Annotated in this window: 216 protein-coding genes, 3 tRNA genes, 3 pseudogenes and 1 riboswitch; of the genes and pseudogenes, 117 read left to right on the forward strand and 105 right to left on the reverse strand. The window is 69.2% G+C overall.

The genetic code is table 11. The features are described 5' to 3' along the window. From AC1Q87_RS12625 to AC1Q87_RS12650, 6 genes are all read left to right on the forward strand, one after another. A tRNA-Met gene (locus AC1Q87_RS12625) sits at positions 1-77 on the forward strand. A 67-nt stretch (positions 78-144) separates the two neighbouring features. Continuing rightward, entirely contained in the window at positions 145-702 is a 558-nt protein-coding gene (locus AC1Q87_RS12630) for a hypothetical protein (RefSeq protein WP_492609287.1), read from the forward strand. 264 nt (positions 703-966) lie between these two features. Continuing rightward, positions 967-2484 (forward strand): Wadjet anti-phage system protein JetA family protein, encoded by a 1518-nt coding sequence (locus AC1Q87_RS12635; RefSeq protein WP_492609288.1) that lies wholly within the window; start codon positions 967-969, stop codon positions 2482-2484. After that, the gene (locus AC1Q87_RS12640) at positions 2474-3151 is read left to right on the forward strand and encodes a DUF4194 domain-containing protein (protein WP_492609289.1); all 678 of its coding nucleotides are present in this window, start codon (positions 2474-2476) and stop codon (positions 3149-3151) included. The genes AC1Q87_RS12635 and AC1Q87_RS12640 overlap by 11 nt, the downstream gene beginning before the upstream one ends. Next, a complete protein-coding gene (locus AC1Q87_RS12645) occupies positions 3148-6585 on the forward strand; it encodes an SbcC/MukB-like Walker B domain-containing protein (protein WP_492609290.1) in 3438 nt (1145 codons plus the stop codon). Before AC1Q87_RS12640 ends, AC1Q87_RS12645 begins: the two co-directional genes overlap by 4 nt. Then, a complete protein-coding gene (locus AC1Q87_RS12650; protein WP_492609291.1) occupies positions 6582-7775 on the forward strand; it encodes a Wadjet anti-phage system protein JetD domain-containing protein in 1194 nt (397 codons plus the stop codon). The genes AC1Q87_RS12645 and AC1Q87_RS12650 overlap by 4 nt, the downstream gene beginning before the upstream one ends. A 350-nt stretch (positions 7776-8125) precedes the next feature. On the opposite strand, the gene AC1Q87_RS12655 is transcribed toward AC1Q87_RS12650, so the two are convergent. The 3 genes from AC1Q87_RS12655 to AC1Q87_RS12665 are packed head-to-tail and all read right to left on the reverse strand — an operon-like array spanning position 8126 to position 10612. Then, complete coding sequence (locus AC1Q87_RS12655; RefSeq protein WP_492609292.1) at positions 8126-9424, reverse strand: lanthionine synthetase LanC family protein; 1299 nt, start codon at positions 9422-9424, stop codon at positions 8126-8128. Positions 9425-9467: 43 nt separating this feature from the next. Beyond that, positions 9468-10208 carry a TylF/MycF/NovP-related O-methyltransferase gene (locus AC1Q87_RS12660; RefSeq protein ID WP_492609293.1) on the reverse strand — a complete coding sequence of 247 codons (741 nt, stop codon included), beginning with the start codon at positions 10206-10208 and terminating at the stop codon, positions 9468-9470. A 50-nt stretch (positions 10209-10258) separates the two neighbouring features. Further along, positions 10259-10612 carry a hypothetical protein gene (locus AC1Q87_RS12665; protein WP_492609294.1) on the reverse strand — a complete coding sequence of 118 codons (354 nt, stop codon included), beginning with the start codon at positions 10610-10612 and terminating at the stop codon, positions 10259-10261. A gap of 241 nt (positions 10613-10853) precedes the next feature. On the opposite strand from AC1Q87_RS12665, the gene AC1Q87_RS12670 reads away from it, so the two are divergent. Beyond that, positions 10854-11531, forward strand: coding sequence for a DUF1013 domain-containing protein (locus tag AC1Q87_RS12670; protein ID WP_492609295.1), 678 nt, complete (start codon positions 10854-10856; stop codon positions 11529-11531). 169 nt (positions 11532-11700) lie between these two features. Here AC1Q87_RS12670 and AC1Q87_RS12675 read toward each other — a convergent pair whose 3' ends face one another. Next, a complete protein-coding gene (locus AC1Q87_RS12675) occupies positions 11701-11874 on the reverse strand; it encodes a DUF465 domain-containing protein (RefSeq protein ID WP_183776984.1) in 174 nt (57 codons plus the stop codon). A gap of 131 nt (positions 11875-12005) precedes the next feature. Between AC1Q87_RS12675 and AC1Q87_RS12680 the strand changes: the two genes are divergently transcribed. From AC1Q87_RS12680 to AC1Q87_RS12690, 3 genes are read left to right on the forward strand one after another with little or no spacing between them, the layout of a single operon-like run. Beyond that, entirely contained in the window at positions 12006-12599 is a 594-nt protein-coding gene (locus tag AC1Q87_RS12680) for a UbiX family flavin prenyltransferase (RefSeq protein WP_492609296.1), read from the forward strand. A 2-nt stretch (positions 12600-12601) separates the two neighbouring features. Beyond that, positions 12602-13048 carry a TIGR02444 family protein gene (locus AC1Q87_RS12685; protein WP_492609297.1) on the forward strand — a complete coding sequence of 149 codons (447 nt, stop codon included), beginning with the start codon at positions 12602-12604 and terminating at the stop codon, positions 13046-13048. 54 nt (positions 13049-13102) lie between these two features. Beyond that, the gene (locus AC1Q87_RS12690; RefSeq protein WP_492609298.1) at positions 13103-13321 is read left to right on the forward strand and encodes a YdcH family protein; all 219 of its coding nucleotides are present in this window, start codon (positions 13103-13105) and stop codon (positions 13319-13321) included. A gap of 48 nt (positions 13322-13369) precedes the next feature. Here the strand turns inward: AC1Q87_RS12690 and AC1Q87_RS12695 are convergent, their stop codons facing one another. Continuing rightward, positions 13370-13735 (reverse strand): VOC family protein, encoded by a 366-nt coding sequence (locus tag AC1Q87_RS12695; protein ID WP_492609299.1) that lies wholly within the window; start codon positions 13733-13735, stop codon positions 13370-13372. Between the two features lie 77 nt (positions 13736-13812). Continuing rightward, a complete protein-coding gene (locus tag AC1Q87_RS12700; protein WP_492609300.1) occupies positions 13813-14541 on the reverse strand; it encodes a GGDEF domain-containing protein in 729 nt (242 codons plus the stop codon). Positions 14542-14668: 127 nt separating this feature from the next. Between AC1Q87_RS12700 and purE the strand changes: the two genes are divergently transcribed. After that, on the forward strand, positions 14669-15160 hold the full coding sequence (gene purE / locus AC1Q87_RS12705) for a 5-(carboxyamino)imidazole ribonucleotide mutase (RefSeq protein ID WP_492609301.1): 492 nt from the start codon (positions 14669-14671) through the stop codon (positions 15158-15160). 8 nt (positions 15161-15168) lie between these two features. Beyond that, complete coding sequence (locus tag AC1Q87_RS12710; protein WP_492609302.1) at positions 15169-16248, forward strand: 5-(carboxyamino)imidazole ribonucleotide synthase; 1080 nt, start codon at positions 15169-15171, stop codon at positions 16246-16248. Between the two features lie 125 nt (positions 16249-16373). On the opposite strand, the gene motA is transcribed toward AC1Q87_RS12710, so the two are convergent. Then, positions 16374-17243, reverse strand: coding sequence for a flagellar motor stator protein MotA (gene motA / locus AC1Q87_RS12715; protein WP_183776976.1), 870 nt, complete (start codon positions 17241-17243; stop codon positions 16374-16376). 124 nt (positions 17244-17367) lie between these two features. Here motA and AC1Q87_RS12720 point away from each other — a divergent pair, with 124 nt between their 5' ends. Beyond that, complete coding sequence (locus AC1Q87_RS12720; protein ID WP_492609303.1) at positions 17368-18693, forward strand: MFS transporter; 1326 nt, start codon at positions 17368-17370, stop codon at positions 18691-18693. A 10-nt stretch (positions 18694-18703) separates the two neighbouring features. Here the strand turns inward: AC1Q87_RS12720 and AC1Q87_RS12725 are convergent, their stop codons facing one another. Then, complete coding sequence (locus AC1Q87_RS12725) at positions 18704-19987, reverse strand: lytic murein transglycosylase (RefSeq protein ID WP_492609304.1); 1284 nt, start codon at positions 19985-19987, stop codon at positions 18704-18706. A gap of 167 nt (positions 19988-20154) precedes the next feature. On the opposite strand from AC1Q87_RS12725, the gene ykgO reads away from it, so the two are divergent. The 4 genes from ykgO to AC1Q87_RS12745 all read left to right on the forward strand — a co-directional run bounded on the left by ykgO (position 20155) and on the right by AC1Q87_RS12745 (position 22896). Further along, a complete protein-coding gene (gene ykgO, locus AC1Q87_RS12730) occupies positions 20155-20280 on the forward strand; it encodes a type B 50S ribosomal protein L36 (RefSeq protein WP_056023006.1) in 126 nt (41 codons plus the stop codon). A gap of 10 nt (positions 20281-20290) precedes the next feature. Continuing rightward, complete coding sequence (locus tag AC1Q87_RS12735) at positions 20291-20896, forward strand: HAD family hydrolase (protein WP_492609305.1); 606 nt, start codon at positions 20291-20293, stop codon at positions 20894-20896. Between the two features lie 106 nt (positions 20897-21002). Next, on the forward strand, positions 21003-22211 hold the full coding sequence (locus AC1Q87_RS12740) for a serine hydrolase domain-containing protein (protein ID WP_492609306.1): 1209 nt from the start codon (positions 21003-21005) through the stop codon (positions 22209-22211). 25 nt (positions 22212-22236) lie between these two features. Then, a complete protein-coding gene (locus AC1Q87_RS12745) occupies positions 22237-22896 on the forward strand; it encodes a TetR/AcrR family transcriptional regulator (RefSeq protein WP_492609307.1) in 660 nt (219 codons plus the stop codon). On the opposite strand, the gene folE is transcribed toward AC1Q87_RS12745, so the two are convergent. Then, a complete protein-coding gene (folE, locus tag AC1Q87_RS12750; RefSeq protein WP_436059919.1) occupies positions 22883-23467 on the reverse strand; it encodes a GTP cyclohydrolase I FolE in 585 nt (194 codons plus the stop codon). The genes AC1Q87_RS12745 and folE overlap by 14 nt on opposite strands. Positions 23468-23601: 134 nt before the next feature. Here folE and gapR point away from each other — a divergent pair, with 134 nt between their 5' ends. Further along, entirely contained in the window at positions 23602-23868 is a 267-nt protein-coding gene (gene gapR, locus AC1Q87_RS12755) for a nucleoid-associated protein GapR (RefSeq protein ID WP_492609308.1), read from the forward strand. After that, positions 23865-24167 (forward strand): hypothetical protein, encoded by a 303-nt coding sequence (locus tag AC1Q87_RS12760; RefSeq protein ID WP_492609309.1) that lies wholly within the window; start codon positions 23865-23867, stop codon positions 24165-24167. The genes gapR and AC1Q87_RS12760 overlap by 4 nt, the downstream gene beginning before the upstream one ends. Positions 24168-24296: 129 nt before the next feature. Here AC1Q87_RS12760 and AC1Q87_RS12765 read toward each other — a convergent pair whose 3' ends face one another. Further along, complete coding sequence (locus tag AC1Q87_RS12765) at positions 24297-25790, reverse strand: sigma-54-dependent transcriptional regulator (protein WP_492609310.1); 1494 nt, start codon at positions 25788-25790, stop codon at positions 24297-24299. Positions 25791-26030: 240 nt separating this feature from the next. Between AC1Q87_RS12765 and AC1Q87_RS12770 the strand changes: the two genes are divergently transcribed. Further along, positions 26031-28241, forward strand: coding sequence for a tetratricopeptide repeat protein (locus tag AC1Q87_RS12770; protein ID WP_492609311.1), 2211 nt, complete (start codon positions 26031-26033; stop codon positions 28239-28241). Here AC1Q87_RS12770 and AC1Q87_RS12775 read toward each other — a convergent pair. Further along, complete coding sequence (locus AC1Q87_RS12775; RefSeq protein WP_492609312.1) at positions 28238-28690, reverse strand: MarR family winged helix-turn-helix transcriptional regulator; 453 nt, start codon at positions 28688-28690, stop codon at positions 28238-28240. The two genes, AC1Q87_RS12770 and AC1Q87_RS12775, sit on opposite strands and share 4 nt — an antisense overlap. 120 nt (positions 28691-28810) lie before the next feature. Between AC1Q87_RS12775 and AC1Q87_RS12780 the strand changes: the two genes are divergently transcribed. The 7 genes from AC1Q87_RS12780 to AC1Q87_RS12810 all read left to right on the forward strand — a co-directional run bounded on the left by AC1Q87_RS12780 (position 28811) and on the right by AC1Q87_RS12810 (position 37036). Further along, complete coding sequence (locus tag AC1Q87_RS12780) at positions 28811-30025, forward strand: flavin-dependent oxidoreductase (protein WP_492609313.1); 1215 nt, start codon at positions 28811-28813, stop codon at positions 30023-30025. After that, positions 30022-30471 carry a DUF3237 family protein gene (locus AC1Q87_RS12785; RefSeq protein WP_492609314.1) on the forward strand — a complete coding sequence of 150 codons (450 nt, stop codon included), beginning with the start codon at positions 30022-30024 and terminating at the stop codon, positions 30469-30471. Before AC1Q87_RS12780 ends, AC1Q87_RS12785 begins: the two co-directional genes overlap by 4 nt. A gap of 11 nt (positions 30472-30482) precedes the next feature. Beyond that, on the forward strand, positions 30483-31244 hold the full coding sequence (locus AC1Q87_RS12790) for an alpha/beta fold hydrolase (protein ID WP_492609315.1): 762 nt from the start codon (positions 30483-30485) through the stop codon (positions 31242-31244). A 93-nt stretch (positions 31245-31337) separates the two neighbouring features. Next, complete coding sequence (locus AC1Q87_RS12795; protein ID WP_492609316.1) at positions 31338-31982, forward strand: metal-dependent hydrolase; 645 nt, start codon at positions 31338-31340, stop codon at positions 31980-31982. A gap of 79 nt (positions 31983-32061) precedes the next feature. Continuing rightward, positions 32062-34215 carry a PQQ-dependent dehydrogenase, methanol/ethanol family gene (locus tag AC1Q87_RS12800; protein WP_492609317.1) on the forward strand — a complete coding sequence of 718 codons (2154 nt, stop codon included), beginning with the start codon at positions 32062-32064 and terminating at the stop codon, positions 34213-34215. Between the two features lie 71 nt (positions 34216-34286). Continuing rightward, positions 34287-36077, forward strand: coding sequence for a M3 family oligoendopeptidase (locus AC1Q87_RS12805; RefSeq protein WP_492609318.1), 1791 nt, complete (start codon positions 34287-34289; stop codon positions 36075-36077). Between the two features lie 11 nt (positions 36078-36088). Beyond that, positions 36089-37036 carry a DUF5996 family protein gene (locus tag AC1Q87_RS12810; RefSeq protein ID WP_492609319.1) on the forward strand — a complete coding sequence of 316 codons (948 nt, stop codon included), beginning with the start codon at positions 36089-36091 and terminating at the stop codon, positions 37034-37036. On the opposite strand, the gene AC1Q87_RS12815 is transcribed toward AC1Q87_RS12810, so the two are convergent. Then, complete coding sequence (locus tag AC1Q87_RS12815; RefSeq protein WP_492609320.1) at positions 37033-37611, reverse strand: NADPH-dependent FMN reductase; 579 nt, start codon at positions 37609-37611, stop codon at positions 37033-37035. The genes AC1Q87_RS12810 and AC1Q87_RS12815 overlap by 4 nt on opposite strands. Positions 37612-37830: 219 nt before the next feature. On the opposite strand from AC1Q87_RS12815, the gene AC1Q87_RS12820 reads away from it, so the two are divergent. Beyond that, positions 37831-38349 carry a DUF2087 domain-containing protein gene (locus AC1Q87_RS12820; protein WP_492609321.1) on the forward strand — a complete coding sequence of 173 codons (519 nt, stop codon included), beginning with the start codon at positions 37831-37833 and terminating at the stop codon, positions 38347-38349. Positions 38350-38365: 16 nt separating this feature from the next. Here the strand turns inward: AC1Q87_RS12820 and AC1Q87_RS12825 are convergent, their stop codons facing one another. After that, positions 38366-39601 carry an acyl-CoA dehydrogenase family protein gene (locus AC1Q87_RS12825; protein ID WP_492609322.1) on the reverse strand — a complete coding sequence of 412 codons (1236 nt, stop codon included), beginning with the start codon at positions 39599-39601 and terminating at the stop codon, positions 38366-38368. A 115-nt stretch (positions 39602-39716) separates the two neighbouring features. Here AC1Q87_RS12825 and AC1Q87_RS12830 point away from each other — a divergent pair, with 115 nt between their 5' ends. Next, positions 39717-41411, forward strand: coding sequence for a class I adenylate-forming enzyme family protein (locus AC1Q87_RS12830; protein WP_492609323.1), 1695 nt, complete (start codon positions 39717-39719; stop codon positions 41409-41411). Between the two features lie 180 nt (positions 41412-41591). On the opposite strand, the pseudogene AC1Q87_RS12835 reads toward AC1Q87_RS12830, so the two are convergent. Further along, positions 41592-42449 (reverse strand): annotated as a pseudogene (locus AC1Q87_RS12835) (aldo/keto reductase); the annotation flags it as partial. Positions 42450-42541: 92 nt separating this feature from the next. Between AC1Q87_RS12835 and AC1Q87_RS12840 the strand changes: the two are divergent. Next, positions 42542-43450, forward strand: a complete 909-nt coding sequence (locus tag AC1Q87_RS12840) for a LysR family transcriptional regulator (RefSeq protein WP_492609324.1) — start codon at positions 42542-42544, stop codon at positions 43448-43450. A gap of 129 nt (positions 43451-43579) precedes the next feature. On the opposite strand, the gene AC1Q87_RS12845 is transcribed toward AC1Q87_RS12840, so the two are convergent. The 3 genes from AC1Q87_RS12845 to AC1Q87_RS12855 form a co-directional block, all read right to left on the reverse strand. Then, positions 43580-44944: an amidohydrolase family protein gene (locus AC1Q87_RS12845; protein ID WP_492609325.1), complete on the reverse strand. Its 1365-nt coding sequence runs from the start codon at positions 44942-44944 to the stop codon at positions 43580-43582. Then, positions 44944-46383 (reverse strand): amidohydrolase, encoded by a 1440-nt coding sequence (locus AC1Q87_RS12850; RefSeq protein WP_492609326.1) that lies wholly within the window; start codon positions 46381-46383, stop codon positions 44944-44946. The genes AC1Q87_RS12845 and AC1Q87_RS12850 overlap by 1 nt, the downstream gene beginning before the upstream one ends. Positions 46384-46615: 232 nt before the next feature. Next, a complete protein-coding gene (locus AC1Q87_RS12855; RefSeq protein ID WP_492609327.1) occupies positions 46616-47107 on the reverse strand; it encodes a DUF3617 domain-containing protein in 492 nt (163 codons plus the stop codon). A 151-nt stretch (positions 47108-47258) separates the two neighbouring features. Between AC1Q87_RS12855 and AC1Q87_RS12860 the strand changes: the two genes are divergently transcribed. The 3 genes from AC1Q87_RS12860 to AC1Q87_RS12870 all read left to right on the forward strand — a co-directional run bounded on the left by AC1Q87_RS12860 (position 47259) and on the right by AC1Q87_RS12870 (position 49124). Further along, positions 47259-47732, forward strand: coding sequence for a PaaI family thioesterase (locus AC1Q87_RS12860; protein WP_492609328.1), 474 nt, complete (start codon positions 47259-47261; stop codon positions 47730-47732). Between the two features lie 3 nt (positions 47733-47735). Next, positions 47736-48800 carry an alpha/beta fold hydrolase gene (locus AC1Q87_RS12865; protein ID WP_492609329.1) on the forward strand — a complete coding sequence of 355 codons (1065 nt, stop codon included), beginning with the start codon at positions 47736-47738 and terminating at the stop codon, positions 48798-48800. Positions 48801-48890: 90 nt separating this feature from the next. Further along, a complete protein-coding gene (locus tag AC1Q87_RS12870) occupies positions 48891-49124 on the forward strand; it encodes an aa3-type cytochrome c oxidase subunit IV (RefSeq protein WP_492609330.1) in 234 nt (77 codons plus the stop codon). Between the two features lie 63 nt (positions 49125-49187). On the opposite strand, the gene AC1Q87_RS12875 is transcribed toward AC1Q87_RS12870, so the two are convergent. Together AC1Q87_RS12875 and AC1Q87_RS12880 are read right to left on the reverse strand one after the other, a co-directional pair. Continuing rightward, positions 49188-50087, reverse strand: coding sequence for a hypothetical protein (locus AC1Q87_RS12875; protein WP_492609331.1), 900 nt, complete (start codon positions 50085-50087; stop codon positions 49188-49190). A gap of 2 nt (positions 50088-50089) precedes the next feature. Further along, positions 50090-50491, reverse strand: a complete 402-nt coding sequence (locus tag AC1Q87_RS12880; RefSeq protein WP_492609332.1) for a hypothetical protein — start codon at positions 50489-50491, stop codon at positions 50090-50092. Positions 50492-50739: 248 nt separating this feature from the next. Here AC1Q87_RS12880 and AC1Q87_RS12885 point away from each other — a divergent pair, with 248 nt between their 5' ends. From AC1Q87_RS12885 to AC1Q87_RS12900, 4 genes are all read left to right on the forward strand, one after another. Then, the gene (locus AC1Q87_RS12885; RefSeq protein WP_492609333.1) at positions 50740-51873 is read left to right on the forward strand and encodes a Re/Si-specific NAD(P)(+) transhydrogenase subunit alpha; all 1134 of its coding nucleotides are present in this window, start codon (positions 50740-50742) and stop codon (positions 51871-51873) included. A gap of 14 nt (positions 51874-51887) precedes the next feature. Beyond that, positions 51888-52205 carry a proton-translocating transhydrogenase family protein gene (locus AC1Q87_RS12890; protein ID WP_183776952.1) on the forward strand — a complete coding sequence of 106 codons (318 nt, stop codon included), beginning with the start codon at positions 51888-51890 and terminating at the stop codon, positions 52203-52205. Between the two features lie 16 nt (positions 52206-52221). Then, entirely contained in the window at positions 52222-53643 is a 1422-nt protein-coding gene (locus AC1Q87_RS12895) for an NAD(P)(+) transhydrogenase (Re/Si-specific) subunit beta (protein ID WP_492609334.1), read from the forward strand. A 315-nt stretch (positions 53644-53958) separates the two neighbouring features. Further along, positions 53959-54690: a M23 family metallopeptidase gene (locus tag AC1Q87_RS12900; RefSeq protein WP_492609335.1), complete on the forward strand. Its 732-nt coding sequence runs from the start codon at positions 53959-53961 to the stop codon at positions 54688-54690. Here AC1Q87_RS12900 and AC1Q87_RS12905 read toward each other — a convergent pair. Further along, positions 54687-55103: a hypothetical protein gene (locus AC1Q87_RS12905; RefSeq protein WP_492609336.1), complete on the reverse strand. Its 417-nt coding sequence runs from the start codon at positions 55101-55103 to the stop codon at positions 54687-54689. The genes AC1Q87_RS12900 and AC1Q87_RS12905 overlap by 4 nt on opposite strands. A 103-nt stretch (positions 55104-55206) precedes the next feature. On the opposite strand from AC1Q87_RS12905, the gene AC1Q87_RS12910 reads away from it, so the two are divergent. Continuing rightward, positions 55207-56040 (forward strand): alpha/beta fold hydrolase, encoded by an 834-nt coding sequence (locus AC1Q87_RS12910; protein WP_492609337.1) that lies wholly within the window; start codon positions 55207-55209, stop codon positions 56038-56040. Here AC1Q87_RS12910 and tilS read toward each other — a convergent pair. From tilS to ilvD, 9 genes are all read right to left on the reverse strand, one after another. Then, entirely contained in the window at positions 56037-57257 is a 1221-nt protein-coding gene (gene tilS / locus AC1Q87_RS12915) for a tRNA lysidine(34) synthetase TilS (protein WP_492610015.1), read from the reverse strand. The two genes, AC1Q87_RS12910 and tilS, sit on opposite strands and share 4 nt — an antisense overlap. Beyond that, positions 57254-58096 carry a tol-pal system protein YbgF gene (gene ybgF, locus AC1Q87_RS12920; protein ID WP_492609338.1) on the reverse strand — a complete coding sequence of 281 codons (843 nt, stop codon included), beginning with the start codon at positions 58094-58096 and terminating at the stop codon, positions 57254-57256. The genes tilS and ybgF overlap by 4 nt, the downstream gene beginning before the upstream one ends. Positions 58097-58218: 122 nt before the next feature. After that, on the reverse strand, positions 58219-58767 hold the full coding sequence (pal, locus tag AC1Q87_RS12925) for a peptidoglycan-associated lipoprotein Pal (protein WP_492609339.1): 549 nt from the start codon (positions 58765-58767) through the stop codon (positions 58219-58221). Positions 58768-58896: 129 nt separating this feature from the next. Further along, entirely contained in the window at positions 58897-60192 is a 1296-nt protein-coding gene (tolB, locus tag AC1Q87_RS12930; protein WP_436059950.1) for a Tol-Pal system beta propeller repeat protein TolB, read from the reverse strand. Between the two features lie 17 nt (positions 60193-60209). Further along, positions 60210-61013: an energy transducer TonB gene (locus tag AC1Q87_RS12935; protein WP_492609340.1), complete on the reverse strand. Its 804-nt coding sequence runs from the start codon at positions 61011-61013 to the stop codon at positions 60210-60212. A 40-nt stretch (positions 61014-61053) separates the two neighbouring features. Next, positions 61054-61530 carry an ExbD/TolR family protein gene (locus tag AC1Q87_RS12940; protein WP_492609341.1) on the reverse strand — a complete coding sequence of 159 codons (477 nt, stop codon included), beginning with the start codon at positions 61528-61530 and terminating at the stop codon, positions 61054-61056. A 5-nt stretch (positions 61531-61535) separates the two neighbouring features. Beyond that, positions 61536-62237 (reverse strand): protein TolQ, encoded by a 702-nt coding sequence (gene tolQ, locus AC1Q87_RS12945; protein WP_492609342.1) that lies wholly within the window; start codon positions 62235-62237, stop codon positions 61536-61538. Positions 62238-62366: 129 nt separating this feature from the next. Then, entirely contained in the window at positions 62367-62810 is a 444-nt protein-coding gene (ybgC, locus tag AC1Q87_RS12950; protein ID WP_293406253.1) for a tol-pal system-associated acyl-CoA thioesterase, read from the reverse strand. A 56-nt stretch (positions 62811-62866) separates the two neighbouring features. After that, the gene (gene ilvD, locus AC1Q87_RS12955) at positions 62867-64714 is read right to left on the reverse strand and encodes a dihydroxy-acid dehydratase (protein WP_492609343.1); all 1848 of its coding nucleotides are present in this window, start codon (positions 64712-64714) and stop codon (positions 62867-62869) included. Positions 64715-64817: 103 nt separating this feature from the next. Between ilvD and AC1Q87_RS12960 the strand changes: the two genes are divergently transcribed. Continuing rightward, positions 64818-65720, forward strand: coding sequence for a LysR substrate-binding domain-containing protein (locus AC1Q87_RS12960; protein WP_492609344.1), 903 nt, complete (start codon positions 64818-64820; stop codon positions 65718-65720). A gap of 37 nt (positions 65721-65757) precedes the next feature. Here the strand turns inward: AC1Q87_RS12960 and ruvB are convergent, their stop codons facing one another. The 3 genes from ruvB to ruvC form a co-directional block, all read right to left on the reverse strand. After that, positions 65758-66798, reverse strand: a complete 1041-nt coding sequence (gene ruvB / locus AC1Q87_RS12965) for a Holliday junction branch migration DNA helicase RuvB (RefSeq protein ID WP_492609345.1) — start codon at positions 66796-66798, stop codon at positions 65758-65760. A gap of 151 nt (positions 66799-66949) precedes the next feature. Beyond that, positions 66950-67567: a Holliday junction branch migration protein RuvA gene (ruvA, locus tag AC1Q87_RS12970; RefSeq protein WP_492609346.1), complete on the reverse strand. Its 618-nt coding sequence runs from the start codon at positions 67565-67567 to the stop codon at positions 66950-66952. Beyond that, a complete protein-coding gene (gene ruvC / locus AC1Q87_RS12975) occupies positions 67564-68067 on the reverse strand; it encodes a crossover junction endodeoxyribonuclease RuvC (RefSeq protein WP_492609347.1) in 504 nt (167 codons plus the stop codon). Before ruvC ends, ruvA begins: the two co-directional genes overlap by 4 nt. Before the next feature lie 154 nt (positions 68068-68221). On the opposite strand from ruvC, the gene AC1Q87_RS12980 reads away from it, so the two are divergent. After that, positions 68222-68422 (forward strand): hypothetical protein, encoded by a 201-nt coding sequence (locus AC1Q87_RS12980; protein WP_492609348.1) that lies wholly within the window; start codon positions 68222-68224, stop codon positions 68420-68422. Here the strand turns inward: AC1Q87_RS12980 and AC1Q87_RS12985 are convergent. The 3 genes from AC1Q87_RS12985 to AC1Q87_RS12995 are packed head-to-tail and all read right to left on the reverse strand — an operon-like array spanning position 68419 to position 70429. Next, positions 68419-69210, reverse strand: coding sequence for a site-2 protease family protein (locus tag AC1Q87_RS12985; protein ID WP_492609349.1), 792 nt, complete (start codon positions 69208-69210; stop codon positions 68419-68421). The genes AC1Q87_RS12980 and AC1Q87_RS12985 overlap by 4 nt on opposite strands. After that, positions 69207-69923 (reverse strand): type I pantothenate kinase, encoded by a 717-nt coding sequence (locus tag AC1Q87_RS12990; protein WP_492609350.1) that lies wholly within the window; start codon positions 69921-69923, stop codon positions 69207-69209. The genes AC1Q87_RS12985 and AC1Q87_RS12990 overlap by 4 nt, the downstream gene beginning before the upstream one ends. Positions 69924-69949: 26 nt before the next feature. Next, entirely contained in the window at positions 69950-70429 is a 480-nt protein-coding gene (locus tag AC1Q87_RS12995; protein WP_492609351.1) for a hypothetical protein, read from the reverse strand. 61 nt (positions 70430-70490) lie between these two features. Between AC1Q87_RS12995 and AC1Q87_RS13000 the strand changes: the two genes are divergently transcribed. Together AC1Q87_RS13000 and AC1Q87_RS13005 are read left to right on the forward strand one after the other, a co-directional pair. After that, the gene (locus AC1Q87_RS13000; protein WP_436059963.1) at positions 70491-70922 is read left to right on the forward strand and encodes a PaaI family thioesterase; all 432 of its coding nucleotides are present in this window, start codon (positions 70491-70493) and stop codon (positions 70920-70922) included. Between the two features lie 2 nt (positions 70923-70924). Then, positions 70925-71929, forward strand: coding sequence for a L,D-transpeptidase (locus AC1Q87_RS13005; protein WP_492609352.1), 1005 nt, complete (start codon positions 70925-70927; stop codon positions 71927-71929). Here AC1Q87_RS13005 and AC1Q87_RS13010 read toward each other — a convergent pair. From AC1Q87_RS13010 to AC1Q87_RS13020, 3 genes and pseudogenes are all read right to left on the reverse strand, one after another. Continuing rightward, positions 71926-72033: pseudogene (locus AC1Q87_RS13010) on the reverse strand (PEPxxWA-CTERM sorting domain-containing protein); the annotation flags it as partial. The gene AC1Q87_RS13005 and the pseudogene AC1Q87_RS13010 sit on opposite strands and share 4 nt — an antisense overlap. A 648-nt stretch (positions 72034-72681) precedes the next feature. Next, complete coding sequence (locus tag AC1Q87_RS13015) at positions 72682-74127, reverse strand: aminotransferase class V-fold PLP-dependent enzyme (RefSeq protein ID WP_492609353.1); 1446 nt, start codon at positions 74125-74127, stop codon at positions 72682-72684. A gap of 83 nt (positions 74128-74210) precedes the next feature. Continuing rightward, positions 74211-74900: an MgtC/SapB family protein gene (locus tag AC1Q87_RS13020; RefSeq protein ID WP_492609354.1), complete on the reverse strand. Its 690-nt coding sequence runs from the start codon at positions 74898-74900 to the stop codon at positions 74211-74213. Between the two features lie 140 nt (positions 74901-75040). Here AC1Q87_RS13020 and AC1Q87_RS13025 point away from each other — a divergent pair, with 140 nt between their 5' ends. After that, on the forward strand, positions 75041-75223 hold the full coding sequence (locus AC1Q87_RS13025; RefSeq protein WP_492609355.1) for a hypothetical protein: 183 nt from the start codon (positions 75041-75043) through the stop codon (positions 75221-75223). 25 nt (positions 75224-75248) lie between these two features. On the opposite strand, the gene AC1Q87_RS13030 is transcribed toward AC1Q87_RS13025, so the two are convergent. After that, complete coding sequence (locus AC1Q87_RS13030; RefSeq protein WP_492609356.1) at positions 75249-75992, reverse strand: YebC/PmpR family DNA-binding transcriptional regulator; 744 nt, start codon at positions 75990-75992, stop codon at positions 75249-75251. Positions 75993-76110: 118 nt separating this feature from the next. On the opposite strand from AC1Q87_RS13030, the gene AC1Q87_RS13035 reads away from it, so the two are divergent. After that, positions 76111-76332 carry a hypothetical protein gene (locus AC1Q87_RS13035; RefSeq protein ID WP_492609357.1) on the forward strand — a complete coding sequence of 74 codons (222 nt, stop codon included), beginning with the start codon at positions 76111-76113 and terminating at the stop codon, positions 76330-76332. Here the strand turns inward: AC1Q87_RS13035 and AC1Q87_RS13040 are convergent. The 5 genes from AC1Q87_RS13040 to AC1Q87_RS13060 form a co-directional block, all read right to left on the reverse strand. Continuing rightward, positions 76286-76873 (reverse strand): histidine phosphatase family protein, encoded by a 588-nt coding sequence (locus AC1Q87_RS13040; RefSeq protein ID WP_492609358.1) that lies wholly within the window; start codon positions 76871-76873, stop codon positions 76286-76288. The two genes, AC1Q87_RS13035 and AC1Q87_RS13040, sit on opposite strands and share 47 nt — an antisense overlap. Next, complete coding sequence (locus AC1Q87_RS13045; RefSeq protein ID WP_492609359.1) at positions 76870-77457, reverse strand: histidine phosphatase family protein; 588 nt, start codon at positions 77455-77457, stop codon at positions 76870-76872. Before AC1Q87_RS13045 ends, AC1Q87_RS13040 begins: the two co-directional genes overlap by 4 nt. Continuing rightward, the gene (locus tag AC1Q87_RS13050) at positions 77454-78239 is read right to left on the reverse strand and encodes an SDR family NAD(P)-dependent oxidoreductase (RefSeq protein ID WP_492609360.1); all 786 of its coding nucleotides are present in this window, start codon (positions 78237-78239) and stop codon (positions 77454-77456) included. The genes AC1Q87_RS13045 and AC1Q87_RS13050 overlap by 4 nt, the downstream gene beginning before the upstream one ends. 23 nt (positions 78240-78262) lie before the next feature. Beyond that, the gene (locus AC1Q87_RS13055; RefSeq protein WP_492609361.1) at positions 78263-79096 is read right to left on the reverse strand and encodes an alpha/beta fold hydrolase; all 834 of its coding nucleotides are present in this window, start codon (positions 79094-79096) and stop codon (positions 78263-78265) included. Between the two features lie 160 nt (positions 79097-79256). Beyond that, positions 79257-80222: a quinone oxidoreductase family protein gene (locus tag AC1Q87_RS13060; RefSeq protein WP_492609362.1), complete on the reverse strand. Its 966-nt coding sequence runs from the start codon at positions 80220-80222 to the stop codon at positions 79257-79259. 213 nt (positions 80223-80435) lie between these two features. On the opposite strand from AC1Q87_RS13060, the gene AC1Q87_RS13065 reads away from it, so the two are divergent. Next, on the forward strand, positions 80436-82154 hold the full coding sequence (locus AC1Q87_RS13065) for a bifunctional helix-turn-helix transcriptional regulator/alpha/beta hydrolase (protein ID WP_492609363.1): 1719 nt from the start codon (positions 80436-80438) through the stop codon (positions 82152-82154). A gap of 367 nt (positions 82155-82521) precedes the next feature. On the opposite strand, the gene AC1Q87_RS13070 is transcribed toward AC1Q87_RS13065, so the two are convergent. The 3 genes from AC1Q87_RS13070 to AC1Q87_RS13080 form a co-directional block, all read right to left on the reverse strand. Beyond that, the gene (locus AC1Q87_RS13070; RefSeq protein ID WP_492609364.1) at positions 82522-83685 is read right to left on the reverse strand and encodes a DegT/DnrJ/EryC1/StrS family aminotransferase; all 1164 of its coding nucleotides are present in this window, start codon (positions 83683-83685) and stop codon (positions 82522-82524) included. Between the two features lie 245 nt (positions 83686-83930). Then, positions 83931-84398 carry a chemotaxis protein CheW gene (locus tag AC1Q87_RS13075; RefSeq protein WP_492609365.1) on the reverse strand — a complete coding sequence of 156 codons (468 nt, stop codon included), beginning with the start codon at positions 84396-84398 and terminating at the stop codon, positions 83931-83933. A 148-nt stretch (positions 84399-84546) separates the two neighbouring features. Then, on the reverse strand, positions 84547-85281 hold the full coding sequence (locus AC1Q87_RS13080; RefSeq protein WP_492609366.1) for a TorF family putative porin: 735 nt from the start codon (positions 85279-85281) through the stop codon (positions 84547-84549). 76 nt (positions 85282-85357) lie between these two features. Here AC1Q87_RS13080 and AC1Q87_RS13085 point away from each other — a divergent pair, with 76 nt between their 5' ends. After that, positions 85358-86269, forward strand: coding sequence for a LysR family transcriptional regulator (locus AC1Q87_RS13085; RefSeq protein WP_492609367.1), 912 nt, complete (start codon positions 85358-85360; stop codon positions 86267-86269). On the opposite strand, the gene AC1Q87_RS13090 is transcribed toward AC1Q87_RS13085, so the two are convergent. The 4 genes from AC1Q87_RS13090 to AC1Q87_RS13105 all read right to left on the reverse strand — a co-directional run bounded on the left by AC1Q87_RS13090 (position 86266) and on the right by AC1Q87_RS13105 (position 90333). Continuing rightward, positions 86266-87084, reverse strand: a complete 819-nt coding sequence (locus tag AC1Q87_RS13090) for a hypothetical protein (RefSeq protein WP_492609368.1) — start codon at positions 87082-87084, stop codon at positions 86266-86268. The two genes, AC1Q87_RS13085 and AC1Q87_RS13090, sit on opposite strands and share 4 nt — an antisense overlap. A 36-nt stretch (positions 87085-87120) precedes the next feature. Beyond that, entirely contained in the window at positions 87121-88704 is a 1584-nt protein-coding gene (locus AC1Q87_RS13095; RefSeq protein WP_492609369.1) for an AMP-binding protein, read from the reverse strand. A 190-nt stretch (positions 88705-88894) separates the two neighbouring features. Then, positions 88895-89305: a DUF2177 family protein gene (locus AC1Q87_RS13100; RefSeq protein WP_492609370.1), complete on the reverse strand. Its 411-nt coding sequence runs from the start codon at positions 89303-89305 to the stop codon at positions 88895-88897. After that, positions 89305-90333 (reverse strand): SAM-dependent methyltransferase, encoded by a 1029-nt coding sequence (locus AC1Q87_RS13105; RefSeq protein ID WP_492609371.1) that lies wholly within the window; start codon positions 90331-90333, stop codon positions 89305-89307. The genes AC1Q87_RS13100 and AC1Q87_RS13105 overlap by 1 nt, the downstream gene beginning before the upstream one ends. Positions 90334-90457: 124 nt before the next feature. On the opposite strand from AC1Q87_RS13105, the gene AC1Q87_RS13110 reads away from it, so the two are divergent. The 5 genes from AC1Q87_RS13110 (at position 90458) to AC1Q87_RS13130 (ending at position 98128) form a co-directional block, all read left to right on the forward strand. Next, on the forward strand, positions 90458-91789 hold the full coding sequence (locus tag AC1Q87_RS13110) for an NAD(P)/FAD-dependent oxidoreductase (protein WP_492609372.1): 1332 nt from the start codon (positions 90458-90460) through the stop codon (positions 91787-91789). Further along, entirely contained in the window at positions 91786-92568 is a 783-nt protein-coding gene (locus tag AC1Q87_RS13115) for a DUF1365 domain-containing protein (RefSeq protein WP_492609373.1), read from the forward strand. The genes AC1Q87_RS13110 and AC1Q87_RS13115 overlap by 4 nt, the downstream gene beginning before the upstream one ends. 195 nt (positions 92569-92763) lie before the next feature. After that, positions 92764-94542, forward strand: a complete 1779-nt coding sequence (locus AC1Q87_RS13120) for an ABC transporter ATP-binding protein (protein ID WP_492609374.1) — start codon at positions 92764-92766, stop codon at positions 94540-94542. Beyond that, complete coding sequence (locus AC1Q87_RS13125; RefSeq protein ID WP_492609375.1) at positions 94539-96386, forward strand: ABC transporter ATP-binding protein; 1848 nt, start codon at positions 94539-94541, stop codon at positions 96384-96386. The genes AC1Q87_RS13120 and AC1Q87_RS13125 overlap by 4 nt, the downstream gene beginning before the upstream one ends. Positions 96387-96472: 86 nt before the next feature. Beyond that, the gene (locus AC1Q87_RS13130; protein ID WP_492609376.1) at positions 96473-98128 is read left to right on the forward strand and encodes a M28 family metallopeptidase; all 1656 of its coding nucleotides are present in this window, start codon (positions 96473-96475) and stop codon (positions 98126-98128) included. Here AC1Q87_RS13130 and AC1Q87_RS13135 read toward each other — a convergent pair. The 4 genes from AC1Q87_RS13135 to AC1Q87_RS13150 all read right to left on the reverse strand — a co-directional run bounded on the left by AC1Q87_RS13135 (position 98125) and on the right by AC1Q87_RS13150 (position 100996). Beyond that, a complete protein-coding gene (locus AC1Q87_RS13135) occupies positions 98125-98607 on the reverse strand; it encodes a hypothetical protein (protein ID WP_492609377.1) in 483 nt (160 codons plus the stop codon). The genes AC1Q87_RS13130 and AC1Q87_RS13135 overlap by 4 nt on opposite strands. Continuing rightward, entirely contained in the window at positions 98597-98968 is a 372-nt protein-coding gene (locus AC1Q87_RS13140; protein ID WP_492609378.1) for a hypothetical protein, read from the reverse strand. The genes AC1Q87_RS13135 and AC1Q87_RS13140 overlap by 11 nt, the downstream gene beginning before the upstream one ends. A 304-nt stretch (positions 98969-99272) precedes the next feature. Continuing rightward, positions 99273-100541: a beta-ketoacyl-ACP synthase II gene (fabF, locus tag AC1Q87_RS13145; protein ID WP_492609379.1), complete on the reverse strand. Its 1269-nt coding sequence runs from the start codon at positions 100539-100541 to the stop codon at positions 99273-99275. A 5-nt stretch (positions 100542-100546) separates the two neighbouring features. Beyond that, complete coding sequence (locus AC1Q87_RS13150; RefSeq protein ID WP_492609380.1) at positions 100547-100996, reverse strand: MarR family winged helix-turn-helix transcriptional regulator; 450 nt, start codon at positions 100994-100996, stop codon at positions 100547-100549. A 115-nt stretch (positions 100997-101111) separates the two neighbouring features. On the opposite strand from AC1Q87_RS13150, the gene AC1Q87_RS13155 reads away from it, so the two are divergent. Beyond that, entirely contained in the window at positions 101112-101693 is a 582-nt protein-coding gene (locus AC1Q87_RS13155; RefSeq protein ID WP_492609381.1) for a histidine phosphatase family protein, read from the forward strand. A gap of 5 nt (positions 101694-101698) precedes the next feature. On the opposite strand, the gene AC1Q87_RS13160 is transcribed toward AC1Q87_RS13155, so the two are convergent. Further along, positions 101699-102364, reverse strand: a complete 666-nt coding sequence (locus AC1Q87_RS13160) for a hypothetical protein (RefSeq protein ID WP_492609382.1) — start codon at positions 102362-102364, stop codon at positions 101699-101701. Positions 102365-102477: 113 nt separating this feature from the next. Here AC1Q87_RS13160 and AC1Q87_RS13165 point away from each other — a divergent pair, with 113 nt between their 5' ends. Further along, on the forward strand, positions 102478-102840 hold the full coding sequence (locus tag AC1Q87_RS13165; RefSeq protein ID WP_267231179.1) for a SpoIIAA family protein: 363 nt from the start codon (positions 102478-102480) through the stop codon (positions 102838-102840). Positions 102841-102843: 3 nt separating this feature from the next. Here AC1Q87_RS13165 and AC1Q87_RS13170 read toward each other — a convergent pair whose 3' ends face one another. After that, complete coding sequence (locus AC1Q87_RS13170) at positions 102844-103500, reverse strand: TetR/AcrR family transcriptional regulator (RefSeq protein ID WP_492609383.1); 657 nt, start codon at positions 103498-103500, stop codon at positions 102844-102846. A gap of 17 nt (positions 103501-103517) precedes the next feature. Between AC1Q87_RS13170 and AC1Q87_RS13175 the strand changes: the two genes are divergently transcribed. Both AC1Q87_RS13175 and AC1Q87_RS13180 read left to right on the forward strand, forming a co-directional pair. Then, positions 103518-103967, forward strand: coding sequence for a nuclear transport factor 2 family protein (locus tag AC1Q87_RS13175; protein ID WP_492609384.1), 450 nt, complete (start codon positions 103518-103520; stop codon positions 103965-103967). Further along, entirely contained in the window at positions 103964-104776 is an 813-nt protein-coding gene (locus AC1Q87_RS13180) for a Rossmann-fold NAD(P)-binding domain-containing protein (RefSeq protein ID WP_492609385.1), read from the forward strand. The genes AC1Q87_RS13175 and AC1Q87_RS13180 overlap by 4 nt, the downstream gene beginning before the upstream one ends. Here the strand turns inward: AC1Q87_RS13180 and AC1Q87_RS13185 are convergent. Continuing rightward, positions 104773-105588 carry a LytTR family DNA-binding domain-containing protein gene (locus AC1Q87_RS13185; RefSeq protein WP_492609386.1) on the reverse strand — a complete coding sequence of 272 codons (816 nt, stop codon included), beginning with the start codon at positions 105586-105588 and terminating at the stop codon, positions 104773-104775. The two genes, AC1Q87_RS13180 and AC1Q87_RS13185, sit on opposite strands and share 4 nt — an antisense overlap. Before the next feature lie 249 nt (positions 105589-105837). Between AC1Q87_RS13185 and AC1Q87_RS13190 the strand changes: the two genes are divergently transcribed. From AC1Q87_RS13190 to AC1Q87_RS13200, 3 genes are read left to right on the forward strand one after another with little or no spacing between them, the layout of a single operon-like run. Next, positions 105838-106467 carry a LemA family protein gene (locus AC1Q87_RS13190; RefSeq protein WP_492610016.1) on the forward strand — a complete coding sequence of 210 codons (630 nt, stop codon included), beginning with the start codon at positions 105838-105840 and terminating at the stop codon, positions 106465-106467. Next, positions 106464-107252 (forward strand): TPM domain-containing protein, encoded by a 789-nt coding sequence (locus AC1Q87_RS13195; RefSeq protein ID WP_492609387.1) that lies wholly within the window; start codon positions 106464-106466, stop codon positions 107250-107252. The genes AC1Q87_RS13190 and AC1Q87_RS13195 overlap by 4 nt, the downstream gene beginning before the upstream one ends. A 2-nt stretch (positions 107253-107254) precedes the next feature. Next, the gene (locus AC1Q87_RS13200; RefSeq protein WP_492609388.1) at positions 107255-107947 is read left to right on the forward strand and encodes a TPM domain-containing protein; all 693 of its coding nucleotides are present in this window, start codon (positions 107255-107257) and stop codon (positions 107945-107947) included. On the opposite strand, the gene AC1Q87_RS13205 is transcribed toward AC1Q87_RS13200, so the two are convergent. After that, a complete protein-coding gene (locus tag AC1Q87_RS13205; RefSeq protein WP_492609389.1) occupies positions 107944-109572 on the reverse strand; it encodes a Na+/H+ antiporter in 1629 nt (542 codons plus the stop codon). The two genes, AC1Q87_RS13200 and AC1Q87_RS13205, sit on opposite strands and share 4 nt — an antisense overlap. 8 nt (positions 109573-109580) lie before the next feature. Continuing rightward, positions 109581-110345 carry a hydroxyacylglutathione hydrolase gene (gene gloB / locus AC1Q87_RS13210; RefSeq protein WP_492609390.1) on the reverse strand — a complete coding sequence of 255 codons (765 nt, stop codon included), beginning with the start codon at positions 110343-110345 and terminating at the stop codon, positions 109581-109583. 81 nt (positions 110346-110426) lie between these two features. Here gloB and AC1Q87_RS13215 point away from each other — a divergent pair, with 81 nt between their 5' ends. Continuing rightward, positions 110427-111182 carry a class I SAM-dependent methyltransferase gene (locus AC1Q87_RS13215; RefSeq protein ID WP_492609391.1) on the forward strand — a complete coding sequence of 252 codons (756 nt, stop codon included), beginning with the start codon at positions 110427-110429 and terminating at the stop codon, positions 111180-111182. Positions 111183-111249: 67 nt separating this feature from the next. Next, on the forward strand, positions 111250-111594 hold the full coding sequence (locus AC1Q87_RS13220) for a P-II family nitrogen regulator (RefSeq protein WP_183772580.1): 345 nt from the start codon (positions 111250-111252) through the stop codon (positions 111592-111594). Positions 111595-111597: 3 nt separating this feature from the next. Here AC1Q87_RS13220 and AC1Q87_RS13225 read toward each other — a convergent pair whose 3' ends face one another. Further along, positions 111598-112953: a hypothetical protein gene (locus AC1Q87_RS13225; RefSeq protein ID WP_492609392.1), complete on the reverse strand. Its 1356-nt coding sequence runs from the start codon at positions 112951-112953 to the stop codon at positions 111598-111600. A gap of 15 nt (positions 112954-112968) precedes the next feature. Next, the gene (locus AC1Q87_RS13230; RefSeq protein ID WP_492609393.1) at positions 112969-113310 is read right to left on the reverse strand and encodes a helix-turn-helix domain-containing protein; all 342 of its coding nucleotides are present in this window, start codon (positions 113308-113310) and stop codon (positions 112969-112971) included. A 172-nt stretch (positions 113311-113482) separates the two neighbouring features. Between AC1Q87_RS13230 and AC1Q87_RS13235 the strand changes: the two genes are divergently transcribed. Both AC1Q87_RS13235 and AC1Q87_RS13240 read left to right on the forward strand, forming a co-directional pair. Next, positions 113483-116608, forward strand: a complete 3126-nt coding sequence (locus AC1Q87_RS13235) for an autotransporter outer membrane beta-barrel domain-containing protein (protein ID WP_492609394.1) — start codon at positions 113483-113485, stop codon at positions 116606-116608. A 26-nt stretch (positions 116609-116634) separates the two neighbouring features. Then, entirely contained in the window at positions 116635-116904 is a 270-nt protein-coding gene (locus AC1Q87_RS13240; RefSeq protein WP_492609395.1) for a hypothetical protein, read from the forward strand. Between the two features lie 45 nt (positions 116905-116949). Here the strand turns inward: AC1Q87_RS13240 and metW are convergent, their stop codons facing one another. Beyond that, entirely contained in the window at positions 116950-117612 is a 663-nt protein-coding gene (gene metW, locus AC1Q87_RS13245) for a methionine biosynthesis protein MetW (RefSeq protein ID WP_492609396.1), read from the reverse strand. Next, positions 117609-118760, reverse strand: a complete 1152-nt coding sequence (gene metX, locus AC1Q87_RS13250) for a homoserine O-acetyltransferase MetX (protein ID WP_492609397.1) — start codon at positions 118758-118760, stop codon at positions 117609-117611. Before metX ends, metW begins: the two co-directional genes overlap by 4 nt. A 125-nt stretch (positions 118761-118885) precedes the next feature. Between metX and AC1Q87_RS13255 the strand changes: the two genes are divergently transcribed. From AC1Q87_RS13255 to AC1Q87_RS13270, 4 genes are all read left to right on the forward strand, one after another. Continuing rightward, positions 118886-119377 carry a SixA phosphatase family protein gene (locus AC1Q87_RS13255; protein ID WP_492609398.1) on the forward strand — a complete coding sequence of 164 codons (492 nt, stop codon included), beginning with the start codon at positions 118886-118888 and terminating at the stop codon, positions 119375-119377. Between the two features lie 2 nt (positions 119378-119379). Beyond that, positions 119380-119721, forward strand: coding sequence for a DUF952 domain-containing protein (locus AC1Q87_RS13260; protein WP_492609399.1), 342 nt, complete (start codon positions 119380-119382; stop codon positions 119719-119721). Then, positions 119718-120758 carry a quinone-dependent dihydroorotate dehydrogenase gene (locus tag AC1Q87_RS13265; protein WP_492609400.1) on the forward strand — a complete coding sequence of 347 codons (1041 nt, stop codon included), beginning with the start codon at positions 119718-119720 and terminating at the stop codon, positions 120756-120758. The genes AC1Q87_RS13260 and AC1Q87_RS13265 overlap by 4 nt, the downstream gene beginning before the upstream one ends. 92 nt (positions 120759-120850) lie before the next feature. Further along, positions 120851-122347: a sensor histidine kinase gene (locus tag AC1Q87_RS13270; protein WP_492609401.1), complete on the forward strand. Its 1497-nt coding sequence runs from the start codon at positions 120851-120853 to the stop codon at positions 122345-122347. Here the strand turns inward: AC1Q87_RS13270 and ggt are convergent. After that, positions 122344-124083 (reverse strand): gamma-glutamyltransferase, encoded by a 1740-nt coding sequence (gene ggt / locus AC1Q87_RS13275; RefSeq protein ID WP_492609402.1) that lies wholly within the window; start codon positions 124081-124083, stop codon positions 122344-122346. The two genes, AC1Q87_RS13270 and ggt, sit on opposite strands and share 4 nt — an antisense overlap. A 101-nt stretch (positions 124084-124184) precedes the next feature. Here ggt and AC1Q87_RS13280 point away from each other — a divergent pair, with 101 nt between their 5' ends. From AC1Q87_RS13280 to AC1Q87_RS13300, 5 genes are all read left to right on the forward strand, one after another. Continuing rightward, entirely contained in the window at positions 124185-125207 is a 1023-nt protein-coding gene (locus AC1Q87_RS13280) for a P1 family peptidase (RefSeq protein WP_492610017.1), read from the forward strand. A 114-nt stretch (positions 125208-125321) separates the two neighbouring features. Beyond that, complete coding sequence (locus tag AC1Q87_RS13285; protein ID WP_492609403.1) at positions 125322-126599, forward strand: hypothetical protein; 1278 nt, start codon at positions 125322-125324, stop codon at positions 126597-126599. Between the two features lie 95 nt (positions 126600-126694). Beyond that, positions 126695-126771 (forward strand) — tRNA-Arg (locus AC1Q87_RS13290). Between the two features lie 137 nt (positions 126772-126908). Next, a complete protein-coding gene (locus tag AC1Q87_RS13295) occupies positions 126909-127625 on the forward strand; it encodes a 2OG-Fe dioxygenase family protein (protein WP_492609404.1) in 717 nt (238 codons plus the stop codon). Between the two features lie 86 nt (positions 127626-127711). Further along, complete coding sequence (locus AC1Q87_RS13300) at positions 127712-129373, forward strand: glycosyltransferase family 4 protein (RefSeq protein WP_492609405.1); 1662 nt, start codon at positions 127712-127714, stop codon at positions 129371-129373. A gap of 1 nt (position 129374) precedes the next feature. Here the strand turns inward: AC1Q87_RS13300 and tauD are convergent, their stop codons facing one another. The 3 genes from tauD to AC1Q87_RS13315 are packed head-to-tail and all read right to left on the reverse strand — an operon-like array spanning position 129375 to position 132227. Beyond that, positions 129375-130253, reverse strand: a complete 879-nt coding sequence (gene tauD, locus AC1Q87_RS13305) for a taurine dioxygenase (RefSeq protein ID WP_492609406.1) — start codon at positions 130251-130253, stop codon at positions 129375-129377. Between the two features lie 54 nt (positions 130254-130307). After that, positions 130308-131567, reverse strand: coding sequence for a DUF445 domain-containing protein (locus AC1Q87_RS13310; RefSeq protein WP_492609407.1), 1260 nt, complete (start codon positions 131565-131567; stop codon positions 130308-130310). A gap of 6 nt (positions 131568-131573) precedes the next feature. Further along, a complete protein-coding gene (locus AC1Q87_RS13315; RefSeq protein ID WP_492609408.1) occupies positions 131574-132227 on the reverse strand; it encodes a type II toxin-antitoxin system HicB family antitoxin in 654 nt (217 codons plus the stop codon). 111 nt (positions 132228-132338) lie between these two features. Between AC1Q87_RS13315 and AC1Q87_RS13320 the strand changes: the two genes are divergently transcribed. Continuing rightward, a complete protein-coding gene (locus AC1Q87_RS13320) occupies positions 132339-132608 on the forward strand; it encodes a hypothetical protein (protein WP_492609409.1) in 270 nt (89 codons plus the stop codon). On the opposite strand, the gene AC1Q87_RS13325 is transcribed toward AC1Q87_RS13320, so the two are convergent. Further along, positions 132605-133333 (reverse strand): sialate O-acetylesterase, encoded by a 729-nt coding sequence (locus tag AC1Q87_RS13325; RefSeq protein WP_492609410.1) that lies wholly within the window; start codon positions 133331-133333, stop codon positions 132605-132607. The genes AC1Q87_RS13320 and AC1Q87_RS13325 overlap by 4 nt on opposite strands. A gap of 134 nt (positions 133334-133467) precedes the next feature. On the opposite strand from AC1Q87_RS13325, the gene AC1Q87_RS13330 reads away from it, so the two are divergent. After that, positions 133468-134673 (forward strand): MFS transporter, encoded by a 1206-nt coding sequence (locus tag AC1Q87_RS13330; RefSeq protein WP_492609411.1) that lies wholly within the window; start codon positions 133468-133470, stop codon positions 134671-134673. Here the strand turns inward: AC1Q87_RS13330 and AC1Q87_RS13335 are convergent. The 6 genes from AC1Q87_RS13335 to AC1Q87_RS13360 form a co-directional block, all read right to left on the reverse strand. Beyond that, positions 134658-135896: a glycosyltransferase family 4 protein gene (locus AC1Q87_RS13335; RefSeq protein ID WP_492609412.1), complete on the reverse strand. Its 1239-nt coding sequence runs from the start codon at positions 135894-135896 to the stop codon at positions 134658-134660. The two genes, AC1Q87_RS13330 and AC1Q87_RS13335, sit on opposite strands and share 16 nt — an antisense overlap. Then, a complete protein-coding gene (locus AC1Q87_RS13340; RefSeq protein WP_492609413.1) occupies positions 135893-137776 on the reverse strand; it encodes a hypothetical protein in 1884 nt (627 codons plus the stop codon). Before AC1Q87_RS13340 ends, AC1Q87_RS13335 begins: the two co-directional genes overlap by 4 nt. Before the next feature lie 17 nt (positions 137777-137793). Further along, positions 137794-138549, reverse strand: coding sequence for an ABC transporter ATP-binding protein (locus AC1Q87_RS13345; protein ID WP_436060030.1), 756 nt, complete (start codon positions 138547-138549; stop codon positions 137794-137796). Beyond that, the gene (locus AC1Q87_RS13350; RefSeq protein WP_492609414.1) at positions 138546-139379 is read right to left on the reverse strand and encodes an ABC transporter permease; all 834 of its coding nucleotides are present in this window, start codon (positions 139377-139379) and stop codon (positions 138546-138548) included. Before AC1Q87_RS13350 ends, AC1Q87_RS13345 begins: the two co-directional genes overlap by 4 nt. Positions 139380-139521: 142 nt before the next feature. Beyond that, positions 139522-140247 carry a class I SAM-dependent methyltransferase gene (locus AC1Q87_RS13355; protein ID WP_492609415.1) on the reverse strand — a complete coding sequence of 242 codons (726 nt, stop codon included), beginning with the start codon at positions 140245-140247 and terminating at the stop codon, positions 139522-139524. 10 nt (positions 140248-140257) lie between these two features. Next, entirely contained in the window at positions 140258-141295 is a 1038-nt protein-coding gene (locus AC1Q87_RS13360; protein WP_492609416.1) for a GHMP family kinase ATP-binding protein, read from the reverse strand. 207 nt (positions 141296-141502) lie between these two features. On the opposite strand from AC1Q87_RS13360, the gene AC1Q87_RS13365 reads away from it, so the two are divergent. After that, positions 141503-142198 carry a hypothetical protein gene (locus AC1Q87_RS13365; protein WP_492609417.1) on the forward strand — a complete coding sequence of 232 codons (696 nt, stop codon included), beginning with the start codon at positions 141503-141505 and terminating at the stop codon, positions 142196-142198. Between the two features lie 6 nt (positions 142199-142204). Here the strand turns inward: AC1Q87_RS13365 and AC1Q87_RS13370 are convergent, their stop codons facing one another. The 3 genes from AC1Q87_RS13370 to AC1Q87_RS13380 are packed head-to-tail and all read right to left on the reverse strand — an operon-like array spanning position 142205 to position 147586. Continuing rightward, complete coding sequence (locus AC1Q87_RS13370; protein WP_492609418.1) at positions 142205-143347, reverse strand: glycosyltransferase family 4 protein; 1143 nt, start codon at positions 143345-143347, stop codon at positions 142205-142207. Then, positions 143344-146541 (reverse strand): glycoside hydrolase family 99-like domain-containing protein, encoded by a 3198-nt coding sequence (locus AC1Q87_RS13375; protein ID WP_492609419.1) that lies wholly within the window; start codon positions 146539-146541, stop codon positions 143344-143346. Before AC1Q87_RS13375 ends, AC1Q87_RS13370 begins: the two co-directional genes overlap by 4 nt. Before the next feature lie 25 nt (positions 146542-146566). Further along, positions 146567-147586, reverse strand: coding sequence for a sulfotransferase family protein (locus AC1Q87_RS13380; protein WP_492609420.1), 1020 nt, complete (start codon positions 147584-147586; stop codon positions 146567-146569). Between the two features lie 202 nt (positions 147587-147788). Between AC1Q87_RS13380 and AC1Q87_RS13385 the strand changes: the two genes are divergently transcribed. From AC1Q87_RS13385 to AC1Q87_RS13395, 3 genes are read left to right on the forward strand one after another with little or no spacing between them, the layout of a single operon-like run. After that, complete coding sequence (locus AC1Q87_RS13385; protein WP_492609421.1) at positions 147789-149672, forward strand: glycosyltransferase family protein; 1884 nt, start codon at positions 147789-147791, stop codon at positions 149670-149672. Then, on the forward strand, positions 149669-150712 hold the full coding sequence (locus AC1Q87_RS13390) for a hypothetical protein (protein WP_492609422.1): 1044 nt from the start codon (positions 149669-149671) through the stop codon (positions 150710-150712). The genes AC1Q87_RS13385 and AC1Q87_RS13390 overlap by 4 nt, the downstream gene beginning before the upstream one ends. 56 nt (positions 150713-150768) lie before the next feature. Further along, positions 150769-152001 carry a hypothetical protein gene (locus AC1Q87_RS13395; protein WP_492609423.1) on the forward strand — a complete coding sequence of 411 codons (1233 nt, stop codon included), beginning with the start codon at positions 150769-150771 and terminating at the stop codon, positions 151999-152001. Here the strand turns inward: AC1Q87_RS13395 and AC1Q87_RS13400 are convergent. Then, a complete protein-coding gene (locus tag AC1Q87_RS13400; RefSeq protein WP_492609424.1) occupies positions 151983-152750 on the reverse strand; it encodes a DUF6270 domain-containing protein in 768 nt (255 codons plus the stop codon). The genes AC1Q87_RS13395 and AC1Q87_RS13400 overlap by 19 nt on opposite strands. A 159-nt stretch (positions 152751-152909) precedes the next feature. On the opposite strand from AC1Q87_RS13400, the gene AC1Q87_RS13405 reads away from it, so the two are divergent. From AC1Q87_RS13405 to AC1Q87_RS13415, 3 genes are all read left to right on the forward strand, one after another. Beyond that, complete coding sequence (locus tag AC1Q87_RS13405) at positions 152910-154688, forward strand: type I secretion system permease/ATPase (protein ID WP_436060042.1); 1779 nt, start codon at positions 152910-152912, stop codon at positions 154686-154688. Further along, entirely contained in the window at positions 154685-156058 is a 1374-nt protein-coding gene (locus tag AC1Q87_RS13410) for an HlyD family type I secretion periplasmic adaptor subunit (protein ID WP_492609425.1), read from the forward strand. The genes AC1Q87_RS13405 and AC1Q87_RS13410 overlap by 4 nt, the downstream gene beginning before the upstream one ends. Before the next feature lie 218 nt (positions 156059-156276). Further along, positions 156277-158061 (forward strand): calcium-binding protein, encoded by a 1785-nt coding sequence (locus AC1Q87_RS13415; RefSeq protein ID WP_492609426.1) that lies wholly within the window; start codon positions 156277-156279, stop codon positions 158059-158061. Positions 158062-158383: 322 nt separating this feature from the next. Here AC1Q87_RS13415 and AC1Q87_RS13420 read toward each other — a convergent pair whose 3' ends face one another. Beyond that, complete coding sequence (locus tag AC1Q87_RS13420; RefSeq protein ID WP_492609427.1) at positions 158384-159451, reverse strand: M23 family metallopeptidase; 1068 nt, start codon at positions 159449-159451, stop codon at positions 158384-158386. 40 nt (positions 159452-159491) lie between these two features. Next, positions 159492-160211, reverse strand: a complete 720-nt coding sequence (locus AC1Q87_RS13425; RefSeq protein WP_492609428.1) for a sulfotransferase domain-containing protein — start codon at positions 160209-160211, stop codon at positions 159492-159494. A gap of 129 nt (positions 160212-160340) precedes the next feature. Between AC1Q87_RS13425 and AC1Q87_RS13430 the strand changes: the two genes are divergently transcribed. From AC1Q87_RS13430 to AC1Q87_RS13460, 7 genes are read left to right on the forward strand one after another with little or no spacing between them, the layout of a single operon-like run. Beyond that, positions 160341-161144, forward strand: a complete 804-nt coding sequence (locus tag AC1Q87_RS13430) for a cephalosporin hydroxylase family protein (protein WP_492609429.1) — start codon at positions 160341-160343, stop codon at positions 161142-161144. 2 nt (positions 161145-161146) lie between these two features. Further along, positions 161147-161920, forward strand: coding sequence for a glucose-1-phosphate cytidylyltransferase (gene rfbF / locus AC1Q87_RS13435; RefSeq protein WP_492609430.1), 774 nt, complete (start codon positions 161147-161149; stop codon positions 161918-161920). After that, complete coding sequence (gene rfbG / locus AC1Q87_RS13440; RefSeq protein ID WP_492609431.1) at positions 161917-162975, forward strand: CDP-glucose 4,6-dehydratase; 1059 nt, start codon at positions 161917-161919, stop codon at positions 162973-162975. The genes rfbF and rfbG overlap by 4 nt, the downstream gene beginning before the upstream one ends. Then, the gene (locus AC1Q87_RS13445; RefSeq protein ID WP_492609432.1) at positions 162975-164216 is read left to right on the forward strand and encodes a methyltransferase domain-containing protein; all 1242 of its coding nucleotides are present in this window, start codon (positions 162975-162977) and stop codon (positions 164214-164216) included. The genes rfbG and AC1Q87_RS13445 overlap by 1 nt, the downstream gene beginning before the upstream one ends. Then, positions 164216-164752 carry a dTDP-4-dehydrorhamnose 3,5-epimerase gene (gene rfbC, locus AC1Q87_RS13450; RefSeq protein WP_492609433.1) on the forward strand — a complete coding sequence of 179 codons (537 nt, stop codon included), beginning with the start codon at positions 164216-164218 and terminating at the stop codon, positions 164750-164752. The genes AC1Q87_RS13445 and rfbC overlap by 1 nt, the downstream gene beginning before the upstream one ends. A 9-nt stretch (positions 164753-164761) precedes the next feature. Further along, positions 164762-165253, forward strand: a complete 492-nt coding sequence (locus tag AC1Q87_RS13455; protein ID WP_436060052.1) for an acyltransferase — start codon at positions 164762-164764, stop codon at positions 165251-165253. Beyond that, a complete protein-coding gene (locus tag AC1Q87_RS13460) occupies positions 165250-166062 on the forward strand; it encodes an NAD-dependent epimerase/dehydratase family protein (RefSeq protein ID WP_492609434.1) in 813 nt (270 codons plus the stop codon). Before AC1Q87_RS13455 ends, AC1Q87_RS13460 begins: the two co-directional genes overlap by 4 nt. Here AC1Q87_RS13460 and AC1Q87_RS13465 read toward each other — a convergent pair. From AC1Q87_RS13465 to AC1Q87_RS13480, 4 genes are all read right to left on the reverse strand, one after another. Next, positions 166059-168374 (reverse strand): tetratricopeptide repeat protein, encoded by a 2316-nt coding sequence (locus tag AC1Q87_RS13465; protein ID WP_492609435.1) that lies wholly within the window; start codon positions 168372-168374, stop codon positions 166059-166061. The two genes, AC1Q87_RS13460 and AC1Q87_RS13465, sit on opposite strands and share 4 nt — an antisense overlap. A gap of 94 nt (positions 168375-168468) precedes the next feature. Further along, positions 168469-168735 carry a SemiSWEET family sugar transporter gene (locus AC1Q87_RS13470; RefSeq protein ID WP_492609436.1) on the reverse strand — a complete coding sequence of 89 codons (267 nt, stop codon included), beginning with the start codon at positions 168733-168735 and terminating at the stop codon, positions 168469-168471. Positions 168736-168833: 98 nt separating this feature from the next. Then, the gene (locus AC1Q87_RS13475; protein ID WP_492609437.1) at positions 168834-169889 is read right to left on the reverse strand and encodes a sulfate ABC transporter substrate-binding protein; all 1056 of its coding nucleotides are present in this window, start codon (positions 169887-169889) and stop codon (positions 168834-168836) included. A 77-nt stretch (positions 169890-169966) separates the two neighbouring features. Beyond that, positions 169967-171481 carry an OprO/OprP family phosphate-selective porin gene (locus AC1Q87_RS13480; protein ID WP_492609438.1) on the reverse strand — a complete coding sequence of 505 codons (1515 nt, stop codon included), beginning with the start codon at positions 171479-171481 and terminating at the stop codon, positions 169967-169969. Positions 171482-171692: 211 nt separating this feature from the next. Between AC1Q87_RS13480 and AC1Q87_RS13485 the strand changes: the two genes are divergently transcribed. After that, complete coding sequence (locus AC1Q87_RS13485; protein WP_492609439.1) at positions 171693-173093, forward strand: ATP-binding protein; 1401 nt, start codon at positions 171693-171695, stop codon at positions 173091-173093. Positions 173094-173171: 78 nt separating this feature from the next. Here AC1Q87_RS13485 and AC1Q87_RS13490 read toward each other — a convergent pair whose 3' ends face one another. After that, entirely contained in the window at positions 173172-175604 is a 2433-nt protein-coding gene (locus tag AC1Q87_RS13490; RefSeq protein ID WP_492609440.1) for a TonB-dependent receptor, read from the reverse strand. A gap of 244 nt (positions 175605-175848) precedes the next feature. On the opposite strand from AC1Q87_RS13490, the gene pstC reads away from it, so the two are divergent. From pstC to phoB, 5 genes and pseudogenes are all read left to right on the forward strand, one after another. Then, positions 175849-177291, forward strand: coding sequence for a phosphate ABC transporter permease subunit PstC (gene pstC, locus AC1Q87_RS13495; RefSeq protein WP_492609441.1), 1443 nt, complete (start codon positions 175849-175851; stop codon positions 177289-177291). After that, complete coding sequence (pstA, locus tag AC1Q87_RS13500) at positions 177284-178576, forward strand: phosphate ABC transporter permease PstA (RefSeq protein ID WP_492609442.1); 1293 nt, start codon at positions 177284-177286, stop codon at positions 178574-178576. Before pstC ends, pstA begins: the two co-directional genes overlap by 8 nt. A gap of 44 nt (positions 178577-178620) precedes the next feature. After that, positions 178621-179456 (forward strand): annotated as a pseudogene (pstB, locus tag AC1Q87_RS13505) (phosphate ABC transporter ATP-binding protein PstB). A 10-nt stretch (positions 179457-179466) separates the two neighbouring features. After that, a complete protein-coding gene (gene phoU / locus AC1Q87_RS13510; protein WP_492609443.1) occupies positions 179467-180162 on the forward strand; it encodes a phosphate signaling complex protein PhoU in 696 nt (231 codons plus the stop codon). Positions 180163-180174: 12 nt separating this feature from the next. Further along, positions 180175-180867, forward strand: coding sequence for a phosphate regulon transcriptional regulator PhoB (gene phoB / locus AC1Q87_RS13515; protein WP_293400417.1), 693 nt, complete (start codon positions 180175-180177; stop codon positions 180865-180867). A 28-nt stretch (positions 180868-180895) separates the two neighbouring features. Here phoB and AC1Q87_RS13520 read toward each other — a convergent pair whose 3' ends face one another. Together AC1Q87_RS13520 and AC1Q87_RS13525 are read right to left on the reverse strand one after the other, a co-directional pair. Beyond that, entirely contained in the window at positions 180896-181486 is a 591-nt protein-coding gene (locus AC1Q87_RS13520; RefSeq protein ID WP_492609444.1) for an HD domain-containing protein, read from the reverse strand. Positions 181487-181603: 117 nt separating this feature from the next. After that, positions 181604-182161, reverse strand: coding sequence for an FxDxF family PEP-CTERM protein (locus tag AC1Q87_RS13525; protein ID WP_492609445.1), 558 nt, complete (start codon positions 182159-182161; stop codon positions 181604-181606). Between the two features lie 288 nt (positions 182162-182449). Here AC1Q87_RS13525 and AC1Q87_RS13530 point away from each other — a divergent pair. From AC1Q87_RS13530 to AC1Q87_RS13555, 6 genes are all read left to right on the forward strand, one after another. Further along, positions 182450-182524, forward strand: a tRNA-Gly gene (locus AC1Q87_RS13530). A 451-nt stretch (positions 182525-182975) separates the two neighbouring features. After that, positions 182976-183341, forward strand: a complete 366-nt coding sequence (locus AC1Q87_RS13535) for a hypothetical protein (protein ID WP_492609446.1) — start codon at positions 182976-182978, stop codon at positions 183339-183341. A 96-nt stretch (positions 183342-183437) separates the two neighbouring features. Further along, positions 183438-183620: a hypothetical protein gene (locus tag AC1Q87_RS13540; RefSeq protein ID WP_492609447.1), complete on the forward strand. Its 183-nt coding sequence runs from the start codon at positions 183438-183440 to the stop codon at positions 183618-183620. Between the two features lie 31 nt (positions 183621-183651). Next, entirely contained in the window at positions 183652-184068 is a 417-nt protein-coding gene (locus tag AC1Q87_RS13545; RefSeq protein WP_492609448.1) for a hypothetical protein, read from the forward strand. A gap of 774 nt (positions 184069-184842) precedes the next feature. Continuing rightward, a complete protein-coding gene (locus tag AC1Q87_RS13550) occupies positions 184843-185052 on the forward strand; it encodes a cold-shock protein (RefSeq protein WP_354297696.1) in 210 nt (69 codons plus the stop codon). 207 nt (positions 185053-185259) lie between these two features. Further along, positions 185260-185472 (forward strand): hypothetical protein, encoded by a 213-nt coding sequence (locus AC1Q87_RS13555; protein ID WP_492609449.1) that lies wholly within the window; start codon positions 185260-185262, stop codon positions 185470-185472. Between the two features lie 355 nt (positions 185473-185827). On the opposite strand, the gene AC1Q87_RS13560 is transcribed toward AC1Q87_RS13555, so the two are convergent. The 3 genes from AC1Q87_RS13560 to AC1Q87_RS13570 are packed head-to-tail and all read right to left on the reverse strand — an operon-like array spanning position 185828 to position 188310. Continuing rightward, positions 185828-186685 carry an aldo/keto reductase gene (locus tag AC1Q87_RS13560; protein ID WP_492609450.1) on the reverse strand — a complete coding sequence of 286 codons (858 nt, stop codon included), beginning with the start codon at positions 186683-186685 and terminating at the stop codon, positions 185828-185830. 20 nt (positions 186686-186705) lie between these two features. Continuing rightward, complete coding sequence (locus tag AC1Q87_RS13565; protein ID WP_492609451.1) at positions 186706-187689, reverse strand: aldo/keto reductase; 984 nt, start codon at positions 187687-187689, stop codon at positions 186706-186708. 27 nt (positions 187690-187716) lie between these two features. After that, a complete protein-coding gene (locus tag AC1Q87_RS13570; protein WP_492609452.1) occupies positions 187717-188310 on the reverse strand; it encodes a flavodoxin in 594 nt (197 codons plus the stop codon). 110 nt (positions 188311-188420) lie between these two features. Here AC1Q87_RS13570 and AC1Q87_RS13575 point away from each other — a divergent pair, with 110 nt between their 5' ends. Beyond that, the gene (locus AC1Q87_RS13575; RefSeq protein ID WP_492609453.1) at positions 188421-189314 is read left to right on the forward strand and encodes a LysR family transcriptional regulator; all 894 of its coding nucleotides are present in this window, start codon (positions 188421-188423) and stop codon (positions 189312-189314) included. A gap of 25 nt (positions 189315-189339) precedes the next feature. On the opposite strand, the gene AC1Q87_RS13580 is transcribed toward AC1Q87_RS13575, so the two are convergent. The 5 genes from AC1Q87_RS13580 to AC1Q87_RS13600 all read right to left on the reverse strand — a co-directional run bounded on the left by AC1Q87_RS13580 (position 189340) and on the right by AC1Q87_RS13600 (position 194534). After that, positions 189340-190080: a carboxymuconolactone decarboxylase family protein gene (locus tag AC1Q87_RS13580; protein WP_492609454.1), complete on the reverse strand. Its 741-nt coding sequence runs from the start codon at positions 190078-190080 to the stop codon at positions 189340-189342. Between the two features lie 16 nt (positions 190081-190096). Continuing rightward, entirely contained in the window at positions 190097-190579 is a 483-nt protein-coding gene (locus tag AC1Q87_RS13585; RefSeq protein ID WP_492609455.1) for a (R)-mandelonitrile lyase, read from the reverse strand. A 20-nt stretch (positions 190580-190599) separates the two neighbouring features. After that, a complete protein-coding gene (locus tag AC1Q87_RS13590) occupies positions 190600-191616 on the reverse strand; it encodes an alpha/beta hydrolase (RefSeq protein WP_492609456.1) in 1017 nt (338 codons plus the stop codon). 86 nt (positions 191617-191702) lie between these two features. Next, positions 191703-192836, reverse strand: coding sequence for an alpha/beta hydrolase (locus tag AC1Q87_RS13595; protein ID WP_492609457.1), 1134 nt, complete (start codon positions 192834-192836; stop codon positions 191703-191705). A 381-nt stretch (positions 192837-193217) separates the two neighbouring features. Then, complete coding sequence (locus tag AC1Q87_RS13600; protein ID WP_492609458.1) at positions 193218-194534, reverse strand: CitMHS family transporter; 1317 nt, start codon at positions 194532-194534, stop codon at positions 193218-193220. A 128-nt stretch (positions 194535-194662) separates the two neighbouring features. Between AC1Q87_RS13600 and AC1Q87_RS13605 the strand changes: the two genes are divergently transcribed. Then, complete coding sequence (locus tag AC1Q87_RS13605; RefSeq protein WP_492609459.1) at positions 194663-195421, forward strand: GntR family transcriptional regulator; 759 nt, start codon at positions 194663-194665, stop codon at positions 195419-195421. Between the two features lie 87 nt (positions 195422-195508). Continuing rightward, a complete protein-coding gene (locus AC1Q87_RS13610; RefSeq protein WP_492609460.1) occupies positions 195509-196579 on the forward strand; it encodes a tartrate dehydrogenase in 1071 nt (356 codons plus the stop codon). Here the strand turns inward: AC1Q87_RS13610 and AC1Q87_RS13615 are convergent. The 4 genes from AC1Q87_RS13615 to cobU all read right to left on the reverse strand — a co-directional run bounded on the left by AC1Q87_RS13615 (position 196576) and on the right by cobU (position 199865). Then, the gene (locus AC1Q87_RS13615; RefSeq protein ID WP_492609461.1) at positions 196576-197571 is read right to left on the reverse strand and encodes a phosphoglycerate dehydrogenase; all 996 of its coding nucleotides are present in this window, start codon (positions 197569-197571) and stop codon (positions 196576-196578) included. The genes AC1Q87_RS13610 and AC1Q87_RS13615 overlap by 4 nt on opposite strands. Next, positions 197568-197882 (reverse strand): DUF4387 domain-containing protein, encoded by a 315-nt coding sequence (locus AC1Q87_RS13620; protein WP_492609462.1) that lies wholly within the window; start codon positions 197880-197882, stop codon positions 197568-197570. The genes AC1Q87_RS13615 and AC1Q87_RS13620 overlap by 4 nt, the downstream gene beginning before the upstream one ends. Then, positions 197882-199264, reverse strand: a complete 1383-nt coding sequence (locus AC1Q87_RS13625) for an acyclic terpene utilization AtuA family protein (protein WP_492609463.1) — start codon at positions 199262-199264, stop codon at positions 197882-197884. The genes AC1Q87_RS13620 and AC1Q87_RS13625 overlap by 1 nt, the downstream gene beginning before the upstream one ends. 91 nt (positions 199265-199355) lie before the next feature. Next, positions 199356-199865 (reverse strand): bifunctional adenosylcobinamide kinase/adenosylcobinamide-phosphate guanylyltransferase, encoded by a 510-nt coding sequence (gene cobU, locus AC1Q87_RS13630; RefSeq protein WP_492609464.1) that lies wholly within the window; start codon positions 199863-199865, stop codon positions 199356-199358. A gap of 27 nt (positions 199866-199892) precedes the next feature. Beyond that, positions 199893-200080: riboswitch (cobalamin riboswitch) on the forward strand. Between the two features lie 107 nt (positions 200081-200187). On the opposite strand from cobU, the gene AC1Q87_RS13635 reads away from it, so the two are divergent. The 11 genes from AC1Q87_RS13635 to AC1Q87_RS13685 all read left to right on the forward strand — a co-directional run bounded on the left by AC1Q87_RS13635 (position 200188) and on the right by AC1Q87_RS13685 (position 211467). Next, positions 200188-202131 carry a TonB-dependent receptor plug domain-containing protein gene (locus tag AC1Q87_RS13635; RefSeq protein ID WP_492609465.1) on the forward strand — a complete coding sequence of 648 codons (1944 nt, stop codon included), beginning with the start codon at positions 200188-200190 and terminating at the stop codon, positions 202129-202131. Next, positions 202112-203104: a threonine-phosphate decarboxylase CobD gene (cobD, locus tag AC1Q87_RS13640; RefSeq protein WP_492609466.1), complete on the forward strand. Its 993-nt coding sequence runs from the start codon at positions 202112-202114 to the stop codon at positions 203102-203104. Before AC1Q87_RS13635 ends, cobD begins: the two co-directional genes overlap by 20 nt. Further along, positions 203101-203715 (forward strand): cob(I)yrinic acid a,c-diamide adenosyltransferase, encoded by a 615-nt coding sequence (cobO, locus tag AC1Q87_RS13645; protein ID WP_492609467.1) that lies wholly within the window; start codon positions 203101-203103, stop codon positions 203713-203715. Before cobD ends, cobO begins: the two co-directional genes overlap by 4 nt. A 5-nt stretch (positions 203716-203720) precedes the next feature. Continuing rightward, positions 203721-204572 (forward strand): ABC transporter substrate-binding protein, encoded by an 852-nt coding sequence (locus tag AC1Q87_RS13650; RefSeq protein WP_492609468.1) that lies wholly within the window; start codon positions 203721-203723, stop codon positions 204570-204572. A gap of 199 nt (positions 204573-204771) precedes the next feature. Further along, positions 204772-205749, forward strand: a complete 978-nt coding sequence (locus tag AC1Q87_RS13655) for a FecCD family ABC transporter permease (protein ID WP_492609469.1) — start codon at positions 204772-204774, stop codon at positions 205747-205749. Continuing rightward, positions 205746-206522 carry an ABC transporter ATP-binding protein gene (locus AC1Q87_RS13660; protein ID WP_492609470.1) on the forward strand — a complete coding sequence of 259 codons (777 nt, stop codon included), beginning with the start codon at positions 205746-205748 and terminating at the stop codon, positions 206520-206522. Before AC1Q87_RS13655 ends, AC1Q87_RS13660 begins: the two co-directional genes overlap by 4 nt. Continuing rightward, positions 206512-207432 (forward strand): adenosylcobinamide-phosphate synthase CbiB, encoded by a 921-nt coding sequence (gene cbiB / locus AC1Q87_RS13665; protein ID WP_492609471.1) that lies wholly within the window; start codon positions 206512-206514, stop codon positions 207430-207432. The genes AC1Q87_RS13660 and cbiB overlap by 11 nt, the downstream gene beginning before the upstream one ends. After that, positions 207420-208886, forward strand: coding sequence for a cobyric acid synthase (locus tag AC1Q87_RS13670; protein WP_492609472.1), 1467 nt, complete (start codon positions 207420-207422; stop codon positions 208884-208886). Before cbiB ends, AC1Q87_RS13670 begins: the two co-directional genes overlap by 13 nt. After that, the gene (cobT, locus tag AC1Q87_RS13675; protein WP_492609473.1) at positions 208883-209911 is read left to right on the forward strand and encodes a nicotinate-nucleotide--dimethylbenzimidazole phosphoribosyltransferase; all 1029 of its coding nucleotides are present in this window, start codon (positions 208883-208885) and stop codon (positions 209909-209911) included. Before AC1Q87_RS13670 ends, cobT begins: the two co-directional genes overlap by 4 nt. Then, on the forward strand, positions 209908-210690 hold the full coding sequence (gene cobS, locus AC1Q87_RS13680) for an adenosylcobinamide-GDP ribazoletransferase (protein WP_492609474.1): 783 nt from the start codon (positions 209908-209910) through the stop codon (positions 210688-210690). Before cobT ends, cobS begins: the two co-directional genes overlap by 4 nt. A gap of 183 nt (positions 210691-210873) precedes the next feature. Continuing rightward, positions 210874-211467 carry a sensor histidine kinase gene (locus AC1Q87_RS13685; RefSeq protein WP_492609475.1) on the forward strand — a complete coding sequence of 198 codons (594 nt, stop codon included), beginning with the start codon at positions 210874-210876 and terminating at the stop codon, positions 211465-211467. On the opposite strand, the gene AC1Q87_RS13690 is transcribed toward AC1Q87_RS13685, so the two are convergent. After that, the gene (locus tag AC1Q87_RS13690; RefSeq protein ID WP_492609476.1) at positions 211464-212174 is read right to left on the reverse strand and encodes a Crp/Fnr family transcriptional regulator; all 711 of its coding nucleotides are present in this window, start codon (positions 212172-212174) and stop codon (positions 211464-211466) included. The genes AC1Q87_RS13685 and AC1Q87_RS13690 overlap by 4 nt on opposite strands. 226 nt (positions 212175-212400) lie before the next feature. Then, positions 212401-212892: a pyridoxamine 5'-phosphate oxidase family protein gene (locus tag AC1Q87_RS13695; protein WP_492609477.1), complete on the reverse strand. Its 492-nt coding sequence runs from the start codon at positions 212890-212892 to the stop codon at positions 212401-212403. Between the two features lie 189 nt (positions 212893-213081). Between AC1Q87_RS13695 and AC1Q87_RS13700 the strand changes: the two genes are divergently transcribed. The 3 genes from AC1Q87_RS13700 to AC1Q87_RS13710 all read left to right on the forward strand — a co-directional run bounded on the left by AC1Q87_RS13700 (position 213082) and on the right by AC1Q87_RS13710 (position 215485). Continuing rightward, positions 213082-213846 carry a hypothetical protein gene (locus tag AC1Q87_RS13700; RefSeq protein ID WP_492609478.1) on the forward strand — a complete coding sequence of 255 codons (765 nt, stop codon included), beginning with the start codon at positions 213082-213084 and terminating at the stop codon, positions 213844-213846. A 220-nt stretch (positions 213847-214066) separates the two neighbouring features. Then, entirely contained in the window at positions 214067-214255 is a 189-nt protein-coding gene (locus AC1Q87_RS13705; RefSeq protein WP_492609479.1) for a hypothetical protein, read from the forward strand. 105 nt (positions 214256-214360) lie between these two features. Further along, a complete protein-coding gene (locus AC1Q87_RS13710) occupies positions 214361-215485 on the forward strand; it encodes a hypothetical protein (RefSeq protein ID WP_492609480.1) in 1125 nt (374 codons plus the stop codon). A gap of 58 nt (positions 215486-215543) precedes the next feature. Here AC1Q87_RS13710 and AC1Q87_RS13715 read toward each other — a convergent pair whose 3' ends face one another. Next, positions 215544-216341, reverse strand: a complete 798-nt coding sequence (locus tag AC1Q87_RS13715; protein ID WP_492609481.1) for an outer membrane protein — start codon at positions 216339-216341, stop codon at positions 215544-215546. A gap of 309 nt (positions 216342-216650) precedes the next feature. Continuing rightward, a complete protein-coding gene (locus AC1Q87_RS13720; RefSeq protein WP_492609482.1) occupies positions 216651-218099 on the reverse strand; it encodes a hypothetical protein in 1449 nt (482 codons plus the stop codon). Positions 218100-218218: 119 nt separating this feature from the next. Here AC1Q87_RS13720 and AC1Q87_RS13725 point away from each other — a divergent pair, with 119 nt between their 5' ends. Further along, complete coding sequence (locus AC1Q87_RS13725) at positions 218219-218602, forward strand: group III truncated hemoglobin (RefSeq protein ID WP_492609483.1); 384 nt, start codon at positions 218219-218221, stop codon at positions 218600-218602. Here AC1Q87_RS13725 and AC1Q87_RS13730 read toward each other — a convergent pair. Next, a complete protein-coding gene (locus AC1Q87_RS13730) occupies positions 218599-219393 on the reverse strand; it encodes an SDR family oxidoreductase (RefSeq protein WP_436060133.1) in 795 nt (264 codons plus the stop codon). The genes AC1Q87_RS13725 and AC1Q87_RS13730 overlap by 4 nt on opposite strands. Between the last annotated feature and the right edge of the window lie 167 nt (positions 219394-219560).

Here is a 219560-nt window from a genome sequence, read left to right on the forward strand (position 1 = left end):
CGCGGGGTGGAGCAGCCCGGTAGCTCGTCAGGCTCATAACCTGAAGGTCACAGGTTCAAATCCTGTCCCCGCACCCAGCACAACCTCACAGTTTGAGGATCCTGAGGCCCTCTCGGCGAAACCGAGTAGGGCCTTTAGTTTGCCGTGCACCTCGAGATCGAATTTCCCGAGCCCGGCCAGCGGCTTGAAGTCGACGCGCTCAATGAGCTTCCGAACTTCGCCGACAACCTCTTCCCCATCTTCCCCTTCAAACACTTCGTGCAGCCGCTCGGCCAGCAGGCCGTAGGCCGCCGCTGCGCCCGGGTGCAGCACAATCGGGCTCGGCGTCTCAACGGACGCCAGCTTGGACACCAGCTCCGACTTGCGAGACTTCAGGCCGGACGTCAGCGCCTCGAGCTCGGGCATCTCCATCATCTCATTCAAGAACAGGTCACGCGCGCGCGTCAGCTTGCGCTCGATCTCGGCGAGCTCGCGCTCAATCGGCGCACGGCTGGCGAGGATCTCCCGGCGTTCAGCATCAGCCGACTGCCGCAGCTCGTTCACCGCCTGGCCGATTGCTTCAGGAGTCAGCAGGCGGCGACGAATACCCTCGATCACCCGCCGCTCAACCGTTTGGGCGGTGATGATCTTGCCGTTGTTGCAGGTCCCGCGCTCTCGGTTGGCGCTGCAGGCGTACTTCCCGCCGTTGAGCGTCATCGCTGATCCGTCGTCTCTACCCAGCGGCCTTGTAGGCTGCAGGTCATGCCTTGCGCTCAGGTCCTCACCAAACCTTGTCAGGTGTGGTTGGCGAGGTTCTGAGTAGGGCGAATTTCCGGGGGTCCTGGGGGGCGGCGAGCCGGAATTCGTCGTGAGCTCTTTTGCCTACGCTGCAACTCGGCCGACCCGGCCTTGGGCATTTCTCGCGCTCTGATTGTCGAGTGAGATAAGAAAGGCCTAAGGTGGCCATGGTTAAGCTGGGGAACCTCGGTGTTCGGCATACTGAACTCCAACATCTTCACGCTATTTGCGGGCGCGAACCGTCGCCTCTACGAAGAGGTGCTGGTGTGCGCCTACTCGACCTGGTTTCGAGCCGATCTGCTCTTTCCGACCCAGACCGAGGTTGTCGGCCTGATCTACGATCTCTTGGGGGAAGCCCCCGAACTCTGGCGGGAAGACGAAGCTCCTGTGTCGCTGGATCAGGTGCTTGGGCGCAAGGGCCGCCGCCTGCGCCGCCGCGGCCTCGCCGATGTCGACGATTCCGCCACGACCGAGGCCATGGGCCGCGCCCGGCATATCTACGCGCGTCTACTGGAGACCGGCTGGCTGGAGGAGAACCGCTACGGGCTGCGAGTCACGGTCGATATGCCTGCAGGCGCGATGCGGTTGCTCGAATTCCTCTGCCTGCTCCGCGAGGGCGTGTCGGAGGAGCTCGGCGGCCTCGTCATGCAGGTGAAGACCGCCGTCGAGGCCGCGCGACAGAGCGCCCGGGAGAATGCGCTCGGCCTGCACAAGGCGGCGCGGGACGCGGCCGCCTTCGGGCGATACCTGCGTAGCGTCCTGGCCGCCCTGCGCGACGTGGATCGGCGGGTGCTGACGAGCGAGAACATCGAAGAGCGGCTTGAGCATTACTTCGAAGGGTTCGTCAGTCGCGTCCTCCTGAAGGACTACGCCGCGATCACCACCACCTCCCATCCTTATCGCTTCCGCCACCGCATCTTTGAAGCGCTTGAGGCGCTCGAAGGCTCGATGGTGGACATGCAGATCCTTGCCGAGGCCTATCTCGAAGCCCGGCTGGTCGGCGACGCGGCCGAGGCGATGGACCTCGTGCGTGACGACATCAGCAAGATCCGCACAGTGTTCGACCGAATCGAGGAAGCGTTTCGGCGCATTCAACAGCATCGCACCCGCCTCGAAGCTCGGCTGCGCAACACGGTCCGTTACGCCGGCCGCAAGACGGGAGCATTCCTGGCGCGGAGCGAGGCGCTCGTGGGGCGGCTCGACCGGGTGCTCGCGCTCGGCGCCGCGCTGCCGATCGGCGGCGCGCTGGAAACCTTCCGTTCGCCGCTGGCGCCGACGCTTCTCGCTCGCCCGAGAGGATCCCGCGTGCCAATCGTCGGGGACGCCCTCGTCCTGCCGACGGACGATCCGGTGTGGGCGCTGCGCCGGCAGCTGGAGCGCGCCTATCAGGCTCGATTGGTGGTGGATCCTACGCAGGTGGTCCGGTTTCTGGAACGCCGCGTACCCCCCATGGGCGAGAGCCTCGCGGCCAACCTGCACCTCGACACCCTGGACGACTTCCTGGCTTTCGAGGCCCTACGCCGCGTCGTGCCGCTGATCGTCTCCGGCGCACCGGGCTCGGATACGCTCAGCAAGCGGCTAGCCAAGCACTTCGCCTTCACCGTGACACCCGAGGACGGGGTCGACAACGACTGGATACGGTGCGCCGGCTTCCGGATTCGGCGCCTCTCCGACCACGTCACCCTGGAGGATGCTCGTGCTTCTTGAGTTCACGCAGCTTGAGGAGCGCGATCCGCGGCTTGCCCAGCGCACGACCCAGGTGATCGCACACCTTCTGCGTCATCAGTTCCTCCATATTGAGGATCGCGGCTCGACCTCCATGCTGGAAACACTCCAGCGGCCTGCTGCACGCTCGCTCGTCACCGGGTACTTCGATGTTGCCGGCTACCGTCTGGTCGTGCGGGAGAGCGAAGGCTGGGCCGGCATTCTTCCGGACACCGAGCGCATCAGCCCAGCTCGCATGCGCTTGGACGAAACTCTGGTCCTGCTGATGCTGCGCCGGCTCTGGGAAGAGGCCGTCCAAGACGGCGACATTCAGGCGCGCGGCACGGTGCTCATCACCCTCAATCAGGCCTACGACGCATATCAGGAGATCGTCGCCCGCGCCCGCCGTCCGGCGCTGAATGTCATCGCCTTCCGCGACATCGTGGAGGGACTTGCGCGGCGAGCAATCGTCGGGTTGGGCCCATATGACGACGAGGCGCAGGATATGGAGCTCACCCTCCGCCCGCTCGTCGCGACCGTGGCCGGCGACGATTTCCTGGCCGCGCTCGAAACGCTGCTGCAGCGGGCCGACGCCGTCGACGAAGAGCCTGAGGCCCAACCGGAGCCGGATCAGCCGGTCGAGGCGGCTGACGCGGAGACGGTGGAATGATCCAGCTCAGCCGCATCTCGCTCGTCCAATGGCACCTCTTCCCAAAGGCGGAAATTGATGTCGTCGGGGACGCCGCAATCTTGGGACCGAACCGGTCGGGCAAGTCGACGCTGATCGACCTCATCCAGGCCGTCCTGACCGGCGGTTCGGCCAACCTCTACAAGTTCAACAGCTCCGCAGGCGAACGCGGCGTCCGATCGGAGCGGACGCTGCGGGCCTACTGCTTGGGTCAGCTGGATGCGCACACGTCGCTGCGGACCGAGGCCGTCACCCATATTGCGCTCGTCTTTGATGACCCGGTCGGCCAACGCCCTCCGGTGACCGTGGGCCTTTGCGTCACCGCATCGGTGCGCGAGGACGCCCGTATTGAGGCGCGCTATGTGGCGATCGGCGTCAGGGCCGATACCAGCTACTTCATTGAAGCCGACGCCGAGGGGCGCGAACGCTCAGCGCTCTGGCCGGTCGTTCGCGACCGGCTTGACCATGCCTGCCAAGCCGCCGGCGGGCGGCTGCTCAGGAATGACAGCGCGCGGGCGCACATCCGCGAGTACATGCGCCAGCTGTTCACGGACCGGCGCACGCCGCCTGAGGATCTGTTCGCCCGCACCTTCGTCATGGCGCTCTCGTTCTCGGACATCCCGTCCGTCGAGGATTTCGTCCGCAAGTATCTTCTCGAGAAGAACGACATCGACATCGGCGAACTTCGCGAGTCCATCCAGCGCTATCGGCAGATTCAGAAGGACATCCACGATCTGCAGAACCGGCTCGACGCGCTGCGGGAGCTGCAGGCGCAGATCGACCGGTTCGACGGGCTCCTTAAGAAGGAGGAGATCGCCCGAGGCGTGGAGCGAACGGCCGCCCTCATCGAAGCCGGCGCTATGGTCTTTGCGAACTTCAAAACCAAGCGCGAGAAGACCTTGGCCGTGCAGGAGGCGACGGCCGAGATCGGCCGCTACGACGCCCGCATCGCTCAGGTCGAGGCCACGATCGAGAGCCTGGATGGCCAGATCAACGCCTCGGACGCGGCGAGCCAGCGCGCGGTGCTCACTTCTGAACAACGGCGGCTCGAGACCGAGCGCGCCGATGTCCTGCGCAGGCTCCAAACCCGCTTTGTCGACGCGTACCGCGCGACCGAGCTCCTCGCTTGGCGCGAAAAGCTGCAGCCGCTCCGCATCGGTGACGTGCTGCAGCCTTTGGAGGCCGTCCAACGGCTCGGCTCCGGCTTGCAGCCGCCCGACTGGCCGCGAGATCCGGTCAGTATCGATCGGTCTCTGCATCAGGCTGCCACCGCCGCCGCCGTTAAGCTGGCCTTCGTTGAGGAAAAGCGTGACGAGGTCTTGGGTCTCCGGCGAGACGTCAAGCTCGCGATCCAGGATGCGGATCGTCGCCTGGCGGCCTCACGAAGCGGGGTCGTGGCGCTCGATCGCAAGACCGAAGCCCTGATGGAGACCTTGCGAGACGCGGGCATGGCGCCCCGCGTGCTCTGTGAGGTGCTGGAGGTCTCCGACGAAGCCTGGAGAGACGCCGCCGAAGCGTTGCTGGGCCGGGATCGGGAAGCGATCCTCGTCGCGCCAGAGGACGCGCAGCGGGCGGTCGAAATCTATCGTCGCGGCCGTGACGCCTACCGGGGCTGCCGCGTCGCCAACACCCGGCGGCTCGCGGAGGAAGCGCGTTCAGCGCCAAGCGGCAGTCTGGCGAGCATCCTGACCAGCGAGGACGATCTGGCCACGGCGTTCGTGGTCGGCCGGCTGGCCGGCGTTCGTCTCGCGGAGAATGAGGCCGATCTGATCGGGGCGCGGCGCGCCATCATGCGGGACGGCACCTACAACGACGGCATCGTCGTCGAGACCCGTCGGCCGACTGACTTGAAGATCGGCCGCACTGCCGCGGGGCTGATGGTCGGCCAACTGGAGAAGACGCTGGCGGATGCCAAGGCGATCCATGCCCAGCACGACGAACGTGCGCGGTTCTATGAAGACGTGGTGCGTCGCTTGGAGCGGCTGTCGACGGAGCCAGGCGACGCGGATCGTCTGCCGGCGCTGGTCGACGCGCTGGCGGATTGCGATGAGCGGCTCCGGGATGGCCAAAGGCGGATCGCCGAGGTGCTGTCTCAGGTCGATCCCAAGCTGCATGCCGAGCTTGAGGAGGCGCGCGCCGAGCTGAAGGCTCTCAACGCCGATCTGGGCGAAATTCGCGAGTCGCGGGGCGGCCTGCAAAAGGAGTTGGCGCAAGTCACCTTCAACCTCGGCCAGGGTGAAGGACAGCTGGGCTCAGTCCTGGCGCTCAAGGCGCGCCGCGGGCGCTTCCGCGAACGGATCGGCAAGCTCGTGTTGTGGACGCCGATCCGCGCCCAGTACGCCAAGCTTCGTCCCGGTCGCACGCCAGCGCGCATCGCCGCCGAGACCGGCAGGGAAGCGGAGTTCGCCGCGTCGCAGGCGAGAGAGGTCGAGTACGACATCCGCGATCGGGTCACACGCTTTCGGATGGAGTTCGGCGTCGAAGCGCCGGCCGTCGAAGACGGCGGCATTTTGAAAGTCCTGCGCCCCTGGGTCGACGAGAATGTGACTTTGCTCGAGACCAACGAGCTGATTCGATACCGACGCCACGCCGACGAAGCGGTGGAGCAGGTCATACGGATCTTCCGCACCGCATTCGTCCACGAGCTCAATAGCCGCTTCAATACGGTGGAGTCAGAGATCGAAGGCATCAACCGCGCTCTGCGGTCGCGGCCCTTGCACGGTGAGGTCTATACGCTGAAGGCCGCAGTCAAGCCGGAATTCGAGGCGCTCTACCGGCTGGCGCGAGACAGCGAAACCGACGACGAGACGCTGGCGGCCTTGTTCGGGCGCGGTGCGCCGCGCGACGATCGCCATGCCGAGGCCCTGAAGGTTGTCGAGCGATTGCTGCAGGACGATAGCCTGTCGCTCGACCTCTATCAGGATTACCGTGCCTACTACAGCTTTGACCTGAAGATGCGCGACGTCAAACTGGGGCGGGAAAATAGCTTCGATCGCCGGCGCGGCGTGGCCAGCGGCGCCGAGCGGCAGGTGCCGTTTTACGTCGTCATTGGCGCAGCGCTCGCCAATTCGTATCACGGCGCAAGGCCAAGCGGATTGCAGGGCATGGGCCTTGCCGTGTTCGATGAGGCCTTCAGCAAGATGGACGGCCCGAACCAGAGGACCTTGCTCAGCTTCTACCGCGACATCGGATTGCAGGTGGTGATCGCCGCGCCGAGCGAGAAGCGGGCGGCGGTTTACGAGAACCTCGACACGATCATAGACGTCCATCGCTTCGGCGATGACGTCGCCGTCGAGACCTCGGTCATCAAGGATCTGACGCGCGCTGCGATGCGCGAGGCCAACCCGCAGCATCGAAGCGACGATGAGCTGCGACGCGAACTCGCCACTGAGGCGCCTGAGGTCGCCGCCGAGTGAGCCAGCGGCACTTCACTGACGCCGCGGCGCTGCTCAACGACCTTCTGACCCGCCACGAGACCAGGCCCGGCGCCGAGCGGCTCAGAGCGCGGCTGGATGAGGCCGCGTTCGCGTCCGTTCAGGACGAGGCCGATTGCCTGGCCAGGCTGGAAGCGGCGGAGCGCGCAGGCGGCGTGCGCATCGTCCGTCGCGAGATCGACGGCGTGACCCGCGTGCAGTACGTCGCCCTGACGGACGCCGCAGCACTCTACTCCCACTTAGGTCGTGCGCCCTCGCGGGACGACGTCGATACGGCGCTTGCCGCCCACCGGCGCAATGCGTCCGCCGAAGTTCAACCCGTCCTCGACGAGATCGCTGAGGCTTGGGCGCGAAAAGTCGGGCGATACGGCCTGCCCGCCGGTGCGACGTCTGCGTTGGAGAAAGCGCTCAAGCTCGTGACCGCTCTGGAGGGCCGAACGACGAACCCTGGCGGCGCCGAGATCGACTACCGGACCTTTTCACGCGCTGTCGTCAACGACAGCAAAGCGTTGGAGCGCCTCAGAGGCCCGGTGCTGCGGCTCTTCCGGCGGCTGTCGCCAAACGCGCCGCCGTTGGACCTGGACGACGTCGAAGCGCTGGCAAGCCTCGGTCTCCTCCGGCTGCCGCAGCCGTTCTTGGCGTCAGGCCCGCTGGCGCTGGAGGGCGCGCCCTGGCCGCCGGTGACCTACCTGGGTCTTCCACCCGATGACGCCCACCGCCTTACCCTTGTTCGTCCCGTAGACTATGTGCTGACCGTCGAGAACTTCACTTCGTTCGTGCGGCATGCGCGCGAGATCAACCAGGGACGCCAGGGGCTCGTGCTCTACAGCGGCGGCTTTCCCTCCCGCGGCGCGCTGCAGGCAATTGTCCATCTCGCGGACCTGGCCAAGGTGCCGACCTTCCACTGGGGCGACATCGACCCAGGCGGCCTGCGGATCTTCCGCTATCTGGAGGCCGCCCTTCGCGAGCGTGGCGTCATGCTGCGCGCCCACCTGATGAGGGCGGACCTCCTCGCCGCAGCCGAAGGGCGCGCGGGGGATGTGAAGATCAAAGCCGGCGACGCAGCCGGCAGCGCCGTCGCGGCGCTATGGGACGTCCTGGCGGCGGGACCCGGCGGCTGGGGCTTGGAGCAGGAAGCGCTCGACCCGCAGGCACCCAGTTTCGCGCAGTAGGCTCAGGGTTCGCCAGAGCGGCCGCTCACTTGGTCTTGGCTTCCAAAAGGGCTTCGGCTGAATTGTTGGCGTAGTCGCCTCATCACCGTGAGTGTTTCCGTGTCCCGAGAAGATCCTCGGGATCTCGGAACACTGAGCGAAACCCCTGTGGCAAGCTACCTTGAAGCGCGCCGGCACGCCAAGCGACCGGAGGCATGGGGGCGGGCGGGTCCAAAAGCCGACAGTCGCCCTAAGCTGCGAACACCACGGGGATTACTGTGAGGTTCTGTTCAAATCCTGTCCCCGCACCCAAGGTTCTTTCTAGGCCCCCAAGCTTCGCTCGGGGGCTTTTTCGTGTCTGGAACCCTGCGTCAGGGGCCCTCCATCGCCGGCCAATCGGGCATGGCGAGCTTCACCGGGCGGCCGGCTTCGACGCCTTCGAGGTGCTGCAGAAAGCTGGCGATCCCGGCCGCGCCCTGCATGTAGCCGGTCTGGGCCTGGATGAAGTCGGGACGGTCGCGGTGCTCGGCCTGGCGCCAGAGCCGCCGGTCGCCGTCGAGCTCGCTGGCGTCCAGGATCACCGCCGCGCAGCGTCGCGCCAGCTCGAGATAGCCTTCGTCGCCGGAGCGCCGGGCCAGCAGCAGCGCGAACTCGCCGACCCCGGCGTCGCCGCAGCACTGACCATGGTTGTTCCAGAAGCCGGCGGACCGCGCCTCCGGGGCGCCCGCGCCCTCGATGCCGGCGACCAGTTGGCCCAGGGCCTCGGCCCACTCGGCCTGGCCGGTGAGCGCATGCAACTCCAGCAGCAGCCGGCCGGTGCCGGCGGGCCCATGGCAGGCGCCGAGATAGAAGATCGGCTTGCGGGTGTCCTCGTTGTGGCAGACCAGCCGCCCGCTCCCGATCGGATGGCTGCGGCTCATCGCATAGCGTGCGGCGGCGATGGCGGCGTCGAGATAGCGGGCCTCGCCGGTCGCCCGGTGCAGCTGCAGCAACGCGTAGCCGACGCCCGCGCCGCCATGGGCGAAGTTGGGGGCGGTGAACTGGAACGGCATGTCGGCCATCATCTTCCAGCGCAGGCCCTCGGGCGTCGGCTCGGCGACCTCCAGCAGCCGTTCGGCCGCGGCGCGCGCCAGCGGCAGGGCCTGGTCGTCCAGCCCCTCGCGGTCAGCATAGAGCAAGGTCAGGATCACCCCGGCCGAGCCGACGGACTGGTCGAAGACTTCGCGGTCTTCAGTAAAGCCGGTGATGTCGCCGAACGGCGCGGGCTCGATCCAGCCGACGCCGGCCCCCAGCGGGCGGGCCAGGTCGCGGATCTTGCCGAGACAGAAGGCGGCGCCGTCGCGGTAGCGGGCCTGGCCCGTGATCCGCGTCAGCTCGCCTAGGACGAACACGTAGCCGCCCCAGCCGGTCGAAGAGTTGATCGAGAGATCCTCGAAGGTCGGCAGCGCCGCGAGGATCTCGTCGCCGGCGGCGATCGCCTTCTCCATCAGTTGCGGCTCGCCCGACTGGGCGTGAAGCTCGAGCAGCAGCAGGATCACCCCGCCGGCGCCATGATAGAGACTGTGGGCAGCCCGGGCCTTGGGGTGGTCGTTGGTGCGCCAGACCGCGCCGGTCCGCTGCGACTCGATGAAATTCAGCGCTTCGCGCGCCGCTTGTCCGTACCCGGTCATTTCCGCCCGTCCTTGTTTTGAGCAAGGCTAGCGGCGAGCGAACCTAGAGGCCAGCGCGGAACACCCAGTGCGGCCAAACCTGCTCGGAGTGGAGCTTGCGCTTCATGACCAGTTCTTCGACCGCCTCGGTGGCGCCGATGCAGGAGGGGGTGTCGGCGTCGTCGTAGACGACGTAGCCCCCGCGGGCCATGCGCGGCCAGACCGCGTCCTGGGCGTACTTCACGCCCGAATAGATGTCGCAGTCGATGTGGGCGAGGCCGAAGGTCGGCCGCTCGCGGGCGATCGCCGGGAAGGTGTCCTGGAACAGTCCCTTCACGACCACGAGGTTGGTCAGCCCGAGCGTGTCGCGGCGCTCGACCAGGGCGTCGTAGGAGCTGTCGCCGAAGTCGCCCGGGCCGTGCAGGTCCCGGGCTGCGTCGGTCGCCGGCATCCCGGCATAGGTGTCGCAGGCATAAACCTTGGCGCCCGGCGCTACGTCCCAGAGGACGCGGGCCATGAACAGCGCATTGCCGCCGCGATAGGAGCCGAACTCGATGACGTCCTTCCCGGCCAGGCCCGCGTAGAACGAGGTCAGGATCAGGAACAGGTTCATCCGCTTGGCCTCGACCATCACCGACCAATGGGCGGAAGCCTCCAGGCCGGCCTGGTAGAGCGGATGGTGGGCGACGCGCTCGGCGACCCCGGCATGCATCAGGCCCCAGCCGCGCTGGTAGCCGTCATGCGCCGACCGGCCCCGGGCGATGGTCTGCGGCGTGCCGATCTCAGGTAGAGAGATAGCGGTCATGCGCCTATTGCTAGGGGGCTTTCCGCCGCTCGGCAATCGCGGTTCTGTGACTAGGCGGTGGCCGTATCGTAGCTGCGCCAGGCGCTTTCGCAGCGCTTGGCCCGCGAGGCCCGGCGCAGATCTTCGAGGCGCGTCTCGAGCTTGGCGGAGGCGGCCGGCGCGGCGGCGCCGAGCGAGGCGGGGAAGAGATAGGCCTGAGCCGTCTCGCCCCCGCGCGTCAGCGGCTGGCGGCGGGCGCCGGAGCCCACTGCGCGTTCGGTGAGCGCCAGCTGGGCGGCGATCTCGCGGCAGGACAAATGACTGTAGTCGGTGCGCGGGGCCGTGGCGGCCGTCCGCTGAGTATCGGTCGTCGTGCAGGCCGACAGCAAAGCCGCCGCGGCGATCGGCAGGACCGCGCCTCGCATCCTGGAGCCCTCCCTGAAGGGTCGTTGTTGCGAAGACTTTGGCACGACGCTCGCAAATGTCTTCAGGGAACGTGCGGCGGGCGAGCGACTTCACGGAATTGCGCACGTCAGGCGCCGCCGTTACCGCCCGGAACCGCGCAGGATTGTCGTTTTCTTGAGCGCGGAACGGGCCTATATGTGGCTTTGCTTGATTGCACCGCCCGGCCGAAAGGCCGGGCGCCGTCATTTTGGAAAGACCGTCATGACCGAGATTCTGATGCCGAAGGCGACCGCTGTCTGGCTGGTCGACAACACCTCGCTGACCTTCGATCAGATCGCCGACTTCTGCGGCCTGCATCCGCTGGAAGTGAAGGGCATCGCCGACGGCGAAGTGGCGCGCGACATCCGCGGCGCCGACCCGATCGCCAACGGCCAGCTGTCGCGCGAGGAGCTCGACAAGGCGCAGGGCAATGACAAGTACCGCATGAAGGCGCAGAAGAGCCGCCACGCCGAGCTGCTGAAGCCGGTGAAAAAGGCCCCGCGCTACACCCCGGTCTCGCGCCGTCAGGACCGTCCGGACGCCATCGCCTGGTTCATCCGCAACCACCCGGAAGTGGCCGACAGCCAGATCGCTCGCCTGCTGGGCACCACCAAGGCGACCATCGACCAGGTCCGCAACCGCAGCCACTGGAACTCGGCCAACATCAAACCGGTCGACCCGGTGACGCTCGGCCTGGCGACCCAGATGGAACTGGACGCCGTGGTCAAGAAGGCCGCCGACAAGAAGGCCAAGGACGACGCCCGTCGCGGCATCGTCGACGGCCCGACCCTGGAGCCGGCCTCGGAGACGGGCGCCTTCGGCGGCGTCGCCGAGCAGGACGACCAGCCCTACGCGGCCGAGCCGCCGCACTTCGACGACGAGGACGGCGAAGAGGACTAAGGTTCAGGGAAGGGGCGGCGCGGCCGCCCCTTTTGCGTTCGCCGGCTGGTCAGGGAGCGCTGACACGCGCAGGCGACCCTGCCGATCGCCTCCGGGGACCCGTGGAAACGATCGATCAGGGTCGACTGGCGTCCGTCCCCCGCCCGCACGGACGAGGAGGAAACCGTCCCTAGTGCGCTTGCGCGCCGAGGGCTTCGATCTCCTCCTTGAGCTTCAGCTTCTTGAGCTTCAGTTCCTTCAACTTGGTGGCGTCTGCGGCCGGCCTGTTCGTTTCCTCCTCGATCATCCGGTCCAGATTCTGGTGACGGAAGCCAAGTTCACGGATACGGGCTTCGACGGCCATGACGTGTCATCTCCTTGTCGAACTACTGTCATGACGAGTGAACACCCGCTGGTCTGGCCTGTCAGATCACATATGTTTGCAGTGGGCTGGGCCGCGCCCACGCTTGAAACCGGGCTCGGAGATACAAGGGCATGAGCACAGCTGCGCGCCTGGTGGTCGGCGTTTCGGGCGCCAGCGGCGTCGCCTACGGCCTGCGCGCGCTCGATGCGTGCCGGGATCTGGGCGTCGAGAGCCACCTGATCTTCTCGAAGGCTGCGGCCTTGACGCTGGCCCAGGAGACCGGGCTCAGCGTGACTGACGTCAATGCGCGGGCCGACGTGACGCATAAGGTCGGCGACGTCGGCGCGGCGATCTCGTCCGGCTCGTTCCCGACGCTGGGCATGATCATCGCGCCCTGCTCGGTGCGCACGATGAGCGAGATCGCCACGGGAGTGACCTCCTCGCTGCTGACCCGCGCCGCCGACGTGACGTTGAAAGAGCGCCGCCCGCTGGTGCTGATGGTGCGTGAGACGCCGCTGCATCTGGGGCACCTGCGCACCATGGTGCGGCTGGCGGAAATGGGCGCGGTGATCGCCCCGCCGCTGCCGGCCTTCTACGCCAAGCCGACGAGCCTGGAGGAAATGGTCGACCAGTCGGTCGGTCGGGCGCTCGACCTGTTCGGCCTGTCCTGGACGCCGGTGAAGCGCTGGGGACTCGATCTCAAGCCGCTGACCGGGGAGGGCTAGCGATGTCGCTGTGGGGCTGGACGCTGGAGGCCTATGCGCGCCCGGGCGTCCCTGAGGTCTGCGTGGAACTGCAGGACGCCTACGGGCAGAACACCTCCTACCTGCTGTGGGCGGTTTGGGCCGAAGGCGCGGACGCCGCGACCCTGCAGGCGGCGGCGTCGGCCGGCCGGTCCTGGGACGAGGCGGTGCTGAAGCCGGTGCGCGCCGTGCGCCGCACGCTGAAGGCGCCGTTCGAGGCGGTCGCCGACGGCGCGCGCGAGGGACTGCGCGAGGACGTCAAGGCCGCCGAACTGCGGGCCGAGCGGGTGCTGATGGAGGCCTTCGAGGCGCTGAGCGAACATCGCCGCGGCGGACAGCCGGCGCTGGCGGCGTTGCAAGCGGCTTCGCGCGCCTGGGGAGCGCCCGCCCCGGACGAGGCCCTGGCTCGCCTGGCGCGCGCCCTGGGCTAGGTCGTTAACCGCCGCCATGGCATAGAACGCGCCGTGACGTGGGGCCGCTAGCGTATGAACGACGACGACAGAAACGATCCCGAGGCGCGGCTGGCCGAGCGCCTGCACCTGCTGACGCAGGAACACGCCGACCTCGGCGTGGCGGTCGAGGCCATCGGCCAGGCGCCGGTGCCCGACATGATGGTCATCGCCCGCCTGAAGCGGAAGAAGCTGGCCCTGAAGGACGAAATCGAGCGCCTGAAGGATCAACAGACGCCCGACATCATCGCCTAGCCAGCGCCCCGCCCGCCCATCGAGGGCGGGCGTTTCTCGCGGCGCCCGTCACCCCATCTTGAAGGCGCAGAACTTGTTGCCGTCGAGGTCGCGGAAATAGGCGCCGTAGAAAGTCGGCATCCGCTTGCCGGGCTGGCCGTCGCACGTGCCGCCGGCGGCCAGCGCCGCAGCGTGGACCTCGTCGACGACCTCGGGCGAGGGGCAGGCCAGGGCGACCATCATGCCGTTGCCGATGGTGGCTTGCTCGCCGTCATAGGGCTTGCAGACCGCGAGGGCGCCGGCGCCCGGCGCGCCATAGAACTGGATGCGGTCCATGCCGAAGGACCGCGCGACGCCCAGCGGCGCCAGGACGGCGTCGAAGAACGCCTTGGACTTCTCGAAATCGTTCGCGCCGACAGTGGTGTAGCCGATCATGGTGTTTCCCCTTTGGTAGCTTTCGCTGGCTGCTTCATAGCAACCTGACGCGCGCGTCAGCGAAGGGAAAACGGGGCTCAGCGCGGAGGGAAACCCCGCGCTTCGCGCTTGCGAATGAACATGGCCGCATCGGCTTCGGCGACGAGCGCCTCGGCGTCGATCTCGGGCGAGATCTCGCGCACGCCGAACGAGATGTGCAGGGGCGCGGTCCACTCGCCGAAGCGGATCGGCGTGGCCTCGATCGCCTCGGCCAGCGAGCGGGCCTTGGCCTCGGCGGTCGGGCGGTCGGCCTGCACCAGGATGACCGCAAACTCGTCGCCGCCCATGCGCCCGACGACGTCGCTGTCGCGGACATTGGCGGCCAGCCGCTCGGCCACCGCGCACAGGCAGGCGTCGCCCGCGGCGTGGCCGTAGCGGTCGTTCACCGCCTTGAAGCCGTCGAGGTCGAAATAGACCAGGCTGGCGGGCGAGCCGTAGCGCTGGGCGAAGGTGCGGATGCGGCCCAGCTCGCGCACGAAGGCGCGGCGGTTCAGCAGCGGCGTGAGCGGATCGCGATCGGCCAACCCCTCGACCTCGCGCAGTTTCACCTTCAGGCGCGACACCTCGCCGCGCAGGTCGTCGATCTCGGTCAGCAGCGTGGCCAGCGCGCTTTGCACGGCCGGCGTCAGATCAGCCTCGCCGAGGCCCAGGAATGCGGTCTTGTCGATCGGGCCGGCCGCGGCGGCGGTCGCTTGAGCGCCGGCGTGAACCAACGCCCGCTTGCGGATCGCCGAGAAGGGTTCGCTGCGCGCGCCGGTGATCTTCATTGAGCCTCTCGCCCACCTCTAGAATCGGCAGGGAACCTTAAGCATCGAGAATCCTGAACGTCCTTGGTTGCGGGCGCAAGGCCGGCGCCTATACTCCGCGCCTTTCCGAGAGAAGGGGCACGTCGGAATGAGCGTAGGCAAGGCGCAAGTCGCCATCATCATGGGCAGCCGGTCGGACTGGCCGACCATGAAGGCGGCCGCCGACAGTCTCGACGCCCTGGGCGTGGCCTATGAGGCCAAGGTCGTCTCGGCCCACCGCACCCCCGATCGCATGTACGAGTTCGCCAAGGGCGCCAAGGCGGCCGGGTTCAAGGTGATCATCGCCGGCGCTGGCGGCGCGGCGCACCTGCCGGGCATGACCGCCTCGCTGACCGAACTGCCGGTGCTGGGCGTGCCGGTGGAATCCAAAGCGCTGAAGGGTATGGATTCGCTGCTGTCGATCGTGCAGATGCCCGGCGGCATCCCGGTCGCCACCTTGGCCATCGGCGAGCCGGGTGCGAAGAACGCCGGCCTTCTTGCCGCCCAGATCCTGGCGCTCTCCGATGAGGCGCTGGCCCGGCGGCTGGCCGACTTCCGCGCCCGCAACACCGCCGGCGTCGCCGAAACCGTCGAAGACTGAGAATTCACATGACCGCCTCTCCTCTGCCCCCCGGCTCGACGATCGGGATTCTCGGCGGAGGGCAGCTCGGCCGCATGCTGGCCCTGGCCGCCGGCCGGCTGGGCTTCGACGTCGCGATCCTGGATCCGGCGCCGAACGGCCCGGCCAGCCGCGTCGCCGCCCACACCATCGTCGGCGCCTATGACGATCCGGACGCCCTGGCCCAGCTGGCCAAGGTGGCCGATGTGGTGACCTACGAATTCGAGAACGTGCCGGCGCTCGCGGTCGAAAAGCTGACCGAGCTCGGCGTGCTGGTCGCGCCGGGGGCGCGGGCGCTGGCCGTCGCCCAGGACCGGGTGGAGGAGAAGACCTTCCTCAACGGCGCGGGCGCGCCGACCGTCGCCTTCATCGCCGCCGACGACGGCGAGGCCGCCCGTGAGGCGGTCGCCGCCATGGGCGCGCCGGCCCTGATGAAGACGCGCCGCGAGGGCTATGACGGCAAGGGCCAGATGTGGGTCGAGCACGCCGCCGACGCGCCCGAGGCGTTCAAGAAGGTCGGCGCCAAGCCGGTGATCCTGGAAGCTCCCGCCGACTTCGTGCGCGAGCTGTCGGTGATCGCCGCCCGCGGCCGCGACGGCGCGATCGCCGTCTATCCGTTGGCCGAGAACCACCACGAGAAGGGCGTGCTGCGCCGCTCGTTCGCGCCGGCCGAGGTCAGCAAGGAGACCGCCGGACAGGCCGAGCGCATCGCCGCCCAGGTGCTGACGGCGCTCGACTATGTCGGCGTGATAGGCATCGAGCTGTTCGAGCTCAAGGACGGCAAGCTGCTGGTCAACGAGATCGCTCCGCGGGTGCACAACACCGGCCACTGGACCATGGACGGCTGCGAGGTCGACCAGTTCGAGCAGCACATCCGCGCGGTGGCCGGCTGGCCGCTGGGCCCGACCCACGCCCACGCCAAGGTCGAGATGCTGAACCTGCTGGGCAAGGAGGCCGACGGCTGGGCCAAGCTGGCCGGCGAGCCGGAGACCCGCGTCCACCTCTACGGCAAGCGCGACGCCAAGCCGGGCCGCAAGATGGGCCACGTGAACCGGCTCAAGCCGCTGTGACGGCATTCCCTCCCCTTGTGGGAGGGACAGGCCGCGGAGCGGCCAGTGTGGGGGACGCCCGAAGGCCCCACCCGTCTCGCCGCTGCGCGACGATCCACCCTCATGGAGGGGAGGGAGAACAGGCCTTACGCTTCGGCCGGGATCGCTGACAGCGCTTCTTCCAGTTCCAGGAAGCTCGGCTGCGCGCCGCTGGGCACGCTGCCGCGGCCGATTTCGACCGAGATCTGCGCGGCGTTGCCGTGCAGGTGGGCGACCAGCACCGACTGGATGATCTTGTAGAAGGAGCCTTCCTCCTCGGTGATCTCCTTCAGGCGGGCGGCGATCGGGCCGACCAGGCCGTAGGCGAGGAACACGCCGAGGAAGGTGCCGACGAGCGCGCCGCCGATCATGCCGCCGAGAACTTCCGGCGGCTCGGTGATCGAGCCCATGGTCTTGATGACCCCGAGCACGGCGGCGACGATGCCGAGGGCGGGCAGGGCGTCGGCCAGGTTCTGCAGCGCGCCGGCCGGGGCCAGCGCCTCGTGGTGGTGCTTCTCCAACTGCTTTTCCATGGCGTCCTCGACCTGGTGCGGGTCTTCGAGGTTCATGGTCATCATCCGCAGGGTGTCGCAGATGAAGTCGATGGCGAAGTGGTCCTTCATGATCTTCGGGAAGCGCGAGAAGATCGTGCTCTCCTTCGGATTTTCGATGTGGCTTTCCAGGGCGATGACGCCCTTGGATTTCATGGTCTTGGTCAGTAGGAACAGCAGCGACAGCAGGTCGCGATAGTCCGAAGCCTTCCACTTGGGGCCGGCGAACACCTTGCCGAACCCGCCCAGCGAGCCCTTGATCACGGGAACCGAGTTCGAGATCAGGAAGGCCGCGACGCCCGCGCCCCCGATGGCCATCATTTCGTGGGGCAGGGCGTGCATGATCACGCCCATGTTGCCGCCCGAGATGATGTAGCTGCCGAACACCAGCGCGAAGAGCAGCACGATGCCGATAATCTGAAACATAGGAAGACGCAGTCCCCGCGGAATTCAGGCGGAGCATGGCCGTTAATGCTTAATGCCCGGTGTGCGCGGCCCTTGTGCGCTTTGAGGTTTGCGCATCCCGTCGGCGCGGCTTAACAGCCCTTCCATGCCCAAGTCCGCCGAAGAGCAGGAAGGCCTGCCCAAGAAGACGTTCGCCATTATTTTCGGCGTGTCGCTGGTGACCGCCATGGGGAACACCGGGATGATCTCGGTGCTGCCGGCGATCGGACGATCGATCGGCATCCCCGATCCGATGGTGGCGGCGATCTTCTCCCTCTCGGCTTTGCTCTGGGCGTTTTCCTCGCCCTGGTGGGCGCGCGCTTCGGACCGTCATGGTCGCAAGCCGCTCATGCTGATCGGGCTTTCCGGGTTCATGTTCTCGATGATCGCCTGCGCCCTGGTGGTGATGGCGGGGCTGCACAAGCTGGCGGCGCCGATGGTGATCTTCGTGCTCTTCCTGTTCGCGCGGGCGCTGTTCGGCCTCTTCGGGGCGGCGTCCAATCCGGCGACCCAGGCCTATGTGGCCGAACACACGCCCCCGGAAAAACGCACCCAATCGATGTCCAGCCTGGCCGGCGCGTTCGGTCTGGGCACCGTCATCGGGCCGTTCGTCGCGCCGCTGTTCGTGCTGCCGTTCGTCGGGCTGTCAGGGCCAATGCTTGGCTTCGCCCTGCTGGCCGGAGCGATGCTGTTCGTGGTCTGGAAGTTCCTGCCGGAAAGCAAGCACATGCCGGTCGCGCCGGTGAAAGCCGCGGTCGCCAAGGACGCCACCGGCGGTGACGGGACCAAAGAAAAGCCGATGTGGCGCGACCCGCGGGTCACACCGTTCCTGATCTATGGGTTCATCGTCGCGGTCTGCCAGACGGCCCAGGGCCAGACCCTCGGCTTCCTGATCATCGACAAACTCCAACTGTCGCCGCTGCAGGCGCAGGGCTTCATCGCCATCGCCATGATGTTCGGCGCCATGGCCGGACTGCTCGCCCAGTGGGGCATTATCCGGATGTTCGAGATGACCCCGCGCCAGCTGCTGCGCTGGGGCGTGGCGGTCGCCGCCCTCGGCAACGTCATCGTCGCCTTCCAGCCGACCTACGGGGCGGTCGTGGCCGGCTATGCGATCTCCAGCCTCGGCTTCGGGTTGGCGCGGCCTGGCTTCACCGCCGGCTCGTCGCTGGCGGTCGGCATGCACGAGCAGGCGCGCGTCGCCGGGGCCATCGCCGCGGTGAACGGGGTGAACGTGGTGCTCGCCCCGTTCTTCGTCTGGCTCTACGAGCGGATCGCCCCGGCGCCGTTCATCCTCTGCGGCGGGCTGATGGTGCTGATGCTGATCTACGCGTTCCGGAACGAGCAGCTGCGCAACGCCCATCCCCAGCCGGCCACCCGCGCCGACGCGGCGATGGCGACCCTGGAAAAGAGCGACGAGGGCGGGGTCTAGGCCCCCGTCCTCAGTTCGGCAGCGCGCCGGCCTCGACGTTCAGCCGTCGCACCATCTCCATCGACAGGTAGCCGTCGGCGATCAGGCCGCGCGACTTCTGCCAGGCCCGCAGCGCCGTACGCGTGTTGACCCCGACCACCCCGTCCGGCGAGCCCGGATTGAAGCCGAGCTTGGCCAGGGCGGTCTGCGCCCCGATGCGGTCGCTGATCGCCAGCGGCGTCTCGACCGGCCAGGGCTTCACCAGCGGCGCGCCGCCCGCGAAGGCGTCGGCCAGCAGGCCGATGCCCAGGGCGTAGGCCGTGGAGTTGTTGTACTTGCGGATCGCGAAATGGTTCGGGAACAGCAGGAAGATCGGGCCGCTCGCGCCGGCCGGGGCGACCAGCTGCGCTGGGGCCTGCTCGGCGGCCTTCCAGGGGCCGCCGTCGGCCGGCCTGACGCCCAGGGCTTCCCAGTAGGGCGGCGCCTCCTTGGGGCCCTCGGTCAGGCTGTAGTCGAAGCCGGCTGGCAGCACGACTTCGCGCGCCCACGCCTGGTCGCGGACCCAGCCGCCCTTAGCCAGCAAGTTGGCGGCCGAGGCCAGGGCGTCGTTGGGCGAGCCCCAGATGTCGCGCCGGCCGTCGCCGTCGCCGTCGACGGCGGTCGAGATGTAGTTGGAGGGCAGGAACTGGGTCTGACCCATGGCGCCGGCCCAGGAGCCCTTGAGCTGGGCGCGGCTGGCCTCGCCCGACTGGATGATCTTCAGGGTCGCGATCAGCTCGCCCTCGGCCCAGGCGCGGCGGCGGCCGTGATAGGCCAGGCTGGACATCGAGCGGACGACGTCGAAATCCCCCTGCACGGCCCCGAAGGCGCTCTCCATGGCCCAGACGGCGATGAGGATGTCGCGCGGGACGCCGAAGCGCTGTTCGATCCCCGGCCAGAACGGCAGGTCGTTGCGGTAGCGCTGGCCGCGGGCGATGCGGTCGGCGCTGATCACGCCCTTCACGTAGTCGCCGATCGGCTTGGAGAACTCGGGCTGGGCCGAGTCGAGGCTGATGATCCGCGGATTGGGCGTCAGACCGGCCATCTCGCGGTCCACCAGCGTCGCCGGCAGCCCGGCGGCGATCGCGCGGCCGCGGAAGTCGCTGCGCCAGGCGTCATAGCCGGCGTCGCCGGACGTTGTGGTCGGCGCGGGCGCGGCCGGCTGGGTCGCGGGCGGAGCCTGGGGCGGGGTTGGCGGCGGGGCGTGCGTCGGCGGCGGCGGGGCGGGACCGGCGCAGCCGGCGAGGAGCAAGACAAGAAACAGGCGACGGTCCATAAGGAGCAACCTAGCCGTGCCCCGGGCAGGCCTCAATCACAAGGCCGCGAGGGGGCTGCGACTATCTCGATGCGGCTGCAGCGTTGACTCTTCGAGCCCCGGCCCGTATACGCGCCCGCTCTGTAGATAACCCCGCCGGACCCGGTCCGGAGCCTTGAGATAGGTCCATGAAGGTCAGAAGCTCGCTTAAGTCGCTCAAGACTCGCCACCGCGACTGCAAGCTCGTGCGTCGCAAGGGCGTGGTCTACGTCATCAACAAGACCGACCCGCGCTTCAAAGCCAAGCAAGGCTGAGGCGACGAGGATGGCTCCCAAGGCCGTCCTCTGGGACATCGGTAATGTGATCGTGCGCTGGAATCCGCGCACGCTTTACCAAGAGATTTTCAAGGAACCGGCCGAATGCGACCGGTTCCTTTCTCATGTCTGCAACATGACATGGCACGTCGCCCACGATCTCGGGGTGACGTTCGAAGACAACCGCGCGCCGCTGCTCGAGCAGTTCCCAGAATACGCCGACGCGATCCACGCCTGGGAGACCCGGTGGTGGGACATGTTCTCGGGCCCCATCCCCGAGACCGAGGCGGCGATCGAGGCGCTGCACGCCGCGGGCGTGGCGCAGTACGGCGTGACCAACATGTCGCATGAGACCTTTCCCGGCACGGTGGCCATGAGCCCGGCCTTCAAGCGGCTGGCCGACTATGTGGTCTCGGCCCACGTCGGGCTGCTGAAGCCGGATCCGGCGTTCTACGCGCGGGCTTGCGACCAGTTCGGGTTGGAACCCGCCGACGTGCTGTTCTTCGACGACTCGGCGGCCAACATCGCCAGCGCCCGCGCGTTCGGCTTCGACGTCCATCACTTCACCGACCCGGCCGACGTTCGTCCGGCCCTGGAGGCCCGCGGCCTCCTATAGCGCCAGCGCCGGCCTGACCCGACACCCTCTTGCCAAATATACGAATGTTAGTTCACATTTGTATAAAGCGAGGCCGGCAGGGCCTGCGCGACACAAGGGGAAGGCGATGAGCAGGATGTTGGCGGCGGGTGCGATGGCGCTGGCCTTGACGACGGCCGGGGCGGCCGGGGCGCAGGACAGCGTCGGGGTGCGCGGGACTTGGGGACAGCCGGCGAATGCGCCCGGCGCCTTCCACAACATGGAGGAGCTGTTCCCCTCGCGGCGGATCGCGCCGGCCGCGACGCCGATGGCGCTGAAGGAACCGACCGCGCCGCTGGCCTTCACCTACACCTATCAGGGCAAGACCAAGACCCTGGAGGACTTCGCCGCGGCCACCCGCACCAGCGGCCTGCTGATCCTGCGCGGCGACCAGATCCTGCACGAGCGCTATTACATGGGCGCCTCGCCCGACAGCCGGTTCGTCTCGTTCTCGGTCGGCAAGTCGTTCGTCTCGACCCTGATCGGCATCGCGCTGGCCGAGGGCAAGATCCGCAGTCTCGACGATCGCATGATCGACTACCTGCCCGATCTGAAGGGCGGGGCCTACGAGAAGACCACCATCAAGGACGTGCTGGAGATGTCGTCGGGCACCGCGTTCGACGAGGAGTACACCAGCGCCAAGTCGGGGATCGCCGGCTTCCTCGGCCGCTTCGACGCCAACCAGGGCGGGCTCTACGACTATTCGCGCCAGTTCAAGTCGGCCCGCGCGCCGGGCGCCAAGTTCAACTACGCCAGCGCCGACACCGAGATCCTCGGCGCGCTGCTGACCAAGGCCACCGGCGTGCGGCCTGCCGACTACATGACCGAGAAGCTCTGGAAGCCGATGGGCGCCGAGGCCGAGGCCCGCTGGATCCTCGACCAGCCAGGCGACGCCGGCCGCGAGGTCGCCGCCGGCGGCCTGCTGATCCGGCTGCGCGACTACGCCCGCTTCGGCTACCTCGCCGCCCATGACGGCGTCGTCGACGGCCGTCAGGTGCTGCCCAAGGGTTGGATCGCGCTGGCCACCCAGCCGCAGCGCCCGCAGGTGCAGTACGGCAAGCTCGGTGACGGGCCGCTGGGCTACGGCTACCAGTGGTGGCTGATCCCGGGACCGGACCGCGCCTTCACCGGCGAGGGCATCTACGGCCAGTTCCTGATGGTCAATCCGGAGCTCGACCTGGTGGTGGTGAAGACCAGCGCATGGACCGCGGCCTGGGACGATCCGATGGCGCTGGAGACCTTCGCCATGTTCGACGCGCTGAGCGCCAGCATGCGGGCGCAGTCCCAGGCGCAGTGAGCGGCGGCGTGCTAGGAGAGGGGCGATGAGCACGACTCTCACCCCTCGAAAGCTGCCGACTCAGGCGCGCGCCAAGGCCCGCATCCAGCGGGTTCTGGACGCCACCCAGGCGATCCTCAACCGCGACGGGCCGGCCGCCCTGACCACCCCGGCGATCGCCGCGGAGTCGGGGGTCTCGGTCGGCTCGATCTACCAGTACTTCCCGAACAAGGAGGCGATCGTCCTGGCCCTCTACGAGGCGCGGCTGGCCGAAATCCGCGGCGAGGCGCGCGAGGCCCAGGACGACGGCGAGACCGACTGGCGGGCGTTCTTCCGGCGCTGGATCCGCCAGATCAAGGAGCGCGAGGAGGCGGTCGGCTACGGCCTGTCGATGAGCGCGGCGTTCGACCACTTCCCACGCCTGGCCGAGGTCGAGCCGGTTCACGCCCAGGAGATGGCCGACGGCGTCGTGATCCAGCTGAAGCGGTTCGGCTCCACCTGGCCGGACGAGGCGCTCTTCGACCTGGCGATCTACGCCTACTATCTGGACTCCACGACCTGGCGGTACTGGACGGTCGCTCAGCAGCGGCTGCCGCAGGGCGTCGAGCGGCTGGTCGAGACGGTGATCGCGCTGCTGGCCCCGGCGCTCGAGGGCGGGACGCCGCCGTCGCCGCCCTACGCGGCCCGGCGGTTCAGCCGTTCCTGACGAACTCGAGGAATTCCTGGCGGGTGCGCGGGTCGTCGCGGATCACCCCGGTCAGGCTGCTGGTGGTCAGGCGCGAGCCGGGGGTGTTCACCCCGCGCATGGTCATGCAGCTGTGCTCGGAGACGATGACCACGCCCACGCCCCGCGGCTGCAGGATGTCGTGGATGGCGCCGGCGATCTCGGAGGTCAGCTTCTCCTGGATCTGCAGCCGCCGGGCGAAGCCGTGGACCACCCGCGCCAGCTTGGAGATTCCGACCACGCGGTCGGACGGCAGGTAGCCGACATGCGCCTTGCCCAGGAAGGGCAGCATGTGGTGCTCGCAGAAGCTGACCACCCGGATGTCGCGCAGCACCACCAGCTCGTCGTAGCCGGCCACCTCCTCGAAGGTGCGTTCCAGATATTCGCGCGGGTCGCTCTCGTAGCCGGAGAACAGCTCCTCGTAGGCGCGGACCACCCGGCCGGGAGTGTCCAGCAGGCCCTCGCGGTCGGGATCGTCGCCGGCCCACTCGATCAGCGTGCGGACCGCGGCCTCGGCGTCGCTGCGGCTCGGGCGGGTGCGTGAATGGGGCATGGCGAAAACTCCGCGTCGATCCGTCTCAACGGTCGGCCAAGGCGAAGGTTCAGCAGGGCGGATGACAGGCGGCGGTCTCGCCGCTAGTTTCCGCCGCCTTTCCGCAAACCTCGAGCTGTGAGACGCTTAAGCCCATGTCCGAAGACAATTCCCACGGCGACATCCTGAACCAGGCCGCCCAGGGCCAGCTCAAGAGCATCATCGAGCGCATTGAGCGCCTCGAGCAGGAGAAGACCGAGATCGCCGAGCAGATCAAAGAGGTCTTCGCCGAGGCCAAGGGCAACGGCTTCGACGTCAAGATCCTGCGCAAGGTGGTCCGCATCCGTAAGCAGGACCGCGCCAAGCGGCTCGAGGAAGAAGCGATCCTCGACCTCTACCTCTCGGCGATGGGAGAGATTTGAAGCGAGCCCCGCCAGACCGGAAGGCGCAGGCCAAGCGGGCTGCGCTCAACGCCCTCAAGCGCGTTCGCCGCCAGGCCGAACGCGCGGAGGTCGAGCTTTCCGATTGGGAGGGGGAGTTCCTCGGCTCCGTCGAGGACCGCGTGAAGACCTACGGCCGCGCCTTCGGCGATCCCGAAAAGGGCGGCGCGGGCGAGGCGCTCTCGGTCATGCAGACCGTGAAGCTCAAGGAGATCGCCGCCAAGGCGAAGGGCGAGAAGACGCCCTTCCGGCGGCGACCCAAGCCTTATTCGGAAGATTGATGCCTAATTGCTCCCCCGCTGGGGGAGCTGTCCGCCGAATGGCGGACTGAGGGGATTGCTGACGCAGCAGGCCCCCTCCGTCGCGCGTCGCGCGCCACCTCCCCCAGAAGGGGAGGAATTGAATCGTCCCTAAGCCACCGCGGTGGCGTCGTCCTCGCCGCCGGCGCCCTTGACCGCGTCTTCCAGGCCCTGCTCGCGGACCTTGCGGTAGAGGGTCGAGCGGCCGATGCCGAGGCGGCGGGCCACCTCGCTCATGTGGCCGGCATAGATCTCGATGGCCAGCGCGATCAGGTCGCGCTCGATCTCTTCCAGCGTCCGCAGATGGCCGCGGTGGTCGAGGATGCGGACCGGCGCGTCGGCCGGCATCTCGGCGACCAGCTGTTCGGCGGTCGGCAGGCTGATCGGCCGCTGGCTGGCGACCGCCTCGACCGCTTCCGGCGGCGGCGCGGCGACGCCCGAGATGGACGGGAAGTCGAACGGCTGCAGATAAGGCGCATCGGCCAGCACGATGGCGCGATAGACCGAGTTCTCCAGCTGACGCACGTTGCCCGGCCAGTCGTAGCTGGTCAGGAAGGCCAGGGTCTCGGCCGAGGCGCCGACCACGCTCTTGCCCTCTTCGACGTTGAAGCGGCGGATGAAGTGGTCGAGCAGGGCCGGGATGTCCTCGCGGCGTTCGCGCAGGGCCGGGGCCTCGATCGGGAAGACGTTGAGGCGATAGAACAGGTCCTCGCGGAACAGCCCTTCCTTCACGGCCTGGGCCGGATCGCGGTTGGTCGCCGAGACGATCCGCACGTCGACCTTGATCGAGCGCTTGGAGCCGATCGGATCGATCTCGCTCTCCTGCAGGGCGCGCAGCAGCTTGACCTGCATGTCGAGCGGCAGTTCGCCGACCTCGTCGAGGAACAGGGTGCCGCCGTTGGCCTCCTGGAACTTGCCCAGGTGCTTGTCGGTGGCGCCGGTGAAGCTGCCCTTCTCGTGGCCGAACAGGATGCTCTCGACCAGGTTCTCGGGCAGGGCGCCGCAGTTTACGGCAACGAACGGCTTGCCGGCGCGGTCGGACGAGCCGTGCACGGCGCGGGCGATCACTTCCTTGCCCACCCCGCTTTCGCCGGTGATCAGGATCGGGATCGACGACTTGGCCGCCCGCTCGCCCATGCGCTTGACCATGGTCATGGCCGGCGAGTTGCCGACCATGTCGGCGAAGCTGGTGCGTCCGGTGGCGTGCTTCTTCAGCCGGTCCACCTCGCCCTTCAGCGCGCCCATCGACAGCGCGTTGCGGATCGAGACGATGATCCGCTCGGGGCTGGCCGGCTTGATGAAGAAGTCGCTGGCGCCGGCCTGCATGGCCTGGACGACCGTGTCGATGCCGCCGGTGGCGGTCAGCACGATCACCGGCTGAGCGAAGTTGCGCGCGCGCATCTCCTTCAGCGTGTCCTGGCCGCTCATGCCGGGCATGACGAGGTCGAGCAGAACGATGTCCGTCGAGGCGCCCGACTGCAGGCGCGCGATCGCCGCATCGCCGTTCTCGGCGTGGGCCACGGCGAAGCCTTCGCGTTCCAGCACGGCCTGGATCAGCCGGCGTTGCGTCGGGTCGTCATCGACGACGAGGACCGTCTTGGTCATTTGAAACACCCACACCTGGAATCGGACGCTCGTTTCGCCGATGGCTTGGTCGAACGAGGCTCTTGTTGCCTCGGATTGATACATGGGCGGGGTAAAGGCCGGGTTTCGGAGTCCTGAGTCGGGGGTTAACGGCCCGATGGCCGTGTTCCAGCTCCCGACTTCCGAATAACCCGGTTCTGTGTTCAGCTTCTTCTGGGACTCGTCTGACGCGTACTCGTGAGTGGGTAGGAGTGGGCTGAGTTGAACCTTCGCACCTTCCTGAACGAACTGAAGACGCGCAACGTCGTGCGGGTGGCCGGGGTCTACACGGTCACCGCCTGGGGCGTGTTCCAGGTCGCCAGGACGGTGTTCGAAACCTTCGAACTGCCCAAGTGGCTGTCGGTCGGCACCCTGCTGCTGCTGGCCGTCGGCCTGCCGCTGACCCTGATGCTGACCTGGGCGTTCGAGCTGGGACCCGACGGGACCATCCGGCGCACGCGGGCCACGGGCGGCGATGCCCCCAAGCGCATGAACTGGATGGATTGGACCGCGCTCGCCGCGATCGGCGCCGGCGTGGTGATCTTCGTGGCCAGCGCCATCGGCCTGGCCGGTTCGCTGCGCGGCGGTGAGGGGCCCGGCCTGACGGCCGCGCCCAGCAAGTCGGTGGCGGTGCTGCCGTTCGCCAACTTCAGCGCCGCCAAGGACGCCGAGTATTTCGCCGACGGTCTGACCGAGGAGGTCACCAACAGCCTGGCCCAGGTGCCGGATCTCAAGGTCGCGGGCCGGACCTCGGCCTTCTATTTCAAGGGCAAGAACGAGGACATCCGCGAGATCGGCAAGAAGCTCAACGTCGCCCACGTGGTCGAGGGCAGCGTGCGGCGTTCGGGCGACCGCCTGCGGGTCACCTGCCAGCTGGTCAGCGTCAAGAACGGCTTTCACCTGTGGTCGGAGACCTACGACCGGCCGATGAACGACGCCTTCGCGATCCAGACCGAGATCGCCGACGGCGTGGCCACCGCGCTCAAGGTCGAGCTGCGCGCCGGCGGCGGCGAGGCGGCGGTCGCGCGCCAGGCGCAGCGCGATCCGGAAGCCTATCGCCTGGAGGTTGTCGCCAAGGGCCAGTTGCGCCGCCGCGGCAAGGACCATGTGATGGCCGCCCAGGCGATCTATCGGCGGCTGATCGACATGGAGCCGGGCAACGCCGACGTCCGCGCCGCCTACGCCTACACCACCGCTTATCTGGCCCAGAACCACCTGGAGGGCGACTTCAGCCCAGCGGTGCGCAGCGCCGAGGAACAGATCGCCAAGGCGCTGGAGATCGATCCGCAATCCTCGTCCGCCTACATCGCCAAGGGGATGGTCGCGGCGATCCGCTTCATTCGCGAAGGTTCGGCCCAGGCCGAGGTCGACGCCGAGACCGCCTACAAGCGCGCCGTCGATCTGGCCCCGCGCGATCCGGAAGCCCTCAGCCTCTATGGCGACTTTCTCGCAGCCCGGCGGCCGCAGGAGGCGGTGACCTATCTGCGGCGCGCGCTGGAGATCGATCCCCTCGACCGCATCGCCAACAACGCCCTGGCCGGCTCCCTCGCCGCCACCGGCCGTCTCGACGAGGCCGAACAACGACTGCGCGCCAATATCGAGCTGTTCCCCGAGTTCATCGACGCCAAGGAACAGCTCGGCGACGTGTTGATCGAGCAGGGACGCCTGGACCAGGCGGTGGTCTGGTACCGGATGGCGGCCGAGCCGCAGACGGATCCGGCCTCGTCGATCCAGCTCGCCAACCTCTATTTCAACCTGGGTCTGCCGGCCGAGGCCGACCGCGCCTTGACGCCGTGGACCGACCACCCGGTGGTGGGGCCGGTGGCCCAGGCTGTCCGCCTGATCATCGCCGGGGACTTCAACGGCCTGGCGACCCTGTCGCGCGCCAAGCTGGCCGAGCCGGAGGCCGATCCGCTCTGGCACAGCGGGCTGGCGCTCGCCTCGTCGCAACTGGGGCAGTACGACCAGGCGCGGGCCGAGTGGCTGGTGATGTCGCCCGAGCTCTTCGCGCCTTCGCCCAAGGTCTCCACGCGCCTGGCCAACGAAGCGGTCGACGCGGCCTATGTGATCGACCGCACCGGCGACAAGGGACAGGCCCGGCGCATCCTGCTGGCCATGCTGGCGGCCACCGAGCCCAAGCCCGGCCTGCGCCAGCCCAACGGGCGGCGGATTGCGCGGGTGAAGGCCTATGTGATGCTGGAGGATCGCGACCGCGCTTTGGCCGAGCTGCGCGCGGCGATCGATAGCGGCTACCGCTCGCTCTACGACCTCGACCTGTTCACCCGGCTGGACGCCTATCCGATGATGGCGCCGATCCGCGGCGACCCGCGCTTTCGCGCGATGATCCGCGAGGTCGAGGCCGACAATCGCCAGATGCGCGAGGCTCTGCAGTCCAGCGCTCCGCCGGTCGGCCCGCCGCCGCGCCGCTCCTAGGTGCGGATGCGCTCCAGCAATGCGCGCAGGGTCGCGACCTCGTCAGGCGTGAACCCTTCGGTCAGGTCGCGGTCGTGCGCACGCACCAGATCCACGATCTTCGGCAGCCGCGTGCGCCCGTGGTCGGTCAGGTGCAGCGCGTGGGCGCGGCCGTCGCCCGGGACCGGCCGGCGCTCGATCAGGTCCTGCGCGGCCAGGGCGTCGACGATCGCCAGGGCGCCGGAGCGGGCGATGCCCATGATCGCCGCCAGCTCGGTCTGCTTGAGCCCTGGATTGGCGTCGATCAGCACCAGGGCCGAGAAGCGCTGGGTGGTGACGCCTTCGGGCCCAAGGCGGGCGTCGAAGGCCTCGGTCATACGGATCTGCGCTCGGCGCAGGCCATAGCCGATCAGTTCGTCCAGCACCCCATAGTCGACGCCTGGCCGCCGCGGTTCGAACCGTTCGCTCATCGCATCGCCTCCACGCCCTGCGTTCATCGCCGTTCGCGGCGGGGCATTGAAGTCGAAATCTATATTGTTATGGTGCATAACAATATCCGGGCGCGGAATGCGTACGCCAGGGAGGCGACGATGAAAGCGATCATAGCCGGCGCCGGCATCGGCGGTCTGGCCGCCGCCCTGGCGCTCCACGCCGACGGGCATGACGTCACCGTCTTCGAGGCCGTCCCGCAGGTGCTGCCGCTCGGCGTCGGCATCAATCTTCTGCCCCATGCCGGCGACGTGCTCGCCGAGCTCGGCCTGATGGATGCGCTGGCGGCCCAGGCCGTGGCGACGCGCGAGCTGGTCTATTTCAACCGCCTGGGCCAACGCATCTGGGGCGAGCCCCGGGGCCGCTTCGCCGGGTATGCGACGCCGCAGCTGTCGCTGCCGCGCGGCGTCCTGCAGTCGGTGCTGCTGGAGGCGGCGCGTGAGCGCCTGGGGCCGGACGGGGTCGTGTGCGATCGGCGACTTGCGCGCTTCACCCAGGACGGCGCAGCGACCTTTGTCTCGGCCTCGGGCGACGAACATGCGGCGCAAGGCGACGTCCTGATCGCCGCCGACGGCATCCATTCGACGGCGCGGGCGGCCTGGTTTCCGCAGGAGGGGCCGCCCGTCTATTCGGGCCGCACGCTCTGGCGCGCCACGACCCTGGCCACGCCCTTCCTGACCGGCGCGACGATGATCATGGCCGGTTGGCAGGACCAGAAGTTCGTCGCCTATCCGATCGGTCCGGTGCAGGCCGACGGGCGCCAGCTGATCAACTGGATCGCCGAGCTCAGCCTGCCCCAACGGCTGCGCCGCGAGGACTGGAACCGGCGCGGGGCGCTGGAGGATTTCCTGCCGCAGTTCGAGGACTGGCGCTTCGACTGGCTGGACGTGCCCGGCCTGATCACCGGCGCGCAGGCGGTCTTCGAATATCCGATGGTCGACCGCGATCCGCTGCTGCGCTGGACGCACGGCGCGGTCACCCTGCTCGGCGACGCCGCCCATCCGATGTACCCGATCGGCTCCAACGGGGCGAGCCAGGCGATCCTCGACGCGCGTGCCCTGGCCCGGGCCCTGGCCGCCGCACCCGACGCTGCGAGCGGCCTGGCCGCCTACGAAGAGGCGCGCCTCGCGCCGACCGCCGCCATCGTCGTCGCCAATCGCGGCAATGGCCCCGAACAGTGCATGCAGCTGGCCCACGAGCGCGCGCCGCAGGGATTTGAGCGCATCGAGGACGTGTTCGCGGCCGGCGAGCTGGAGGCCATCGCCGCCCGCTACAAGGCGCTGACCGGACTGCGCCCCAAGGAGATGCAAGCATGACGCCGGAACTCTCGCCGCTGATGATGCTGGAGGTCCTGGTCGGGGCCCCGGTCTCGGTCGACGCCTCGTCGCACGGCCGGCGCTTCATCCCGATCATCGGCGGAACCGTCGGCGGGGGGCTGGACGGAGTGGTGCTGCCGGGCGGCGGCGATTGGCAGACCCTGTGGCCGGACGGGCGCATGGACATCGCCGCCCACTACGTCCTCGACATCGCCGGGCAGGGGACCGTCGAGGTCCGCTCGGAAGGTCTGCGTCACGGCCCGCCGGAGGTGCTGGCGGCGCTGGCCCGCGGCGAGGCGGTCGATCCGGCCAGCTACTATTTCCGCACGTCGGTGCGGCTGCGCACCGCCGCGCCGGGGCTGGAGCGGCTGAACCGGCTGCTGGCCGTCGCGGTCGGCGACCGCGCCGCCGATCGGGTGCGGCTGAGCGTCTACGAAATCGGATAGGGGACAGGACGATGGGCGAGCGGTTCGAGACTTCCGACGGGGTCGGGATCATCTGGCATGAGTGGGGCGCGGAACTGGCGGGGCCGCCGGTGGTGCTGCACCACGGCTTTGGGGCCAACGCCAAGCTCAACTGGCTCGGAGCCGGCGTCATCGCCGCCCTGACCGCCGCCGGCCGCCGAGTGATCGCCATCGACGCGCGCGGCCATGGTGAGTCCGACAAGCCGCACGATCCGGCCTTCTACGGCGAGGATCGCATGGCGCGGGACGTCTCCGAGCTGATCGACCAGCTGGGCTTCTCGGAGTTCGACCTGGTCGGTTACTCGATGGGCGCCATCGTCTCGCTGATCGCGGGCGCGCGCGAACCGCGCATCCGCCGCCTGGTCATCGGCGGGGTCGGCGACGGCATCCTCGCCCAGGGCGGCGTCGACACCCGCGTGGTCGACAACCGCGACATCGTCAAAGCCCTGCTGGCCGACGATCCGGCCGAGATCCCGCCCGCCGCCCGCGGCTTCCGTCAGCTGGCCGACGCCACCGGCGCCGATCGCAAGGCCCTGGCCGCCCAGGCCCAGGTGGTCCACGCCAGCCGCATTCCCCTGGAGGACATCAAGGCCCAGACCCTGGTGCTGGCGGGCGACAACGATCCGCTGGCCGCGCGGCCCGAACGGCTGGCGGCCGCGATCGACGGCGCACAGGTGCGGATCGCGCCGGGCGACCACCGCAGCGTCGTGGCCGCCCCGCAGTTCGCCGCGGCGCTGGTGGAGTTCCTCGCCTAGCCGTTTTCGAATGGCTGGGGTTTGGATTTGCGTGGTTGCGCGACGAGCCGCCAAGCTCGACCTTGGCGGCCTGGTCCACCGGAGCCACGCGCCATGTTCGTCGGCCACTACGCCGCTTCCCTCGCCGCCAAGGCCATCGAGCCGCGCGCCCCGCTCTGGACCTATGTGATCGCCGCCCAGGCCATCGACATCGGCTGGGGCGCGCTGGTCATGGCCGGCGTGGAGAAGGTGCGCATCGATCCCAGCCTGCCGGGCAGCGCGCTCGACCTCTACCACATGCCCTTCACCCACAGCCTGCCGGCGGTGGTGCTGTGGTCGCTGGCGGGCCTGCTGCTGGCGCGAGCCGCGCGGCTGCCCTGGGGGGCGGCGATCGCCATCGCGTTGGTGGTGTTCTCCCACTGGCTGACCGACCTCCTGGTGCACCGGCCGGACCTCGAGCTGTGGTTCGGCGGCAGCAAGGTCGGCTTCGGGCTCTGGAACTATCCTGTCCCCGAGCAGGCCGTGGAGATCGGCCTGCTCGGTCTGGGCGCGGCGGCCTGGGCCTTCGTGCGCGGACGCCAGGGGCGCACGCTCTGGCCGGTGCTGGTCTTCGTGACCATCCTGCTCGCGGTGCAGATCATCGCCATGGTCATGCCGGGCGATGGCGACGCCGCCGGATTGGGCGCCACGGCCCTGGCCGTCTACCTGGTCGTCGGGCTCATCGCGTTCGCCCTGGATCGGCCGCGCAAGCTGACCTAGCGGCGCCCTTGCCCCCCGAAATCATCGGCGCATAGTCCCGCCTAACGGCCGCGTGATGACGGCTGCTGGGAGGCGACCTATGAAGAGCTTGGAGCTGGCGGCGGTCATCGCCGTGGCGGCGGTCTTGGCCGCATGCGGTCAGAAGGCCGAGACGACGGCCAAGTCCGGCAATGTCGACGGCGACCGCATCGCCGCAGCCGCGGGCAACGGCGAGTGGCTCTCCTACGGCCGGACCTATGACGAGCAGCGCCACAGCCCGCTCGACAAGATCAACGCCAGCAACGTTGGCCAGCTGGGTCTGGCCTGGATGTACGAGTTCGACACCGACCGCGGCCAGGAAGCGACGCCGATCGTCGTCGACGGCACGCTCTACACCACCACCTCGTGGTCCAAAGTGTTTGCGTTCGACGCCAAGACCGGGGCGCTCAAGTGGTCGTTCGACCCCAAGGTCGACGGCAAGAAGGGCTTCGACGCCTGCTGCGACGTGGTCAACCGCGGCGTCGCGGTCTGGAAGGGCAAGGTCTATGTCGGCGCGCTCGACGGCCGGCTGATCGCCCTTGATGCGGCGACCGGCAAGGAGGTCTGGTCGGTGCAGACCACCGACACCTCGCGCCCCTATACGATCACCGGCGCCCCGCGGGTCATCAAGGACAAGGTGCTGATCGGCAACGGCGGCGGCGAGTACGGCGTGCGCGGCTATCTGTCGGCCTACAACGCCAACGACGGCAAGCTGGCCTGGCGCTTCTTCACCACGCCCAATCCCAACGGTCAGCCGGACAACGCCGCCTCCGACAAGGTCATGAAGGAGAAGGGCGCGGCCACCTGGTTCGGCGAAGGCTGGAAGGCCACCGGCGGCGGCGGCACCGTCTGGGACGCCATGGCCTACGATCCGCAGCTCGACCTCCTCTATGCAGGGGTCGGCAACGGCACGCCCTGGAACCATGTGAAGCGTTCGGACGGCAAGGGCGACAACCTCTTCCTGTCCTCGATCCTGGCGCTCAAGCCCGACACCGGCGAGTACGTCTGGCACTATCAGACGACGCCGGGCGAGAGCTGGGACTACACCGCGACCCAGCACATCATCCTGGCTGACATGAATGTGGGAGGTACGCCGCGAAAGGTGCTGATGCAGGCGCCGAAGAACGGCTTCTTCTATGTCCTCGACCGCACCAACGGCCAGCTGATCTCGGCCAAGCCCTATGTGCCGATCACCTGGGCCAAGGGCGTGGATCCCGCCACCGGCCGCCCGATCGAGAACCCGGGCGTGCGCTACGAAAACGCGCCGTCGCTGCAGGTGCCCGCGCCGTTCGGCGCCCACAACTGGCACCCGATGGCCTTCAACCCGAAGGAAAACTTGGTCTACATCCCGGCCCAGGTGATCCCCTTCGCCTACACCCCGGACAAGGGCTACACCTACCGCGCCGGCGGCTGGAACGTCGGCACCGACTTCCTCGCCAACGCCCTGCCCACCGACAAGGCCCAGATCGCCGCCCTCAAGGCGATGGTGAAGGGCGAGCTGATCGCCTGGGACCCGGTCGCCCAAAAGGCGCGGTTCACGATCCAGCACCCTTATTTCTGGAACGCCGGCGTGCTGTCGACCGGCGGCGGCCTGATCTTCCAGGGCGCGGCCCAGGGCGAGTTCGCGGCCTACAGCGCCAGCGACGGCAAGAAGCTCTGGTCCTACCAGACCGACAACGGCGTGATCGCCGCGCCGATGACCTACGAGATCGACGGCGAGCAGTACGTCGCCCAGATGGTCGGCTACGGCGGGGCCGGCGCGCTGTCGGCGCCGTTCGTGCTGCCCGACCGTCCGCGCCTGCCGGGCCGGCTGCTCGTCTTCAAGCTGGGCGGCAAGGCGACGGCTCCGGCCTATGTGCGGCCTGAGAAGTTCGAGATCGACCTGACCGGCGTGAGCTCGACCGGCGACGCCAAGCGGGGCTTCGCCCTGTTCCATCAGAACTGCCAGGTCTGCCACGGCCCCAACGCCACCGGGACCTACCTGCCCGACCTGCGCCGCTCGCAGATGCTGCTGTCGTCCGACAGCTGGAAGTCGGTGCTGATCGACGGCGCGCTGGCCGAGCGCGGCATGGCCAGCTTCAGCCGCTTCATCGACGCCAAGGGCGCCGAGGACCTGCGCGCCTACGTGCTGACCGAAGCGCGTGCGGTGCAGGGGTCGGCCGCGGCTCCGCCGGCGGCCGCCCCGGCCAAGGGCGGTCCTCCGCCCAAGAGCTAGGCTCAATGGGGGTGCGCCGCAGGGTGCGCCCCCGCTAGCGACCGCGCCGACGAGGGGCTATCTCTGGGCGCATGAACGCTCCCGTGAAACTGGACACCCTTCCCGAGTGGAATCTCGCCGACCTGTATTCGGGGTGCGAGGATCCGAAGATCGAGGCCGACCTCGCCGCGGCCAAGTCGGCCAATGACGAGCTGGTCAAGCTGAAGGGGCGCTTCACCGCCCTGCGCACCGATCCGCAGCATCTGGGTGAGGTGCTCGACCACGGCATTCAGCTCTACGAAAGCGCCACCAACGGCTTGTGGGGCGTGGGCGCCTACGCGGCGCTGTCGGCCTCGGTGGCGCGCGACGACCCGGCCTGGGCCAAATTCGAGGCCGACCTGCGGGCCCGATCCTCGCAGATCGCCGCCGACAGCCTGTTCTTCACCCTCGAGCTCAACCAGCTCGAGGACAGCGAGATCGAGATGGCCTTCAAGGCCCATCCGCCCGCCGCCCGCTGGCGGCCGTGGATGCGCCGCGTGCGCCTGTCGCGCCCGCACGAGCTGACCGCCGACCTGGAGCGCCTGCTGATCGACCGCGGTCCGGCGGTCGCCAACTGGACGCGGCTGTTCGACGAGACACTCGCCCGGCTGACCGCCAAGGTCGGGCGCGAGAACCTGACCCTGTCCGAGGCGCTGAACCGGCTGTCCGATCCCGACGGCGCGCGCCGCAAGCAGGCGGCCCAAGGCTTGGCCAAGGCGCTCGAGGAACGCACGCCGATCCTGGCGCTGTCGATGAACACCCTGGCCTTCGAGAAGCAGGTCGAGGACCGCTGGAGGCGCTATCCCGACCCAGCCGCCTCGCGGCACCTGGCCAACGAGGTCGACGCCGACGCCGTCAAGGCGCTGGAGGACGCGGTGGTCGAGGCTTACCCGTCCGTCAGCCACCGCTACTATGCGCTGAAGGCCAAGGTCATGGGCCGCAAGACCCTCGACTACTGGGACCGGAACGCCCCGCTCGACACCGCCGCGCCCCGCACCTACGGCTGGGACGAGGCCCGCGGCATGGTGCTGGAGAGCTTCGCCGACCTGGCGCCCAAGTTCGCCGACACCGCCCGGACCTTCTTCACTCACCCCTGGATCGACGCGCGGCCGCGGCCGGGCAAGCAGTCGGGCGCCTATTCGCACCCGGTCACCGCCAACCGGCACCCCTATGTGTTCATGAACTACATGGGCGAGCGCCGCGACGTGCTGACCCTGGCCCATGAGCTGGGCCACGCGGTGCACCAGACGCTGTGCGCGCCGCTGGGCACGCTGCTGGCCGACACGCCGCTGACCCTGGCCGAGACCGCCTCGATCTTCGGCGAGGGCCTGGTGTTCGAGCGCCTGCTGGCCGGCGCCTCCAAGCAGGAGCGCCTGGGCCTGTTGGCCGGCAAGATCGAGGACGGCCTCAACACGGTGGTGCGCCAGATCGCCTTCCACCGTTTCGAGACCGGCTTCCACGCCATGCGCCAGGACGGCGAATTGGCGCCCGAGGACATCAGCGCCCTCTGGCTGGACGTCATGGCCGAGAGCCTCGGTCCGGCCGTGAAGCTGAACCCCGGCTACGAGCACTACTGGGCCTATGTCAGCCACTTCGTGCACGCGCCGTTCTACGTCTACGCCTACGCGTTCGGCGACCTGCTGGTGCGCGGTCTGATGGAAAAGCGCCGCGAGGACCCGAAGGCCTTCGCCCCGCTCTACGAGGACCTGCTCGCGGCTGGGGGAACCCGGACCTATGTCGAGGCGCTAAAGCCGTTCGGGCTGAACCCGCGCGAGAAGGCCTTCTGGGCCGCGGGCATGAGCCAGCTGGAACGGTTGGTCGACGAGTTCGACGACCTGGTGTGAGGAAGCGGGCCATGGCCGAGGCGACGTCGAATCCTTGGCCCGCCCTCGACTATGCGAAGGACCGTGCGACCTTCGAGACCCTGCACCTGATGAGCCAGATCGTCGGCAAGGCGCGCACGGCTTGCGCGCCTTGGGTCAATCACGGCTGGCAGGTGGCGCTCTATGTCTCGCCGCGCGGGCTCACCACCTCGCCGGTTCCCAATGGCGGCGGGTTGTTCGACCTGGAGTTCGATTTCGTCGAACACCTGCTGCGCTGCCGCGCCAGCAACGGCTTTCTTGGCGAGATCCCGCTGGCCGGCCAGAGCATCGCTCATGTCTACCGGGCGGTGGAGGAGATGCTCTCGCGCACCGGCGCGCCGGTGCGGATCAACGGCGTTCCCAACGAAATTCCCGACCCGGTGCCGTTCCTGCAGGACGCGGCGATCCGGGTCTACGACCCCGACGCGGCCTGGCGGCTCTGGCAGGCGCTGATCCAGATCGAGCGGGTGTTCCAGCAGTTCCGCACGGGATACCTCGGCAAGGTCAGTCCAGTGCATCTGTTCTGGGGCTCGTTCGACCTGGCCGTGACGCGGTTCTCGGGGCGCACGGCGCCCCCGCATCCGGGCGGAATCCCGCACCTGCCTGACGCCGTCACGCGCGAGGCCTATTCGCACGAGGTCTCCAGCGCCGGGTTCTGGCCGGGTGGCGGGCTGGTCGAGTTTCCGGCCTTCTACGCCTACGCCTATCCAGAGCCGAAGAGGTTCCGTGAGGCGACGGTTCGGCCGGCCCAGGCCGCGTTCCACGAAGGCCTGGGCGAGTTCGTCTTGCCCTATGAAGCCGTGCGCTCAGCGCCGGACCCTGACGCGGCGCTGGCCGACTTCCTGCTCTCGACCTACGAGGCCGCGGCGGACGCAGGAGACTGGCCGCGGTCCGAGCTGGAGTGCGCGTTCGGCGCGCCCGGCGTGCCGCGGCGCTGCTAGCCCCGCCCGGCCTTCACCTCGCGCACGAAGCCGCCGAAGCCGGCGACATAGGTCTTCAGCGCCTCTTCGATCGCCGGGTCGAGGATCGCGCCGGATTCGTCGAACACCTTGTGGGCGCGCGAGACCATCAGCCGGCCGCCGAACCACGGCTGGGTCCCCAGCGTGCGCAGAACCGGCAGCCAGGCCTCCTGGCTGAGGATAGTGCCGAACCCGCCGGGCGAAGCGCCGATGAAGGCCACCGGCTTGCCGCCGAACACCTTGGGAATGTCGCTGGCCGGCCGGGTCAGCCAGTCGATGGCGTTCTTGAACACGCCGGGGATCGAGTTGTTGTACTCGGGCGTCACGAGGAAAAGGGCGTCGGCCGCGGCGATCTTGTCCTTCAGCTCCGTGACCCGCGCCGGGAGGCCCTCGGCCGCCTCGACGTCGCCGTCGTAGAGCGGCACGCCGCGGATGGTCTCGACCTCGATCTCCATGCCGTCCGGCGCGACCCGCGCGGCCGCGCGCAGCAGGTGGGCGTTGAACGAGCCGGAGCGGAGGCTGCCGGACAATCCGACGATGCGGAGCGGTTGGGTCATGGGACTTCCTTGAAGACGGTCGCCCCGGTTATCTGCGATTTGCTGCGGCTTGACGACCAACCGGCCGCTGACTATCGCAGAACCACGGTCTGCAGTTCACCGAGGCATCGCCGCCCGCGAGGGTCCGCTAAACCTGCATCAGACTTGATCGACTGACACATCTTCCCGTGCCAGATCGGAACGGCGATCACCGCTCACCTCGGCACGCGAGGGTAGATCATGTCGAAAACCATCATTCCGTTTCAAGCCGACGACGTCTCCAGCCTGGCCAAGTCGCTGCGTGCGCAGTTGCAGGCGCGCGAGACCCCGCCGGGCCATGTCGAACTGCTGAACATGCTGGCGCGCGCCGTCGGCCGTCGGAACTTTCAGCAACTGCGCGCGGAGGCTGAGCGGGCGCCTGCGGGCGCGTCGCCAGCGCCGCCGCCCGTCGACGAGCGCAGGATCGAACGGGTCGAGCGTTGCTTCGAAGCCGGCCGCATGACGCGCTGGCCGGCCCGGCGCGAAGACCAGGTGCTGGCGCTCTGGGGGCTGTGGTCGAAGCTGCCGGCAGGCCAGACCTCCGGCGAGCGCGAGATCAGCCAGCTCATCACCAAGCTGCATGACTTCGGCGACCATGCCCTGTTGCGGCGCGAGTTGGTGATTTCGCGGCTGATCGAGCGCAACGCCGACGGCAGCGTCTACCGGCGGATCGAGCGGCCGCCGCCGCCAGATGCGGCCCGCTTGATCGGGCGCATCTGACAGGGCGTGTCGGGCCTTAGAGCAGATCGCCGCCCGCCGCCGAGGCGGTGGTCCCGAACTGCTGGTAGGCCTTGATCACGTTGCGGCCGACCGTCCAGCGGTGCACCTCGTCCGGCCCGTCCACCAGGCGTTGGGAGCGGATGTGGGTGTACCAGCTGGCCAGCGGCGTATCCTGGCTGTAGCCGAGCGCGCCGTGCAGCTGGATCGCGGTGTCGACCACCTTGTGCACCATGTGCGCCAGGAAGACCTTGGCGATGGAGTTCTCCTGCCGCAGGTCCATGCCGCGCTCGGCCTTGTAGGCGATGTGCAGCAGCATCAGGCGCGCCATGTAGAGCTCGCTGGCGCACTCGGCGAGCATGAACTGGACGGCCTGGCGCTCGGCCAGCGGCTTGCCGAAGGTCGAGCGCTGGGTGACGTGGGCGGTGGCCATGTCCAGCGCGCGCTGGGCCATGGCGACGTTGTGCATGCCGTGGCGCAGGCGGCCGTAGGCCAGCCGGTGCTGGCCCATGTTGAAGCCCTGGCCCTCGCCGCCCAGCAGGTTCTCGGCTGGCACGACCAGATCCTTGATCTCGATCTCGGAGTGGCCGCCGCCCATGATGTGCGAGAGCGCTCCCTCGACGGCCATGGTCTTGATGTCGCGCTTGATGACGTAGCCGGGGTTCGGCAGCTCGACGATGAAGGTCGAGAACTGCTGGTGGCGCGGGGCGTCCGGGTCGGTGCGGGCCATGACCAGGGCCATGTCGGCGGCGCTGGCGGCCGACGAGAACCACTTCTCGCCGTTGAGCACGTAGTTCTCGTTGCCGTCCTTGACCGCGGTGGTGCGCATGCCGGTGGCGTCGGCGCCGGAGGCCTTCTCGGTCATCGAGTAGCAGACGCGCTTTTCGCCGTTCAGCAGCGGCTTGAGGAACTTCTCCTTCTGGTGCTCGGTGCCGTGCGCCAGCAGGGTCAGCATGGTGGCGTCGTCGGGGCCCTGGCTATTCATCGACAGCGCGCCGAGATGGCTGCGGCCCAGCTCCATCTGCACCAGGGCGTTGGCCAGCGGGCCCAGGCCCATGCCGCCGTACTCCTTGGGGATGAAGGGCAACCACAGACCCTGGGCGCGGGCCTTGGCGCGCAGCTCGTCCAGGACGGTCTTGAATGACTCCTTGTCCTTCAGCCGCGCCTCGGCGGGGATGCATTCGGTCTCGACCCATTCGCGCACTCGAGCGCGGACGGCCTTCGCGTCTTCCGGAATCTCGAAATCGATCGCCACGGCGCCTATCTCCCTGTTTTGTCCTTGCGTTCCGCAGCGTCGGCGCTTGTCGTGTCGTAAGGCAAGTCCCGCTGTCCGCCTCGACGCGGCCGGTGATCAAACAATTGGGGAGTCCATGCACTATCGAGAGCTGAAGCAGGCCTGGTCGGAACTGACGGCGCCCGGCGCCCCGTTCGAAGTCGCCGAGATCCCGGTGCGCGGCAACATGATCCGCATGTACAAGAACGCGCCGCCGTCGGTGCGTGAACTGTGGCTCTCGACGGCCGCCTATGGCGACCGCGACTACCTCGTCTACGAGAACGACCGCCTGACCTACGCCCAGGCCCACGCCCAGGTGAACGCCATCGCCGCGTGGCTGTTCGCCCAGGGCGTCCAGCCGGGCGACCGCGTGGCCATCGCCATGCGCAACTATCCCGAATGGATGCTGATCTACTGGGCCTGCCTGTCGGTCGGAGTCGCCGCGGTCGGCGTCAACGCCTGGTGGGTCACCGACGAGCTGGAATACGCGCTGAAGGACTCCGCGCCCAAGGTGGTGTTCGCCGACGCCGAGCGCCTGGCCCGCATCCAGGAGCGGCCGGCGATGGCCGAGGGGATCAAGCTCGTCGCCGTGCGCACCGATGCGCCGGCCGGCGTCATTCCCTTCGCCGACGTGATCGCGAACGGCGGGGAGATGCCGCAGGTCAGCGTCGATCCCGACGCCGACGCCTGCATCTTCTACACCTCGGGCACCACCGGCTTCCCGAAGGGCGCGCAGCTGACCCACCGCGGCTGCATCGCCAATCTGATGAACATGGGCTTCTCGGGCCAGGTGCAGGCGCTGGCCGTGGCCAAGGCCACCGGCGTGATCCCGAACCCCGAGGACGCGCCGATCCCCGCGGCGCTGATCACCACGCCGCTGTTCCACGTCACCGCCAACAACTGCGGCGCCTACGCCGTCACTGCCGGCGGCGGCAAGCTGGTCCTCATGTACCGCTGGGACGCGGGCGAGGCGCTGCGCTTGATCGCCAAGGAGAAGATCACCGCGATGAGCGGCGTGCCGACCATGGCGCGCGAGGTGATCAACCACCCCGACTTCGCGACCACCGACACCTCCAGCCTGCTGACCCTCGGCGGCGGCGGCGCGCAGCTGCCGCCGGACCTGGTGGCCAAGATCGACGGGGCGGTGAAGACTGCGCGACCGAACACCGGCTACGGCATGACCGAGACTTGCGGGATCATCACCGCGGTGTCGGCCGATTTCTTCGTCGACAAGCCCGACAGCTGTGGCCCGGCGATGCCGGCCTTCGAGGCCAAGTGCGTCGACGACGACGGCAATGCGGTGCCGGCCGGCCAGGTCGGCGAGCTGTGGGTCAAGGGCGCGCCGGTCATCAAGGGCTATATCAACCGCCCCGAGGCCACCGCCGAGTCGATCACCAACGGCTGGCTGCACACCGGCGACGTGGCGCGGATCGACGAGGACGGCTTCATCTTCATCGTCGACCGCAAGAAGGACATGGTCCTGCGCGGCGGCGAGAACGTCTATTGCGCCGAGGTCGAGGCAGGGATCTTCCGTCACCCGGCGGTGGCCGAGGTGACCGTCTTCGGCGTGCCGGACGAGCGGCTGGGCGAAGAGGTCGGGGCCGCGGTGCTGCTGCGTCCCGGCGCGGACGTCTCGCCCGACGAGCTGCGCGCGCATCTCTCCGGACTGATGGCCAAGCACAAGGTGCCCCGCTACCTGTGGTTCATGAACGACCCGCTGCCGCGCAACGCCAGCGGAAAGTTCCTCAAGCGTCAGCTGCGCGAGACGCTGAACCCCGAAAAGGCGCTCTAGGACCCTGCCTCCCCCGCGGCCCGGGGGAGGCAGTCTTGTCCGCTGATCAGCCCGTTCGCTGTCGAGCATGGCCATCTGCTGGTGGTTGTAGCGTTCGCCGGCGGCCGCGCCCTTGGGCACGATCTGTTCGAGTTCGGCCAGGTCGGCGGCGGTCAGGGCCAGGTCCGCCGCGCCGAGGGCTTCGGCGAGACGCTCGGGACGGCGCGCGCCGATCAGCGGGACGATGTCGTCGCCCTGGGCGGCGACCCAGGCGATGGCGACCTGGGCCGGGGTGACGTTCCGGGCGGCGGCGAAGGCGCGCAGTCCTTCGACGAGGCCGAGATTGTGGGCCAGCGCCTCGCCCTGGAAGCGCGGGCTGTGGGACCGGAAGTCGGTGGGGCCTGAGCCTGTCGACCAGTGGCCGCTGATCAGGCCGCGCGAGAGCACGCCGTAGGCGGTGATGCCGATGCCGAGTTCGCGGCAGGTCTGCAGCAAGCCGTCCTCGATGCCGCGCGAGATCAGCGAGTACTCGATCTGGAGGTCGCTGATCGGGTGGACGGCGGCGGCGCGGCGCAAGGTCTCCGAGCCGACTTCGGACAGGCCGATGTGGCGCACGTAGCCGGCCTGGACCAGCTCGGCGATGGCGCCGATGGTGTCCTCGATCGGAACGTTCGGGTCGAGCCGGGCCGGGCGGTAGATGTCGACATAGCCGGTCCGCAGTCGCTTGAGGCTGTAGGCCAGCGCGCTCTTCACCGCCACGGGACGGGCGTCGTAGCCGAGCCAGGCGCCGTCGGGGCCGCGCTGGGCGCCGAACTTGACGCTGACGATGGCCTGGTCGCGGGGAGCTTCGGCCAGGGCTTCGGCGACCAGCATCTCGTTATGGCCCATGCCGTAGAAGTCGCCGGTGTCGAGCAGGGTGATCCCGGCCGCGCGGGCGCCGGCGAAGGTGGCCAGGGCTTGGTCGCGATCGGCGGGGCCGTAGAGGTCGGACATGCCCATGCAGCCGAGGCCGAGGGCGGAGGAGACGGGGCCGGTGCGGCCGAGCTGACGGGTCTGCATGGGGGAGCTCCTTTGATTGACCGCAGACTAGGCTCGCGCCATTCATCGGATAATCCGCTCATATCCTCACGAGCTGTTCGGAAATCTGTACAATGCGCCATCTGAACCTCGCCGACCTCGACGCCTTCGCCGCAGTGGCGCGGGAACGGAGCTTCCGGCGTGCGGCGACCCTGCGCGGGGTGTCGGCGTCGACCCTCAGCCAGGCGGTGCGCGACCTGGAGAGCCAGCTGGGACTTCGGCTGCTGAACCGCAGCACCCGCAGCGTTTCGACCACCGAGGCCGGGCAGCGCCTGCTGGAGCGCCTGGGGCCGGCCCTGGGCGAGATCGCTTCGGCCGTTGAGAGCGTGCACGAGAGCGCCGGGACCGTGGCGGGACTGCTGCGGATCAACGCGCCGGAGCCGGCCGTCGAGCTGGTCATGGCGCCGCTGGTGGCGCGCTTCCTTGAGCAGCATCCGCGCGTGCGGCTGGAGATCGTCGGCCAATCGAGCCGCATCGACATCGTCGCCGAAGGCTTCGACGCCGGGGTGCGCTGGGACGAACATTTGGACCAGGACATGGTGGCCGTGCCGTTCGGCGGGCGGCAGCGCTACGTGCTGGTGGCGGCGCCGGCGCTGATCGCCGCGCACGGCCGCCCGCAAACGCCGCAGGACCTGGACGGCCTGCCGGCCATCCGCCAGCGTTTCACCAGCGGGGTGATGTTCCCCTGGGAGTTCGAGAAGGACGGCCAGGTGGTGCGGATCGACCCGCCGCCGCGGCTGGTCTCCACCCAGGTGGCGCTGCAGCGGCGCGCGGCGATCGACGGGGTCGGGTTCTGGACCGCGTTCGAGGGCTATGTCCGCGAAGACATCGACCAGGGGCGGCTGGTCAGCCTGCTGGAGGACTGGCTTCCGAGCTTCCCGGGGCCGTCGCTGTACTATCCCAGCCGTCGCCACGTCCCGCCGCCGCTGCGGGCGTTCATCGACTTCATCCAGGCCGAGCGCGGACGGGGGGAGCAGAAATAGATCCTTCCCCGTGGGGAGGTGGATCGCCGAAGGCGAGACGGAGGGGGACCGCACTCGCGAGAGTCAAAGTCCCCCTCAGTCAGCCATGCGGCTGACAGCTCCCCCAGAGGGGAGGATCTACGCTGTGGATCAGCGCGAATACGCCGGCGGATAGGGCCCCGAGAGGTCCTTGTAGCGGTCACGCAGTTCGATCTGGCGGGAGGTCAGGGGCTGGGCCTGGCCGCGGATGAAGATCGCCGTCGGCTGGCTCAGCGGTTCGAACGGGTCGGCGGTCCAGATCACGACGTCGGCGTCCTTGCCCGGCTCCAGCGAGCCGACCTTGTCGGCGACGCCGAACACCTTGGCCGGGTTGATGGTCATCGCCGCCAGCGCCGCCTGGTAGGGCATGCCGTGGGCGACGGCGTTGCCGGCGTTGTAGCGCAGCTCGCGGATGCGGTGGGCGCCGCCGCTGCCCTGCAGGATCACGGTCACGCCGGCCGCGTCGAGCTTGCCGGCGTTCTCCAGGCTGGCGCCCAGGGTCTGGAAGGTCTCGGGCCGGCTCGACAGCGGATCGATGATCACCGGGACGCCGGCGGCGGCGATCTCGCGGGCGGCCATCCAGCCTTCCTCGGCGCCGGAGAGGATGACCTTGATCTTTTCCTCGCGGGCGAACCTGAGCACGGCGCGGATGTCCGAGGCCTTGTGGACCACGGCGATAATCGGCATCCGCCCCTCGACCACCGGGATCAGGGCTTCGAGATCGGTCTTGGACAGCGCCAGGTCGCGGACGCCGGCGCGGTCGTACGCGGCCTTGTTGCGCATGTAGTCGCGCACGTCGCGGAGGGCGGCCTGCAGGGCGACGATCTCGGCCCCGCGCGCGCCGCCGGCGACATTGGCCCCGCCGTCGCCGAACGGCACCACCATGCCGACCTTGGGCTTGACCAAGATGTCGGTGGCCTCGCCCAGGTGGATGACGGCGGCCTGGCCGGCGAACAGGGCCGCGGCCTTCGTGCCGCCGCCGCCGCCGGCGGTCATCAGCTCCTCGCCGTCGTCGGCGTGGAAGTCGGCGCCGCCGCCGCCGCCGGCCGAGATCGGGGTGACGACGGCCCGGGTGATGCCGGCCATGCGCGCGACCGGGATCAGGGTCGAGGCCGGGTTCAGCGCGTACTGGACGTCGAACGCCGCGCCGATGTCGGGATTGTTGACCACGAGGTCGTCGCCGAGCGAGCGGACCTCGACGGCGCCGAGCAGGGCGTTGGGGGCGATGAAGCCGGGCGTGACGACGCCGCCTTGGGCGTCGATCACCTGCGTGCCGGGCGCGAACGCCAGCCGCACGGTGGTCTGGTCGAGGACGGCGGTGATCTTGCCCTTGTCGATCATCACCAGGCCGTGCTCGATCTCGCCGGCCGGCCCGGCGGTGAGGACGCGGGCGTTGGTGATGACCACGGACTGCGCGAGCGCAGGGGTGGCGAGGGCGGCGGCCAGCGCCGCCAGGCTAACGACAAGCTTACGCATCAGCGGCCGGCCCCCTGGCCGAGTTCGAAGTCGGAGGTCGGCTGGTAACGCCGGTCGTGACGGTCGTAGGCGATCGCGCCGTCCAGATAGACGCGCTCAGCCTTGGCGTAGATCGAGAAGGGGTTCTTGTCCCAGACGACCACGTCGGCGCGCTTGCCGGCTTCCAGGCTGCCGGTCTGCTTGTCGACGCCGATGGCCTTGGCTGGGTTGAGGGTGATCCACTTCATCGCCTCGCCCTCGGTGATCTGGTAGCCGGCGGCGCGGCCGGCGGAGAGCGCCTCGGCCGCCTCCTGGTTCAGGCGCTGGATCACGTCGGGGTCGTCGGACTTGATGATCGCGCAGCCGCCGGCGGCGTGGATCATCGGCGCGTTGGCCTCGACCGCGTCCCAGGCCTCGAGCTTGGAGCCCCACCAGTTCGCCCAGGTGGCGACGCAGATGTCCTCCTTGGCCAGGATGTCGGCGATCTTGTAGGCCTCCAGCGCGTGGTGGAAGGCGGTGATCTTGTAGCCGAACTCGTGGGCGATCCCGATCATCTGGACCATCTCGTCGGCCCGGTAGCAGTGGTTCTCGACCAGGATCTCGCCCTTTAGCACGCCGGCCAGGGTCTCAAGCTGCAGGTCGCGCTTGGGCGGCTCGGCCTTTTCGCCGCGGTCGGCCTTGGCGCGATAGTCGTCCCACTTGCGGGCGTAGTCGGCGGCGTTAATCCAGGCGGTGCGATAGCCGGCGACGTTGCCCATTCGGGTGGAGGGCGCGCGGCTACGGCTGCCGTAGACGCGCTTGGGGTTCTCGCCGCAGGCCATCTTCAGGCCGTAGGGCGCGTCCGGGAACTTCATGTCCTGGACGGTGCGGGCCGGGATGTTGCGCAGGGTGACCGAGCGGCCGCCGATCAGGTTGCCGGAGCCGGGCAGCACCAGCAGCGTCGTCACCCCGCCGGCGCGGGCGAGGTTGAAGCCGGGGTCCTGCGGCCAGACCGAGTGCTCGGCCCAGACGCCTGCGGTGTTGGGGTCAGTCAGCTCGTTGCCGTCCGAGTGCGCGGGCACGGCCGGCGAGGGATAGACGCCCAGGTGCGAGTGGGCGTCGATCAGGCCGGGGGTGACGAACTTGCCGTTGGCGTCGACCGTGTCGTAGCTGGCCGGGGGCACGATCTGGGCTCCCACGGCCTCGATCTTGCCGTCGCGGATCAGCACCACGCCGCGTTCGATCTTCTCTCCGGTCCCGGTGAAGATGGTGGCGTCGACCAGGGCGGTCGGGCGGCTGGGCAGCGGCCGGTACGTCGAGGCGAAGGCCGCCTCCGAGCGCCCGGAATCGAGCCCTTTGGGCAGCGGCTTGGCCTTGGCGCTCTCGCCGCCGGCCGGTTTGCTGGAGGTCGCCGCCGTGGTGGCGCAACCGCTGAGGGCCGCGGCCGCGCATACCGCGACCGCCGTCGTCAGAACTCTCATCGTCGGAAAACTTCCCCTGCGAACTGGCCCGGACGATAGGCCGGAACCTGCGCGGTGGGGAAGGCTGGGCGGTCGGATTTGCGACGAAGCCGGGCGAAGAGGGTCGGATTTTCCCTGCCCACCTGGCCGTCATCGCCGGGCTTGTCCCGGCGACCCATACTCGCGTCCGTCGCAGGCAAGCCCGCAGGCGCTAGTGTGGCCGGCGCAGGGCCGGCCACGACGACCTGGAAGGTCAGCAGTCGCCGATGCGCTCGGCCGTGACCTTCATGGTGGTTTCCTTCATCGCCGGGGTCGGGGCCGGATCCATGACGGTCTTGGCGTCGACCGTGTAGCGGCTGGTGAAGTCGCCGGAGATGCGGCTGTCGGTGATCACCTTCATGCCGCCCTGGATGGTGCAGACGCTGCGGCCGACGATGTCGGCGCCGTCGCGGCGATAGGACTGCTCGGAGCAGGTGACGCCGGCCTGGCGCTTGGCGGCGTCCATGTCCTTGAAGCTGGTCTGGGCGACGCAGGTCTCGACCGTGACCGGCTTGGGCGCGGCCGACAGGGTGGTGGTCATCTTCCACTTGCCGGGCTTGGGACCTTCGAGGTCGGCGAGGGCCGGGCCGGCGGGCGCGGCCGGCGCGGCGGGGGCTGCAGCCTCAGGCGCCTTGGCGGCTTCTTCCTTCTTGGAACAGGCGGCGGCCAGGACGGCGACCAGGGCCAGGCTAAGTGCGATACGCATGCGTTCCTCCGATGTTGGTCCGACCACCCCCCAGGGCGTATCGGCCAAGCCACAACGCACGAAGCGCGACCATGGCGCCAAGGAATGTGCACAGGGCTGGGGTGTTTCGGCGCTTGCCATTTTTCAAACGCCCGTTCATCAGCAACGCACGATGTCCGACGATCTGACCGAAGTGCAGGCCGCCGTCGTTCCCGACGGCTTTGTAATCAACCTCTGGCAGCGCGGCTTCGGCCGCACGGTCGGCCCGTTCTATTCCAAGCGCGACCTCGTCACGAACGACGAGATCATGGCGTTCCGGGTCGAGGAGCACCACGCCAACGGCATGGGCAACTGCCACGGCGGCATGCTGATGAGCTTCGCCGACATGGCCTGGGGCCGGGTGATCTCCAACCAGCGTGAGATCGGCTGGGTTACGGTGCGGCTGACCACCGACTTCCTCTCCGGCGCCCACATGGGCGAGTGGATCGAGGGCTCCAGCGAGATCATCGTCGAGCAGGACGACGTGTTCACCGTCCGCGGCCGCATCTGGTGCGCCGAGCGCACGCTGATGACCGGCACCGGCGTCTACAAGGGCATCCGCTCGATCCAGCGCAAGCCGGGCGAGCGCGAGAAGAGGGGCGCTTAGGCCATGGCGATGGATCCCGCGATCAAGGAAGGCGCGCCGGTCGGCTACTATGACGACGACAGGCCGGTTTCGAGCGAACCCGGCACCCTGCCGCCGGAAGTCCAGGCCCCGCTGCTGCCGTTCCGCGGCCGCGAGCCGGACGCCCCGGCCTGGTTCCTCGACGCCATCGCCCAGGAGCCCGAGCGCAGCTTCGTCACCTCCAAGGGCAGCAAGCTCGAGCTGCTGACCTGGGGCGAGGTCGGCAAGCCCGGCCTGCTGCTGGTGCATGGCAACTCGGCTCACGCGGATTGGTGGAGCTTTATCGCGCCGTACCTGGCCAAGGACTACCGCGTCGCCTCGATGTCGCTGGCCGGCATGGGCGCCTCGGACTGGCGCGAGACCTACGCCTTCCAGGACTTCGCCGAGGACGCCGAGGCCTGCGCCCAGGCGGCTGGGCTCTATGCGGCCGGCAAGCCGGTCTATGTCGGCCACTCGTTCGGCGGGTCGCAGGTGTTCTTCGCCGCGGCCGCGCATCCCGAGCGGATGAAGGCGGCGGTCATGGTCGATGTCGGCTTCGGCGGCCCCCCGCCGGACAGCCCAGAAGGCAAGCGCATGCTGGAGGAGCAGGCCAAGCGGGTGGCCAACATCCCCACCGCCGACCGCGCCCAGAAGGTCTATCCGAGCATCCAGGCGGCGCTGGCCCGCTTCCGGTTCATGCCGCCCCAAGCCGCAGGCAACCTGTTCATCGCCGACTTCATCGCCCGCCGGTCGCTGAAGCGCGCGCCGATGGAGGACGGTTCGGGCGAGGGCTGGACCTGGCGGTTCGACCCCAACATGTGGAACAAGCTCGACCGCACGGCGATGAACCAGATGATGGTCGGCGGAAAGCCCAAGGTCGATGTGCCGCTGGCGCACATCTTCGGCGACCGCTCGGTGATCATCACGCGTCGGACCGAGGGCCAGACCACGCCGCTGCCCGACGACATCCTGGAGATCGCCATCCCAGACTCGGCCCACCACGTCATGGTCGACCAGCCGTTGGCCCTGGTGGCGGCCCTGCGCTCGCTGCTGGCGGTTTGGCCCGCCTAGGACAAGCGGCGCCAGGAACCCTTGAGGCCGGCCTGCGGTTCGTGTAGGTCCGGCGGCAACAGAATTTTCGAAGAGAGAGACGGCTCCGCCATGGCTTCCGAATACCACCGCGGCGACATGGACATCCACGAGCAGACCTCGACCTACCACCTGTTCGTCATGCTGACGAAGTGGGGTTCGCTGGCCCTGACCGCGCTGCTGGTGTTCCTGGTGCTGGCGTTCTGCACCCCGACCAGCTTCCTCGGCAGCCTGGCGATCGGCGTGGTCATCGCCGTCGGCGGCTTCTTCGTCCTGCGCGAGCACGGCGGCGACGACGCCCACTAAGGGCGATCACGTTTCAAGATTTCGAAGGGCGGGCGCCGGCGACGGCGCCCGCCCTTTGTCGTTTTAGTCCAGCAGCGCCTGGATCGAGGCCAGGTCGAGCTCGGACGCCGCGGCCTTGAGCTTGGGCTCGAGGATCTTGTGGCCATGGCCGCCGGGGATCGGGGTGGAGATCGCCACCAGCTGGATCGCGCCCTTGCGAGCGCCCTTGTCGAAATAGGCGGGGTCGAGCCGGACGATCGGCGCGGCGCCCTTGGCGCAGTCGCCGAACAACTCGCTCAGCCGCGAACTGGCGCAGGCTGGCGCCGTGAGCTGCTGCGGGGTCAGCGCCGCCCGGGTCGGGGCCAGGCGCGCGTCGCCGGGGATCTCCTTGGCCAGCCACTCGAGGTACTCGCCCTTGGTCATCGGCCGATAGGGCAGCCGGCCCGGCTTGGCGACCAGGATCACCTGGCGGATGCCGACCTGGAAGACCGGGAAGCCCTGGATCGCGGTCATCTTCATCGGCAGGTCGCGCGGCTGGTCGAGCCGGTCGCCGTTGTCGTTGGGGTAGAGCGCGGCGAGGCTATTGAACCGTATCTGGAAGGTCGGGCCCTCCAACCTGCCCATATAGGCCCCTTCGGAGTCCGGCTTGGCGCCGGCTTCCAGGTTGATCATCTGCGGGATCATGGTCGCGCGGGCGAGGAAAGGCTGGCCCTGCGGCTGATCGCTGGGCGGGCTGTCGATGGTCAGCGAGCGCGTGATCGAAAAGCCGCGCGGCTGGCGCAGGGTCGGCGTGGCCAGCACCTGGTCGATGATCGTCCCGGCCTTGGCGGTGAAGGCCTTCACCTCGGCCGGCGGCAGGGCGCCGATCACCTGGACGCTGAGCGGCGCCACTCGACCCTTGGCGGCGGCCGAGGCCGGGCTTTGCTGGGCGTGGGCGGGCGCGGCCAGGGCGAAGGCGGCTGCGGTCAGGAGCGCCAGGCGCACGGTCAGCAGCCCTTCTCGGTCATCAGCGACCGCACGCGCTCCAGGCGGCGCGCCTGCGGCCCGGCGGCCGGCGGCGCAGCGTCCTGCGTCGCGGCGGCCGCGGCCTGCGAGCCGGCGGACCGCATCATCTGCTGGGCCAAGAGGGTTCCCTCGCCGGCGTCGGCGCGGGCGATCATGCCAGGGCCGGCGGAGGCGAGCGCCGAGCCGGCGAACCCCATGAATTTACGACCGGCTTCGGCGCGCTGGGCGCGACGGGCCTCGGCGTCCTCGATCTTGCCGGCTTCGGCCGACAGCGCCTCGCAGGACAGAGAGTCGTCGCCCGGGCGTATGGCGCCCTGCGCGAGGGCGGACGAGGAGGCGGCGGTCGCGAGCGCGGCGGACAGGACAAGTGCAGTTCTTTTCACAGGTCACCGACATTTTCTGGTTTGAGCGCGTGAGCGGTGACGCGGATTGAGGGCGTCCGTCAGCTGCGCTTCGACCGGCGCGGACGGCGGTTCGACCAGGGGCGACAGGCCATCGACAAACCCTGAGCGCCAAAGGGATTGCCCATCAAACAATTGTTTGAATGTTGCACTGCGGTCGCTGGACAATGGCTGGCGGCGACCTCTATGGTCGCCGGCAGGTAGGGAACGATTAGGGGGATAAGGGGCGCATGACGACGATCGCCGTCACCAAGGAACGCCGCGCGGGAGAGACACGCGTGGCCACGACCCCGGAAACCGTCAAGAAACTCATCGGCGCCGGCTTCTCGGTGGTGGTCGAGGCGGGCGCGGGAGCGGCCGCCAGCTATCCCGACGCCGACTACGAGGCGGCCGGCGCGACGCTGGCCAAGACCGCCCAGGACGCCATCGGCAAGGCCGACATCCTGTTCAAGGTGCGCGCGCCCGTAGACGAGGAGATCGCTGCGCTGAAGAGCGGCGCGATCGTCGTCGCCAGCCTCAACGCCTATGTCGAGAAGGACTCGCTGAAGGCGCTGGCCGCCAAGGGTGCGACCGCCTTCGCCATGGAGTTCGTGCCGCGGATCACCCGCGCGCAGGTCATGGACGTGCTGTCCTCGCAGGCCAACCTGGCCGGCTATCGCGCCGTGATCGAAGGCGCCGAGGCCTACGGCAAGGCGCTGCCGATGATGATGACCGCCGCGGGCACCGTCGCCGCCGCCAAGGTGTTCGTGATGGGGGTCGGCGTCGCCGGCCTGCAGGCCATCGCCACGGCGCGGCGCCTGGGCGCGGTGGTCACCGCCACCGACGTGCGCCCGGCCACCAAGGAGCAGGTCGAGAGCCTGGGCGCCAAGTTCCTGGCCGTCGAGGACGAAGAGTTCAAGAACGCCCAGACCGCCGGCGGCTACGCCAAGGAGATGAGCGCCGAGTACCAGGCCAAGCAGGCCGAGCTGGTCTCCAGCCATATCGCCAAGCAGGACATCGTCATCACCACGGCGCTGATCCCCGGCCGTCCGGCCCCCAAGCTGGTCAGCGCCGCGCAGGTCGCCTCGATGAAGCCGGGCTCGGTGCTGGTCGACCTGGCCATCGAGCAGGGCGGCAACGTCGAGGGCGCGAAGCTGGACGAGGTGGTCGTGACCGCCAATGGCGCCAAGATCCTCGGCAAGTCGAACCTGCCGGGCCGCATCGCCGCCGACGCCAGCGCGCTCTACGCCCGCAACCTGTTCGCCTTCTCCGGGCTGTTCCTCGACAAGGAGGGCAAGTTCGCCCCCGACTACGAGGACGAAATCCTGAAGGCCGCGCTCGTCACCCAGGGCGGCGCGATCGTCCATCCCAACCTGACCGCCTGACCGGAGCCGCACCGATGGAAGCTGTCGATCCAACCGTCTTCCGCCTGGCGATCTTCGTCCTGGCGATCTTCGTGGGCTACTACGTCGTCTGGAGCGTGACGCCGGCCCTGCACACGCCGCTGATGGCGGTGACCAACGCCATTTCGTCCGTGATCATCGTCGGCGCGCTGCTGGCCGCCGCCGCCAGCGGATCGGACGGGGAGCTGACCAAGAACGTGCTGATCTCCAAGGGGGCCGGCGCCGTCGCCGCGGCCTTCGCGGCGGTCAACATCTTCGGCGGGTTCCTCGTCACCCAGCGCATGCTGGCCATGTACAAGAAGAAGCAAAAGTAGAGGGAGCGGGGGGAACATGAACGCTAATCTCGCCGCCATCGCCTACATCGTCTCGGGCGTCCTCTTCATCCTGGCCCTGCGGGGCCTGTCGTCGCCGACCACCAGCCAGGCGGGCAACCGCAACGGCATGATCGGCATGGCCATCGCCGTCGGCACCGCGCTGGCCACGCTGGCCACCCAAGGCAAGCTCGACGCCCTGACCCTGGGCCTGATCCTCGGCGGCATCGCCGTCGGCGGCGCGGTCGGGGCGGTCATCGCGCGCAAGGTCGCGATGACCTCGATGCCGCAGCTGGTCGCCGCCTTCCACAGCCTGGTCGGCATGGCCGCCTGTCTGGTGGCGGTCGCCGCGATCCACACACCGCAGGCCTACGGCATCGCGACGCCCGACGGCCATGTCCACATGACCTCGCTGATCGAGCTGTCGTTGGGCCTGGCGATCGGCGCCATCACCTTCACCGGGTCGGTGATCGCGTTCGCCAAGCTGAATGGCAACATGTCGGGCGCGCCGATCCTGCTGCCGGCCCGTCACCTGCTGAACATCCTCATCGCCCTGGCCATCGTCGGCCTGGTGGTGGTGCTGGTGATGAGCGGCGGCCAGGCGATCTGGGCGTTCTGGGCCATCTTCGCCCTGGCGCTGCTGATCGGCGTCACCCTGATCATCCCGATCGGCGGCGCGGACATGCCCGTCGTGGTGTCGATGCTGAACAGCTATTCCGGCTGGGCGGCGGCGGCGCTGGGTTTCACGCTCGAGAACGTCACCCTGATCATCACCGGGGCCCTGGTCGGCTCGTCCGGCGCGATCCTCAGCTACATCATGTGCAAGGGCATGAACCGCAGCTTCGTCTCAGTGATCCTCGGCGGCTTCGGCGCCGACGACAGCGCCGCGGCGGCTGGCGGCGGCAAGGTCGAAACCCGGCCGGTCAAGCAGGGCTCGGCCGACGACGCGGCCTTCATCATGAAGAACGCCAGCAAGGTGATCATCGTCCCGGGCTACGGCATGGCCGTCAGCCAGGCGCAGCACGCGCTGCGCGAGATGGCCGACAAGCTGAAGGAGGAAGGCGTCGACGTGAAGTACGCCATCCATCCCGTCGCGGGCCGGATGCCGGGCCACATGAACGTGCTGCTGGCCGAGGCCAACGTGCCCTATGACGAGGTCTTCGAGCTGGAGGACATCAACGCCGAGTTCCCGACCGCCGACGTGGCGTTCGTGATCGGGGCCAACGACGTCACCAACCCGGCCGCCAAGACCGACCCGACCAGCGCGATCTACGGGATGCCGATCCTGGACGTCGAAAAGGCTCGGACCGTTCTCTTCGTGAAGCGCGGCATGTCGTCGGGCTACGCCGGCGTCGAGAACGAACTCTTCTTCCGCGACAACACGATGATGCTGTTCGGCGACGCCAAGAAGATGGTCGAGGGGATCCTGAAGGGCCTCTGATCGTCGAGCATCAAGGTCCTTGCGGAGGGGCGCGCCCAGCGATGGGCGCGCCCTTTTCGTTGCGCCCGGGGTGGCGCTACAGTCAAGTTGAGTAAAATTACAAGCAACGCTTATGCGTGCGAATGATATCGTCACAAGGTTCCGTGGCGCGACAATGTGCGCCACACGAAATTCGTATGAGCGACATCTTTTGGGTTAAAAGGTCCGCCAATCAGCTTCCCCGCAGAGCGGGGCGTCGTCGCAGCTAGGCCGCATCACCTCTAGTGGCCGCTTGTATAGCTCGACTGTACTGGAAGAGGTCGCTTCTTGAATTCGATGAGCTTGGCCGCGCAGTACGGCATGCGTCACTTTTGGGTCGAAGGCCTGCTGTCGGTGGTCATGACGCTGAGCGTCGTCACCGCCGCCTATGCGACCACGGTCATCGCCCCCCGCGCGCCCGAGCCGCAGCCGACCTATGCCAAGGTGATGGAGGCGGCGCCCCCCGCGCCACCCCCGCCGCCCGAACCGGAGTTCGCGTTTGGCGAGCCGGTGGCGGGGCACACGGTCAATTCGCCGTTCGGCCTGCGCCGCATGCCCTGGGAGAGCCACGGGCGGCTGCACCGCGGGGTCGACATCGCCGCGCCGTCGGGAACGCCAGTGACCGCGGTGGAGGACGGCGTGATCGTGCAGGCCGGGACCAGCCCGTCCTACGGCCGCTTCGTCGAGGTCAAGCACGAGGGCGGGCTGACCAGCTTCTACGCTCACCTCGGACGCATCGAGCGCGGGGCCAAGGCCGGGACCAGCGTGAACGGGGGGACGGTGATCGGCCGCATCGGTTCGAGCGGAATCTCCACCGGTCCCCACCTGCACTTCGAGATGCGCCGCGGAGAGACCCCGCTCAATCCGACCGCATTCATCGGCCGTGAGTTCGCGAGCGCCGAGCAACTGCCGCTGAAGACGGCCGCCTACTATCCGAAGAAGGTGCGGGTGGCGCAGGGCTCCGGCGGCGGCAAGCATCGCAAGGCCGCCGGCGAGCGCGTCGTGGCCCGTCTGGAGGTCGCCGGCTAGCGCGGACGCGGCTTGCCGAACGCGCGGTCGGCCACGAAGGCGCCGAACAGGATCGCGGCGATCGCGCTGACCGCCATCCAGACCGGATGCGGGATGCTGGTCATGTTGAAGACCGACAGCGACAGGATAATCAGGGCGACAATGCGCCCGGCCCAGGGGCGGCGGCCGGCGATCAGGTTGGCGCTCGAGGCGCCGCCGAGCGTGCCGAGGAACCAGGCCAGCAGCACGGCGAACTTGGCCGGCGTCGGAATCATGGCCATGGCGGTGGCGAGTTGCGCCGGGTCGGTGAGGTTCACCCCCGGCGGCGGCGGGAAGATCGTATGGCCGACGCCCTCGACCGCGAGAATAACGAGCAGGCCGACGATCAGTCCGAGCACGACGCCCAAGGCCGTTCGCAAGATCGTCCGCAACATTCCCATCGACTCCTAGTTTGGGCGGCAACCTCGACTAGATTGGGATGATGCTCAAGGTATGCAGATGACGGCCCAGCGTTTTCACCCGTCCCGGGGCCAGTTGGTGGACATCGGCGGACGTCGGATCCGCGCCACGCCGGCCGGACCGCAGAACGACCGGCCGCTGATCGTTCTGGAATGCGGCGCGTTCGGCTGCGCCGCCGACTGGGCGGTGGTGCAGGAGCGGCTCACCGCCAGGGGGCTGCGCAGCCTCGCCTACGACCGCGCCGGCCTCGGCTATTCCGATCCCAGCCCGGAGCCGCGCGACGGCCGTGCGATCGCCGCCGACCTGGAATCGCTGCTGGCGCATTTGGGGGAGACCGGGCCGATCGTCTACACCGGCCACTCGATGGCCGGGCTGATGGCGCGGGTGTTCGTGCCGCGCAACCGCGAGCGGGTGCTGGGCGTGGTGCTGGTCGACGCGGTGACGCCCGAGATGCTGGACGTGCGCGGCACGGCGGTGGGCATCCACGCCTATCGCGGCGCCATGAAGCTGGTCGGCGCCTGGTCCGGCGCCGGGTTCATGCGGCCGGTGTCGCTGGTGATCGGCGACCTGATCGGCCTGGAGGGCGAGGCGCGCAAAGAAAAGCGCCGGGTCTACGGCTCGGCCAGCCACACGCGCTGGGCGGCCGAGGAGGTCCAGAACTGGCCGAACACCTCGGCCCTGGGGCGCGAGGCCGGCGGCTTCGCGCCGGAGCTGCCCGTGGCGGTGGTCACGGCGGGCGATGCGACGACGCAGGCGCGGCTCAAGGCGCTGCAGGTCGTCCCCGCCGAGCGCTCCGAGCACGGCTACGTCGCCCACGTCAGCGGCGCCAACCACGCCAACCTGTTGGGCAAGGCCTTCGCCGACCCGATCGTCGCCGGCGTGGAGCACGTGTTGGGGACGGTCGCCCGCTAGGGCTCGCGTTCGACGGCGCCGGTCGCGGCGAGCAGTCGCTCGCGCACTAGGCTGCGGACCGACAGGCCTGGGGTCTCTTCAAGCAGCGGGCAGGCGGCTTGGTCGCCGTCGAGCACGACCGGCAGGGCGGCGCGGGCGCGGACCGGGACGTCGCGAAGGGCCGCCCGCTGGGCGCGCGGCAGTTGCGCCGCATGGCCGGACAGCGGGGCGATCACCGCCACCCGCTGGGCGGTGATCTCGAAGCGGCCGTCCCAGACCACCTGTTCGCCCGGAGCCAGCATCTGGTCGGCGAGGCCGGAGCGGAGCAGCTCCCCCGGCTCGCGCATGAACAGGGCGCGCCCGTCCTTGGCCTGGATCCGCGCCCCCGCGAGGGTGGCGATGAACGGCTCGTGCAGGGCCAGGTGCTCCATGACCCGCGCCAGTCGGTCGGCGCGCGGCGGGCGGGTGGTGCCAGCCGCGCAGAGGGCGGCGGCGGCGACCAGTCGTTCCGGCAGCCGTGCGCTCGGCAGGTCGATCACGCCGGCGGCGTCGATCTGGGCGGCGGCGGCGAGTTCGGCCAACTCCGGCTCCAGCTCTGCGGGCGGCGCGACGGCGGACGGCTCGGCGAGCCTTGCGCGGGCGCGGGCGAAGCGCTGATCGTCGTTGGCCGGATCGTCGATCCAGGTCTCGCCCAGCTCGCTGAGCCAATCGCGCACCTGCGCGCGGCTGGCGGCCAGCATCGGGCGCAGCAGGAACACCCCGCGCCCCTCAGGCCAGGCCGGCGAGGGCGCCCACTCGCGCGGCGACGGCGTGGTCGAACCCTCGGCGCGCATGGCGGCGGCCTCCGCCAGGTCGCTGGCGGTGTGGCCCATCAGGACGACCCGGGCGCCGATGGCGCGGGCGGCGTCGGCCAGCAGTCGGTGGCGGGCGGCGCGGGCGGCGGCGGGCAGGCCCTGGGCGGGCTTGTCGCCGGTCCAGGCCAGCGGATGGAAGGAGGCGCCCAGCCGAGCCGCGAGCGCCGCGCAGGCGGCGCTCCAGGCGGCGCTGTCGGGGTTGAGACCGTGATCGACGGTGAGGATCGCCAGCCGCCGGCCGTGGACCTGGGACCAGTCGGCGGCCATCAGGGCCAGGGCGCGGGAATCGCCGCCGCCCGACAGCGCGACCGCTATCGGCGCGGCCGAGACGGCGGCGAGCCGCCGGTCGAGGACGGCGCGGACGACCGTCCCTAGGTCGCTCAGGCCGAGCACTTGGCCTGGGTGCGGGCCTGGGCCGCGCGGGTCTGCACGGTGGTTGAGGCCTTCGGATAGCGCTTGGCGAGTTCGGCCAGGGTCTGGCAGGCGTCGGCGGGCTTCTTCAGCGCGATCAGAGACCGCGACAGCTCCAGCACGGCGTCGGGGGCCCAGGTGGTCTGCGGCCAGCCGCGGATGGCGGCGATGTAGGAGCCGGCGGCGTCGGCGTGGGCGCCGCGGGCGGTGAGGGTCTTGCCCAGCCAGTAGCGGGCCTCGGGCGCCTTGGCGTTGTCGCCATAGGCGGCGACGTAGTCGCGGAAGCCGGCCTCGGCGACGGCGTAGTCGCCGGCCAGCATCGCCTGGCGCGACTGACTGAAGGCGTCGTTGGCCGACAGGCCCGCGGTCGGAGCGGGAGCCGGGCCGCCGGCCAAGCCGCCGCCGGCGGGCGCCGAGCCGGTCGCGGCCAGCGCCCCGCTCTCGAGGTTGGCGATGCGGTCGGACAACGACTTGTTCTCGGCGCGCAGGCTGTCGGCCTCGCGCTTGGCCAGTTCGGCCTGGCGGTTGGCGTTCTCCAGGTCGCCGGTCATCCGGGTCATGGACTGCTCCATGTCGGCCAGCCGGCGGCTGACCTCCTGGAGCTGGTAGTCGGTCTCGGCCGGCTGCACGACGACGGGCTTGCCGCTGTCGCGGCCCTGGAACACGATCGAGCGCAGCTCGCGCATCACCTGTTCCATGCGGTCCAGGCGCCGCGCGTCGCGGGCGTCCAGCGGGTCCATCGGGACCTGGGCCACCGCGGTGGAGGCGATCAGGGTGAGGGCGAGCGGCAGGGCGAGACGGGCAAGCTTCATAGTCGGCATCATCTGCAAAAACGGACGGCCAAAATGCGGCTGTTCGGTGAGGAAGGCAAAGTAGAGCGCAAATGCAAAGAGGGGACCCGAAGGCCCCCTCCCGCAAACTGCAAGCAACGGGCTTACTGAGCGCCCGAGGTGATCGCCGTGTGGGCGTTCCGGTTGCGCTGGTAGGCTTCCTCGTTGGCGCCGGCGTCGATCGGCTTTTCCTTGCCGTACGACACGGTCGAGATGCGCGACGGCTGCACGCCGCGCTGCACCAGGTATTCGCGCACCGAGTTGGCGCGGCGCGAACCGAGGGCGAGGTTGTACTCACGGGTGCCGCGTTCGTCGGCGTTGCCTTCGATGCGGATCTGGACGTTCGGATAGCGCACCAGCCACGCGGCCTGCGCGTCGAGCAGCGGCGAGGCGTCCGCGCGGACGCTGTAGCTGTCGAGGTCGAAATAGACGCGGTCGCCGACGTTGACCGTGAAGTCCTGGATCGAACCCGGGATCACCGACGAGGTCGGGGGCGGCGCGGGAGCCGGTTCCGGGGCGGGCGCAGGGGCCGGCGCGGGCGTCGGTTCCGGCGCGGGGGCCGGCTTCGGGCGCGAGGCGCAGGCCGTGACCGAGATGGCGGCGGCTGCAACCAGGCTCAGTCGCAGGGCGTGCTTGATACTGAAGCGTTGCACGTTTGCTTCTCCAATTAATAAGTTACGACGACGGCGGTCCCCACAGCCAGTTCCTTGTTCTACCCGGCTTTGCCGTTACCGGACATTTCAAAAGTCCGTTGGGGGGAATTTTAAACCTGGAAACACTGGTTAGTTCAGCAGCGGCGACCAGGCGGGATCGGACCCGGAGCCCGGATAGGGCGCAGCGCGCTCGATCCGGCCGGTGACGTCCACCGTCCACAAACGCGGAGCTCCACCAGGCGTTTCGCGGCTGAACATCAGCACCCGGCCGTTGGGCGCCCAGGTCGGGCCCTCGTCCATGTAGCTGCTGGTCAGGATGCGCTCGTCCGAGCCGTCGGGCTTCATGATGCCGATGTGGAACTCGCCGCCGGTCTGCTTGGTGAAGGCGATGTACTCGCCGGTCGGGCTCCAGACCGGAGTGGTGTAGCGGCCGGACCCGAACGAGATGCGTCGGCCGCCGCCGCCGTTGGCGCCCATGACGTAGAGCTGGGCGCTGCCGCCGCGGTCGGAGTTGTAGACGATCTGCGAACCGTCCGGCGAGAACGACGGAGAGGTCTCGATCGACGGGTCGGAGGTCAGGCGGTTGGACGAGCGGCTGCGCAGGTCCATCACGTAGATGTCGGTGTTGCCGGCCCGCTCGACCGAGAAAGCGACGCGGCCGCCGTCGGGCGAGAAGCGCGGGGCGAAGACCATGCCGGGGAAGTTGCCGAGCGTCTCGCGACGGCCGCTCTCCAGGTTGAACAGGTAGATCGACGAGCCCTCCGGCCGCAGGGCCATGTAGGTGATCTCCTGGCTGGTCGAGGAGAACCGCGGGGTCATGACGATGTAGGAACCGTCGGTCAGGTAGGACGGGTTGGCCCCGTCCTGGTCCATGATCGCCAGCTGCTTGCGGCGGTTCAGGCGGTCGCCGCTCTCGGAGACGAACACCACGCGGGTGTCGAAATAGCCTTTCTCGCCGGTCAGCCGCTCATAGACCGCGTCCGAGATCTTGTGCGCCACGCGCCGCCAGTTGTCGGGGGTCGAGGTGAACTGCAGGCCGAGCAGCTGCTGCTCGGAATAGACGTCCCAGAGCCGGAAGTTGACGGTCAGGCGGCCGCCCTCGACCGTGACCTGACCGTTCACCAGCGCTTGGGCGTTGAGCACCTTCCAGTCGGGGAAGCGCGGCTGGACGTTGACGTCGAGGGTCTTTTCGATGTGCGCGGCCGGCGGGATCGGCGCGAACAGGCCCGAGCGCTCGAGGTTGCCGGTGATGACCTGGGCGATCTCGGCGCCCTGCTGGCCGCCGAAGGCCGGGATGGCGATGGGCAGCGGCTTGACGTCGCCACGGTTGATGTCGACCTCGATCTGCGCGCGGGCCGGCGCGGTGATCGCCGCCGACGTAAGGAGCGCGGCGAATACGGCCAGGGCCAGGGTCCTCAGGCGCATGGGGCGGTTCTCCTTGTTCACGAACAGGCCTCACTGGTCTTGAAGTTCAGGTCGAAGCGCTGGCCGTAGAGCGAGCGGGGCAGGCGAGTGAAGGGCGCGGCAGCATAGACCGCACGGATCGCCCGTTCGGCTGCGGCCTTGACCACCGGATCGGCGGAATTCTCGGCGCCGTTGGCGCCGACCTGGCCGACGACCTGGCCGCCGCCGCCGAGGGTGAACGACACCTTCAGGCGGACGTCCCGGCCGCCCTCGACGTTGCAGTTGGGGTTCCAGCGCTTCTGGATCTCGTCGCTCATGCCGGCGATCGCCGCGGCCGCCTGGCCCGAACCGAGGTCGGGGCGCGCCTCGGGCGCGGTGGCCTGGCGAGCGGGCCCCTTGGCCGCCGACGAGCGCTGGGCGCCGGGAAGGCTGGCGGCCAGGGCGTCGAGGTCGAGACCCTTCTCGGCCTTGGGGGCTGGTTTGGCGGGCGCCTTCTGGGCCGGCGCGGCGGGGGCCGGCTTCGGCGTCGGGGCCGGCGCGGGTTTCGGGACCGGAGCGGCCTTGGGCGCAGGGGCCGGCGTCGGCGCGGGCTTGGGCGGGACCGGAACCGGCTGCGGCGTCGGCGCGGGCGCGGCCGGCGGGGCGGGCGCCTCGGGCACCGGCTCTTCGGTCTGGGCGGGGAGGTCTTCCGGACCCTGTTCGGCGGGCGCCAGATCGGTCACCGGCGCGTTGGCGACGATGTTGATCGGCACGGCCGAGCCGAGCGGCAGCTGCCGGGCCCACGGCCAGGAGATCATGGCGGCGACGATCACCCCTGCGTGCAGCAGGGTGGATGCGAGCATCGCGCCGGAGAATTCGGACCTTTCCCGGGCCATCAGCGCCTCAGCGCGGCTCGCCGCCCGAAGACGGTCCGCCGGTGTCGGTGATCAGGTTGATGCTGTTGAAGCCCGAGGTCGACAGCGCGGCCATCACCTGGGCGACGATCGCATAGGAAGCGCGGCCGTCGGCGCGCACATAGATCGGCTTGGCCTGGTCGTCGCCGGCCATGGCCCGCAGGCGCGGCGCCAGGCTGGTGAACGCCACCGCGTCTTCCTGGATGAACACCGAGCCGTCCTGGCGGATCGAGACCGTCAGCGGCTCCTTGGGATCCTCCATCGCGCCGGCCTCGGTCTTCGGCAGCTCGACCTCGACGCCGCTGGTCAGCAGCGGGGCCGAGACCATGAAGATGATCAGCAGCACCAGCATCACGTCGACCAGCGGCGTGACGTTGATCTCGGACAGCGCCCCGCGCGAGCGACGGCCGCGCCGGCGTCGCGAGCCGCCGGGGGCGGAGAACGCGTCGTGGGAGGAAAGCGCCATGACCCTTAGCCCCGCTCGGCCAGACGGCGCTGGATGGCGGTCGAGAGGTCGTCGGCGAAGCCTTCGAGCCGGCCGGCGTACTTGCCGGCGTCAGTCGAGAACTTGTTGAAGGCGATGTAGGCGGGGATCGCCGCGATCAGGCCGATCGCGGTGGCGAACAGCGCCTCGGCGATCGAGGGGGCGACGACGGCGAGGTTGGTCGACTTCTCGACGGCGATCGCCTGGAAGGCCTTCATGATCCCCCAGACGGTGCCGAACAGGCCGATGAACGGCGAGGCGGTGGCGACAATGGCCAGCGACCCGAGGCCGTTTTCAACCCGCGCGCTTTCGCGGGCGATGGTCGTGTCGAGGGCGCGGTCGATGCGCTGAATCAGGAAGGCGGTCTGGCTCTCGGAGACCAGCCCCCGGGCGCGGGCGTCGCGCCACTCCTTCAACGCGCCCTGCAGCATGCGCGGCAGCGCCTGGGTCGGGCGCTCGCCGTGCTCGGCGGCGATGTCTTCCAGCGAGCGGCCCGAAGACACCTGGTCCTCGAAGGCGCTGGCCTCCTTGTTGAGCTTGGTCAGGCGCAGAGACTTGTCGATGATGACGGTCCACGACCACAGGGAGGCCAGGATCAATCCGATCATCACCGCCTTCACGACCCAGTCGGCGCGAATGAACAGGTTGATGAAACTGAAGCTGTCGGCGGTGATCGCAGCGGGGTCCATGCGCTCGTAGGGCTCCGTAAGAAAGGCAGGCGCACGACTTCAAGCCGCCCGCGGTGGCGAACTTAAGGCCATGCCTTCTGGTTAACCGACCTCTAACGCCGAAATGGTGAAGGCGGTTTTACGAAAACCTTACGCAAAGAGCGGGCGCAGGGTTTCGAGCATGCCGGCCGGCGGTTTGCGTGGGCGGCCGGCGAGATCGATGCAGGCGGCCTCGACCTGGGCGGCGCAGATCAGCTCCTCGCCGCGCGTAATCCTCTGGCTGATAAAGAGCCGCGGGCCGCGGGCGGAGTCGTAGGTGGTGCGCACGGCCAAGGCGTCGTCGATCCGCGCGGCGCGCTTGAAGTCGAGCTCCATGCGCACGATCGCGAAGGCGGCCGGATCGTCGCGGTCGAGCAATTCGGCGTGATGAACCCCGGCGACGCGCAGGAAGTCGGACCGGCCGCGTTCGAAATAGCGGACGTAGTTGGCGTGATAGACGACCCCGGTGAAGTCGGTGTCTTCGTAGTAGACCCGGACGGGCAGGACATGCTCGCGGCCGTCGATGACGCCGGCGGTGGGGATCGGGGTCTGCATGGGCCCTAGGTTTAGGGACGCGGCGCCGTCTTGAACAGCGCCGCTCCCGTTCTCTGCTACTCGACCTGGCTGACGTCGCGGACCGCGCCGCGGGCGGCGTTGGTGGTCATTGCGGCGTAGGCGCGCAGGGCCGGGGAGACCACTCGCTTGCGCTCGGCCGGCTTCCAGGCGGCGGCGCCCTTCGCCTGCATGGCCGCGCGGCGTTCGGCCAGGACCGCGTCCGAGACGTCGAGCTGGATGGTCCGCCCCGGGATGTCGATGACGATGCGGTCGCCGTCTTCGACCAGGCCGATCAGGCCGCCCTCGGCCGCCTCGGGCGAGACGTGGCCGATCGACAGGCCCGAGGTGCCGCCGGAGAAGCGACCGTCGGTGATCAGCGCGCAGGCTTTGCCCAGGCCCTTCGATTTCAGATAGCTGGTCGGATAGAGCATCTCCTGCATGCCGGGCCCGCCCTTGGGGCCTTCGTAGCGGATGACGACCACGTCGCCGGCGACGATCTTGCCGGTCAGGATAGCGCTGACCGACTCGTCCTGGCTCTCGAAGACGCGCGCCGTGCCGGTGAACTTCAGGATCTCCTCGTCGACCCCTGCCGTCTTCACGATGCAGCCGTCCTCGGCCAGGTTGCCCGACAGCACGGCCAGACCGCCGTCCTGCGAGAAGGCGTGCTTGGCCTCGCGGATGACGCCGCCCTGGCGGTCGAGGTCGAGCTCCTTCCAGCGGCGGTCCTGGCTGAACGCGGTCTGGGTCGGCACGCCGCCGGGGGCGGCGCGGAAGAAGGTCTGCACCGCTTCGCTGTTGGTGCGGCTGATGTCCCAGCGCTCGAGCGCCTCGCCCATCGACTTGGAGTGGACCGTCGGCAGCTCGGTGTGCAGCAGGCCCGCGCGCTCCAACTGGCCGAGGATGGCCATGATGCCGCCGGCGCGGTGGACGTCTTCCATGTGCACGTCGGCCTTGGCCGGGGCGACCTTGGAGAGACACGGCACCTTGCGCGACAGGCGATCGATGTCGGTCATCGTGAAGTCGACGCCGGCCTCGTGGGCGGCGGCCAGCAGGTGCAGCACGGTGTTGGTCGAGCCGCCCATGGCGATGTCGAGGCTCATGGCGTTCTCGAACGCCTTGAACGAGGCGACCGAGCGCGGCAGCACCGAAGCGTCGTCCTGCTCGTAGTAGCGGCGGGTGATGTCGACGATCAGGTGCCCGGCTTCCAGGAACAGCCGCTCGCGGTCGGCGTGGGTGGCCAGGACCGAGCCGTTGCCGGGCAGCGACAGGCCGAGCGCCTCGGTCAGGCAGTTCATCGAGTTGGCGGTGAACATCCCCGAGCAGGAGCCGCAGGTCGGGCAGGCCGAGCGCTCGATGGCGGCGACTTCCTCGTCGGAGATCTTGTCGTCGGCGGCGGCGACCATGGCGTCGACCAGGTCGAGGGCGACTTCCTTGCCCTTCAGGATCACCTTGCCGGCTTCCATCGGGCCGCCCGACACGAAGACCGTGGGGATGTTGATGCGCAGCGAGGCCATCAGCATGCCGGGGGTGATCTTGTCGCAGTTCGAGATGCAGACCATGGCGTCGGCGCAGTGGGCGTTGACCATGTACTCGACGCTGTCGGCGATCAGCTCGCGCGAGGGCAGGCTGTAGAGCATGCCGTCGTGACCCATGGCGATGCCGTCGTCGACCGCGATGGTGTTGAATTCCTTGGCGACGCCGCCGGCCCGCTCGATCTCGCGGGCGACCAGCTGGCCGAGGTCCTTCAGGTGCACGTGGCCCGGCACGAACTGGGTGAACGAGTTGACCACGGCGATGATCGGCTTGCCGAAGTCGCTGTCCTTCATGCCGGTGGCGCGCCAGAGGCCGCGGGCGCCGGCCATGTTGCGGCCATGGGTGGTCGTGCGTGAGCGATAGGTCGGCATCGGAACGGTCCTGACGGAGATTGCGCGTCTCACCCGTAGCCACTCGCGTCCCGTTCGTGAAATATATTAAGCAGCCTCCATTAGGTCGTTTGAGATATCAGAGATGGACACGCGCCAGCTTCGGCACTTCCGGGCGGTGGCCGAAACCCTGCATTTCGGCCGCGCGGCCGAGCAGCTCGGCATGACCCAGCCGCCACTCAGCCAGTCGATCCTCGCGCTCGAGCGCGAGCTCGGCGCGCCGCTGTTCATGCGCACCAAGCGGCAGGTGGCGCTGACCCCGTTCGGCGAGCAGTGGCTGGCGCATGTGAAGACCGCGCTGGAGGAACTGGAGAGCCTGCCGGAGATCGCCCGGCAGCTGCGCGACGGCCAGACCGGGCGGCTGGAGCTGTCGTTCGTCAGCACCGCCGATTACAGCACCTTGCCGACGCTGGTGCGGCGCTATTCGGCCCTGCACCCCGAGGTCGAGATCGCGCTCAGCGAAGCGACCAGCGACGTGCAGATCGCCGCCCTGCTGGAGGGCCATGGTCACGCCGGGATCGTCATTCCGCCGCCCGGAGGGATGCCGGACCGGCTCAGCTACCGCCGGCTGCTGCGCGAGCCGTTGGTGGCGGCGGTGCCGCAGAGCTGGGTCGAGGAGGGACGGCTGGCGCACGAGGACGGCCGGTTGGCGCCCGACGCGCTGGTCGGGGCGGCCGGGGTGATCTTTCCGCGGCGGGTGGCGCCGGCCTTCTACGACCTGGCGATCGACACGCTGAAGACCCTGACAGGCGGCGCGCGCATCGTGCAGGAGGCGATCCAGATGCAAACCATCATCAGTCTGGTCTCAGCCGGCATCGGGGTGGCGCTGGTCCCGGCCTCGCTGCGCCACCTGGCGCGGACGGGGGTGCGCTATATGAGCCTGCCCGGCGACGGGCCGTATCTGGAGAGCGGCCTGGTCTGGCGCGCCGACGACGCCACGCCGACCCTGCGAAGGTTCCTGGACGTGGCGCTGCAGCCGTTGGCCTAGAGTCGACCTCACCCGCTCGTGTTGAAGGAGCCGCGCCCTACTCGTCGAACAGTGTCGGCTGGCCCGCGCCGGGCGGTTGCGGCGGCGGCGTCAGGCCGAGGTGGCCGTAGGCCTTGGCGCAGGCGATGCGGCCGCGCGGGGTGCGCTGGATGAAGCCCTGCTGCAACAGGAACGGCTCGATGACGTCCTCGACCGCGTCGCGGGCTTCGGCGATGGCGTAGGCGATGGTCTCGACCCCGACCGGGCCGCCGCCATAGTTGTCGATCATCGCCTGGAGATAGCGGCGGTCCAGCGCGTCGAGCCCGGCCTGGTCGACGTCGAGCCGGGCCAGGGCGCGGGCGGCGGCCTTGCCGTCGATCACCTCGACGCCGTCGGCGGCGGCGAAGTCGCGGACCCGGCGCAGCAGCCGGCCGGCGACGCGGGGGGTGCCGCGCGAGCGGGCGGCGATCTCGCCGGCCCCGTCGGGGGCGAGGCCGAGGCCCATCTTGGCGGCGGCGCCGCTGAGCACCTTGGAGAGCTCGGCGTGGGTGTAGAACTCCAGTCGCAGCGGAATGCCGAAGCGGTCGCGCAGCGGCGTCGCCAGCAGGCCGGCGCGGGTGGTGGCGGCGACCAGGGTGAAGGGCGCCAGGTCGATGCGGATCGAGCGGGCCGACGGCCCTTCGCCGATCACCAGGTCGAGGACGTGGTCCTCCATGGCCGGATAGAGGATCTCCTCGACGTTGGCCGGCAGGCGATGGATCTCGTCGATGAAGAGGACGTCGCGCGGCTCGAGATTGGTCAGGATCGCGGCCAGATCCCCGGCCTTGGCCAGTACGGGGCCGGAGGTGGCGCGGAAGTTCACGCCGAGCTCGCGGGCGACGATTTGGGCGAGCGTGGTCTTTCCCAGGCCCGGCGGCCCGAACAGCAGCACGTGGTCGAGGGCCTCCTCGCGGGCCTTGGCGGCCTCGATGAAGACCTTGAGATTGCCCTTGGCCTGCTCCTGGCCGACGAACTCGGCCAGGGTCTGCGGACGCAGGGCCTTGTCATGGGCCACGCCGCCCTCGAACGGCTGGGCGTCGGGCGAGACGATGCGGGTCATGAATAGATCCTCCCCTCTTGGGGGAGGTGGGGCGCCGCGTCAGCGGCGAGACGGAGGGGGACTTCTCTGATGGTAGAGGAGTCAAAGTCCCCCTCAGTCAGATTCGCTGACAGCTCCCCCAAAAGGGGAGCATCTGAATTCATCACGCCTCTCACCGCCCCAACTCCTGCAGGCCGGCCTTGATCAGGGCGGGAATCTCGGCGTCTTCGCCCAGCCGCAGGGCGGCCTGTTCGACGACGCGGCGGGCGTTGACCTCGGCGACGCCGAGGCCGAGCAGGGCGGCGACCGCCTCGCCCACAGCGCTGGGCGGCGGCGGCGCGGCCGGAGCGTGGATCTGGGCGTGGAAGGCGGCGACCGGGCCTTCGGTCAGCTGCTTGCCCTTGAGCTCGGTGATCAGCCGCACGGCGAGCTTGGGCCCGACGCCGTTGGCGCGGCCGAGCGCGGCCTTGTCGTCGCGGGCGACGGCGCCTGCGAGGTCCGGCGGGGCCAGCACGTCGAGCACGGCGAGGGCGGCCTTGGGCCCGACGCCCTGGATGGTCAGCATAGTCACGAAGGCGCGGCGCTCGTCGCGGCCCAGGAAGCCGTAGAGCTTCATGCCGTTGGACTCGGACCAGATGCTCTCGACGTGCAGCACGGTCTCCTCGCCGAGCGCCGGCAGGTGGCCGAGCGTGCGCGATCCGCAGCGCACGACATAGCCGACGCCGGCCACGTCGATCAGGGCCTCTTCCTCGCCGACCTCGGCGACCAGTCCGCGCAGGCGACCGATCATGCGGCCGCTCCGATGCGGCGAAGCTTGCGGTGGTGGGCGTGGGCGATGGCCACGGCCAGGGCGTCGGCGGCGTCGGCCGTGGTCTTGCCGGCGGTCGGCAACAGGCGCGCGATCATGAAGCCGACCTGGTCCTTCTCGGCCGCGCCGGTGCCGACGACGGACTTCTTGACCACGGTGGCGGCGTACTCAGCCACCGGCAGGCCGGCGCGGGCCGGCACGATCATCGCCATGGCGCGGGCGTGGCCGAGCTTCAGGGCCGAGGCGGCGTTGTTGTTCATGAAAGTCTCTTCGACCGCGGCCTCGTGCGGGACATGGGCGGCGACGACCTCGCTGATGGCTTCGAACAGCACCAGCAGCCGCTCGGAGAACGGGAGAGATTCCTTCGGGGCGATCACCCCATGGGCGACGTGGGCCAGGCGCGCGCCGTCGACCGTGATCACGCCCCAGCCGGTGCGGCGCAGGCCGGGATCGAGGCCAAGGATACGCAAGGGAGCGGGCATGGGAATCGGCGCGTTCGTCATCTGTTCCAACGAGGGATACAGGACGTCGCCAGGGTTAAGCAAACGTTGAGGGAGACTCCCGAGGGCGCCGAGAGTTGAAGGAACCGCAACTCTCCGCGGGAGGTTCGACTCCGCGTGCAGGGAAGGACGCGCGATGGACTATCGACTCTTTGTGCTGAACTCCGCCGGCAAGTTCGCTGACGTCGAGGAGTGGGACTGCGTCTCCGATGAAGAGGCGCTGGAAAAGGCGGCCAGTAGCCGCCACGCCTTCGGGGCTGAGCTCTGGCAAGGCAAACGCCACCTGAGCACCTTCGCCGGGCCGATCACGGCCGGAGCGGGGGACCGAGCGGCTTAGGACCGCCAGAAACGGAAGGCGTCCCAACCGGCCTGGATCAGTTCGCGGGGCAGGCCGGCGACGTCGGTGAGCATCAGGGCGGGCGCGAAGATGATCGCCGAGGCGCCTGGAACCAGGAAGATCAGCAGGAACAGCCCGACCATGGCCAGGCCCTCGAACTTGCGCAGGCCCTGGCGAATAGAGTCGGGCAGGAACGGGCGGATCACGCCGTAGCCGTCGAGGCCGGGGATCGGCAGCAGGTTGAGCACGAAGGCGGTCGCCTGCAGGAAGGCGAGGAAGGCGAGCGCGTCGCACAGCATGCGTGCGCCCGGCGTGGCCAGCGGCGACAGCGCCACCGCCCAGATCGCCGCCACCAGCACGATCATGACCAGCAGCGTGCCGAGCGGTCCGGCCAGCGAGGCCAGCGCGCGCCACCAGCGATTGCGCATCAGGTCCTCGCGCAGATAGACCGCGCCGCCGGGAAAGCCGATGCCGCCCAGCACCACGGCCAGGATCGGGATGACGATCGAGACGCCGACATCGACGTATTTGAGCGGATCGAGGGTGAGGTAGCCCTTGGCGCGGATGGTGTGGTCGCCGGCCTTGTGGGCGATGAAGGCGTGGCCGAACTCGTGGGCCATGACTGCCAGGATCCAGCCGAGGATCACGAAGACGAAGGTCGCCAGCCGCGCGGCCAGTTCGCTCGGCGCGTAGACCAGGAAGGCGGCCGAGGCCAGCCAGGCGGCCAGCAGGATCAGGGCGTTGGGGCTGACGCCGGGGCGGGGCTCGAAGGTCTGGTCCTGGGTCATGGTTTCTGGGCGGCGGGGCCGCTCACCGTGGCGATGGCGTGATTGGACGCCTTGGCGACCACCAGATCGGCGCGGTCGCGGGCATGAACGATGTGGTCGTGCAGGTTCTTGAGGTTCACGTCGCGCCAGACCATGCGGGCCAGGCCGTCGGTCTGCTCGCGGGTCATGTGCCGGAAGCGCGCGTAGAACGACGTCGGGTCATGCTCGGCCGCCTCCCAGAGCTCCAGAAAGCGGGCGACGTACCAGCGCTCGAGATCGGCTTCGTCCGCGTCCAGATAGATCAGCGCGTCGAGCAGGTCGGCCGGTCCGGTGTCGGGATGGCGCAAGGTCAGCCCCTCGATCACCAGCACGTCGCGCGGCGCGAGGCGGCGGGCGAGGGCGGGATCGATGTCGTAGATGACGTGCGAATAGGCCGGGAAGTCGGCGGGCCCTCCGCGCACGGCGGAGAGCGCCGCGCGCAGGGCGGCGTGATCGTAGGTGTCGGGCGCGCCCTTCTGGCCAAGGATCCCGCGGGCCTCGAGCACCGCGTTGGGGTGCAGGAAGCCGTCGGTGCAGGCGATCTCGACCTGGGCGCCGTCGGCCGCGAGCCGATCGGCGAGAGCCTGGGCGAAGGTGCTCTTGCCGACCGCCACCGACCCGGTGACGCCGACGATGAACGGGCCGCTCGCCGGGCGCAGCGGGGCCAGCAGGTCGATGATGTGGGGCAGGCTCACGGGCGGCTCGCGAATGTGGAGCGCGACTATAGGGGCAGGCCCGCGACCTTGGCGAGGTTGGGCTTGGGGATGGCCGAGACGAAGGCGCCCTGGGCGTTGGCCTTGTCGCGGGCGAGCTCGGCCCAGGCGGCGGCGAAGCCGGTGGGGCTGGACTTGCTGGGGCCGGCGATGGCGAAGGCGGGCTGGCGGCCGGTGAGCGCCGCGGTGAGCGCGGCCCAGAGGTCGAGGTTCTCGGCCGGGGCCTCGTCGCCCTGCGGCGGGCGGCCGGCGGCGATCAGGGCGGCGGTGCGGGCGACGGCGGCGTTGTCGATCTGGATGGAGGCCGCGCCCTTGGGAACGTCCTTCAGCGCCGCCAGCAGCGCGGTCAGGGCCATGCGCTCGGGGCTGGTGTAGCGCTCGCCGCCGGCCTGGCCGGAGGCGGACTCGTCGTGGCTGCGGACATAGGCCCAGCCGCCGCACTTGAAGGCCTCGTGATAGCTGGTCTGGATCCAGATGGCGGTGCTCATCGCGGCGATCTAGCAGTTTGCGCGAACGCATGCATGATCGCTCGACCAGAGAGAGCAACCCATGCCCGCCACCACCAATCACACCAGCGTCGAGAAACTGAACCAGGCCAACGAGGGCAAGCTGCCCGGGCACCTGGGCCTGGTCATCACCGAGGTCGCCGACGGCAAGGTCGTCGGACGCCTGAAGGTGCGCCAGGACCTGGTCGCTCACACCGGCTATCTCCTGGCCGGCGCGGTGCTGTCGGTCGCCGACATCCTCTGCGCCTACGGCGTCTCGACCGCCTGGCCGGAAGGGGCCAACGGCTTCACCACGGCCGAGGTGAAGGCGAATTTCGTCGGCACCCTGCGCGATGGCGAGGCGATCTGCACCGCCAGCCTGCTGCACGGCGGGCGCACCACCCAGGTGTGGGACGCCAAGGTCGAGGATGCGGCGACCGGCAAACTGATGGCGGCGTTCCGCTGCACCCAGATCATCCTCTATCCGCGGGCCTAGTCATGCGCTTGTGCGTCGTTGCGGCGCTGGCCTGCGCCGCCCTGGCCGGTCCGGCCCTGGCCCAGGGCTCGAAGGTCAGTTCGGCGGTCGAACTCGCGCGGCAGGCCGAGAGCCTGAAGCCGGGGCAGTGGGTCTGGGCGCCCCAGGTCGCGCCGGCGGGCCCCATCATCGTCTATGTCGACCTCGACCGGCAGTTGGCCACGGTCTATCGCAACGGCCTGCGCATCGGGGTCAGCACCATCTCGTCCGGCAAGGCCGGGCACGAGACCCCGACCGGAGTGTTCACGATCCTGCAGAAGGACAAGGACCACCACTCCAGCACCTACAACAACGCCCCGATGCCCTATCAGGAGCGCCTGACCTGGGACGGGGTGGCGCTGCACGCCGGCGGTTTGCCGGGCTATCCCGAGAGCCACGGCTGCATCCACCTGCCCTACGAGTTCTCCAAGCTGCTGTTCGGCGTCACCCAGATGGGCGGTACGGTGGTGATCGCCGGGCGCCACGGCGAGCCGGTGACGGCGCGGGAAGCCGGGGTGCTGGCGCCGTTCGCCGCGGGCGGCGCTGCCGAGGACCACATCCCGCTGAGCGGCGGGGAAGCCTTTCGCTGGACGCCGGAGGCTTCGCCAAACGGGCCGGTCTCGATCATCATCTCCAAGGCCGACCAGCGCGCGGTGGTGCTGCGCAACGGCGTCGAGATCGGCCGCGCGCACGCCGAGATCGACGAGGACGCGGTCTCCACCCATGTGGCGACCCTGGCCAAGGGCGCGGACGGCAAGGCGGTGTGGCTGCGGGTTGGCGCGCCGGGTCACGACGACGAAGCGGGCCAGCCGGTGGACGCGGCGACCTTTGAGCGGATCCGCGCGCCCAAGGCGTTCCTGGACCAGGTGGCGCGGGTGATGACCGTGGGGACCACGGTGCTGGTCACCGCCTCGCCGGTCGGATCCGACAACAGCGGGACGCGCCTGACCGTGCTGAGCGCGGTCAAGGGCGACGAGGTGACGCCCTAGGCTGCGGCGCGGGCGTCGCGGGCGCGGTTGGAGCGAACCATGACCCCGACGCCGCCGAAGCCGACGATCATCATCGCCCAGGCGCTCGGCTCGGGCACGCCGGACCCGAACTGGAAGTTGTCCATCACGAACTGACGGCCCTTGTCGGTGCAGTCGTTGATGTAGGTCTCGAAGGTCAGCTTGTTGACGCCGACCCAGTTGGCCTCGAACAGCTGCGGCTTCTTGGTGTTGAGCGTCAGGGTCTCTTTGTACTTCTGCACGCCGTCGCTGAAGCCGGTGATGGTCAGCTTCAGGCCGTCGATCCACGCGGCGTTGAAGTAGGCGCTTTCGAAGGTGAAGCTGCCGGTCGCCACCGACACCGAGCTCTGCTTGAGGCCGTAGTCGTTGAAGGCGACGTTCTTCGGCGAGACCACGCCCTTGCCGTAGCCGGTCTGGCCGAGGCCGACCTTCTTGGGGGCGACGGTGCTCATGTTGCTCCAGTCGAAGCCCTGGTAGGTCCCGAGCGACTGCACCGCATGGCCGCGGTCGTCGAAGGTGATTACGTCCGCGCAGGCCGGGCCCGCCAGAGCTGCAGCGCCGAGCGCCAGAGCCGCCAAAATCGCCTTCATCGCTATCCCCGAACCAAGCCCCCGCACCGGCGGGTCGCCACTGCACCGCGCGCGACCCGGCCACAGGCCGTGGTTAAGGCCAAGCCAGTTCACTCGGCAGGCGGGCAATCGGAGGAGGTATTCGCCTCGGGCGGGAATTTGGCCTCACCCCATGCCGGCGATCGCCTTCAGCGCGAAGGCGACGTCCTCGGGCGTATTGCGGATGCTGGGGGTCAGCCGCGCGTGGGAGACGCCGTAGGGCGCGGCCGAGCCGATGACCCGCCATTGCCGCAGCCGCGAGACGACGCCGCGGGCCGACATGCCGGCGACGTCGAAACTGACGATCCCCGCCGACATCGTCGGGCTGATCGGCGTGCGGACCCGCACGTGCGGCATCGCCGCCAGGCCGCTCTTCAGCTGACCAGCCAGATCGTGGGTGCGCTTGGCCACGTGCTCCTTGCCGATCGACTGGTGGAACTGGAAGGCGTCGGCGAGGGCCCAGACGTGCTCGAAGGCCTTGAAGCCGCCAGGGGTCATCCGGGCCGCGGTGGTCGGACCTGGATCGAAGCCGCCGATCCAGGCCGAATAGGCGTTCGACGCAAGGAAGCTGGGGATCACGGGGGACAGCTTCTGCAGGGCCTGGGGCGAGAAGAACACCACGCCGGTGCCGCGCGGGCCGAACAGCCACTTGTGGCAGCCGGCGACCAGCACGTCGCAGCCGAGTTCGGGCAGGGTGGCGTTCTCGACCCCGAAGCCGTGCACGCCATCGACGCAGAAGATGATCTGGTCGGCCGGCTGGCGGCCGGCGTTGATCGGCTTTAGGGCATCGGCGATGGCGCGGATCGGCAGCTTCAGTCCGGTCGAGGAGTGCACCCAGGTCAGGGCCATCACCCGGGTGGCCGGCGTGATCGCGCGGGTGATGCGCGAGACGATGTCGATGGTCGAGGCGGTTTCAGCCCCGTCGTGCAGGGTGATCTTGCGGACCGAGAAGCCGTTGCGCAGGGACGAGAGGCGCAGCGACTCGTGGGTGACGTAGTAGTCGTGGACGCTGGTCAGCACCTCCTGGCCGTAGCGCAGGGTCAGGCCGCCATAAAGCAGGCCGATCCCGGCCGTGGTGCTTTCGCAAAGGGCGACATGGTCGGTCGGCACGCCGAAATAGGCGCCGGCGGCGGCGCGCGAGAGGTTCTGGCCGCGCTTATTGTTGTGTTCCAGGTAGGTGATCGGGTTGCGGTCGAGGGCCATGCGGTGGCGGGTGATGGCCTCGCGCACCGGCCGCGGATTGGCGGCGAACAGCATCGCCGAGAGGTCGACCTCGCTCCAGTCGAGATCCCATTGGGCGCGTAGCCGCCCCCAATCCGGCGGCGGGCGTGCACCCGGCGCAGGAGGCAGGTCGGCTTGCGGCAGCGGCGGTTCGTCGTCGAACTCGGCGGACGGCGCCTCGGGCGCGGGAGCGGCGATCGCCGCCGGCGTAGGCGGTGGTGGCGTCTTGGGCTTGCGCTGCGGCCAGGCGGCCGCGGCCTCGCTGGCGACGCCCGCGACCGGGGCGGCCACGAGGCCCATCGCCAGCAGATGGCGGCGGTTCAGTTTCGGCGCGTCGCCGGCGTCTCGCATGCAGCCCTCCGGAACTCCCTCAAGGGACAATGCGGAGCTTGTCGCCGGAGTTTCGGCCATCGGGTGAAACCCGCAGGCCGCGACTATTCGTGGCGGGGGACCAGATCGAAGGCGATGACCCGCTGATCGGCGCAGAGGTCGGCGGCGACCGCCTCGCTGGGGACCCGGCCCCGCCGGCGGAAGGTGGCGGCGAGTTCGAAGCCCTGGCCGTCGGCCAGCAGCCGGTGGGTGATGACGTCGGGCTTCAGGCTGTGGCGGGCGAGCAGGGCGACCAACTCGCTCTCGCTGGCGAAATCCGAGCCGGCGTAGCGCACGGTCAGGTCGACATGGTGGTACTGCGGCAGCCGCACCTCGAGCAGGCGAAAGCCGACCAGCACCAGCAGGGTGGCGACGGTTCCACCGATCGCCAGGCTGTAGAAGCTGATCCCGAAGAGCACGCCGAGCGCGGCGGTGGTCCACAACGAGGCGGCGCTGGTCAGGCCGCGGACCGAGAAGCCTTCCTTGAAGATCACGCCGCCGCACAGGAAGCCGATGCCGGTCAGGATGCCGTGCGCCATGCGCACCGGATCGATGCGGATGACGTCGTGCGGGGTCTCGAACATCCAGCGGACCTGGTGCACGGCGGCCAGCATCAGCAGCGCCGAAGCCAGGCACAGCAGGATATGCGTGCGCACGCCCGCGGCGCGGCCGCGATACTCGCGCTCGAAGCCGATCAGGCCGCCGGCGACGATGGCACCCGCAAGCGGGGCGAGATATTCGATCACCCAGTCCATAGGCTCACAACGCGCGAACTGCGGTTAAGCTTCGCAGGGGTGCAAGCGGCGCCGCAAATCAGCCAACATCCTGTTATCGAAGGGCAATAGTCGCGTCAGGCGGCGCCGTTGGTCGCCACGCGACGGGGGGATGAGAAATCGTGCGCAGAATCGTCTTGGTACTCACCGTCGCCGGCATGGCGCTGGGACTCGCCGCGTGCGGGCACAATGTCGAGCAACGGGCGGCCACGGGCGCGGCGGCCGGGCTGATCGTCGGCGGCCCGGTGGGCGCGGCGGTCGGGGCCGGGGTCGGCGTCGTGGTCAGCAAGACCGCGGACAACTAGGGCTGCCCGCGGCGGAGAGTTCGGCCTAGCCGAACTTCTCCATGTCCTCGTCGGAGATGTCGTAGTCGCCGTAGACGTTCTGGACGTCGTCGTCGTCGTCCAGGGCGTCGATCAGCTTCAGCAGGGTCGGGACCGACTCGGCGTCGACATTGACGTAGGTCTTCGGCCGCCACACGATCTTGCTGGTCTTGGCCTCGCCCAACACGCCTTCCAGCGCCGCGGCGACTTCGGCGAAGTCCTCGAAGGCGGTGTAGACGATGTGGCTTTCCTCGTCGGACTCCACGTCCTGGGCGCCGGCCTCGATGGCCGCTTCCATGACCTTGTCTTCCGAGCCGACGCTGGCCGGGTAGGTCAGCTCGCCCAGGCGGTCGAACTGGAAGGTCACCGAGCCCGAGGCGCCGAGGTTGCCGCCGTTCTTCGAGAAGATCGAGCGGATGTTCGAGGCCGCGCGGTTGCGGTTGTCGGTCAGGCCTTCGACGATGATGTTGACGCCGCCAGGGCCGAAGCCTTCGTAGCGCACTTCCTCGTAGTTCTCGCCGTCGCCGCCCGCGCCCTTCTTGATGGCCCGCTCGATGTTGTCCTTGGGCATCGACTCGGCGCGCGCGTTGGTGACGGCGAGGCGCAGGCGGGGGTTCATCGCCGGGTCGGGCATGCCCGACTTGGCGGCGACGGTGATTTCGCGCGACAGCTTGGAGAACAGCTTGGACCGCGCCGCGTCTGCGCGGCCTTTGCGGTGCATGATGTTCTTGAACTTGGAATGTCCGGCCATGTGTCTCTCTGAAAGGTCAGTGGGCGGCTTCTAACCTCAGAGGCGTTTGAACGCCAGCGGGGCCGGAACCTGCTTGCCGCACAGGGGTTAGGCCTGCGCAGACACCGGAGCCTAGCCGATGACCGACTACTTCGACGACGTGCTTGACGAAGAACCCACCGGGTCCCTCGTGCGCTGGATGGACCGCCCGCCGATGCAAGTGGGGGCGGCGGCGCTGTCGGGCGCTGTGGCGGGAGCCTTCCTGCTCGGCGCCGTCGCGGCCCTGGGGCTGGTGATCCTGAGCCGGCGGACGACTATTGAGCCGCGACTTCGCAATCAATTCTCTCGACTGATCCACTAGCGAGCCGGAACACCGCGTCCTGGGGCACCTCCTGCGCCAGGGTCTCAGTGCGCGGCAGGCCGAGATAGGCGCCGCGAACCACGCGGCCCGAGCCGCCGTGGCTGACCACGATCACCTTGCGCTCCGGCTCCGGCGGCAGGCTGGCCAGCCAGTCGCCGACGCGGGCATCGACGCTCTCGTAGCTCTCGCCGCCCGGGGCGGCGAACTGCCAGCCGCCGCGGCCGAAGGTGTCGGGGTGCTCGATCGCGAGCTCGTCGCGCAGCCGGCCGTCCCACTCGCCGAACGACACCTCGATCACCCGGCGGTCGGTCTCGATGGGCAGACCCAGGGCCTCGGAGATCAGTCCGGCGGTGGTCTGGGCGCGGCCGAGCGGGCTGGAAATCAGCCGCCAACCGTCAGGTTTTTCGATCAGACCCTGCAGCAATCTGCCGATGGCCGCGCCCTGCGCGCGGCCGAGCGCCGTCAGCGGGGAGTCGAGATGCCCCTGCTGACGCCGCTCGGCGTTGAACTCGGTCTCGCCGTGGCGAACCAGGTAGATCACGCGGCGACCGGCGCGCAGGCCAGGCGTTCGACCTCGCCGCCCCAAAGGCGGAAGAGGGCGTCCTGGGGCGTATCCTGCTCCATGGTCGCCTCGCGCGAGAGACCCTGGTAGGCGCCGCGCATCAGCACCCCGGCGATGCCATGACTGACGGCGATGACCTTGCGCTCGGGCTCGGGCGGCAGGTTCGCGAGCCAGGGGCGCACCCGGGCGTCGACGTCCTCGAACCGCTCGCCGTCCGGGCTGCCGAAAACCCACTCCCGACTGGCGAACGTCTCCGGATGCTCGACCCGCAGGTCGGCGTACATGCGGTTCTCCCACGAGCCGCAGCCGACCTCGATGAGGGCCGGATCGATCTCTACCGGCAGGTGCAGCGTGCGCGAGACGATAGCGGCCGACTGGCGCGTGCGGCGCAGCGGGCTGGCGAGGATGCGCCAGCCCTCCAGGTCGCCGATCTGGTCGGCCAGCACGTTGGCCATCGCCTGGACCTGAGCCATCCCCAGCGAGGTCAGCTGGGAGTCGGTCTGGCCCTGAAGCCGGCCGTCGCGGTTGTAGTCGGTCTGGCCGTGACGCAGCAGGTAGATCATTTCTTGCGACGCACGACCGGATGCGAGGACGACAGGCCGCCGTCGACGACGATCGCCTGGCCGTTGACGTAGGAGCTTTCGTCCGAGGCCAGGAACAGGGCGGCGTTGGCGATCTCGATCGGCACGCCGCCGCGGGTCATCGGGTTCAGTTGGCCGATCTTGTCCTCGTTGCCGCGGGCGCGGGCGCCGTCGAAGATCGCCTGGGTCATGCCGGTCTCGATCAGGCCCGGGCAGATGGCGTTGACGCGTACGCCGGTGCCGTAGAACTCGTTGGCCGAGGTCTGGGCGAGGTTGATCACGCCGGCCTTCGAGGCCGAGTAGGGCGAGCCGCCGGCGCCCGAGCGGATGCCCGCCACCGAGGCGGTGCAGATGATCGAGCCCTTCTCCTTGGGGATCATCACCCGCGAGGCGTGCTTCACCAGCAGGAAGGCCCCGATCAGATTGACCCGCAGGATCTCCGCCCAGAAGGCGCCGTCCTGTTCGTCGAAGCCAGTCCAGCCGCCGGAGATGCCGGCGTTGGCCCAGGCCACGTCGAGGCCGCCGTACTCGGCCACGGCCTTGGCGACCAGGCTTTCGACGAAGGCTTCGTCGCCGGCGTCGCCGGTCAGGGCGATGGCCTTGCCGCCGGCCTCGGTCACCAGGCGGGCGGTCTCGACCGCGCCGTCGGTCTTGTCGGCGATGACGAGGCTGGCGCCCTCGGCCGCGAACAGCAGCGAGGCGGCGCGGCCGATGCCGGAGCCGGCGCCGGTGATGACGGCGGACTTGCCGGAGAGACGTCCCATGGGGTGTTCCTTGTACTAGAAGATCAGGCGCGCGCGACGGCGGCGAGGATGGCGTCGATGAAGGCGTCGTGCAGGGCCGGCGGCAGATCGTGGCCCATGCCGGGGATCACGCGCAGTTCGGCTCCGGGGATGGCCGCGGCGGTCGCCTCGCCGCCCACCAGCCGCACCAGCGGGTCGTCGGCGCCATGCAGCACGACGGCTGGAATCTTGAGCTTCGAAAGCCGTTCGGTGCGGTCGCCGTCGCCGCGGATGGCGCCCATCTGGCGGGCCGAGCCGGTCGGGTTGAAGGCGCGCGCGTATTCCGCGGCGGCGCGTTCGCGAAGGCCGCCGGGCGGCCAGGGATAGCCAGGGCTGCCGATGGTCTCGCCGTTGCGGACCGCGAAGTCGAGGAAGGTCTCGAAGTCGGCCTTGGGATCGGGCGGAGCGGTGTTGAGCACCGCGCCGGCTTCCGGCGTCGGATCGAGGGTGCCGGGCGCTCCGGTGGCCGACATGATCGAGGTGATGGAGAGCACGCGGTCCGGATGATTGATCGCCAGCGCCTGGGTGATCATCCCGCCCATCGACACGCCTGCCACATGCGCCTTGGCCACGCCCGCGGCGTCGAGCACCGCGACCGCGTCGGCGGCCATGTCGGAGAGGCTGTAGCTCTCGCCCGGCTTGAACCAGGCGGAGAGACCGGTGTCGCGGTTGTCCATGCGGATGACGCGATAGCCGCGGGCCGCAAGCTTGCCGCAGAAGTCGGCGGGCCAGCGGGTCATCTGCGAGCCAAGGCCGTTGATCAGCAGGATCGTCGGGGCGGCTTCGTCGCCGAAGGATTCGTACTCGAGTTCGACCTGACCGTTCTTCGCGCGGGGCATGGGGAGATCCTTCAGAGGACGATGAAACCTAAAATGTCATCCCGGCTGTAGCGAAGCGGAAGGCCGGGACCCATACGCACCGATCCATCCGAAGAGGGCCGTGCGAATGGGGCCCGGACAAGCGCTGCGCGCTTTCCGGGATGACGCCTTTTGGACTGTCTTACGGCACCAGCACCACGCGGCCGACGGCGGCGCGGCTTTCGATGTAGGCGTGGGCGCCAGCGGCGTCCGATAGCGGGAAGACCTTGTCGATCAGGACTTCCAGCTCGCCCTTGGCGGCGTCTTCGATCAGCCGCTGGATGTTGTCGTGCACCCGATCGGTGCCGATCTCGGCGCCCAGGAACACGCCCGACAGAGTGCGGTTGCCGCCCATCATCGAGCCGACATCGGCCACCATCGGTTCACGGCCGGCGGCGCCGACCATCGAGACCCGGCCGCGATAGGCCAGAGAGTTGATCGAGCCTTGCAGGGTGGGGCCGCCGACCGAGTCGACGATCACGTCCGCGCCCTTGTTGTCGGTGAGGCGCATGACTTCCTTCACCACGTCCTCGCGGGCGTAGTTGATGCCGTGATCGAGGCCGAGCGGCTTCAGGCGTTCAAGGCGTTCGTCCGACGAGGCGGTGGCCAGGATCAGGCCCGCGCCGGCGCGCTTGGCCAGCTGGATGGCGGCGACGCCGACGCCCGAGGCGCCGGCCTGGATCAGGACGGTCTCGCCGGCCTTCATGCGGCCGAACTCGAACAGGCAGTCATGGGCGGTGCCGAAGGTCACCGGAATCGCGGCGGCCTTCTGCATGTCGTAGCCGTCCGGCACGACCCAGCAATTGCGGGCGGGCACGGCGCGCAGGGCGGCGTGGCTGCCCCAGCTGTTCAGGGTGGCGACCTTCTGGCCGACCTTCAAATGGGTGACTTCCGAGCCGATCTCGATGATCTCGCCAGAGGCCTGGTAGCCGACCACGTGCGGGGTGGTCATCAGTCTGCCGCCGAAGCGGCTCAGGACGTCGCCGCCTTCGATGGCGATCGCCTCGACCTTGATGATCACGCCCTTGGGATGGCACTGCGGATCCGGGATTTCCTCGTATTTCAGGACTTCCGGACCGCCGGTCTCGTAATAGACAGCAGCTTTCATGAGCTTCCTCCTTATAACTTAAACAATTGTTTGAGGACGCTATCCAAGACCAGGGGGGCGACGCAAGGGAAAGCGTGGCCGCCCATAAGGCATCCCGCCGATCACACGAGGCTGTGACGAGCCTGTGGCGGTGCAGCGCTTGCAGAGCTTGCCCGAACGCCGTTCTCCTGTACCAGAACGGCACACCTTCGTTCGGACCGCGGCGTTAACCTAATGGCCCTGCTCGACAGTCAGGAAGTCGCGAACGATCCGCCGTCGCCCGACGCCGTGCGGCTGGTCATCGAGACCATGTACCAGGTGGCGGCCAATCCCGAGGCGTGGGAGCGGCTGATCGACGTGCTCGACGAGGACGGGCTGGGCCGTGATCCCGATCCGGAGATCTTGCGCGGCCTGGCGCTGAGCGAGGACATCGCCCGGCTGGCCAGCCGGCCCGAAGAGGGGCCGACGACGACCGGGCGCTCGGACATCGGCTGGCTGCTGCTGAACCCGCGCGGCAAGGTGATCGCTCACAACGGCGCGGTGCTGAGCGCGCTGGGCGGGGCGGTGTCGCGGTTGGAGATCGGTCAGGCCGTCGTCTTTCGTGATCCCGACAACGCAGAGGCGCTGGCCGCCGCCTTGGCCAAAGCGCGCCCGCGCCAGCGGGGCCAGATCATCCTGAAGCTGGAGCGCGGCGACGAGGACGGGCCGGGCTTCGCCTATGTGGTTCCGGCCCGGTCGCTGCCGGGCTTGGCCGACCTGCCGGTGCTGGCGGCCGAGGACGAGAGCTTTGCGGTGGTGTTCCCCGCCGCGGCCGAGGCCGGGCGGCTGTGGAGCACGCTGTCGGAGAGCTTCGGCCTGACCCCCGCCGAGGTACGGCTGGCGCGCAAGCTGCGGGACGGCCGCTCGCTGCAGGACGCCGCCGACGAACTGTCGGTCAGCGTCAACACCGTTCGCAATCAGCTGCGAGCCGTCTTCGACAAGATGGGCCTGAAGCGGCAGAGCGACCTGATCCGGGCGCTGACCGAGCTGTCGGCCCTGGCCGGGCTGATCGAGGCCGACGATCCGGTCCGCGCCCAGGAGGAGGCGATCGGCCAGGCTCCGCCGGTGCGGTACGTGGTCCTGGCCGACGCCCGACGGCTGGCCTATCGCGAGTACGGCGACCCGGCGGGCCGGGCGGTGCTGATGTTCCATGAGGGGCTCGGTTCGAGCCTGCTGCCGCCGGAGACCGACGCCGTCGGGCGGCGGCTGGGCCTGCGCATCGTCAGCGCCGAGCGACCGGGCTTCGGGCGGTCCGACCCGCGGCCCGACTACAGCTTCGACGGGGTCGCCGAGGACATGGTCGCCCTGTGCCGGCAACTCGGTGTCGAGCGGCTGCAGATCGCCGCTGCGCTGTCGGGAACCCCGTCGGCGATCCAGACCGCCATCGCCCTGGGCGAACAGGTGGAGCGGGTGCTGGTCTATTCCGGCCGCCCGCCGCGCGGCGTGCCCGACCCGACGCGCAATCCGCTGACCATGATGCGCAGCCGCATCGAGGCCAATCCCTGGCTGGTGGAGACGTTCCTGGCGGTGCTGCGCCTGCGGCTGTCGCCGGCGATGATGATCCGGGTGATGCAGCGCTCGAGCGCGCAGTCGCCCGGCGATCTCGCCTTCCTGGCCGCCCACCCCGAGGCGGCGACCTTTGTCGCGGCCTATATGACCGAGTGTCTAGCGCTTTCCAGTCGCGGGCCCGCAGACGAGCTGCGGGCCTTCCGGCGGGGGCGCAACATGAGCGTGAACGGGCTGAAGGCGCCGTTGATCGTCTGGCACGGCGAGCAGGACCGGCTGACGCCGCTGCCGCAGCTGCTGGCGTTCCTGGGCGAGCACGCCCGCGAGGTGCACGTGCGGCCGGGCGTCGGGCACTTCCTGGTGCTGCGATACTGGGACGACATCCTGCGCGAGCTCGCCGCCGCCTAGGCCTAGTGCATTTGGGTCATGCGCGCCCCGACCGACGCAGGGTCTCCTGCGATCAAGGCGGATCAGGCTGCACGAAGGATCCGCCAACCACACTTCAGGAACCGACAACGACGGTCTGGCGCCGGCGTTGTCGAGGGCCCGCGGTCAGGCTCCACCCAGCCTTGGCGGCGGGTCCGCCCTTCGCCAGGGACAAACGTCCCGGACCCTGGCGTGACCGCGGTCGCAAGGCCGCGGACGGGAGCGAGGTCGTCAGGGTGACTTAGGCCCCCCCGGCGCGCCCTGGTCGGCTTCGGGGGAGGTCGGCTAGGCCTCCAAGGCGGCGGATGCGGTTCCAAAGGGACCGCGTCCGCCGTCTCCTCGAGCCAGATCAGCCGTTGCGTTTCACGTAGGCGCGGATCGCGGCGATGACGCGGTCCTGGTCGTCCTGGGTCAGATAGGGGTGCATCGGCAGGCTCATCACCACCTTGGACTTGGCGTCGGTGACCGGCAGGCCGCCCGGGGCCGGGTAGACCGAATAGACGTCCTGGCGGTGGATCGGGATCGGGTAGTAGACGGCGGTCGGGACGTCCTGGCCCTTCAGATGGGCGATCAGGCCGTCGCGGTCGTCGGTCTCGATCGTGTACTGGGCCCAGACGCTGACCCCGCCGTCGATCACCTTGGGAACCTTGACGACGTCGCCGAGGCCGGCGGCGTAGCGGTCGGCGACCCGGTTCCGGGCGGCGATCTCGTCGGCGAAGATGGTCAGCTTCTGCAACAGCACCGCGGCCTGGATGGTGTCCATGCGGCTGTTCATGCCGATGCGCAGGTTCAGGTACTTGGGATCGTGGTCGAAGGTCTTGCCTTCGAGGTCGGACTTCACGGCCTGTCCGTGGACGCGCAGCGAGACCAGCAGGTCATGCAGGCGCTCGTCCTTGCACAGCACCGCCCCGCCGTCGCCGTAGCAGCCGAGCGGCTTGGCCGGGAAGAAGCTGGTGGTGGTGACGTCGGCCCAATGGATCGGGTGCTGGCCGTTCAGAGTGCAGCCGAAGCCCTGGGCGCTGTCGGAAATCAGCTTCAGGCCGTGCTTCCTGGCGACCGCCGAGATCGCCGGGTAGTCGGCCGGCTGGCCGAACAGGTCGACGGCGATGATCGCCTTGGGGGTCAGCTTGCCTTCGGCCTTCACGGCCTCGATGGCGGCGTCGAGCGCGACCGGGTCCAGGTTGTAGGTGTCGTCCAGGATGTCGACGAACACAGGCGAAGCGCCGACCAGGGGCATGACCTCGGCCGTGGCGGCGAAGGTGAAGGACGGGCAGAACACCGCATCGCCTGGGCCGACGCCCCAGGCCATCAGCGGCAGCTGCAACGCCTCGGTGCCCGAGCCGCAGGAGAGCACGAAGGGCGCGTCGCCGAAGGCGCCGAGCTCCTTTTCGAACTGGGCGATCTCCGGGCCCATGACGTAGGCGCCGGACCGCACGACCTTGAGGATCGCGTCTTCCAGCGGCTGGCCGAGGCGGGCGCGTTGGGCTTGCAGGTCGATGAAGGGGATCGGCATGTCGGCATCTCGCGTAACGAAGCGGCGCGCTACATGGCACGCGTCGGGAGCCTAGGCCAAACACGCTTGTTTTCGGAACGTTTCGCCTGAAACGAAAAGGTCCCGGGGCGCCCCCCGACGCCACCGGGACCGGGGTCCCCGCCGGCTGCTCGCCAAGGCGTTTGGGGACCCGAACTCGTCAAAGAGGTGGAGCGTGACGACCACCGGGGCCGGCGTCCTTCGCCGTCACGCTCCGGCCGCGGAGATCAGGCGGCCATCCGTCCTGCCGGAGGCAGCAGCGAGGCGACCACAAGCCGGCTCAGCATTCGGCCGTCGAGCGGGATGATCGCGTCGATGAACTGGGCGCTGGAGGTCGAGTCCATGTCCGGCGGCGGCTGCAGCAGCGTCTCGTCGATCACGAAGGTCTCCTGGACGGCGTCGACCAGCAGGCCGGCGAGCCGCTCGCCGTGCTGGACCACGACGATCACGTGCCGCGACGACGCCTCGGTGCGGCCAAGGTCGAGCCGCGCGCGCAGGTCCAGCACCGGCATGATCGAGCCGCGCAGGTTGATGACGCCCAGCATGTAGGGCGGGGTGTGCGGCATCGGCGTGGCCGCCGACCAGCCGCGGATCTCGCGCACGGCGCGGATGTCGATACAGAACTCCTGGTCGGCGATCTCGAATGAGATCAGCTCAAACTTGCCGTCGACGTGTTCGAGGCCGTCGCTGGTCATCAGAACTCCTCCCCACTGCGGAGCAAATGACGCGGCCACTTCGGTTAACGAGGCAATAACGGTGTAATGTTCGGGAAGTCGAATTAGGTGAAATGTTCTCCAGAAATTACGCAATTTCCGGCATTCCAAGACTAAATAACTGCGTGATCTAAGTAATGGGCGGCAGGGCAAGGCGCAGCGTCCCGATCAGCGCCGCCGCGCAGCGGTCGCTGAACCCGCATTCGGCCGGGCTGAGGTCGGTGTCCTCGTAGCGCAGTTCGAAGGTGAGCTGCTTCCAGGTCGCCGCCCCGCCCAGGGTCCAGTAGGTGCGGTCCAGGCCGCGTTCGACCCAGCGGCGACCGAGCTTGGCGTTGAGCGTCACGTTCGGGCGAAGCGCGTAGGCGCCTTCGCTCTCCAGCCGCCAGGCCTGACCCGCGCCATAGGAGGCTTCGGGCACGAAGCTGGTCGTCGCCGCCAGCGTCCAAGGCCCCTCGGTGCGCCGCGCGGCGGCCTTCACCTGCACGAAGTTGTAGGTCGGGCCCCAGACGTGCTCGTCGGGGAAGGCGGTGAACATCGCCTCCAGCGTCAGGCGGGTCTTGCCGTCCTTCAGGTCGAGATGCTTGCCGCCATAGAGATCGAGCTCGTAGGTCGGGCCGCCCGCGCCGTCGTCGAAATCGACCTGGGTGGCGAACAGTCCCGCATAGAGCCCGTCGCGTCGCTGCCAGTGGACATAGCCCTGCAGCGCCGGACCGTCCGAGTTGCTGACCCCCTGGTAGCGGTAGTCGCTGGTCACGGAGACCGAAGAGAAGATCCCGCCCCAGTCGGACTGGGCCAGCGCGCCGTTCGGGAGAAGACCGGCCGCCAGGGCGAACCCGCACGGGGGAGCAAGCGATCGCAGTTTCATTTCGACCTCGCTCTCTGGAGTTTCGACGAGGTCAGCGGTATCTCGGCTAAGATATCAATGTTACTGAAATCGCTGCATGAGTGATTTCGATATCAATCAAGTCAGGCGGCTGGACGGCGGGCTGCTGCTGGTGTTCCGCGAACTGGTGCGGCGGCGGAAGGCGCAGGAGGCGGCGCAGGCTCTGGGACTAAGTCCCTCGGCGGTCAGCCATGCGCTGGGCCGGTTGCGCGACCTGTTCGGCGACCCGCTGTTCGTGCGCAAGCCGCATGGCCTGGTCCCCACTCGCCGGGCGCTGGAGCTGGAGCCGCAGGTCGAGGCGCTGCTGGCGCTGGCGCAGGGGACGCTGGGCGGGCGCGAGGCGTTCGACCCAGCCGCCAGCACGCGGGTGTTCCGAATGTCGGCCCCGGAGTTCGTCACCGACCTGATCGGCGGGCGGCTGCTGAATCTCTTGGCCCGGCGCGCGCCGGGGGTGGTGTTCACCATCGAGCACCTGGCGCAGGACCGGGCGTCGGAGGCGCTCCGCCGCGGCGAGATCGACGTCGCGGTCGGCCGGTTCGCCCCCGGCTTCGGCGGGGCGCGGGCCGAGCTGCTGTACAAGGACCGCTACTGCGTGGCGGCGCGGCGCGGGCACCCGCGCATCGATGGGGCGATCGACCTGCCGACCTATGCCGGCGCGGGGCATGTCTATGCGACGGCCGGCAGCGAGACCGCAGGCGACGAGACGCTGCCTGAGGCGTTCGATGTTCCGGTCGTCGCGCGGGCCGGCGCCCCGCACTGGCTGACCGTGCTGATGATGGTGGCCGCCAGCGACGCGATCGCCACCTGTCCGCGGCGGCTGGCCGAGCGCCATGCCGACATGCTGGGCCTGCAGGTGCTGGACCCGCCGTTCGAACCCATGCGGCTGAGCGTGGAGGCGGTCCGCCGCGGCCAGGCCGAAGATCCCGGCGTCGACTGGTTCCTGGATCAGGTGCGGGCCGCGGCCAGCTAGATTTCCAGGCCGAGCTCCCGGCGCAGGTGCGCGCGGGTGGCGGTTTCGAAGGCCTCGGGCCAGGCGGCGCCATGGCGCGCGGCCAGTGGCCGGGCCTGGGCAAGGAACAGCCGCGCGATGTCGGCCTGGGCCGCCAGCAGGGCCGCGCGTTCGGCGGCGGGCGCGGGCAGGGCTTCTAGCGCGGCGCGTTGATCGGCCTGCAGAAAGCCGTTCAGGCGCTTGGCGCCGCGGGCCGAACGCGGGACTCCGTTCTCCTCCAGCATCAGCTCGACCAGCATGCCGCGCAGCAGCTCAACGCCCTGCTGGCCCACCAGCCATTCCCCGCGGCCGATGCAGACGGGCGACAGGCCGAGCACGCGCAGGAACTCTTGGATCAGCCGCAAGATGCGGCCGGCGACGTCGGGATCGGCGCTGGTCCGACGCGGCGGCGGCGCAGGCGTGTCGCCGAGCAGGCGATCGAGACCGGCGCCGTCCTGGCCCGCGAACTCGGCCGGGGTCAGGAAGGCGAGGTCGAAGCGGCTCCAGCCGGCGGTGACGCCCGAAAAGATCCGGCCGTGGACGATATGCGAGAAGACGGTGACGGGAAGCGCCAGCGCGCCGGCGGCGCAGTCGCGCAGGCAGGCGGCGGGTTCATCCGCCACGACCGTGAGGTCGACATCGCTCCAGGCGTCGCCGGCCCCCTTGCCGAAGCTGCCCGAGAGCCAGGCCGAGCGAATGCGCGGGTCGGCGCCGAGCGCGGCGACAAGCTGGTCGAGCAAAGCCTGCTGGTCATTGGTCATCGGCGGCAGGCTGCAGAGGCGGACGGGCGGCGGCAAACGATTTTACCGCCGCCCGTCCGTGCGCTGAGGGCTCTAGATCTGGCGCGTGCGGCCTTCCCAGTAGGGGGCGCGGACCTTGTTGCGCTGGATCTTGCCGGCTTCGGAGCGCGGCAGGTCGTTCACGAAATCGAGGCTGCGCGGGACCTTGAAGGCCGGCAGGGCCTTGCGGCCGAAGTCCAGGATCTCCTGGGCCAGTTCCTCGGAGGGCTGGTAGCCCGGGTTCAGCAGGATCACCGCCTTGACCTGCTCGCCCCACTCGTCGTGCGGCACGCCGACCGTGGCGCTGTCGGCGACGGCGTCATGCTTGATGAGCTCGTTGTCGACTTCCTGCGGGTAGATGTTCACGCCGCCGGAGATGATGGTCTCGGCGTTGCGGCCGGTGAGGAACAGGTAGTCGTCCTCGTCGAAGAAGCCGACGTCGCCCATGGTGAAGAAGTCGCCGACGCGGTTGGCGGCGGTCTTGCCCGGGTCCTTGTAGTACTGGAACCCGCCGCCGGGCGGCAGCTGGTGGTAGATGCCGCCGGGCACGCCGGGCGCGCAGTCGTTGCCTTCCTCGTCGAGGATGCGGACCTGCAGCAGGGCCGGGCGCTTGCCGACGCTGCCCGGCTTCTTCAGCCATTCCTCGGACGAGATGGTGAAGCCCGCGCCGCCTTCGGAACCGGCGTAGTACTCGCTGAGCACCGGGCCGAACCACTCGATCATCGCCTGCTTGACCTCGGGCGGGCAGGGCGCCGCGCCGTGGACGATGTATTTCACGTGATCGACGGGGTAGCGGGCCTTGACCTCGTCCGGCAGCGACAGCAGCCGCTGGAACATGATCGGCACCAGGTGCAGGTGGGTGATCTTCTGTTCCGAGATGGTGCGCAGCACCAGTTCGGAATCCCACTTGTCGATGAAGTGCAGCGGGGCGCCCGCGCCCATGGCGGCGCGGATGTCAAAGGCCAGCGGGGCGGCGTGGTAGGCCGGGCCGGCGCAGAGCTGGATGGAGTCGTCGTCGTAGCCGCGCATGCCGTACATCGCCTGCGGTGTGATGGTCGGGGCCTCGCGGAACACGCCCTTCGGGCGGCCGGTGGTGCCCGAGGTGTACATCATCTGGTTGCCGAGCACCGGATCGTCGATGTCCGAGCCGTCCAGCGGGGCGAGGGCGTCGTCATAGCTCTGGAAGCCGGGGATCTCGCCGCCGACGGCCAGCTTGAGCACCACGTTCGGGCATTGCTCGGCGGCCGCGGCGACCGAAGCGACGCGCGCCTCGCCGACCAGCACCTTCGCCTCGCAGTCGTTGATGATGTAGGCGATCTCGTCGGTGGTCAGGTGCCAGTTGACCGGGGTGATGCGCAGGCCCGAGCGCAGGGTCGCGGCCTGGACCTCGATGAACTCGGCGCGGTTGGAGCAGACGATCGCCAGGGCGTCGCCGGCCTTCAGGCCATGCTGACGGAAGAGGCGGGTCAGTTTGTTGGCCGCCGCGTTCACCTGGGCGAAGGTCCGCGCGCTGCCGTCGGGATTGACCACGGCGACCTTGTCCGGCTGCAGCCCAGCCCAGACGGCGGTGGTCATGCCGGTCGCCGCCGCTGCGTTCAGGGCGTCTTCCAGGCTCATGCGCTCTTTCAAATCTTCCATCAAATTCCTCCCGTCGCCGACGGCCTGTGCGGTCCGCGCAGCGATCTTTTCTATGATCCGAGACGGCGTTTCCCCGGCGGCCGCCACGCGAAATATGCGTTGCGGGATGGGCCGCTTCCGTTTCGGAAACCTACAATCACACGGCTCGACGCCGCCGACAACGGCGCGCGAAATCCGAACATGGATCGGATCAGGCCCGGGCGCTCGCCCAGCGCCAGGCGGCGTAGCCGGCGGCGGCCGCGCAGGCGGTCAGGAACGTGCCCCAGGCGATGTCGGCGAGGGTGATCTTCCAGGACCAGACCTTCAGGGTCGCCTGGTTGGTGAGGTCGTAGGTGGCGTAGGCGACGAAGCCGAGGATCGCGCCGTTCAACGCCGCCCGTGGCAGGCCCGCCGCCTCGCGCGCCGCCGGCAGCACGGCCAGGGCGACGACGCCGGCGATGTAGACCAGATAGAAGGCGATTGCGGCGGTCAGGTCGAAGCGCTCGGCCAACACGGCGTCGAGCGCCGGGCGATACAGCCGCGGACCGACCTGGGTCAGCCAGACCGCGTCGATGACGGCGAAGGCCAGTCCGGCGGCGAGATAGGCGACGACGAGGGCCATCACGCGGGCGCCATCAGGTAGTGGCTGACGCCCCACTCGGTCCCGCCCCGATGGCCGAACAGGCCGGCGGTCGCCAGGAAGAACAAGCGCCAGCGCCGGCCCCAGAGGATCGCGTCGTCGCCATAGGTCTGGACCAGAAGCGGGCCGATCACCTCGCGGCGGCGGTCGTAGTTGGCCAGCCAAGCGTGGGCGGTGCGGGCGTAGTGCGTCCCGCTCCAGCGCCAGTCGCCCTCCACCCTGAAGATGTCGGGAAACTGGCGGGCCAGGTCATGGCTCGGCATCACCCCGCCGGTGAAGAAGTGGCGGGCGATCCAGTCGGCCTCGTCCTCGACGTCGAAGCGATAGGGCGTCGTACGGTGGGTGAACACGTGCAGGAACAGCCGGCCGTCCGGCTTCAGCCAGGTCCGGGCCCGGCTGAGCAGGGCGCGCCAGTTGGCCATGTGCTCGAACATCTCGACCGAGACGATGCGGTCGAAGTCGCGGTGCGGCGGGACGAAATCATTCATGTCGGCGGTGATCACCGAGAGGTTGGTCAGGCCGCGCTCGGCGGCGCGGGCGCGGATGAAGGCGCCCTGGCTTGCCGAGTTGGAGACCGCGACGATGCGCGCGGCCGGCAACGCGCGCGCCATCCACAGCGACAGCGACCCCCAGCCGCAGCCCAGTTCGAGGATCGCCTGGCCGTCCTGCAGGCCGGCGTGGGCGGCGGTTTCCGAGAGCGCCGCCTCCTCGGCCTGGGCCAGGGCGCTCACGCCGGGCGGATAGTAGCCGGACGAGTACTTGAGCTGCGGACCGAGCACGGCCTGGAAGAAGGCGGCGGGCAGTTCGTAGTGCTGGGCGTTGGCGGCCTGGACGTGTTCGGCGATCGGCCGGGCGTCCATCTCGCGGGCGAAGTCGGCGGCGTTCAGCCCCGGCTCGGCGGCCAGGTTGCGCCGCGCCCCCGCGACCAGCAGGCCGATGGCCGCCCGCCGCGCCGCGTCCGGCAGCGGTGCGCCCTCGAAGGCGTGGATGGTCGAAGCGAGCAGCCGCATGGGCGCCTCCGAAATGACTTCGCACCCAACAGATACGGCGCAGACCCGGTCTTGGATGCGGCGGCTGCATCCGAGCGTCGCGCGCGGCCGTAACTCCCAGGACCGGACACCAGCCGGAGCGAGCGTGGAGTACGACGTGACCTGGGAGCCGCCATTGAAGGTCGCCGTGATCGGCGGGGGCGTCGCCGGACTGTCCGCCGCCTGGCTGCTGAGCCAGCGTCATGCGGTGACCTTGTACGAGGACGAGGCGCGCCTGGGCGGCCACGCCAATACGGTCGAGGTCGAGGGGCCGCGCGGGCCGGTGGCGGTCGACACCGGCTTCATCGTCTACAACGAGCCGAACTATCCGAACTTCACCGCCTTGCTGAACCACTTCGGGGTCGAGAGCCGGGCGGCGGACATGGCGCTGAGCGTCTCGCTGGACGACGGCGATTTCGAGTACTCGTCGGGGGCGTTGTTCGCCCAGGCCAGCAACCTGTTCAGCCCCCGCTACTGGGCCATGCTGCGGGACGTCACGCGGTTCTATCGCCAGGGGCCGAAGGATCTGGCGCAGCTCGAGGCGCCGCTCACCTCGCTCGACGACTATCTGGCGCAGCGCGGCTACTGCCAGGCGTTCTGCGACGACCACCTGCTTCCGCAGGCCGCCGCGATCTGGTCGACGCCGCTGCGCACGATCGGCGAGTATCCGGCCGCGGCGCTAATTCGGTTTTTCCAGAACCACGGCATGATGAGCGTGTTCGGTCGCGGGACCTGGCGCACCGTGCGTGGCGGCAGCCAGGCCTATGTCGGCAAGTTGGCGGCGGCGTTCGAAGGGACCCTGCGGCGGTCGCGCCCGGTGCAGGCGGTGCGCCGCGACCTGCTGGGCGTCGAGGTGCGCGAGGCCGACGGCCGGGCCGAGCGGTTCGACCAGGTGGTGATCGCCGCCCACGCCGACAGCGCGCTGGCGATGCTGCACGATCCCGATCCGTTGGAGCGCGAGCTGCTGGGCGCCTTCCGCTACAGCCAGAACCTGGCGGTGCTGCACACCGACGCGCGGCTGATGCCGGTGCGGCGGGCGGCGTGGACGAGTTGGAACCACATCGGTCGGCGCGACGCGCCGGGGCAAGGCTGCGTCACCTACTGGATGAACCGCCTGCAGTCGCTGGACTATCCGCAGGACCTGTTCGTCACCTTGAACCCCACCCGCGAGATCGAGCTGGAGAGCATTCTTTGGGCCGACGCCTACGCCCATCCGCAGTTCGACGCCGCGGCCATCGCGGCCCAGCGCCAGCTGTGGGCGTTGCAGGGGCGGCGGCGGACCTGGTTCTGCGGCTCGTACTTCGGCCACGGCTTCCATGAGGACGCGCTGCAGTCGGGGCTGGCGACCGCCGAGGCGTTGGGCGGGGCCCTGCGGCCCTGGCGGGTGGCCGACGAATCCGGCCGCATCCACCTGCCGCCGGAGCGGCGGGCCGGATGAGCGTCCCGGCCAGCGGCCTCTATGCCGGCCGGGTGACCCACCTGCGCCGCCGGCCGCGCCGCCACCGGCTGGCCTATCGCATCTTCATGCTGCTGCTGGACCTCGACGAGATCGAGCCGCTGGCGCGCAGGCTGAGGCTGTTCGGCCATGGGCGGCGCGCGCTGGCGAGTTTCCATCCGTCCGACCATCTGCACGGCGACGGGCGGCCGCTGAGGACGCAAGTCGAAGAAATCCTGGCGCAGGCCGGCCTGGACGGCGGCGGGCCGGTGCGGGTGCTGTGCATGCCGCGGCTGCTGGGCGGATCGGGCTTCAACCCGCTGAGCGTCTGGTTCTGCCATCGCGCCGACGGAGCGCTGAGCGCGGTGCTCTACGAGGTCAACAACACCTTCGGCGAGCGCCACCTCTATCTGGTCCCGGCGCCAGACGGCGGCGGGACCATCCGCCAGCGCTGCGACAAGCGGTTCTATGTGTCGCCGTTCATGGACATGGGCCTGACCTATCGGTTCACGGTGAACGCGCCCGGCGATTCGGTCTCGGTGGCGATCGAGGCCGAGGACGAGGAGGGGCCGGTGCTGTCGGCGGCGTACTTCGCCGTGCGGCGCGAGCTCACCGACACGGCCCTGCTGAGGGCCTGGGCCGCGCATCCGCTGATGAGTCTCGGCGTGCTGTGGGCGATCCGCTGGGAAGCCCTGTGGTTGTGGGCCAGGGACGCCCCCCTCCCCCCGCGCCCCGCGCCGCCGCTGCGACTCGTGAGCGTCGGCGCGCACACCGGCTGCTAGAAGCGGCCGCGCCACACAACCTGCAAAATCTGCGATAACGTCAAAACAAGTCTGGCGCGCAGCAGGCGTGCGCGTCAGAATGCTCCGCACACTTCAAGATGGAAACTTGCCATGAGCGAGTCACGCCCCTCCCAGCGGGGCGCGCGCAGCTCTGACTCCACCGTAGCGCGTGTGGACGTCAGCAAAATGCCGCGCGTGCTGCAACGGATCACGGCCCGGGCCCTGCACTATCCTGGGCGGATGGCGCTGGCGATCGGCTGCTCCCTGGGCGCGGCGGTGGCCAGCCTGACCCTGCCGCGGCTGTTCGGCCAAGGGGTCGACCAGGCCGGCGCGCTGCTCAAGGCCGGGGCGACGCATGCCGGCGAGGCGCAAGGCGCTCTGGTGGCGACGGCGCTGCTGGTCATCGCCGCCACCGTGATCCGCGGCGTGCTGACCATGATGACCGGCTACCAGGCCGAGTATGTCAGCCAGCGGGTCGGCTACGACCTGCGCCTGGAGTACTTCCAGCAGCTGCAGCGGCTGAGCTTCGGTTTCCACGACCGCATCCATTCCGGCGACCTGGTCACCCGCGGCATGCTCGATCTCGAGGGCGCGCGGGTGTTCATCCAGAACGGGGTGATGCAGCTGATCTCGCTGCTGCTGCTGCTCGGCTTCGCCTCGTACATGATGCTGAGCACCGATCTGGTGATGGGACTGATCGGCCTGGCGTTCGTGCCGTTGGCCGGCTGGGCGCTGGGGCGGATGGGCTTCCTGCTGCGGGTCACCTGGCTGCGGGTGCAGGAGCTGATGGCGGTGCTCACCCTGACCATGGAGGAGAACCTCCAGGGCATCCGCGTGGTCCGCGCCTTCGCCGGCAAGCGCTTCGAGATGGGCAAGTTCGACGCCGCCTCGAAGGACGCGCTCGACTACTCCTACAAGCGCATCACCCTGCGCTTCCGGGCGGTGGCGGTGATGACTGTGTCGTTCTACGGCTCGATGGGGGTGCTGCTCTGGTACGGCGGCCACAAGGTGGTCGGCGGGGCGATGAGCGTCGGCAAGCTGACCGAGTTCCTGACCTACATGACGCTGCTGCAGACGCCGATCCGGCAGATCGCGATGATCTTCAACGCCGCGGCGCGGGCGACCTCGTCCGGCGCGCGGCTCTTCGAGGTGCTGGACCTGGAGCCGGAGATCGCCGACGCGCCGGGCGCCAGGCCGCTGGCGCCGGGCGCCGGCACGCTGCGCTTCGAGCACGTCGATTTCGCCTTCGATCCGGCCGGCAAGCAGATCCTGCGCGACGTCTCCTTCGAGGTACGCGCCGGTCAGACCCTGGGCATCGTCGGCCCGCCCGGCAGCGGCAAGTCGACCATCGCCAACCTGATCCCGCGCTTCTACGACGTGACCGGCGGGGCGATCACCCTCGACGGGCAGGACATCCGCGACGTGACCCTGGCCAGTCTGCGCGAATATGTCGGGCTGGTGCAGCAGGAGTCGTTCCTGTTTGACGCCTCCATCGGCCACAACGTCGCCTATGCCGATCCGTGGGCGGACGACGCGCGGATCGAGGGCGCGGCGCGCACCGCCCAGATCCACGACCACATCGCCGGCCTGCCCGAGACCTACGAGACCCGGGTCGGCGAGCGCGGCGTGGCGTTGTCCGGCGGTCAGCGCCAGCGGCTGTCGATCGCGCGCGGCGTGGTGCCGGGCCCCGGCGTGATGATCTTCGACGACTCCACCGCCGCCATCGACGCGGTGACCGAGCGGCGGGTGCGCGACGCCCTGGCCGAGGCGACCGCGACCAAGGCCACGATCATCATCGCCCACCGGCTGTCCTCGCTGATGCACGCCGACCATATCGTCGTGCTCGACGACGGGCGGGTGGCCGAACGCGGAACCCACGCCGAACTGGTCAAGGCCGGCGGCGTCTATGCCGCTCTCTACGAGCTGCAGACGCGGTCCGACTCCGAGGCCGTGCTGGACGAGGACGCCGCATGAGCCAGGACCAGGTCAGGAAACCCCGCGCCTCGCTCGGCTCGTCCGAGGGCGAGGACATCTTCGGGACCTTCGACGCCGGGGTGGCCAAGCGCTTCATGGGCATGATGGCGCCCTACCGCCGCGCCTTCCTTGTGGCGGTGGTCGCCGTGCTGGTCTCGGCCGCCTCGGTGGTGGCGATCCCGGCGCTGATCGGGCGGGCGGTGAACGCGGCGGTGGCCCGCGACGGCCACCTGCTGGACCAGACCCTGATCGCCTTCGCTGCCTTGGTGGCGGTCTATTCGACGGCGTTCTTCATCGAGCAGTGGCTGTCGGCGCGGCTGGCCCAGCGGGTGATCTTCGACATCCGCCGCAAGATGTTCGACCACTTCCAGGACGTCTCGCTGTCGTTCATGGACAAGACCCACGTCGGGCGGATCATGTCGCGGCTGCAGGGCGACGTGAACGCGCTGCAGGAGTTCCTGGAAAGCTCGACCGGCGCGGTCGGCGACTTCGCGATGCTGATCGGCATCGCCGCGGTCCTGATCAGCATGGACTGGAAGCTGGGGCTGCTGACCCTCACCGTGCTGCCGATCCTGATCGCCGTACGGGCGGTGTGGCTGCCGTTCTCCAAGAGCAGCTTCCGCGAGGCGCGCGACGCCTCCTCGACGGCCAACTCGGCGCTGGCCGAGAACATCAACGGCGTGCGCACCGTGCAGGAGACCCGCCGCGAGGCCGTGAACTTCGAGCTGTACAAGGACAAGGCCTACGACAACTTCGAGGCCCAGGCCCGCGCCGCCTGGATGACCCAGATCATGGTGCCGACGGTCGACGTGCTGACCGGCCTGGCCATGGCCATCGTCATCGTGGTCGGCGGCAACGCGGTGCTGGGCGGGCGGCTGGACGTCGGCGTGATGGTCGCCTTCATCTTCTATGTGCAGCGGTTCTTCGATCCGGTCCGCATGCTGTCGATGCAGTACACGATCATGCAGCGGGCGATGGCCGCGGCGCACCGGATCTTCGAGGTGCTGGACGTGAAGGTCGCCATCCAGGACGCGCCGGACGCCCAGCCGCTGAGCGACGCGCCAGCGACGGTCGAGTTCAAGAACGTCACTTTCGGCTACGATCGGGCCCGGCCGGTGCTGCACGACATCAGCCTGACCGTGAAGCCGCGCGAGGTGGTGGCGCTGGTCGGACCGACGGGCTCGGGCAAGACCTCGATCATCGCCCTGACCCACCGGTTCTACGAGGTCGACCAGGGCCAGGTGCTGGTCGGCGGCCAGGACGTGCGCGACGTCACCCTCGACAGCCTAGGCAAGACCATCGGCATGGTGCTGCAGGAGCCGTTCCTGTTCACCGGCACGATCGAGGAGAACATCCGATACAACACCGAGAGCGCCAGCTTCGAGGACGTGGTCGCGGCGGCCAAGGCGGTGGCGGCGCACGACTTCATCATGAAGCTGCCGGACGGCTACCAGACCAAGCTGGGCCAGCGCGGGCGCAACATCTCGATGGGCCAACGGCAGCTGATCTCGTTCGCCCGGGCGCTGGTCGCCAACCCGCAGATCCTGATCCTCGACGAGGCGACGGCCAATATCGACAGCTTCACCGAGCAGGCGATCCAGAAGGCGCTGAAGGTGCTGTTCGAGGGCCGGACCTGCATCGTCATCGCCCACCGGCTGGCGACCATCCGCGACGCCGACCGGATCATCGTGCTGCAGCAGGGCCGCATCCTGGAGCAGGGGAACCACGACGAGCTGATGGCGACCGGCGGGCTCTATTCGCACCTCTACACGTCGGCGCACGCCTCGTTCGACGACCAGGTGGTTGCGACGACAGGCGACGCGGAGTTCGCGACGCGGACCTAGCATTGATCTCCGCTCATCCCGGCTGTCGCCGGGATGAGCGGGTGGTTAGGGTTGCGCCCTACCATCCAGTTCTCAGAGTCGCTCCCATGATCCGCACCGCTGCGCTGTCGCTCGCCCTGTCGCTACTCGCCACGAGCGCCCTGGCGCAGGACCCGATCGATCCGGCGCGGCTGTCGGAGATCACCAAGGTGCTGGCCTCGGACGCGTTCCAGGGCCGCTCGCCCGGGACGCCGGGCGAGGCCAAGACCATCGAGTATCTGGTCAAGGAGTTCAAAGCCCTCGGGTTGGAGCCGGCCGGGGACGCCGGCGCCTATACCCAGGACGTGCCGCTGCTGCACACCCGGCTGAAGGACGGCGCGATCTTCGCGCTGGACCTCAACGGCAAGCGCCGGCAGCTGGCGCGCAACACCGACGTCACCGCCACCACGCTGCGGCCGGTGGACCAGGTGGCGATCGACAAGGCGCCGCTGGTCTTCGTCGGCTATGGCGTCACCGCGCCCGAGCGCGGCTGGGACGACTTCAAGGGCGTGGACCTGACCGGGAAGATCGCGGTCTTCCTGATCAACGATCCCGACTTCGAGGCTCCGGCCGATGCGGCGGCAGCCGGCAAGTTCGGCGGCCAGGCGGCGACCTACTATGCGCGCTGGACCTATAAGTACGAGGAAGCCGCCCGCCGCGGGGCGATCGGGGCGCTGATCATCCACGAGGCGCCGGGCGCGGGCTATGGCTGGTCGACGGTGATCGCCTCGAACGGCGAGGGCTTCGACATCGTCCGCGCCGATCCGGCCAAGGAGAAGGTGCTGCTGCAGGGCTGGTTGAGCGGGGCGGCGGGGCGCGAGCTGCTGGCCGCCGCCGGCCAGGACTTCGACGCGCTGAAGGCCAAGGCGCAGCGGGCCGACTTCCAGCCCGTGCCGCTGGCCGGCGCGGCGTTCTCGGCCAGTTACGGCGTGACGCACGATCAGATCGTCAGCCGCAACGTGATCGGCAAGATCACCGGGGCGAAGCTGCCCAGCGAGAGCGTGATGTTCGCCGCCCACTGGGACGCCTATGGCGTCGGCGCGCCGGACGCCCAGGGCCGCACGGTCCGCCCCGGTGCGCTGGACGACGCCATCGGCGTGGCCGGGACCATGGAGATCGCCCGGGCCTTCAAGGCCGGTCCGCCCCCGGCCCGCACCCTGGTGTTCGCCGCCTGGACGGCCGAGGAGCGCGGCCTGCTGGGCTCGGAGTACTACGGCGTCCACCCGACCGTGCCGCTGGAGACCATGGCCGCCAACCTGACGATGGACGTGCTGCAGCCGAACGGCCTGGCCAAGGACGTGGTGCTGATCGGGGCGGGGCAGAACGCGCTGGAGGACATGCTGGCCAAGGCCGCCGCCGCCCAGGGGCGGACGGTGACGCCCGACGCCCATCCGGAGCGGGCGCTGTTCTACCGCGCCGACCACTTCTCGCTGGCCCGCAAGGGCGTGCCGGTGCTGCTGCTGATGGGCCTGGGCGGCGGGGCCGACCTGGTCAACGGCGGCCGGGCGGCCGGCGACAAGTGGGTCACCGACTATACGGCCAGCGCCTATCACACGACCGGCGACGCCTGGTCGGCGGACTGGGACCTGTCGGGCGCGGCGCAGGACGTGGCGCTGTTCTACGAGATGGGCAAGGAACTGGCGGCGGGCGGGACCTGGCCGAACTGGAAGGACGGCTCGGAGTTCAAGCCGCTGCGCGACGCCAGCGCCGCCAAGCGGCGCTAGATCGTGTCGTCCTTCGGCGCGCCGGCCCGCCGGTAGGCGGCCAGCAGCATCAGCAGGTCGCGTTTGTTGAGGTGCAGCGCCTGGACCAGTTCCGGGCGCTGATAGACCTCGCCAGGAATGATCACGCGGCGCCCGCGCACCCGCTCGCAGTAGCCGAGATCGATGAGTCGCGACACGTAGCGGCGGGCGGTCTCGCGCGGGATGTTCAGCGAGCCGGCGATCGAGAGCACGCTGACCGGCCGGCGCATGTCGTCGGGGGCGAGGCCGGCCTCGAATTCCGACAGGTGACGCTCGGCGGCGACGTGGCTGACTGTCGCCTGGCCGATGGCCATGAACACCACGCCCAGCATCATGTCGCCCTCGAACACCTCGCTGGCGTTGGCCAGGGTGCGCAGCACGAAGGCCCCTGACAGCCGGGCGAAGAAGATGTCCGCCGGCTCCTGGACCGCGGCGGTCGGTACGGGATGGTCAGGCGTCATCGGCGCCGTCGATCGGCCGCAACCGCACGTCCAGGCCGCTGGCGGCGAGCTCCATGCGGAAGGGCTTGCTGAACGCCCAGGCCTCGGTTCCCCCGAACAGGACCCGGCGGAACGGCGGGTGCGCGAAAGGCGCGGAGGCCGCCGGTTCAGCGTACTCGCGCAGCAGCGCCTCGACGCCGGCCTTCAGGCGAAAGCCCTCCATGGTCGCGAGCCGTCCACGCGCGAACTCGACCAGTTCGTCGGTGGTGGCCGGCTCGCCGAGCGTGCGGATTCCGGTGACGATGATGATGAGAATCCGCGCCTTTTCAGCAGCACTGTGCGGCGTTCGGAAGCGATCCGTCGGGAAATTGATAATTGTCATTCGCAACGACCGGGACGACGAATCGTAACGCCATGTAAAATCCAGATCAGGTGGCGTCGGGTATACGACGCAAACGCGTCGTCTCCTGACAATGGGTAGTCGATTGTCTTAAATTCGATCATCACGCGCTCTAAAAGCTAAGCTGCACAACTATGATCGATAGCCGCGCTGCGATAGCTAACAAGTTCTGAAGGTCGAGCGCGAAGTTCCCCATATTGGGGAGGCGAGGGGCCTAAAACGACACCGGCCGCACCCTGGGGTGCGGCCGGCCGTGCGGATACATCTTCTGGGCGCGTGAGGCGGGTCAGCCGTCCCAGCGCTTGAAGACCACGCTGGCGTTCACGCCGCCGAATCCGAAGCCGTTCGACAGGGCATAGTCGAAGCTCTGCTGGCGCGACTTGAGCGCCACGAGGTCCAGCCCCGCGGCGTCCTCGTCGGGGTTTTCGAGGTTGAGGGTCGGCGGGATCGTCTGATCCCGCAGGGCCAGCACCGTGAAGATCGCCTCCAGCCCGCCGGCCGCGCCGAGCAGATGGCCGGTCGCCGACTTGGTGGACGCGATCGCCGGGCCGTGGCCGGTTCCGAACACCGACTTGATCGCCGCCAGCTCGCCCTTGTCGCCGACCGGGGTCGAGGTGGCGTGGGCGTTGAGGTGGCCGATGGCCGAGGGCTCCAGCCCCGCCTGGGCCAGAGCCGCGCGCATGGCGCGGGCCGCGCCGTCGCCGTCCTCGGGGCCGGCGGTCAGGTGATAGGCGTCAGCGCTGGTGCCGTAGCCGACCAGCTCGGCGATCGGCTTGGCGCCGCGGGCCAGGGCGTGATCGAGGGCTTCGATGACGATGATCCCGGCGCCTTCGCCCATGATGAAGCCGTCGCGGGCGGCGTCGAACGGGCGCGAGGCCCTGGTCGGTTCGTCGTTGAACGCCGAGCCGAGCGCGCGGGCGGCGGCGAAGCCGCCTAGGCTGACGCGGTCGATGGTCGCCTCGGCCCCGCCGCAGATCGCGATGTCGGCCTCGCCGGCGCGGATCATCCGGGCGGCGTCGCCGATCGCCTGGACCCCGGCGGCGCAGGCGGTCACCGGCGCGCCGAGCGGCCCCTTGTAGCCGTGGCGGATCGACACCCAGCCGGCCGCCAGATTGGCCAGGAACGAGGGCACGGTGAACGGCGACAGCCGCCGCACCCCGCGATCGTCGGTGATCCGCACGGCCTCGGCGATGGCCGGGAAACCGCCGATGCCGGTGCCGATGATCGTCGCGGTGCGATGCTTCTCGGCCTCGCTCTGCGGGGCCCAGCCGGCCTGGCCGATCGCCTCGTCCGCCGCGGCGATGGCGAACTGGATGAAGCGATCCATCTTCTTCTGGTCCTTGCCCGAGACCGCGGCGTCGAGGTCGAAGCCGGCCTCCGGATCCTCGGCGATGGACTGGACGTTCCCGGCCACCTGGGCCGGGACGTCGGGGGCGAGTTCGGCGGGTAGCCGACGCAGGCCCGATTGTCCGGCGACCAGCCGCGCCCAGGCGTTCTCGGTTCCGGTCCCCAGCGGCGAAACCACGCCCTGTCCGGTCACGACGATTCTACGCATCTCACTCACCTTTCGGCTTTCTCGAGGGCCAAGGCCGCATGTTCCAAGCGCACCAGGGCCTGACGGGTTTCGTCAGCCTGGCCCTCCAGCAGGGCGGCCAGATCGGCCTGCGCCTGGCGCCAACTGGGGATGGTGGTTCTGATCAGGTCGGCGCCCGCAGAGGTGACCGCAAGGCGACGGCCGCCGCGTCCGCGGCCGCCTTCGCCGGCGACGAGGCCGCGGGCCTCCAGCAGCTTGAGGTTCCGCAGCAGGGCCGAGGGTTCGACCCCGACCTCCTCGGCCATCGCGGCGACCGAGCCGTGCTCGCCGCGGGCGATGACGCCCAGCAGCACGTACTGGCTGATGTTCAGGCCGAACGGCTTGAGGCGCTGGTTGAAGGCCCGGGTCACGGCGCGCGCGGCCTTGCGGCTGCGGTGACCGAAGCAGAACCAGAGCATGTCGTCGGCCGGCTGCATTATCCGGCATATACAGGATTAATCGCCGCGACAAAAGCAGGTCGCGGTCTGGCGCGTCGCGCGCGCGTCGGGGATAACGGTTTCAAGGCCGGGGGAAACCGGCAAGGGGAAACACATGGAACTGATCCTCATCCGCCACGGACTGCCGGTGCGCCGCGACGACAGCGCCGATCCCGACCTGTCGGCGGAAGGCCACGACCAGTCGCGCAAGGTCGCCGACTGGCTGGCGCACGAGGGCGCCGACGCGGTGTGGTCGAGCCCGATGCGACGCGCCGTGCAAACCGCCCAACCGTTCGCCGACCGTTTCGGCCACGCCATCAACATTCACGAAGGCGTCGCCGAGTTCGACCGCGACTCCGGCGCCTACATCCCGATGGAGGTGTTGAAGCGCGAGAACTACGAGGCCTGGCTGGCCATGGCCACCGGCGAGCACGCCATGGACATCGAGGCGTTCAGCGCCGCGGTCGTCGGCGGCCTGGAGGAGATGATCGCCGCCCATCCCGGACAGCGGGTGGCGGTGTTCTGCCACGGCGGGGTGATCAACGTCTGGACCGCGCACGTTCTGGGCATGGCCCCGCGGCTGTTCTTCGAGCCGGGCTACACCAGCGTCCACCGCTACATGTGCGCCCGCGCCGGCCAGCGGAACGTCGTGGCCCTGAACGAGCGCGCGCACCTGCGGGAGATGGCGGGGGCCTGAGGCGCTCAGAGCAAGGCGATCGGGATCAGTATCGCCAGCAGGCAAATCACCGCCGCGACGGTTGAGCCGACGGCGAACCCCGCGCCTTTCGCGACGCCCACCGTCAGCTTCGCCGAAAACCAGCGGGTCTGGGCCGCGAGGAACCAGGCCGCGCCTACGGCCGTCACCGCGATACCCAGGGCGTTCGACAGTTCGTCGTGCGCGAAGATGAATATCCCGGCGTTCAGGATCACTGCGCACGGGGCGGCCAGATAGCACTGGGCGTAGAATGGCGCACGCAGGGCCTCGCGCGACAGCGACTGGCGACGCGCCTTGAGCATGACGATCGCGGCGACCAGGGGCAGCAGGCTGAAGACCAGGGCGCGCGTGAGCGCCTGGTTCTCGGGCGTACTGTTCATGGCCTTCACCACCTCTGACGTGGACTCCGGCGCCGAATGGGTGGCTGTCCCGATCGCGTTCAACAGGACGACGGTGATGAGCAGCAGCAACGGCGGGGACAGCGCCCTGTCGTAGCGCCCTTCGCCCTCATCCGATTGTTCAGCGTCCGAATAGGCCATCCACGTGAGCGGCCGGGTGACCACCCGGCAAAGAGTCAGCGGATAGAAGGCCAGCCAGGAGGTCGCCTCGAAGAGGAAGTCCTCGAAACTCCGCAGGATTTTCATGAAGTCCATGAACGGCTCCGGCTGGGCGCGGCGCTCGCGCCAGCGAGAGGTTATCGGCAGCCTTGATAGCCCTCAATGCGTTGCTTGGCTGGGAGCGAAGTCTCGCCACAAAGGAGCTGCGCATGCTGGACATCAAGATCGACGAGACCGCCGGCTACATCGAACTGACCGTCGACGGGGCCATCGACAGCGCCGGCTACGAGGCCGCCGTCGCCGCCATCGAGGCGCTGCTGAAGACCCACGACAAGATCAACGCGGTTGAGGTGGTGCGCAGTTTCGCGGGGATGGAGCCCAGCCTCTGGTGGCGCGACCTCAACTACAGCTTCTCGCGGCTCGACTCGTTCGGCCGCTGCGCGGTGGTGACCGACAACGGCTGGATGGGCCCGATGGCGCGGTTCTTCGCGGCCTTCCTGTCGGTGCAGGTGCGGACCTTCGACCTCAAGGATCTCGAGGCGGCGAGGGCCTGGGCGAAGGACGGCGTCTAGCGGTCAGGCGGCGCGGAAGGCGGCCGCCGACATCTTCGCCAGCGTCTTGAGCTGCTGGCGGGTGCAGCGCTCGCCAAGCACGACAAGCCGCCAGTAGAGCGGCCCGATGAGCATGTCGGTCGCGAGCGCGCGGTCGATCTCGGCCGACAGTTCGCCGCGGGCCACGGCCCGCTCCACCAGCGTCGTGATCTTCTTCTGGCTGGCCGTCTCGCTTGGGCGCAGCGCCGCGGCGAGGGCCGGCTCGCGCTCCATGCTGGCATAGAGGTCGGCCATGATCCGGCGGACCATCGGATGGCGCATCAGCCGCCGCCCGGCCAGGCCCATGGCGTAGAGATCGGCCTCGAGCGAGCCGCGGTCGCCGGATTCGATCCGGGCGGGCACGGTCGCGGTCAGCTGCGAGACCAGGTCCTGGGCCATGTCGGCCTTGGAACGCCAACGGCGATAGAGCGCGGCCTTGCCGACCCCGGCCTTCTTGGCGACGGCGTCGAGGCTCAGCGCGCTATAGCCGACCCGCGCCCACTCCTCGAAGAACACCCGCGCCAGGGCGTCGGTGATCTGCGGCCGCTTCACGGCGGCGCCGCTCAGGCGAACATCCGTCGCGACGGAACGGTTGCGTTCCATCGGTTCGGAGTCTATCTCGTCGAGACGATCCTGTTCCATCGATGGAGACCTAGCGCGTGAGCGAGATCAAGCCAACCTTCGTCAGCGTCCTGAAAGACGCGCTGGGCGAGCGCATCGACCCGTCGGCGGCCAACTTCATCGAGATGATGTCCGAGGACTTCGTGATGGAGTTTCCGTACGCCCGGCCCGGCATGCAGCCGAGGATCGAGGGGCGATCGGCGGTGGTCGCCTACCTGATGACCGTCGCCGGATCGGTCAGCGTCGACACCGTCGAGAACGTCGTCGTCCACCAGACCGGCGATCCTGAGGTGGTGATCGTCGAGTTCGAGGCCCACGGCCGCGCGCTGAAGGTCGATGAGCCGTATCGCCAGCGCTACATCTCGGTGATCCGCGCGCGCGGCGGGCGGATGATCCACTACAAGGACTACTGGGATCCGCTGCAGGGCCTGAAGGCGCAGGTGGGCGCGGCGGCGGTCGAGGCCTTCGTGCTGGGAAACGCCGCGTGAGCCGCCTGGTTCTGGTGACCGGCGCGAGCGGCAAGACGGGCAGGAGCCTGGTCGCGCAGTTGCAGGCGCAGGGCGTGGCCTATCGCGCCGCCACGCGCGGGGGGCAGCCGCCGTTCGACTGGACGGCGCCAGCGACCTGGGACGCGGCGCTGGAGGGCGTCGGCGCGATCTATCTGGTGGCGCCGCCGACCGTGGACGACCCCTATTCGAAGATGATCGAGTTCCTGAAGGTCGCGGGGCGCCGACGCCTGGTGTTCCTGGGCATGGCGTCGCTGCCGGCCGGCGGTCCCGCCCACGGGCAGGTCCATCAATGGCTGCAGGACAGCAGCGACGATTGGGCGGTCGTGGCGCCCAGCGCCTTCATGCAGAACTTCGCCGAGGGCTCGCACCTGGCGACCATCCGAGGCGAAGACGCGATCTACTCGAACACCGGCGACGGGCGCGTGCCGTTCATCAGCTCCGACGACATCGCACGGGCGGCGTTCGCGTTGCTGACGGGGCCGTCCGGGCAGAACCGCGAATTCCTCGTGACCGGCGGCGAAGCGCTCTCCTACGACGATGTCGCCGAGCAGATCGGTCAGGCCCGCGGCCGTCCGGTCGCTCATGTCCGGATCTCGACCGACGAACTGGCCGCGCGCTTCATCCATCGCGGCCTGCCCGAGCTGACCGCCCGATTCCTGGCGGCCGGGTACGAAACCATCGCGGCCGGGGCCCATGCCCAGACGTCGGACGTCTACAGCGCCTTGACCGGCGCCGCGCCGATCACGTTCGAGGCGTTCGCCCAGGCCAACGCGGAGATCTGGCGCTAGCCGCCGCGCAGGCGGGCCAGGGCGTCGGGGAAGCGGCGCGAGAGCGGCGCTTCCAGATCTCCCAGCCGCACGGCGTAGTCGCCCGACTTCTCCGGCCGCAGTTCGGTGACGCGGGCGGCGTTGACCAGCCAGGATCGGTGGGTGCGTACGAAGCCGAGCGGCGTCAGTTCGGCCTCGAGCGCGGTGAGCGAGGCGCGCATCAGCGGCTTGCGCCCGTCGGCCAGCACGAACTCGACATAGTTGCCGGCCGAGGTGGCGGCGAGGATCTCGGCGAGCGGCGTGCGCAGCACGCGCGCCCCGTCGCGAATGTCGAAGGTGGCGGGCGGCGGCGGGGTTTGCTGCGTGCGCGCCGCCGGCTGCGCGCCGTAGAGCCGGGCCAGGCCCCAGAAGGCGCCCACGCCGATGAAGTAGCCGATGGCGTCCTTGCGCAGCTCGTAGACGAAGCGCTGGGCCAGATCGAAGTCGAAGGGCAGGCCGAGCCAGCCGAAGACCAGCGCGCGCAGCAGATAAAAGCCGACGATGTGGGCAGTGGCGAAAGCCAGCAGGCCCAGCGCCTGCACCGCTAGCATCCGCCAGAGCGGTCGGCTGTCGGGCGGCGCGATGCGGAAGGCGAGCCAGCCGATCCACATGAAGGCGATCGCGCAGAGCGCGCTGGTGTACTGCTCGACCGCCGGGAAGATCCACGGCGTCTGCGGGCGGTCCTGGAACGCAGTCAGCATGTTGACCGTGTTCAGCGCCACGATGGTGAGCGCAAACAGCGGGACCGAGCGCCGGAAGACGCCGTTCAGCTCCGATCTCTGGCGGCTCGCCACGCGTAGGATTTCCGTCTGTGCCCGGCAGGGCGCCCGCGCGGACTTTCACTGCTTCGGCGCGCCAGGCCAAGTCCCGCCGAGGCGGCAGAGGCGAGAGCGCGTCTCCGTAATCGCGCGGAGATTGCGAAGTCGCGCGCCGCGGGACAATGATACGCGAGCCAAGCTCGGACTTGGCGGCTTTGGGAGCACTCACACGTGACCAATATTCGCCAACGCTTCGTGCGCGCAGCCCTGATCGTGCTGGCGCCCATGCTGATCGCCGGCTGCGGCATCAACACCATTCCCACCAAGGACGAGAAGGCCAAGGCGGCCTGGGCCGAGGTGCAGAACCAGTACCAGCGCCGCGCCGACCTGATCCCCAATCTGGTCGAGACCGTGAAGGGCTATGCGACCCAGGAGCGCGAAGTGCTGACCCAGGTCACCGAGGCCCGCGCCTCGGCCACCCAGGTCAAGGTCGACGCCTCGACGATCACCGATCCCGTGCAGTTCCAGAAGTTCGCCCAGGCCCAGGACCAGCTGTCGGGCGTGCTCGGCCGGCTGATGATGATCCAGGAGCGCTATCCGGACCTGAAGTCGAACCAGAACTTCCTGGCGCTGCAGAGCCAGCTGGAAGGCACCGAGAACCGCATCGCCATCGCGCGGCGCGACTACAACGCCGCGGTACAGGACTACAACACCGAGATCCGCACCTTCCCGGGCGCCCTGTGGGCCGGGACCGTGCACCGCTGGGCCAAGCCGATGCAGACCTTCGCCGCCAGCGCCGCGGCGCAGACCGCGCCGAACGTGAACTTCGGCGGTTCCGCCCCGGCGGCGCCGCCGGTCAACATGGCGCCGGCGACCCCGGCCCCCGCGGCCCCGGCTCCGGCTCCGGCCCAATGACGATGCGCACAGGGCCGTGGGGCGCGCTGCGCCTCGCGGTCCTGGTCCTGTTCGTCTGGGTCGGCGCGGCCGCGGCGGCACCGACCTTCCCGCCCCTGACCGGGCGGGTGGTCGACGACGCCAATATCCTGTCGCCGGAGACCGAGGCGCAACTGACCACCGAGCTCGCCAATCTGGAGACCCAGACCGGCCGCCAGCTGGTGGTCGCGACCCTGCCCGACCTGCAGGGCTACGAGATCGAGGACTACGGCTACCAGCTGCTGCGCACCTGGGGCATCGGCAGCAAGGAGCGCAACGACGGGGCGATCCTGATCGTCGCGCCGAGCGACAGGAAGGTGCGCATCGAGGTCGGCTACGGCCTGGAGCCGGTGCTGACCGACGCGCTCTCCAGCCTGATCATCAATCAGCGGATCATCCCGGCCTTCAAGGAGGGCCGGCTCGAGGAAGGCGTGGTCGACGGAACCCAGGCCATCGTCCAGCAGCTGTCGCTGCCCGATGGAGAGGCGAAGGCGGCGGTCGCCAAGGCCCAGGAGAGCCCGCAGGGCGAGGGCGGGATCAGCTTCGGGACCATCATCGTCATCCTCATCATATTCTGGCTGCTTCGCGGCGTGTTCGGCGGTCGCCGAGGCGGAAGCCTGTGGTGGCTGCCCCTGATCCTCGGCAGCGGGGGCGGCGGCGGTCGCGGCGGCGGCGGTTGGGGCGGGGGAGGCGGCGGCTTCGGAGGCGGCGGCTTCAGCGGCGGCGGCGGTTCAGGCGGCGGCGGCGGCGCCTCGGGGAGTTGGTAGGCATGTTGAGCGAAACCGACCGCGTCCGGATCGAGGCGGCCGTGAAGACGGCCGAGACCGGCACCACGGGCGAGATCTACTGCGTGGTGGCGCCGGAGTCCTCGGAGTACCTGGAGGTGCCGATCGCCTGGGGCGCGATCGCCGCCCTGGCCGCGCCTGCGGTGCTGCTGGCGGCGGGGGTCCACGTCACGGCGCCCGACGACATCGGCGGCGGCTGGTCGGCGGCGCAGATGAGTTCGGCCGCCGAGGCTGCGGCGCGCACCGCGCTGAGCGGGGCGATCCTGCTGCAATGCGCGCTGTTCGTGGCGGTGGCGATCCTGGTGGCGATCCCGGCGGTGCGCCAGTTCATGACCCCGCGCGGCCTGAAGCGCCAGCGGGTGCGGCGGCGCGCCCACGAGCAGTTCCTGGCCAAGAACCTGCAGGCCACGCGCGAGCGGACCGGTGTGCTGATCTATGTCTCCGCCCGCGAGCACATGGCCGAGCTGATCGCCGACGAGGGCATCGCCGCCAAGGTGTCGAACGCCGCTTGGGACGGGGCCATGCAGCGGTTGATGCAAGGGCTCAAGGCCGGGCGCCCGGCGGACGGATTCGAGGAGGCGATCGGCCTCTGCGGCGCGATCCTGGCCGAGCACTTCCCGCCGCGCCAGGGCGACAATCCCAACGAGCTGTCCGACTCGGTCGTCGTGCTCGGCTAGCCGTAGCGGGCTTCCAGCAGGTCGATCTCGCGCACCAGCTTGCGGGCGCTCTCGTCGTCGAGCCGACGGGCCCGGGCCAGCTTGAAGATCGCGTCGCGTTCGGCCCGCAGGCCGGCCAGGCGCAGCTGGCGCTCGATCAGGTCCAGGCGACGATTGTGTTCCAGCACCTCAGGCTCCTGCCGGCGGCTGTCGATCCGCTGGCGGTAGAGCTCCATGATGCGCCCGGAAGCATCGATGTAGAGGTCGGCGTCGGCGCGGCCCTCGGCCATGTCGTGCTGGGCCTGCTCGATGGCGGTGATCGCGGCCTGGGCGGCCTCGACGCGGGCGTTGTCGATCTCGTTCTGGTGCGAGGGCTCGGGCGGCAGCTCCAGGTTCTTGAGCAGCGGCGGCAGGACGATGCTGGCCAGCACCAGCGAGACGATGATCACCCCGGCGGCCAGGAAGATGGCGAGGTTGCGGGCCGGGAAGGGCGTGCCGTCGGCCAGGACGAAGGGCAGAGTCAGCACGCCGGCCAGGGTGATGGCGCCGCGCACGCCGGCGACCGAGGTGGCCGCGATCAGCCGCCAGCTGACCGGCGGGGGCGGCTGGCCGCGCCGCATAGCGCGGGCGATGTTCCATTTCAGCGAAAACCACGCCCAGACGAACCGCAGGGCGGCCAGGGCGGCGGTGATCGCCAGCACATAGACGATCAGCCACCAGGGCTCGTGGTGGCCGGTGACGCGGACCGTCTCGGCGGCGCGGGCCATGATCGAGGGCATCTGCTCGCCGAGCAGGACGAAGATCACGCCGTTGAGCGCGAACTGGATCGTGTCCCAGACCGCGGCGCGGCGCACGCGAGTGACCGCCAGCGCCTGGCCGCTTTGTTCGGCGAAGCTCATCGTCACCCCGGCGGCGACGGCCGCCAGGATCCCCGAGCAATGGAAGTGCTCGGCCAGCAGGTAGGCCCCGAACGGGATCAGCAGGCTGACCAGGATCTGGACGCTGGTGTCCTCGCCGAGCTTGGCGATGATCCAGTTCTTGAGCTTGGTGACGCTCCAGGTGACGCCGATCCCGATGGCCAGGCCCCCGAGCGCCACCCACAGGAACGAGCCGACCGCCTCCTGCAGCGAGAAGGCGCCGGTCACCGCCGCGGCGACGGCGAAGCGCATGCAGACCAGGCCCGAGGCGTCGTTGAGCAGTGACTCGCCCTCGAGGATGTGCATCAGCCGCTTGGGGATCGGCGCGCGCGAGGCGATGGCCGAGACCGCGATCGGATCGGTCGGCGACAGGACGGCGGCCAGGGCGAAGGCCACGGCCAGCGGCATGGCCGGGATCAGCCAGTGGATCAGGAAGCCCACCCCGACGACGGTGAACACCACCAGGCCCAGCGCCAGCTCCAGGATCACCGCCCCGTCGCGGAACAGGTCGTCTTTGGGGATGCGCCAGCCGTCGAGAAACAGCAGCGGCGGCAAGAACAGGAGGAAGAAGATCGACGGCTTCAGGTCGACCGTCGGGATGAACGACAGGGCGATGATCGCGCCGAGCCCGATCTGGACGAGGGGCAGGGGCAACCGCACGAGGCGCCCCAGCGGCGCGCTGACCACGACGGCCAGCAGCAGGACCAGGACGGTCGAGATCGAAGACAACGGCCGCCCTAGCCCTTGAAGCTGTCCTTGGCCGCCCGCACGGCGGCGAACGCCTCGTGGTCGGCGGCGCCCGACAAGCCCAGGCGGCCGGCGAGCTGCGGCGCGCGCAGGAACGGGTTGGTGGCCTTTTCCAGACCGATCGTGGTCGGCACCGTCCACTCGCCGCGCTCACGGGCGGCGAAGATGTCCCCGGTGCGGGCCTTCAGCGCCGCATCGTCGTCGACCGAGAGGGCGAAGCGGGCGTTGGAGGCGGTGTACTCGTGGGCGCAGTAGACCTTGGTGTCGTCGGGCAGTTCCGCCAGCCGCTGCAGGCTGTCCCACATCTGCTGCGGCGTGCCTTCGAACAGACGCCCGCAGCCCAGCGCGAACAGAGTGTCGCCGACGAAGGCGACGTGGTTGGCGGCGTCGAAATAGGCGACGTGGCCCAGGGTGTGACCGCCGCTCTCGATCACCTCGAGGCGGGTCTGACCGAGCATGACATGATCGCCTCCGGCGACGATGCGATCGGGAGCCTGGCCGATGCGCTCGACCTCGGCCGGGCCGACCACTTTGGCGCCGGTGGCGGCCTTGATCTCGGCGTTGCCACCGGCGTGGTCGGGGTGCCAGTGGGTGTTGAGGATCAGGTCGAGCGTCCAGCCGAGGGTCTTCAGCTCGCGCAGGATGACCGAGGCCTCGGGCGTGTCGATGCAGGTCGCCAGCCCGGTGGCGTCGTCGCGCACCAGGAAGCCGTAGTTGTCCGAGAGGCAGGGAAACTGATGGACGGTGATCGACACGTGTCTCTCCTGGCCTTCTTGTCGGGGTTCTTGCGATTTAGGGTCGGCAGCCGGCCAAGTCGAGCCTAAGTCTTGCAGAGCATGCGTCGCGACGTCCTCGAACTCCGCCAGTTTTACGCCACTCGGCTCGGTCGCGCCGCGCGCGAGATGGTGTCGCGCAAGGTGCTGGAGACCTGGGACGACGCCCGCGACCTCGACGTGCTCGGCCTGGGCTACGCCACCCCGTTCCTCGGCTCCATCCGGCCGGCGGCGCGGCGGGTGGTGGCGGCGATGCCGGCCCAGCAGGGGGTGGAGCTTTGGCCGGCGGAAGGCGCGAACCTCGCCTGCCTGTCGGCCGAGGACGCCCTGCCGTTCCAGAACGCCTTCTTCGACCGCATCCTGGCGGTCCACGCGCTGGAGGAGAGCCCGGACCCGATCGCGCTGCTGCGCGAGGTCTGGCGCGTTCTCTCGCCCACCGGCCGGGTGGTGGTGGTCACCGCCGCCCGCAACGGTCTGTGGGCCAACGCCGAACGGACCCCGTTCGGCCACGGCCGGCCCTACACCCGCAGCCAGCTCGCCGACCTGCTGCGTGAGGCCGAGTTGGAGCCGACCGGCTGGACGCGCGCGCTCTACGTGCCGCCGGTGACCTGGATGGCTGGTTGGGCCGAGGGCTTCGAACAGGCGGGCTCGCGGCTGTGGCCGGGGTTCGCCGGGCTGGTGCTGACCGAGGCGGTCAAGGAGACCTTCGCGGTCAAGGCGCGGACCGCGCGGGTGCGTGTGCCTGCCGTTCGACCGGGCCTTTCGCCGGTTCCGGCCAATCGGGCGCCTGTTTCGCGGGCGCAGGAACCGCCGAAGTAGACAAGCGCTTGGACGCAGTCTCGCTTGGCCCTAGCTTGGGGCGTCTGCGGAGTCTTGGAGTAGCACCATGAAAATGATCGTCGCGGTCATCAAGCCGAGCCGCCTGGACGCGGTGCTGGAGGCCGTCACCGAGGCCGGGGCGTCGGGCCTGACGGTCACCGAGGTCCGCGGCTATGGCCGCCAGCGCGGCAAGACCGAGGTCTATCGCGGGGCGGAATACGAGGTGAAGCTGCTGCCCAAGGTGAAGCTGGAGATCGCGGTCCCGTCCGACATCGCCGAGGCGGTGATCGAGGCGGTGGCGCGCACCGCCAACACCGGCAAGATCGGCGACGGCAAGGTGTTCGTGCTGGATCTGGAACAGGCTTTGCGCATCCGCACCGGCGACCGCGACGCGTCCGCCATCGCCGGCTGAGGCCTAGACGAACGTCCCGTCGTCGTGGGCGGCCTTGAAGGCCGCATAGTCTGCTGGATCGCCGAAGGCGTGCGCTTCGACGACCGCCACGGTGTTCGGGTCGATCGGCGCGCCGAGGCCCCCTGGGCGTCCGTGGCCGATCAGCAGATAGCCGTCGAGCTGGCCGTCGCCGTCGAGGTCGACCTCGACCCGCTGGCCCGGCGTCGGCGTGAAGGTGCCGGCCGTGTGCATCCCCTCGAAGATGTTCGGCTGTTCCTTGTGGGCGACGACGTTCACGTCGCGGCCGCGATAGGTCAGGCGGTCGCCCTCGCTGGCCGAGAAGTCGAACACCACCCCCAGCAGCCCGCCGCCCGGCGGCGGCGCGACGATCGCGAAGGTGTCGGCGCCCGCGCCGCCGACCGCGATGGTCGTGGCCGACAGGTGGATCAGGTCGTCGCCGGCCCCGCCGTCGAGAATGTCGAAACGGCCCTCGGGCGCGCCGCCGCCGTCGAGCGTGTCGTTGCCGTCGCCGCCGTAAAGCTGATCCGCCCCAGCGCCGCCCAGCAGGCTGTCGTGGCCCGCGCCGCCGGAGAGGGTGTCGTCGCCGTCGCCGCCGCGCAGGGTGTCGTCGCCGGCCGTGCCCTCGATCACGCGGCCGGGATGGACCTCTTCGGCGGGCGGGGCGGCGTCATGGTTCGGGTCTGCCGGCGCGTCGAGCGCGGCCAGCGTGGTCGGCTCGGCGTTCGTCGTCTCGTCCGGGGTCGGCTGCCCCGCGGCGGGCGCGGCGTCGTTCTCGGCGACGGTCGAGGCGGATGCGGGGGGCGCGTCTTCGCCGGCGCTGTGGTTCTGCGGCGCCAGCAGGTCCTGGCGCTGGACCTCGTCGTTCGACTGGGCGCTGGCGGCGACCACCGCCAACGGCGCGGTCGCGGCGATGGCGTCGGCGTGGTCGATCGCGGCCGGCGTCGCGGCCTCGGCGTCGTCGACCTCGTGGATGAAGGTGGCGGCCACCACCAGGGCGATGAAGGTCTGCACCTGGCGCGCGCTAAGCGAGACGACGACGTCGTCGCGGGTTTCGCGCCAGTCGCCGCCCAGCAGGCGGTCGCAGGCGGCCCACAGGGTCTCGCCCTCCTGGATCGCGTCGGCCGAGGCGTCGTGGATCACGAACTGGCCGTTGATCCGGGCGACGTGGATCAGCACCTCTTCCTGGTCGTCCTTGATGACGCACCAGGGATCGCCCTCGTCGGTGACGCCGTAGACGACCTCGACCTTGGCGCCGCCCTCGGCGAGCCGGTCGGCCAGTTCGGACAGCCGCGCGCGTTCAGCGGCGGTCCATCCGCCGCCGGCGCTGGGCCGCGGCGCGAACGGGACGACGTTGTCCATTCCGACGGTGGTTCCTTAGCCCCTACCCGCCAGGCGCGCGACTGGCGCATCCTGGGCGGCGTTCCCGAACAGCAACCGGAATAGCTCCGGCTCGTAGTAGCGCAGCAAGGTACGGGCGAATTCGGCAGGATCGAGGCCAATCGCCTGAGCCCAGGCGCCTTGCGTCTCGATCGGCACGCGGCCAAGGCCGCTCTCCACCTGCGAGACGAAGGTGTAGTAGCGCAACCCGACGCGCTCCGCCAGTTCGGCCTGGGTCAGGCCCGCGGCTTCGCGTCCGGCTTTCAACCAGCGTCCGGCTTCTTGCCGCAGACTCTTGGTGACCGCCGCCCGCGCAGGATCGACCGCGCTTCTTGGCATGCTTCTACTCCTTCAGCTCGCGGCGCGTCTGGCCGCCTGCGCATTTTGCGCATTGACCCGCCGATGTACAGTACTTACGAAACGTATTCATACGAGACGTGTAACGCCTCGTCATCGTCATAGCACGGATCTGTGGCCGCAAGCCACGTCGTGAGATCCGACTGGAGTGATCATGCGCCTTCGCCACGTCCTGTTCGCCGCCGCATCGCCGCTTTGCCTGTTGGCGGGCGCGGCCCAGGCCGAAACCGTCATCTCGACCACCGTCGCCACGCCGGTCGCCACCGCCACCGCAGCCAGCGGAGCGCGCGACGACGTGAAGATCAGCAGCGCAGGGACGATCCAGCCGACGTCCGCCGGCGCCGCGGTCACGCTGAACAGCAACAACACGGTGACCAACGAGGGGACGATCAAGTTCTCGGACGTCAACGACGCCACCGGCATCCTGGGCCTGGGCGGCATGACCGGTTCGATCAAGAACGCCGGCACGATCACCATCGACGAGACGACCGAGCTCAAAGACACCGACGGCGACGGCGACATCGACGGCCCGTTCGCCACGGGCGCGCGCCGCTACGGGATCCGCGTCACCGGTCCCGGCGCCTTCCATGGCGACGTGATCCAGTCGGGCGGCTCGATCAGCATCGAGGGCAACGACTCGGCCGCCATCTCGGTTGAGACGGCGATCGACGGTTCGATCCGCACCTCCGGCGCGATCGCGGTGACCGGCTCGAACGGATTTGGCGTCCACTCCGCCAGCACCGTCGGCGGCGACGTGGCGATCCGCTCGTCCGTGGCGGTGCAGGGCGAGGGTGCGGTGGCGGTGGCCACCGACGACAACATCGGCGGCAAGCTGATCCTGGGCGGCGCGATCTCCTCGACCGGCTTCCGCTACACCAGCCGCGGGACCGACGCGGCCGTCGCCAAGCTGGACGCCGACGACCTGCTGATCGGCGGCCCGGCCGTGCGCGTGCGCGGCGACGTGTTCGGCGGCGTCGTCGTCGACGCCCCGCCGGCCGATCTCGACAAGGACAACGCCGACGAGGACGGCGACGGCGTGGCCGACGCCAGCCAGACCACCGGCGCGATCACCTCGATCGGTTCGGCCCCGGCGATGCTGATCGGCTCGGATTCGCGGGCGATCCGCCTGGGCGTCGGCGGGACCGGCGTCAGCGCCTATGGCCTCAACATCAAGGGCTCGGCCCAGGCGCTCGGTATCTACGACGGGATCTCGGCGACGGCCGTGCAACTCGGCGGCCTCGGCGGCGGCGTGACGATCGACGGCGGCGTCCGCGTCGCGGGCGCGGTCAGCGCCACAGCCGCCAAGGCCAACGCGACGGGCCTGCGGCTCGGAGCCGGCGCCACCACGCCGAAGATCCTGGTCGACGGCGGCTCCATCAAGGCCGCCGCCACTTCGACGGACGCGGTCGACGTCCGCGCCGTGCAGATCGACGCCGGAGCCGGCGTCTCCTATCTCGGCAACTCGGGCGACATCACCGCGACCGTCACCGGGGCCAAGGGCTCGGCCACCGCGATCCTCGACTCGTCGGGCTCGCTGAGCCTGATCGAGAACGTGAAGACCATCGCGGCCGGGTTCTCCACCTCGGACACTGTCACCGGCAAGGCCGTGGCCATGGACCTGCGCGCCAACACCAACGGCGTGACCGTGCGTCAGGGGCCGAACGCGTCGACCTCGGTCACCCCGACCATCATCGGCGACGTGCTGTTCGGGTCGGGTCCGGCCCGATTGGAGCTGCTGGCCGGCACGATGGTCGGCGCGGTGGCGTTCGGCTCGGGCGCGGACACCCTGGTCATCGACGGCGGCGCCACGCTCACCGGCGCGGTGACCGACGCCGGCGGCGGCCTGACCATGAACATCGCCAAGGGGCGGCTGACGGCGACCAACACCGACGCCGTCAACCTGACCTCGCTGAGCCTCGGGTCGACCGGCGAGCTCGTGCTGACCGCCGACCCGACGGCCGGCAAGTCGACGACCCTGAACGTCGCGGGCGCTGCGAACCTCGCCACCGGCTCGAAGGTGGGCCTGCGCTTCAGCTCGAAGCTCAGCGAACCGACGACCTTCACCCTGATCAAGGCCGGCGCGCTGACCGCCGGGACCCTCGACCAGAGCCTGCTCGGCACCACGCCGTGGCTCTACAAGTCCGAGCTTCGCATCGACCAGGCCAACAACTCGCTGCTGGCCGACGTGCGCCGGCGCACCGCCTCCGAGGCGGGGCTGAACAGCGCCGAGGCCGCGGCCTATGACGCGGTGTTCGCCAATTTCGACCGCGACACGACGGTCCGCGACGCGCTGCTCGGCAAGACCGACGAGAAGGGCTTCGCCGGTCTCTACGACCAGTTCCTGCCCGACTTCACCGGCAGCCTGTTCCACACCCTGGCGGCCGCCTCCGACGCGACCAACCGGGCGATCGACGAAAGCGACGGCCAGCTGAACGGCGACGGCCTGCGGGTCTGGACCCAGGAGATCGCCTTCCTGGTCAAGCGCGACGTCGACCGCACCACCAACTACGACGCCGACGGCTTCGGCCTGGCGGGCGGTGTCGAGGCCCCCTACACCGGCATCGGCACGCTGGGTCTGATGACCAGTTTCGTGAACGTCAATGTCGACGACGCCTTCGCCTCGGCGGCGGAATCGCTCGGCGGCCAGGTCTATTCGGCCGGCGTCTACTGGCGCGACACGGCTGGCGGGCTGACCGCCAATCTCGGCCTGAACGGCGGCTATGCGACGCTGAAGAGCACGCGGGTGCTGTCGGATCCGGCCGCGGGCCTCAACAAGCAGTCGAAGTCGGATTGGAGCGGCCTGACCTTCGCCGCCCACGCCGGCCTGTCGTACCTGTTCGATCTCGGCCGCTTCTATTTCAAGCCCCAGGCCAACGCCGACTACTTCATGCTGAAGGAGGACGGACGGACCGAGTCCGGCGGCGGCGCGGCGATGGATCTCTCCATCGACGAGCGTTCGAGCAACCAGCTCAGCGCCTTCGCGGGGCTCACCCTCGGAGCCCGCTTCGGCGAGGAGAGCGCCTTTGTCTGGATTCCCGAGCTGACCGCCGGCTGGCGGCAGGCAACCGGCGACGGAGTGGACGTCACGACCGCCCGCTTCGTCGCCGGAGGTCCCGCCTTCAGCCTCGCCGCACCCGACCTGTCGGGCGGCGGGCCGGTGGTGCGCCTGGCCCTGCGCGGCCAGGGGCAATACTTCGACTTCGCCCTCGAGGGCGGCGGGGAGTACCGCGACGACTACGAGGCCTATGACGGCCGGGTGGTGGTCCGCTTCCTCTTCTAGTGTGGAGTTGGGTTGAGATGACGCTCTTGGCTGGAGGTCTCCTGGCGATCGCCGCCGGGCTGGTCGGCGTGGCGCGGCGCACTCACGGTCGCCCGCCGCTCTGGCGGTCTTGGGCCGCCCTGGCCGGAGCCGTCATCTGTCTGATCTTCGGGATCGCGCTGGTGGTGGTCCACCCCAGCGCGATCGTGGAGACGCCGGTCCTGTTCGTGGCCGGCTTCTGCCTCTTCGAGGGGAGCCTGGCGCTCCTCAGCCTGATGGCTGCGGCGGGACGCCCGCAGCCGAAATGGCTCTCCTAAGCGGTAACGTCCCCCCAGGGCGGAAGGTCCCCCCGCCGCCCGCCGCTATTCGAAGAGGTCGCCTGGGGGCGGGGCCGGCGTGCTTGGAGGCGCCGGCTCCGCTCTTCGGCTGAGCAGGAAGAGCGCGTTTTCCGCGCGCCAGTTTTCGATCGGCGCCATCGGGTCGATCTGACGGGCCGGCTTGCCCGGGACCAGCGATGCGCAGGCGTCGATGCGCAGGTCGAGGTCCTCGCACAGGGCGGTGAAGTCGCGCAGCGTGCAGAGATGGATGTTCGGCGTCGACCACCAGGGCTCGGGCAGGGCCTTGGTCTCCGGCATCCGGCCCTTGGTCAGCAGGTCAATCCGCACGCGCCAGTGGCCGAAATTGGGGAGCGAGACGACGGCGCGGTCGGCGATACGCAACAGCTCCGACAGCACGTGCTTGGGATCGCGCACCTGCTGCAGGGTCTTGGACAGCACCGCGTAGTCGAAGGCCTTGGTCGGGAAGTTGTCGAGGTCGCGGTCGGCGTCGCCCTGCACGACCGCCAGGCCGCGGGCCAGGCAGGCCGCGACGCCTTCGCGCGACAGCTCCAGCCCCTGGCCGTCGACGCCCTTCTCGTTGGTCAGCAGCTCGAGCAGCTCCCCCTCGCCGCAGCCGATGTCGAGCACCCGCGCGTGCGGGCGCACCATCCGGAGGATTTCCTTGAAGTCGTCGCGGATGGCGCTCACGCAAGGCCCCGCTTGTCGGCCGCCGAGGCCAGGAAGCCGCGCAGCGCCGAATCCAGCACCGGTTCGTCGAGGAAGAAGGCGTCGTGGCCCTTGTCGGTCTCGATCTCGGCGAAGCTGGCGCGGCAGCCGGCGGCGTTGAGCGCGCGGACGATGTCGCGGCTCTCGGCCGTGGAATAGAGCCAGTCGGACGAGAACGAGAGCACGCAGAACCGGACATGCCGCGCCTTGGCGAAGCACTCGGCCAGCACCCCGCCGCACCGCGCGCCGAGGTCGAAATAGTCCAGCGCGCGGGTGATGTAGAGGTACGAGTTGGCGTCGAAGCGGTCGACGAAGCTGGCGCCCTGGTGGCGCAGGTAGCTCTCCACCTGGAAGTCGGCGTCAAAGCCCCAGGAGAGGCCGTCGCGCTGCAGCTCGCGGCCGAACTTCCGTTGCAGGGCCGGCTCAGAGAGATAGGTGATGTGGGCGGCCATGCGGGCGACGGCCAGGCCCTTCTCGGGACGCACGCCGGCCAGCTGATAGGCGCCGCCGCGCCAGTCCGGGTCGGCCATGATCGCCTGGCGGCCGACCTCGTGGAAGGCGATGTTCTGGGCCGAATGGCGCGCCGCCGCGGCGATGCAGATCGCCGAGAACAGCTTCTCCGGATAGTCGGCCGCCCACTGCAGGACCTGCATCCCGCCCATCGAGCCGCCGACCACGGCGAACAGGGTCTCGATGCCCAGCGCCTCGATCAGCATGGCCTGGGCGCGGACCATGTCGGCGATGGTGATGACCGGGAAGGAGAGGGCGTAGGGCTCGCCGGTCGCGGGGTTCAGCGAGGCCGGGCCGGTCGAGCCCATGCAGCCGCCGATGACGTTGGTGGCGATGATGAAGTAGCGCTCGGGATCGAGCGGCAGGCCGGGACCGATCACCCGGTCCCACCAGCCCGGCTTGCCGGTCACCGGGTGCGGCGAGGCCGCATGCTGGTCGCCGGTCAGGGCGTGGCAGACCAGCACGGCGTTGGACTTGTCTGCGTTCAGCGCGCCGTAGGTCTTGTAGGCGATTTCCAGGGGGTTGAGCAGCGCGCCCGAATCCAGGCGCAGCGGCCGATCGGCGGGAAAGCTGTGTAAGCCGCCGCCGGATTCGCCCTTCGCAATCGCAATCGCGCTCATCTAGCGCTTGGACCGCCAAGCTCTTTCGCTGTCAACAGCTTCGCGTATCGGCTTAGGGCGGCTATGACACCTTCCAAGCAGCGCTCGGGGGCGCGTCAGCCAGCAAGGAGCGCGGCGGAGAGTTCATGGATCGGCTTATTCTCATGCGCCACGGCAAGGCGGAGCGCGACTCCAAGAGCGGCGAGGACTTCGACCGCAAGCTCACCGAACGCGGGATGCGGGAATCGGCGGCGATGGCCGCCAACCTCGCCGACCTGGGCCTGATCCCAGACATCGCGCTGGTCTCGGCCGCGCAGCGCACCCGCGAGACCTGGGCGTCGGCGCAAGGGGCGTTTCCCGCCTGCGCTGCGCGTTTCGAGCGCTCGCTGTACCTGGCCGAAGAGCGGCTGGTGCGCGAACTGGCCGAGGCGGCGGGCGAGAGCTCGCGCACGGTGATGGTGGTCGGCCACAATCCCGGCCTGCAGGAACTGGCGATTCGCCTGCTGTCGGAGGGCTCGGCCCCGGCCCCGCTGATCGCCCGCGCCCACGCCGCCTTCCCGACGGCCGCCGCGGCGGTCTTCCTGTTCGACGCCGCCGGGCGGCCGGCCTACGACGGCCTGTTCTTCCCGCGGGGCTGAGCATGGCGCGCATCTACAAGATCCTTTCACGGACCGAATGGACGCAGGCTCAGGCCGCGGGCGTCTTCGAAGGCTCGGCCGTCGACCATGCCGACGGGTTCATCCACTTCTCGACGGCGCAGCAGGCCGCCGAGACCGCCCGACGCCACTTCGCCGGCCAGTCCGACCTGGTGGTGCTGGAGATCGAGGCCGACGATCTGGGCCAAGCCCTGGTCTGGGAGCCCTCGCGCGGCGGGGACCTGTTTCCGCATCTCTACGGTCAGCTGAACGTCGACCAGGTGCGCGCCGTCACCGAAGCGCCGCTGGCGTCCGACGGGGTTCCGCAGCTAGGGAAGCTGGCATGAGCCTGCACGACATCGCCGCCCGCGCCATGCACATCCTCGACCCCGAGGACGCCCACCGCCTGACCATCCGCCTGCTGGCCTTGGGACTCGGCCCCCGCGCCGGCGGCGACGATCCGATTCTGGCGACGCAGGTCGCCGGCCTGACGCTGCCCAACTGCGTGGGCCTGGCGCCGGGCTTCGACAAGAACGCCGAGGTGTTCGGCCCGATGCTGGCCAGCGGCTTCGGTTTCGTCGAATGCGGCACGGTCACCCCGCTGGCCCAGGCCGGCAATCCGCGCCCGCGCCTTTTCCGGCTCAGCGAGGACGAGGCGGTGATCAACCGCATGGGCTTCAACAACGAAGGTCTCGAGGAATTCGCCGCCCGGCTGCGGCGGCGCGGACCCGGCGTGGTCGGGGCGAACATCGGCGCCAACAAGGACGCCGAGGACCGCGTGGCCGACTACGTCACCGGTCTGACCCGGCTTTGGGGGCTGGCCTCGTACTTTACGATCAACATCTCCTCGCCCAACACGCCCGGCCTGCGCGCGCTGCAGACCAAGGCGGCGCTCGAGGAATTGCTCGGCCGGCTGGCGCAGGCTCGCGACTCGCTGCCCGCCGACGGCCGCGTGCCGATGTTCCTGAAGGTCGCCCCCGACCTGGAGGACGGCGAGGTCGAGGCCATCGTCGAGACAGTGGTCGCCAACGGGCTGGAGGGGATCATCGTCTCCAACACCACGATCAGCCGCCCGCAACTGGCTTCGAAGTTCGCGGGCGAGGCCGGCGGGCTGTCGGGCGCGCCGCTCACCGCGCTGTCGACCCGCATGCTGGGCGCCTTCGCCCAGGCGGCCGGCGACCGCGTGGCGCTGATCGGGGCCGGCGGGATCGGTTCGGGCCAGGACGCCTACGCCAAGATCCGCGCCGGGGCCTGCGCCGTGCAGCTCTATTCGGCCATGGTGTTCGGCGGACCGGGCCTGGTCACCCGAATCAAGCGCGAGCTGGCTGACCTGCTGCGCCGCGACGGCTTCGGCTCCGTCGCCCAGGCGGTGGGCACCAATTGAGGTCAAAGCGCGGGCTTTCCTGCGGATTCGGCCACGCTTCGGAACGGCGCTGCGTTGCCGAACCGTTCCGGGTGAAGTAACGGGGAGTCGTCATGGCGGACGCCCCCTCTCCCTCGGCGCCCAAAAAGCCGCCCACGCGCCGCTTTTTCTGGCCGGGCGGCCTGTCCGCACGTCTGCTGCTTCTGACCATTCTGTTCGTGGCCGGCGCTAGCGCCATCGCCTTGCCGGCGGCCTTGGCCTCGTTCGAAGAGCAGTGGCTGCTGGACCGTGTTCGAGCCGCGGAACTGGCCTCGATGGCCACGGAAGTCGCCCCTGACCAAATTCTCAACGAGAACCTGGCCTCACAGCTGCGCCAAGTCGCCGGCGTGCAGACGGTCGCGGTGCTCGACAACGACGGCAACCGGTTCCTGAAGGTCCCCGGCCCGCGGCTGGAGGAGCCGCCCTATCTCGTCGACCTGCGCGACCAGGCCCCGGCGTCCTGGCTTTCGGCGCCGTTCCAGACCCTGTTCGGCGGCGGCGAGGGGCGGATGGTCCGCGTGATCGCCGAGCCGCGCTTCTACAAGGCCCAGTTCATCGAGGTGGTCGCGCCTGACACCGAGCTGAAGGCCGAGCTCAGCGCCTACCTCTGGCGGCTGCTGGCGATCATGGGTTTCGTCTCGTTCCTGGCCGGCGGCCTGGTTTACCTGTCGCTCAACTACTTCCTGGTCCGCCCGATGCAGCGGATCACACGCTCGATGGAGCGCTTCGCCGCCGACCCGGAGGACACCGCCGCCCACATCGAACCCTCCGGCCGCCGGGACGAGGTCGGCCGCGCCGAGGTGCAGCTGGAGCGGATGCAGGAGGAACTGCGCGCCGCCCTGCAGTCGCGTGCGCGCTTGGCCGCGTTGGGCGAGGCGGTCGCCAAGATCAATCACGACCTGCGCAACATGCTGACCAGCGCCCAGATCGCCTCCGAGCGGCTGGCGGCGCTCAAGGACCCGCAGGTCACCCAGGCCATGCCGCGCCTCGAGCGGGCGCTGGACCGGGCCGTGAAGCTGGCCAGCGACGTGCTGGCCTATGGCAAGACCGAGGAGGCCGCGCCCGACGCCCGGCCGCTGCGGCTGGCCCAGGTGCTCGAGGACGCCGAGGAGGAGGCGCGGCTGTCGCCCGACGGCGTGCGGATGATTTCGCTGGTCGATCCGGCCGATCAGGTGGTCGCTGACCCCGACCAATTGCACCGGATCCTGGTGAACCTGATGCGCAACGCCCGTCAGGCGATCGAGCTGCAGACCGGCCGCGAGACCCCGGGCTCGGTTCAGGTCTCGCTGTTCGACGAGGACGGCGTCAGCGTCATCCGCCTGGCCGACAACGGCCCGGGGGTTTCGGAGCGCGCGCGCGAGCGCCTGTTCCAGCCGTTCGCCGGCTCGACCCGGCAGGGCGGGGCGGGCCTCGGCCTGGCCATCGCCCACGAGCTGGCCCAGGGCCACGGCGGCGACCTGACGCTGGCCGAGACCGGGCCGCAGGGCACCGTGTTCGAGCTGCGCCTGCCAGGCGCTCCGACCCGGGCGCCGACGCCGAAGCGCCGGCGCGCCAAGAACGCCGAGGGCTAGAAGCCCTTCGCGACGCCCTCGCGGCGCTCGTCCGCGCCGCCCTGCAGGCCCTGCGGGGTGACCATCACGCCATGCAGGCCCGAGCCTTCGCCGCCGCTGCCCTTGAAGACGACGCCCTTGGCCGCCAGGGCGTCGACGACGCCCGGCGCGTAGCGGGCCGGCTCCGAGGCGATGTTGTCGCCGCGGGCGATCAGGTTGGGCAGATTGAAGGCGTCTTGCACGCTCAGTTTCCAATCGAGGATGCCGACCAGGGCCTTGAGGTTGTAGGCCAGGATCGAGTTGCCGCCCGGCGAACCGACGGCCGCCACGAAGCGTCCCTCGCGGTCCAGCACGATGGTCGGGGCCATGGACGAGCGGGGGCGCTTGCCGGGGGCCACGGCGTTGGCGGCCTTGGTGCCGTCGGCGTTGGCCGGGGCCCAGGAGAAGTCGGTCAGCTGGTTGTTCAGGAAGAAGCCGCCGACCATCCGGCCGGTGCCGAAGATGCTCTCGACCGTGGTGGTCATCGAGACCACGTTGCCGTCGGCGTCGACGACGACGAAGTGCGAGGTGCCGCCCGGCTCCTTGGTGGCGTCGGGGGCCAGCGCGCCGGCGCCGCGCGGCGTGCCGGGGCCCGGCGCCGGACCGGCGACGTCGCCGATCAGGGTCGCGCGCTGGGCGACATAGCTGTCTTCCAGCAGGCCCTCGATCGGCACCGGGGTGAAGTCCGGATCGCCGAAGTAGCGGTCTCGGTCGGCGTACATCAGGCGGCTGGCCTGGGCGAACAGGAACCAGGCCTGCGGATCGGTCGGGCCGCGATCGGCGATGTCGGTGTGCGAGAGGATGCCGAGCGCCTGCAGCAGGGCCGCGCCGCTGGACGGCGCATTTGGCACGCAGACGATGTAGACGCGATAGGGCCGGCAGACCGCATCGTCGGCCTTGGGCTTGTAGGACTTGAGGTCCGCCAAGGTGATCGTGCCGGGCAGCGGGCCCTCGTGCACCTTGGCGACGACGGCCTCGGCGATCGAGCCTTCCAGCAGGGCCTTGGGCCCCTCGGCGGCGATCTTGCGCACGGTGGCCGCGTAGGCGGGGTTCTTCAGCACGTCGCCGGCCTGGTAGCGCTGGCCGTCCGGCTTGGTGAAATAGGCCTTGGCGTCGGCGACGCCCGCCTGCGGGAACGGGCTGGCTATCATGCCGGCCAGGCGTGGGCTGACCACGAAGCCGTCGGCGGCCAGCCGCTCGGCGTCGCCGAACAGGTCCTTCCAGGGCAGTTTGCCATGCTGGGCCTGGGCCATCGACAGCATCGCCACGGCGCCGGGAACGCCGGTCGCCTTGCCGCTGGTCACCGCCACCGGGAACGGCAGCGGCTTGCCGGACGCGTCCAGGAACATGGTGTCGGTGGCGCCGGCCGGCGCGGTCTCGCGGCCGTTGAAGCCTGTCACCTTCCTGGTCTTGGCGTCGTAGTAGGTCATGAACGCACCGCCGCCGACGCCCGAGCTCTGCGGCTCGACCAGGCTCAGCACCGCCTGCACCGCCACCGCGGCGTCGACCGCCGAGCCGCCCTTGCGCAGCACGTTCAGCCCCGCCTCCACCGCCAGCGGATTGGCGGCCGAGACCATGACCTTCGGGCCCGGCGCGGTCGCGGTCCCGGTCGGCGCGGGCGCGGGGGCGGGAGCCGGCGCCTCCTTCGTGGCGGTCGTGGCGCAGGCGGCCAGGGCCAAGGCGAGGGGAAGGGCGGCGAAACGCTGGAGCTGAAGCACGTAGAACCCATCGGAGGCGGAGGGGAGGAGAGCGCCACCATAGCCACCCGCGCGTGGACAACAAATGCGCCGCCGTGCTTTCGATGCCGATTATGAGCCAGATGCCCTCCGCCGCGCCGGGTGCGCGCAACCTGATCACCGACGTGCCGGGCCTGAAGGTGGGCCAGGCCAGCGATGCGACCGCCCGCACCGGGGTCAGCGTCATCCTGCCGGACGAGCGCGCCGTCGCCGGCTGCGACGTCCGCGGCGGCGGCCCCGGCACCCGCGAGACCGACGCCCTGGCTCCGGAGAACCTGGTCGATGCGGTGGACGCCATCGTGCTGTCCGGGGGCTCTGTCTATGGCCTGGCGGCCGCCGACGGCGTGGTCGGCTGGCTGGGCGCGCAGGGGCGCGGCTATGGCATGGTCAATTCGAGCGGCGTGCCGCGGTCGCCGGTCGTGCCCGGCGCGATCCTCTATGACCTCGCCAACGGCGGCGACAAGGCCTGGGGCGAGGAGCCGCCCTATCGCCGTCTCGGGCGCGAGGCGACGCTCGCCGCCGGCCTCGACGTCGAGCTCGGCACGGCCGGCGCCGGCTATGGCGCGATGGCCGGGGCGCTGAAGGGCGGGACCGGATCGGCTTCGATCGTCAGCGCCGACGGGATCACCGTGGGCGCGCTGGTCTGCGTCAATTCCTTCGGGTCTGTCGTGGCGCCCGGCGGCCGCGCCTTCTGGGCCGCGCCCTACGAACTGGACGGCGAGTTCGGCGGACTGGGTTCGGGCGGCTTGCGCGCCGGGCCGGACGAGTGGGGCCTGGCCAAGTCCGATCCCAAGGCGCGGATGAACACCACCATCGCCTGCGTGGCCACCGATGTCGCCCTGACCCCGGCCCAGGCCAAGCGGGTGGCGATCATGGCCCAGGACGGGCTGGCCCGGGCGATTCGCCCGATCCACGCGCCGTTCGACGGCGACGTGGTGTTCGCGCTGTCCACCGCCCGTCGGCCGCTGCCGGCCGAAGGCGCCGACTATGCGGTGGCGCGGATCGGGGCGCTGGCGGCCGATGTCCTCGCCCGGGCGACGGCCCGCGGCGTGCATGCGGCGACGCCCTGGTCGGGCGTCCGCGGCTGGCGCGATCTGCCCGTCTGACGCCTTCGGCGCTTTCGTCGCTCGCCTGGGCCCATTCGACGATTTGGAGAACGCTGCAGCTGCGCATACAGTTTAGAGACCCGCGTTCTTAGAGTTCTGAATGGAGACCTGCCCATGCAGTGGGTGAGAACGACGGCCCTCGTGGCCGGCGCGGGCCTGTTGGCCGGCGCAGCCGATGCGCAGACCAAGCAGCAGGTGACCGGCCCGGTCGCCACCTACTGGATGAGCGCCCAGACCCAGACCGGGTTCGGCGCCATGGGCGGCGGGGGCGGCGGACGCCCCTCCATGGGCGCGATGATGGGCGCGATGATGGGCGGCGGCGGCTCGAACGTCGCCAAGACCCTGACCCTGCAGCTCGGCTCCTCGCGCAAGCCGACCGGCGCGCCGAGCGCCGAGCATCTGCCCCCTGCCGGGCTGCGGGCGGGGCAGAGCCTGCCGCTGGTGACGCCGAACTCTCCGGTCGGGCCGCCGCGCGAAGACAACTACATGCCCCAGGACGTCAAGCCGAAGGGCAAGGTGCTGATCTTCTGGGGCTGCGGCGAGCACGCCAAGGCCGGCCAGCCGATCGTCATCGACTTCGCCAAGGTCGCGGCCGGGCAGGTTCCGCCGGGCATGCAGGCCCTGGCCGGGCAGCTCGGTACGGCGATGCAGCCGCCGTCGCCGACCCGCAACACCACCTATGGCGAATGGCCGAACGACAAGACCCGCACCTCGGTGCCGGCGGCCGGCTCTCTGGTCGGCGATCACCTTATCCGCGGCACCTACACCCCCGACATCAAGTTCGCCCTGGCCGCCCAGCAGGATTTTCTGGGGCCGCTCGACCTGACCAAGAACCTGGTGAACCCCAGCGGTTCGGGCCAGCTGGCCTGGAATGCGCTCACCAACGCCGAGGGCTATCTCGCCACCGCCGTCGGCGCGTCCGACGGCGACACGGTCGTCATGTGGTCGTCGAGCGAGGTGCAGGCCTCGGCCTTCGCCTTGCCGGAGTATCTCTCCTCAGCCGACATCAAGCGGCTGGTGGCGTCACGGGCGCTGATGGCGCCCAGCACGACCAACTGCACCATTCCGGTGGAGTTCACCAAGGCCGCCCCGCAGGCGATCGTGCAGCTGGCCGCCTACGGCGGCGAGACCAACATCTCCTATCCGCCGCGGCCGGACGACCCGAAGGTGGCCTGGAACATCGATTGGACCCTCAAGGTCCGTTACAAATCCCAGACCGGCGCCATGCTGGGCATGGAGATGCCGGGCATGGGCGGTGAGGACGACGACGCCGGCGTCGCCCGGGGAACCCAGGGCGGCCAAGGCGGCCAGCAGGGCAAGTCGCCCTTCGGCGTACCGGGCGTCGGCGGAGCGATTTTGAAGGGACTTGGCGGCCGTCTTCCGGGGCTCTGAAAAGAAAAACGGCGGGGGCGAAATTTTCCGCTCGCCCCCGCTTGCCAACCGGAGCCTCCCCGACTAGGTTCCGCGCCTTCGCCGAAAGGCACTGCGCGCCCGTAGCTCAGCTGGATAGAGCATCAGACTACGAATCTGAGGGTCGGACGTTCGAATCGTTCCGGGCGCGCCATTTCTTCCTGAAATGAAAATCACCATCGCCGGCGGGTTTTCCGCTGTGGCGGAGGCTGTCGCTTCGCGCGGAGCGCGATCGGGCTTGAATGTCGCTGCGAACGGCATAGCTGCGGTGCGCCGAAGGGGAGCGCGCCGTTGCTCGACGAAATCAGATCGCAGGTGGCCAGGGACGGGTTCGCGCGGGTGCGCGGGCCGCAGATGCGCGATCTGTTGGGCGTCGCCGCGCTGGCCGACTGGGACCGCTATGCGGCGAGCTGGAACGACCTGGCGGTGGACGAATACATGGCCGACGGCGGCCGCTATCGGCGGCGGCGCTATGCGACGCTGGAGGCGCGGCCCGGCTGCGTCGAGCGGCTGGCCCATCAGCCTCACTTCCAGAGCCTGGACTACAACCGCCTGAACGGCGGGGTCGAGCGGTGGTTCGAGCCGGTCACGCCGGCGGTGCTCGACCTGCCGCTGACGCAGCGGATTCTCGAGGCCTCGCTGGACGTGTTCGGCGCCGTCGCCGGGCCGGATGCAGGGTTCCCCTGGCGGACCGAGATGCACCAGTTCCGCATCGAGGCGCGGGCGGGCGAGGCCGGGCGGCCAACGCCGGAGGGGGCGCACCGCGACGGCGTCGACTGGGTGCTGGTCATGCTGGCGGCCCGCGAGAACGTCGCGGCCGGCGTCACCGACATCTTCGATCCCGCCGGCACGGCCCTGGGCAGCTTCACCCTGCTGGAGCCCCTGGATGCGGTGTTCATCGACGACCATCGCGTTTTCCATGGGGTGACGGCGATCGAACCGGTCGATCCGACGCGCCTGGCCTACCGCGACGTGCTGGTGACGACCTTCCGGCGCAGCGACCCCTAGGCCGCTTGGCTCGGCGCGGCGGCTGTGCGAGACCACCGCAAAGGGGCCGCGGCACGGACGGCGACTTCGAACTGGGGAAGGCCGCCTTGGCACGCAGCATCGCGCTCTATCATCCGTCCGCCGGCGTGCGGCCGAAGCACAATCCGTTCGGCAAGGACGTCGCCAACGTCGAGCTGTTCAAGGCCGTGCTGCGCTATGCCGACGTCGATCGGGTCGACTTCCTGACCGGCGCCCAGGTGGCGCCCGCCGACCTCGTCGCAGGGCTGGTTCCCGGTGAGGCGGTGCGTGCGCAGGTCGCCACCACCCACCTGCTGGACCAGGGGCCGCCGACCGCGGCCGGGGCGCTGGTGCGTGGGGTGCCGGAACTGACCGACATGGCCTGGCTGCGCCGGCAGGTCGGGCTGGAGAACACCTACAGCCTGGTAGGCATGGTCCACACCCTGGCGCCGCTGGCCATGCGCGAGATGATCGCCAAGGCGGCCGTCGCGCCGATGCAGCCCTGGGACGCGCTGATCTGCACCTCGCCGGTGGTGCAGGAATCGCTGGTCGAGATGTTCGACGAGTGGACCGGCTACCTCGCCGACCGCTACGGCGGGACCAAGCAGGTCCGGCCGCACCTGCCGCTGTTGCCGCTGGGGGTGGAAGGCTCGGCCTTCGCCGCGCTGGCCGACCGGCCGGACGTGCGCGCGGCCACCCGCGAGCAGATGGGCGTCGGGCCCGACGACGTCGTGATCATGTGGGTCGGGCGGCTGTCGTTCTTCGAGAAGGCGTTCCCGCAGCCAATGTTCCGCGCCGCCGAGGAAGCGGCCAAGGCGACGGGGGCGAAGGTGCATTTCGCCCTGGTCGGCTGGTTTCCCAACCCGGAAGAACACCGGGCGATGTACGAGGAGGCGGCCCAGGCCTATGCGCCCTCGGTCGCCGTCCACTACCTGAACGGCAACGACGCGGGCCTGGTCGGCGCGATGTGGGCGGCCGGGGACATCTTCCTGTCGCTGGTCGACAACATCCAGGAGACCTTCGGGATCACGCCGCTGGAGGCGATGGCGGCCGGGATGCCGGTGGTGGCCAGCGACTGGGACGGCTACCGGTTCACGGTCCGCGACGGGATCGACGGCTTCCTGGTGCGCTCGCTGGGCGGGCCGGTCGGGGCGGGCCAGGGCATGGTCAACCGCCATCTGCACATGGGGATGACCTATCAGTCCTATGTCGGCTCGGTGGCCCAGCACACGGCGATCAACGTCGGCGACGCGGCGGCGCGGATCGGCGAGCTTATCGCCTCGCCGGAGCTGCGCGCCAAGATGCGCGAGGCCGGCCGCCGGCGCATCCGCGAGACCTTCGACTGGCAGGTTGTCGTCGCCGGCTTGCAGGAACTTCTCGCTGAGCTCGAGGCGATCCGCCTGGCCGCCCAGCCCGAGGAGCTCAAGTACAAGCGCAACCCGACCAAGACGGAACCGTTCGGCGCCTTCGCGCGGTTCGCGACCCAGGTGCTCGCGCCCGCCACCCGCGTGTCGGCGCGGCCAGGGGTGACGCTGGCCGATCTGGAGCGGACGCAGGCCATCCGGCTCGACCACTTCGCCGGCAACTGGCGCGCCTCGCCGCAGGACAACGCCGTCATGCTGGCGCGGCTGATCGCCGAGGGCGAGCTGAGCGTGCGCGACCTGATCGCGCCGTTCCCGTCGGCCCGTCAGCAGCTGCTGGGCATGTCCATAGTCTGGATGTGCAAGCTCGGCCTGCTGGACTGGCGCTAGGCTACTCGGCCGCGACCTTCACGCCGGCCGGCAGGCGCGAGCGGTGATAGGGGCGGTCGCCCAGCACCGTGGCGCGGTTCATGATCCGGCGGTGCGGCAGGTAGTCGTTGACCGCATAGTGCTGAGTCACCCGGTTGTCCCAGAAGGCGATGGCGTTCGGGCTCCAGCGCCAGCGGACCAGGAACTCCGGCTTCTGAATGTGTTCGAACAGCATGTTCAGGATCGCGTCGCTCTCCTTGCGGCGCAGACCCTTGATCCGATCGGTGAAGCCGAAATTGACGAACAGGCCGTCCTCGCCGGTTTCCGGATGGGTGCGGATCACCGGGTGCAGCACCGGCGGGTGATCGGCGAGCGCCTTGGCGTGCTTGTCCTCGCCGGCGCCCTTGGCGACGATCCCGCGTTGCGGGAAGCCGCGGGCGAAGTCGTGCACCGCATCGAGCCCTGAGAGGAATTCGCGGAAGGCCGGCGACAGCGCCTCAAAGGCGGCCTTGGAGTTCGACCAGATGGTGTCGCCGCCGGAGGGCGGCAGCAGCTTGGCGTAGAGGATCGAGGCCATCGGCGGCGTCTCGATGAAGGTGACGTCGGTGTGCCAGCTGTCGTTGTCGGTCGGGTTGTCCTTGTGGTTGTCGAGGATGAAGAGCTCGGGCGCCTCGGGCACCCCCGGATAGAGCGGGTGGGTGTGCAGCGCCCCGAACCGCGCGGCGAAGTCGCGATGCTGCACCGGGGTGATGTGCTGGTCCGCGAAGAACACCACCTGGTGCTTCAGGAACGCCTGGCGGATCGCATGCAGCAGGTCGTCGCTGACCGGCTGGGCGAGGTCGACGCCTTCGATCAGCGCCCCGATGGTCGGGGTCAGAGGGGTCACCTTGAACTGGGCCATGTCGAGTTCTCCGCGTGAGCGGCGCATCTAAGCGCGCGCGGAAGAACGGCGCTACTAGAGACCGAAGGCGCGGCTCGCAGAAAAGATCGCCAGCCCCACCAGCCCGCCTACAAGCGTGCCATTGACGCGGATGTATTGCAGGTCCTTGCCGACCTGCAGCTCGAGCTTGTCGACCACGCCCTTGGTGTCCCAGCTGGCCACCACCTGGGCGACGAAGCCGCCGATCTCGTGGCGGCGCGGGGCGATGACCTGGCGGGCCAGGATGCGGGCCCATTCGTTCAGTCGCGCCTGGGCGGTTTCTTCGGTGTGCAGCCATTCGCCGAGCGCGGTCAGCATCTGCTCCAGCCGCTCGGTCAGGCCCGCGCCGTCGCCGTCGGCCAGCCGCTGTTCGATCTCGCGCCAGACGCCGGCGGCCTGTTCGCGCAGGGCCGGGTCGGCCAGCAGCTTGGCCTTCAGGTCCTCGCCCTTGGCGATGAGGTCCGGATCACGGGCCAGCCGGTCGATGAAGCCCTCGATCCAGGCCTTCAGCTCCCGGCGCCAAGGGTGCTCGGGCTCGCGCATCTCGACCAGCAGCTCGGAGAGGCCGGTGGTGACCTTCTGGGCGATCATCTTGTCGATGAACTTGGGCATCCACTTCCAGGACTTGGCCTCGACCTTCTCCTGGATGGTCTGCTCGTTGTCTTCGAGATAGGCCGCGAGCTTGTCGAGTGCCCAGTCGAAGGCGGCCTGCGAGCGGCCCTCGTTCCAGAACGCGGCCAGCAGCTTGGAAGCGGTCGGCGCGGCCGGCACGGCCCGGATCGCAGCGACCGCGGCCGAGCCTGCGGTTTCGCGCAGCATGTCGCGCGGCAGCACCTTCAGGATGGTCGGGACCAGTCCCGAGAGGCGCTTGGCCAGGCGCCGTGCATGGCGCGGCTGGCGCAGCCACTCGCCGCCCCAGCGGGCCACCTCGATCTGCTTGAGGCGGCTGTCGAGCACGTCGACGGTCAGGAAGTTGTCGGCGATGAAGCCGCCCAGCGCCTCGCCGATCCGGTCCTTGTTGCGCGGGATGATGCCGGTGTGCGGGATCGGCAGGCCGAGCGGCCGGCGGAAGATCGCGGTCACCGCGAACCAGTCGGCGCAGGCCCCGACCATCGCCGCCTCGGCGAAGGCGCGGACATAGGCCAGCCACGGCCAATAGTCGTCGGCGCGGCTGGCGGCCACGAAGACGATCGCCATCGCCACCAGCAGCCCGGTGGCGATGGCCTGCATGCGCTTCAGCTCACGCAGTTTCAGTTCGTCCCGCGACACCGTGGTCGCGATCGCGCCCGCCGCCATGCCGGGCTAGATCGCCGCGTCGGCGGAGTGGCTCTTGGTCTCGGGGGCCTCGTCCTTGCGGGCTTCGGCCTCCTTGCGGCGCGCCATGGCTGCGGAGATGTTGTCGGCGGTCTTGCGGATGGTCTCGGTCAGCTTGGCGTCGAACTCGTTGACGCTGCGGTTGAAGGTCGAATCCGGGCCGAGGCTGTCGGTGATCTTGCGGCCGAGCACCGACCATTCGTCCTGCAGTTTTCGGGCGATGGCGTCGAAGTCGGCGCCCGTGCCGGCCCCGATCTTCTCGCCGAGGGAGGTGCGTGCAGCCGCGGCGATGAAGCCCGAGCGGCTCATGCCGCGGGCCTCGGCCGCCTGGTCGATGCGCTTGAGCAGCCGCTCGCCGATCGAGATGTTGACCCGCACCGGCGTGTCTTCGACCGAAACGTCGACCAGGAACGGGATCACGCCGGCCTCGGCCGCGACGGCTTCGAGCGCGATCGGTTTGGGCCAGTCATGGCCGTCGTCGGCCAGGCGCTGCAATTCCTTCAGCACCGTTTCGCGGGCGGCGACGACCAGGGAGGCGATGTCGGCGCCCTCGACGGTGAGCCCGGGCAGGTCGGGGAAGCTGGCGCTGTAGCCGCCGGCCGGAGCGCTGCGGGCCAGGGCGACGAAAACGAGGGTGGTCATGGGGAGGATCCTCCGCGAATAAACGAAGAATAGACGTTGTGTAGTTTTGCGCAAATTCAAGCCGTCGTGTGCGCCTTGGCCGCAGCCCCCGGAATCATGCGATCAGGCGGCATGCCCAGCCCGCCCGGATTGCCTGAGTTCGACCTGCCGATGATTTTCGGCGACGCCATGGCCGGTCTCGGCTTCCAGTCCGGGGTCGCGCGCCTGGCCTTCGCCGCCAATGTCGCCGACGAGGCGGGCGAAGAGCACAAGGTCAAGTCTGGCTACCTGATCCTGACCCCGAACTGCATGCTGGAGCTGCGCAGCCAGATCGACCAGATCCTGACCGAGCTGGAGCGCCAGGGCGTGATCAGCTTCACGCCGGACCGCCTCGACGGCTAGGGCCGGACGGCCGCCAGCCTTTCATAGAACGCATCGCCCAGGCTGACCTGGCCTGACGCCGTCAGGTGGACGCCGTCGGCCGGCTGACGCTCGAAGGGATCAGTGTCGGTGAGCGTGGTCTTTGCATCGCGGCCGGCCACCTGCGCCTGCGCTTGACGCACGGCGTCCCAGCCGTCGGGACCTGGCCGGTCGATCTGGCCGATCTGCACGATGGTGTCGGCGTCGCCCCAGCGGGCCCGCACCTGCGCCAGGAAAGCCGCGAGGTTGGCGGCGTACGCGCGGGACTTGGCCGGGCTCTGCGCGTCGGTCTCGCCCTGCATCCACAGCACCGCCCGCACGCGCGGGGCCAGGCCCTGGGCCGCCAGGGCGGCCTTGGCGGCGTCGACCTCGGCGCTGGCGGCGTCCCAGAGGTCGCCGTGCGAGGACGGCGACCAGTCGCGGGCGGCCGGGTCGGGCGCCAGGCCGGTTTCGCCGCGCGCGTACTTGACCACATAGAGCGGCGCGCAGGCGTGGTCCTGGCGCCAGCGATAGGCGAACTGCGTCTCCGGCCCCCAGGCCTGCGGATTGTTGGGCGCGCCGGTGTTGGTCGCAGGCGTCAACGGGACGAAGGCGCGGGCCTGCGGACTCCAGATCTGGGCGGGGCCCGGCGCGGCCAGGTGCGGCGGCAGGTCGGCGGCGCCCAAGGTGTAGCCAAGCGCGTTCGATTGGCCGGCGACAATGATCATGACCGGCAGGCAATCGGGGGCGTTGACGGGGATATCCAAGCGCTTCCTGTTTACTGAACGCGTGCGAACACGAATTGTATAGTGAAGGCGAGCGACCTGTTCGACCAGATCCAGCGCGCCGGGGAGGATATGGCATGACAGGTTCGAGTACGCGCACGGCGAGTCCGGGCCTGATCATCGCCATCTGCTTCGGCATCGCCGCCCTGGAGGGCTACGATATCCAGGCGTTCGGCGTGGCGGCGCCGCACATGGCGCCTGACCTGGGGCTCGGACCGTCCCAGCTCGGCTGGGCGGGCAGCGCGGCGATGATCGGCCTGGTGATCGGGGCGCTGTTCGGCGGCTGGGCCGCCGATCGCTACGGCCGTCGGCCGGTGCTGCTGGGGTCGGTGGCGCTGTTCGGGATCTTTTCGCTGGCCACCGCCCTAGCGACGAATTTCGAGACCCTGACCCTGGCGCGGCTCGCCACCGGCCTCGGCTTCGGCGGGGCGATGCCCAACCTGATCGCCATCGCCACCGAGATCAGCCCGCCGCATCGGCGCGCCCTGACCACCACCAGCATGTTCTGCGGCCTGCCGGTCGGCGGAGCGCTCGTCGCTCTGGCCGCCCAGGTCGGCGAGGCCGGCGGGGTCGACTGGCGCATGCTGTTCATGATCGGCGGCGCCCTGCCGCTGATGCTGGTGCCGGTGGTCTACTTCCTGCTGCCGGAGACGCGCCCGGCGCGCGGCGAGGACGACGCCCCGCCGCAGATGGCGACCGGCCTGTTCGGGGGCGGCCGGGGACTAGCCACGATCCTGATCTGGACGGTGTTCGCTCTCGACCTGCTGGTGACCTACCTGCTGCTGAACTGGCTGCCGCTGCTCGTGGTGGCCAAGGGCTTCTCGCCGGCCGAGGGCGCTTCGGCCGCGTTCGCCCTGAACATCATGGCGGTGGTCGGCTCGCTGGCGCTCGGTTGGGCGGCGGACAAGGTCGGCTATCGCTGGCTGCTCATCGCGGTGTTCGCCGGTCTGGCCGCTGCGCTCTACGCCCTGGCCGCGGCGACGAGCCTGCCGATGATCCTGGCGGCGTCCGGCGCCGCCGGGTTCACGGTCATCGGCGGGCTCTACGTGCTCTACGCCCTGGCGCCGGCCTACTACCCGCCGCAGTTCCGCGCGGCAGGCGCCGGGGCCTCGGTGGCGGCCGGGCGGCTGGGCTCGATCGTCGGCCCGCTGATCGCCGGGCAGCTGCGCGCGGTCGGCTATGGCCCTGGCGAGGTGCTGAGCGCGCTGGCGCCGGCGGCGGTGGTGACGATGGCGGCGGTGTTCGTGCTGACCACCTACGCCAAGCCCTATCGCGAGGACTGAGCCCGGCGCGAGGCGCCGGCCGCGGCCAGGGCGGCGCGCTGCACGCCGTCCGGCAGGGTCGCGAACCAGGCCTGAGGCGAGAGCTGCTCGGCCACCCGCCGCTTGCCGGCGTCCGACAGCCGTGCGGCCAGATCGCGGTCGCCGCGCAGACGGCGCAGGGCCTGGGCGGCGGCCTCGACGTCCGGGTCGGCCCAGGTCTGGCCGCGATAGATGCCCTGCGGGTCGTCGACGGCGATCGGCTGCGAGGGGATCACCAGGGCGCAGGTCTCGTCCATGAAGTCGACATTGCCCGACCAGCCGGTGCCGATCACCGGCGTGCCCAGCGCCATGGCCTCGGCCATGGTCAGGCCGAAGCCCTCGGCCCGGTGCAGCGAGATCAGCACGTCGGCGGAGGCGATCAGGCTCTTCACCTGGGCATAGGGCCAGACCACGTCGAGCACCTCGACATTGGCCGGGGCCTGGGCGCGCAGCCGCGCCAGGAAGTCGGGGAAGGCCGCGCCGTTCTGGGTCTTGATCACCAGCCGCGCGGTGGGATCGTCGGGGAAGGCCCGCGCGAAGGCGGCGATCATCGCCTCCGGGTTCTTGCGCGCGGCCGAGGACTTGAAGTCGAACAGGGTCACGGCGGTGAACCGCTCGTCGCGCGGCGCCGGGACGACCCCGCGATAGTCCTCGATGAACAGCGGATGGGGCACGACCCGCACCGGAGCCTTGGCGCCGGTCAGGGCCGCGCCGGTGAAGGCGCTGGGCACCCAGACCTCCTCCAGGAAGGCGGCGTCCTTCAGCCAGGACTTCGGGGCGCGCGGCAGTTCCCAGGCCCAATAGCCGTAGCGCGGGCCGCGGACGTTCTTGGGGCCGAGGAAGGCGAGGGCCGCCAGCAGCTCGGGGGCGTTGACGTGGAAGATCCAGGGGCCGGGCGTGCGCGCCGCCTGCGAGCCGCCGATCCAGTCGAGTTTGGCGCCGGCGATGTCGACCTGCTCGACCGGGGCGCCCAGCGCCTCGAAGGCGCGAACCGCCAGCTTGGCCGAGGCGGCGATGCCGTAGGAGCCGCCGAAGTCGCCGACCACGCGGATCGGGCCGGCGCTCGTCTCCGCGTCGTGCGGGGTGCGGGCTTGATGGCGGACATAGGCCTCCAGCGCCGGCCCGAGGACCGGCTGGGCCAGACGGCGGACAGGCTCGGGCGTCAACGCGCGCCAGGCGCCGCGGGCCGTGGACAACAGACTCATGCGCTGGCGGACTCCCAGGCGACGCCCTGCGCCAGCAGGGCCACGGCGTCGGCGGCGATCAGCCCCGGCGCGGTACGGAACACCAGCTTGCCGACGCGGGCGGGCGGGTCGGCCGGCGCGCCCTGCGGCGTGCGGAAACGGCCGGCGCCGGCGTCGAACACCAGCGCTTCGCCGCCGGCGGCGTCGGGCGTCCAGCGCTCGACCGCCAGCAGGGTGTTGATGGCCCCTGCAGCCGGCGCGCGGCCGGCCTCGACCGGTTCGCGGCGCACCGACAGGCGGGCGAGCTCGAACACCGGATGGCTGTCCACGGTCGGCGGCAGGGCGGCGACATCGACGCCGTACTCGGCCAGCCCGCCGCCGATCAGCCAGCGCAGGAAGCCGAAGCGGCCCTTGAAGCTGGTCAGCGGGAACAGCCGCTGCAGGTCGCCGCGGCTTTCCCAGATCGACAGGAACAGCCGCGGGAACGGCATGCCCCGGGCCAGTTCGCGCACCGGCGCGTTGAAGCCCGAACGCAGCGCCGTGCCGACCCACTGCGGCCAGGCGGCGCGGTGGGCGAGGCCGTAGGCGGCGAACCGCAGCTTGGCTTCCGAGAGGTCGCCGGCCACCTGGCGCGCGGCGCGCAGGGCCAGCTCGGGCTCGGCAAAGGCTTCCGGCGGCGCGAGACGGGCCGAGAAGCGGCCGTCGATGGATTCCGGGCCCAGCAGCCAGGCCTTCAGTCCGGCCTCGTCGGCGGCGAAGCGGTCGCGCAGGTCGCGGCGCGCATGGGTCAGGGCGCCGACCGCCGGCGCCTCAGACGCGCTGGTCAGCCAGCTGGTCAGCTCGGACGAGCCGCTCAGCCAGGGACCGTCCGGCAGACCGCCGAGCGGCTCGCGGATCACCTCGCCGGGGCGCACGGCGGCCCAGGCTTCGGCCGCCGAGGTCAGGCCGCCGCCGAAGTCCTCGCCGGCGCGGGCCGCGGCCAGCATCCGGCGGCGGGTCTCGCGCGGGACGAGTTCGCCGGAGGGGAAGGCGCGGTGGGCGTAGGGGATGGCCGAGGCCTCGACATGGCCGTTGCGCAGCAGCGCCTGGGCGTAGTCGGCCAGCAGGGCGGCGAGGTCCGAGCGCGGGGTGACCTTGATGCGGTCCTGATGCTTGGAGAGCAGGTCCGGCCGCGCCGGGTCGAAGCCGGAGAAGTGGAAGAAGGCCAGCGGCTGGCCGTCGACGCTCCAGCCGTTCGCCGTGCGGGCGACCTGGCGGCCTTCCAGGTTCCAGTAGGCGAGGTTCAGGGTCGGGGTGCGCAGGATGGCCAGGTCGCTGACCAGGCCCGGCGCCAGGTCCATCCACTTCTGGTCGGTGAACAGGCCGGCGGCGAAGTCGACGCGGCAGTCGAAGCGCAGTTTCTCGGCCCACCAGTCGAGCAGGTCGAAGATCTCCGGCTCGGCCCGCATGGCGGCAAAGCCGAGATTGTACGAGCCTGATTGCAGGATGACGTGGTCGTTGGGGCTGGCCTCGCCGCGCAGCGGGCGGGTGGTGTGCGGCGTCAGGGCCAGGGGGGCCTTGGCCAGTCCCTCGCGTACGGCGTCGAGCGGCCGGTAGACCCAGATGTCGGGGTCGAAGTAGGCGCCGGAGGTGACGCCCTCCTCGGACAGCAGCGCCTTGAAGCACAGCGGCTTGACCGCGGTGTTGAGCTCCAGCGCGTCGTAATAGGCGCACATGGCCGCGAACTCCGGCACCACGGTCGCGGCGTCGAGGGTGCGGATGCCCGGGTCCTTGAAGGCGATCGGGCCGTCGGTGGTGACGACGACGCGGCGAATGCCGGGCTCGGCGCGCGCCAGGCTTTCCATCAGGCTGGCGGCCTGGGCGGCGTAGTTGCGCGAGACGATGGTGAAGATGAAGTCCAAGGTCGCTCCCCGGGGCGTCAGGCGGCGGCCAGCAGTTCGTCCAGCTTCTTGACGTCCATGATCTTGGAGGCGACCCCGCTCTCGATGCGCATCACCTTGTTGCAGTAGAGGCGGATCAGTTCGAGGTCGTGCGAGGCCAGCACCAGGATGCCGGCGCGCTCCATCAGCTCCAGGATCCGCTTGTGGGCGATCTTCTGGAAGTCGGCGTCGCCGACGGCGATCCACTCGTCCATCAGGATGACGTCGGCGTGGACGGCGGTGGCCACGGCGAAGGCCAGCCGGGCCTGCATGCCGGCCGAATAGGTCTTCAGCGGCATGGCCAGGAACGGGCCGAGGCCGGTGAACTCGCCGATCTCCTGCATCCGGTCCTCGATCTCCTTGGCGGAGAGGCCGGCGATGCGGCCGCGCAGGCGGATGTTGTCGAGCCCGGTCGCCGACGGATCGATGCCGAGGTTCAGGTCCAGCATCGCGGCGATCTGGCCGTGCACGTCGATGGTGCCCTCGTCGGGCTCGTAGGCCCCGGCCAGGGCGCGCAGCAGGGTGGTCTTGCCCGAGCCGTTGTGGCCGATCAGCCCCAGGCGGTCGCCGGAGCGCAGCTCGAGATTGACGCCCGACAGGGCGGTGACCTCGGTCGCGCCCATGCCGGTGCGGCCAAGCTTGCCGCCCACGGTGATGCGGGCCAGATGCTTCTTCAGCGACTTGGCGTCGACCCCGTAGACGGGGAAGCGCAGGGTCAGGTCGGTGACCCGGATGGAGACCTCGGGGCCCTTCATAGGTAGTGCACGATCCGTCGACGGGTGAGGGCGAAGGTGGCGAAGGCGCCGGTCCAGCCGACGACCGCCAGAACCACCATGAAGATGTAGGTGCGCGGGTCGACGACGTTGCCGAGCAGCGGCGCGCGGACGACTTCGAGCAGGTGATAGAACGGGTTGAGCACCAGCACCGCGTGGTCGAGCAGGCGCCCGCCGGGCAGCCAGAACACCGGGGTCATGAACATCGCGAACTGCACGACCGAGCCGACGATCTGCGGGATGTCGCGGAAGCGGGCCGAGGCGATGCCGGCCGCCAGGCTGATCCAGGAGATGTTGACCAGCAGCAGCAGCACGCCGACTGCGCCCATCAGCACATCGGTCTGGCGCCAGTGGTCGTAGTAGACCAGCACGCCGACGATGATGATCAGGTGGTGCGCCAGGTTGATCACGTTGCGCATGACCGTCCGCCACACGAAGGTGAACATCGGCAGCGAGCTCTGGCTCAGGATGCCGGCGGCCTGCACGAAGGTCTGGCAACCCTCGAGGATGACGTTGGCGATCAGGCCCCAGACCACGATGCCGAGCGCGACGTAGGGGATGAACTCGTTGACCGGGACCTTGAACAGGTTCGCGTAAAGGAACCCGATCCCGGCCACCATCAGGCCCATGGACAGGGTGATCCAGAACGGGCCGAGGATCGATCCGCGGTAGCGCGACACCACGTCGTGCTTGGCCAGCGACCAGGCCAAACCAATGCGGTCGAGCGAGGCGCGCAGGTCGGCGAACGCCATGCTGAACTCGTGCATGGCCCCGCGCCGTCCGGTGCGAACCATGTGTTGTGCGGATTGCATTCAGTCTCCCGACCAAGGGCGCGCCGACGCACCCGCCGTCTGTGGCGCTCGCCGGTGGGTAACAGGTCGCATTTTGCGGCGCAAGCATGGCGCCGGGCGCGGAATCCAAAGGAAAATCCGCTCTGGCGCAGGTGGGTAGCGGTTACAGCTCGCTTTCGTCCTCGAACGGCGGAGCGCTGGTCTTCATGTGGGCGTGATCGGCCCGGTACTGGTTGAAGTGCCGGCGATCGGCCGGCGAGGGCTGGACGGTCTCGCGGACCAGCCCGCCGGCCGCAAGTTCGGCCGCCGAACGCTTGCGGACCACGAACTCGATCCCGCATTCGCCGATCGGCGTCAGGGTCTGGTCGTAGCGCGGCAGGTCGTAGCGGAAGGTCGAGTTGAGCAGCGCCACCTTCTCGACGTCGGCGGCCGGGCCGAGGTCGGACAGGATCTCCAGCACGTTGATCGAGCGGTCCGACCAGGACTTGGCCTTCAGCATGGTGAAGGTCCACTTGTGGTCGCGATTGTTCGTCGAGGGGAACACGCCCTGCTCGTAGAGGTCCTCGTCCGGCACGGTGACGACCAGGAAGCCGCCGGGCTTGATGGCGCCGAACCAGGCCTTCAGGCCCTGGCGCGGATCGACCAGGTGCTCGAGGCAGTGGCTGGAGTGGACGAAATCGAGGCTCTCGGGCGCCAGGCCTTCGAGAAACTGGGCGTCGCCGTCCTCCCAGTCCCAGACCCGTACGGACTTCAGGCCCGGGAAGAACGGCACGTAGAGCGACAGCGGATCGGGCTTGCCGCCGATGTCCAGCCCTTCGCCGACGAACCAGCGACGGGTGAAGTTCGGGTCGGCCATCCGGCGGACGATGGATTTCGAAAGTTCTTTCAAGGTCTTGATCCTATCGTACGTCCCAGGACTCGGCCCCGGTCGAGGTGAAGCGCGCCGCCTGGGCCACGCCGCCGAAGCCGCCGAGCAGGCGCTTGAGTCCCTCGCGCCGGGTCGGGTCGACCAGGAACATCATGAACCCGCCGCCGCCGGCGCCCGACACCTTGCCGCCGAACACGCCGAAGCTCTTGGCCGCCTCGTAGACGGAATCGATCATCGGCGAGGACATGTTGTGAGCGGTCTGCTTCTTCAGGCTCCAGCCGGAATCGAGCAGGGCCCCGAAGCGCGGCAGGTCGCCGGCGACCAGGGCGTCGCGCATCTCGAAGGCGCTGGCCTTGATGGCGTGCAGGCTCTCGATCGACTTGGGGGCGTGACTGCGCATGTTGGCCGTCTGCTCCTCGATGATCGCGGCGGATTCGCGGCTGACGCCGGTGAAGTAGAGCACGAGACTGGCTTCCAGCTCCTTCATCACCTTGTCCGGCACCGCGACGCTCTCGACCTCGACGCGGGCGGCGTCGAAGAAGCGCATGAGGTTGAGGCCGCCATAGGCCGCCGCGTACTGGTCCTGCGCCCCGCCGGCCAGGCCGAGCTCGCGCCGCTCGATGTCGAAGGCCAGCGTCGCGACCGCATGGGCGTCCATCGACAGTCCCATGAATCTGCGCATGGCCTCCACCATCGCCACCACGAGTGCGGACGAAGAGCCCAGCCCCGATCCGGGCGGGCAGTCGGCGTAGGAGACCAGGGTGAGCGGCAGGGCGCGCCCGCCGGCATGATCGGCCATGAACCGATTGTAGACGCCCTTCAGCAGGCGCAGCGGCTCGTCGGTCGGCAGCGGCGCGATCGCGCCCGCCTGCCAGGTCTGGTCACGGTCGGCGGCGACCAGCCGGACCTGGTCGTCGTCGCGGGCCTGGACGGTGACATGGGCGAACAGGTCGATGGCCGCGTTCAGCACCACCCCGCCGTGTTCGTCGCAATAAGGCGAGACGTCCGTGCTGCCGCCACCGAAGCCGAGACGAAGGGGGGCGCGGGCGCGCACCAGTTCATGACGCATGAGGAGCGATCTGATCCCGACCTGACTGACTGCGATGTGTGGCGGGGTAGTCGCCGCAGGCCGGCTTGGCAACCACCATCGGCGCCACAGAACCGCCCGGCGACTCGGTGCAATATCTTCACTGCGACCCTGGCGAGAGCCCTGACGGCTATCTATCTGGGCTGTGGGCCGCCCAATCCTCCCCCCGGGGTCGCTCGGAACTCTCGTATGAAATCCATTCTGAACATTGCGGGTGCGGCGGCCATCGCCTTGACCCTTTCGGCCTGCGACCAGCCCGCCCCGTGGGCGCGCGCCGCCACGGCCCCCGAACCGGCGAAGATCGCGCTGAACCAGCGTTCGCAGGTCGTGACCTGGAACGACGACGCGCAACGATTCGAGATCAACGGCGCGCCGCTGAAGGCCGGCCGGCTCTGGACGTTCGACGGGTCGACCGAAGGTTTCGTCGCCGGCGGCGGCGAAGTGCTGCCCGCCAGCCCGACCGGCATGGACCTGCGCAACGGCGGCACCGACTCGATGCTGCGCTCGCCCAAGGGGCTGGGCCTGGACGGCAGCCGATATTCCCTGGTGCTCGTGCGCCTGACGCGGACGCGGGCCGGCGCTGAGTGGGACGGCTCGATCTTCTATTCGACCCCCGCGCACGGCGAGGCCGGCGAGTATCACGCCAAGCCGCGCGACGGCGCCGACCCCGCGGTCAACGAGACCGTGGTGCTGGTCTACGACATGGTCAACCTGAAGAAGGGCGGCGACGACTGGACAAATTCGCTGATCGACCAGATCCGCGTCGACACCGACGATCAGGCCGGCGGCGGCTTTGTCGTCCACCAGATCGCCGTCACGGAGAATCCGGGCGCGACCGCTCTGGCCCAGGCCCCGGTGGGGCCGACCACCATCGCGCAGCGCTAAGGCGTCTCAGGCCGCCTGGGCGGCGGCCAACTCCTCCATCCGCGCCACGTAGCGCAGGCCGATCGCCCGGGCGCTGAAGTTCGTGCGGATGTGGCGGCGCGCGCGCTCGCCCAGGGCCCGCGTCCAGGCCGGATCGTCCACCAAGCCGCCGATGAGCTCGACCGCGTGATCCACCGAGGGGTCGGCCCAGACCTGGCCCTCGCCGAACAGGTACGCGCCCTCGGCGACCGGGATCAGCTGGCAGTCGACCAGCAGACTGGTGTCCGGGGTCATGAAGTCGAGATTGCCCGAGTAATTGGTGGCCACGGCCGCGCGGCCCATGACCATCGCTTCGGCCGGCCCGCGGCCAAAGCCTTCCGAGCGGTGTAGCGAGACGAAGGCGTCGCAGCAGCGGACGAGGTTCTTGATCTCGTTGTCGCTGAGCTGGCGAGTGATCGCCTGGATCTGGCCGCCCATGGCCTTGATCCGGCGTTCCAGTTCCTTGCGGGCCGGATTGCCGTCGTCGCCGCCCTTGTACTTGACCACCGCGTGCAGCGGCGCGTGCGGCCGCTGGGCGACGAGCTTCTCGAACGCTTCCAGCATCGCGAACGGGTTCTTGCGCTCGGCGTAGGACGAGAAGTCGAAGAAGAACAGGCAGACGAAGGCGTTCTCGGGAATGCCGAAGTGGCGGCGGCCGAGGAAGGACGACATCGTCAGCTCGACCGACAGCGGCATGTGCGTGATCGGCCGGGCGGTCGCCGCGGCGACCGCGTCCTGGATGAACCGCGACGGCGCCCAGACCTCGTCGAACCGGTCCAGGATCTTGCCCCAGGGCTCGGGGTACTTCGCCAGCTCCCAGGCCGGATAGATGATGTTGTAGGCGCTCTCGAAGGCCGGGCCCGAGCCTAGGTGCTCGAGCACGCCCATCGCCTGCTCGACCTCGTCGGCGTTGATGCAGAAGAGGTTGGCCTTGGGGCTCAGCTTCGGAACGATGTGGCCGGCGAACTCCCGTTCGAAGTCGGGGTCCTTGTTCCGGTCCATGCCGTAGATGTCGATGACGCCGGGCGTGGCGCCGGCGGCGCGGAAGGCGCGGAAGGCCGAGCGCACGTGCTCGGCCATGCCGATGGCCGAGAACGGGTGGCCGACGAGGACGAGGTCTTCAGGCGTCATGACTTGTCCAGCAGGTCGGCGTCGGCGGCGTTCTTCACCGCTTCCAGCCAGGCGTGGCCGAAGCGCTGGTCGGGCTCCAGGTGCGCGCCTTCGCCCCATTCGTTCCAGGCGTTGATGAACACGATCCGCTCCTCGCCGAAGTTCTGGCGGCGGGTTTCCTCGAACATCGCCTCGGTCCAGGCCTGGAAGGCGCCGGGCGTGGCGTGCTGGTAGTTCCAGCCGCCGTCCTGGCGGCGGGGCGTGTTGTCCCAGGAGGGCATCACCCCGCGGAAGCGCTTGTGGCCCAGCGGCTCGGTCCCGAGATAGTTGCGGACCATCTGGCGATAGTCGTTCACGCGCCCCTCGAAGCGGGCGTTGTAGAGCGGTCCCGGCGGATGGATCAGCGCGCCGTTGCCGGCCGGCGGGAACTCCACCGAGGCGTCGAAGCCGATGTCGGCCGGGTCGGTCTTGCCGCCGGCCTTCTCGAAGCTCTCGACGAACGCCAGGTAGATCTCGCCGATCCCGGCCTGGCGGCAGTGATCGCGCCAGGCGTCCGCCCAGGCCTTGGCGTCCGGCAGCAGGCCGGGACGATAGATCAGCACCAGCGGCTTGCCGTTCACCCGGATGTAGTTGGGCCGCTGCAGGAACGGCTCCATCTCGGCGATCGAGGCCTCGGCGTCGCCGGGCTCGTAGGTCTGGGCCAGCAGCACGTCGCGCTCCTGGCCGTCCCAGGTGCGGGTCCAGTTCTCGTTGGCCCAGCAGAGGCAGAACGGGAAGTCGTCGGCGCCGCTGTCCAGCAGCGGCTCCAGCGGCGTCTCCAGGATCCGCCGCCCGCCGGTGAACCAGTAGAAGTAGTGGCAGAAGCCGCCGATCCCGTAGCGGCTGGCCAGTTCGGCCTGGCGGCGCATCGCCTCGGGGTTGGACAGGTCGTAGAAGCCGAGGTCGGCCGGCACGTGCGGCTGGTAGTGGCCGCGATAGTTCGGCAGCGCCCGGCTGACATTGGTCCACTCGGTGAAGCCGGGGCCCCACCAGCGGTCGTTCTCAGCCACGGTATGGAACTGCGGCAGGTGGAAGGCGATCGTGCGGATGCGGTTGAGCGCTTCCAGCCGCTCGCCCCAGCGCTCGACGAACTTCTGCTGATTGCGCGTCGCCAGGCGGTGCTTGTAGCCGCTGTCGATCGAGTTGGCCGTGACGCTCAGGTGGTGAACGATGGCCGAGGTCGGTTCGTAGATCACCCGCAGGCCGCGCTCGCGCAGCCGGAAGCACAGGTCGGCGTCCTCGCAATAGGCCGGCGCGAAGGTCAGGTCGAAGCCGCCGAGCTGCGCGAACACCTCGCGCCGGACCATCAGGCAGGCGCCCGAGGCGTAGTCGACCTCGCGCCGCACGTTCCAGCGCGGCAACTCCGGGTCCTCGAACAGGCCGATCATCTCGGCCGCGCCATCGACGCCGATCCGCGCGCCGGCTTCCTGCAGACGGCCGTCCGGGAACAGCATCTTCGGGGCGACGGCGCCGACGTCGGTCTCCTCCGCGAACGGCGCCAGCAGCGCCGGGAGCCAGCCCGGCCGCACCTGGACGTCGTTGTTCAGAAACACGACGAACTCGCCGGCCGCCTCGCCGGCGGCGCGGTTGCAGGTGCGGATGAAGCCGAGGTTCTCGGGGTTCGAGATCAGCTTCAGGCCCGGAACCTTGGCCAGCACCTTGGCGGTGTCGTCGCTGGAGGCGTCGTCGATGACGATGACCTCGACCTCGTCCAGGTCGCCGCAGGCCTGCAGCGCGGCCAGGCATTCAAGGGTGAAGGTCAGGTTGTTGTAGGCCGGGATGACGATCGAGACCTTCGGCGCGGTCGGCGCTGCGAAGGCGAGGTCGGCGGCGGCCTTGTCGACGTCGCGGGGCTCGACCTTGATCAGGTCGAACGGCTTGACGCGCACATCGCCGATCGCCCGCTCGCGGATGCGTTTGCGGGCCGCCTTCAGGTCGCGATAGGCCTGGTTGTCGTAGGCGCCGGCGTCGCGGGCCCGGCCCGCGGCGCGCAGCTGCTCGAACAGGCCCGCCTCGCCCTGCGGCCGCGCCACGGTGGCGCCGGGCTCGGGCTTGGGCGTGCGGCTGAGCGCCCAGTGCTCCAGCGAGGAGACCGGCTGTTCCGCCGCCTGCGGGTTCTCCAGCAGATAGGCGATCTCGTTGAAATCGGCCGCCGGCGAAACGCCCTCGAACGCGCCTTCGGTCAGGTAGTGCACCACCGGATGGGCGCCGGCCGGCAGCTCGGCCTGCTGGTCGAGATAGTAGGCGGTGTCGAAGTGGATGCTGGGGTCGCGGCGCTCCTCGAACCCGTAGGCCAAGAAGTGCGCCAGCGCGCTCGAGCCCATCGGGGCCGCGTCGCGATAGCGGTCCATGTACCAGCCCGGATCGAACAGCGGGTGCGGGCTGCGGCCCTCGCTGGCGCCGCTGGTGGCGTAGTGCAGCAGAGGGGCGGCGTCCGCCTCGGCCACGTCCGGGTTCATCGCCAGGTACCAGACGCCGCTGAACAGCGGGTGCGGCTCGTAGCCTTTGCGCCAGCCCTCGCGCAGATAGTGGACCAGCGGGTTCTCGCCGCTGTCGGCGACTTCCTCGGACTGGCCGACATAGTAGCGGACGTCGAACAGCGGGTGCGGGTCGTAGCCCTCGGTGACGCCCTTGTGCAGGTAGTGCTGCAGGGTGGTCAGGCCGGTCGCGGCGACCTTCACCGCATGGCGGCTGCGATAGTCCTTGAGGTCGAACAGCGGGTGCGGCGCACGCCCTTCCTGGTCGCCGGCGACCAGATAGTGGGCAAGCGGCGCCCAGCGCGAGCCGCGCAGGTCGTCGTTGTTTTCCAGGTACCAGGCCTGGTCGAACAGGGCCTTGGGATTGGCCCCGCCGTCGGGGCCGGCGCGGACATAGCCGATCAGGTCGCGGGCCGGACCGCCGTCACGGCCAAGGCCGCCCTTCAGCTTGAAGTCCCAGACGCCCGAACGCGCGATCAGCGCCGCGCGGCCAGGCCACTTGGCGCGGGCCAGCATCAGGTCGATGCGCTGCTCGGTCGGGCCCTTGTCGGCCAGGCCGACCCGACGGGCGGCGGCCTTGCAGAAGCGGTTCCAGCGGTCCTCGGCGACCACGCGCCGGGCGCGGTGCAGATCGCGACGCCGGGCCAGCAGGGCTTCGGCCGCGTTGTCGGGGACGGGGTTTTGGGTGTCGTTGGCCACGGTCGGATTTTCTCGGGCGCGCTGCTTAGCGTCCGGCCAGGGCCGAGTCGACCACGGCCTCGATCTTCGCGCGCTCCTGCCGCAGGGCCGCCAGTTCGCGCTCGAGCGTCTTGATCTGCTGATCCTGCACCTCGCCGAGCTGGCGTTGGTAGAGCAGTTCGGCGCGGGTCGAATCGAGGGTGCTGGTCACGGGCGTGACCAATACGCCCATCTGCGACTTCATTTGGGCGATCTGGGCGGCGGCGCGCTCCAGCGGAGCACGGTCCGGCGTTTCGCCCGCCGCGGCTGCGGTGAACCAGTCGAGCACCTCCTGGGCGATAGCGCCGACCATCGGCACGTCGCCCAGGGCGCCCATGCCGTCGTTGTGACGCAGGTCCTTGGTCAGGAACCCGTCGATCTCGCGCGCGGCGTGCTCGGTCAGGCGGGGCAGCGGCGCGCCCAGCGCCTGCTCCATCCGCGCCACTTCGGCCCGCCAGTCGGCCAGCAGCCCGTCATAGGAGACGAACGCCCGCGGCAGGTCGCGGCTGCCGGCCTCGGCGGCCAGCATGTAGAGCGTCCAGATCAGCACCGACTTTTCGACCGGGAAGGCGTCGCGGCGGCCCAGCGACCCGGCGACGGCCAGGGGGTGGCGCACTGGAATGATCACGCGGGCGGCGACTTCGGCGCGTTCCAGCACCGTCCGCCACATCGGCAGCAGCACCGAGACGCGGGGATCCTTGAGCAGCGGATGGATCGCCTCGCCGAACTCGGCCTTGAACAGGTCGACCGCGCGCGCCGTCCAGTCAGCCTCGGCGTCCGGCTGCAAGGGCGCGTAGGGGAGGTTGAAGGGGTCGTCCCAGGCGCTGCCGGCCGCGCGCAGGCGCTGGTCGTTGAACACCGAGATCTTCCAGGGCTCGAAGTAGCCCTTGGCGTTATGCTCGTCGCCCGGCATCACATTGTCGGGCAGCTCGGCCCCAGCCAGGGCCAGCAGCTGGGCGGTCGCCGAGGTGCCCGAGCGGTGCATGCCGAGGACCAGATAGGCGGTCCGCTGGAAGGTCTGCTGCATGTCGCCTTTGTCTCGCTTGGACGCCCTCGTCGGTCCTGGGCCGATCGCCAAACCGGCGTTCTCGCCGCGATTTCAAACCGGAACCGCCAGGCTCTGGCGTTCCGCTGTATGGCCGCTTGCGCCGCGCTGCAAGGCCGACGCGGTTGATCGGGGGGCGCAACTGATGCAAACCCAGGCTTGGCGTCGCACGGAAAGATCGCACATGGCCGCCGCGGCCTCACCAGATCGCGCCCATCGTCTGCTGGTGGTGGCGATGGATTTCGACTTCTACCGCCAGGCCCATCCCGACCTGACCTATGCGGATGTGGACCCCGCCGGGCACTATGGCGTCGCCGGCTGGCGCGAGAGCCGCGACCCGGCGCCCTGGTTCTCGACCGACGCCTATCTCGCACAGCATCCCGACGTGGCCGAGGCCGGCGTCAATCCGTTCGTGCACTACCTCCTCACCGGTTGGCGCGAGGGCCGCGAGATCGCGCCGTCGGTGCGAGCCGGCGACTATTTCGCGCTGCTGGACGGCGCGGGGGGCGGGCGGATCACCGCCGCCGAGCACGAGGCGGCGGCCGAATTCTTCGACCCGGCCTACTATCTGGCCATGAACCCGGACGTCGGCGCCGCGGGCGGCGATCCGCTCGACCATTTCCTGCGCCTCGGCTGGCGCGAGGGGCGCGATCCCAGCTACGACTTCTGCGTCGCCGATTATCTGGAGCTGAACCCGGATGTCGCCGCCAGCGGCCGCCATCCGTTCATCCACTATGTCGTGCAAGGCCGCGACGAGAACCGGGCGACCAAGGCCGACCACGGCTTCCGCCAACAGGTGCTCGCGACCCTCAAGCCGTTCTCCGAGCGGCTGGCCGATTCCAGGCGCTGGGCGCGTCCGGTGGACATCTCGCTCGCCAGCCGGCTGGCCGACGCGCTGCGGGCCGCCGCGCGCCAGGGCGTGCACATCACCTTCAGCCAGGACGACTACAGCCGCTCGGTTGGGGGCTCGCAGCTCTGCGTGCAGCGCGAGTCGGCCGAATTCGCGCGGCTCGGCCGCAACCACCTGCACATCCATCCGGCCAATGGCTGGCCGACGATCCGCACCGGCGCCACCGAGACGCCGATGGGCGTGCTGCTGAACGGCGAGCGGGTCGGCGCCTTCACGCCGGCCGCCATCGCCGAGGCGCTGCGCGCCGCCGTCCCCGCCGGGCCGCGGAGCTTTGCGATCCACAACATGCTGGGGCATTCCAGCCGCGACGTGATCGACATCGTGCGCTCCGCCGGCCTGAACAAGGGCTGGTTCTGGCTGCACGACATGGGCAGCCTCTGCGCCGGCGTCCATCTGCTGCGCAACGACGTCGAGAGCTGCGGCGCGCCGCCCCCGGGCAGCGCGGCCTGCAGCATCTGCGTCTACGGCCAGGCCCGCGCGGCGCATGTGCGCGAACACCAGCGGCTGTTCGAGCGGCTCGACCTGACCATCGCCGCGCCATCCCAGGTCGCGCTGGACGCCTGGCGGGCCGGCGGGCGGCTCGAAGCCATGAACGAGCGGGTGCTGCCGCACGCCGAACTGGTCCCGACATCCGCGCCCGTCGCGGCGACGCCGGCCTCCGGGCGGCCCTTCCGCTTCGCCTTTCCCGGCACGCCGTCGGTGCACAAGGGCTGGCCGATCTTCCGCCACCTGGCGGCTCGTTTCGCCGACGATCCTCGCTACGACTTCATCCACCTGGCCAGCCGGCCGGTGGCCGGGTCGCTGGCGCGGCACCACTCGGTGACGGTCACGGCGGCCGATCCGCTGGTCATGCGCCAGGCGCTACTCGATCTCGACGTCGATGCGGCGATGGTCTGGTCGCTGTGCCTGGAGACCTTCTCCTTCGCCGCTTACGAGGCGGCGGCGGCCGGCGCGGCGGTGATCACGGGTCCCGACAGCGGCAATGTGGCGGCGTTCGTGCGCGACAGCGGCCATGGGCTGGTGCTGGACGACGAACATGCGCTCGAGGCGCTGTTCGAGAGCGGCGACATCCTGCGGCTCGCCCGCGGCGCGCGCGACGTGCAGACCTTCGACCTTACCTTCAGCAAGTTGACCGCCGAGTTGGTGGAGACGCCATGAAGGTCGCCTGTTTTTCCAGCTTCACCTTCGCCTATCTCGATCGGGCCAGGGTGCTGTTCGCCAGCCTGCGCAAGTTTCACCCCGACTGGAACCTGGTGGCGCTGATCACCGATGCGCCGCCGCCCGGCTTCCACCTGCGGCTCGCCGAGGAGCCGTTCGACCAGGTCGTCTACGCCCACGAGCTGGGGATCGCCGACTTCAAGTCCTGGCTGTTCAAGCACGACGTGGTCGAGGTCTGTACGGCCGTGAAAGGCCCGTTCCTGCATCAGGCCTGCGCCTCCGGCGCGGACGCGGTGATCTATCTGGACCCAGACACCGCGCTGTTCGAGAGTCTCGATCCGCTGCTGGCGCGGCTCGAACACAGCGACATTCTGCTGACCCCGCACCTGCTCGATGCGAACACCGAGCGGCAGGCGATCCTCGACAACGACCTTTCGGCCTCGCGGACCGGCATCTTCAACCTCGGCTTCGTGATGATCCGCACGCAGGGGGAGGGCGCGCGTTTCGCCAGCTGGTGGAACGATCGGTTGCTGGAGTTCTGCTATGACGACATTCCGGCGGGCCTGTTCGTAGACCAGAAGTGGTGCGATCATGTCCCCGCCCTGTTCGACCGGGTGGGGGTCGTGCGCGACCCCGGCTACAACGTGGCCAGCTGGAACATCAGCCAGCGAGCGGTCGAGATCGGCCGCGACGGGGCCATCACCGTGAACGGCTCGCCGTTGCGGTTCTGGCACTTCACCAAGCTCGGGGCGACCGGCGACACGATGACGCGGCGCTATGCCGGCGACAATCACGCGGTCTACGAGATCTGGCGCTGGTACAAGGAACAGGTCGACGCGGCGCGCGATCCGATCATTCCCGAGCCGTACTGGGCCTATGGCGCTTACAGCGACGGGACCCCGATCGAGAAAGCTCATCGTCTGATCTGGCGCGAGCGCGCCGACCTTCGCGCGCAGATCGCCGATCCCTTTGCTGCGGAGGAGGGCGGCTTTCTCGCCTGGCTGCGCGCCGAAGGGGTCGCCGCGCGCCCGGCCGCTTGACAGGCCGGCGTCCGCACCTGACACGAAGGCCGAGAATTATGGAGGGCCGGGCCATCATGGCGGCCGACAACGGGGGCCCCGCGGCGCTCGAAGACATCCAGGCGACCGGCGCGCTGATCGACAAGGTCGAGGCCTTGGCTCAGCGATGCGCTACGCTGCAGGGCGCCAGCCAGCGCGTTTCCGCCGAGAGCGGCCTCAGCCGTACGCGCCTGGGCGCAGCGCTGGCCGAAGCGCTGCTCGCCCGCGAAGCGCTGGAAGCCCAAGCCCGCGAACTGGCCCTCACCGGATATCGCGCAGTCGCCCGGCCCTTCGCGCGGCCGCGGCGTTACAACCGGATCGCACGGCGCATCGATTCTGCGCTCGAGCGCCTTGGCGCCGTCGGGCGGGCCGTCGTCATTGCGCGGTCGGGACTGTGGCGCAACGGTGCGAAAGGCGGGCTGAATGCGATGGCCGCCTACGCACGGCGCGGGGGCGATGAATCGGTCCAGCCGCCAGCCCTGTTCGATCAAGCCTGGTATCTGCGCGCGCGGCCGGATCTCGTCGGCACGCGCACCAGCCCGCTGCCGCACTACCTGCTGCATGGCGCGGCGGAGGATCTCGATCCGCATCCCCTGTTCGACACCGATTTCTACAGGGTGAGGAACGCCGCGGCGCTGGGCGAGACTGGCCTGACGCCGCTCGAACACTTCGTGCGAGTGGGAGCAGGCGAGGGGCGCGATCCCCACCCCTTGTTCGATGTCGCCTACTATCTGCGCCAGGCGCCCGATCTGATCGCCAGCGGCGAGAACCCGATCACCCACTATGAGCGCGAGGGCGCGGCGCGCGGGCTCAGCCCCCACCCGCTGTTCGCCGCCGACTACTACGCCGAACAACTCGCCCAGGCGGGCGACGCCGGCGCGCCGTCGCTGGTTCACTATATCGAGGTCGGCTCCGCCGCCGGGCTGAAGCCGCATCCGCTGTTCGACCCGACATGGTATCGCGATCAGTACCCGGACGTTGTTTCAGTCGAACCGCTGACGCACTTCCTGCTGGTCGGCGGCGGCGAAGGCCGCAGCCCTGGTCCCTGGTTCGACACCGCGCGCTATCTGGGCCAGCGCGTGGACGGGCCGCCGCCCGGCCGCAACCCGCTTCTCGACTACCTGCAAGGCGGCGCCTGGCGGATCAGCGAACCCTGGCTCGGGTGCCCGGACGCCGGATTCCTGGATCTGGCCGCCGAGTTCGCGGGCCGGGCGCTGACGCCGTTGGAGCAGTGGGCCCGCAGGGGCGGGGCTCAGACTCCAAGCGCCTGAAGCTGCCGCCAGACGTCGCGGTAGTAGTCTTCGACATAGTGAAACGGGCTGAGGCCCCAGCGATGGCGGCTGTCGGCCAGATGCATGGTTGACGGAGCCGCGATGCGCACCGCTTGCGGCACGGCGGCGGCGAACGCCGCCTGGTGGCGCGCCAGCACGGCATTGTAGTCGGCGATCTTGGCCGGCTTGCCGGTGAAGATCTCGACGTCGCCGAAGGTCCGTCGCTTGCCGTTCTCGTCCAGATACTCGTTCGCCCACTGCGCCTCGTGAAGGATCAGGGCAGCGCCGGCCAGCGGCGTCAGTCGAAGCAGCGCCGCCATGTGGTCGAGCCCTTGTCGCCAGAGCAGATCGCTGGCCGGGCTGGTGCGCGGAAGGCTTCGCGCGCCGTCGAACGCAGGCTGGTCTAGGTAGCCGCTCACATCCAGCTCCCAGCTATGGGTGGCGATGCTGTCCTGCACGCAGATCAGGTCCAGCCGCTCGTCGATGAAGTCGAAGACGATGTGGGTCGGTCGATGTTCGATCAGCGCGGCAAGGGCGCTCTTCTGTAGATCGGCGACCATCGAGCGATGAGGAAAGGCCGCCAGCTCCGGCGGCAGGTCATCGCTCAGATCGACGCCGCGGATCGGCGGCGCGAACAGGCTCGGCAGGCTGGTGCGCGAAATATAGAGCAGGTCCCGCGGCGGCGCTTCGCCCACGATCGGCCACACATCGCGGGTAATGCAACTCCCGATTACGGCGACCCTGGGCAATCCTTACTCCTCGCGCCTCAGGCGACGGCGATTATAACTTCGACACGCATGGCGCGAATTTTCGCGTTCGCGAGCGCCATTGACATCCTTAAGAGGCCCGATCATGTGTCGCGCGTTTTTGGCGCAATCCGCCTTGGACTTCGAGCACCTATTTCGGCCATGGTCACTCCGGCCATCGGCGGCGACCATCCACGGAACGGCGCGGCGCGCATGAAGATCTTCAATCCGTTCGCGGATATGCCCGACAATCCGCTCACCCGAGCGATCAAGGAAGGGTACAAGCCGCTCGCCTACGCTGGCGGCTTCAGCTTGGTTTCCAACCTGCTGTACTTGGCGCTGCCGATCTTCACCTTCCAGATCTACGGCCGCGTGCTTTCGAGCTACAGCGTGCCCACCCTGCTGGTCCTGACCTTCATGGTCATGTTGGCCTTTCTGATCTCGGGTTTGATCGATGATTTCCGCGCCAAGGTGCTGATCAACTACGGCGTGATCATGGATCAGCGTGTGTCGGGCCGCGTGTTCTCTGCGCTGTTCGATACGGTTATCCGCGGCAATCCGTCGGCGCGCTCGCAGGCGCTGCGAGACCTCGACGGTTTCCGCCAGATGCTGACCGGGCCGGCGTTCGGCACCATGTTCGACCTGCCGTGGATGCCGGTGTTCATGATCGTGCTGCTGATCATCGACCCGATCATCGGATTGGTCACGATCGGCGGTGCGGTGCTGCTGTTCCTCATCACCCTCTTCCAGGACCGGGCGACGCGTCCGGCGCTGAAGGAAGCCAACGAAGCGGCCCTGCGCAGCTACGCCTTCACGGACGCCGCTCTTCGCAATGGCGAGGTCGTGCGGGCCATGGGCATGGTCGAGCCGCTGGGATCGCGTTGGGCGACGTTCCGCTCGATCACCATGGAGCGCAGCGCCAGCGCCAGCGAACGCGCCAGCATCATCAGCAACATCAGTAAGTTCGTGCGTCAGGCCATTCAGGTGCTGATCATCGCCATCGGCGCCTATCTGGTGGTCAAGGGCAAGATCCATTCCGGCCTGCTGTTCGCCAACATGATCCTGGCGGCCCGTGCGCTGCAGCCCATCGAGCGCTTGGTCGGCTCCTGGGACGCCCTGACCAACGGCTACCGCTCCTATCAGCGCCTGAACTCGTTGTTCGCCGACTACCGTCCGACCAAACTCGCCACGACGCTCCCCAAGCCGCTGGGCCAGCTGTCGGTCGAAGGCGTGAACTTCGCGCCGCAGGGCGCCACCCGCTTCGTGCTGCAAGGCGTCAACTTCAAGATCGAACCGGGCGAGATGCTCGGGATCATCGGCCCGTCGGGCGCCGGTAAGTCGTCGTTGGCCCGCCTGATGGTCGGCATCTGGCAGCCGAATAACGGCAACGTCCGCCTCGATGGCGCCGACGTCTACACCTGGGATCGCGGGGACTTCGGTCGTCACGTGGGCTACCTGCCGCAGGACACCGAGCTGTTCTCCGGCAGCATTCGCGACAACATCGCCCGCTTCCGCGCCGACGTGGACGACGAGCAGGTGGTTCGCGCGGCCCAGGTGGCCGGCGTCCACCAGCTGATCCTGCGGCTGCCGAACGGCTACGACACTGACCTCGGCGAATCCGGTCACGTGTTGTCGGCCGGCCAGCGCCAGCGCGTGGGTCTGGCCCGGGCGCTGCTCGGCAATCCGCGACTGATCGTGCTCGACGAGCCGAACGCCGCCCTCGACGCCGAGGGCGAAGAGGCGTTGGTCAAGGCGCTCGACGCGCTGAAGGCCGGCGGTTCGACGATCGTGATCGTCTCCCACAAGCCGAGCGTGTTCCGCTCGGCGGACAAGATGCTGATGCTGCGTGACGGCCGGATGGAGATGTTCGGGCCGCGCGACCAGGTCATGGCGCGGGTCGTTCAACCCGCCGCTCCGCGTGCGATCGAGGCCGGCCGATGAAAATGGATTTCAACGCGCCGAAGCCCTACGTCACGCCGCAGTTCGACGATAAGGACCTCGTTCCGCTTGATCCGGTTCTGGCGCAACGCATGCGCCGCCCGATCATGGCCGGCGCGGCGGTGGTCGGCGTGTTCGTGGTCGGCCTGACGCTCTTCGCGGCGGTGGCCAAGGTCGACAGCGCCGTGGTTGCTCCTGGCGTCGTGCGGGTCGAAGACAACCGCAAGACCATCCGCCATCGCGAGGGCGGCACGATCAAGACGATCAACGTCAAGGAGGGCCAGCACGTTCGGCAGAACCAGGTGCTGCTGACCTTCGACGAAGTGCAGCCGCGCGCCAGCACCGACGTCCTGCAGAATCAGTACGACACCCTGACCGCGCAGCTGGCGCGCTTCCAGGCCGAGGCGACCGATCAGAAAGCGCTGGTGATTCCCGCCGAGCTGACCGCCCGTGCGCCCAATGATCCGCGAGTCGCGGGAATCATCCGCGACCAGGAGTTCCTGTTCACCTCGCGCCTGCAGTTCTTCGAGACCCAGGGCGCGGTCTTGGCGCAAAAGCTCCAGCAGCTTGAGACCCAGATCGGCGGCGTCCAGGCGCAGGTCGACGCGGTGCGCGAATCGGACCGCCTGACCCGCGAGGAACTGGCCGGCTATCAGACGCTCTACGAGAAGGGCTATGCGCCGAAGACCCTGATCCTGCGCTATCAGCGCTCGCTGGCCGACCTGGCTGGCCGCAAAGGACAGCTGATCGCCGAGATCACCCGGCTGCGCGAGCAGATCGGCGAGACGCGGCTGCAGATCACCACGCTCAAGGAGCAGCGCATCACCCAGGCGGCCGAAGGCCTGCGCCAGATGCAGACCGGCTTGGCCGAGGCGACCCCGAAGCTGGCCGCCGCCCGCCAAATGCTGAACGCCGCGACGGTGCGTTCGCCGGCCGATGGCTACGTCCTCGACCTCACCCAGTTCACTATCGGCGGCGTCGTCGCGCCCGGCGAGCGGCTGATGAGCGTGGTTCCGGCCAACGCGCCCTTGATCGTCACGGGGCGAATCAAGCCGCAGGATGTCGATGTCGTGAAGCCGGGGATGAAGGCTCGGGTCCGACTCTCGGCCTTCAATTCGCGTCGCACCCCGCCGGTGGACGCCACCGTCGTGACGGTCTCCGCCGACCAGCTGGCCGACGAGAAGACCGGCGAGGGCTACTTCCGCGTCGATCTGAAGATCGACCCGCAAGAGCTCGTGAAGCTGCCCAAGGGCGACAAGCTGACCCCCGGCATGCCCGCTGAGACCATGATTGTTACAGGTAATCGCTCGATCCTGTCCTACGTGGTGAGCCCATTGACCGACACGATCCGGGACGCTCTGCGAGAGGACTGACCGTTAACAATTGGTGAGCAGGAAGCGCAGCGGCGAAGGGGGTTTGCACCCGTTTTTGGTGTTGCGCATCAACCGAGGTTCCGATACGCATTCCTCGGGCTCGTTTAACCTTCGCCACGACCTTGTTGTGACGTAAGGAAAGGACCGCTGGGACCGCTCCATTGGAAAATGGTGGCCAGGCGTTTCGGGGGTCCATGTGACACAGACTGGAGAGAAGCATGGCTAACTACTTCTTTGAGACGATCACGGCGGCGCAGGCCCTGGCCTACAAGGCCGCCGATGATCAGCTCATCTTCACCACCACGACCGCGACCGCTTCGGCCGTGTCTGTGGTGATCACCGCCGCGACCGCGACGTCCCCGGAAACCATCTCGCTGACCTTCGGCGGCCGCACCGTCGTGTTCGGCACTGGTTTCTACGGCGAAACCCCGGTCTTCCCGGACGGTTCGGTGTTCTTCCTGGGCGACTCGGCCTCGACGGCGGCTGACACCGTCGCCGGCGGCGCCGGCGGCGACGTGATCTGGGGCGGCGACGGCACCGACAGCCTGACCGGCAGCGGCGGCAACGACTACCTGCAAGGCAATAAGGGCAACGACACCCTGGACGGCGGCGCGGGCAACGACACCCTGCTCGGCGGCCAAGGCGATGACGTCATCGGCGACTCCGCCGGCTCGAACTACATCCATGGCAACATGGGCAACGACAGCATCACCGGCGGCTCCGGCGCTGACCTGATCTATGGCGGCCAAGGCAACGACACCATCGTCGCCGGCGCCGGCACGGATACGGTCTACGCTGACGCTGGCAACGACAGTGTCGACGGCGGCGCGGGCAACGACACCCTGTTCGGCCTGGCCGGCACCGACACCCTCGCGGGCGGCGCTGGCGACGACAGCATCGACGGTGGCGACGACGCCGACAACATCGACGGCGGTGACGGCAACGACACCCTCTTCGGTGGTCAAGGCGCTGACAGCATCGTCGGCGGCCTCGGCAACGACAACATCAACGGCAACACCGGTAACGACACCATCTCGGGTGGCGACGGCAACAACACCATCTCGGGTGGCCAAGACAACGACACCATCACCGTGGGTGACGGCAATCATTGGCTCCATGGCAACATGGGCGATGACAACGTGACCGGCGGCACGGGCAACGACACCATCTACGGCGGTCAAGGCAACGACACCCTCGTGGCTGGCGACGGCGCCAACCAAGTCTACGGCGACCTGGGCAACGACAACATCACCGCGGGCGCCGGTGCTGACACCGTCTACGGCGGCGGCGGCAACGACACCATCGACGCGGGCGCCGGCAACAACTTTGTCGACGGCGGCGACGGCACCGACACCATCACGGTCGGCAACGGCAACAACACCATCGCTGGTGGCGCTGGCGACGACACGATCAATGTCGGCACCGGTGCGAACACGGTTGACGGCGGTGACGGCAACGACGTCATCACCGCGGCCGGCGGCGGCACCGCCAGCAACACCCTGACCGGCGGCGCCGGCAACGACACCATCACCGGTGGCGCTGCGGCCGACACGATCTCGGGTGGCGACGGCAACGACCAACTGGTTGGTGGCGCTGGCAACGACGTCATCGGTGGCGGCACGGGTGACGACACCATCACCGGCGGCGCTGGCAAGGACACCCTGACGGGTGGCGCTGGCAACGACACCTTCGTGTTCGGCGCGACCGACTCGAGCGCGGTGGCTGGCGAACTCGACCAGATCAACGGCTGGGAAGTGGGCGACAAGCTCGACCTGACCGTTACGGTCACGTCGGGCACCTACACCGAGATCACCTCGGCTGACTACGCGTCGGCCAAGGCGACCGCGGACGCCCTGCTGAACGGCGCCATCAACGTGGTGTCGGCTCAGATCGGCAACGACGTGGTGGTGTTCGTCAGCACCGCCGCTGGCGGTGGTGCGGAATCGGCCATCGCTCTGGTCGGCGCCAACCTCGGCCAGATCAGCGACACCAACTTCATCTAAGGTCTTCAGACCTTAGGAGAATTGAGGGCCGTCCTTCGGGGCGGCCCTTTTTTCATGCGCGTCGTTCAGCGCCCGCGCCTCGGGGCGCGCCAGAGGTCTGATGAGATTGTCGGGAAAGCGCCAGCGACCGTGTGCCGCCAAAAGAAATCGGGCGGCGAAGCTGGTGCTTCACCGCCCGATCAAAGCGACACAGCCATGGAGAGCAAGGCTGACACTGAACTGTAACGCATCGCGACTCAGCCGCCTAGGGGGGCGGCCGGTCTGCAAGCGCGTCTAACGGATTTGTGAGCGGCGCTGTGACGCACGCGCCTTCGATCAGCCCCTAAAGCCGAATCGCGAACGTTTGGCTGATCACGGCCTTGCCGTCGCGCTTTACGAGGTAGGTCGCCTTGTATTCCCCGGACGACCACGGCGAACCTCCTGCCCGCTTTCCGGTGAACATCATGTACTGCGCCTTGGCGCGATCGAGCGGCGGCTGAGCCCCTGTGGCGAGCGGCTTGCCGTCGGGTCCGACGATGCTCAGCTCCTGCACGTCGCCGCCGCGCAGATTGATCGCCCGCACATAGGCGATGAGCATCGGGGAGGCGCTGGTGGGCGGCGCGATGCCGCCGGCCTCGATCGACTCCGTCGACACCGGGGCGGCGGCGAAGCCGGTGTTGAGCACGACGCCGGGCTTGTAGGCCATCGCCTGAGCGGCCGCGGGCGTCCACAGGCTGGCTGGCGGATTGGGCCCGGCGCAGGTTCCATTCGGCAGGTTTGGCGCGGAAGGGTCCACCATCTCGCCGTTACGCCGCACGGTGACGTGGGCGTGCGGGTACTCGGTGTTGCCCGACAGGCCGATGAGCGCGAGCGGCTGGCCGGAGGTCACCTGGTCGCCGACCTTCACCTTCAGGCTGCCCTTGGCGACGTGGCAATATTGGGTCTCCCAGCCATCGCCATGATCGACGACCACGCCGTTGCCGCAGTCCTGACCGTCCAGGGCCGCCCGGCCGATCTTGGTCACCGAGACGTCTTCGACCCCGTCGCGCAGGCGCGCCACGCGGCCGTCGGCGGCCGCCAGCACTGCGACCCCGGCCCGCTGCGCCGCCATGTCGAGGATCCGGATGTCGACGCCGCCATGCGCGTCGTAGGTGTTGGAGCCGCAACGATAGTCCTGCACGCCAGGTCCCGGGTCGCGATCGACATAGTTCTGCACTTCGCAGTCCCGGCCGACCGTACAGGCCACCGGGAAGGCGAGGCGCGGTCCGTCCGCTGGAGCCGCGGCGGCCGCAGCCGCCGCGGCCGGCCGGTCGTTCGGAGCCGCCTTGGCGCGGGCGCCGCTTTCGGGCGGCGTACAGGCGGCCAGAACGCCGGCCAGAATGAATGGAACGGGTTTCAGGGCGACCTGCATAGCCGCCAGCCTCGCGGCTAGGCGGGGCCGCAATATGGCGTCACCAGAACGAAACGCCGGTCAGCCGCGCCAGGCGCGCCATGTCGTCGGCGTAGATCTCGCGCAGATAAGCTACGTCCGCGTCCGGAAGCTCGGCCCCGACATCCTGGCCCACATGCACGTCGCGATGCTCGACCGCGCCTCGCGGCGGCGCGCCGAGGAAGCGCCCGACAGCATCGAGCGTCCCGCCCGGGTTCCGCCGCAGATCGTCGGCCTGCAGCAACAGCACCTGCTCGCGGGGGAACAGGCCGAACAGCCGCTCGACCTGCTCGCCGTAGAAGCCGCGTTCGACATAGGAGAACTCGCGGTGCGCGCCCCAGGGCTCGGCGTCGAACAGCCGCCGCCGTCCCTGGCGGATGCACCATGAAAACGGGTGCGTCTCGACCCCGCGCGAGGTCTCCATCCGCCAATGCGACCAGGCCCGCTCCACAGGATCGCGCAGCATGACGATCAGCCGGACCGCCGGGTTGTACGCTGCGATCCGTTCGAGGCTACGCGGCCAGTAGAGATAGATCGGCGTCGCCTCGCCGCGGATCGCCTGCCCCTCCCACTCGAACTGCGCGTGATAGGGGGCGTAGTCCGGCGTCGCCCAATCGACCGACTCATCGTCGAAGAAGTGAACCTCCTTGACGCTCGAGAGCGAGTAGGCCGGATCGTCGGACAGGTAGTCGAACAGGGCGGTCGTGCCGGCCTTCTGCACTCCGGCGATGATGAAGTTCACGCGCGACGCCAAACCCGGCCCCCAAATCATCTCGCTCGCGGCGATCGGTCCTTGGATACGGCTTCATCGCGCAAACGACACGAGATAATAGAGGCATGATTTCGCTGTCGGGGCGGGCAGGCTATCTCCTTGCCCCGACGCATCCGCACAAAAGGCCTGAAGAACTTGATCACCACCATCGACGAAGAGCGCGGCGAGGTCATCGTCAAGAACGGCGAGACCGAGGTTCGTCACAGCCTGGCGAGCGCCGAAGGCTTTGCGGCCGCGTCCAAGGCTTGGCTGCGCGCCACCTGGGATTCGAAGTACGTCTACTCGTTCGCCTGGATGGGCCGTCCGATCATCCAGCTGCCGGAAGACATGATTCGCCTGCAGGAGGTGATCTACGCCCTGCAGCCCGACGTTGTGGTCGAGACCGGCGTCGCCCACGGCGGCTCGCTGATCTTCTACGCCTCGCTGTTCGAGGCGATGGGCAAGGGCCGCGTCGTAGGCGTCGACATCGAGATCCGCCCGCACAACCGCGCCGCCATCGAGGCGCACCCGATGAAGAAGCGCATCGAGCTCATCGAAGGCTCGTCGACCGCGCCGGAGGTGCTGGATCAGGTCAAGGCGCTGATCAAGCCTGGCGAGAAGGTGCTGGTCGTCCTCGACTCCAACCACACCCACGCTCACGTCCTCGAAGAGCTGCGCCTCTATGGCGAACTGATCGAGATCGGCTCGTACGTCGTCGCCACCGACGGCATCATGGCCCAGGTCAAGGGCGGCCCGCGCACGGCCGACGACTGGGACTGGAACAACCCGCAAAAGGCGGTCCACGACTTCGTGGCGCAGGACAAGCGCTTCATCGTCGAAGAGCCGGCCTTCCCGTTCAACGAGGGCGCAGTGACCGAGCGCGTAACCTACTGGCCCGACGCCTTCGTCAAGCGGATCGCCTGAGCATGAAGGTCGTCCTGCTGGCCGGCGGTCTGGGCACGCGGATCTCCGAGGAAAGTCACCTCAAGCCCAAGCCCATGATCGAGGTGGGCGGACGGCCGATTCTTTGGCACATCATGAAGCTGTACTCGCACTACGGCTTCAACGACTTCATCGTGTGCCTGGGCTACAAGGGCTACGTGGTGAAGGAGTACTTCGCCAACTACGTCCTGCATAACGCCGACCTGACCGTCGATCTGGCCAAGGGCAGCGTCGAGTACCACGCCACCAACCACGAGCCCTGGCGCGTGACCCTGGTCGACACCGGGGCCGAAACCATGACCGGCGGCCGGCTGAAGCGCGTGGCCCAATATCTCGACCCGAACGAACCGTTCTGCCTGACCTATGGCGACGGGGTCAGCGACATCGACCTCGGCGCGCTGGTCGAGTTCCACAAGGCGCACGGCAAGCAGGCGACGGTCAGCGCGGTTTCGCCCCCCGGTCGCTTCGGCGCCCTGGAGATCGTCGATGGCAGCGTGCAGCGCTTCATCGAAAAGCCCCCCGGCGACAACGGCCTCATCAACGGCGGCTTCTTCGTGCTGGAGCCGCAGGTCGTCGAGCGCATCAAGGACGATTCGACCGTCTGGGAACTGGAGCCGCTGGAAGGCCTGGCCCGCGACGGCCAACTGATGGCCCGGCCGCACGACGGCTTCTGGGCGGCCATGGACACCCTGCGCGACAAAAACACGCTCGAGGCGCTTTGGGCGTCGGGCAAGGCCCCCTGGAAACTCTGGGAATGACCCGGCCGAACCCCGCCTTCTGGGCGGGAAAACGCGTGCTGCTGACCGGCCACACCGGGTTCAAGGGCTCGTGGGCGGCGGTCTGGCTGGCGCAGATGGGCGCGCAGGTCACCGGGCTCTCCCTGGCGCCCGACCAGACGCCGGCCTTGTTCGATCAGGCCGGCGTCGCCGATCTGGTCGATTCGCACTTCGTCGACCTGCGCGATCAGGCGGCGGTCCAGGCGCTGGCCTCGGCCCGCCAGTTCGACCTCGTGCTGCATATGGCGGCGCAACCGATCGTGCGGACCTCGATCGAAGACCCGGTCGGCACCTTCGCCTCCAACATCATGGGCACGGCCCACCTGCTGCAGGCGCTGCGCGCGCAGCCGGCGCTGGCGGCGGTCCTCGTCGTGACCTCCGACAAGGTCTACGCCAACAACGAGCAGGGCAGGGCGTTTGCGGAGACCGACGCGCTCGGCGGCAAGGATCCCTATTCGGCTTCCAAGGCGGCGGCCGAGATCGTCACCCAGAGCTTCGCCCGCAGTTTCTATGAGAAGGCCGGCGTGCCGCTGGCCACCGCCCGAGGCGGCAATGTCATCGGCGGCGGCGACTTCTCTCGCGACCGGCTTGTGGCCGACATCGTCCGCGCCGGCCAGGCCCAGGCCGTCACCGTTCTGCGCCATCCGGACGCCACGCGCCCCTGGCAGCATGTCCTGGACTGCGTCGCCGGCTATCTCGTCTATCTGGAGCGGCTGGCCACGGACCCGGCCGCCCCCCGCGCCCTGAACTTCGGCCCGCGCCCAGGCGGCCCGGAGGTCAGTGTCGGCGAACTCGCCACCCGCGCCACCCAGGCGCTCGGCGCCAAGCCCTGGCGCCACGAACCCGATCCCCACTCGCTGGAGGCCAAGTCCCTCGGCATCGACGCCAGCCTGGCCCGCCAGGTCCTCGGCTTCGAAAGCCGCCTGGACGCGCCCGCGGCGGTGGACTGGACCATGGACTGGTACCGCGCCCAGGCCGACGGCGGCGACGCCCGGGCCCTGATGCGCGACCAGATCTCGCGATACGAAAGCCTTTGATGACTGCTCCGACCTGCCGCTTCTGCCCCGCGCCGCTGACCCAGACCTTCCTCGACCTGGGCGACCAGCCGCTGGCCAATTCGTACCTGACGAAGGCCCAGCTGGAGTCCGGCAAGGAGGGCTTCTACCCGCTGCACACCCGCGTCTGCGGGAATTGCTTCCTGGTCCAGGCCGACGATCCGGTCGCCGCCGACGCGATTTTCGACGAGGGCTACGCCTACTTCTCGGCCTATTCGGAAAGCTGGGTCGCCCACGCCAAGCGCTACGCCGAGGCGATGGCCGCCCGGTTCGGCCTGGGGCCGTCGTCGCTGGTCATCGAGGTCGCCTCCAACGACGGCTATCTGCTGCAGCACTTCAAGGCGATGGGCGTGCCAGTGCTGGGGATCGAGCCGACCGCCAACACCGCCGAAGTGGCGATCAAGGAGCGGGGCGTCCCCACCGAGGTCACTTTCTTCAACGACGCGACCGGCCGTGACCTGAAGGCCCGGGGAATCGCCGCCGACCTGATGGCCGGCAACAACGTCCTGGCCCACGTGCCCGACATCGGCGACTTCGTCGCCGGCTTCCAGCACGTGCTGAAGCCGGAGGGCGTGCTGACCTTCGAGTTCCCGCACCTGCTGAACCTGATCGAGAAGGTCCAGTTCGACACCATCTATCACGAGCACTACTCGTATCTGTCGCTGCTGGCGGTCGAGAAGGTGCTGCGCGCCAACGGCCTGCGCCCGTTCGACGTCGAGCTGCTGGCGACGCACGGCGGCTCGCTGCGGCTGTTCTGCGCGCACGAGGTGTCCAGCCATCAGGAGACGCAAGCCCTGCGCGACCTGCGGGCCCGCGAGCACGCGGCCCGTCTCGACCAGGCGGCCGGCTACGAGGGCTTCGCCACCCGTGTCGAGGAGGTCCGCCGCGGCTTCCTGGCGTTCCTCGCCAAGGCCAAGAGCGAGGGCAAGAGCGTCGCCGCCTACGGCGCGGCCGCCAAGGGCAACACCTTCCTGAACTATGCCGGCGTCACGCCCGGCGACATCGTGGCGGTGTTCGACGCCAATCCGCACAAACAGGACCGCTACCTGCCGGGCACGCACATTCCGATCCACGCGCCGTCCGCGATCGCCGACTTCAAGCCCGACTACGTGGTCATCCTGCCCTGGAACCTGAAGGACGAGATCATGGGCCAACTGGCCTATATCCGCGACTGGGGTGGGCAGTTCGTGACCGCTGCGCCGGACACCAAGGTCGTCGGTTGATGCAGTTCACGGCGACCGACATCGACGGCGTCGTGATCGTCGACCTGGACCTGATGAGCGACGAGCGCGGCGCGTTCGCGCGCCTGCATTGCCCGCACGAGTTCGCCGCCGCTGGACATCCCTTCGTCCCGCAGCAGACTAGCCTGTCGCGCAACCTGCGGGCCGGCACCCTGCGCGGCATGCACTACGAAGCCGCGCCGCACGAAGAGTCCAAGCTGGTTCGGGTCGTCCGTGGGCGAATTTTCGACGTCGCCGTCGACCTGCGCCCGGCCAGCGCGACCTACCGCCGCTGGACCGGGACCGAGCTGTCGGCCGACAACGGCCGCGCCCTGCTGATCGGCAAGGGCATGGCGCACGGCTTCGTCACCCTGGAGGACGACTCCGACGTCCTCTACCAGATCGACCGCATCTTCGTGCCCGGCCACGGCCGCGGCGTGCGCTGGAACGACCCGGCCTTCGGCATCGATTGGCCGCTTTCCCCGAGCGTCATCTCGCAGCGGGATGCGGACTATCCCGACCTGGACGGCGCCGCCTAGACTGCCGCCATGCTGGACATCGACCCCACCGCCAAGATCTCGCCGCTGGCCGATATCGAACCCTCGGCCCGCGGCACCCTGATGCGCATTGGGGCGCGGACGATGGTCGACGCCTTCGTGAAGATCAAACCGGCTGGCGGCATGGGCGAGCTGGTGATTGGCGCCGACTGCGCGATCAACTCCGGCACGGTGATCTACACGGGGAACGGCGTGAAGCTGGGCGACGCGGTGCTGATCGCCGCCAACTGCACCCTGGCGCCGACCAACCACGCGTTCGGCGACAGGGAGCGCCGGATCCGCGACCAGGGCTTCCTGCCGTCCAAGGGCGGCATCGTCATCGGCGACGACGTCTGGCTGGGGGCCAATGTCGTGGTTCTGGACGGGGCCGACATCGGGACCGGCTGCGTCGTCGCCGCCGGCGCGGTCGTGCGCGGCAAGCTGGAGCCCTATTCGATCTATGCCGGCGTTCCGGCCCAGCGCGTCGGCGCGCGCGGCGAATGAGCCGCTACACCGTCATCGGGGCCGGCGGCTTCATCGGCTCGCGTCTCGTCACGATGCTGAGCGCGCGCGGCGAGGATGTGTACGCCCCGGCCCGCGGCGACGCGGCGCTGTTCACGCGGGACCTCGGCCGGGTCTTCTACTGCGCCGGCCTCACCGGCGACTTCATGGTCCGGCCCTACGATACGGTCGAGGCGCATGTCGGGCTGCTGAACGCGGTGCTGCGCGACGCGACCTTCGAGCGGCTGATCTATCTCTCCTCGACGCGGGTCTATGACAGCCTTGGCCCGCGCGGCGGCAAGGAGAGCGACATCCTGGAGTTCGACGTCGCCGCGCCGCGCAACGTTTACGACCTCTCCAAGGCCCTGGGCGAGAACCTCTGCCTGGCGCGCTCGGGCGGCCGCGCGGCGGTGGCGCGGCTGGCCAATGTCTTCGACTGGGCGGAGGACGCCGGCGGCTTCCTGTCGGACCTGCTCAAGCGGGCGCGGCATGAGAAGGCCATCACCCTCGACAGCTCGCCCCAGGCCGGCCGTGACTACATTCATGCGGCCGACGTGATCGCGGCGCTGCTGGCCATGGATGCGCAGGACGCCGACGGCGTCGTCAACATCGCCCGCGGCGAGTCCCTGTCGAACGGCGACGTCGCGGCGGTGATGGGCGAGGCCGGCTGGACCCTGACCCTGACCGGTCAGGGCGCGCCGCATGGGCCCGTGTGCGACATCGCCCGGCTACGGTCGTTGGGCGTCGAACCGAGGGACGCGCGCGCGGTCATCGCCGGGGCGCTCGCCGACCCCGGCTTCTTCCTCGGCTAGGCCGCGGCGGCGATCTTGCCGCTGGCGCGGGCGCGGGCCACGGCGCCCTCCAGCATCTCGTAGAAGTCGGTGGCGAACTGCTGGGTCTGGCCGAGCGGGCTGGCCTTCAGCATGTCGCGCAGGTTGACGCGCAGCTCCGCGCGACGGGCCGGATCCTTGGCCAGCCGCAGGGCGATCTCGACGAACTCGTCGGGCGTGCGCGCGCAGAGGTCGCCCAGACCGGCGTTGGTCAGGATCGAGTAGCTGAGCCGCTCGAACATCGCTTCGCCGACCAGGGTCACCGCTGGCACGCCCATCCACAGCGACTCGCAGGTGGTGGTCCCGCCGGTCTGCGGGAAGGTGTCCAGCGAGATGTCGATCTCGTTGTAGAACGGCAGGTGCGCGCCGCGGATGTCCTCGAACCGCACGCGATCTTCGCCGACGCCTTCAGCCGCGAACAGCTCGAGCATGCTCTTGCGGAAGGTCGGCGTGCCGCCTTCCGGCCGGATGAACAGGAACTGCGCGTTCTCGACCGCGGCGGTCACCCGCGCCCAGGTCCGCACCATCTCGCGGCTGTACTTGTAGGGGTTGTTGGCGGTCCCGAAGGTCAGGAAGCCCTTGCGCTGCTCGGGCGTGCCCTCGGTGATCGGGCGGGGCGGGAAGGCCTGCTCGCCCATCGCGATCCAGCTCTTGGGCATCAGCAGCGGCTCTTCGATCAGCAGGTCGGGTCCGGTCGGCGCGACGTAGGGATCGAGGATCAGGTGGTCGATGGTCTCCAGGCCCGCCGAGTGCGGATAGCCGAGCCAGCTGGCCTGCAGAGGCGCCGGCTTGAAGGCCATGACGCCGAGCTTGTTCATGTGGGTCGAACCGCCCAGTTCGATCAGCAAGTCGAGCTGGTCGTTGGCGATCATCTGGGCCGCGTCGCGGTCGCTGATGTCCTTTTCCCAGCGGAAGGCGTCGACCAGTTCGGCGATCCGGGTCTGGGTCTGATCGGCGTTGTCGCCCTGGAAGTAGGAGTAGCAGTAGACCTCGAAGCGGCTGCGATCGAGGTGCTGGAACAGCGGCATGGCGAAGTAGGCGACCGGGTGGTTGCGCAGGTCCGACGACATGAAGCCGATCCGCAGCTTGCCGTTGTCGGGCCGCGGAGCCGGACGCTCGATCGGCCAGCGCTCGACCGTCTTGGCGACGGCGCGGCCCCAGACCCGGTGCATCTCCAGCAGGTCCAGGCGGTCCTCCTGGCCGGTGATCCGGGCCAGGTGGCCGAGCAGGGCGGTGTGCTTGCCCGAGCTCGCCCAGCCATGGCCGACCTCCGAGAAGCTGCCGAGCATGTCGGCGGTGTCGTAGTCGCCCAGGCGGATCAGGATCTCCAGCGCCACCTTCTGGCCCGAGGGGGTCAGCTTGACGGTCGGGTCGAGCGCCTCCTTGAGGATCTGGTAGGCCCGCTCCAGGTGCTCGGCCTCATTGCCGTAGCGCGAGCGGGCCAGGCTCTCGGCGAGCGCGATGCGGTACTCGAAATTGTCGGGGGCGAGCTTGAGCGAGATCTCCATGTGCTCGTTGCCGCGCTTGCGGTCGTAGTCGCTGATCACGCCGCCCAGCTGGTGGTGGAGCCAGGCCTGGTCGTCGAACCGATCGCGCAGCGAGATCAGATAGGCCTCGGCGTCGCGCAGGCGGCCCGAGCGACGCAGGGAGGTCGTGCGCGCCTCGCACAGCCGCACGGTGTCGGGATTGATCGCCAGCGCCTGGTCGACCACGGTCAGGGCCTCGGGATAGCCGTGGCGCTCTGAGGTGACCGCGGCCAAGTCGAGCCAGGCGTCGATGTAGTCGGGCTTCAGCTTCACCGCGAGGTTCAGCCGCATCGTCGCCTTTTCCAGGTCGGTGGAGAACCAGTAGGCGCGGCCCAGATTGCGCTGTGCCTCGGCCGAGCTCGGCTGCAGGCGGACGATCTTGGTGAACACCTCCACCGCGGCCGGGCCGTTGCGCATGTCGTTGTAGACGTTGCCGCGGTTGCTGAGCGCCGAGGTGTTCTTGGGATTGATCTTCTCGGCCAGGCGGAACGCCTTGATCGCCTCGTCGAACTTCTTGGTCCGGCGATAGGAAACGCCGAGCACGTTCCAGAGATCGTAGTCCTTCGGGTACAGTTCCGTCCCGACCGCGGCCCAGCGGCCCATCTGCTCGATGCGGTTGTTGCGGAACAGCATGGCGGTGAGGTTGCGATAGACACCGACCGGGGCCTTGGGATCGCTCTCCAGTTCGGCTTCGATCAACCGCATGCCCTCTTCGAAGTCTCCAGCCTTCAGGGCGGCTTCGGCGGGGGCGAATCTATCGATCGACATCAAGACTTCCTGTTGGCGCGGGCGTCGCGGCGGATCGCCCTCGAAGTGGGCGGCAATCTAGTGAGGGCCGCCCGCGGCGCCAACTATGGCGCGTTTATCGGTCGCGGTAGCGCCACTTCAGGCCCAGGATCACCGCCGACAGCATCAGGCAGACGCTGTTGGCCCCGATCACCGGCCAGCTGCCGGTCAGGACGCCATAGACCGTCCACAGGCTGAACCCGGTCACGGTCACCACGTACATCCGCAGGCTGATCGAGGAGGCGTCCTTTTCGCGCCAGATCTTGACGATCTGCGGCGTGAAGCTGGCCATCGAGCACAGCGCCGCGGCGGTCCCGACGATGTCGGCGAATGACAGGGCCATGGCCGCAGAACGGCCTTCCGCGGCCGAGGTTGCGTGCATGAAGAAGGGCGCGGAGCTTGCGCCCCGCGCCCTCGTCACGCCTATCCCTGTGGGAAGGATCAGCGCGGCTTGTAGATCTTGTCGAAGACGCCGCCGTCGCCGAAGTGCAGCGCCTGGGCCTTCTTCCAGCCGCCGAAGGTGTCGTCGATGGTGACGAGCGGGATCTTCGGGAACTTCTTGGACCACTTGGCCGCCGCTTCGGGATTGCGCGGGCGGTAATGGTTCTTGCCGATCAGGTCCTGGGCCAGCGGGCTGTAGAGGAAGTTCAGATAGCCCTCGGCGATGGTGCGGGTCTTCTTGCGGTCGACGACCTTGTCGACCAGCGCGACCGGCGGTTCGGCCAGGATCGACATCGACGGATAGACGATGTCCACCTTGCCTGGGCCCAGCTCCTCGATGGCGAGGTAGGCTTCGTTCTCCCACGACAGCAGCACGTCGCCGATGCCGCGCTGGACGAAGGTGGTGGTCGAGCCGCGCGCCCCGGTGTCGAGCACCGGCACGTGCTTGAACAGCTCGCCGACGAAGGCCTCCGCCTTGGCGGCGTTGCCGCCCGGCTGGCGCAGGGCCCACGCCCAGGCGGCGAGGTAGTTCCAGCGCGCGCCGCCCGAGGTCTTCGGGTTGGGCGTAATCACGTCGATGCCGGGTTTGATCAGGTCGCCCCAGTCCTTGATCTTCCAGGGGTTCCCCTTGCGAACCAGGAACACGATGGTCGAGGTGTAGGGCGTGGAGTTGTTGGGCAGACGCGACTGCCAGTTGGCCGGCAGCAGCTTGGCCTTGGCGGCGATCTCGTCGATGTCGCTGGCCAGCGCCAGGGTGACGACATCGGCCTGCAGGCCGTCGATCACCGAGCGGGCCTGCTTGCCCGACCCGCCGTGGCTCTGCTGGATCACCAGGTCCTGGCCGACCTTGTCCTTCCAGTACTTGGCGTAGGCGGCGTTGATGTCCTTGTAGAGCTCCCGCGTCGGGTCATAGCTGACGTTCAGCAGGGTGATCGCCTTGCCCTGGGCGGCGGCGGGGCCGGCCATCAGGGCCGGCGCGGCCACGGCCGCGGCGCCGGCGGCGGTCCCGGCGGCAAGCACGCCGCGGCGGGACGGGACTTGTCGGTTCTGGCTCATGGATCGAGGTCCTTGTTCTTCGGTCTCGTCGGCGGGCGGACGCGGCCGGCCGTAGCCGCGCCAACCCGCCTTTGGGGTTAGAACGCGTACTGAGTGCGCAGCGAGTAGATGTTGAAGTCCTGCCCGACCTGGGCGCCGGCCGGCGGGGTCGCCGTCCCGGTGCCGAAGGCCGTGCCGCCGGGGGACAGACGGTCCACCGACACGTCCTGGAAGGCCGCCTGGAACCGCAGCACGTTGTTGACGTACCAGTTCAGGCCCACGGTGATGATCTCCTGTTCGCCGCCGCGGATCGCCGAGGCGACCGGAGCCGTGCCCGGCGCGCCCGCGAGATAGTTCAGGTCCAGCTGCGAATAACGCAGGCCGAGCTCCCAAGCTCCCCAGGCGCCCTTCTTCAGGTCGAACGGCTTGGCCGGGCGCGGCGCGTCGAAGGTGCCAGCGCTGTAGCGGCGCGGCTCGCCGGTGATGGTCCAGCCGGCCTGGGCGTACCAGCCGTTGAAGTCCGGATCGCTCAGCGCGCCTTTCCGGTCGACCTTGATGTCGAAGTACTCGGACTGGACGTAGAGGTTCTTCCACTGGGCGCCGAACTCGGCCCCGATGGCGGTCAGGCCGTCGGCGTCGATGTTGCCGGTGTCGATCAGGCGGGTGCCGTCGACGCGGATTTCCGGGCGGTCGCGCAGCCGGATGTTGGTGGTCGCCGGCGCGCCGGCTACATCCGGTCCGCCGGCGGCGGGGCTGAACACGATCGAGGTGTTGACGCCGACGTGGATCAGGCTGTCGTCGCGGCGGAACGGCACATAGGTCAGGCGGCCGACGAAGGCGGTCTGCTCGTCGAAGCTCGAGGTGCCGATGATGTTGCCGGTGATCGCCGCGGTGCCGGTCCAGTTGTCGCCGCCGGCCAGCAGGGCGACCGCGGTGCGGCCGTCGCCGGCGGCGATGCTGCGCACCGTCTCGGACGGCGAGGCGCGCTCGACGAACAGCGAGCCGTTGGTGGAGACGGCTTCTTCCAGGCCCGACGGCGGCGAGAAGGCGCCGATCCGCAGCTTCAGGTTTGCGACCGGGAAGCCGTACTGCACCCAGGCGGCGCTGATCTTGCCGGCCTCTTCGGTGCCCGAACCGCCGAAGTCGTAGAGGAAGTTGTAGTCGAAGGCGCCGAAGGCCTTGCCCTCGATGCCGATCCGCGCACGGCGGAAGTTGGCGCCGTCGCTCAGGTCGCGGGCGTGGTCGTTCTCGCTGGCGTCGCCGTAGGAGCCGCGGCGGAAGTCGGTGCCCAGCGGACCGGCGGCGGCCTGGTCGTAGTGGGCGGCGTCGAGCTGGAACACGCCGCGGAACGAGGCGGTGAAGTTCCCGTCGGCGGTGGCGATGGTCGGACGGCCGTTGGCCAGCGACACGGTCGTGGCGGTCGCTTCCTTACGGACGTCGGCGATGTTGTTGGCGGTCGACTGCTTGAGGTCGGCGATCTGCGACTGCAGCAGCTCCAGCTGTTCCTCGAGCGCCTTGATGCGCGCGTCGGTCGCCTCGTCGGCGGCGGCCAGTCCCGGCCAGGCGAAGGCGATCGCCGCCGCCCCGGTGATGAGTTTGGTTTTCCACGTCATGTGGTTCTTGCCCCTCGTTTTGTTGGAGTTCGTTTCAAACTCGACCGCATGTAGACGCGATAAATCCTATCGGAAAAATCGAGTTTGACTTCAAGCGGTCGCAGATTTCCTGACAGCGCGTATCGGTCGCAGCCTCGCGCTTGGGTCGCTGTCATCCCGGTGACATAAGGGTCGGGCTTCGTTGTTCGTCGTGTTGCAGGATCGATTCGCCTTGGCGCTTCCGCCGTCGTCTTCGCGGTCAGCTCTCCCGGCCTGGCTGGGCCCGGTCGGCCCTGTGCTGACGGCCGGGGCGGCGGGCGCGTTCGCCATCCTTGGTTTTGCGCTGCTGGTCGGCGCCGACGCGCAGGCGGTGTCATGGATGCTGCTGGTGGTCAGCGGCGTCACCGGTCTGGCGGCCTGGCATGTGGCCGAGCGGGTCGGCGTCGCCGCCCCGACCGCCAGCGCCTTCGAACGCGCCACGCACGAGGACGCGCCGCCCTATGCGAGCCTGATCGACGCCCTGCCGGACCCGGTGCTGGTGATCGCCGCCCATGAGCCTGATGACCTCACAGGGCGGCGTTTCGTGCTGGTTAACGCCGCCGCCCGGGAAACTCTTCGCGTACAATATGACGCAGGGATGCTGGTGACAGTGATCCGCGACCCCGACGTGCTCGAAGCCGTCGACAAGGCGCTGTTCGAGCAGACCGTCGCCGAAGCCGTCTACGAGATGGGCGGCGCCCAGGAACGCGTCATGCGGGCCATCGCCAAGCCTGTCGGACAGGCAGCCGACGGCGCGCCGCTGGCCCTGCTGGTGCTGCGCGACGAAACCGACATCCGCCGGGCCGAGCGCACCCGCGCCGATTTCCTGGCCAACGCCAGCCATGAACTGCGCACGCCGCTGGCGTCGCTGGCCGGGTTCATCGAGACCCTGCGCGGCCACGCCAAGGACGACCCCGGCGCACGCGAGAAGTTCCTGTCGATCATGCAGGCCCAGGCCGAGCGGATGTCGCGGCTGATCGACGACCTGCTGTCGCTGAGCCGCATCGAGCTGAATGAGCACATCGCGCCGCACGGCGAGGTCGACCTGATCATGGCGGTCATGGACGTGCTGGATTCGCTGGGGCCGGTGGCGCGCGATCGCGGCGTGCGGCTGGAGCCCGTCGACCTTCCCGGCCGCGGCTCGGTGATGATCGCCGGCGACCGCGACCAGATCATCCAGGTGATCCAGAACCTGGTCGACAACGCCATCAAGTACACGCCGCAGGGCGAAGCTGTGCGGATATCGCTGCGCAACGGCGTCTCGGCCGGCGCCGCAGCCGCCGTGGGCGATCCGCGCGCGGCCCGCTTCTCGCTGCTGACCCCGGATCGCGCCTCGGACCTCTATGCGGCGCTGCGGGTGTCGGACGCCGGCGTCGGCCTGGCGCGCGAGCACCTGCCGCGCCTGACCGAGCGCTTCTACCGGGTCGAGGGTCAGAAGAGCGGCGAGCGCTCGGGCACGGGCCTGGGCCTGGCCATCGTCAAGCACATCGTCAATCGCCACCGCGGCGGGCTGACGGTCGAAAGCGTGCAGGGCGAAGGGGCGACCTTCAGCGCCTACTTCCCGATGGTGAAGGCCGAGGAGCCCGCCGCCTGAGGCGGATACAAAAATCCCCGGGCGCGGGCCCGGGGTTCAGTTGGGCGGGGAAAATCCGGCCGCCGGAGCTCTGCGGCCCTAGAACTTGAAGGTCAGAGAGGCTCCGTAGGTGCGGGTCTGGCCCGGGAAGCGGACCACGACGTTGGCGTTGCTGCTGACCGCGCTCCAGTAATACTCGTCGGTCAGGTTGCGGCCCCAGAGCGACAGCTCCCAGCGGTCGTCCAGCGCATGCACGCCCAGGCTGGCGTTCAGCACGCCGTAGTCCTCGATGACGAAGCGCGGGTCGCCTTCCAGGTCGGCGTGCGACTTGGACTGGTAGCGGCCGGCGAGCGCGGCCTGCAGGCCGAGGTTCTCGCTCAGGTCGCGGCTGTAGAGCACCGTCAGACCGCCCTGGAACTTCGGGCTGTAGAGGAACGGCTTGCCGTCGAAGTCCATCGGCCGGCCGGCGGCGTTGATGCCGATGTAGTTCTTGACCTCGGTGTGCAGGAAGGTGGCCGAGCCGATCAGGGTCAGCGCCTGGGTCGCGCGCCAGGTCACCTCGCCGTCCAGGCCGTAGGCCTCGGAGTCCGGCACGTTCGCGAGCCGCGCCAGGGCCGTATAGATCGGGTCGGCGAAATAGACGCTGAGCTGCTTGTCCTCGTAGTCGTAGTAGAAGGCGCTGACATTGGCCTGCACCCGGCGATCGAACAGCGCCGCCTTCACCCCGAGCTCGTAGGCGGTCAGCAGTTCCTGCGTCGCCGGCGCGTTCTGGGTGGAGATGTTGGCCGCGTTGATCGGCGTCGCGCCGGCCTTGGCCCCGCGCGAGATCGAGCCGAACACCAGCACGCCCTCCGCCGGCGTCCAGTCCAGCGCCACGCGCCAAGCGACGTTGTCCTCGTCCAGCGTCGAGGTGACCAGGCCGAAGGCCCGCTTGGCCGGATCGAAGGTGTTGCAGTCGTTGGGGCCGATCGGCGCCACCATCCCGTAGGCGGGGAAGAATAGCGCCCGGTTCACGACGTTGACGTTGGGCAGCATACTGCCGTTCACGTCGCGCGAGCAGCCCGCATAGTCCTGCTTGTCCTGGGTGTAGCGGATGCCGGCCGTCAGCTTGAACTGGTCGTTGATGCGATAGTCGCCGTTGGCGAACAGGCTCCAGGTGTCGGTCTCGATGCGGCCGATGTCCTGATAGGTCCGGAACGACTGGTTCAGCTGGGCCGAGGTGTAGCCGCCCGAGTTGAACGGCGTCGCCAGCAGCGGCTGGCCGACCGTGCGGATCAGGGTGACGTTGGCGTTCTGGCCCAGCAGGGTCCGGTTGGAGTCGAGGATGCGGTCGCGGGCGACATAGCCGCCGACCAGCCAGAAGAAGTTCTCGCCCGAGCCTTCCAGGTGGATTTCCTGGGCGATCGATTCGATGTCGCCCTGGGCGTGCTGGATCAGGATCTCGTAGGGCGCGCCGCTCCAGTCGAACTTCGCGTTGCGCTCGAGCTTGTTGTAGCTGGTCAGCGAGACCAGCCGCATGTCGCCGCCGACGTCCCAGTCGATCCGCACCTTGCCGGCGTAGAAGTCGTTGTTCTCGCGCAGCGGACCGCCGATGCCGATCCCGACGCCGATGTCGGCCGAACGCACGGACAGCGGCGCCCAGTCGGCCCGGTCGGCCGTGGTCGGGGCGTTGGCGGCGATGTAGGCCGCCAGGCCCGGCGCGTTGAACGGGCTGCCGGTGGTGGCCGGGGTGAAGCCGATGCCCTGCGCCGCGACGGTGTCGGACTTGTTGCGCCAGGCGGTCAGCGAGACGTCGATCGAGAGCGTGTCGGCCGGCTGGATCGCCAGAGAGGCGCGGCCACCGTAGCGGTGGACCTCGCCCTGGCGCTCGCCGCGGGTGTTGCTGATCTGCCAGCCCTCGTCGCTGTCCTCGGTGCGGAAGGCCAGGCGCCCCTGGATGCGGTCGGCGATCGGACCGCTGACATAGCCCTCGAAGTTGTGGGTCTTGTAGTTGCCGATCTCGCCGGTGATCGCCGCCTGGAACTCCTCGGTCGGCTTGCGGGTCACGAAGTCGATCAGGCCGGCGGTGGTGTTGCGGCCATAGAGCGTGCCCTGCGGCCCCTTCAGCACCTCGACCCGTTCCAGGTCGTAGATCGGGCCGGTGTTCATCATCGGATAGGCGTAGGCGACCTCGTCGGTATAGGTGCCGACGGTCGAGGTGGCCGACATGTTGATCGTGTTGAAGCCGATCCCGCGCAGGGTGTAGGTCGGCACCCCCTGATAGCTCTGCGAGACGCTGAAGCTGGGCGCGAAGGTGCTCAGATCCTTGACGTTGGTGACGTGCAGCTTGTCGAGCGTTTCGCCGGTGACGGCCTGGATGCCCATGCCGATGGTGTTGGCGGTCTCTTCCCGGCGCTGGGCGGTGACGACGACCGCCTCGATCTCGGTGGCGCTCTGCCCCGACGACTGGGCCGCCACGGGCGCGGCCGAAAACAGCGCGGCCGTACTGACGCTCAGCGCCAGCAGTCCGCGCAGGCTGAATTGTCCTGGCATCTCTCTTCCTCCTCCGGCGCCGCGCCTCTGTCGTGCGCGTGCGGCCTATCCAGGGTGGAAGGTGCGGAGTTCCTGCGACCACGCCTAGCTGACGGATGTGATAGGGGCCGGGCCGCACATCGTAATGAAACTGTCATCGAACTGTCGCAGCCCGACAGCATAAGGCGGGCACTTTCCAGCCCGGGCGGGCAGAGGGGCGAACAGCCACTCAAGTGTCCGGCTCGCGCAACGGCATGGACCTTCGATGCTCACCTGGATCGCCCTGACGGCGCTGCTGCTGTTCTCGCTGGCCACCTACATGGCCGGGCGCCGCCGCGCGGTGGCCGCCACTGGCGGCAAGCCCGTGCAGCTTCACTCGCTTCCCGGCTACTACGGCAGCTATGCGGCCCTGTGGGTCGGCGTGCCCGCCGCCCTGCTGATCCTGCTGTTCGCCATGTTCGGCGGGCGGCTGGAGGAGGGGCTGCTGCGGACCGATCCGCCGGCCGCCGTCCAGGAGCTGACCGCGCCGCAACAGGACGTCTTCTATGACGACGCCCGCGCCATCGCCCGCGGCGGCACGCCCAGCGAAACGATCTACGACGGCGCGCTGAAGACGGCGCTCGAAGCCAAGGCCGCCAAGTCGCAGCAACTCACCGGTCTGATCCAGTACGGCTCGATCGGCCTGGGCGCGATCCTGGCGCTGGCCGGCGCCTTCATCGCCTATCCGCGCATCTCCCCGCAGTTCCGGGCCCGCAACAAGGTCGAGGGCTGGGTCGCGGGCCTGTTCATCGTCTGCTCGGTGACCGCCATCCTGACCACTGCGGGGATCATCGCCTCGCTGGTCTGGGAAAGCTGGCGGTTCTTCCAGGCCGTGCCGATCCACGAGTTCCTGTTCGGCACCGAATGGAACCCGCAGATCGCCATGCGCGCCGACCAGTTCGCCGGCGCCGGCGCCTTCGGGGCCGTGCCGCTCTTCGTCGGCACCTTTCTGATCATGCTCATCGCCATGCTGGTCGCCGCCCCGATCGGCCTGTTCTCGGCGATCTATCTCTCGGAATACGCCAGCGGCTGGACCCGGTCGGTGGTGAAGCCGCTGCTGGAGATCCTGGCCGGGGTGCCGACCGTGGTCTACGGCTTCTTCGCCGCCCTGACCGTGGGGCCGCTGTTCCGCTCGTTCTTCAACTGGATCGGCGCCCAGCTCGCCGGCGGCAGCTTCGACGGCCTGGCCCAGTACCTGATGCAGGTGCAGAACCAGATGGCCCTGGTCGCCGGCGCGGTGATGGGGATCATGCTGATCCCCTTCGTCTCCTCGCTCAGCGACGACATCATCAACGCCGTGCCGCAGTCGCTGCGCGACGGCAGCCTGGCCATGGGCGCCACCCGCTCGGAAACGGTCAAGAAGGTGGTGCTGCCCGCCGCGCTGCCGGGGATCATGGCCGCCCTGCTGCTGGCCGTCTCCCGCGCCGTCGGCGAGACCATGATCGTGACCATGGCCGCGGGCCTGCAGGCCCGCATGACCCTCAATCCGCTGGACACCGTCACCACCGTGACCGTCCAGATCGTGACCCTCCTCACCGGCGACCAGGAATTCGACAGCCCCAAGACGCTGTCGGCCTTCGGCCTCGGCCTCACCCTCTTCGCGGTGACGCTGATGCTGAACATCGTCGCCCTGCGCATCGTGCAGAAATACCGGGAACAGTATGACTGACGCCGCCCTGACGCCCACCGCGAACAGCCTGCGCCAGACCGTCGAGGCGCGGCTGAAGAAGCGCCACGCCCAGGAAATGCGCTTCCGCCTCTATGGCCGCCTGGCCATCGTGGTCGCGCTGTCCTTCCTCGCGATCCTGCTCGGCCGGATCGTGACCCAGGGCTACTCGACCTTCATCGACTACCAGATCACCGTCCCGGTCCACCTGGACGCCAGCAAGATCGACAAGGCCGATCCCAGCGGCGCCAACTACGACATGCTGGTCGCCAACTCGGTGCTGGCCAAGCTCGGCGAGACCGACGACGAATTCGGGAACAAGTCGGGCGACGTCCTGGAGATCATGTCCAACGACCTCGGCTTCCAGCTGTTGAAGATGGTGCGCGAGGATCCGAGCCTGATCGGCAAGACCGTGACCGTCACCGGCCCGGTCAAGTCCGACGCCGCCCTCTACTTCAAGGGCCAGATCAAGCGCGCCACGCCCGAGGACGAGCGCAAGCTCGACAACCAGCAGCTCGACTGGATGGACAAGCTGAAGGCCTCCGGTGCGGTCAGCTCCGGCTTCAACACCGGCTTCCTGACCCGCTCGGACTCGACCGAGCCGGAACAGGCCGGGGTGCTGGGCGCGATCGTCGGCTCGCTGATGATGCTGCTGGTCACCGCCACCCTGGCGATCCCGATCGGGGTGCTGGCGGCGACCTATCTGGAAGAGTTCGCGCCGAAGAACCGCTGGACCGACCTGATCGAGGTCAACATCAACAACCTCGCGGCGGTGCCGTCGATCGTCTACGGCCTGCTCGGCCTGGCGGTGTTCATCAACTGGCTGGCCGTGCCGCGCTCCTCGCCGCTGGTCGGCGGTCTGGTGCTGGCGCTGATGTCGCTGCCGACCGTGATCATCGCCACCCGCTCGGCGCTCAAGGCCGTGCCGCCCTCGATCCGCGAGGCCGCGCTCGGGGTCGGCGCCTCGCGCACCCAGACCGTGTTCCACCACGTGCTGCCGCTGGCCATGCCCGGCGTGATGACCGGCTCGATCCTGTCGCTGGCCCACGCCCTGGGCGAGACCGCCCCGCTGCTGATGATCGGCATGGTCTCGTTCGTGCCCGGCGTGCCGGAAGGTTTCACCGGCGCAGCCACCGTCCTGCCTGTTCAGGTGTTCATCTGGGAGAACGCCTCCGAGCGCGGCTTCCATGAACGCACCGCCGCCGCCATCATCGTGCTGCTGGTCTTCATGATCGTCATGAACCTGGCCGCCATCCTAGTTCGGCGCCGCTTCGAGCGGCGGTGGTGACGCGATGCGCCTGATCCCGAGGTTTTCCATGCCCAGCCAGCGAGATGACGCCATGGCTCACGATACAGCCGCCGCCCCTGTCCACATCGCCGTCGACCGCGGTCACGCGGCCCTGCCCAACGCGCCGATCAAGATCCGCGCCCGCGACGTCAACGTCTTCTACGGCGAGAAGCAGGCGCTGTTCGACGTCTCTCTCGACGTGCCCGAGAACTCCGTCACCGCCCTGATCGGCCCGTCGGGCTGCGGCAAGTCGACCTTCCTGCGCTCGATCAACCGGATGAACGACACCATCCCGAGCTGCAAGGTCACCGGCCGCATCGAGCTGGACGGCGAGGACGTCAACGATCGCTCCATCGACCCGGTGGTGCTGCGCGCCCGCGTCGGCATGGTGTTCCAGAAGCCGAACCCGTTCCCGAAGACGATTTTCGAAAACGTCGCCTACGGCCCGCGCATCCACGGCATCGCCTCGGGCAAGACCGAGCTCGAAGGCATCGTCGAATCTTCGCTGAAGCGCGCCGGCCTCTGGGCCGAGGTCGCCGACCGCCTGCATCAGCCGGGCACCGGCCTGTCGGGCGGCCAGCAGCAGCGCCTGGTGATCGCCCGCGCCATCGCCGTGTCGCCGGAAGTGATCCTGATGGACGAGCCGTGCTCGGCTCTCGACCCGATCGCCACCGCGCGCATCGAGGAACTGATCGACGAGCTGCGCAACCAGTACTGCATCGTCATCGTCACCCACTCGATGGCCCAGGCCGCGCGGGTGTCGCAGAAGACCGCCTTCTTCCACCTGGGCAAGCTGGTGGAGGCCGGTCCCACCGGCGAGATCTTCACCAACCCGCGCGACAGCCGCACCCAGGACTACATCACCGGCCGCTTCGGCTAAGGGCAGGGACATGAACGAGCACATCGTCAAATCCTACGAAGACGAACTGAACGCCCTGACCGCCGACTGCGCGCGGATGGGCGGGCTCACCGAGGCCCAGGTCGGCGACGCCCTCGAGGCGGTGGTCAAGCGCGACCAGGCGTTGGCCGAGGCCGTGGTCGGCCGCGACGAGCGGCTCGACGTGCTGGAGGCCGACATCGAGCGCAAGGCGATCCGCCTGATCGCCCTGCGCCAGCCGATGGCCAACGACCTGCGCAAGACCGTCGCGGCGATGAAGATCGCCTCGAATCTCGAGCGCTGCGGGGACCTGGCCAAGAACATCGCCAAGCGCACCATGATCCTCAACGAGGCCGAGCCGATCAGCCCGCTGACCCGCTCGATCGAGCGGATGGGCCGGCTGGTGGCGGGCCGCCTGAAGGACGTGCTGGACGCCTATACCGGCTCGGACCTCGACCGCGCCCTGGCCGTCTGGTCGCGCGACGACGAGGTCGACGAGCACTACAACAGCCTGTTCCGCGAACTGCTGACCTACATGATGGGCGACCCGCGGACGATCACCGCCTGCGCCCATCTGCTGTTCGTGGCCAAGAACCTCGAGCGCATCGGCGACCACGCGACCAACATCGCCGAGATCATCCACTACGAAATCACCGGCGAGGAGATGATCTCCGCGGACCGGCCGAAGACCGACGCGCTGAGCGCCTAGGAGCCTGCTGACTTGACGCCCTTCATTCTGGTGGTCGAGGACGAAGACGCCCTCTCGACCCTGCTGCAATACAATCTCGACAAGGAAGGCTACGACGTGGTCGTGGCCGCCGACGGCGAGGAGGCCCTGACCCTGGTCTCCGAGCGTCTGCCTGACATCATCATCCTGGACTGGATGCTGCCGAAGATCTCGGGGATCGAGGTCTGCCGCCGGCTGCGCCAGCGCTCGGAAAGCCGCAACGTGCCGATCATCATGCTCACCGCCCGCGGCGAGGAGAGCGACCGGATCCGCGGCCTGGACACCGGGGCCGACGACTACATCGTCAAGCCGTTCGCGATGAGCGAGCTGTCGGCGCGAATCCGCGCGGTGCTGCGCCGCATCCGTCCCGGCCTGGCCGAGGATCGCGTGCACATCGGCGACCTGACCATCGACCGCGTCGCCCACCGGGTGAAGCGGGCGGGCAAGGAAATCCACCTCGGCCCGACCGAATTCCGCCTGCTCGACTACCTGATGCAGCACCCGGGCCGGGTGTTCAGCCGCGAGCAGCTGCTGGACGCGGTCTGGGGCTCGGACGTCTATGTCGAAGCCCGCACTGTCGACGTCCACGTCGGGCGCCTGCGCAAGGCGCTCAACAAGGAAGAGACGATGGCCGACCCGATCCGCACCGTGCGCTCGGCCGGCTACTCGCTGGACATGGACGCCTGACCGGGCTGCTCCCTCTCTGGGGGAGAGCCTAGGCTTCTTCGCGCCGGTAGATCGAACGCTTCGGCGCGGCCAGTACGCGCCGCAGCATCGGCTCGAAGGCCTCCAGCGGCATCGACTCGTAGGCCGGATCGAAGCTGTTCTGATCGTACAGGTGGCAGAACTGCGCCGTGTACTCGAAGTCCGGATGGCCGCGGAACTGCTCGCGCATGTCGCGGTCCAGGCCCAGGTGGTGGAAGAAGTAGTAGCCCTGGAAGATGCCGTGCTTGTCGAGCATCCAGTGGTTCCGCTCCGACACGTACGGCTTCATGATCACCGCCCCGACCTCGGCGTGGTTGGCCGGGCCCAGGATGTCGCCGATGTCGTGCATCAGCGCGCAGACCACGTACTCCTCGTCGCGGCCGTCCTTGAAGGCGCGGGTGGCGGTCTGCAGCGAGTGCTCCAGCCGATCGACCGGATAGCCGCCGTCATCGCCCTTCAGCATGTTGAGGTGAACCAGCAGCCGGTCGGCGAGCTCGCGATTGAACGGGCCGGCCGCCTTGACGATGGCCATCCAGTCCTCCTGGGTGCCCTCGGTCATGGCCGTGAATTGGGCCTTCGCCTGGATCTCGCCGTCGGCCATGGCGGCCTCCCTCTCGTTGTTTGCGCCATCGTGCGGCCGCGGAGCGGGAGCGTCAAAACAAAAGGACCCGCCAGCGCGAGGCGGGCGGGTCCTTGAAGCCGTCAGATCGTCGGGGGCTTAGGCGGTGGCCAGGGCGCCCTTGCGACGGTTGGCGCGGATCGCGACGCCGGCGCCGGTGAAGCCGATGATCATCATCGCCCAGGTGGCCGGTTCCGGAACCGCCGACCCGAAGGTCAGGGTGCCGCTGTACGAACCGTTGCCGCCGCTCCAGCCGAAGACTTCCAGCTTCTGCGCGCCGGCCGTGATCGGCAGGTTGAACAGCGAGCGGAACTCGACGTTGCCTTCCGACACCAGGTCCAGCGCGACGCCGTTCAGCTTCACCGAGGTGAAGTTGATGTTGGTCGAGGGCGAGCCCAGCGTCAGGATCGAGCTGATGGTCGCGCCGCCGGCGCCGTTGGTCGGGAAGATGAAGTCGAAGACGTGCGAGAAATCGCCGCCGGCGACGGCGGTGTCGCCGAACACGCCGGTGATCGAGCCGTCAGCGGCCGGGGTGGTCAGGTTGAGGTATTGCGCGGCGTTGGCGGCCGGAGCGGCGGCCAACATCGAGACGGCGAGCGCGGCCCCGACAAACAGCTTCTTCATAGGGTACTCCAGCTTACTGTGCGCCAGGCCCATTCACCACTTAATGTTGTGCCTGGAAGATTGACGCTATTGGAACGCGCAATTAGCCGGCCGCGACCTTTTGGCGCAACAGGGTTAGCATGAATTTACCATGAAAAATTGTAACGCCTTAACCATGAGGCGCGGAACGCGCGCGAAACGGGCAAGATTCTGCGCGTTTCCCGCGCGCCGCACGACCATCGCGGGAATGTGGGCGCGCTTGCCGCCGCCGCTTGAGCCGCGCGCAGGGAATCGCTAGATGGAGGTCTTGGTCCGCCCCGCCGCAAACGGCGCGCGACCGGCGCGGGCGTAGCTCAGGGGTAGAGCGTCAGCTTCCCAAGCTGAATGTCGTGGGTTCGAATCCCATCGCCCGCTCCAATAGTCTTTAAAAATCAAACGACTAGATGAGGTGTCGGGCTCGCTGCTCGCTCTGAAGGTCTTCCGAGAAATGGCGCTCTTTGGGAGTGCCGCCTCGTAAGTCGTTGAAATTGCAGAGCAGAGAGCCAGCTTTTCCGGCTGACGCTCTCATGGGGCGCGCTGTCGATGCAGCAACTGCGGCGACGAGCGGGGGCATCGCGCGTCTGAAGCAAAATCCCCGATTTCGATCAGCTTATCGCCCAGTGAGGCTCGCGATCGGTCCAGTCCAGAAGCCGAGGTATTTTTCGGACTACGAGGCGCCGTCTCTGCAAAACGTAATCAGTTTTACGTATGGATGACGCGTCCGGGCTTAAACGTGCTAATGTTGAATTGATCAAAGGCGTCCAAGGCGGCGCATTCTCCCGGATAGATACGCGCTGCGTATCTCCAGAGAGATCGTGAAAGCTCATACATGGGCGATTTATTGAAGCTGAAGACAATAGAGGCGGAGCCCGGATATTGGGCGGTCGAGATCCGCATGGCGGATGCATCGGCGCAAGGGACACGACATCTGTGTCATGCCGCGAACGACCGCGCCGCCTGCAACATGGCCGGGCGGCTGATGAGTTCGTCGCGCGCGGTGGTCGGCTTCGATAGCTTCTGGATAAACGAGCGGCTGCTGGAGAAGAGGCGGTCCTTCCTGCCCGACCTCGGCGGCCACCAAAGAGTGGCCGGCAAACGGGAGTGGGCGAGGCTAATCGGCGCTCACCAGGCTTCCGAAGCCGCCGATCTCGATCGAAGGCGATCAGCGGCGGCTTCGCAGCCGGATCCTCGGTGAGCCGATGCCGTCACTTTTCATAGCGTCCGCACTGCTGGTCGTCGGGGCGCTGTTCCTGCCCAAGATATTCTCCCTCCTGGGCTGGAGGGCAGGGCGGTGAACCCGGTCCATCTGGAAGACCTGGTACGGCAAAACGCCTATCTGCGTCAGAGGAACGCCCAGCTTCAGGAAGACGTCGCCGCGCTTGCAGCCGAGGCGGAGCGCCTGCGGCAGATGCTCGAGCGGCTGCATGGCCGACGGCCGGCCGCCGCGCCCAATCCTCTCAGCGGCGGCCAATGAGCAGCCTTCGCTCCCAACTCGGGATCAGTTCATGCACAATCTGAATATGGCGGCCGGATCGACGATTAGTCTCGCCGTGACTGCACGCGTCGATGCGGGCCTGCATCGATGGAGCGTTCACCTGCGCCCCGTCGGCGCCGGGGCGTCCGCGCTGCCGCGCCTGGCCTATGGCTCCAGGGTGGGGAACCGAGACTGTGAGCAGCGGATAGAGATCCCGCCCCAGGACGTCGACTGCTGGCTGGAAGTCTGCGCAAACCACGCCGCCGCGGGGGGAGTCTGGGGCGATGACCGGCTCACTGTCATCGACGATAGGCCGAACCGGCGGGAGATCGGCCTTTCCAATCCGCTTCGGTCTGACGCCCTGCCGAACGAGGTCGTGCTCAGCTTCGCCGTCACCAAACCTCTGGCCGACGGGCCCCCCCATGGCCAAGGGCCAGAAGCGACCTAGCCGCGAGCGCCGAAAAGCCGACGGAGGGATGCGGCTGCTTGGACCTCCCACGCCCCGTGGCGCTCTCGACCCCATTTCGCCGTCAAACCCTGGAAGGTTCATCTGATGCTCAAGAGCCAGATCGCAGCAGCCGACTACCGGCGGCGCGCTGCCGAAGCTCTTAACGCGGCGGCGGACGCCGCGCTCGCACATGTCCGAGGGAAGTTACACTCTGCCGCCCAGGCCTGGACTATCCTGGCGGAAGCGGAAGATCGCCGAGCGCTGCATGCCCTGGAAATCGCTCGCCGCATAGCCGCTCGCGATATGGTCGGGGATGCAACCGGGGCGACTGAGTCCGCGCGCTAGCCTCTCCAGTTCGCCGCTTCGCCCGACACCCTCACTTCGCAGGGCCGTCCGCCGTCGACGAGCCGCCGAGCGTGACGATGAGCGGCGGCTCGCGCGATCTCCTTGTCCGGACTGTGACCAAAGGCCTGCCCGCCGTCGTCGACCGACCAAAGCCCGTCATGCTTTGAGACATTGACGATAGTTCTGATGAGAGTTGTGCGCATGGTGCGTGGACTTAGCATCTAACCGTCAAATTTGCGCGATTTAAAATATTCCTATGTTCGCGCGAATATGCGTGCGATATTCATCCATCAAATACTCGCGCTGGTTCGCAAAATTCCGAAAAAGAGCGCCGCTCAAGATTTCGGAAAAACCTACGACCCTCTTCGAAAAATTTGATCTTCTCGCTCATTTCGAGCGCGAGAACTCATACCCGAAAGGGGTAAAGCTATGCAAACCGGCACCGTAAAGTGGTTCAACGGCCAAAAGGGCTTTGGCTTCATCCAGCCCGAGAATGGCGGCAGCGACGTGTTCGTGCACATCTCCGCCGTCGAGCGCGCAGGCTTGGCGTCGCTTCATGAAGGCCAGAAGCTGAGCTTCGAATTGGAACGCGACAGCCGTAGCGGCAAGACCGCGGCTGGACAGCTGCAGACGGCCTAGGCTTAGGAGGCCGTAGCGTTCACGCGTCACGGCCGCGCAATTCGACCTCAGGCGGGACGCCGCTGGCTGGACTGTCTTCGACCGGTGGACCGGCAGGACAGTCATCGTCGAGCGCGTGCTCCAGGAGGGGCTGACCTGGGAGGAAGCCTCAGACGTCGTGCGCCGATTGCAATCGCGCAGCGACGACGGAGATCGAAGGATCCTGCAATGAGCCCCGACCAACAGCACCGTTGCGTCGTTCACGCAAAGTCCGACGGCTCGCCATTCCTCGCCTTCGCGCGGAGCGACGGCGAAGCGTCGTCGTACAGCAACTCGCTCTTCACCCTCGACCTGCGCGCAGACTGCGACATCGCCGCCGCCGAGGCCCTGGCCGAACATATCAACAGGCTGGTCTGGGGCGTATCGACCACGGTCTTCTGACGACCGCCGATCCGGCTGCGCGCAACAGGCGCTCGTCAGCATCACGCAAATTCATCGAGGCGGAAGCCTCGCAACATCCAGGAGTCACATGAGCTTCACAACCGTCTTGCGGCGTCGACGTCGCCCCCTCGAAAAGATCTCGCGTCCGCCGGCCGCGACGCCGCGTACGCCCGCGGGCGCCGGCCGGCCCATCCTGCATCTCAAGCCGCCCTCCGCCGCCTAAGACGCCGGCCGCCGTGCGGTCGTCCGTTGTGGCGACCGAGGCCGAGCCGCAACGCACAAGGTCAAGCGGGACGCGAAATATGCCGCCCGCAAGGCCCGCGTCCGAATGCCCGTCCGGCCAACGGCGCCCTGTCTAGAGTTTCCGGTTTCCGAGCCACTTCACCATGGCGGGGTCGCGATGGTCGAAGAAGCTGCTGGCCTTCTGGTCGAGCGTGGCGATAGCTTCAAGGTCGCTCTGGTCGAGCTCGAAATCGAACACGGCGAAGTTCTCCGCCATCCGCTCCTTACGCACCGACTTGGGGATGGCGACGATGCTCCGCTGGATCAACCAGCGGAGGACGACCTGAGCGATGCTCTTCCCGTGCTTCTGGCCGATCGACAGCAGCAGTTCGTTGGTGAAGAGCCCGTTCTTCCCTTCTGCGAACGGCCCCCAGGCCTCGGCCTGGACCTTGTATTCCTCGAGGATCGCTTGCGCGTCCGCCTGCTGATGGAAGGGGTGGATCTCGATCTGGTTCACGGCAGGGGCGACCTCGTTGTGGAGGACGAAATCCACGAGCCGGTCGGGATAGAAGTTGCTGACCCCGATCGCCCGGACGCGTCCGGCGCGGTGCAGTTCTTCCATGGCGCGCCAGGCGCCGTAGACGTCACCGTAGGGTTGGTGGATCAGGTAAAGATCCAGGTAGTCGAGCTGCAGCTTGTTCAGCGAGCGTTCGAAGGCGGCCTTCGCGCCGTCGTAGCTGGCGTCCTGCACCCACAGCTTGGTGGTGACGAAGAGCTCGCTTCGGTCGATGCCGTGGTTCCTGATGGCGGCGCCTACGGCTTCCTCGTTGCCGTAGGAGGCGGCGGTGTCGAGCAGCCGATAGCCGACGTCGATGGCGTCCCGGACGCTTCGCTCGCACTCGGCCGGATCGGGCACCTGGAAGACACCGAAACCCAGGATGGGCATCTCGACCCCGTTGCTCAGCGTCACGGTCGGAGTGGTGGTGGTCATGATGGTCGTCCTTGCTCGGGTCAGCGATTGACGAAGCGCTGATGCGACGCGGCGTATCGGTCGCCCTGCACATCGACGCTCGCCAGCGATTGTTCGATCCTGGCCATGTCATCTGGAGAGAGCGCGACATCGGCCGCACCCAGGTTCTCTTCGAGCCGATGCAGCTTGGTGGTCCCCGGTATCGGCACGATCCACGGTCGCTGCGCCAGCAGCCAGGCCAGCGCTATCTGGGCGGGAGTCACGCTCTTGGCGTGGGCCAGGTCACGGACGAGGTCGGCAAGCGCCTGGTTGGCTTTGAGAGCTTCGGGCGAGAAACGCGGCACGCTGCTCCTGAAATCCCCCTCGGCGAAGGTGGCGTCCGCGCCGAACCTGCCGGTGAGGAAGCCTTTGCCAAGCGGGCTGAACGGCACGAATCCGATCCCCAGCTCTTCAAGCAGAGGGAGGACGTCGACTTCGGGCTCGCGCCACCACATGGAATATTCGCTCTGCAGCGCGGCCACGGGCTGGACGGCATGGGCGCGGCGGATGGATTGCGTTCCCGCTTCCGAGAGGCCGAAATGCCCGACCTTGCCGGCTCGGATCAGGTCCTGGACCGTGCCGGCGACATCTTCCATCGGCACATTCGGATCGACGCGATGCTGGTAGAAGAGGTCGATGCGGTCGGTCCGCAGGCGCTTCAGGGCCTCGTCCGCGACCAGCCGGATCCGCTCGGGCCGGCTGTCCAACCCGTCCGCTGGCTTGCCGTTCTTGAAGCCGAACTTGGTGGCGATCACCACCTCTTCTCGGAAGGGCTCAAGCGCCTCGCCGACGACCTCTTCATTGAGGCCAGGACCATAGGCCTCCGCCGTGTCGAAGAAAGTGACGCCACGCTCACGTGCGGCGCGGATGAGCGAAATGGCTTCGGAGCGCTCGGTGGCCGGACCGTAGCCGAAGCTAAGGCCCATGCACCCTAGGCCGATGGCCGAGACCTCAAGACCAGACCGGCCGAGCATTCGCGTCTGCATTATCGTTTCCTTGCGGGGGGCGAGCGGTCATCGGGATTTCGCTGCACCGAGCCAGGTCCTGACCTGGTCGAGCGTGCGGCGCTCCTGATCGGCCTCCATGAAGAAGGGCGGTGCGATCCTGGCCCGAGGCGCCAACTCGGCAAGGACCGCGCGGCTGGAGCCCAGGCCGTAGCCGCCATGAGTGATGAAGGGACGAACCGTCTTTCCCGCCAGATCGTGCGCCCGCAGGAAGGAGCGGATCACCGGCGGCGCGGTTTCGCCCCAGATAGGAAAGCCAAGGAAGACCGTATCGTAGGCCGCGATCTCCGGGACGGTCGCGGCGAGCGCGGGCTCGTAGCCGCTGTCGCGTTCGCGGCGAGCCTGTTCGACCGTGGCCTCGTAGTCCTCGGGGTAGGGGTGGAGGGCCCTGATCTCGAACAGATCTGCGCCGAGCATCCGCTGGATCGTCCCGGCGATCACCCTGGTGTTCCCCGATCGGGTGAAGTAGGCGACCAGGGTGTTTGAGGCGCCACCTCGCGTCGCCTCCGCACCGTCGGCGCAGGCCGTGGTTCCGGTCGACAGCGACAACACGGCGGGCGCGGCCAGCATGACCCGGCGGGACAGATCGTTCTTGGCGTTCATCTGCGTCGTCCGCCCTTTCCGTGAGCGTCGGCTCGACGATGAAGATAGGACGCGCGACGGGGCGCGATTAGCCGCTACAATCGGCATTCCCCAATAAGATGGCCTAATGAATGTCGAGCGAGAACTTCAATACCCTCGCGGCCTTCGCGGCGGTCGCCCGCGAGCGGAGCTTCACTCGAGCGGCGGCCCAGCTGGGCATCTCGCAGTCGGCGCTCAGCCAGACGGTGAAGGGGCTTGAGGCGCGGCTGGGCCTGCGATTGTTGACCCGCACGACGCGCAGCGTGGCGCCGACCGAGGCCGGTGAACGTCTGCTGCGCACCGTCGCACCGCGACTCGAGGAGATCGAACAGGAACTGGCCGCCCTGAGCGCCTTGCGGGAGAAGCCCGCCGGCACGGTCCGCATCACGGCCGGCGAACACGCCGCCACGACCGTTCTACAGGCGGGACTGGCGCGCTTCCTGCCGGACTATCCCGACATCAACGTCGAGATCATCGTCGACTACGGCCTGACCGACATCGTCGCGGAAGGCTATGACGCTGGCGTGCGCCTGGGCGAACAGGTGGCCAAGGACATGATCGCGGTGCGGATCGGCCCGCCGATGCGCATGACCGTGGTCGGGTCGCCGGCCTACTTCGCCGCTCGCCCGCCGCCGGAAACGCCCCAGGACCTGACCCAGCACAACTGCATCAACGTGCGTCTGCCGACCTATGGCGGCCTGTTCCCCTGGGAGTTCGAGAAGGACGGCCGCGAGATCAAGGTCCGGGTCGAGGGGCAACTGGTGTTCAACAATATCGGCTTGAGGCTGGATTCCGCTCTGGCAGGGCTGGGCCTGGCCTACATGCCGGAAGATCACACGCGCGATCACGTGGCCGCTGGCCGACTGATCCCGGTGCTCGAGGACTGGTGCGCGCCATTCCCCGGCTACCATCTTTACTACCCGAGCCGTCGCCATTCATCGCCGGCCTTCGCCGTGCTGGTGGAAGCGCTTCGCTACCGGGACTGACGCGTTCATCGCTCGGCCGAAGCGACTATTCCCGGATGTTCAGCGCGGCGAGCGCCTGGGCCAGCGCCGTACGGGCGCGGTCGGCCGCGGCGACGTCGCCGCCTTTCTCCAGTATCTCGATCACCTGGCGGAGCTGAGCGGGGGTAAGCCCCACCCGGATGCTTGCGGCCATGTGCGAGCGCAGCTGCGCCTCCACGCCGGGCGTAGCGGCCAGCGCGCCGACGGTGGCCAACTCGCGGCTGCGCCAGTCGAGATTGTCGCGCTCGAAGATGTCGCCGAAGAGATGGCTCTGAAGGAATTCGTTGATGACCGGAGCGAAGTCGAAGACCGGCCCCGCGACGGGGGCGCCTGATATCTTGGTCTGGTTGGCTCTGCCGACCGCGCGCAGTTCGTTCCCTGTAGGGACAGGTCTCGTGGGCTCGCGTCCGGGTGCGTCCCGGAGGCCGCGCTGCTGGCGTTCCTCGACCACCTTCATCAGTTCGCCCAGCGCGTTGAGGCTGCGCGGAAAGCCGACATAGGCGTAGAGCTGGACCAGGATTTCCTTGGCTTCGCTCACGGTCAGGCCGGCGTCTAGCCCTCGGTTCAAGGCGGCGTTGAGCCCGGCCATATCGCTCACCGCCATGGCGGCGGCGATCAGCGGGATGGCTTGTTGCTTGGCGGAAAGACTATGCGAGGGGGCCTCGCGCATGGCTTGCGGCTCCGGGGCTTTCTGTTGCGCTTGAGCCGGGGCGAGCGCCAGACCCAGAGCCAACGCCGTCACGACCATTCCGAGGCTCGCCTGCTCACCGCGCATTGTACTTGTCATCCGTCACCTTCTCGAGCCACGTCACGCTCTTGCCGTCCACCACACCGGTGACGGCCAGGTGGGTCATGGCGCTCGTCGGCGCCGCGCCGTGCCAATGCTTGACGCCGGGCGGGCAGACGATGACGTCGCCGGGACGGATCTCCTGAACCGGTCGGCCCTCCTGCTGGGTCAGGCCGACGCCCGACACCACCACCAGGCGCTGTCCTGCGGGATGGGTGTGCCAGGCGGACCGGGCGCCCGGCTCGAAGGTCACATAGGCGCCGGAGGCGTTGACCTCCGGGGTGGCGGGGAACAGCGGATCGACGCGGACGCGGCCGGTGAAGGTCTCCGAGGGACCGGCGGCCGAGGCCTGCGATCCGGCCCGGCTGATCTGCTGGCCCGCCGGGACGGCCACCGGCTGGGCTTCAACCGTGGTTGCGGCGAGCGCTGAAAGCGCCATTGAGGCGGCGATGCTTTTCATCGTTTCCTTTTTCCCGCCGGTCATCCGGCGATCAGGGTCCGGGCGAAGAACGGCGTCAGCTTGCCCATGGCGGCCTCGACATATTTCGGAACCCAATAGGTCTCGATGTGCGTAGCGCCGTCGATCTTGAACAACGCCTTGTCCGTCGCGCCGGTCGCCTTGGCGAAGGCGTCGTCAGTCATGTAGCCGCTGTCGGCCTTGCCTCCGGCGATCATCAGCAGGGGCTGCTGGATCAGGTCGATCTGGTCGGTGGCGTCCCAGGCCATCAGGTCCAGCAGGCTGCTGGTCGTGTACTTGAACGTGGATCCCGGGTGGGCGTGCGTGCGCCAGTAGTACTCGTACCCCTGCCGGTACATCTCGAACGGCAGGGCGGCGATCTGCGCGTCGGTCATGTCGGCGTCGCCGGCGTAGAGGACTTTTCCGCCCGCCATTTCCTGGGCGCGGGCGGCCGAAGCCTCCCGCAGACGCGCCTGGATGGTGTCCATTTGCGAGTCCGCAAAGCCGTTGCGGCGAACCCGGCCCGAGTTGAACATGCTCAGTGTCGCCACCGCCTTGAAGCGCTTGTCGGTCTTGGCCGCGGACAACGCATATCCGCCGCCCCCGCAGACGCCGAGCAGGCCCAGGCGCGTGGCGTCGACGCCTGGGTAGCGGGTGATGAAGTCCGCCATGCCGTGAATGTCCTCGATACGGTTGGCGGGCTTGTCCACGCTGCGCGGCGCGCCGCCGCTGCCGCCCTGATAGGCGGCGTCGGCGGTGATGGTGACGTAGCCCCGTTCGGCCAGATGCTGGGCGTAGAGGCCTGCGACCTGTTCCTTCACGCCGCCGTTCGGGTGCGCCACGACGATCGCCGCGTAGGGCTTGGCCGGATCGTAGTCGGCGGGGGTGTAGACGTTGGCGACGATATCCAGGCCGTTCAGCCTGTAGGTCACGGGATGGATGTTGACCTTGCCCGGCTGGTTCTTCGTGATCGCGCCGTCATAGACGAGGCCGAACGGGTTGCGCCGGTAGTCGGCGGCGACAGCGGGGGCTTGGGGCATGGCTGAGACTCCAAAAGCGGCTCCAGCGAGAACAAGCGCGGAGGCTCCGAGGAACTCGCGCCTCTTCGGGTTCACGACGTCGGGCTTCATTTCGAACCCCCAGCTTTGGCTGCCGGGCGCGACGGTCCGTCCAGCTTCTTCTCGGCCAGGAATCGGGAGACCTGGTCGGCGATCTGGACGTTGTTCAGGTCGGACATCGGGAAGTGGGTGTTGCCGCGAATTCCGACCTCGGGGAGGTGGACCAGCCGCGCCTCGCCGCCATGGCGATTGACGGCCTCCACCCAGAGCCGGGCCATGGCCAGCCGGACCCGCCAGTTGTCCTGGCCGCGCTCGCTCGTCGGTTCGACGGGAAAATTGTCGCCGTAATAGATGATGATCGGGAGGCGGGTGAGCTTCTTGAAATCGGCGAGGGGAACGCCTTCCGGCGACAGGGTTCCGGCGGCGCTCGGCATGGCCGGGGGGAGTTCGCCCTGTGGGAAGATGAAGCCGCTGCCCGGCTCGAACGCGACGATAGCCCTGACGTTGGGGCTCTTGATCGCGGTCAGCCAGCCTGGACCGCCGCCCTGGGAGTGGGTGAACAGAACCGCCGGCCCCGTCCTCGCCAGCAGCGCGGCCATGGCGTCCGAGATCACGCCGGCGTCGTAGGGGCCGGTGTTGGGCGTGACCGATCGGAAGAACTGATCCAGCGTCTCCGGCTTGCGGTCGAACTGGACGTTGCCGAAGTAGTTCGGCCACTTGCCGATCCGGAACTGGTCGAAGAACAGCTGATCGTTGGGCGTCGGTTCGATCGTCGCCGCGACGGTGCTGTTTCCCGCCCGCCCGCGACGGGGCTGATCGACGAGATAGACCGGAAACCCGCGGCGCAGGAACAGCGTCTGGAATCCTTCGCGCCCGTCAGGCGTGGTCTCCCAGCTGCGCGCCGACTGGAAGGCGCCATGCAGCATGACGATGGGCAGGGCCTTCGGGTTCTGCGGGACCTGGTAGAAGGCGTAGAGATGATCGCCGTGGAGGCTCTGCCCGGCGGCGGTCGGATTATTGTTGTCGTAGGCGCCGGGCGTCGTCGCCACGGTCCCGCCGACCGCGAAGCTGCCCTGATCCTGAAGGGTCAGGGGCGCAAACCCGCCGGCTGACTGGGCATGTGCGGGCAAAGACGCGGCCAGGCCGACCGCCAGGGCCAGCGGCAGGAAACGAGTGAGGCGAGGCGGGGTCGTCAAGGTCATGCAGTCCCTCCATGGGCGGGTCGCATGAAACTAGCCTCTGCCCGAATTTTCGATTAGCCGCTCTAATTCGATAGGCTTTATTCGGTGAGCTAATCAATTGGCGGCGCGGGCGCTTAAATCCGCAAGGACCGCCCCCGGATTTCCCTCCAGACGGAAAAATTCGTAGACTTCGAAGGCGTTGACGTAGGCTCTCGCGCCCAAGACAGGCACTGCCGTTTTGAAGTCTCTCCGCGCCAATGCGGCTAAGGAACAGCGCCGTTCACCCCCTAAATCTTTGGGATCCAACCGGCCGAATGTGCTGGTTTATGACCAGCTTCCCAAGCTGAATGTCGTGGGTTCGAATCCCATCGCCCGCTCAAATGTCCTCCAACATTTCGCCACCTACGCCGCCAGCGGCACGGCCCCTGTCGCCATCGCGGCGGCCAGCACTACCAGGCAGATCAGCACCGCCCATTTCAGCGCGAAGCGCTGCGCGTCGGCGACGTCGACGCCGAGCAGGCCGCAGGCCAGATAGATCGGGGCTAGCAGCGGGCTGAGCGCGTGCACCGGCTGGCCGATCAGCGCGGCGCGGGCGATCGCCTCGGGCGCGATCCCGAAGTTGGCGGCGGTCGCGGCGATCACCGGGACCACACCGAAATAGTAGGCGTCGTTCGACATCACGAAGGTCAGCGGCATGCTGGCCAGGGCGGTGATCGGCGCGAGGTACGGGCCGACCGACGACGGTATCACCGACAGCGCCGCCTGCGCCATGGCGTCGGCCATCCCCGCGCCGTTGAGGATGCCGGTGAAGGCGCCGGCCGCGAAAATCAGCACCACCACATTGACGACGTTCTCGGCATGGGCCGCGATCCGCGCCCGCTGTTCGCTGAGCCGCGGATAGTTGATCGTCACGGCGATGGCGAAGGCGCCCATCATCAGCACCGGCAGCGGCGCGAGGCCCAGGATCATCCCGGCCACCAGGCCCGTGGTCAGGGCGAGGTTGAGCCAGAACAGCCGCGGACGGCGGATCTCCGCCAACGCCGGATCGGCGCTTCCGAACGCGAGGGGTGTCGACGCCGGGGCCGCGGGCGCGCCGGCCAGCCGTCGGCGTTCGGCCCGCCCGAACAACCAGGCCAGGACGAAGGTCGCGGCCAGCCCGGCGATCATCGCCGGCAGCAGCGGCAGGAAGACGTCGGAAAGCTCGGCGTGCACGGCCGCCGCGGCCCGCGCCGAGGGCCCGCCCCAGGGCACGAAGTTCATCAGCGAGTTGGTCAGCCCGAGCAGCGTGGCGAGGATCAGCGGGTTCATCCCCACCCGCCGGTAGACCGGCAGCATGGCGCTGATCACGATCAGGGCGGTGGTGGTTCCGTCGCCGTCGAGCGAGACCGCGGCCGCCAGAATCGCGGTGCCCAGGCTGATCCGCACCGGGTCCTCGCCCACCGTCGCCAGCACCTTGCGCACGAGCGGGTCGAACAGCCCGGCGTCCATCATGATCGCGAAGTAGAGCACCGCGAAGGCCAGCATCAGCGCCGTCGGCGCCACCTGCAGCACGCCCTTGATGATCATGTCGCCGAGCTGCGGCCCGGCCCCGGCCAGCAGTCCGAACGCGATCGGCACGATCAGCAGCGCGGCGATCGCCGACATCTTCTTGGTCATGATCAGGGTCATGAAAACGACGACCATCGCCAGGCCGAGCACGGCCGGATGCAGGAGGATCACGGCAGAAGCTCCGTCGCTCGCGCGGCGGCGCCGGCGCGTGGAAAGGGCGGGACGCGCACGGCCCGGTGATTGTATCGCTCCGGGGGATCGCCCACCGTGGGGCCGATCGAAGATTCTCGGAGCGGGGCATGGCGGGCAGGACGATGGGCGGTGTCGAGGCGCTGGCCGATCCGCAGAACACCGAGCCGGCCACCCACACCGTGCTGACCCGGCTGCGCGAGATGATCGTCACCGGTCAGATCGCGCCGGGCACGCGCCTGCGCGCCGAAGGCCTGGCGACCCAGCTGGAGGTCTCGCGCACCCCGATCCGCAGCGCGCTGGCCGTGCTCTCGGCCGAGGGGCTGGTGCTCTACAGCGTCAACCGCGGCTACACCGTGCGGGCGGTTACGCTCGGCGACGTCTACGACTCCATCGACGTGCGCGCCTCGCTCGAGGGGCTGGCCGCCCGCCTGTCGGTCCAGCGCGGCTGGACCGACGAGGAGCTGGCCTATCTGGCCGACGTGGCGGCGCGCTCGCAGGCCATCGTGAAGCGCGGCGACTGGTCCGAGGCGCTGGAGCGGGACTGGTATGAGTACAACCGGATCTTCCACCGGCTGATCCACCAGGTGACCCGCAACCACGCCCTGCGCAGCGCCATCCGCATGACCCTGCTCTATCCGCTGTTCGGCGACCCGGTGCGCGTCTCGCCGACCATCGCCGCGCACGTGCCGGCCCCGGCGCGGGCGTTGCCGGCGGTCACCCCGCCGCACATCGTCGAGATGCAGGCCGATCACGAGAAGATCCTGGGCCTGATCCGCGCCGGCGACGCCGAAGGCGCCGAGCGGGCGATGAGCGACCACGTGCTGCGCACCAAGACCCGCATCCTCGCCATCGCCACCCTTCGATAAAACGAATTCAGTTTATATAATTATTGCATCCAATTTATGGGCCGATAGCATCGGCGCTGTCCATAGTCGCCTGCGCCTGAGGGGGTCATGAGCCGCACCCATCGCATCGCCGTCATTCCGGGAGACGGGATCGGCAAGGAAGTCGTGCCCGAAGGGCTGCGGATGCTGGAGGCGGTTTCGGCGCGCTACGGCTGCCGCTTCGCGTTCGACCACTTCGATTTCGCGTCCTGCGACTACTACCTGCAGCACGGCGCGATGATGCCGGAAGACTGGAAGCAGCAGATCGGCGGCCACGATGCGATCTTCTTCGGCGCGGTCGGCTGGCCCGACAGCGTGCCCGACCATGTCTCGCTCTGGGGCTCGTTGATCCAGTTCCGACGCGAGTTCGACCAGTACGTGAACCTGCGGCCGGTCAAGCTGATGCCCGGCGTGCCCAGCCCGCTGGCCGGGCGCGGCCCCGGCGACATCGACTTCTACGTCGTGCGCGAGAACACCGAGGGCGAGTACTCCTCGATCGGCGGCGTGATCTTCCCCGGCACCGAGCGCGAGGTGGTGGTCCAGGAGACGGTGATGACCCGGATCGGCGTCGACCGGGTGCTGAAGTACGCCTTCGACCTGGCCCAGCGGCGCGGCAAGAAGCACCTGACCTCCGCCACCAAGTCGAACGGCATCTCGATCACCATGCCCTACTGGGACCAGCGGGTCGAAGCCATGGCGCAGGGCTATCCCGACGTGCGCTGGGACAAGTACCACATCGACATCCTGACCGCGCATTTCGTGCAGCACCCCGACTGGTTCGACGTGGTCGTGGCCTCCAACCTGTTCGGCGACATCCTCTCCGACCTCGGCCCCGCCTGCACCGGCACCATCGGCATCGCCCCGGCCGCCAACATCAATCCGGAGCGCAAATTCCCCTCGCTGTTCGAGCCGGTGCACGGCTCGGCCCCGGACATCGCCGGCCAGGGGGTGGCCAATCCGGTCGGCCAGATCTGGTCGGCGGCGCTGATGCTCGACCATCTCGGCGAGCACGAGGCGGCCGCCGCGGTGGTGGCGGCGATCGAGACGGTGCTGGCGCGCCAGGAGCTGCGCACCCGCGACCTGGGCGGTCCGCTGAGCACGGTCGCCTGCGGCCAGGCGATCGCCGCGGCGCTGCGCTAGCGGGATCGGCCGTCGGCGACCACGCAGCCGGAGGCCGGATCGCCGCCGTCCAGCACCGCCACGACTGCGCGGGCGGCGACCATGTTGGTGCGCTCCAGCCCCTCGCGCGAGGAGGCGGCGGCATGCGGGCTGGCGACGACGTCGCCGCGGGCCAGCAGCGCCTGGGTCACTGGCGCCCAGTCCGGATCGCTCTCGCTGACGAAGGTGTCGAGGCCCGCCCCGCCCAGTCGCCCGCTCTCCAGCGCCGCCAGCAGCGCCCGGTCGTCGACCAGCCCGCCGCGGGCGGTGTTGATCAGGATCGCCCCGGGCTTCATCGCCGCCAGCGCCGCCGCGTCGATCAGGAACCGCGTCGCCGCCGTCAGCGGCGCGTGCAGGGTCAGGTAGTCGGACTGCGCTAGCAGGGTCGGCAGGCCGGCGTAGGTCGCGCCGCTGGCGCGCGCCCAGGCCTCGTCCCGGCGCGGGCTGCAGACCAGCACCTTCGCCTCGAAGCCGCTCAGCCGCTGGACCACGCTGCGCCCGATGCGGCCTGCGCCGACCACGCCGACGGTCTTCTGATAGAGGTCCGAGCCGGTCAGGATCGACCAGGTCCCGCCCTGCATCGCAGCCTGCGACTCGCGGAACCGGCGGGCGACCGCCAGCATCAGCGCGATCGTGTGGTCGGCCACCGAGGCGTCGTTGCCGCCGGCGGCGATGGTCGCCACCTTGCCCAGCTCGCGGACCGCCTCCAGGTCGACCCGCTCGTAGCCGACCCCGCGGCGCGAGACGACCTGCAGCTGCGGCAGCGCCGCCAGCAGCGGCCGCGTCACCCGCGCATGGCCGACGATCCAGCCGGCCGCCCCGGTCAGCAGCGCTTCCAGCTCGCCCTGCGTGAAGTCGCCGTCGCCCTGGCCCGGCGGCGGCTCGGCGACGATGACCTCGCAGCCGCTGGCCTCCAGGAAGGCGCGGGCGGCGTCGTCGAAGAACCGCTGGGTGACGACGACCCGGCGGCTCATGCGGCGTCCAGCTCGACGTCCAGCAGCCGCACGTACTGCTGGCCCGCATGCATGTCGCGCTCGACCATGCCGCCCTGCGGCGTGGCGCGCGGATAGGAGACCTTCACGACGTGGAGGCTCGGCGCGGCGAACCGCTTGACCAGGGCCGGATCGGTCCCGAACAGCCGGGCGAACAGCTCCGGCCCCAGCACCGGGCTCTCGTGATAGCGGGCGAAGCTCTCGGGACCGTCGAAGAAGAAGTCGATCGTCACCCAGAACGGCCCGGCGTTCTTGGAGCGCACATGTCGGCAGACGTCCTTGACCTTGGCCATCAGGCGCTCTCCCCCTCGCGCAGGTCGATCCAGGCGGTGCGCACCAGCTCCAGCGGATCGTCAACCGCGACCACGTGGTTCAGCTTGAACTCGAACACCGGCCCGCGGTCGATGTCGGCCGGGGTGAAGGCGAAGCCGTAGCTGGGCAGCTCCTTGTCCATCACCAGCGGGAAGTGGAAGAAGTAGGGGTTGCAGGCCTTGGCGATTTGCGAGGCCATCTCCTGGCTGTCGGCGGTGGCGACGAACAGCACCCCCACCTCGCGCGGCGGCGGTGTTCCCTCCGGCGGCTTGTCGCCCGAGACCGCGTTCCAGCCGTAGAGCCGCAGCGAGATGTGGAAGTCGCCGGCCGCCGGGCCGATGGTCTTATGGACCCGCTGATTGAGCGCGGCCAGCAGCCGGTCGTGGAAGGCGTCGAGATTGGCCAGCACGTCGGGGTCCTGGATGCCGATCAGCATCACCGTCTGGAAGCGGCTGGCCGCCGCGCCTTCCAGCTTCATCGTGTAGGGGCGTGGTTCCCAGACCGATCCGGTCACCTTCACCGCCCGCTCCGACAGCTGGGTGTAGACTGCCTGGCTCACGTCGAGCACGCCGCCCGGCTCGGTCAGCCGGAACGGATCGCTGTTCTCGTAGAGCATGTGCGCCGAGACGCTCTCCGGATCGCACCAGTTGTCGGCCGCCAGCGGCTCGACCTCGAAGCCGTCGGGACCGATGCCGATCAGCACCCCGGCGCCGCCGTTGCGCACCGCCGTGCACTGGGCCCCGCACTCGGCGATCTTGGCCGCATGCCAGGCCGGTCCGGCCGGCGCGCCGTGCAGCAGCGCGAAACAGGCCAGCACCGCGGTGTCGGTGGTCCGCCCGCCCAGCACGATGTCGGCTCCGGCCTGCAGTGCGGCCATGTACGGTTCGGGACCCATGGCCGCGACGATGTGCTCGCAGACGTCGATGTCGGCGTCGTCCAGCGGCCCCAGCGGCGCCAGTGGCGTGATCCTGCCGGCCGCGTTGCGCACCTTCAGGTCGGCCTTGTCCTGTTCGGAATAGAGCAGGGCGATCTTCGGGCGGATGCCCAGTTCGCCGGCGACCTCGACGACGATCTCGGCGGTCCAGTCGAGGTTGCGGTCGCCGCCGGCCTGGCCGCAGGTGCCGATGATCAGCGGGATCTTCGCCTCGGCCCCGGCCTTCATCAGGATGCTCAGGTCGCGCTTCACCGAGCCGCGGTTGTTCTTCGAAATCCCGAGCGCCAGATAGGCTGCGCCGCTGTCGGTCGAGCCGGCGTCGGTGGCGATCGCTCGCGCCCCCTGGGCGATGCCGTAGGCGACTTCCTTCTCGCTGGCGCCGGCGCCGAGCGAGCCCGTCGGCACCAGAATCCTGATCGGTCCGTCCATCGCGCTCCACCCTGGCCTGCGCCCTTGGCGGGCGTTTCGGCAAGCCTATGGGGGTGAATTCAAACGGTCAATATTTTGGATGCAAAATGCATCAACCCTTGAGGACCAGCGGCAATCCGGCGCTGACCAGCACGGCGCGGTCGGCGGCGGCGGCCATCGCCTGGTTCATCCAGCCGGCCTCGTCGCGGAACTGGCGGGCCAGGGCGTTGTCGGGCACGATCCCCTGGCCGACCTCGTTGGAGACGACGTAGAGCGTCGCCGCACTGGCCTTTAGCGCCGCGGCCAACTCGGCGACCTTCTGCGCCAGGTCGGCGTCGGCCAGCAGGTGGTTGGTCAGCCACAGCGTCAGGCAGTCGACCACCGCCACGTCGCCGGCGCCTAGCGCCGCGACGGCCTCGGCCAGCGCCAGCGGCGCCTCGACCGTGACCCAGCCCGCACCGCGTTCGGCCTGATGGCGGGCGATCCGCTGCGCCATCTCGGCGTCGTGGGCCTGGGCCGTCGCGATCATCACCCGGCGATTTCCGGCGTGGTTCCAAGCCTCTCGCAGCGCATAGCTGGTCTTGCCGGATCGCGCGCCGCCGAGGACGAAGGTCAGGCTCATTGGGTTGACGCTCCGCATGGCAAAGCCTAGGCAGGCCCCGCGACAGGTTCCCCGAGAGGGGATTAATAGGGAACTCAGGTGTGAAACCTGGGCTGCCCCCGCAACTGTAAGCGGCGAGCCCGCGCGTCATATGCCACTGGACGGATGTCTGGGAAGGCGGCGCGCAACGGCTGTGACCCGTGAGCCAGGAGACCTGCCTGACGCGGTCGTCCTTCGTACGCTCGGTGGGAGCGCGCGAACGGGGAGCCTTCCCGAGAGACGACGTCCGTCGACCTGCGCTCGTGCGCGGGTCATGTCGTCATGCGTCAGGGGGGATAACCCGATGAAGACCGTTCTACTCGCCACCACCGCCGCGCTTTGCGGCCTCAGCACCGCTGCGCTTGCCCAGACCGCCGCGCCGGTCGCCATCGCCAGCGTCGGCGAACTGGTGGTCACCGCTAACCGCAACCCGCAGGCCGCCGACCGCGTCGGCCAGGCCGTCAGCGTCCTCGACTACGACGCGATCAAGGCCGCCCAGACGGTCGACGTCTCGACCCTGCTGTCGTCGACGCCGGGCGTCTCGTTCTCCCGCAACGGCGGCGTCGGCGGCTCGACCTCGGTGCGCATCCGCGGCGCCGAGGCCGACCAGACCGTCGTCATCATCGACGGCGTGAAGCTGAACGATCCTTCGACCACGGGCGGCGGATACAACTTCTCCAACCTGCTGGCCGGCGACATCGGCCGCATCGAGGTGCTGCGCGGCGCCCAGTCGACCCTGTGGGGCAGCCAGGCCATCGGCGGCGTCGTCAACATTATCACCCGCGAGGCGTCCGAGCCGTTCGAGGCCGATGCGGCCGTCGAGGGCGGCTCGATGGGCACGACCTATTTCCGCGCCGGCGTCGGCGGCAAGACCGAGCGCCTGGCCTGGCGCCTGGCCGCCGGCCGCTACGACACCGACGGCGTCTCGTCCTACCGCCTGGGCAAGGAAAAGGACGGCTACGAGAACACCGGCGTCAGCGGCCGCGCGCTGTTCACCGCGACCGAGAACCTCTCCTTCGACCTGCGCGGCGTCTACTCCAAGGGCCGCAACGATTTCGACGGCTTCCCGCCGCCCACCTTCAGCTTCGGCGACACCCGCGAGTACGGCGAGACCGAGGAGTTCGTGGGTTACGGCGCGGTGAACTTCAACCTGTTCGACGGCGCCCTGACCAACCGCGTCGCCTACGCCTACACCCGCACCGACCGCCAGAACACCAATCCGGACCAGGCGGTGACCACCACCACCTTCGACGCCCGCGGCGAGAACAAGCGCTGGGAGTATCAGGGGGTCTGGACGATCAACGAGGCCTGGACCGCGACCTTCGGCGGCGAGACCGAGGACTCCTCGATGCGCACGGCGTCGCCGAGCGCCTTCGTCCCCAACCCGCCGGTGACCCGCGCCAAGGCCGGCATCGACGGGATCTACGCCCAGGTCCAGGGCGAGGTGCTGACCGGCCTGACCCTGACTGCCGGCCTGCGCCGCGACAGCCACGACACCTTCGGCGACGCGACCCTCGGCCAGCTCGCCGCCGCCTGGTCGCTGAACGACGGGAACACCGTGCTGCGCGCCAGCTTCGGCCAGGGCTTCAAGGCCCCGACCCTCTACCAGCTCTATTCGGAGTACGGGAACCTGGCCCTGGAAGCCGAAGAGGCCGACGGCTGGGACGCCGGGATCGAGCAGCGCTTCGCCGACCGCTTCCTGGTCCGCGCGACCTATTTCAACCGCGAGACCGACAACCAGATCGACTACTTCTCCTGCACCGCCACGAGCACCGATCCGATGTGCGTGGTGAACGGCGTGCGTCGCTTCGGCTATTACGCCAACACCGCCCAGACCAAGGCGCACGGGGTCGAGCTGGAAGGCAGCGCCGATCTCGGCCCGCTCGAACTCGGCGCCAACTACACCTGGACCGACACCGAAAACGACTCGCCCGGCAACGTGAACCGCGGCAAGCACCTGGCCCGCCGTCCCGAGCATCAGGCCAACATCCAGGCGACCTACACCTGGGAGAACCAGGCCAGCCTCGGCGGTTCGATCCGCTATGTCGGCAAGAGCTACGACAACGCCGCCAACAGCTACACCCTGCAGGCCTACACCCTGCTGGACCTGCGCGCGTCGTATCCGGTCAATGAGACCTTCGAGCTCTATGGCCGCGTCGAGAACGCCTTCGACGACGACTATGAGACCACCCGCAACTACGGCTCGCCGGGCCGTGGCGTGTACGCCGGTGTCCGCGCCCGCTTCTGATCCAGGCGCGGGGGTCTTCCTCCGTCACGGCGGCCGGCTGGCCGCGGCGCAGGCGGCGTTTCCGGACGCGCCGGCGCCGTGGCTCGACCTGTCCACCGGCATCAACCCGCGGGCCTATCCGGCCCCGCGGGCGACGCCGGCGGCCTTGCGCCGGCTGCCCGATCCCGAGGAGGTGAGGGCGCTGGAGGCTGCGGCTGCGCGCGCCTTCGGGGTCGAGCCCGATCGGGTGGTCGCCACGCCGGGGACCGAGGCGGCGCTGCGGGCCCTGCCGAGGATTCTCGGCGCGCGCTCGGCCGCCATCGTCTCGCCGACCTATGGCGGTCACGCCGAGGCCTGGCGGCTGGCCGGTGCGAAGGTGCAAGCCGTCGCCGCGGGCCAGGTCGCCGCCAGCGCCGCCGAGGCGGTGGTGCTGGTCAACCCGAACAATCCGGACGGGGCGACGGCCGCGATCCCGGATCTCGCCGGGCGCTGGCTGATCGTCGACGAGGCCTTCGTCGAGACCGCGCCGGAGCTCAGCGTCGCGGCCACGGCTGGACCCCGCACGCTCGTCCTGCGCTCGTTCGGAAAGTTCTACGGCCTGCCGGGCGTGCGGCTCGGCTTCGTGATCGCCGAGCCGGGCCTGGCCGCCCGCATCGGGGCGCAGTTCGGCGACTGGCCGCTCGGCGCCGAAGCGATCGCCGCGGGCCTGGCCGCCTATGCCGACGATGCGTGGCGCGAGCGCACGCGCCTGCGTCTGGTGCGCGAGGCTGAGCGGCTCGATGGTCTGCTGACGGTCAACGGCTTCGACGTGGTGGGCGGGACCTCCCTGTTCCGGCTGGCCGCCGCCCCCGACGCCGGCCGCCGCTTCGAGCATCTCGCCCGCTGCGGGGTGCTTACGCGGCCCTTTCCCGATCAGCCGACCTGGCTCAGGTTCGGCCTGCCCAAACCCAAGGACTGGCCGCGTCTCAAGGCGGCCCTGGAGAGCTCCCGATGAGCGACGACGAAGACCGCAAGAACGCCGAGCACAAGGCCGCCATGCAGGCGCTGAAGGCCGAGCGCGACGCCATGATGGCCGAGAAGACAGACGCGCCCGGCCTGCTGCTGGTCCACACCGGCGACGGCAAGGGCAAGTCCACCGCCGCCTTCGGCATGGTCGCCCGCGCCCTCGGCTGGAACCAGAAGATCGGCATCGTCCAGTACATCAAGGGCAAGTGGATCACCGGCGAGCGCCAGTTCTACAAGCGCTTCCCCGAGAGCGTCCGCTACGAGATCATGGGCCAGGGCTTCACCTGGGACACCCAGGACCGGGCGCGCGACATCGAGGCCGCGGAGGCCGCCTGGGCGACCTCGCTGGAGATGCTGCACGATCCCGAGCTCGACCTCGTCATCCTCGACGAACTCAACATCGCCCTGCGCTACGATTATCTCGACATCGCCAAGGTGGTCGCCGACCTGCAGGCCCGCCCGCGCGACAAGCACGTCGTCGTCACCGGCCGCAACGCCAAGCCTGAACTGCTCGAGATCGCCGACCTCGTCACCGAGATGACCCTGGTCAAGCATCCGTTCGAGCAGGGCATCAAGGCCCAGCGGGGCATCGACTTTTGAGCTGGATGCTCACCCGGCGGTCGGCGCTCGCCGCGGGCGCCGCGGTGGGCCTTGGCGGCGCTGCGCCCATGCGCGCGCCGCAGCGCGTGGTCTCGCTCAACCCCTGCCTGGACGTGATCCTGGTCCATGTCGCGGACCGCGCCCAGATCGCCGCCATCAGCCACTATTCGCACGACCCGAGCTCCTCCAGCATCGGACCGTCAGGGGCCAGCTACCCCTTCACCTACGAGAGCGCCGAGGAGGTGCTGTCCCTGCGGCCGGACCTGGTTCTGACCGGCCGCCACTCCTCGCCGGCGACCCGCGCGGCGCTGAAGCGCCTGGGCATCCCGGCCGAACTGTTCGCCGTGCCCAACACCGTCGAGGAAAGCCTGGAGCAGGTCAGGCAGGTGGCCCGCGCAGTGCATCGCCCCGAACGCGGCGAGGCGGTGATCGCCAAGGTCCGCGCCGCGCTGGCCGCCGCCGCGCCGCGGCCAGGAACGCCGCGGCTGTCGGCAGTCACTTACCAGGCCGGCGGCTTCGCCACCGCGCCGGGAACGATGATGGACGAGATGATGCGCCGCTGCGGCCTCGACAACGCCGCCGCCCGCTACGGGCTCAAGCGCACCGGCAACATCCCGCTCGAGCTGCTGGTCGCCGATCCGCCCGACGTGCTGCTGGCCGGCGAGGCCGAGCCCGGCGCGCCGACCTGGGCCGACCGCGTCCTCACCCATCCGGCGCTGTCGCGCGTCGCGACCCGCATGCACCGCGCCACCTTCCCCCAGCAGCTGACCTTCTGCGGCGGCCCGGTCCTGATCGAGACCGCCCGCATGCTGGCCAAGGCCCGCGAAGCCGCCCTCGCCAAGCGGAGCCGCGCATGACGCTTTCCTCCACCTTTGGGGGAGGTGGCTCCCCATCTTCCTTCTCCCCTCGCGGGAGAAGGTGGCCCCGCGCAGCGGGGTCGGATGAGGGGGCTTGGCTTCCTCGTCGCTCCGTCGTCGCAAGGCTGCATACCCCTCATCCGTCAGGCTTCGCCTGCCACCTTCTCCCGCAAGGGAAGAAGGGCGAACGAGCACAGGCATGAGCAAGAGATCCACGACCCTCCTCGTCCTCGGCGTGCTGCTGGTGCTGCTGTCGATGGTCAGCATGGCCGCCGGCCGCGTCTGGGTGCCGTTGTCCGATTGGCTGAACCCCGGCGATCCGCGCTGGTCGATCATCTTCGAGCTGCGGCTGCCGCGGACCATCCTGGCCATCGCCGTCGGCGCCGCGCTCGGCATGGCCGGCGCCGCCATGCAGGGCTACACCCGCAACCCGCTGGCCGACCCCGGCGCGCTCGGCGTCTCTTCGATGGGCGCGCTCGGCGCGGTGCTGACGCTCTATCTCGGCGCCGGCGCGGCCGAGCCATGGGTGATCACCTCGTTCGCGATGCTGGGCGCCCTGATCGCCGTGTTCCTGCTGCTGGCCCTATCGGGGCGCGCCTCCAGCATCGTCACCTTCGTGCTGGCCGGCGTGATCCTGCAGACCATGGCCGGGGCCGGCGTCGCCCTGGCGCTGAGCCTGGCGCCCAATCCCTGGGCCGTGAACGAGATCGTCAACTGGCTGATGGGCTCGCTGGCCGACCGCAGCCTGACCGAGGTGCAGACCGCCCTGCCGCTGATCGCGGTGGGCTGCGGCCTGCTGCTGATGACCGGCCGCAGCCTCGACGCCCTGACCCTCGGCGAGACCGGCGCGCGCTCGCTGGGCGTCAACATGGCCACGGTCCGCTGGATGCTGGCGCTCGGCGTGGCGCTCACCGCCGGGGCCAGCGTTGCCGTCACCGGCGTCATCGGCTTCGTCGGCCTGATCGTGCCGCACCTGCTGCGGCCGCTGGTCGGCGCCCAGCCGGGCGGCCTGCTCGGCCCCAGCGCCCTGGGCGGCGCGGTGCTGGTGCTCGCCGCCGACATCGCCGTGCGTCTGACCCCGGCCGCCGGGGAAGTGAAACTCGGCGTCGCCATGGCGGTGCTCGGCGGACCGTTCTTCTTCGCCCTGCTGCTGTCCCTGCGCCGGAGGATCGCATGAGCCGTCTGCAAGCCCAGGACGTCCAGGTCCGCCTCGGCGGCAAGGCCGTGGTCGACGGCGTGACCGCCGCATTCGAGGCCGGCACGGTGACCGCCATTCTCGGTCCAAACGGCGCTGGCAAGTCGACCTTTCTCGCCTGTCTCGCCGGTCTGCGACGCCCGCAGTTCGGTCACGTCGACCTTGGCCGCGACGACGTCCTGACCATGGCGCCCCGCGTCCGCGCCCGCCGCATCGGCGTTCTGCCGCAGACCCAGGAGGTCGCCTGGGCGGTCGAGGCCCGTATCCTCGTCGGGCTCGGTCGCACGCCGTTCATCGGCTCCAGCGGCCTGTCCATCGAGGACGCCGCCGCCATCGACCGGGCGATGGCCGCGGCCGGCGTGGTCGAGCTGGCCGACCGCGACGTCACCACCCTGTCGGGCGGCGAGCGGGGCCGCGTGCTGATCGCCCGCGCCCTGGCCGGCGAGCCCGAATGGCTGCTGGCCGACGAGCCGCTGACCGGTCTCGATCCCGGCCACCAACTCGACGCCGGCGAGCTGTTTCGCAGCTTGGCGCACGAGCAGGGCAAGGGCGTCATCGTCACCCTGCACGACCTGTCGCTGGCCGCGCGCATCGCCGACCGCGTCATCGTCATGGCGGCCGGCAAGGTGCTGGCCGACGGCCCGCCTGCCCAGGCGCTGTCGCCCGACGTCATGGCCCGCGCCTACGGCGTGCGCGCCCGTGTGGTCCAGGGCGAGGGCGGGCCGCTGATCGAGATCGTCGGGCGTGGCGGCTGATCCCTGGATCGTCCTCGCCGCCGCGGCGGTCGAGGGCGCTTTCGGCTATCCGCGCCGCCTGCCGCACCCGGTGGTCTGGATCGGCGCGGCGCTGGGTAGGCTTGAAACGGCGTTCAACCAAGGCGGCGACCTGCGCCGCCGCGCCGCCGGCATCCTGACCCTGCTGCTGGTCGCTGGAGGCGCGGCCGCCGCCGGTTTCTTGCTCGACAGGTTCCTGCACGGCTGGGCGCTGATCCTGACGATAGCCGCCGCCTCCACGGGCCTGGCCGCCCGCAGCCTCTACGATCATGTGGCGGCGGTGAGCCGGGCGCTGGACCCCGGCGCCAACCTGCCGGCCGCCCGCTCCGCGGTGGCGATGATCGTCGGCCGCGACACCGAGACGCTGGACGAGGCGGGCGTCGCCGCCGCGGCCCTGGAAAGCCTGGCCGAAAGCTTCAACGACGGCGTCGTCGCGCCGCTGTTCTGGTTCCTGGTCGGCGGCGTGGCCGGCCTCTTCGTCTATAAGGCCGTCAACACCGCCGACAGCATGATCGGCCACCGCGAGGAGCCTTATCGCTGTTTCGGCTGGGCCGCGGCGCGCACCGACGACCTGATGAACCTGATCCCGGCCCGGATCGCCGGGGCTCTGATCGCCCTGGTCGCCGGCCGCGGCTGGCGGGTCATGCTGCGCGACGCTCGCAAGCACGCCTCGCCCAACTCCGGCTGGCCCGAGGCGGCGATGGCCGGCGCGCTCGGCGTGCGGCTCGGCGGCCCGGCCAGCTACGACGGCGTCGCCCATGAGCGCCCGTGCTTCGGCGACGGGCCGCGCCCGTCGCCGCTGGACCTGAGACGGGGGCTTGGGCTCTATCTGCGCGCCTGTGCGGTTCTCGCCGCCGCGCTCGCTCTCGGAGGACTGCTGTGGCCGCGTTGATGATCCAGGGATGCGGCTCGGACGTCGGCAAGTCGGTGCTGGTCGCCGGGCTCTGCCGGGTGTTCGCCAACCAGGGCCTGCGGGTGCGTCCCTTCAAGCCGCAAAACATGTCGAACAACGCCGCGGTCACCATCGACGGCGGCGAGATCGGCCGCGCCCAGGCCCTGCAAGCCATCGCCTGCCGCACCCCCGCCACCGTCGATATGAACCCCGTCCTGCTCAAGCCCCAGTCCGACGTCGGCGCCCAACTGGTGGTGCGCGGCCAGATGGCGGGGACCTGGCAGGCGCGCGGCTACCAGGAGCGCAAGGCCGCGCTGCTGGGCGTGGTGATGGAGAGCTTTCGCAAGCTGCAGGGCGAGAGCGACCTGCTCGTCGTCGAGGGCGCCGGCAGCCCGGCCGAGACCAACCTGCGGGTCGGCGACATCGCCAATATGGGCTTCGCGCGCGCCGCCCAGGTGCCGGTGGTGCTGGTCGGCGACATCGACCGCGGCCACGTCATCGCCGCCCTGGTCGGCGCCCACACGGTGCTGGAGCCGGCCGACCGCGAGATGATCGCCGGCTTCCTGATCAACAAGTTCCGCGGCGATCCCAGCCTGTTCGACGCCGGCCGCGCCGAGATCGCCCGCCGCACCGGCTGGGCCGATCTCGGCATGGCGCCCTGGCTCGCCGCCGCGCGCCGGCTGCCGGCCGAGGACGCGGTGGTGCTCGACCGCGCCGGCGGCCGCCAGGGGCGCAAGGTCCGCATCGTCGCGCCGATGTTCTCGCGCATCGCCAATTTCGACGACTTCGACCCGCTGCGGGCCGAGCCCGACGTCGACTTCGGCTTCGTGCCGCCGGGCTCGCCGCTGCCGGGCGACGCCGACCTGGTGATTCTGCCGGGGACCAAGGCGACCATCGCCGATCTGGCCTTCCTGCGCGCCCAGGGCTGGGACATCGACCTGGCCGCCCACGTCCGCCGCGGCGGGCGGGTGCTGGGGATCTGCGGCGGCTTCCAGATGCTGGGACGCGGCGTCTCCGACCCCGACGGCGTCGAGGGACCGCCCGGCGCGGCCCCTGGTCTCGGTCTGCTGGACGTCGAGACCGTGCTGACAGGCGACAAGGTGCTGCGCCCCACGACCGGCCGGCTGGCCTCGGGCGCGCCGTTCGCGGGCTACGAAATCCATGTCGGCCGAACCACGGGGCCGGCGCTCCAGCGGCCGTTGCTGATCCGCGAGGACGGAGCAGGCGAGGGCGCGGTCTCGGCCGACGGCCGCATCGCCGGCGCCTACGTCCACGGCCTGTTCGACCGCGCCGAGGCCCGCGCCGCGCTGCTGGCGGAATTGGGCGCCGCGTCCGACGGCCTCGACCAGGCCGCGCGGGTCGATGCGGCCCTGGACGAGATCGCCGCCGTGCTGCAGTCGTCGTTCGACATCCCCCGCCTGGCCGCCATCGCCGGCCTGGAGCTTCGCGCATGACCCCGATCGCCGCCCTCGACCGCAGCCAGGAGGCCGCCTATCGCGCGCTGATCGACGGCAAGGCCAAGCCGCCGGGCGCCTTGGGCAAGGTCGAGGATCTCGCCGTCCGTCTGGCGCTGATCGCCGGCCGGCCCGATCCGCGGTTCGACAAGGCGCTGCTGCTGGTGTTCGCCGGCGATCACGGTCTCAACGAGTCCGGCGTCTCGGCCTATCCGTCGGCGGTGACCACGGCGATGGTCGCCACCCTGCTGGCCGGCAAGGCCAGCGCCAACGCCTTCGCCGGCGCGATCGGGGCCCAGGTGATGGTCGTCGACGCCGGCGTCGACGCCGAGCTGGCGCCGCATCCGGCCCTGATCGACGCCAAGGTGCGCCGCGGCACGCGCAACGCCCAGCACGGCCCGGCCCTGACCCCCGCCGAGGTCGAGAGCGCCTTGGCCCGCGGCGCGGCCATCGCCCGCAACGCCGTCGAGGCCGAAGGCGTGCAGGTGCTGGCGGTCGGCGAGATGGGCATCGGCAACAGCGCCAGCGCCGCCCTGATCCTGCATCGCCTGGCCCCGGCGCCGCTCGCCGACTGCATCGGCATGGGGGCCGGGCACGACGCCGAGGGCCTGGCCCGCAAGCACGCGGTGCTCAGCCAGGCCGCCGCCCGCAGCGACGCCGTGGAGCCGCGCGACGTGCTGGCCCAGTTCGGCGGGCTGGAGATCATCGCCATGGCCGGCGCCGTCCTCGGCGCGGCCGCCGGCCGCACGCCGGTGCTGATCGACGGCTTCATCGCCTCGACCGCGGCGCTGGCGGCGATCCGCCTCGATCCGGCCTGCGCCGACTTCTGCATCTTCACCCACCGCTCGGCCGAGAAGGGGCACGCCATCGTCCTGGCCGCGGCCGGGGCCGATCCGCTGCTCGACCTCTCGATGCGCCTGGGCGAGGGGACCGGCGCGCTGCTGGCCTTGCCGATGGTCCGCGCCGCCGCCGCCATGCTGCGCGAGGTGGCCAGCCTCGACGACGTGCTGGCCGGCCGCCTGTGAGCTTCGCCGTCCACCAGCTGCGGCTGTTTCTCTGCGCCGTGCAGTTCCTGACCCGCGTGCCGACACCGGGCTTGCCGGGCTTCGAGCTCGACTGGATCTCTCGCAGCGCCCGCTACTTTCCGCTCGTCGGCCTGCTGGTCGGCGGCGTGTGCGCGGCAGTGTTCTGGGGCGCCTCGCAGCTCTGGAGCGGCGCGCTGCCGGCGCTGCTGGCGATCGGCGTCGGGGTGCTGGTCACCGGCGCCTTCCACGAGGACGGCCTGGCCGACGCCTGCGACGGCCTCGGCGGCGGCTCAACGCCCGAGCGCCGGCTGGAGATCATGAAGGACAGCCGCATCGGGACCTATGGGGCGCTGGGCCTGGGCCTGGTGCTGGCGACCAAGGCGGCGGCGCTCGCCACCCTGCCGGCCGGGCTCGGCGCCTGGACCCTGGTGGCGGCGCATGCAGGCGGGCGCGGCGCCTCCGTGCTGGCCATGCGGGCCCTGACCTATGTCCGCGACATCGACGGCGGCAAGTGGAAGCCGGCGCCCTCGGATCTCAGTTTCTGGGAGGTGCTGGCCGCGCTGACCTTCGCCGCCCTGCCGCTGGCGCTGTCGCCGGCCGGGGTGGTGTTCCAGGGTTTGCTGGCCGGGGCGCTGCTAGCGCTGGCGCTGGCGCTGGTCGCCCGCCGGCTGCTGGGCGGCTACACCGGCGACGTGCTGGGCGCGATCGAGCAGGTCTTCGAGTTTGGCTTTACGCTCGGCGTCGCCGCAGCTCTGGCCTTGGCGGTTTCCGCACGCTGAGAATCGCGATCAAACTGCTCGACCTAGGCGGGAATTATTCAGCTTTCGTGGTGCCTGGGCGCCGCATACTGTGATTCATACTGATTGAGTCCCTGAGACAACTGTCGGCACGCTACGCAAAATGCGTGATCGGCGGTGGATATACTCATCTCTGGGTGCGGACGTGGGGCGTCGAGCGAGACCATGACGGACGAGGGCCAGGACGACGTCCGGGCGGCGGAGATGCGCCACCGCGCCGCCAACACCTTCCAGCTCATCTCCGCCCTGGCCCGCATGCGCGGCCAGCGCACGGCCGAGCCCGAGGCCCGCCGCCAGCTGGTCTGGATGGCCGACGCCATCGGCGCGCTCGGCGCGCTGGAGCGCCACCGCCGTGACGACGGGGTCGACTTCCAGGCCTACCTGCTGGAGATGGCCCCGGTCTGGCGTCGCCGCCCGGCCGCCGGCCCCACCGAGGTCGTGATCGAGATGGAGCCGGTCATCGCCCCGGACCAGGCCGCCTCGACCCTGGCGCTGATCATCCACGAGCTGGTCTCCAACGCGCTCGCCCATGCCTATCCCGAAGGCGAGGGCGGGCAGGTCGAGGTGCGGCTGACGAGGGCCGGCGACCGCTACGAGCTGGTGGTGCGCGACCACGGCCGGGGCTTCGATCCGGCCTCGCCGGGGGCGCGTGAACGGTTCGGCCTGTGGTTCGTCCGCAGCCTGGCGGCGCAGGTGCGCGGCGAGTTGAAGCTGGACACCAAGGACGGCGTCTGCGCCCGGCTGCTGTTCTCGCTCTAGGCGCGGGCGGTTTCGGGCCGCGGCGGCGGCGCCAGCCGCTCGTACTGGCGGCGCACCGCCTCGTAGCACTCGCAACTGGCCGACATCAGGCCGTCGCGGTCGACGACGTCGACGACCCCCCGGCGATAGCGGATCCAGCCCTTCTCCTGCAGGCTGCGGGCGACGGCGGTGACCGTAGTGCGTTGCACGCCCAGCATGTCGGCCAGGAACTCCTGGGTCAGCGCCAGGGTGTCGGTCGAGATCCGGTCATGGCAGGTCAGCAGCCAGCGGCAGAAGCGGGCCTCGACCGAGTGCAATGCGTTGCAGGCCGCCGACTGGGTGGTGTGGGCCAGCAGCGCCTCGCCGTGGCGGTCGACCATTTCGCGGATGCGCGGGCTCTTGGCCCAGGCTTCGTGCAGTTGGCTCGACCCGATGCGCGAGCAGCGGCAGGGGGTCTGCACGATCGCCCGCGACAGCGAGCGCCGCGGCGCCGCCGCCGCCGACAGCCCGACCGCGCCTTCCCAGCCGATGGTGGCGCTCTCGATCGCCGCGCCGTTCTCCATCAAGGTCATCATCGAGATGACGCCGTCGTGCGGGAAGTAGACCACGTCGACGCGGTCGCCGGGCTCGTACAGCAGCCGGGCGCGCTCCAGATCCAGGTGGGTGAGGTGCGGCGCCACCAGCCCGTAGTCCTCGGCAGGCAGTGCGGCGAGTAAGCGATTTTGCACTGAACTCGAAGACCTTCGCAGCAGAGAATCAAGCGTCGCCATTCGGCTTGGCGTTAACCTAGTCCGAGCGCTGCTTGATGACTGTCGTGAACACGACACAACTTTAAGTTCGTGTGGCGGCGGGCGAGAACATGCGTCGAGAACTGGCGAATATAGACCGCCGTTCTTCAAAACTTCAGGACGTCCCGAAGTAAAACCGCGCGCCCGGCCAAGGGCGCTCGCGGCCTCAGTGGAAGTGCAGGTTCGCCCGTCCGCCGAGGTGCGGTTCATGCTTGCGGGCGTTGGCCATGGCGATCTCCCAGGCGAAGGTCACCGGCCCGGCCTGCGAGCACCAGACCTCGGCGTCGCGGGCGTCCAGGCAGATCAGCGTCAGCCGTGGATCGCCCTTGCCCTGCGGGTGCCAGGCGGCGACCACCGCGTTCCAATACTTGGCGATCCGAGCCTCGTCGTGCTGCACGCTCAGGTGGCCGGTGATCGTCGCCTGCAGGTCGCGCTGCTGGAACACGAACAGGCCTTCGGCGCCCTGGCCGATGCGGCGCGCCAGCTCGGTGTCGGTTCGGGCGAAGAACCACAGCCGTTCGCCCTCGCGTTCGACGAAGGCGGTCATGGGCTGCAAGGCGGGTCCATCCGCCAGGCCCAGCATTCCGGTCTGGTGGCGCTCGATGTCGTCCCACAACCTATGTTCGACGGCGGCGCGGTCGTTCATGTCGATGCTCATGACGGCTCCTGCGACGGTTCTGAATCGGCGCCGATCGCCCCGCTTGGGTTCGGCGCGCCCTAGCTTGAACCCGAAAGCAAAGCGGCGGTTCCGGTCACTTTCCCTTGCGTCACGCTTCCCAGGACGCCGCCGCCTGGGCCATGATGGGCGCATTCTTTCGACTGCCGATTCAAAGTTGAGATCATTTCGATGAGCGAGATCGTCGTTCCCCGCCAATTTCGGGGACCTCCCTTCACGGCCAATGGCGGCTATATCTGCGGCGTGCTCTCCAACGCGGTCGGAGGCCGCGGCGTGGCGATGTTGCGTGCGGGCGTGCCCCTCGACACCGCGGTGACCCTGCAGCCCGGCGAGGGCGACGGCGTGCTGCTGGTCAACGCCGAGGGCGCTGTGCTCGGTTCGGCCCGTCCGGCCGACGACAGCCAGATTCCCAATCCGCCGCCGGCGCCCCCGACCATCGAAGAAGCCAGGGCCTTCGGCGCGGCCTCGCCGTTCGCCAGCCGATCGCTGCATCGCGGCTGCTTCTCCTGCTGCGTCGAACGCGAAGCCGGCGAAGGCCTGGGCGTGTTCGTCGGCCAGATCGACGGCGCTCCGGCCGGCCACTGCGCGGGGGTCTGGACCCCGCACGCCAACTTCGCCGACGCCAACGGCGAGATCCCGGACGAAGTGACCTGGGGCGCGCTCGATTGCTCGGGCTCGATGGCCTGGTGGATCAAGGCCGGCTCTCCGGTCGGCCTGCTCGGCACCATGGCCGGCGAAGTGCTGCGCAAGCCGAAGGCGGGCGAGTCCTATGTCGTCGTCGCCTGGGCTCGCGAGGTCGAGGGCCGCAAGCATTTCGCCGGCGTGGCGCTGTTCGACGGCGCGGGCCAGGTGATGGCCCGTTCCGGTCAGATCTGGATCGGCCGCCCGCCCGGCGCTCCGATGCCGCTGCCGCTCGGGGCGACCCAACAGGCCTGACGGCGCGGTCGCACGTCGATCACGTTCAAGTCAACGGCGCGCCGCCCAAACGGCGTGCTGTAAGGGGTTCGGCGGCGCGCCGAACCCCTTTCGACATGTGTCCGCGTGGACACGCCGAGAATGTTCAGCGAACAAAGTTCACGGAACTTCCGTATATTTAACCTCTCGCTAACCATGCAGGCGCAAGCTTCCCCTACGTCGCGACTAGAAAGGTCGTCCGATGTTCAAGGTGGAGTTTCACTTTATGGGAGAGGGGCTTTGGTCCCGCGCGGCGCCGATGACGCAGACGGCGGCGACGCATCTGGCCAAGACCCTCCAGGACCTCGGTTTCGCCGACGAAGCCCGGGTCGTGCCCAGCCGCCCCGTCGAAAGCCGCGAAGAAGGCCGCAACTTCGACGTCCGCGTTTGACCGCCCCGCATTTGGGCGGACGGGCGCTTGCACCGTTGCAATTGTTGATTGCGGCTTGAAGCGGACCGCGCGCGATCCTACGACGCGGAGTCTGGGGGATTAACCGTGTCGCGTGATCGTACCTATCGCAGCCTCGAGTATCTGAGGAAAAGCGCCGCGACGTCCCGCGTGCTCAATCTCTGGCAGATCGCCCAGCGCGAGGGCGGCAAGCCCGAGCACGAGGAGAACCCGTTCTTCCGCAATTCGGTGTTGAACCGGGCGATGATCCTCAAGCACCGCGTCCGCGGCAGCGAGGTCGATCTCTTCGACTATCCGGTGCAGACCGCGACCAAGATCCTGCTGCCGATCGCCGAGCGCGAGCTGCGCTACGGCGCGCGCTTCCTGTTCGTCGGCCAGCGCGACTTCGAGGAGGTCGCCGCGGCGTCCTTCGCCGAAGACCTGCGGCGCGGGTCGCGCGACCGGCTCGTGCTCGACATCATCTCCGGTCTGCCATCGCTCGATCCGTTCCTGATGCGCGAGAGCCTGAAGACCAACGGCTTCACGCCCGCCGCCTGCTACTTCAACCTCTCCGACGGCGACGTCGAGCGCATGTCGGCTTCGGCCCGGTTGGAGCTGGAGCCGCTGGTGCGGATGTCGTTCGGCTCGGGCCACGCCTTCGCGGCCAAGTCGGCGACGCTGCTGTCCAAGCTGCTCTCGGACGCTGGCAGCGCCGAGCTCGAGCCTCTGCGCAGGGTGATGAACATGGACGCCCAGCAGTTCCGCGAGGGCGTGTTCTGCTGGAAGGCGTTCCTCTACTACAAATGGCAGCTGCGCGACCTGCTGCCGCGGATCCGCAAGGTGGTCGACGAGATCGCGGTGATCCGTCCGGTCGGGCCGATGGAGCACGACGACCGGATCTACATCACTCGGATCAAGAAGGATCTGCGCGGCTGGATCTTCTCGGCCACGACGGCGGTGACCGAGTCGCTGGCCGCCTACGACACCGCCTATCTGGCCATGACCGAGCGCAGCGACCCGGTGGCGTTCCGCGAGTTCCTGCTGCGCGCGCCGGCGATGTTCAACAGCTTGGGTGAGCGGCTCTCGGCCATCGAGCATGTCGCCAGCTTCTGGCGCTTCCGCTTCCCGGCCGGCCAGCTGCCGCGGATCGCCGTCGACGAGCTGATCGACATCTTCATGGATTTCGAGGCCAGCCTGAACACCGTCAGCGTCGAGCCGCTGCACCTCGCATAAGAAAACGCCCCCGGCCGAAGCCGGGGGCGTCCTTGCGTCCGATCTGGAGCGCCTGCGCTTAGAACGCGCCGGCGGCCGCGATCACGCTCTGGCCCAGCGTGCCGCCGAACAGGTTCGTGGTCGAACCCAGCGACGCGCCGGCTTGGTCGCGGTCGCGCAGGGTGCCGCCGAAGGTGTAGCGCAGGCCGATCTTGAAGATGTCGGCCTTCAGGTCGGCGTCGTCCATTTCGCCGTGCTCGTAGGCGCCGGTCACGCTCCACGGGGTGCCCGCGAACTGGTACTCGGCGTCGGCGCCGATGTTCCAGATGTCGAGGTCGCCGCCCTTGGCGTCGGCCTTGGTGTAGCCGGCGGTGCCTTGGACCTTGAAGTTGTCGGTCACGAAGTAGCGCAGCTCGGCGCGGCCGGCCCAGAAGTCGACGTCGTCCAGGTCGTCCGATTGGCCGTAGCCGACTTGGCCGTACAGGGTCGTCTGCGGCGAGACGTTGAACTGGGCTTCGGCGCCGACCGCCCACAGGGTCACGTCGTCGCTCTTGTTCACGCCCAGGAAGCCGCCGGCCAGGCCGCCTTCGAAGGTCTTGTTCAGGTGGCCGGTCACGGCCCAGGTGGTGGCGTCGCCGCCGTCGGCGTCAAAGTTCGTCACCGAACCATCGACGGCGCCGCGCAGCGACGAGCCGACGTCGAACGCCACGGCGCCTTCGCCTTGGAACACGTCGGCGTCGGTGTCGCCGAGCGCGCCGGCGTCGATTTCGGCGCGGCTATAGTTGGCGCCGACATGGCCGACGGTCTGGGCTTGGGCGGCGCCGGTCAGCGCGAAAAAGGCGGCCGCGGCGGCCGTCGCGATCAGTTGGGTCTTCACGTTCTTGTCCCCTTTTGGGCTTGAAACACTGGACCCCAGCTATGCCTGTCATGCCGCCTTCACAATGGCGGAACCCCTTGTATTTCACCGGTCTGCGAGTGGTGTGACCGGTCAGTCACAGTCGACACCGCACCCCTTGAAATGCGTTTCGGGGGACCTATGGGCGGCGCCGAAGCGGCAAGATTTCGCCTCGAAAGCCGTCGGTTCGGCAGCGCTGCGCGCGCTGCGGCGCAAGTCTTCGCTACAGGGCTCCGCGAAAAACCGTACGGATCGGTCGTTTGATATCAAACGATTGCGGAATTCGCGCGTTCAGTAAAAGTCGGGCGCGCGGGCCTTGAGGTCGGCTTCGCGCCGCGCGACGGCGGCCAGCACCCCGTCGCGCCAGTGCGGGTCGACCGCCCGGCCGAGGTCGTAAGCGATCCAGGCCTCGCCGACGTCGTACTGCCGGCCCAGGACATCGCCGAGGTCGCCATAGGCGTTGCCGGCCCACGGATAGGCGGCGATGTGGATCCAGTAGCTGTCCTGCGGCCGGGCGGGCATCGCCGCGCGGATGGTCGGATCCCACTTGGACGCGTCCGAGACACTGACCAGGTTGGCGTAGGTCACCTGCCGGAAGGTGCCGAACTTCAGCTCCTCCATTCCGGGAGAAGTGGCCAGGAAGCGCGCCGCCGCCTCGCGGTCGCCCGGGGCGCGGCGGTCGGCGGCCAAGCCGTTGATCTCCATGAACCGCTGCGCCTGCGGATCGGCCAGCGCCGCGCGCAGGCCGGGAACGATCCGGGCCAGCACGTCGTCCGCCCCGGGCTTCACCTCGGCGGCGTACTGCTGGGTGACGTTCATGAACAGCAGCACCTTCTCCAACGGGACGTTGCTGGAGTTCAGGTCCGCCACTAGGCGCTCCAGCGGCGGCGGGGCGTCCTTGCCGGCGGCGTCGATCACCGCCAGCGCCCGCGCGACGCCGCGGCCACGCGGCGTGTCGGCGGGCGTGGCTCGAAGCGCCGAGGGCAGGCCCGCGGGCAGGGGATAGGCGCGCTCGGCGCGCTGGACGCTCTCGATCGTCACAATGCTCTGGTCGGCGATCACCCCGACCGAGCGGCTGTGCAGCTCCAGCCGCGCGGGCAGGCTCTTGCGCGCGCCGATCGCGGCGCGGACCTGCGGGTGCATCGGCGCCTGGCGCGCCAGCAGCCGCACGAAACGCGCCATCTCCTGGGGGCTGACCGCGCCGGCGTCGCCGCCGACCGAGGCCACGAGCGCCTTGCCCAGCCGGAACTCGGTGACATCGCCCTTCTGCGCCACAGTCAGCGGCTGGCCGTCGCGCAAGGCCACGCCCAGGGCCGCCTCGCTCCAGGCCGGATCGGCGTCGCCGATATCGCCGGCCGCCAGCACCTTGGTCAGCACCAGCCGGTTGCCGAGCTCCATATAGGCGAACATCGGCAGGGCGTGGCAGCTGGCGCTCTGCAGCGTCCCGCCGGCCCGCCAGGTCAGGGTCTCGCAGAGCTGTCGGTCGTGCAGGATCTGCTGGCCGTCCGCCTCGGACAGGTGGGCGTAGCTCTCGGTCAGGGCTACCTGCGCGACCTGCGTCCGCACGGGTTTGTCGCCCTGGCGGGTTTCGGTCCGCAGGACGAAGGTCAGCGCCGGCTCGCTGGCGATGGGCCGCGCGGCCCGCGCCTGATCGGAGCCCCAGTACGGCGCAGCCTGCGCGGCGCCTGCCGCGAGCGTCAGCGCCAGCACGGCGCCCGCCACGTCTGATAGTAGGCGCATGTCCACCCCCGCAACTTCAGCTAGAGGGTGGCCGAACCGTCAGCGGCCGACAAGCCGCGTTCGAGCCCCCGGACATTTCCGGACTACCGTCGCCGCGCCCCGCGCCCTATCTGGCGGCCATGCATTCGCAAGTGACGCCCGAGAACCTGCGCGAACTGGTCGGCCGCTTCTATGGCCGGGCGCGCGAAGACGCGTTGATCGGCCCGGTGTTCAACGCCGCGATCGACGACTGGGACCATCACCTGGACCATATCGCCCAGTTCTGGGCCGCCGGCCTGCTCGGCGTCGGGCGTTTCACCGGCCGGCCGATGGCCAAGCACATGCGCCAGCCGATCACCCCGCCGATGTTCGACCGCTGGCTGGCGCTGTGGAAGGAGGCGACCGACGAGACCTATGTCCCGCCGATCGCCCAGGCGCTGCAGGCCAGGGCCGGCCGCATCGCCGAGAGCTTCAAGCTCGGCATGTTCTATCGGCCCAGCGACGAACAGGCGCCGGCGACCTAGTAGACCGCCGCGTAGTTGCCCAGGGCGTTGCCGCTGGCGTCGCCCGCGCCGCTGCCGCCGTCGACGGGGATGATCGCGCCGTTCACATAGGCGGCCTTTTCCGTCGACAGGAAGATGGCCATGTCGGCGATCTCGTCCTTCTGGCCGTAGCGGCGCATCGGGTTGCGGCTGTTGACCCGCGCCTCGGCTTCCGGGGTCGGCGCCAAACGGGCCATGCCCTCGGTGTCGGCGATCGGACCGGGCGAGATGGCGTTGACCCGCACCCCGGCCGGACCCCACTCCAGCGCCAGGCACTTGGTCAGCATGTTGATCCCGGCCTTGGCCGCGCAGACGTGAGCCTGGAACATCGAGGCCCGCTCGGCCTGGCCCGCGGTGATCGAGATCAGCGAGGCGCCTGGCCGGTTCAGGAACTCGAACGAGGCGCGCAGCACGTTGAAGGTGCCGATCAGGTCGATGTCGACCACGGTCTTGAAGCCGTTGGCGCTCATGCCCAGGGCCGGGGCCACGAAGTTGCCCGCCGCGCCCGACAGCACGATGTCGATCGGTCCCAGTTCGTCATGGGTGCGCTTGAGCGCCGCTTCGACCGCCGCATAGTCGCGCACGTCGGCCGCCATGCCGATGCAGGGGCCGAAGGCGGCGACCTCTTTCGCGGCCGCCTCGATCTTCTCGGGGCTGCGGCTGATGATCGCCACCTTGGCGCCGGCCGCGGCGAACCGCTTGGCGATGCCGAGGTTGATGCCGCTCGATCCGCCCGCCACGAAGGCGACCTTGCCGGCCAGTTCCTGGCTCATGATGCTGTTCCTTGTTCCGTCCCTTGGTTGGCGGCGAGCTTAGCCCTGGCGCGGCCGGCGGCGAAAGCCTGACCCCACGGAGCCTCGATTTTCGAAAAAGGGGTTTGGGCTGCGTCACGCGGGCGCTTGACGTGACGTCTGCGGCTTGTTCATTATCATCGATAACC

The sequence above is a fragment of the Phenylobacterium sp. GW823-FHT02A09 genome (genome assembly GCF_058797775.1).

Coding starts and splice junctions, on each gene's coding strand:
- AC1Q87_RS13095 (WP_492609369.1), bottom strand. CDS start 88,704: ATGGAAGATTTGAAAGAGCGCATGAGCCTGGAAGACGCCCTGAACGCA.
- AC1Q87_RS13585 (WP_492609455.1), bottom strand. CDS start 190,579: ATGAAAAGCATCGCCGCCTCAATGGCGCTTTCAGCGCTCGCCGCAACC.
- AC1Q87_RS12845 (WP_492609325.1), bottom strand. CDS start 44,944: ATGCGTAAGCTTGTCGTTAGCCTGGCGGCGCTGGCCGCCGCCCTCGCC.
- AC1Q87_RS13610 (WP_492609460.1), top strand. CDS start 195,509: ATGAGCCGCACCCATCGCATCGCCGTCATTCCGGGAGACGGGATCGGC.
- AC1Q87_RS13135 (WP_492609377.1), bottom strand. CDS start 98,607: ATGACGCCTGACCATCCCGTACCGACCGCCGCGGTCCAGGAGCCGGCG.
- AC1Q87_RS13280 (WP_492610017.1), top strand. CDS start 124,185: ATGCCCTCCGCCGCGCCGGGTGCGCGCAACCTGATCACCGACGTGCCG.
- AC1Q87_RS12850 (WP_492609326.1), bottom strand. CDS start 46,383: ATGAGAGTTCTGACGACGGCGGTCGCGGTATGCGCGGCCGCGGCCCTC.
- pstC (WP_492609441.1), top strand. CDS start 175,849: ATGCTCACCTGGATCGCCCTGACGGCGCTGCTGCTGTTCTCGCTGGCC.
- AC1Q87_RS13310 (WP_492609407.1), bottom strand. CDS start 131,567: ATGGCGGCGGGCGCGATCGCGACCACGGTGTCGCGGGACGAACTGAAA.
- AC1Q87_RS13380 (WP_492609420.1), bottom strand. CDS start 147,586: ATGCAGCAGACCTTCCAGCGGACCGCCTATCTGGTCCTCGGCATGCAC.
- AC1Q87_RS13365 (WP_492609417.1), top strand. CDS start 141,503: ATGAAATCCATTCTGAACATTGCGGGTGCGGCGGCCATCGCCTTGACC.
- AC1Q87_RS12895 (WP_492609334.1), top strand. CDS start 52,222: ATGAACGCTAATCTCGCCGCCATCGCCTACATCGTCTCGGGCGTCCTC.
- AC1Q87_RS12680 (WP_492609296.1), top strand. CDS start 12,006: ATGAGCACAGCTGCGCGCCTGGTGGTCGGCGTTTCGGGCGCCAGCGGC.
- AC1Q87_RS12685 (WP_492609297.1), top strand. CDS start 12,602: ATGTCGCTGTGGGGCTGGACGCTGGAGGCCTATGCGCGCCCGGGCGTC.
- AC1Q87_RS13070 (WP_492609364.1), bottom strand. CDS start 83,685: ATGCCGATCCCCTTCATCGACCTGCAAGCCCAACGCGCCCGCCTCGGC.
- AC1Q87_RS13620 (WP_492609462.1), bottom strand. CDS start 197,882: ATGGCCAAGGTCAAGGACGTCTGCCGACATGTGCGCTCCAAGAACGCC.
- AC1Q87_RS13130 (WP_492609376.1), top strand. CDS start 96,473: ATGATCCGCACCGCTGCGCTGTCGCTCGCCCTGTCGCTACTCGCCACG.
- AC1Q87_RS13035 (WP_492609357.1), top strand. CDS start 76,111: ATGACCGACTACTTCGACGACGTGCTTGACGAAGAACCCACCGGGTCC.
- AC1Q87_RS13625 (WP_492609463.1), bottom strand. CDS start 199,264: ATGGACGGACCGATCAGGATTCTGGTGCCGACGGGCTCGCTCGGCGCC.
- AC1Q87_RS12710 (WP_492609302.1), top strand. CDS start 15,169: ATGACCGCCTCTCCTCTGCCCCCCGGCTCGACGATCGGGATTCTCGGC.
- ybgC (WP_293406253.1), bottom strand. CDS start 62,810: ATGCAGACCCCGATCCCCACCGCCGGCGTCATCGACGGCCGCGAGCAT.
- AC1Q87_RS13490 (WP_492609440.1), bottom strand. CDS start 175,604: ATGCCAGGACAATTCAGCCTGCGCGGACTGCTGGCGCTGAGCGTCAGT.
- AC1Q87_RS13555 (WP_492609449.1), top strand. CDS start 185,260: ATGAGCCCCGACCAACAGCACCGTTGCGTCGTTCACGCAAAGTCCGAC.
- AC1Q87_RS13020 (WP_492609354.1), bottom strand. CDS start 74,900: ATGGACTGGGTGATCGAATATCTCGCCCCGCTTGCGGGTGCCATCGTC.
- AC1Q87_RS12940 (WP_492609341.1), bottom strand. CDS start 61,530: ATGGCGCTTTCCTCCCACGACGCGTTCTCCGCCCCCGGCGGCTCGCGA.
- AC1Q87_RS13575 (WP_492609453.1), top strand. CDS start 188,421: ATGTCGAGCGAGAACTTCAATACCCTCGCGGCCTTCGCGGCGGTCGCC.
- AC1Q87_RS13560 (WP_492609450.1), bottom strand. CDS start 186,685: ATGACCACCACCACTCCGACCGTGACGCTGAGCAACGGGGTCGAGATG.
- rfbG (WP_492609431.1), top strand. CDS start 161,917: ATGACCCGGCCGAACCCCGCCTTCTGGGCGGGAAAACGCGTGCTGCTG.
- AC1Q87_RS12660 (WP_492609293.1), bottom strand. CDS start 10,208: ATGACCGCTATCTCTCTACCTGAGATCGGCACGCCGCAGACCATCGCC.
- AC1Q87_RS12670 (WP_492609295.1), top strand. CDS start 10,854: ATGACCGAGATTCTGATGCCGAAGGCGACCGCTGTCTGGCTGGTCGAC.
- tauD (WP_492609406.1), bottom strand. CDS start 130,253: ATGGCCCAGTTCAAGGTGACCCCTCTGACCCCGACCATCGGGGCGCTG.
- AC1Q87_RS13360 (WP_492609416.1), bottom strand. CDS start 141,295: ATGCGTCATGAACTGGTGCGCGCCCGCGCCCCCCTTCGTCTCGGCTTC.
- AC1Q87_RS12725 (WP_492609304.1), bottom strand. CDS start 19,987: ATGGACCGTCGCCTGTTTCTTGTCTTGCTCCTCGCCGGCTGCGCCGGT.
- AC1Q87_RS13535 (WP_492609446.1), top strand. CDS start 182,976: ATGGGCGATTTATTGAAGCTGAAGACAATAGAGGCGGAGCCCGGATAT.
- AC1Q87_RS13705 (WP_492609479.1), top strand. CDS start 214,067: ATGTTCAAGGTGGAGTTTCACTTTATGGGAGAGGGGCTTTGGTCCCGC.
- AC1Q87_RS13170 (WP_492609383.1), bottom strand. CDS start 103,500: ATGGAACAGGATCGTCTCGACGAGATAGACTCCGAACCGATGGAACGC.
- AC1Q87_RS12735 (WP_492609305.1), top strand. CDS start 20,291: ATGGCTCCCAAGGCCGTCCTCTGGGACATCGGTAATGTGATCGTGCGC.
- AC1Q87_RS12815 (WP_492609320.1), bottom strand. CDS start 37,611: ATGACCCAACCGCTCCGCATCGTCGGATTGTCCGGCAGCCTCCGCTCC.
- AC1Q87_RS12890 (WP_183776952.1), top strand. CDS start 51,888: ATGGAAGCTGTCGATCCAACCGTCTTCCGCCTGGCGATCTTCGTCCTG.
- AC1Q87_RS12765 (WP_492609310.1), bottom strand. CDS start 25,790: ATGACCAAGACGGTCCTCGTCGTCGATGACGACCCGACGCAACGCCGG.
- ilvD (WP_492609343.1), bottom strand. CDS start 64,714: ATGCCGACCTATCGCTCACGCACGACCACCCATGGCCGCAACATGGCC.
- AC1Q87_RS13220 (WP_183772580.1), top strand. CDS start 111,250: ATGAAAATGATCGTCGCGGTCATCAAGCCGAGCCGCCTGGACGCGGTG.
- AC1Q87_RS13050 (WP_492609360.1), bottom strand. CDS start 78,239: ATGGGACGTCTCTCCGGCAAGTCCGCCGTCATCACCGGCGCCGGCTCC.
- AC1Q87_RS12675 (WP_183776984.1), bottom strand. CDS start 11,874: ATGGCCGTCGAAGCCCGTATCCGTGAACTTGGCTTCCGTCACCAGAAT.
- AC1Q87_RS13405 (WP_436060042.1), top strand. CDS start 152,910: ATGGTCACTCCGGCCATCGGCGGCGACCATCCACGGAACGGCGCGGCG.
- AC1Q87_RS13065 (WP_492609363.1), top strand. CDS start 80,436: ATGGCCCTGCTCGACAGTCAGGAAGTCGCGAACGATCCGCCGTCGCCC.
- AC1Q87_RS12780 (WP_492609313.1), top strand. CDS start 28,811: ATGAAAGCGATCATAGCCGGCGCCGGCATCGGCGGTCTGGCCGCCGCC.
- AC1Q87_RS13225 (WP_492609392.1), bottom strand. CDS start 112,953: ATGGACAACGTCGTCCCGTTCGCGCCGCGGCCCAGCGCCGGCGGCGGA.
- tolQ (WP_492609342.1), bottom strand. CDS start 62,237: ATGGACCCCGCTGCGATCACCGCCGACAGCTTCAGTTTCATCAACCTG.
- AC1Q87_RS13420 (WP_492609427.1), bottom strand. CDS start 159,451: ATGCAGGTCGCCCTGAAACCCGTTCCATTCATTCTGGCCGGCGTTCTG.
- AC1Q87_RS13100 (WP_492609370.1), bottom strand. CDS start 89,305: ATGGCCCTCGTCGTCGCCTATCTCGCCGCCGGACTGGCCTTCGCCGTC.
- pstA (WP_492609442.1), top strand. CDS start 177,284: ATGACTGACGCCGCCCTGACGCCCACCGCGAACAGCCTGCGCCAGACC.
- AC1Q87_RS13415 (WP_492609426.1), top strand. CDS start 156,277: ATGGCTAACTACTTCTTTGAGACGATCACGGCGGCGCAGGCCCTGGCC.
- phoU (WP_492609443.1), top strand. CDS start 179,467: ATGAACGAGCACATCGTCAAATCCTACGAAGACGAACTGAACGCCCTG.
- AC1Q87_RS13320 (WP_492609409.1), top strand. CDS start 132,339: ATGCCCAGCCCGCCCGGATTGCCTGAGTTCGACCTGCCGATGATTTTC.
- AC1Q87_RS13445 (WP_492609432.1), top strand. CDS start 162,975: ATGACTGCTCCGACCTGCCGCTTCTGCCCCGCGCCGCTGACCCAGACC.
- AC1Q87_RS13720 (WP_492609482.1), bottom strand. CDS start 218,099: ATGCGCCTACTATCAGACGTGGCGGGCGCCGTGCTGGCGCTGACGCTC.
- AC1Q87_RS13660 (WP_492609470.1), top strand. CDS start 205,746: ATGAGCCGTCTGCAAGCCCAGGACGTCCAGGTCCGCCTCGGCGGCAAG.
- AC1Q87_RS12870 (WP_492609330.1), top strand. CDS start 48,891: ATGGCTTCCGAATACCACCGCGGCGACATGGACATCCACGAGCAGACC.
- ybgF (WP_492609338.1), bottom strand. CDS start 58,096: ATGAAGCTTGCCCGTCTCGCCCTGCCGCTCGCCCTCACCCTGATCGCC.
- AC1Q87_RS13550 (WP_354297696.1), top strand. CDS start 184,843: ATGCAAACCGGCACCGTAAAGTGGTTCAACGGCCAAAAGGGCTTTGGC.
- folE (WP_436059919.1), bottom strand. CDS start 23,467: ATGCCCCATTCACGCACCCGCCCGAGCCGCAGCGACGCCGAGGCCGCG.
- AC1Q87_RS13470 (WP_492609436.1), bottom strand. CDS start 168,735: ATGGCCCTGTCATTCGCCGACATCGTCGGGACCGCCGCGGCGCTGTGC.
- AC1Q87_RS13150 (WP_492609380.1), bottom strand. CDS start 100,996: ATGCAGCCGGCCGACGACATGCTCTGGTTCTGCTTCGGTCACCGCAGC.
- AC1Q87_RS13265 (WP_492609400.1), top strand. CDS start 119,718: ATGAGCCTGCACGACATCGCCGCCCGCGCCATGCACATCCTCGACCCC.
- ykgO (WP_056023006.1), top strand. CDS start 20,155: ATGAAGGTCAGAAGCTCGCTTAAGTCGCTCAAGACTCGCCACCGCGAC.
- AC1Q87_RS13685 (WP_492609475.1), top strand. CDS start 210,874: ATGACGGACGAGGGCCAGGACGACGTCCGGGCGGCGGAGATGCGCCAC.
- metX (WP_492609397.1), bottom strand. CDS start 118,760: ATGAGCGCGATTGCGATTGCGAAGGGCGAATCCGGCGGCGGCTTACAC.
- AC1Q87_RS12775 (WP_492609312.1), bottom strand. CDS start 28,690: ATGAGCGAACGGTTCGAACCGCGGCGGCCAGGCGTCGACTATGGGGTG.
- AC1Q87_RS13565 (WP_492609451.1), bottom strand. CDS start 187,689: ATGCAGACGCGAATGCTCGGCCGGTCTGGTCTTGAGGTCTCGGCCATC.
- cobO (WP_492609467.1), top strand. CDS start 203,101: ATGAGCGACGACGAAGACCGCAAGAACGCCGAGCACAAGGCCGCCATG.
- purE (WP_492609301.1), top strand. CDS start 14,669: ATGAGCGTAGGCAAGGCGCAAGTCGCCATCATCATGGGCAGCCGGTCG.
- ruvB (WP_492609345.1), bottom strand. CDS start 66,798: ATGACCCGCATCGTCTCGCCCGACGCCCAGCCGTTCGAGGGCGGCGTG.
- cobT (WP_492609473.1), top strand. CDS start 208,883: ATGACCCCGATCGCCGCCCTCGACCGCAGCCAGGAGGCCGCCTATCGC.
- AC1Q87_RS13260 (WP_492609399.1), top strand. CDS start 119,380: ATGGCGCGCATCTACAAGATCCTTTCACGGACCGAATGGACGCAGGCT.
- gapR (WP_492609308.1), top strand. CDS start 23,602: ATGTCCGAAGACAATTCCCACGGCGACATCCTGAACCAGGCCGCCCAG.
- AC1Q87_RS13060 (WP_492609362.1), bottom strand. CDS start 80,222: ATGAAAGCTGCTGTCTATTACGAGACCGGCGGTCCGGAAGTCCTGAAA.
- AC1Q87_RS12785 (WP_492609314.1), top strand. CDS start 30,022: ATGACGCCGGAACTCTCGCCGCTGATGATGCTGGAGGTCCTGGTCGGG.
- AC1Q87_RS13460 (WP_492609434.1), top strand. CDS start 165,250: ATGAGCCGCTACACCGTCATCGGGGCCGGCGGCTTCATCGGCTCGCGT.
- AC1Q87_RS13350 (WP_492609414.1), bottom strand. CDS start 139,379: ATGCAATCCGCACAACACATGGTTCGCACCGGACGGCGCGGGGCCATG.
- AC1Q87_RS13655 (WP_492609469.1), top strand. CDS start 204,772: ATGAGCAAGAGATCCACGACCCTCCTCGTCCTCGGCGTGCTGCTGGTG.
- AC1Q87_RS13370 (WP_492609418.1), bottom strand. CDS start 143,347: ATGACGCCTGAAGACCTCGTCCTCGTCGGCCACCCGTTCTCGGCCATC.
- AC1Q87_RS13055 (WP_492609361.1), bottom strand. CDS start 79,096: ATGCCCCGCGCGAAGAACGGTCAGGTCGAACTCGAGTACGAATCCTTC.
- AC1Q87_RS13395 (WP_492609423.1), top strand. CDS start 150,769: ATGGCGGCCGACAACGGGGGCCCCGCGGCGCTCGAAGACATCCAGGCG.
- AC1Q87_RS13045 (WP_492609359.1), bottom strand. CDS start 77,457: ATGATCTACCTGCTGCGTCACGGCCAGACCGACTACAACCGCGACGGC.
- AC1Q87_RS13195 (WP_492609387.1), top strand. CDS start 106,464: ATGACGATGCGCACAGGGCCGTGGGGCGCGCTGCGCCTCGCGGTCCTG.
- AC1Q87_RS13590 (WP_492609456.1), bottom strand. CDS start 191,616: ATGCCCCAAGCCCCCGCTGTCGCCGCCGACTACCGGCGCAACCCGTTC.
- AC1Q87_RS13650 (WP_492609468.1), top strand. CDS start 203,721: ATGCTCACCCGGCGGTCGGCGCTCGCCGCGGGCGCCGCGGTGGGCCTT.
- AC1Q87_RS13165 (WP_267231179.1), top strand. CDS start 102,478: ATGCTGGACATCAAGATCGACGAGACCGCCGGCTACATCGAACTGACC.
- AC1Q87_RS13190 (WP_492610016.1), top strand. CDS start 105,838: ATGCTGATCGCCGGCTGCGGCATCAACACCATTCCCACCAAGGACGAG.
- AC1Q87_RS12865 (WP_492609329.1), top strand. CDS start 47,736: ATGGCGATGGATCCCGCGATCAAGGAAGGCGCGCCGGTCGGCTACTAT.
- AC1Q87_RS13215 (WP_492609391.1), top strand. CDS start 110,427: ATGCGTCGCGACGTCCTCGAACTCCGCCAGTTTTACGCCACTCGGCTC.
- ruvA (WP_492609346.1), bottom strand. CDS start 67,567: ATGATCGGTCGCCTGCGCGGACTGGTCGCCGAGGTCGGCGAGGAAGAG.
- AC1Q87_RS13525 (WP_492609445.1), bottom strand. CDS start 182,161: ATGGGCCTGGCGCACAGTAAGCTGGAGTACCCTATGAAGAAGCTGTTT.
- AC1Q87_RS13475 (WP_492609437.1), bottom strand. CDS start 169,889: ATGAGCCAGAACCGACAAGTCCCGTCCCGCCGCGGCGTGCTTGCCGCC.
- AC1Q87_RS13730 (WP_436060133.1), bottom strand. CDS start 219,393: ATGAGCCAGGAACTGGCCGGCAAGGTCGCCTTCGTGGCGGGCGGATCG.
- AC1Q87_RS13115 (WP_492609373.1), top strand. CDS start 91,786: ATGAGCGTCCCGGCCAGCGGCCTCTATGCCGGCCGGGTGACCCACCTG.
- motA (WP_183776976.1), bottom strand. CDS start 17,243: ATGTTTCAGATTATCGGCATCGTGCTGCTCTTCGCGCTGGTGTTCGGC.
- AC1Q87_RS13580 (WP_492609454.1), bottom strand. CDS start 190,080: ATGGTCGTGACGGCGTTGGCTCTGGGTCTGGCGCTCGCCCCGGCTCAA.
- AC1Q87_RS13155 (WP_492609381.1), top strand. CDS start 101,112: ATGGAACTGATCCTCATCCGCCACGGACTGCCGGTGCGCCGCGACGAC.
- AC1Q87_RS12985 (WP_492609349.1), bottom strand. CDS start 69,210: ATGACCCAGGACCAGACCTTCGAGCCCCGCCCCGGCGTCAGCCCCAAC.
- AC1Q87_RS12960 (WP_492609344.1), top strand. CDS start 64,818: ATGGACACGCGCCAGCTTCGGCACTTCCGGGCGGTGGCCGAAACCCTG.
- AC1Q87_RS13335 (WP_492609412.1), bottom strand. CDS start 135,896: ATGAGTCTGTTGTCCACGGCCCGCGGCGCCTGGCGCGCGTTGACGCCC.
- AC1Q87_RS13635 (WP_492609465.1), top strand. CDS start 200,188: ATGAAGACCGTTCTACTCGCCACCACCGCCGCGCTTTGCGGCCTCAGC.
- AC1Q87_RS13285 (WP_492609403.1), top strand. CDS start 125,322: ATGCAGTGGGTGAGAACGACGGCCCTCGTGGCCGGCGCGGGCCTGTTG.
- cobU (WP_492609464.1), bottom strand. CDS start 199,865: ATGAGCCTGACCTTCGTCCTCGGCGGCGCGCGATCCGGCAAGACCAGC.
- AC1Q87_RS13725 (WP_492609483.1), top strand. CDS start 218,219: ATGCATTCGCAAGTGACGCCCGAGAACCTGCGCGAACTGGTCGGCCGC.
- AC1Q87_RS12665 (WP_492609294.1), bottom strand. CDS start 10,612: ATGCGAGGCGCGGTCCTGCCGATCGCCGCGGCGGCTTTGCTGTCGGCC.
- AC1Q87_RS13085 (WP_492609367.1), top strand. CDS start 85,358: ATGAGTGATTTCGATATCAATCAAGTCAGGCGGCTGGACGGCGGGCTG.
- AC1Q87_RS12655 (WP_492609292.1), bottom strand. CDS start 9,424: ATGACCGGGTACGGACAAGCGGCGCGCGAAGCGCTGAATTTCATCGAG.
- AC1Q87_RS13695 (WP_492609477.1), bottom strand. CDS start 212,892: ATGAGCATCGACATGAACGACCGCGCCGCCGTCGAACATAGGTTGTGG.
- AC1Q87_RS13160 (WP_492609382.1), bottom strand. CDS start 102,364: ATGGACTTCATGAAAATCCTGCGGAGTTTCGAGGACTTCCTCTTCGAG.
- AC1Q87_RS12860 (WP_492609328.1), top strand. CDS start 47,259: ATGTCCGACGATCTGACCGAAGTGCAGGCCGCCGTCGTTCCCGACGGC.
- AC1Q87_RS13390 (WP_492609422.1), top strand. CDS start 149,669: ATGAAGGTCGCCTGTTTTTCCAGCTTCACCTTCGCCTATCTCGATCGG.
- AC1Q87_RS13700 (WP_492609478.1), top strand. CDS start 213,082: ATGAGCGAGATCGTCGTTCCCCGCCAATTTCGGGGACCTCCCTTCACG.
- AC1Q87_RS13230 (WP_492609393.1), bottom strand. CDS start 113,310: ATGCCAAGAAGCGCGGTCGATCCTGCGCGGGCGGCGGTCACCAAGAGT.
- AC1Q87_RS13465 (WP_492609435.1), bottom strand. CDS start 168,374: ATGTCGATCGATAGATTCGCCCCCGCCGAAGCCGCCCTGAAGGCTGGA.
- AC1Q87_RS13015 (WP_492609353.1), bottom strand. CDS start 74,127: ATGCGAGACGCCGGCGACGCGCCGAAACTGAACCGCCGCCATCTGCTG.
- AC1Q87_RS12700 (WP_492609300.1), bottom strand. CDS start 14,541: ATGAAGATCACCGGCGCGCGCAGCGAACCCTTCTCGGCGATCCGCAAG.
- AC1Q87_RS12995 (WP_492609351.1), bottom strand. CDS start 70,429: ATGAGCACCGCCATCTGGATCCAGACCAGCTATCACGAGGCCTTCAAG.
- AC1Q87_RS12695 (WP_492609299.1), bottom strand. CDS start 13,735: ATGATCGGCTACACCACTGTCGGCGCGAACGATTTCGAGAAGTCCAAG.
- AC1Q87_RS13345 (WP_436060030.1), bottom strand. CDS start 138,549: ATGAAGGGCCCCGAGGTCTCCATCCGGGTCACCGACCTGACCCTGCGC.
- AC1Q87_RS13605 (WP_492609459.1), top strand. CDS start 194,663: ATGGCGGGCAGGACGATGGGCGGTGTCGAGGCGCTGGCCGATCCGCAG.
- rfbF (WP_492609430.1), top strand. CDS start 161,147: ATGAAGGTCGTCCTGCTGGCCGGCGGTCTGGGCACGCGGATCTCCGAG.
- AC1Q87_RS13140 (WP_492609378.1), bottom strand. CDS start 98,968: ATGACAATTATCAATTTCCCGACGGATCGCTTCCGAACGCCGCACAGT.
- AC1Q87_RS13325 (WP_492609410.1), bottom strand. CDS start 133,333: ATGATCATTGTCGCCGGCCAATCGAACGCGCTTGGCTACACCTTGGGC.
- AC1Q87_RS12980 (WP_492609348.1), top strand. CDS start 68,222: ATGGACTATCGACTCTTTGTGCTGAACTCCGCCGGCAAGTTCGCTGAC.
- AC1Q87_RS12885 (WP_492609333.1), top strand. CDS start 50,740: ATGACGACGATCGCCGTCACCAAGGAACGCCGCGCGGGAGAGACACGC.
- AC1Q87_RS13615 (WP_492609461.1), bottom strand. CDS start 197,571: ATGAGCCGCCGGGTCGTCGTCACCCAGCGGTTCTTCGACGACGCCGCC.
- tolB (WP_436059950.1), bottom strand. CDS start 60,192: ATGCGCCTGAGGACCCTGGCCCTGGCCGTATTCGCCGCGCTCCTTACG.
- AC1Q87_RS12790 (WP_492609315.1), top strand. CDS start 30,483: ATGGGCGAGCGGTTCGAGACTTCCGACGGGGTCGGGATCATCTGGCAT.
- AC1Q87_RS12840 (WP_492609324.1), top strand. CDS start 42,542: ATGCGCCATCTGAACCTCGCCGACCTCGACGCCTTCGCCGCAGTGGCG.
- AC1Q87_RS12740 (WP_492609306.1), top strand. CDS start 21,003: ATGAGCAGGATGTTGGCGGCGGGTGCGATGGCGCTGGCCTTGACGACG.
- AC1Q87_RS13480 (WP_492609438.1), bottom strand. CDS start 171,481: ATGACGTGGAAAACCAAACTCATCACCGGGGCGGCGGCGATCGCCTTC.
- AC1Q87_RS13080 (WP_492609366.1), bottom strand. CDS start 85,281: ATGAAACTGCGATCGCTTGCTCCCCCGTGCGGGTTCGCCCTGGCGGCC.
- AC1Q87_RS13105 (WP_492609371.1), bottom strand. CDS start 90,333: ATGCGGCTGCTCGCTTCGACCATCCACGCCTTCGAGGGCGCACCGCTG.
- AC1Q87_RS12800 (WP_492609317.1), top strand. CDS start 32,062: ATGAAGAGCTTGGAGCTGGCGGCGGTCATCGCCGTGGCGGCGGTCTTG.
- AC1Q87_RS13030 (WP_492609356.1), bottom strand. CDS start 75,992: ATGGCCGGACATTCCAAGTTCAAGAACATCATGCACCGCAAAGGCCGC.
- AC1Q87_RS12795 (WP_492609316.1), top strand. CDS start 31,338: ATGTTCGTCGGCCACTACGCCGCTTCCCTCGCCGCCAAGGCCATCGAG.
- AC1Q87_RS13455 (WP_436060052.1), top strand. CDS start 164,762: ATGCTGGACATCGACCCCACCGCCAAGATCTCGCCGCTGGCCGATATC.
- AC1Q87_RS13005 (WP_492609352.1), top strand. CDS start 70,925: ATGCGCTTGTGCGTCGTTGCGGCGCTGGCCTGCGCCGCCCTGGCCGGT.
- AC1Q87_RS13255 (WP_492609398.1), top strand. CDS start 118,886: ATGGATCGGCTTATTCTCATGCGCCACGGCAAGGCGGAGCGCGACTCC.
- AC1Q87_RS12820 (WP_492609321.1), top strand. CDS start 37,831: ATGTCGAAAACCATCATTCCGTTTCAAGCCGACGACGTCTCCAGCCTG.
- AC1Q87_RS13385 (WP_492609421.1), top strand. CDS start 147,789: ATGGCCGCCGCGGCCTCACCAGATCGCGCCCATCGTCTGCTGGTGGTG.
- AC1Q87_RS13075 (WP_492609365.1), bottom strand. CDS start 84,398: ATGACCAGCGACGGCCTCGAACACGTCGACGGCAAGTTTGAGCTGATC.
- AC1Q87_RS12805 (WP_492609318.1), top strand. CDS start 34,287: ATGAACGCTCCCGTGAAACTGGACACCCTTCCCGAGTGGAATCTCGCC.
- AC1Q87_RS12905 (WP_492609336.1), bottom strand. CDS start 55,103: ATGTTGCGGACGATCTTGCGAACGGCCTTGGGCGTCGTGCTCGGACTG.
- AC1Q87_RS13315 (WP_492609408.1), bottom strand. CDS start 132,227: ATGACCACCCTCGTTTTCGTCGCCCTGGCCCGCAGCGCTCCGGCCGGC.
- AC1Q87_RS13200 (WP_492609388.1), top strand. CDS start 107,255: ATGTTGAGCGAAACCGACCGCGTCCGGATCGAGGCGGCCGTGAAGACG.
- AC1Q87_RS12855 (WP_492609327.1), bottom strand. CDS start 47,107: ATGCGTATCGCACTTAGCCTGGCCCTGGTCGCCGTCCTGGCCGCCGCC.
- AC1Q87_RS13000 (WP_436059963.1), top strand. CDS start 70,491: ATGCCCGCCACCACCAATCACACCAGCGTCGAGAAACTGAACCAGGCC.
- AC1Q87_RS13125 (WP_492609375.1), top strand. CDS start 94,539: ATGAGCCAGGACCAGGTCAGGAAACCCCGCGCCTCGCTCGGCTCGTCC.
- AC1Q87_RS12690 (WP_492609298.1), top strand. CDS start 13,103: ATGAACGACGACGACAGAAACGATCCCGAGGCGCGGCTGGCCGAGCGC.
- AC1Q87_RS12745 (WP_492609307.1), top strand. CDS start 22,237: ATGAGCACGACTCTCACCCCTCGAAAGCTGCCGACTCAGGCGCGCGCC.
- AC1Q87_RS13410 (WP_492609425.1), top strand. CDS start 154,685: ATGAAAATGGATTTCAACGCGCCGAAGCCCTACGTCACGCCGCAGTTC.
- AC1Q87_RS12645 (WP_492609290.1), top strand. CDS start 3,148: ATGATCCAGCTCAGCCGCATCTCGCTCGTCCAATGGCACCTCTTCCCA.
- AC1Q87_RS12810 (WP_492609319.1), top strand. CDS start 36,089: ATGGCCGAGGCGACGTCGAATCCTTGGCCCGCCCTCGACTATGCGAAG.
- AC1Q87_RS12935 (WP_492609340.1), bottom strand. CDS start 61,013: ATGCTCGCATCCACCCTGCTGCACGCAGGGGTGATCGTCGCCGCCATG.
- AC1Q87_RS13545 (WP_492609448.1), top strand. CDS start 183,652: ATGCACAATCTGAATATGGCGGCCGGATCGACGATTAGTCTCGCCGTG.
- ruvC (WP_492609347.1), bottom strand. CDS start 68,067: ATGCCCGCTCCCTTGCGTATCCTTGGCCTCGATCCCGGCCTGCGCCGC.
- AC1Q87_RS13520 (WP_492609444.1), bottom strand. CDS start 181,486: ATGGCCGACGGCGAGATCCAGGCGAAGGCCCAATTCACGGCCATGACC.
- fabF (WP_492609379.1), bottom strand. CDS start 100,541: ATGCGTAGAATCGTCGTGACCGGACAGGGCGTGGTTTCGCCGCTGGGG.
- rfbC (WP_492609433.1), top strand. CDS start 164,216: ATGCAGTTCACGGCGACCGACATCGACGGCGTCGTGATCGTCGACCTG.
- AC1Q87_RS13570 (WP_492609452.1), bottom strand. CDS start 188,310: ATGAACGCCAAGAACGATCTGTCCCGCCGGGTCATGCTGGCCGCGCCC.
- AC1Q87_RS13235 (WP_492609394.1), top strand. CDS start 113,483: ATGCGCCTTCGCCACGTCCTGTTCGCCGCCGCATCGCCGCTTTGCCTG.
- AC1Q87_RS13595 (WP_492609457.1), bottom strand. CDS start 192,836: ATGACCTTGACGACCCCGCCTCGCCTCACTCGTTTCCTGCCGCTGGCC.
- AC1Q87_RS12830 (WP_492609323.1), top strand. CDS start 39,717: ATGCACTATCGAGAGCTGAAGCAGGCCTGGTCGGAACTGACGGCGCCC.
- AC1Q87_RS12720 (WP_492609303.1), top strand. CDS start 17,368: ATGCCCAAGTCCGCCGAAGAGCAGGAAGGCCTGCCCAAGAAGACGTTC.
- AC1Q87_RS13270 (WP_492609401.1), top strand. CDS start 120,851: ATGGCGGACGCCCCCTCTCCCTCGGCGCCCAAAAAGCCGCCCACGCGC.
- AC1Q87_RS13330 (WP_492609411.1), top strand. CDS start 133,468: ATGACAGGTTCGAGTACGCGCACGGCGAGTCCGGGCCTGATCATCGCC.
- AC1Q87_RS12900 (WP_492609335.1), top strand. CDS start 53,959: ATGAGCTTGGCCGCGCAGTACGGCATGCGTCACTTTTGGGTCGAAGGC.